Below are 230,686 nucleotides of genomic sequence, written 5' to 3'. Positions count from 1 at the left end.
TCTTTCTGTCATATTTTGCATTACTTATGAGATAATTAGACGGCAAAATTAAACCTTTTTTTCCACACTAATGTTTTTTTTTGTACTTTTCGCAAAAAATTCAACCGATATGAATAAAACCAAGACTAAAAAAAGCTTTTCTTATAGAGATTTGCTGTATAAAGTACTCATATTTATCGGCACGGTAGCTATTATTGTATACTTCCTGCCGCGTGACGGCAAATTTAATTATCAGTTCGATATTGATAAGCCGTGGAAATATGGACAACTTATGGCTACATTCGATTTCCCCATCTATAAGGACGATGCAGTCGTGAAACGGGAGCAGGACAGTATTTTTGCTGCTTTCCAGCCTTATTATCAATTAGATAAAAGCATAGAAAAGACTGCCATCAATAAGTTGAAAACAGATTATCAAAGCCATCTGCGTGACATTGTCCCCTCTTCCGACTACATGCGTTACCTGGAAAAAAGATTGTCGGAAATTTATAAGGCGGGCATACTTTCTACGGAGGGACTCGACCAACTACAGAAAGACAGCACCACTGCCATTATGGTAATTGATGATAAACTTGCCAACCAACGAAGCACCGAACAACTGTTTTCCGTAAAAGATGCCTATAACTATCTGCTTACTGCGGACACTGCGCACTATTCACCTTTCATTTTACGACAGTGTTCTCTCAACGAATATCTGTATCCGAATCTGTCATACGACGAACAGCGTACAGAAACAGCCAAGAAAGAGACCCTCGATAATTATGCTTGGGCAAATGGCATAGTTGTAAGCGGACAGAAGATCATAGACCGGGGAGAAATTATAGATCAGGAAACTTATAATATTCTTGAAAGTCTACGGAAAGAATCTATTCAGCGCAGTGAGTCATTGGGACAGAAACGCCTGATACTAACAGGACAAACACTATTTGTCGGTATCTTTATTCTTTGCTTCATGCTTTATCTCGATTTGTTCCGTAAAGACTATTATGAACGTAAAGGCAGCCTGTCCCTACTCTTTACACTAATCATGTTTTATTGTGTGGTGACGGCCCTTATGGTGGCAAATAACATCTACAATGTTTACATCATTCCCTATGCGATGCTGCCGGTCATTATCCGTGTATTCCTCGACTCACGTACGGCATTCCTCACACAGGTAGTCACTATACTGATATGCTCCATTTGTTTACGCTATCCGCATGAGTTCATACTCCTGCAACTGGCCGCCGGTCTGGTTGCGATATTCAGCCTGCGGGAATTATCACAGCGTTCGCAACTTTTCCGCACAGCCCTGCTGGTAATACTTACTTATGCTGCACTTTATTTCTCATTTGAGTTGATTACTGAAAACGACTTGTCAAAACTGAATGGAAGCATGTATACCTACTTCACAGTGAATGGAGTACTTCTATTGTTTACTTATCCGCTTTTATTCTTATTGGAGAAGACTTTCGGATTTACTTCCAACGTTACCCTGGTAGAACTTTCCAATATCAACAGTCCGTTGCTGCGTCGCTTGTCCGAAACAGTTCCAGGTACTTTCCAGCACTCCATGCAAGTGGCCAACCTTGCAGCAGAAGCTGCCAACCGTATTGGGGCAAAGAGCCAGTTAGTACGTACTGGTGCTTTATATCATGACATTGGCAAGATGGAGAATCCAGTATTCTTTACTGAGAACCAATCGGGAGGTGTCAATCCGCACAAAAATCTCAGTTATGAACAAAGTGCACAGGTCATCATCAGCCATGTGACGGACGGACTGAAACTGGCTGAGAAGAACAACCTGCCTAAAGTGATAAAAGACTTTATCAGTACTCACCATGGCAGGGGAAAAACAAAGTATTTTTATATTTCCTGGAAAAATGAACACCCGGACGAAGAACCGAATGAAGAATTATTCACTTACCCAGGTCCGAATCCATTCACTCGTGAAACAGCTATCTTAATGATGGCAGATGCTGTGGAAGCCGCCTCCCGCAGTTTGCCCGAATATACGGAAGATAGTATCAATAACCTGGTGGACAAGATTATTGATTCGCAAGTAGAAGAAGGTTACTTCAAAGAATGCCCTATCACCTTCAAGGATATCGCCACCGTAAAATCAGTTTTCAAAGAGAAATTGAAAACGATTTACCATACCCGTATCAGCTATCCCGAACTTAAAAAATAAGAAATATGAAAGCAACTGCCCAAGACCAAAAACGTACCGAAAGCCTTCTGCAACACAAAGGCGTCCGGCTGCATGACATCCAGAGTTTCAGTTTCATGAAGCGTTTTCGCGAGGTTCCACGCAAAAACGACCTGAAGGTCAAAGATAAATATGGTGCGGGCATCTTGACATTACACCTGAAACAGGGTAACCAAAAGGCTTTTTATGTTCGCCCGTTCCAGAAGCCATCATCTATTATCCGCTATCTGGTTTCGCAAAACATACCTTTTGATAATTCTATCTCGCGGGAACGGACAGCGGCGGAAATTCCGGCGACTACCTATCAGCGCCCGTCACTCTATATGTTTTATTTCTTAGTGCTTTTCATCACGTTCATGATATTGGGATATCAGGCTATTGCATTCGGAAGCTGGTGGGCATATTTTCTGGGCATCATTTCGTTCGGTCTGAGTATCTATTTCATGCACATGTTGATGACACGCTTTTGCTATCTGAAGGTAGACAATAAAAGTCTCAGAATATATAGTGTAGGGCGTGAAATAGTGTATCCCTACGAAAAGATACTTAAAGTCAACTTTGACTTTGCACGTGAACAGGCTTTCACGCATGTGATGGAAATATTGGATAAAGATTATCACTATCGTCTTTACTACATAGGCAGGGTATCCCGGCGAACACTGAATGACATTGCTGAGACTCTGCAAAGTGCAGGTGTAGATGCCACATGTAGCCTGAATGAAGATAAGAGATTCTATCAGGATAAACAGATTTTTCACTAAGTAAGCGCTATGGATTACACTCGGAACGAATTAGCATCCACAGCTCCGGCATCTATCTATTACTAAGAAAAGAATTAGTATTAGTTACTTTGCGAAATACGCTCCAACAATCCTGCGCAAGCATCCTCCAATAGATCGAGCACATACTCAAACCCTTCGGCTCCACCATAATATGGATCGGGCACGTGGTCGGCATGCGTAAAGCGGGTACAGTATTCCGTCATAAGGTGTATCTTCTTCCATTCTTCCGGAGAAGGGGCACGATCTTTCAAGTCATCAATATTTCGGTCGTCCATCCCGATAATCAAATCGAAATTATAGAAATCTTCCGTTCGCACGGAGCGCGAACGATGTGTGAGCTCGTAACCGCGACGAATAGCATGGGCACGCATCCGGCTATCAGGTAATTCACCCTGATGATAAGAGGAGATACCGGCAGAGTCTACCACAAACTCATTCCCCAGTCCGGATTCTTCCAACAAATGTTTCATCACACCTTCTGCAGAGGAAGAACGGCAAATATTACCGAGGCAAACAAACAGTATTTTACAAGGTTTCATAAACACATTATTTAGTAATCATTAAACTTGGTACAAATGGGTGTTTTATTTTCCCAACTGGAAAAATGTTTTTTCCAACTGGGGAAAAATATTTCCCCGCTACATCGGATCTACATCATAATAGACAATCAAAGATTTAAAACGATCCTCCGACACCATCTCTTTCTGAACCTGTACCAACAGTTCACGGGCGCGAGCCATCGGAGCATTATACTCTATCTTGACAATAATCTTCCGGATAAATAAGGTTTGTATCCGGGCAACAGGCGGTTTATCCGGACCCAGCACACGGTTACCAAAGACTGCACGCAACTTGCCTGACATGGTCTGTGCCATCAAGTCAAGCAGTTGCTCGTTGCGGTTTTTCAGATAAACATACACCAGGCGGTAATATGGTGGATAGTGAAATATCTGCCGCTCAGCAAGTTGTCCGGCTACCATTTGTTCAAAGTCATTGTGAATGACCTGATCTATAATAGGGTGATCGATACTCTTCGTCTGCAAAATAACACGTCCCCGCTTATTCTTTCGTCCGGCACGTCCGGAAACCTGCGCCATCAGTTGGAAAGCACGTTCGTACGAACGGAAATCCGGATAATTCAACATAGTATCTGCATTCAGAATACCTACCACGCTGACATGGTCGAAGTCCAATCCTTTAGAAACCATTTGCGTGCCTATCAATATATCAGTTTTCCCTTGTTCGAAATCTGCAATGATACGTTCGTAAGCTGAACGGGTACGGGTAGTATCCAGATCCATGCGTGCAACAGTAGCTTCCGGAAACAAAGCTTTAATATCATCTTCTATCTTCTCTGTTCCAAACCCTCGATTGCGCAAGTCGGTCCCTTCACAAGCAGGGCATATACGAGGCAGCTGATACGTATAACCGCAATAATGGCAAGTCAACTGGTTCAATCCTTTATGAAACGTCAGGCTCACATCACAATTCTTGCACTTCGGCACCCATCCACATGTATTACATTCAATCATCGGAGCAAAGCCACGCCGGTTCTGGAACAAGATAACCTGTTCTTTCTGCGCCAGAGTTTCATGAATATATTGAAGTAGTAATGGAGAAAACGGCCCATTCATACGTTTTTTACGATGTAATTCGTGTATGTCCACCGGAATAATCTCAGGCAACTGCATTTCTTTATATCGTTCTTTCAGCTCCACCAGTCCATACTTTCCGGAAGAAGCATTATGCCACGTCTCAATAGAGGGAGTTGCCGTACCCAGCAAAGTCTTGGCGCCATACATGGATGCCAGTATAATCGCTGCATTCCGGGCATGATAGCGGGGAGCAGGGTCTTGTTGTTTATAGGTATTCTCATGTTCCTCATCCACAATCACCAACCCCAGATTGCGGAAAGGCAAGAAAACAGAGGAACGGACTCCCAGAATAATATCATATCCTTTTTCCATCAGTTGCTTTTGCCAAATTTCTACGCGTTCTGCATCGGGAAACTTAGAATGGTAAATACCCAAACGATCTCCAAACACCCGTTGCAGACGTTCTGTAATCTGAGTGGTAAGAGCTATTTCCGGCAAAAGATACAATACCTGTTTTCCTTGCCGGATGGCTTCTTCAATCAAGTGTATATAGATTTCTGTTTTTCCACTGGCAGTCACACCATGCAGCAAGCATACATTTTTGGATTGAAAGCATTGCACAATCTCATCGTGTGCCGCCTGTTGATGTTCATTCAACGGATTGATGGGAAGAGTATCGCGCACAACAGCGTGCAGTCGTCCTATTTCCTGCTGATAGACTTCAAAGATATGCTTATCTACCAAACCATTAAACACTGCTGGTGAAGCAGATGCCCGCAGCAAAAGCTCTTTCTTTGTGACTTCTTTAGGAAAGCTCTTCAGACCATCCCCTCCCAGAATGCCGGACAGTTCAATGTATTTCATCAGTAAATCCAGTTGCTTCGGAGCACGTGCCAGTTCATCAAAGAGTTCCTGCAGACGTTTTTCATTCCGCATCTCGTCTGTCAGTCTTACGCGCGTTTCAGTCTTGGGTTTATAAGTCCGGCGCAGTTCTTCTTTCACAAAGATAGCCTCCTTATCCAGCAAGGATTTGATAACAGGAAGTATATTCTTGAGTCCAGTGTCTTTTTCCAACTTGGTGACACACTGTTCGGGTTCTGCAGAAAGTAAATCCAATATCTTCTGTTCCCGTTCCGGCAGACGGAACTCCGATTCGAAATCCGGATTGTACTCTACCATCGTCTCACTTTCCAGTTTCAAGCCGGAAGGCAAAGCAGCTTTATAAACATCCCCTTGTGTACAGAGATAGTAATCAGCCAGCCACTCCCAGAACTTGAATTGTTCCGGCAATAGAATCGGGCGGGCATCCAGTAATGTAGAGACTTCTTTTACCTCATAATCCATCGGTTCACAATAATGCACATTACGCACTATTGCTGTATAGTATTTCTTTCGTCCGAACGGAACTACCACCCGGCAGCCCATCTGTACCTCATCCGCCCATTCTTCAGGCAGCGAATAGGTGAAGCAACGGGGCAAAGGCAAAGGCAATATGACATCTACAAATTTCTTCATCGCGGCGGCAAAGATACGACAAAAAAATAGCGTTGCCAATCAAAATCAGCAACGCTATTTATATGATAAATATTTCTCTTCTTAGAAAAGATAAGCGGCAGATACTTGCCAAGTCTTGTTTTTAGCACCAATAGCATCGCCTGCTTTTTTCCAGGTAAAACTATCGCCCATCGGGAACTGATAGTTCACACCCACCTGTAAATGCTTAATCAGCTTCACGCCGACTCCCAAGTTAAGTCCTACCTGAGTTTTCTTCCGGTCAACATTATCTTTCTTGTCGAAATCAAAAAAGAAATCAGGACCGGCAGCAAAATAAATACCCAGCAAGCTACCCAATCCAATCGTATATTTCAGATTAACGGGAACTTCCACTCCGGTTTGTTTTACGTCACTTTTACCTCTTTGCGAGAATAGCAAAGCACCATCAACACCCAGACCTACAATAGGAATTGTGATTTCAGCCATCGGACCAATAAAGAAACCAGTCGAGTTATCTTTATTTCCTTTGAATCCTCCATCCCAGTCTATCTTTGTCAAGTTCACACCACCTTTTACACCCCATTTAAGGAGCTGTGCCTGGGCAGGCATAGCCATAAACATGCAGCATACAGCTATAATGAAAGCACTAAAAATCTTCTTCATAATTCTTTTTGTTTAAATTATCGGAACAAATATATGGATTAATTCTTAAAAAGAACAAAATAGATTCATTTTTGTTCAACGACGTTGTCGTCGCACTGATGCCTTTGGAGCAGCTGCCTCACGCTTAGATACCGACTGAGACTTACCAGAAGAAGATTTAGCCTTAGAAGAGGAAGAAGATTTACTTCTAATCGTAACAGTATTGTCACGTCCTTTCTTTTTGGAATTCGCCTTTACAATTTTTGTCCCCGAAACTGCAGAAACCGAATCTGTCTCCTCTACGAGATCCTTACCGTACAATGAATTCTCAAAATCAGCCAGTTCCTTTTCAATCCTTTTCTGCTCTTTCACCATAGCACTATCTGTGGGACAGTATTGCGATAAGGTACGGTTTTGCAAATTCGTAGTTTTATAAATATCACCTTTATATAAACGCGCTGCAAAGAAGTCATCCCAAGTACTGTTTGCTGCATTGTTATAATTGCTAACAGATATCTTAGACTGCATTAAATGAGGAACCAGATCTTGATAGTTTACCCAGAACATAGGGAATTTAGTCTTTTCCAAACTGAACTCTTCCGATCGATGCAATACCGGACAAATGGCCGTTATCACCGAACCATAGGTAGAAGTGCGCTGATCAAAATACCAGACTTCTTTTATGAAATAGCTTAATACATCTGCCGAAGGTATGTCACTGTTACTGATAGATACAACGCTATCACGGCGATTTGCCACCTTCTTCAATTCATAATAGATCTGGAAACGATCCAACACATCACGAAAAGTCACCTCAGCATCTTTCTGAAAACGTTCCGTACCATCCAGCTGATACTCATAAGCCGGTATTTTCTTCTGTGCCAGCAAACGGAACATCGTTGTGAAAAGATTCATTTTATTCCCCTGCGGTTCCACCGGATAGTACAAAGCACCATTGGTATCCTTCGTCAAATCCAGCGTACGGTAGATTTCACGCATCCATACCACATCGTCCGGTAATCCCGGCGAACCGGGATATTGCCTTTGTGCCCACCCTACTGAGAGGTTCGATACACACAGAGTGACAGCTATTATGAGTTTCAAGGAAAGTTTCATAGTCTTATACCTTTTATAGTCGATTTCTAATTTCAATTCACAATTACTTCTAACGTAGTAGGCAGTAGACGTTCTACCCCATCCGGTCCCACTGCACGTACCCGGGAAATATAGAAACGTTTACCCCGTGACAAGCGACGGAACATATCCTTCTGACGTGTAGAGAACGAAGCTCCCGAAGACACTTCCGGCACGGCATTCCCCATATTATCAAAGAAAACAGCTTCAAAGCCCAATACCCGGAAATTAATATTCAGTAGCCCATCATCAATGGCAGCAACAATACCAGGAGTATTCATCAAGATAGCCTTGGACAATCCACGGCCACCACGATAACGCTTCGGCGTCCCATCTTCCGTATACTCAATAAAGGGTGACGGATCAGGCAATTGGCGTACACGGTAAGTGTAATCTCCCATTGATTGCGTACGTCCACCCACAGATGCCATCACACGAATCACTACATCCTTGCCTATAGCTGTAGGGTGAGCAATATATCCACTACCCGTGCGGGCCAATGTACCATTCCCACTTACAATACTTGCCTGCACCTGTCCTGCCGGTACCCCGGGAACGGAGATGCTGATAGGATTATCATATCCGGCATAAAGCACATTCATCATAGTAGCAGATACCGTAGCAGTAGGCTCCACCACCGTATATTTTTGGGAAAACTCTCTGCGAAGCACTTCTCCATTACCCTGTGCCAATTCCAGATAACCATCTAAAGAAAATTCCCCTGTACGATTACAAACAGTTTCGAACCAACCTTCGGCATTATCCGGCTGTTTCTTTCCGGCTATATAGATGGACGGGCGTTGTGTAGAATCTACAGCGGCCAAAATAACCCGCGCACTATACGTCCCCCCACGCACCACATTCTGAGAGGTAGGAATCACATAAGCCTGAAGTTGGTTTACGCGCACATCTTGTACATCGGTATTCTGTGTCAGCAAGTGCAAGACTTCACCTTCGGCATAACGTACATCACTTTGCAATTTGGTTAATAACGTGACAGCAGCAGCTACCGGAGTATTTTCAAAAATATACTCCTGCCAGTTCTTCCCAGCTGCCGATGCTTTATGTGGAACCTCAGTACTCAGGTTATCACGGATAATCTTCTGCTGCACCGGATCAGTAACAAAAGCCAGTATTTCACTCCTATATTGATTAATTCGATTGAACAGCTCTTTTCCTTGCCCTCTACCGGGAGCAAGCATTACGAAAGAAGCTGCTTCCAAATCTTCTCTATTGGATATATTGGTAATATCACCGTCTTTTCCATCCGCTTCCTTCACAATACGCAATTTCAATTCATCAACGTAAGCATAGAGCGAATCAGACATATTTTTCACATGTACCGCTCTCTCAAACCAGGGTCCCACTTTCTCCGGATTACGTTTATTGGCACCCGCAAGCCCATCATATAACGATTGGTTTTGCACAGTCGAGTTCGCCGTTGTACGGGAAAGGCTTTCATCTACCAATGAAAAGCCATTCAGCACATCTGATGAAACATTAAGTGCCAACAACGCCATCAAGACGATATACATCAGGTTTATCATCTTCTGACGCGGAGAATCCGGATTAGTATGCATTTTTATAAATTACAAATTACGTATTACAAATTACAATTTGGTGGCGTGACGAAGGGGACACCTTATCACCTTCACTTCACTTGTACAGCCTGCAACATACGTGCATAGACTGCATTTAGTTCTTCAATCTGACGAGCCATCTTACGGGTCTGCTCATGTACTTGGTCGATAGTATTGATCTGAGTGCTGGCACTGCGAAGCTGCATTTCATAAATGGCATTGATGCCTGCAAGATTACGGTTCAGTGCACTCATTTGCTCGGCATCATGCGACAACGACTCTGCTTGTGCGGTGAAGTGCGAAAGCATTTCGGTCATTTCTTTCAGTTGAGCGATATAAGCCTGTGTGGTTTCTTCCATTTCAGAAGTAAAAGCCGGAGCAGGAGTTCCGGATAAATTATTAGCAGCTCCTACAGTCACCGCTACAGGCTGCCCTGAAACAGAAACCTGTCTTCTTTCTTGCGATACAGTCTGATTAACATCTGCACTACCCGTCCCTCCGTCACCAGCAACTATCACTCCGCCTGCAGCTGTACCAGTCTGCCTGTTTGGCAAGTCGAATGCAGAAATAAAGAACACCAGCACTTCTGTTCCCATACCGATCCAAAGCATCAGATTGGCACCTGGCAAATGCGTCAGTTTAAACAAGGTACCTGCAATAACGATAGCAGCTCCCCAGCTATAGGCATAGTTCATTATGACCTTGCCACGATAACTCGCCATAAAGTCCTGCAACTTTTGCCCGAAGTCCCTTTTCTTGTTTACAGTATCTTTCTCCATCATTTTACCATTTTAGCATCTTATCATTTCCCCTTCTTATTATATCCCACCTGCGTACGCACACAACGGAAACCGATATACGAACGTTGCTCATTCTGATATTCGGACGCCCGGGCATCCGAACGGATGAATGCATTCACGTCCTTCCACGAACCTCCACGAACCACTTTTTTCTTCAACGCATACGGATCTTCCGGTGCGGCATTATACTGGATATCCGGATTGATATCGTTTGCCTGCAGAACTCCCGACTCAGTATATGCCGTTGATGTCCATTCTGCAACATTACCCGCCATATCGTAGAGCCCGTTTGAGTTAGGAGAATAAGCCCCCACCCGGGTTGAAATCAGGTTACCGTCCTTGGTATAGTTACCCTTGCCGGGTTTATAGTTCGCATTGTAACACCCACGGTCATCTTTGGTTTCTTCGCTGTCTTTCCAGGGATATTTATTGTCTTCCCTTCCGCGTGCGGCAAATTCCCACTCCGCTTCAGTCGGCAAGCGATAACGTTGAATATACTTCGCCTGTCCACGCAGTCCCGCAAGTAAATAGTTGGTACGCCATGCACAGAATGCATTGGCCTGTTCCCAACTGACACCTACTACCGGATGTTCGTTATAGCTGGGATGATTGAAATACAAACGCATGTATTGTTCATTATTGGCATTGGGAAAATCATTCACCCAGCAGGTTGTATCGGGATAAATATTCACGATATAACTGTTCAGAAAGTCCCATTCACTGGATAACGGACGGGTTATAGTACGATTTACAATTCGTCCTTCATCATCAATATATGCTGTATCTTTTGTTATCATGATTACTTCTTCCGGATTCACCTGGACATCTGTGTTCTTGACACGCTTGACAGGGTTCAAACGGTTACGACGCTTAGCTGCCTCGGTATAGTCATAAATTTCATAATAATAATTCAGTTGTGCTCCATCCAGCATCAGCGTACCATCAATGGGATGATGCTTATATACACTTTCAATGGCCATCTGCTCATCCTCTGTCGCCCGCTTCCACGGGATAGGCTTCGACCAATTCAAATAAGGTTTGATTGGGTTCCCTTCCCGGTCTTCTTCTATCTTATACAATTCATTGCCGCCATATGCAGGATCTGCCAGGCGCTCGCGGATAATGGAGTCGCGCACCCAGTTGACAAACTGCTTATATTCAGCAATCGTCACTTCCGTATCATCCATCCAGAAAGATTCTACCGAAATTTCCCGTGAAGGAACGATTGTTCCCCACAAACTATCTTGCTTATCGGGACCCATTTTTACCGAACCGCGTTTCACCAACACCATGCCATAAGGTGCAGGTTCGTTCCATGCTACAGCACTGGCTCCTATTACCTCGCCACCTCTCATGGAACTGTTACCTACTGTTCCCATGCACGAAATCAGCGAACCGAACAGCAACAAAGCCGCCCCGTACCACGCATGAATTGTTTTCATTCCTTTATTCTTTCCCATTGTTCGTATATTCTCTTACAAAATCCGTACGCTTTTATGCAAGTTCCGGTTTTTCTTAAACACATTCAAATCCAATGCATACCTCACCACCAGATCGTGGCTACCGCTCGCTGCACCTATCTTGGAAGTGAAACATTCATAGGCATATCCCAGCGTTACCCCTTGCACAGTCAATCCTATATTGAATGTCACCGAAGTATCGGGCGAGTAAGTCAATCCCCCGTTGAGTACTTTGGAACGATAGCTATAAAACAACTGCCCTGTTACATCCAACCGTGTAGAAGTAAAATCACTTTGCAATTGTATCGAAGGCTGTATGGAAATTAACGGATTACGTGTCTGAATATTGTATCCACCTGTCAAATAAACGATAGGATGTATTTTAATTTGGCTTTTTTCTCCTAGGGAGATGCTGGGAGCCGTCAGGTGATGGGCGGAAAAGGCTGCATAAAATTTGGGATGTGAATAATAAGCTCCCAGGCCGATATCCACGGCCGTACCGCTCTCTGCCGTAGTGGGGAAAGCCTCATCGTCTGTTTCATCACCAAGATTAATATCGGAAGGGTCAAAAGAAATGTTCAGCATACCTACCTGCAAGCCAATGCCCAGCTTACCTTTACGGATTTTCATCTGATAGGCATACTGTCCCCAGAAGCGTTGGTTGCGGAACAGACCGATAGCTTCATTAAAAAAGCCCACACCGGCACCCTGCTGTTTCTTGAACAGGGTAAAAGGCATATCCGCACCGAAATACATCACCCGCGGAGCACGGGTGAAGCCCATCAGTTGCATGCCGTACGAACCATAGATGTTCAGTTTATTATCCGTCTGTCCTGCCCAGCCGGGATGATAATAGCCCGGCACCGCCCAGTATTGACTAAAGCGCGCATCAAACTGTGCCCGTACTTCTGCCATGCAGAGGAAGAGGCACAGCAAGATTGTATATTTCAGGATAAAACAGTATCTCATCAATATAAGAACTGATAAAACAAGAAAAAATTGTGCAAGGCGGAAGCTAAAAAATAAGAAGGCAAAGAGTATGGTTCAACATTCTTTCATCTTTCAGCATCACCCTGTTCATAGGTATTCCGGCTGAATCTTCCACCTGAAGGGCAGGAAAGTGCTTTCAGGATTATCCTTAGCTGTTCCTTTCATTATCCATTGCATTCCACGAGAACAATACACCTTAACGCTTGTGTCTTGACACCTTGAAGGTATATATTAATAACTGCAAAGCCTAATTATTCAATTAACCCACTGGAGTTGTTCGATTGAATGACTCCAGTGGGTTAATCAACCGACTCCAGTTGTTCAATCGAACAACTGGAGTCGGTCTTTTTCAAAACGCCGTGTACCATACTCTATGGCAGGAAGATTTCCCTATACAAAACGCTATTTTTAGCTATCTATACAGAGAATACCACGTGATGACAAGTGATGGCTGAAAGCTGAAAGAACTTCTTCCGTTCTCCGCTTAATCGAATTCCGGTACATCTTCATTTGCTTTACCGTTACCAAGCAAATACTATCTTCGTAAAGATAAACATAAATAACAATAAGTAAATTCCGTACAATGAATTTCTACATTTAGAAAAGAATATCACTATTAATCAACCACTTATAAAACAGTAATTTTCTGTCAACAAGAAGTTAAGAGTTTGCCGACAAGGAATCAACTTCTTGTCGACAAACTCCTAACTTCTTGTATGCAAGGAATCTTGAATTTTCTGATTATTCTACAAAGAGTCAATAAACAGCAATCTACTTCCTAAGTTTTCTCATATACCTCTCACAATAAAATACTCACCTCCTTCTTCTGTCATCAAATCATATTCGTATACCTTATTAAGAATTGGATATTCCGCATGAATCTCCTCAGACACCAAAGGTTCTTTTATATCTGCCGGCTGATAAAAGACATTTTTATTCTCACCTTCTGCAAGCTTCAGCCCCTCTCCCCTCAACGGAACATAAGAACGCAATCTCAAATTTCCACCCAGACGAGAAGATATTCTGGCTTTCAACAACTGTCCGGAACCCCAGTCCATATTTACCACAAAACCTCCACGAGCCACCAAGCCCTCTACCGAACCTTTTGCCCATGCATCCGGCAACGCTGGTAGCAAATGTACCGCACCATCATGACTTTGCAATAACATTTCAGCAACCCCTGCCGTATATCCAAAATTACCGTCTATCTGAAAAGGTGGATGCGCATCGAACAAGTTAGGGTAAATACGTCCCTGAAATAAATTATTAATGATTCTAAACGCATGATTGCCATCCAACAAACGTGCCCACAGGTTTATCTTCCAACCTATCGACCAGCCTGTAGCCTCATCACCACGTTGTAATAATGTGTTTTTTACCGCCTGAAACAGCAAAGGGTGCCCATAGGGTGAAATCTGATTACCGGGATACAGACCATACGCATGTGAAATATGGCGATGCTTGTCATTCGGATTATCCACATCTTCCAACCATTCCTGTAACTGATTATATCGCCCTATCTGCATGGGTGCCAAACGCCCGATCATCTGCTGCAAAGTATCCGCATACACCTCCTCTTTTTCCAATATCCGACAAGCCTCTAACGTGTTTGCAAACAAATCGAACACAATCTGATTATCCATCGTGCAACCTGCAATAGTAGAAGAAGCATTTGTCTTCTCATCACCTTCCGGACCATGTTCCGGAGAATTGGAAGGACAAGTCACCATCCAGCCATACTTGGGATGCACCACCAGAAAATCAAGGAAGAAATCAGCCGCACCTTTCATGACAGGGAAAACCTCCTTTAAGAAAGCCTTATCTCCCGTATACAAATAATGCTGCCATAAGTGTTGACATAGCCAGGCACCACCATTCGGCCACATTCCCCAAAAGGCTCGATCAACCATACCCGTACAACGCCAGATATCAGTATTATGATGGAGCACCCATCCTCTGCAACCATACATTGAATGAGCCGTTTCTTTTCCACTTTCCGACAATTCTTTCAGCATCTGCATCAATGGCAAATGACATTCACTCAAATTAGTGACTTCTGCCGGCCAGTAATTCATTTGCAGATTGATATTGACCGTATATTTGCCGTCCCACGGAGCCAAAAGGTCCTTATTCCAGATGCCTTGCAAATTAGCAGGCTGCCCTCCGGGTTGCGAAGAAGAAATAAGCAGATAACGACCATATTGAAAAAGTAAAGTAGCCAGAGAGACATCATTTCCTTCATTGAAATGCTTAACCCGTATATGTGTTTCCTGAGTTGCAGTGTCAGAAGTACCTAAATCCAGTTTAACCCTGTCAAACTGCTGTCGGTAAGAAGCAATATGTTCTGTTTTAGCTTGCTTATATGGTTTCTTACGGGCAGCATCCAAATAAGCCGCAGCCTTTTTATGAGCGTTTCCACTCACATTCTTATAGTTGACAAAATTGGTAGCGGAAGATATATAGAGTGTAACCGCATCAGCACCTTCCACCCGAAGCGATTCTCCTTTTACGACGACACGCCCCCCTTCATTCTTTGCTTCAACCTGCGTTTCTGTACGAATAGCTCCCGGAACACCTTCATGTTCTTTTCCTTTAGCTGTCAGCACCAGTCTTTTGTTCCAACTTTTCACCTCATGTTCCAAAGGCGACTGAAACAAAGCTGTAAATGAAAGGCTCTTCGGTTTATCTGCCGTAAGCCGTACAACAACCACATCATCTACAAAAGAAGAAAATACTTCTCTGGTATATGTCACCTCCCCCACCTTATAGCGGACAGTAGCCACAGCTTTCTCAATATCCAGATCCCGGTAATAGTCCGTAGCAGACTCATGTTCCGGAAAGTGTAGCATCAGACTGCCAATCGTCTGATAAGGCATTCCATTCCGGGGAGTCTCGAAATTCCGGGATACTAAATCCTGTGCTTCCTGGTAACGACCTTCAAAAACAAGTTGCCTGATTTGAGGCAATACCTGCAATGCTTTCGGATTATCATTCCGATGAGGGCCACCTCCCCAGATGGTTTCCTCGTTTAACTGTAATTCCTCATTATCTGCGCCACCAAATACCATGACTCCCAAACGGGAGTTGCCAAGCGGTAATGCCTCAGTCCACGTTTTGGCAGGCTGGCTATACCAGAGTTTCAAGTCGTCGGCAGACACAGCCAACGAATACACCATTACAATAAATAAGAAAAAGATTTTGCTATATCTCATAAAAACACCTCACTACTATTTTCTTATTATCACTTCAAAGGCTGGTGATATCCCGCCTCAACCCAATATACTTTCTTCCCTAATTTTATGGTTGCTTTTCCGGTAGAAGAATAGAACCATTCGTTCCCTTTCCGATAGACAGAAACAGAAACAGGTTTTGATGCCTCTATGGCATACTTTCCCTTTTCTATTCTCCGCCCGTCTATCATATAGATTTGCTCTATTCCATCCGGCCATTCTGTTATAAGACCAAAGGTTCCCTGAAAAGCCAGATGCTTGCCTGAAGAGAAAACTGCATCCGGAGATGTAGCACTAAGAATATAGTCCTTGCGCTTACCCTCCGACTCCACACAAAGTGCAGCTACCGCTCTATCCATCTTCAACTTCTCCACTCCTATTACTGAAGCGCTCCCTCTTGCAGCTTCAAAGACAGCAGCAAAAGGCGAATCCCATGCATTATTATCAGTTTGCCGTACCATCAAAGTGGGAGTAAAAGCAGGTGCCATACTCACATCATCAGGGGTTAAGCCTTTTTGTAAAGTCGTGTAAGGGGCTTCCATACTATAAAGTTCGCGTCCATCTGCCCCCAACATCCACATTTGCACCGACATAGGTTGTTCACCGGAAGTGATTTCCCAAATTGCCTTGAAATCATTCGTACAGGAAACCCTGCGCAAGTTCTTGAACCAGTCATACCCCCTATGATAAGTAGTTTCAAAACGATCAACCGAAGTCAATGGAAGTAATTGTCCGGCGGTAGTTTCAAATCTCAAAGCCTTTCCGACATTATGAAACAAATAATCATTATCTGCCTGGTCCGAACGGAATATATCAACATAGTACCCTTTGTCCGGAGCTGTTTTTATCATAGCTACTACCCTTCGTTTCTCTGCCGCCTCCATATCTGCCATATTGATATATGGATTCAGCGACTGAGCATTCACAAAACTCCCGTCATTTACACGAGGCTCCATAGCGCGAACAGTTACCTCCCCTTCCGTATAGCCGGGCAAAATAGTATTACTGCCCGTTGGAGACTGATGATACACCTGATCTTTGCTCCAATAAGATTCATATCCGGCCGCATCCGGAGCCAATGCATAGCCAAAGCCATACAATTGAAGAGCCAAGCCATTAGGAGTGAGATGATACCCCTTACGTCCACCATGCAAAACTGCCATAAGATTTTCCTCTGACGGTTCACTCTTCATGGTAATAAGCCGGTGATGGGGCGAATAGGATGTACGCTCCGAATCAATCTTCCCACTCTCCGGGATAGCAGCGACATAAGTGCAAAGATGTGTCCAGTCGGCAGAATGACGTTGATAATTACCAGTAGAGATTCCCATGTTCAGGGCAGCGGCTACGCGTGAAGCGTTATCTGTATCTCCCATTTGCAAATAATAGGTTAGTAAATGTTCGAATGTTCCGAAATTAGCTGGTCCTCCCCGGCTGTCTCCGAAGACAATCATATTAGCTCTATCATCCATCCAGGGAAAAACGGCAAGTGCGGCTTTCTGCAAAACCGGATTATCGGCAATGATATCAATCCCGTTTCTTCTCAGTAAAGTAGCAAAGTCAAGCAACATACTTATTGTTCCGAAAGAATATCCGGGTGACTCCGGCCACAATCCGGTTACAGAATCATAACTTTTCAAAATATCGGGAATCGCATCGTGATAAGGAGTAGATTCCGTAGTAAGATAATGCAGATAATATGAACGTCCTTTTCCATCAGGATATGCCTCATTCTCTTCCAGTGCCAATATAGGGCGCAACAGCATATTCCAACCGTTCACATTCCAGTTTCCGGTTTTTCCACCCCGCACAAAACCTATATCGATAAAACGCTTGAATACCGTTCCCGCAACTTCAGTCATTTCTTTTCCTATCGCTTGAAGATGAGGATGTGGATGCGCAAGCAAATAGTCGTACGTAAAATCATAAACCATAGCAGCGTGCAGAGCCAAGTCGTCATGAATCTGCTCATAATCATAGTATCCGCAGATTCCTCCCGGCTCATATCCCCCTTTCCCTTTGGAAGATTGTCCGGGATCCAATATAGGATTCATATAGTAAGTTCCCAACAACCAAGCGTTGAAAATATCCGTTGCAAAACGAGCATATTTTTCTTCTTCCGTCAGCCAGTACAGAAAAGAAGCCTCCTCCGCCAGCGTAAGAATCTCCACATTGTTGGAGCGTATCATGTGCCCGGATTCCTTATACGGAACCAGCACTTTGGGAGCTGACGGGTCGGCACGGTTCACTCCCCACATGTCTCCCGTTTCATTATAAGGGGAACGCTCTTCTAAAGGAACATTATAATATTTATTCCAGGTACGCATTCCGGGCATACGAACAGTAGGCACAGGGGCATTGCCTTCCCCATAATCCCACGTTTCTTTTTTCAGATAACATTGCGTATATCTTTCTCCCTCTTTCCAATACATTGCAAGCCGGGAAACAATCCATTCCGGTTCTGACTGATGACGCTCCACATAGGGGTCTATCTTATGTTTTATACGTTCAAAAGCTTCCTTTGCCCAAGCCTGACCGGAGATTTTTTCCTTTATAGCTGCCTTGTCCGAATCAGACACATAAATATGGGGATGTATAGCCCATAAAGAACCTGCCATCACCTGAAACAAAAAAATGATCCATATCCTTTTAATCATAACCATGCTCCTTTATGTTTCAAACTATAATTCTTTAATCAATACACAACTCCACGGCAACAAGTCTCTGCTGAAAGTCAATGTTCCGTCGGCTGCCACCCGGATCATCTCTTTATGTGTTCCCCAGGCTTTCTGTTTCAAATAAGCTGTTTCTTCACGTGTAGGTGAATGCGGAGCACCGATGGCTACATAATCATCATATATATTTCCATGCTCTTTATCCAATGTTTCTATTGTAAAAGTAGTTCCCGGCTCCAAGCCTTTCAGCACTAAATCCACTTTCTTGGAAGAAGCATTCATATAATTATTAAAATTCCTGGCTGAAGGAACGGCTTCTTCATACTCTTCAGGATAATTGAAAGCAATAGCCGTCACTTTACCACTTTTCGATGAACGGCTCACAAATACCGGGTCATTATAATAAAGTTCTTCATCCCCTAACTGGTGAAGCATACGATAAGCATGAAAAGAAGGTTTCACCAATCCCTGAAAATTAATCATACCGAAACCACCGTGAAAGATACTTTCACCACCGCCTTTTTCTTCAAACACGTCCGTGAATGTCCAATACATCAATGAATTCGCCAATCCCAGGCAATCCAGGTTCGACTTGATGATAAATGCGGCAGGAGGCAATATATCATGCATACGGTCACGACTATTCGGACTGGTGCTCCATTCCGTCAAATGTATTTCCGCATTCGGGTATTTGCTCTCTGCCAATTGTTCCCGTAACCAGTTTATATCATCCTTCAATGAATGAATATACCGGATTGCATCTTTACTACGGTTCGTTTCCGGGTCTAAAGCATAGTCGGTCGGATACGGATGTGTAGAAACAAAATCTACGGGTAATCCTTCTTTTTCACAATATCTAAGGAAATCTTCAATCCATACTCCTTTCCATTGTTTCGTATTGATTACTTCCTGCGAGTAGAACACCGATTTCTTATGATCCATTACTTCTCCTTCATGGCGTTTGTCTGCCACATAGTTACTGGTAGCGGGACCGCCAATCTTTAATTGTTTATCTACAGATTTCACAGCCAGGGCTGCTTCTTTATAGAGTCTGAAGTAATCACTTCTTGTGCCATGAAAGAAAGCACCGTTTCCTGTCAGGTTCGGTTCATTCCATACTTCGAAGTACCAGGTTCTTACTTCTTCCAACCCATACCGGTCTACCACATGCTGCGTAAAGGCTTTCACTAAATCATGCCACTTGCCAAAATTATGACGGTCGACAGATACATTTGCTTTCCACCAGAACTGAGTTTTACTATCCTTCAAAGCCATATCCTTCGGGAAAAAAGCCAGTTCCACAAAAGGCTTTACCCCCATATCCAGCATCCGGTCATACAGTTCATCCACGTACTGCCAGTTATACACCACCTCTCCATTCGCTTTCTGAAAATAGATGAACATATCATCATGGAAGATTCCATGCATACGCACATATTGAAAACCACACTGCTCTTTCACCAAATTCAAGTGTTCCAGCCATCCGGCACGAAGCCCTTCATTAGCACGACCGGCACCTACACCCACACTCCAATAATGAATAAAAGGCTCACCTTTACTCGTCACATCAATACTTTGCGCCATAAGATTCCCTCCCAAAAGCGCAAATATAGTCAACAAAATCACAAATTGTCTCTTCATATTTTATCTGTTTTATAAATATCAATTATATCATCATCATAGACTCCTATGTTTATAATGAAGTACGGATCAACTTCCCATTCTACTCAACCTCTTCTCTATTTCAGATTTATTCAAAAGTTAGAGAATATTGAATATCCATATTACCGCGAGTGGTTATTTATGATTTGATAATGAAACCAATCAACATCAATATACCCGGCTTCTTTTTCATCATTATAGGTGTAAACACCTATCATGTTCCCTCTAAAATTTGCAGGTTTCAACTGATATATTCCACCAAACTTTTTAAACTCTGTGCCATCTGTACTATATTGGAAACAAGCCATATTATCAAAGCCAACACAAGTGCGAAAATAGACAACCTTTTGATTAGCAGGTAGAGAATCACCCTCTATGATCTCACCATTCATTTCATACTTCAGCCTCTTTATTCCCTGATTCAAACAAACGGCAGCGGAAGCATACGACTTCCCACCATTAAAATGTGCCAACCCCGCTTCTTGTCCACTTACCATACCTTCTATTTCTATTTTTGTAGTGACCACCGTAGTATCGCTACGCATATATCGCTGGTTTATCGTATTTCCTGCTTTGAGAAAGCCTTTTTTATCAACCGAAGGAAAGGCGTGTAACCTCAAATAGCCTTTCCGTTCTTTTAGAGACCATTTGTCTTTACGCGGTTCATGATTCCACATCCATTTCGGATCCAGCTCTTGCTCAGAAAACTCATCACCCGATTGCGGCACGGATAATGGAAAGCCCATAACCGGTTTAGGTAACTGATAAGCCATTTTCCCTTCCATATTCTGAATATCAACTCCTATAACAGGCCAATCGTCAATCCACGTAACGGGCAGCAGACAAGGAGGACGTCCTTCGGCACTATCCCGCGTAAATTGTCCCATCCAAAACCAACGCCCGTCTGGAGTAGTTACATAACCACCTTGTCCGGGCAAACGCAGATTATCTCTGCTTTTCACTTTTTCTACAGTGAATATTTCATATTCTCCCGGATGCCCCGGAGCACCGGGAGTGCCATCCGGCAACGTTCCGAACAAATTGCGGGAACGGAAGATATAAGTCCCCTCGCCCATTCCTTTATTCGTAAATTCGATATGTTGCAAATAGTAATAACCGTTACGCTTAAAAATCCGGTTTCCTTCGCTGGAATGATAAGGTGAAATCACAGTACCACCATCCGGATATTGATACAAAATATTTTTCTGGTCAAGATGTGTAGAATCTGCATCCAGCAAAGTTGTACCATCCTCAGACATCTGAAAAATATAACTATACCAATACTCTCTTCCCGGGTGGCTACTCACCAAATAAGCCTTTCCATCGTCATCCCAAAAGGGGCAAGGGTCAGACCACCGGGTTACCCGCAAAGGACGACCGTATTTGTCCTTTACGAACTGACTTTTCCAAGGACCCGCAGGATTATCAGCCGTAGCCACATAGAAACCATCTGTATATAGATTTACATAAATATAAAATTTATTGCGATGATAAGTGATAGTTGGAGCATAAGCTCCACCGTTATAACGCTCCATCCGTTTTACACTGTATGCAGAATCAACCGACACTAAATCAGTCAGTGCTGCACCTATTGTTGTCCAGTTCACCAAATCCTTGGAATGCAGAACCGTAACACCCGGATAGCTCTCAAATGTAGAAGCTACCAAATAATAATCATCGCCTACCCTGAGCGGATCAGGATCACTGTAATCAGCCGCAATCACAGGATTGCGGAAAGTGCCATCTCCCTGGTCACCCCATAATCCTGTCTGCTGGGCACTTATGGTTTCCCATAAAACACCAATCATCAAAAAGAATAATTTAAATCTCATCATAACACTTTTTTATTTATTTCCCACCGTACGCCAATTGCAATTTGGCAAAGAAATCGTCCAATACAATACGTCCGTTGACATGCTTATAAACCCTGATTTCACGATTGCCATCCACCTTTTCATACTTTAAGTCAGATGAAATCCTTGGAGCGGGTACCATATCATAATAATCCGTATGCTGATTAGAGTTCAGTATCAAACTGATAGCAGGAGAATCTCCCAAAGTCCAATCCTCTCCACGAGGCCAGCCTTTCACATCTTTTCTATCTTCATTGAATTTCAATAAAGTCTTATACAAATAATCCCCAATACGTCCGCACGGCCTAACTTTTAAAGCTATTTCGGCTGTACCAACCCTCACCATACTATACACATTAGACGGTACTTGCCATACATTTATTGATGAGCCAAAAACCACATTCACAGAATTTACGTCGCTCCGCAAATTATATTCATTCGCATTATCAGGATAAGCGCCACCGCCACTCCACACAACCGTAATCCGCGATGCTATCTCAGGATTCTTTAAATAAGCAGAAGCGACATCTGTCAACGGTCCGCCGCATATCACATATAATGGTCGGGGATCTTCTGATAAAGCTTCACGAATAATCAGTTCAGCACCTTCCGATATAACTGGAGTCTTTAAATCATCCAATGGCTTAGGAGCTCCTCTTAATAATGCCACTTTGTCCGAAAGGTCACATTTTTCTACAATACGCACCACTTCATCATAACTCTTTTCCATTGATTGCGGCACTCTGTCTTTAAAATGCGCTGCAACAATACCTTTCACTATAAACTGGGGGGTCAGTAAAGCATGTACTATCGCATAAGCATCATCCACTTCATTTGCCGCATCCGTACTGACAATCACTCTTACCCGTTTTTCTTCGGGAACAGAATAAGGCAGATTGTGAGTCAGACTCTCAGCTGTCCTATTTTCCGCCACCCGGGTAACGGGTACGATCTCCGCTTTTTGTATATCCGCTCCACTAGCCGTAGGACGCAGACTGACAGCCAGGTGATTTTCACCGCCAATATTCAGCCAACATTCCGGAATATAGTATTCATACTGGGGGCCTTTTTCCCAACAGCGGCCGATGCAATGTCCGTTTACATAGATAAATCCATTTCCCGAATGTTTCAAACGAAGATGATAAGGATACCATATTCCGTGCGGCTGTTCGGGCAAGATAAACGTAGAGGAATACCATAACAGAAGCGGTTCATATAAATCAGTGCTTCCCTCCACTGCATTTCCCTGCAAATTATTTCCTTTGGACAGACTCACTCCACGTTCTTCTTCTGTATACGCATATTCCAAAGCAAGCTCTTTGCCACCACATTTCACATAGCCTATCCCCATGTTCCAATAATCTTCCACGATTTTCTTTGTGTGGTGGTGCAGCCCCTTACTTTCAAAAAGCATGATTACTTCTACCTTTTCATTTACAGCAGAATCACCCGGCAATTGATAAGATGCGCTATATGCATCCTCTTTCAATACAGGTAGCAGTTTTCCCTGAACAGACACCAGTACTTCATCCGCATCCGTACCATTTATCAGTTTATGACCAATACGGCCCACTTCAAGTAGTTTTCCCTGTGGAGCATACGTACGGTAGTACGCAAAATGTCGTCCGTAGATACCGTCATTATCCAAATATTCTCCTTTTCTCAATTTCTTCCAATGAACGGGAAGCGGATCAACAATCCGTTTGCTACACTCCAACCTGATAGTATCCGCTTTGACTGCCGGACGTGATTCCGTCCCGGGAAGTTCAGGTAACCAATCGCCTTGAGTTGCACCTACAGGCAGGTAATAAATCATGGAGCCAAACGGTTCCAGTGCAAAATCAAATGCAAGATCAGAAGTTTGTATAGTGCCAAAATGATGGCGGGTATGTTCCTCCGTTCTCAGAAAATAATACCGATCTCCATTCGAGGCCTGCCGAAGTACCAATTTTACATCCGGATCAGTAGTAGTGTAATCCACTGAAGTTACGTCGGCACGGGCAATCCTGGTGCCATGTTCTTTCAGCAGATACGACAATCCACGAAAACGGCGATAACGCTCGTTGGTCGAACCATTTTCTGCAATGGCAGAGGCAAAATCGTAAGTGGTTGTCGTCTGCCGCGAAGCCCAATCGTCGAAGTTGGTGCCGCCCACCGTCATGTAGTAACTGATGCCGCAAAAGCCCCTTTGAAGGGCATAAAGCGTAATGTTCTGTGTCTGCACCGGGTCCACTCCGTCCTGTTCCCAGCTCAGCTTTCCGCCTACATCGCTATACCACCCGCCTTGCAGTTCACCGGAGATAAGCGGCTTGCCCGGCTGGGTTTTCAGTTGCTGGTTAATCAGCCGCCCGAAGTTCTTCTCTATCTCCCACCGGGGATAACTGTTCACCATATCCACTACCCCGTTCAGCGGGCCTTCCATCACGTTACGTGCCTCGGAAGTCCAACAAGTGATGATGGGGACATCGATGCCATATTTACGTGTAAGTTCCGTCAGCTTGACCAGATAGTCTTTCTTGTCTGCCGAAGGGAACCACTTGATGCGGTTGAACTCATTCTCCACCTGAAAGAGAATGACACCCGACGCACCTTTCTCTTTGCGGGTAATCTGATGCGGAACCACCACGCGGCACACCGCCTTGTACCAATGCTCGTTCCAGCGCATAAATTCCGGGTCGTTGCTTTGCAGCCAAGCCTCAAACTTGGTCTTGGCAGGCTTCTTTCGCATCAGCCATTGCGGAAAGCCCCCGCCGCTCCATTCAGAGCAAATGTAGGGACCGGGACGGGCTATGACGTAAAACCCGAAGTCTTCCGCCATTTCAAGGAAATCTTCCAACTGCCGCATATCGAGGCAAGATTCATCATTCACCGACTTAGGCATACGCTGTTCGTGCCAGTTCCACGGGATGTAGGTCTCCACGCAGTTGAACCCAGCTTCCTTGAGTTTACTGAACCGGCTTGCCCACAACGGTTGCGGCACCCGGTAATAATGGAATGCACCGCTATACACAAAAACATCCTTTCCTTCAATCTGGATGCAGCGGTTGTCAAAACGGATACGTTCGGGATGCGGAAATACCGAATCGTCCACCGTAGAAAAGTTGTCATCCTGATAGGCAGAGGCATCAGCCGACTTGTCATTCATGACAGCCAAGTCCGTAATATTTTGGGCAGATAGGAACAAAGGAACGATTCCCAATAAAGCCACTATATATTTTTTCATCATAGTCGATTTATGCTGTTTTATTTCAAATCAATATTTATTTTCTTAAGCGAATACTCAGCCGAGCTTCCGCCATACATAAGGGTATATTTTCCCGACATGACACGCATGGTATGGGTCGCTTCATCAAAAGTCTCGAACTGGTCGGGTTGAATGACAAAAGAGACAGTCTGTGTTTCGCCCGGTCGCAACGTAACGCGCTGGAAGTCGCGAAGCGTCTTGATAGGGCCATTGACATCCTCTGTACGGCGGATATATACTTGCGCAATTTCGGTACCGGCTCTCTTGCCTGTATTCCTCAACTGGAAAGAGAGACGGACGGAACCGTCTTTCTGACATACGGCTTTCCCTTTCTTATACTGGAATGTCGTATAACTCAAACCATAGCCAAAAGGATAGAGAGGCTCTCCACGGAAATAACGATACGTACGGTTGCTCATGTCGTAGTCCTCATAATCGGGAAGTTGGGAGAGGTTCTTATAAAAGGTAAGCGGAAGTTTCCCGCTGGGATTGTTACTGCCGAACAACGTCTCGGCAATAGCCAATCCTCCCTGCTCACCGGCATACCAGGCCTGTACAATGGCATCCGCATGTTCCGTTTCGGGAACCATCGCCATGGCACTGCCCGAACAATTGACGAAAACCACCTTCTTGCCCGCCTCATGCAAAGCCGCTATCACGCGCCGCTGTGCTTCGGGCAGTTCAATGTCCGTACGGTCTCCACCACGGAAGCCCGGAAGCTTTACTTTCATCTCTTCCCCTTCCAACTTCGATGAGATGCCGCCCACAAAAATCACCACGTCCGCATCACCGGCCCGCCCGACAATCGAAGCCACATCCATTCCGGTTGTCCGGGCATCCTCCGCTGTCTTCACCTCTTTCTGCTGTGTACCATCGTATGGAATGCCTGTCTGTTGGCCAACAGCCTGATCCGTATAGGTGCAACCAGGGATATAGCGTGCGTTCGGCACGAAATGTCGGATGCCGTCAAGCACCGTGACCGTATGAAACGGACGGCCATAATAGTTTCCCCATAGCATCATGGAATCAACGGCATTGGGTCCCATGACCGCCACATCCAAATCCGTCCGCAGGGGCAATATGTCTTTCTTGTTTTGTAGCAACACGATGGACTCACGAGCCATCTGAAGGGCCAGTTCCTTATGTTCCTTGCGATTGACAACACTCATCTGGATGTTCTTGAAAGGAACTGCGGACGCATCGTCAAAGTCGCCTACCTCAAAACGGGCTTTCAGCAGACGGCGTACGCTCCGGTCAATCTCTTCTTCGGTAATCTCACCTGCCACCACCGCCTCGGGCAGTGAGCGGTAATTTCTGCCGCACTCCACATCCGTTCCTGCCCTGACAGCCATCGCTGCCGATTGATGTTCGCTGTCAGACACTCCATGACGTCCTTTCGCATGGAAATCGGAAATGGCACTGCAATCGCTCACCACCAGTCCCTTGAATCCCCATTCATCACGCAAAATCTGTTGCAGATAGCGTGTATTGCCACAACAAGGCTCACCGTCGATACGCTGATAGGCACACATCACTTCGCGTACATCGCCCTCTTGTACCAGCGACTTGAAAGCCGGAAGATAGGTCTCCCACAAATCGCGTGAAGAGACATTCTCCAGATTGAAACTATGACGATTCCACTCCGGCCCGCTATGCACCGCAAAGTGCTTGGCACAGGCCAGCAGTTTCAAGCAACTATCCTTGCGCACACCGTCAAAGGTATATCCCTGCAATCCTCTGACAACGGCCAGCCCCATGCGGGTAGTGAGATAAGGGTCTTCACCGTAGGTTTCCTGTCCGCGCCCCCAACGAGGGTCACGGAAAATATTGATATTCGGAGTCCAAAACGACAAACCCTGAAAGCGTTTGATTTCGCCGCTCCGGCGAGCTTCGTTGTTCTTGGCACGCGCCTCATCACTGGCCGCGCAATAAACCTGATACAACAAACTGTCATTGAAAGAGGCGGCCATACCGATAGTGGCGGGAAACACAGTCGCTTTTCCATTCAGTCCCACCCCGTGCAATGCTTCGCTCCACCATTCAAACTGGGGGATGGCCAACCTGGGAATGGCCGGTGAGCCATTTTGCATCAGAGCCGCCTTCTCTTCCAACGTCAGCCGGCTGCAAAGGTCGGCAGCCCGTTCTTCGGCGGACAAAGCGGGATTCTTGTATTGCTGGCCAAACGCTGTGTTTCCCAACAGAAGCAGGGCAAGCCCTGCTATGGTCATTTTTCTTTTCATGGTCGGTGTATTAAAAGTTTGCTCCTTTTCCAAATCAGAATCCATTTATTGTAATGATATCCAGCGAGAAGGCGGGAAGTGTCAATTTCAGCTTGCCACGCGATACAGGAAGTGTCACCACATGCTGCGGTCTCACCAAGTCCTTCTGCTCCATGGAGTTCTCATCGGTTCCCTTTCCGGACCACATACGGATCAGTTCCACCTGCTTTACTTCGGCATCTTTGAAATCAATGTCGATGCTGACACTTTTATCTGTCGGGTTCGCCAATTTCAAGTAGCCGGTTGCCCCGTCTGCCGTGAGCGTGGCCGAGGTGTAAATCCACTGTTCGGGATAAAGGCTCACCTGGTGTGTCAATTCATTATTCAGGAAGCACGACACCGAATCGCCCTTCACCTCTATGCGGGCATCGTACCACTTGCCTTCCTCCAGCACTCCGTTGTACTTGTAAGCCAGCGTGCTGACCTCCCCCTTCCGGTGCAGCTCCAAATTATACCGCTTGTTGTGGTCGGCTCCCAAGTGCCATACTCCGTAATCATCGCTTCCCTTGTGGTGGAAATAGAGCTTTACCCCCTCCTCGTTCTTCGAATAGCGGAAACGCTTTACTGATGTGTAACGTTGCGGATTATCCGCCACCCGAAGCACGGAATCCACGGTATGCTTCACCGGAACATTCTCCACCGGATAGCAGTTGTTCTGCTCCACGCACTTCACTTGATAGTCACCCACATGGGTAGCGAAGAGTTGCTGCACATGATAGGACGGGGTCACGAACACCTCGCCCGAATTGAAATGTATCATATCCGGATTCCAGCGGGCTTCGTTCTCATTCTTGAAGATAGGGGCATAACTGTTCATCTTCACGATGTCACCGTTGCGCTCCATCCCCATCATGAAGACCGCTTCGCCCAGCGCGGCATTGAGGTTGCCGTTCGTGCCGCACTCCTTGGTGACCGCATATTCGCCCACATAGACTTTCGGACCGCAACGATCGTAACTGTCGTACTTGCGGTAGCGGTCGATGAACCAGCGGGGATTCCGGTAATAATGTTCGTCCACATAGTCCACCGGATGATTGTTGCGCCATTTCGGGTTGAAATCGAAAGCGTCCACATTGCCGATAATAACCATTTCCGGATAGCGTTCCTTGATGGCACGGTAGAACTGTATGTAGCGTTCGGGGTAATGGTCACTCTGCTGCTTCACGTTACGTTGGTAATTCTCGTTTCCTATCTCTATCAGATACAGGCCGAAAGGTTCGGGATGCCCGTTGGCAACACGCATGGCACCGTATTTTGTGGTGGCACCCCCATTGGCATATTCAATGGCATCCAGCGCATCCTGTATGTACCACTCTATGCTGTCGTGCGGTGCAAAGCCTCCATGCCATATCCCCACATTCGTGACATACATGGGAGTGGCTCCCAAATCTTCCGCCAACTGCAAATATTCATGATACCCCAACCCATTGCTTACCGGATATTTCCACACGTTGATGTGCGAAGACCTTTCTTCGATAGGCCCGATTGATTTTTTCCACTTGAATTGCTCCAGCTTCCCGTCAATCACTTCCCCCTCCACGAAACAACCTCCGGGAAAGCGCATGAAACGCGGCTTCATGTCTGCCAGCAACTGCGCCAGTTCGGGGCGACAACCGTTCTCCCGACCTTTGAAGGTAGGGGGGAACAGGGATACCATATCCATCCAGACGGTGCCCGAAGTATCCATAGAAAGCACTAACCTTGCCTGCGCATCATCGGCATCCGAGAGGAATTCCACCGTATATTTCTGCCATCCGCGTTTCAATTTCCCGGCTACCTTGGCAGTGGCATACGTGGCCGTTCCGGCTTTGTCTTGCAGGGAAGCCGTTATCGTCCCCTTGTACCCAACGGCTTTCGCCCAAAGAGAGAGGGTATATTTCCGTCCCTTAACGGCGTTGATTCCCCAATATCCCTCGTTGACCAACTCCACTTTTCCCGACTTGCCCACGGAAGCGATTTCCACTTTCAGGGCTTTGCGCTGAACCTGATTCAGCAAACCTTCGCCCTCCAGCTTCATTTCGGCTGATGCGCCTATCGGATTCAGGCTCCAGTAGAGCGGCACGCTGTCGCAATCCTCGAAAGAACGGTTACGCACCAGCTCCGCATACAACCCGCCGTCTGCGGCATGGTTGATGTCCTCGAAAAAGATGCCGTAGTGCAGCGAGTCTATCTTTGCACCGCGTTCCTTCATATAGACCTCCAAGCCGATTTGGGCATGAACCGTCTGGAATAGCAAACTTGCCAGGCATCCTAAAAACAGTGACTTCATTTTCATAAGCTTATCATTATCTTGTAGTGGATATTTTGAGTGTCAGTGAAATCGGATTGGGTTTCTCTTCGGGCAGGTGTACCACCAGGCCGTCGCCCTGTTGGCTGTATTCGAGCGGAGAACCGTGCCCCAGCAATTCCACACGGCTGACTATTCCGTCATCCCAATGGTTTCCGGCAGAAAGCGACTTCACAAGAACCTCCCGGTTTTCCGGCCAAGCCATTACGTGCGCATAGATTACGTCTTCTTTGGCCACAAAGCGGATATCCTCAGCCGTATATGCCCGGTGCTTTCCCTCATTGAAGCCTTGCCCTTTCAGTGGGTTCTGGTCTTCGGCCACCGGTCCTTCACCGAAGACATGCCAAGGACGTGTACCGTAAACTCCCTCGCTATTCACCTCCATCCACGAGGCGATGCCTTCCAGTATGGCTTTCTCTTTCTCGTCGATGCTGCCGTCGCCGCGCATGGGCACGCTCAGCAGCAGGTTTCCGTTCTTGCTGATAATATCGACCAGCATCCCGACCACCATCGCAGCCGATTTGTAACCATTGGTTTCGTACTTATGACGGTCGTAGTGCCAGTTGCCCAGACAGGTACACGTCTGCCACGGTTTCTCCTGCATCCGGTCGGGCACGCCTTTCTCCACATCCCACACTAAGCATTCCTTTTGCTGTTCCGTCAGGATTTTGGCAAAGACCACGGCCTCGTTCTTCCCATCGTGTTCTTTCAAGCTTTTGTTGTAAAGATGAGCCACGGTTTGCAGGCCGTAGTCGCTCGCGGGCCAGAGCGGTGCAGACGTATCGTCATAATATACCATGTCCGGACGATATTTGTTTATCATATCCACCGTGCGGTCGAAGAAGCTGCGGCAATACTCTACCGAGGGAAGTGCCGCCCCATTCTCCCACGCCCACTGACTGTGGATGCGGTGAATGTCTTCGCTACCCTCGCTCAACGGGTGGTTCTGGGCATACAGTTCTTGCGGGTCGTAGCCTTCCCACCAAGTTCCTTTTCCATCCTCCTTGGTCAGTCTTCCGTCGTATGGGACACCGGCTTTCTCGCCCTGCTTGTCGCTCCTTTGCGCCGTTTCCATCCACGTCCAAGCATGGGCGGCATGGATGCTCACGCCGAAACGCAGTCCGTTGGCACGTGCCGCCTTTTCCCATCCGGCAAGGATGTCTTTCCGGGGCCCCATATTTACGCTGTTCCACGACTGGTACTTGCTGTCCCAAAGGTCGAAATTGTCGTGATGGTTGCCCATGGCGAAGAAATACTTGGCACCCGCCTTTTTGTAAAGTGCCAGCAGGCTGTCCGGATTCCACTTGTCGCCTTTCCATGAGTGGATGATTTCCTTGAACCCGCTTTCCGACGGATGTCCATAATGTTCCACGTGCCATTTGTACTGGCGGCTGCCCTCATTGTACATATTGCGGGCATACCAGTCGCCCTGCTCAGGCTGGCATTGCGGTCCCCAATGCGCCCAGATGCCGAACTTGGCATCCTGGAACCATTCGGGGGCTTCTCCATACTGCGACAATGATTCCCAAGTCGGTTCGTACAACCCTTTTTGCATCGTTTCGTGGGAGGGCGAACAGGCCACACATCCCAATACAGCCCATAGGCATAATGTTGATTTGATAGTTTTCATGATATATAAAAAATTATTCCGAAAAGCCCAATATGAGTACCCAATCCCCTGCACCTGAACTATTGACAGATGGAGACGTCACGATCAAATTATCATCTTTCAATACATAGTCTTTTACATCTGATTTCTCCCCATTAGTGGGATCAAACCATTTCATTACAGTAACCCATTTTTTAAGCTTTTCAGGAACTCTTATGTGTAAGACATGAGGTACAGGAATGTAAATCAGAGTAAAAGACATATCATCGGCCACAGCAGCAGTCGCATAATTATCAGTCAAGTACTCTCCATAGCCAGAGACTAAAACCTCATGATTCATATCCGGATACAGTTTCCACCAGCTCAAACTATCAAACAGTCTTTTAAGACGCCCCATATCCTTGCTACTCTCATACTCCAAACACTTCAACCAAGTTTCTCCGTCTCTATTCTTGTGCCAAATACCTTCAGCTCCATAGGCCACACCAACAGCTCCCGATGTCACATTCCACCAGGTTTGCCGTCGGATAACATATCTGTTTCCCCAACGCCCTGTTATGCCATTCGCCGGATATTTCTTTGCAGTTCCAAAGTCATAATACCCCTCACCAAATTGTACCGGAATATTTTTATATCGCTTTATATTTTCATAGTTCATCTGATATGGATAACGTGGAATACCCTCAAACTTATAGGCCGGAGTATAAGCGTATGTCCAATTAAGAGTTAACCATGAAGCATCCGGAAAAGCCTCCTTACTGGATTGGCTGCCACAACTATGATAAGCCACAATCGCCCTGCCACCATATACTTCCTGAATACCTTCCCCCATTGCATTCATCTCTCCACGAACCGGTTCGGGTATCTGATCCCCTCCTATAAAATAAAATACACGAGGATTATCTTTATACCTTTCTGCAAACCATCTTCCATAAACCCGGCACTTATTTTCTCCTTGTTGCTGAATGAATTCATTCACCGAACGCTTCCATATCGGATTTAGGATAACAATCAATCCTCTATCCGTTGCTTCTTTTACACACCAATCGACTTGTTTCCAATAAGAATCAACAGGTTGAGAAATGTCATTATTATGGAACGCTTTTCGATACATTGTCTTATCTATTTCCGAAAAGACAGCGCTCATTTGAATCGTATTAAAGCCCTCCTTTAGCCTATTATCCAAATAAGCCTCCACTTCATCGCAAGTATAATCAGCCGGAAGAGTCCAAGCCGTGCAAGCATTTATAAAAAAGGGAATCCCATCTACAGTTTGTAAGTACCTGCCGTTAGGAGATACTTCAAATTTTATCTGAGCGTTAACCGCAGAAAAAGAAATCAATGAGATGCATAAAACCAACAAAGGACAATATAAGTGTTTCATTACTTTTCGAGTTAATCTATTATGGTAATTCACGTTCTTTACAAAATTTGAGAACATAAAAGTTTTTTTTGTAAATCCTATTTATTTTTAGACAAAGAATATATCACTTCTTTGTCTGAATTATAAGATAAAGCCCCATTTTTCAACTCAAAAAGAGCATTAAAAGCCTCTCCCGAAACAGAATTGACTGTTAATCCATTCATAGAAAGAGACTTTCCATTACCAACATAAACAGAGAGCAATAAATCACCGTCAAAAGAAGCAACACAATATGTTCCTTTAAAGCGAATTCCCATATAATCAGCTTCTTTTTCAGGCACAATAGAATGAATTATATAATCAATCCGTCCGCTTTTCTTATGTTCAACCGTCAACTTTACAACACCTTCCTGAGCCACAGTCTCTCCTACATATACCGACTTTATATTGGCTTCTGCCCCATTTCCGTATGGTTCATAGACCGCTACAAAAGGCTTATTCCAAGCCTCTCCCTGCCGCCTCACTAATAAAGCCGGTACAGGCAACTTTCTCAGCGAAGATTCATAATAACGGTGATTAAACAAAGAATTCAACTGGTAAACCATGCGTTCTTCTCCTTCAGGCATAAACATACGCATGTGCGTATCATCTATACCTAAATGAAAATCCATAAAAAAAGCCTTGTCTGTAGCTAATGAGCCTAAAGTATTGAAATAACGATATCCTTTTCCGGATAAAGAATCAAGTGGAAGATTTGTCAACTGTAATGGCTCTCCTGAAGACGAAAACATCTCTGCCCCCACTCCCATATTATGATATATATAATCATGATATTTGTTATCTCCATCTATTACTACAGAGCGGAATATATCCACAAAATACCCGGTCTGAGGAGAAGTACGAATGATAGATAGCATACGGCGTTGTTCCGCTCTTATCTCCTTGGTATAAAAATGATTAACAGCATCAACATACTGGTGATTCGGAGATATTTCGTTTTCGGGTTCCCCTCCATCGATTACCGCAGGTTCAGCATGAACAATCTCCAGATTTTGTGGCATTTCATTATCCGCTCCTTTACCATTCGGACTAACAGTATTATGTCCCGCCACATTTATTTTATATTCATGTGTATCAGCTCCCCAATAATCTTGCCCGACACCTTGATCTGGTGCCAGAATATGCCCCCGTCCATAAAGTTCCATATTCATGCCGTTCGGCTGACGATGGCCTGTATCTTTTCCAAAGCCCATCAAGGTAAAGGCCAGAGCATCCTTATAATCCGGAGCGTTGTTACGACCAAAAATCAAAGAATATACCGATGAGTAGGAAGTACGGGCTAATTGAGGTTCACTACTTGTTTGGGGAATTTCAGGCAAATAGAAAAATAAAGAATAATAAAATTCATTATCCAAATTCCTTTGAGGAGCATATTTCATTAATTCTGCAAACTTTCTTTCCTGTTCAGTGTCTTTTTTATCATGTGAATATGCCATCATAAGTTCCAACTGCTCAGTATTCATCGTTGCATAAGAAGCATCGCCATAATTCGTGACATACCCATTAGGAAACAACATTTGCTTCATCGAACCGGAAGCTTTATTCAGCAACGGGTCTTTAGACAAAAAGTCAAGCCCATTTTTATAATAAATAAATCCAAAACGGACCAATTGTCCTATGGAGCCTTGCCCATACCCTCCAGGTGCTTCAGGCCATAACCCTGTGGCTGGATCAATATTAGCACGCAGCACATCCAAATATGCACCATGAGTTTTAGTTGTGGGTCCATAAATCAATTGATTTACATAATAGCCACGTCCTTTTCCATCAGCATAGCACTTATCATCATCCAAAGCCAAGGCATATAACATGGCAGACTGATGCTCATTCATATTCCAATTGCCTTGCAATCCTCCGCCGCGCTTCAGTTTATTTTCAATCAACCGTTTAAACATGATTTCAAAACGTTCCAATGCCCACGCTTTACCTTCGGTGTGAGCAGGAGCCCACATCTCTCCCGGAATACCTTGTTTAAACTGCTTCGAATCAAAATATTCATCGTGCAGATAATTGTAAATCATATCATAAGCCAAAGGCAAAGTAGCAAAGTGCCGCGTATCTCCTAAAGTCTCGAAAGACAAATATCCGTTGGAACAATTACCGCCATTCTTCGTTTCCCAATCCGGATTTACCTGCTCCTGCTGAGAAGCTCCGCGCACAAAGTTCCACAAAATATCAGCCGACAATTTGGCATAATCCTTTTCACCCGTTAAATAATAAAGAATGGAAGACTTCCAAGCCAAATGGATAAAACCACGATTTGTTGTTTCTGTACCTAATCCTGTTTTTGTGAAAGGCACGGTATCATAGCACACTGTTTGTCCTAATTGCGAAAGCACATTTACATTTGCATCCGTCAATTTTACAATTCCGGTCTGCTCTGCCGAAGGTTTCGTTAATGAACCATCCCCATAAGGAATAATTTTATCCAGAGGTGCCAAAGGAACAGAATTGCTGGCTGCACGTCCATAAGTTACTCTGACAGTAGGATATTTAGCATTTCCCGTCCTACGAGGAATAAAATTTCCTTCTGTATAGAAATGAGTATAGCGCTTCCCTGGCTCCCAATGCATTTGCATACGCGAAATGACAAAACTTGGATTTTTCCGGTGGATAGCAACAATAGGATCTACTTCAGCTTTTAGAGCATCATAAATATCTTGTGTCCAACCTACGTTTTTTATTTTTTCTAAAATAGAAGGCCTGTCAGCTACAGTAACAAACACCCGCGGATGAGTATTCGTATGAAAATCACTTTCTGTTATTTGTTGGGCAAAAGCGATTGCCGAATTGGTAATAATACCAATAGTTATAATAAATAATCGTTTTCTCATTCCTTTAATCAATTATATAAAGTATTTGTTGATTCTGAACGTATTTCCATCTTACCTTTTCTTTCTACTATTGACACTGCCGTCTTTTTCTCCACACCATAGAATCCTTGTATGTCTATTTCCTGCATTCTTCCGTCAATTAACTCCACTATTATCTTGGACGGATTGTCAGCATCAACTTTTCTCACCAAAGGTTTTCCTTCATGTGGTTCTATCACCGTGACATAAATAGCTTCATTACCTTGTAAACATACACCTACCACTTTTCTCAACTGATTTTCTTCGCCTACAGGATAATCACCACCGATAACTCCTTCCAAGCGAACAACATTAAGCCCTTGCAAATCGTACGATAATCGAGCTTCCTCTTTTGCATTATCAGGTTCCACACCTATACTTTCCTTATAAGAATCTCCAGCTATTTTTATAGGGCCATTTTCATAGTCTTTTCCATTGACAGGCAGAGCTGCCACATTCTCTGTCACTGCCTTTAATGAAGACAGTGCTATCTTCCGGCCTTTGTCTGTAATAAAATAAGCATCTGCCAAAATCAAGGTCTTTTTCCTTTCCTGCCGACAGTCTGTCCTGACAGTCAGTGTCAGTTCCTTCTTGTCCTTCAACGGCACATTCAAGTGTTGTTTACCAAGTATCCACGTACCAATGGTGCCTTGAGCCATCAGTTCACCATCCGCCTTCACTTGATAATCCAGCATTTTGCTGATACCCCAGTCTTCGGCATAGTCGCCAATTTTCACCTCCGCCTTGCGGGGCCATGCCATATAAACGTCTATATTCAAATCACCCGGTTCATTATAAAGCCGGTTCTGTCCACCGGTTTCCCAGTTGTTGACAGCCAGGTTCTTACCATCTTTCCCTTTGGGAGCGAAATGATGAACGGATGTTACTTTGCCCCCCTGCTGATATTGGTAGCGGTTAACGTTAGTAATGAATTGTCCGGAATTCAGAGGATCGTCATTCCATTGAGGAATGTGCGACACAAATTTCAGTTCACATTCCGGTTGTGCGCCCCTTAACTGGAGCAGATTTTCAAACGTATGTTTTTCATCTCCCTTCAGATAGTCGGCCAATATCACATAGTCATCTGTCACCACGGTCAGGCGACGCTGGTGCACCGGCTCGGAATATCCTCCAATATCTCCCGGCTTCGGATGCCCCTGCACAATAGGCACGTATGGTGCCTTTCCAGCCTTAATATTTTCTATCTGATCATATCCTCCCAAATAAGGAGAATTGCTCCAGCGGGCATCAGTGCTCATTGCATGAACTTGCATCATATTTCCCGAATAGAACAGGAATTGGTCACACGAAGTCGGCTCCTGCATTTTGCCGTCCACCACTACCATATTATGCGACATGGATGATTGTACCCACCATTTATACATATACGATCCATAGCCAAACCATGATGTTTCCGGATTATAAAAACTACGTCCATAACGCATCATGGAAAGCAGGCTAATACGGTCGAAATGTCCGTGATAGCTGCCATGTGTACCGTACTTCAGTGCTACTTGCAACTGTTCCCTCTGTGAACGGTTCTTGGTCTGGGAACGAAGAACCGCAATTCCGGCATTGTCTGAATATCCCGATAAACTCGCAATCTCAGGAGTTTCTTCGGGAAGCTCCGGCACACCATAAATCAAGCTTCGCTTTTCCGAACGCTTCAGCAGCGATGCATAGCGTGGATCACGAAATACATAGTAGGCCAGTTCGAACTGGTCTCCCGATAATACCTGTTCATGTCCATCGCCCATTCCGAACATCACCCCACGATAATCCGGGTAAAGGAGTATGCCGTCCCACATACGTTTAATATCTATCGTATTTTGTTTCAGAGGACCAAATTTACCAAACGCCATTCCCAATAAATTCTCATACTCGAACGGACGCAATCCTACATTGCGAGTTAATGAAGACGGAAATTTCTGATTGATCCAATCTATTCCGAAAGCACGTGCAGCCAATGCAGTAGTCGTATAGCACATAGCACATCCTATATTATAACTCAATGACATCTCATACCACCATCCATCATCCATAGTACCGTAACGTAAATGATCTATAAGACCACAAGGACCATAAGCTATTTGATTGAACAAATGCATATCCTGCAACATCAGAGCACATTCCGCAGCCGGCCCCAAATTGAATACGCTCCAATTGGAGATACCGCCATCTCCCATCATATCTATAAAATTCAAACAAAAAAGACGGAATGTATTCTCCACATTCTTACAATCTTCTTTTGATAATAACCCTGATTCCTTTATCAAGTCATAAGCCAACAACAAACCTTCCATTGTTCCTCCTTCTTGTGGAATTCCCTGAAACGTAAGATGTTGAGTTCGTGGATATCCCATTACCGGATCTGTCAAACGACGTAAGGTCTCGGCTACTTTTTCTCCGTAAGTACGATTACCAGTCAGATAATAGGCTACAGCTGTTCGGTGAAGTGAAGACTCTATATATGCACGTACCAGGCCTTCGGTACCTTGGTCGGACATGGTTCCTTTTCTTACTTCAGGTACCTTGAATGCCTCCGCAACCTGAATAAACTCTTGCAACTCTTGTTTTGCCCAATCATATTTATCCACTTTTCGCTTAACTTCCGCCCAACCATTTGCATCATGAGTTATAAAAGGAGAACGTACCGGGACAACTGAAATCAGCTCTATCTCTTCGGTTTTTCCATCATGCATCAAAGGTATTGCTTGCAGAATCGTACTTTCATGCGCTCCGGCAGGAAGATAATCAGAGCCTTTTACTTTAACAGTCACTAAAGAAGACTCATTGGGATTCAAAAACAATGAGGAAGGAATTACTTCCGCCTTCATCCCTTCCCAACCATCCTTTTTAAACTGCAATGTAACAGCCTGTGGAACTACCGAAGTATTTGTCACCCTAACTTGATAATCCGTTTCATGCTTTTCATTCAATGGACGCGAATAGATATCTGTTTCCATCGCTAAAGTATGCGCTTTTACCAAGCAAACATCTTTCAAGTTAACTATCCCAGGAGAATGGTCTGCATTCTCTACAAATATCATGATCTCTTTTATGTATTTAAGAAAATACTCCTGTCCTCTATTATAATTAAAAGCAGTGATAGGAATCAGAATACTTTGCCATTCTCCTCCAGGTACTTGCACTACAACGGAAGTACTATCCGCCCAATTATGCCGATCTTTTGTAACAGCACGTTTCATACAACACCGAATATTTATCGGTTTATTGCTATCACTCTTGATGTGCATGCGCAAACCGTAATATTGCCTCACATCATAAGTACCATCATGTTCTGTATTCAATCCTCTCAGATACCATCCTTTTTCACCATCCGGATGCGCATAGACAACCTGCATCGGAAGTGAGGCCGAACTAGTATTCTTGTCAGTTATGAGCTTTATATTAGGCTGAGCAAGAACCGATATCTGAAAAAATACACTTAAAAAAAATAATATATATTTCATTGTACAAAATTTAATAAAGCACCGTGAGTCATTCAATAGTTGCGACAACCGTTGTACAGACAAGGTAGTAGAGTCCATTAACACGGATAAAGTAGGCAATACACTCTCTATATACCTCTATTTTATAATTAAGAAGAAGGGCAATTGCCCTTACTTCTTAATCATTTTTGCAACGTACAATTTATCATTACTGATCATATTGACTATATAAAATCCAGAGACCAAAATTCCTAAGTCTATCCTTTCGCCAGCATTGACCAGTCTGTCTATATGAGCAATACCTTTCAAATCGGAAATCACAATCTTACCACTACAACCAGCTATGATATAGTCTGCCGCTGGATTAGGATAGAAAATCACAGGCTTTTCCGTTTCAGGCTTCTCAATTGATGTCCCTGTGTCTTTAAGGGTCATGCTCAAAGAATTAAGGTTTACACACCAGTTTACATCAGTCAAGAACCTCAATAATATATAATAGTCCTGATTGACACTCAGTGATGCCGTTTCGGGAAACTTATAGATCTTAAAAGTATTCCATCCGTTAGCACCTTTTTCAACAAGAACGGAATTGTCCGGATCCACAGGCTGTTCTTTTAAAGTTTCCAGGTCGGATGAAACCGATATATTAACCCGAGGATTATCCGCTGCCTCTGTATTAGTCGATGCGCTGATAGAAGGAATATAAACCCCATCCATACGGGGACGTACTTTATAGATAATTCCAGAGTTATTCTTTGTACTTCCGATAGCCGATTCAACTATGATAGAACCGAATGTCTCTTCATAGGATGAAAGATTGATTGCCCCGGGAATCATATTCACCGTTGATATTGCATCATTAAAACGGTCAATGGCACTTTGCAAAGCATTCAGTCCATTATCACAATCATCATCTGATGCATCTGAGGATATCAGCCTGGCATTATTTATTGCATCTTTCAACATATTTCTATCCGCATCACTTACACTGGCATAAGCTGGATTATCCGGATTACTGAACTTATCCAAAATTTCCTGAGCATTAGAAATTAATTCTTGCAACCTGTCCCATGAACTTGACAGTTTAAAGACAATATCTCCTACGTTCACTGCCCAACCGGCATCATTTACCAAGAAAGTCAATCGCATAAATCTCAAGTCGTCAGCATTCAAATCAAAGCTCCATTTATATTCGCTGTAATTCGACCAGCTACTTTCCTGTTTGATCAATTTACTATTGTTTTCGTCCACTTTGTAATTAACAAAATCGGTTGACTCATCTATCAAAGCAAGGTTTATTCGAGGAGAAACATCCGAACTGCGAGTAGTGGCCGCTTTTATTGTTACAATATAATTGCCCGATGTAGTTGCAAGTAACGGAACCACTACATAAGCACCTTGTCTGGTACTCCCAATATCTCCGGTAGCACTTCCAATAGTAATAGTTCCACCTGTAGCCATTTTCTTATCAAAGTCTACCATTCCTGGTATTGAGCAAGGATCATAAGTAAATGTTTCGTTTATCAATGCAGAATATGCATCATTCAAATCGGCAAGAGCTGTGTCTACCATTTCCTGAGTAACTTTGGAATTATTGGCAATAGTTTTTGCATATGATAAATCTCTCATAAAGCGAAGAAATAAATCCGGTTTGTATTTTCCTCCCATTCCGACTAAAGAAATATTTGAAGCAGTTTCCGGCAGTTGTGCAAAAGCTTCCTTTTCACTAACGGCAGCTTTCAACAAATCCTTATTTGTAGAAATATCAGCTACATTATCGACTATTAATCCCGCCTGAGTAGTATTGTCATCCAGTATAAAGACATAGGTGGAACAGGGAGGTAACTGCATCGTAGCAGGAAGAGTTATTGAAGTTTCTGTATGAAACTGCCATGCAGAAGCACCTACCAATTCATTTGGAAATTCTATTGTTTTAGAAGTGTCAGACAAAGTATTCATTGCAATCAAAAACTTCCCATATCTAAGAAAATAATAATCTTTCAACAGCCTGCCAGTATTATAGTTAACACCATCATAAGAGTTGTAATACTCAACCTGTCCTTCATAAGCACTTGTCGGGTTGTCCGGAGGTGTACCATATGAAGTACTCGGTCCATTAACCCAACCATCACGAGTGCGATAAGAAGCTACATAACGTGCTTCTGTCTTATCAGTTTTCACCTCAAAAAAACGTTGATAATCTGTGGTGATATGATGCCCTCTTACCAATCTGTTATCCGCTTCTTCACGAAAATAAAAATTAAGCATCAATTGCTCTTCTCCTTTTTTAATGCTGACAACTCCATTTTCTTCATCAGCAAAACAGAAATTGGGTTCTCCCGGAGTAGTAGGTATCTGAATAGTCGAATTACTTGTATTTAAAGCCCCAATCGTTTCAAATATATATAAATTAGAGGTATGTTTGAAATCATCACTTGAGAGAGACAGGAACCGCCCATCCTTTATTGCTTGTTTCAGATATCCAAGCAAGGCTTCATCCTTAGAAATACCGGCCACAGAAAAAGACGTATAGAAACTTTCACCCGGAACGGCCTGATTTCGATAGCAAATATACCCCTCTCCCAAAATATCCTTCTTACCATCACTCCCTACAAACGGATACGTAAACAGAGCTTGCGTCTTCACATGATTTACTGCCATCTGAAGTATATCAAGGTCTCCTTTATCTCCCAAATGATGTACTGTCATTTTATACATCTCCATCATTTTTCCTCCTAAATTACCATAACAGTCGGGACCTACCCAACCCGGTTCGTGAGAAGTTCCTTTTGCCGTCATCCAAAAATATCCGGCCCCTTTGCTCGAACTCGCTGGATTTCCCAATTGAGGATTGGTTGAGTTCAAGTTAGTAACATTTCCAGTAAATTCTTTCACACCACATGCTTCCTGCACCATTCTCAATCCAATGGCCGGATAAGCAGCGTAAGTAGCAGCATCTAATTTATACAAGGCAAGTGCTGCTCCATAAACAGAAGCGGCGCATTCCATTTCCTGATTAGTAATCGTCTTCCGTGAGCCAGCTCCAAAATCAAAGCTGGATTTGAATGTCTCACACCATTGCTCCCTACGGGTTTTTCCTGCGCCACCTCCAAGATCAACCACTTCGTTAAGGAACGATTGGCTTATTTTATCAAATATCATCGACATGGCATACCCCTGACGTCCAAACGCACCTCCCCAAGAAGTTTTTGCTGTTTGTTCGTTGTTATAATTATTAATGACCATGTTATCCAAGAATTTAAGTAATTTATCCACTACACTTTGTTTCTGATAAATCTTGGAAATTTCAGGAATGAAATAAGCCTGCGCTAAAGCTTCAACCGGATGATAATAGTTATTGGGATCTGTTTTCACAAAATCACTTCCATTCAATAAAGAAGTGAAATAAGAATTGGCACTGGAAACAGCACTTTCTTTGAGTGCTATCAGATTTGTAGCCACATTACTTTCTGATGCGGAATAAGAAGGAGTCTTCCCTCCTAACTCAACTTTTGGAATAGCAAACCCAGGGTCAGTGTGCACAAACATTTTATAAAGTCCAATCGTATTTCCAGTCATTGCCCTTTGATAAGTAGCATATTGCGATTGCGTTCCATAACCATAGAAACGCCCGGTAGAGCGTAAACGTACTTTTACATATTCTTTCCCGTCCGTCAAAGTACGGGGGATCGGCATTGTCCTAAAACAAAAAGAACCGGGACCCACTTTATTCAATTCGCCTAAGAAATAATCTTCATTAGAATGGTAGCGGTTCCCAACTTCCTTGCCTTCCACTTCCAGAATGATTCGCTCATCATTCCCCTCACTTCCTGAAAATTTTACAGTAAAATAGTTCTGGCATTCGCCATCTACTTTCAGGGTCAAATTTATTTCTCCGCCATATATTCCTGTATATGCGCCTTGAAAAGGATTCTCTGTATTGGGAAGAAAAAAACGATTTGTCTGATTCAACAAGCCACCACTGCTTATTGCTGTTTTAGAGGGAGAATAGGTTGTCAAGCCATGCTGCATCTCACTAACCTCATCACCAAAAACAATTTCATCCAAGTGTTGAGCATGCACCGGATTTCCAATTCCTAAAAGAATAAAGAATATAAAAATAAAACAGGTTTTCATGGTATTCGTAGTTTAAGACAATTATAAAAAGCCTGTTTCAATATTACCCAATCTTCTTTAAAAAGGAAAATTGAAACAGGCTTAAACAGTTTAGTAGGGATTCTCTATCCGTACTTAGTCATTGACCGGTGTTTGAGTTTGATCTGCCGAGAATACCAAACCAAGTTCATGCAGATTGGCAACCCACGATCCAGAAGTTGTCAAGAAAGTAACTTTCAAATAATACTCCGTAGCTGCTTTCAAGGAAAACGGTCCATAAATCCCTTTAGTATCCGTTGTCCAATTACCTCTATTCACGACTTCTTTTGTCAAAGCAGCATTAAGTTCCTGACTTCTCAACACATTTAAATTATCTCCGATATTTACATTCAATGAACTGCCATCTTTCATGGTTGCAGCCAATGTATAGACATCAAAAAGACCAGTTACCGGAGCAGTAAACTTAAAGATCACATACGCTCCATCTTTGGTACTATCAATGTTTCCATCTGCAACTTTTATGGAACCATTCGTTTCAACGTAGTCCATAAATGAAAATTTCACATCTCCTGCAAAAGTCAGTTCCGGTCCGGTAATTTTCTGAAGATCCCCAAACTTAACTGAAACATTTCCTCCTATTGCATTAGTCGGTACATCGACAGTAAGTGTCGTTGCAGTCAGTTCTTTACACGTAGAAGTAACCACACCTTCATCAGCTTTAAATTCAACAATAACATCAGCGGGAGTGAGTCCTTTGTCTATAAAAGACTGGAAGTTCTTGCCTGTCAAAGTTATAGTAGTTCCCGGAAAAGTCGGATTGGGAGTAATACTTGTTATTACAGCTCCCGGAATGCAAGTAAATTCACTTGCTGTCTCCGTGCTATTTTTCCAAATCCAAAGTGTAATATTACCAGACATTGCATTATCTGGCACACGTACCTTAATTTCAGTATCCGACCAATCGGTGTACTCCTTAGCTTCGATCCCACCAAAATAAACACGTCCTATCCGTTCGGCACGCTCTTTCCCAAAGTTTGTACCTTTTATAGTTACTATACTACTTGGATATCCATCATTCGGATAAAACTCTGTGATTGTCGGAGCCGGATATTTATTCAATCCGGTTTCATCATCATCCGAACAGGCCGCACCTATAAAAACGGTCAAAAGCAAGAAAACACCTAATATTATAGAATTATATATCTTTTTCATATTCTCTATTTTTTATTAATTACGTTTATTACCATTGAGGATTTTGTAATAACTGAGGATTCAACTTGATCTGATCTGTAGGAATGGGCAACAAATAATTTTTTAAAGCAAACTTACGATTGGCTGCCTGCTCTACAATAATTGCTCCTGGTTTTGTTGGAGTTATCCCTGCATAGGAATACTTAATTTCTTTTTCATTAATCTTACCGGCATAACCACTCGCCTCATAAACCGGTTTATTATCAATAGGATTGATTAATGTCTTCAAATATGAATCTGTACCTTCATACTCCAGATAAGCACCGCAACGATTTTCGCCAGCCAATTCAGCCTCAGCAATCCCCCAACGGCAAAGGTCATTTAAACGAGAACCCTCTCCATAAAGTTCCAAAGCGCGTTCACGACGAATCTCACCGAGGAAGTCTAACTGTCCTCCTAAGGAATTGGCTTTTGCAATCAAAGCTGCATTTAATGGTGCTACCCCTGCACGCTCACGCACTTTATTTATTGAATAATCCAAATCCGCATCAGATATATTTCCTCCACCCAATTCGCAAACAGCTTCGGCATAAATCAGCAGTATCTCTGAGTAGCGAATATGCATATAGTCCATCGCTTCGTGACCTGCATCACCCAAAGAGTTCAACTCACTACAAAACTTACGTCCCCCTGTTCCGGCACCAGCATTACGCAAATTAGGGACACTTTGATACTGGGCAGCTGCCAATGAATAGATATCGACATCATACTGAGCACCTGTATTATATTTTCCCCATCCCCAGTTATAACTCATCGCAGGGCGTACACAAGCGGTCAAACGGTAATCCCGGTTTTCCAGTTCTGCATTCATGACCGTGTATCCTTTGAAGTTAGGTGATAAATGAACCGGCAAGCCGTCTGTACAAAGATACATATCCATCAATTTACGAGTCATACCCGCAGGAGCCGTATGTGTCAGATTAGTATTACTTTTACGGTTTACCGCATCGTACACGCTACGAAAAATAGATTCTTTATTAGAGGATTTATCCAAACCAGCCGGATTAGAATCGGTACCTTCCAAGTTAAATAAATAATAATAGCTACAATGTGCGTACATATCCGGATTTTTTACAGAAGAAATAGAACTAACATCTTCTACGCCCTTCCACAATTCAAAAGTTTGACTGTCAATAATATCCTTAGAAAGATTTTTTGCCATGGTTAGGAATTGTTCGACCGAAGGATAGTCTGCCGGTTTATTGATACCTGCACCATTTTTATTTCCATCACCATCGGTTTTGGTACCCACATACTTATCCCAAGTTCCTTCAAATAAACACACACGTGCTTTAAGTGCTTTAGCAGCTTCCAATGTCACATGTCCATCATTACCGGTACTTGCAACAGTAGTCCGTGCCAATTTGGCGATTGCAATATCCAAATCGTCCAATATTTGCTTAACAACCTCATAACGTGAGGCACGAGGTCCCCAAACCACAGGGTCATCTGTAGAAATAGTAGTAACTTGATTGGCAATAGGTACACCACCATAGCGTTTCAGCAAAAAGAAATGATGCCATGCACGGAAAAAATAGGCTTGTCCAACGGGACCTGCAATTTCTTCCTGATCTGAATACTTTTCTCCTTTGGATATCAGAATATTGACTTTTCGCAACCATTCGTATGCCTTATCCCAATACTTGTCACTTGTAGGTGCTGAATTGGTACCACTAACATCATCGGCTCCATTCAGAATCAAGTCAGTACCATAATCGAAATTAATACCATACGTATCATTACCATTCCACGCCCATACATTCGTATGCAGATCATTTGCTACATATTGAAAATCGGCTAAAGTCTTGAAGTAAATGGCTTCTGTTTGAGAATCCAAAGGATCTAAGTTCAAGAAATCACTGACACAACCAGTTGTTAACATTCCCCCCATAATCAGGGATAACAGCATTTTATATGTTTTCATATTCATTCTCTTTTTAATATTAATACAGATTAGAAAGTCAGGTCGATACCAAATGAAACAGTACGAGCATATACATCCACATTACCTTGTCCTGTCGCCACTTTGCTTTCCGGATCGAAACCATCTTTCACATTAGAAAATTCAAATAAGTTATCAGCTGCAATATATAAGCGAAGATTCTCAAGAGACGCCTTTTTCAACCATGACTTTGGCAAGGTATATCCTAAAACGATATTCTTAGCTCTGGCATACCAACAATTGTTGATGTTAATGTCATTATACCATTTATAATTCCAGTTATTACGAGCACCATTTCGTGACATGATAGGATAACGCGCATGAGTATTATCTTCAGTCCACGTATTACCCATAAACGTTGCATTCTGATTAGTCCATCCACTATACCATGGTGAAGACATCTGGCCTTCACGAACTACATTTTGCTTGCCTACACCTTGAATAAACATAGAGAAATCAAAGTTTTTATAGTTGGCCCCTAAATTGATACCAAATTGATAATGAGGATTGGCATCACCATAGTAATAAAGGTCATCAGTCGTAATTCTTCCATCTCCGCTAATATCGACTTTTCTTACAGAACCTGGGCATAACTGATCACTGGTTCCTTGAGTAGGATGAATACCACCGGCAGTTTTAGTAATTTCCTTATAGTATGCATCTACTTCTGCTTCATTCTGCAAATAGCCATCAGTCTTATATACATAGATAGCATTCAATGGTTTACCTTCAATAAAAGCACTACCTTTGACTTTATTGTTTACTCCATTACTTATGGCAATAGCGCCATTGTACTCAGTTATCTCTGTTTTAGCATCTGCCAAGGTAAAGCCTACGTTGTAAGTGAAATCTTTTCCAATCTTATCATTCCAATTAAGCATCAATTCCCAACCATTCGCCCTAAAATTACCACTATTGGATTTAGGGGCGGAAGCACCAATTGCGGAAGGGTATGTCATTGAAATAAGCATCCCCTTATTTTCACGAATATAATATTCAAAAGAACCCGTCAGACGATTATTCAAAACTCCAAAATCCAAGCCGAAGTTTGTGGTAGCAACGCGTTCCCAAGAACGATCTGAAGAGGTCATTCCATTTACTCTTGCAGTAGGAACTTTTGTTCCATTAAAACCAAATATAGTTGTTCCTGTGACAATAGAAGATACATAATCATACTCTCCAATACCAGACTGAGAACCTGTTTCTCCATAAGATGCACGAATCTTCAAATTATCGAATATATTCCAGTCTTTAACAAAAGAAAGTTCTGAAAAGCGAACGCCACCTGAAACGCCAGCAAAATTAGCCCAACGATTTTCTTTTGCAAATCTGGAGGAACCATCACGACGGAACAAACCTTCTAATAAATAAATACCTTTATAATCATAGTTCAAACGACTTAAATAAGATATCATACCTACTTCATTACTACCACCCGTAGCCTCTGCCGTTGTTGCATCACCTAAGTTTATATCATCCAAATCATCAACAGTCATATTCTTACGATAGCCATAGTTCTTTTCATAATGCGTCTTCTCTCCCGTCATACCTAACATCAAACCAACAGTGTGATCGGCAAACGAATTATTATAGTTGATGAAAGCGCTATAAGTTTGAAACAGAACCTCTTCGCGAGTATTCTTAACCCAACAATCAGCATCTTTAGTTTCTGTTTTAACAGCACCTGTACCCAAAGAATAATCGGGAAGTCCATCATAGGTTTTAGTTTCTCCTGCCCAGTCGTACATAGTGACATGAGTTTGACGTTCTATCTTCTTATGATGGCGCATACGGATATTCCCACTTCCGGAAATGCTCAATCCTTTTACCAACTTATTTAGATCCAAGGTCATTTTTCCACCGAGTCTTAGAATTTCTTCCGTATTATTATTTCGGCCTCCTTCATCAAGCTTTGCCAATAAGTTATTTCCACCAAATGTGTCATAGTATTGTCCATATTCATTGTACAGCGGGAAAATATAGAAATCCTGAATACCATGTCCGACACCTTGTTGCGGTGTGCTCGTATGACGTTTATCATAGGAGAGATTGAATTCTGTTTTAACCCAATCATTAATCTTATAGTCAACATTAGTACGGAAGTTATATTTTTTCTGTCCATCATAGACTAAATCAATCAACGAACGGTCATTGGCATATCCTAAAGACGTCATGGCCTTAACTTTATCACTACCGCCACTAATGGTTACTGTATGCGACTGTCCCCATGTAGTGCCATACACAGCATCAAACTGGTCGCTTGTCGGATCCAGCACGCGCCACAATCCAGCAACGACTCCTTCATATCTTTCACCGGCTGCCATTGTCCTCCAAATATCTTCAGGCCACATCCACCAGTTCCATTGGGGTTCACCATCCTTCAAATAAGCATAAGCATCATTAGTGGTTGCTTCAATAAGCATTTCAGCCCACTCTTGTCCGCTTGCAACAGGAAAGCGTTTTCCAACAAGGTTGGCATGTACACTACCTGAATAGGTTATTTTAGCCTTACCTTCTTTTCCTCGTTTGGTTGTCACCAAAATAACACCAGCCCCTGCTTTAGTACCGTAAATAGCAGCTGCAGCATCTTTCAACACAGAGATGCTTTCAATATCACTCGGATTGATTTGAGACAATTCCCATGAATATGCCTCTACTCCATCAATTACAATCATTGGTGACATTTCATTCACAGAAATTCCGCCACGCAAAGTAATTGATGTACCCTCATTACCTGGACGAGAGGAACTACGCGTAATAGTCAACCCCGGAATAGTACCTTGCAAAGCTGAAGCTACATCCTGAGTGGCTTTCCCTTTTAAAACCTCATCACCCTTTACCTGAGTAACAGAGCCCGATAGCGTCTGCTTTTTCTGAACACCATAACCTACTACTACTACTTCATCCAACATTTCCGTATCTTCTTGCAAAGTAACCTTTATATTACTTTTTCCTTTCAAGGATATTTCTTGTGTTTTATAACCAATAAAAGACACTTGAAGAACATCTTTAGAAACATTGTTTAAAACAAAATTACCATTAATATCAGTAATCACTCCATTCGTAGTCCCTTTGACCATAACATTGGCACCAATAACAGGTTCACCATTGGCATCTACGACCTGTCCTTTCACAGTACCTACCTGCATAATGGTTTGTACTTCATTCACTTCTGCAAATACAAACTGCGGACTGCCTGCCAACAGGACAGAAGCTGCCATCGCAGAGAAAAGCATTCTCCTTGATTTGAATTTAAAGAATTCATTTTTCATAAACTTGAATTTAAAAATTAACAATATATTTATTCATATACATTGACGAATATATTCACGTATCATTTTTCTACTGGCAAACAAATGATTTTCAACCGTACGAGAAGAAAGATTAAGTATTCGTGATACTTCCGGAAGGGTCTTATTTTCAAAACGAGTCATCATATATACCTTACGGCGCTGTTCTGACAATTGAGCTACTTTTTTCTTTTCGAGAAGCAGCAAATCACGGGTTATAACCTGTTCTTCCGTTTCATTAGTACAGGTTTCTCTTTGATCATATATATAAGAGGTAACTTCCAGTCTTTTATAGTGATGCCGGAAATAATCATATAGCAAGTTACGGGAGATAGTAAATATAAAGTGTTTTATAGTATCAACACGAAGCATTTGTTGATAACCTATCAACCGCACAAAGACATCCTGAACCAAGTCTTCGGCCTCTTCTTTATTTCCTATTTTATAATAGATATAAAGAAAAACTGAACGCTGATATTTCTTATATGAATCTTCTATTAAATGAATACTGCTTGTTTCCATGTCTTTCATTTTAGGATTTCGGGGGTTAATTCATATTGCAAATATAGAGTCCGGATTGCAAGAAAAAAAGCAATTTAACCCTTGAAATATATCACCCTATTGGCTTAAACAAGTAAACACATAAACTACTAATAAACAACTAATTATCATTATCTCCTAAGCGTCTCAAATAATAAATTGAGACGCTTGGAAGGCAAAATCACTCCTCTTTGGCTCTATAATAAGGCATCTAATGAAACCCAAAAACATTTACCGACTTCCAAGAGTACATCTACAGACTATATTGTGATTCATTTGAAAAGTTTCCCCATCCCTGTAACCTGTCTTCTTCGCGGTTCTTTTTACAGATATGAACATCTTCCTTTACCTTATAAGTACATGGTTGTTTCCTCTCGTGAAAAGTCTGTTTACCCCAAATGGTAACTTCATTTACATACCGAGGTAAAGGTCGTTACATACCGAGGTAAAGAGCGTTACAATAAGGGGTAAAGGCCGTTACATCCTGCGGTAAATGCTTTTACATTATGAAGTAAATAAGATGTAAATGCTATTTGTTGATAATCAGTAAACTATCTAAATATTTTAGCAGAGATAGTTCGTTTCTGTAGGGTTATGAGTTGTTCACCACAGATTAACACAGATTTTCACAGAACTTTATTTCTCTGATTTTAAATTGATTAAACTCTGTGAGAATCTGTGTTAATCTGTGGTGAGTAAATTCATTACTGCAGCGGTTTTGAATATTCTTAGGGGAACATCTTGCCAACTCAGCTTAACAAGAGAAATAGAACGAATCACTTCTTACCTTGTTCCAGAGTATTGATATATTCATTAGGCGTCATCCCCGTTGTCTTCTTGAAGTAACGGAAAAAAGATGCACGTGAAATAAAGCCACACTTCTCAATCATGGCACTCAGTGTATATGTTTTATGTTCGCCTTTGTTCACTAAATATTTGAACTCAGCAATGCGATAGTCGTTCACATAATCATAAAAAGTCCTCTTCAAATATTGATTGAATAAATAAGATAATTTATAAGGAGGGACATCCAACGTTTCTGCCAAATCTATGATTTTAAGCTTGGGGTCAATATACGGCTTGTCATTACGCATGATTGCCTTCAAACGTTCTGTCAGCTCCCGGCAATCTTCAACCGTGATATTACAGGATTTATATTTATCGTCCGAAAGAAGCGAATCGTCATTCTCTATTTCTTCACTAATCGCCTCTTCGGATGAAGACAGGAATTGCGGAGTGTCTAAAATCGCTTTCTTTATTCTCCACCTATAAAAGCAATACCCACCTCCCAGTATAACTACTATAACAATTAAAACAGGAATCCAATAAACACCGGCAGAAGATGAGTTATCAAGCAATAAGCAAATCTCAGAATCCGGGTTACCGGCCCGACGCAACTTAAAAACATGTTTGTCCGCAGACATATTATAGAAGGAGATTTTAGATATACCCGACAAAGGAATCCAACGGATATCCTTTCCTTCCATCTTATATTCATAAGACATATATTTCGGATCGGTGTAAGTGAAATCTGAAAAATAGATTGTCACTTCTTCCTTATAAGAATTCAATGCCATCTCATATTCACCTTTTTTTCGCTTTACTGGTGAGGTAAATGAAGTGTTATCAACAGAAACACCAGTAATCTGAAGGGTATAAGGGTACTCTTTAGCATCATTTATTCTCTTGGTATTTGTATAAAATAGTCCCTGAGAGCTCCCAAACCACAGCGTACCATCAATTCCCTTCTTAGGAGGACAGCCCAGAAATATAGATGTAGGAACACCATCGGCAAAGTTATAAGAGACAAAGTTTTCTCCTTTATCATATCGAAACAGTCCATCACTGGTTCCAATCCATAGCCAATGTTCGTCATCTTCAATTATAAATTGCAAGTTCCTTCCGTCTAAAGGAGTATCGGTTATTTCCTTAAACGTCTTCAATATCAAGTCCGATACAAACAACGAACTTTTATCCGGAATAAAATAGAGATTGCGTTGGGAATCCTCATAAATAGCTCTGATCATTTTCTTATGAATGAATCCCTCCGGAAATTTGTCCGTTATCAATCTGTCAGACGAAGATTCAATCAAGCACATTCCGTTTTCCGTGCAAACCCAACCCCTATGAGTGGAATCAAAATAGATTTTATACACATTACCCTCGGGCAACCTTGAATTCTTACTGGTATAATGAAACTTTTGTTCCCCATCTTTATAACAAAAAAGTCCTTCGGATGTCCCTATCCAAAGATTATCCCAATAATCTGAAGTGATTGAGAATACCTGACCATGTATGAAAGGATTCGGAATCTGCGGTTCAAAATCAGAAAGTGTCACCGTTAGAGGATCCAATACATACATACCGCCCCCATAAGTTCCCAAATAATATTTTCCGTTGAAAGCATAACTACACATTATCATTTGAGAACGCAAATGTGAAGACCTGAAATCTTTGCAAATACCTCTTTTCTCATCTATGTAGAATAATCCGTCACGAGTACCTATAAGTTTATCATTCTCTCCAATCTCTATAGCACGGACAGCAAAGTATTTTAAATCTAATTCGGGTAAATGCTGATACACAGAAAATAGCTCGTGCTGATAAAGAGAATAGTCCAGTCCTATTTGAAAAAGTCCTGCCCAGATAATTCCATCCCTATCCACCAGTAACGAATAAACAGAATTAGAACGTAATCCCTCCCGGCTGTTGGGGTCGTGCTGGATTCTCTTTACTATCTTCTTATCTTTAGCAGAAATGAAATAAATGCCATTGCCATTGGTACCTACATAAAGCAAATCATGCTGATCACCAGACAAAGAAGTAATACATCCCAAATCCATATAATACTCAAACCCGCCTGTTTCTGTATCAAAAGCAATAATACCTTTTTCAAGAGTTCCCAGATACAACACGGAACCTATCATATATATATTATTGTATGAGACGCTCAATTCTCCATCCAACGGTTCATAAGCCTTTATAGCTTTGTCTGTCAAAGACATCGAGTAAAGTCCATGTAAAGTGGCAATCCATAAATTCCCTTTGTTATCCAATGCTAATCCCTTAACCGTATTGGCTACTGACAAAATATTAGGGTCAATAAGCACTTGATCTACCTTCGATTCATTGATAATAAACAAACCGGCTTCACCACCAACATATAAATGACCTGCACCATCATGCAAAAGGGAATAAACTTTGCTATTTATTACATCCGGTGCTATCCCTTCCAATTCATCTCCATTAATCCGCCAAAGTCCCGCATTATTTCCAAACCAGACCTCATTATTCGGCATACCCGTAATAACATTTACCTCTTTTTCTTTCTCATTAGTGGCAGAAATAGAGTAATGCTTAAAATGAACACCGTCAAAACGTTCGATAGAGCTACTTGTTCCAAGCCATAAATATCCCGTTGAATCTTTATAAAGAGCATTCACAACCAAATCAGGCAATCCGTCACTCACAGATATACCCCGAAAAGTCTGTGCATGACAATTTAGGGTATATGATAACAGACTAAACAATATATATATTAGAATAGATCTCATAGCACATATTATATCAGATTAATACAACTCGAAACAAAAATACTAAAAAATGATAATTCCCTTCATAAAATCACAAAAGAAAAAAGAAACAAAACATGAATAGCTATAATTTAGCAGAAGACAAGTAATCCAATTTAATATAATTCACCGAACATTCCCACATAGAGAACTGTAATATATAAAAAGGAAACGGTATGACACAGATTAAAATCAAGCGAGTGTATGAAGACCCCGAACCTACAGACGGTTACCGTGTATTGGTAGACCGCCTCTGGCCCCGGGGCATGAAGAAAGAACATCTGAAATATGATGCCTGGGAAAAAGGAATCACCCCTTCATCCGAACTAAGAAAATGGTTCCATGAGAATCCCATAGGAAATTGGGAAGGCTTCTCAGCCATGTACCGTAAAGAACTGGAAACATCGGAGGCAGTACAGGATTTCCTCACAAAAATCAAATCCTATAAAACGGTCACTTTGCTATATGCTTCCAAAGAACCTGTCCGCAACCATGCCCGCATCCTGCAACAGTTTCTTGAAACATATCTTGGAGAATCGTGAATATTCACTATCTTTAAAGAAGACAAGCTGCATCCCAGCATAACTTTTTCATGCAAGCATGAAAGTTATGCATTCGATTTGCATTATCTTTGCAACTGCTGTTCCTCGAAAAAGCGGACAGCATAACCATTTTTCAGAAAGGACCACCATGATAGAGTTGCGAACAGTCAACCTTACCCGTTATATCACCCCTTTGCGTGAAGGCGGCTCATTGCCTGCGCTGGCAGAAGCTGACGACGAATTCAAGTACGTCGTGAAGTTTCGTGGTGCCGGTCACGGTACAAAGGCACTGATTTCCGAGTTGATTGGCGGAGAAGTTGCACGTGTGCTGGGATTCAGAGTACCGGAACTGGTATTCCTGAACCTTGACGAAGCTTTCGGTCGCACCGAAGGAGATGAAGAAATACAGGATTTGTTGCAAGGCAGCCGTGGTCTGAACCTCGGACTGCATTTCTTGTCGGGAGCCCTGACCTTCGACCCCGTGGCAACCAAAGTAGATCCCGATCTGGCTTCCCGCATTGTCTGGCTGGATGCCTACCTCACGAATATAGACCGCACTTTCCGCAACACCAATATGCTGATGTGGCACAAGGAACTCTGGCTGATAGACCAGGGCGCTTCGCTCTACTTCCACCACTCATGGGAGAACTGGGAAAAGCATGCGGTAAGCCCTTTCGCCTATATCAAGAATCATGTATTGCTGCCCGAAGCGTCCCGGCTCGAAGAAGCCGATGTAACTTTACGTACCATGCTGACAGAGGAAAAGCTACAACAGATCGTAGCACTTATCCCTGACGACTGGTTGCATTGGGAGGATACAGATGAGACACCCAACGAAATCAGAGATATTTATACCCGCTTTCTGACCGAAAGACTGGCTCATTCCGAAACATTTGTAAAAGAAGCACAGAATGCAAGGAAAACACTTATATGAATACGCAGTTATCCGCCTAGTACCCAAAGTAGAACGTGAGGAGTTCTTTAATGTGGGCGTCATCCTTTTCTCAAAAAAAGCAGGCTACATCAAGTCCGTTTGCCAGGTAAACGAAGACAAACTGGAGCTATATGTTTCTGAGGTAGACCGAGAATCGGTATTTGCACACTTGGACGTATTTAATAAAATATGTTCGGGAGCCAAAGATGGTGGTCCTATAGCTCAACTCGATGTACCGGAACGTTTTCGTTGGCTGACTGCCGTGAGAAGTTCCTGTATTCAAACGTCCCGTCCACATGCCGGTTTCTCCGACAATTTGGACAGGACGTTAGAAAGATTATTTAAAGAACTGGTTCTATAGGGGAACAGCATACTTCGCTTTCAGCTCTTCCACTCCCATTCCGGTAAAATAGTCTTCAATAAAATCCCAACGCTTCGCATCGTCCATTCCATCCGTCCCGAAGAAGAAGGAAAACAGTGCGATCTGTTCCTGGAACACCTGTTCATTATTCTCGAGAATCAAATTGTGATATTCATCGGAAGATGCGATCTGTTGCAGGCTCTTCGGATCATCGAAACATACCAGCACACAAGGTGTACCCCCTCCTTCGACGCTGAATGAAAGACAGTCGAGCATAGAAAGCAGGTTAAGCAGCATATTCAGATCAGAGAATGGCGTACTGTAAAACAATAAACGATCTCCTTTTTTACCGACAATACGTTGACTGAATAGTTTCTGATAACGGGATAACAAAAGGTCAAACCCTTTTGTCACTGTAAAAGAGAGTTCGTTGGAATCCTTCTTTTTCACACTACTGATATAGCTCACACTGCGTCCCTCTTCTGTACGTGACTCCAGCAACGAGCCAATAAAGCGTTTTGCCGATGGTACATCCATACCATGTTCGGCAAAGACCGCACGCAATTCTTCTTCATCAAAACGTCCTTTTGTCTTCCGTAACTTATCGACAAGCAGAGTCTTCAAGCTATTGAACAGAGCATCCATCCGTTGACGAATTACGGTGGCATCTTCTTTCAACAAAACCTCATGCTTACCAACAGATACTGCACGAGAGCCTTCCCACAATGTTCCACTATTCAGCTTTTGCTTAAATTCCCGATAGCCCAGCTCAGCAAAGCGCTCTTCCCACAGTTTTTCCAGACGTGCTGTGTACACGTCTTCCGTACCTTCCACTTTAGTAAGATACTCCTTGAATTCACGAATAAAAACATCGCCTGTCTTATCCTGGATATATCCTTCCGTCAATAGATTCTGCGGACTGACCTCTAACAACTTCTTTCCGTAACGATGGTTCAAATCATCTTCCAACCATAATAAAGCTGTCTTAATCAACTGTCCCAATTCTGCCTCGTATTCTAGTTTGTTTTTCATCCGCGGCAATTTCACCACAAATTCGAAGTCGGACAAAGACACCAGCATTTCTTGCTTTTCGCCTTTCATCCTATATACTTCCATCAGCTTTTTCAGTATCAACGACAACTGTTCCTGTGCTATATTACCCGCCATATGCAGGCGTTTCATATAATAAAAGTCACGTTCATGATAATCCGTTGCCGAAACGCCATGAATATCCGTATCACGCGCCGCACGTCCTATCTCCTGTATATAATCCACAAAGGTACTGGAAGGTGCCACATGATATACCCGGTCGATGTCGCTGATATCCACACCCATACCGAATGCCTTCGTGGCTACAATCATACGCTTCTCTCCTTCCTTGAACTCCTGTACAATTGCTGCTTTCTGTTCCTTATCCTTCTTACCATAGTAAGAAGCTACCAAACGCCAATCAGCAGGTTGTACCCACGTCTTCAGACGCATATCGATGCCCCCCGCAAAAGGATAATAAAGAATCGTTTTATGCCCGTCGAGGAAATCATCTACACGGCCAGCCACTACACGCTGTTTGGCTTTATCGTACGTTTCGCCTTCTTCTATTTCCATCTGACGGATATCGAATCCGATATTCCTACGTTTCACCGTACCTGCATAGAGTACACACGGTTCCATTTGCAATGAACGAATCGTTTCGAACACCATATCGTTGCCTCCTTTCGGATTCCAGACAGCAGTAGCCGTCAGTGCAAAAAGCGGAAATGCATAGCCCAGACTCTTCTTCAAACCTTGCAGATAACGTCCCAAGAACCAATAATCCACCCGGAACTCTTTCCCCCAAGTAGTTACTGTATGAGCCTCATCCACTACAACCAGACCAATGTGACGCTCACCTGCGAAGTGCTTGATATCATATGAAAGCAATAATTCCGGCGAAAGATAAAACAAGTCCACCTCACCTTCACGCACCTGCCGATATACCTCATTCTTTTGCTCAGGCGATAAATCGGAAGAAGCATACGCTACGCGTGTGTATCCCAAATCTTGTAAACCTTCCACCTGATCCACAATCAATGCCTTCAGAGGAGATACAACAATAGTAAGCAACCCGTATTCATTGCCCAGATAGATACCAGGCAATTGGAACAATAAGGATTTTCCAGCCCCGGTAGGTGCTGTCAGCAGAATATTATCCACATCCGTTTCCCCATTCCGTGCCTTTTCCGCTTCAACAATGACACTTTCTATCAATTGCCCCTGCGAAACGTGGAGCGTCTCTTTCCCCTTGAATAAGTCGTCATACACTTCTAGGTCACGAAATTGTTCGTACCCGTAAGTCCCTTTTAACAGTGTATGCACCGCTTCCCGGCAATCTCCGGGCAAATGCCGTTCTTTCAATTCCGGCAAGCGGCGTACCGTTTCTTCTTGTGTTTCAGTCATAATGGAACAAATATAAAAAAGAGGCAATCCATTAACCTGTCGAAAACAGATTTTACGGACTACCTCTTTCTATGTGTTAACTACCTCGTATCCCCTTAGGTATGGCAAGGCTTTAAAAAGCGTATCTAATACTCTTCTTCGTTAAAGAAGAAATCCTCTTTGCTCGGATAGTCGGGCCATATATCTTCGATGCTCTCATAAATATCGCCTTCATCTTCCATTTCTTGCAAATTTTCAATCACTTCAAGCGGAGCGCCCGAACGTATGGCATAATCGATTAATTCATCCTTGGTTGCCGGCCAGGGAGCATCTTCCAGTTTAGATGCTAATTCCAATGTCCAATACATAAGTCCTAAGTATTAAAATTGTGAATATTAAGTCCTACTTTCTATTTTTCGGCAAAAGTATAATAAAATCTCTCACTTACAACTATTATCCCAAAATATTTCATCTTTTTTCTCATCCCGGTTGATTTTCCGTGACAAGACAAACAAATAATCAGACAAACGGTTCACATAAGCAAGTAATTCAGGAGCTACTTCGCATTGTTCAGCCAAGACCAGGATACGTCGTTCAGCCCTGCGGCAAACTGTGCGGCAAACATGACAAACCGATGCTCCGCGACTGCCGCCCGGCAATATAAAAACATGTAACGGGGGAAGTAGGTTATCAAGCCGGTCTATTTCCCGTTCGATACGCTCTATCTCTTCCGGATGAATGACACTGGCACATTTCAAGTCCGTTTTTTCCAGATCGGTAGCAAGATTGGAACCCACTGCAAAAAGACGATCCTGGATATGGCGTACAAGCATCTGATCCGCTTCATCGGACAAATAAGTGATAAGCACTCCCAAGTTAGCGTTCAACTCGTCTACTGTGCCGTATGCTTCCAGACGAACGTGGGTTTTAGGAACCCGGGTACCGCCTACCAACGAAGTGGTACCTTTATCACCGGTTTTAGTATATATTTTCATAAGCGATTAGTGTTTAGTGATTAGAGATTGACTCCAATTACCTATTCAAACGCCTAAAGATAATCAAAAGTTGACAATATAGTCTTGTTTTATCTTTGTTTTATCAAAGAATAGGATGCCAAGGTCATAAAGGTCGAATGTAATACCTACATGTTCATCCTGCTGCATGCGTTTCCAAAGGGCTTTCATCTGCGGAGTGTAGCAGATTCCTTCGACCACAAAAGCAGAGCTGCGTACAGTGCGTGCAGCACAGATACGGAATACTTCCTCCACAAATTCCGGGTGACGGTAGTCATGCAGATAAAGAAAGCCAACTGGTACTCCGGCTTCCAGAAATAGCTCGGAAAGTTCAAAAGCAGATGTATAGTCGGCCCCTTCCTTACCGGCTTTCAGGTAAAGGGAAGAAGCAGCAAGAGTACCGGCATCCACTATCGTATCGGGCTGGATATAATTCACCAACCGGAACAAAAGGCGTTTCACCTTTTTCGACTCATACTTCCAACGCCCGTCTTTTTGAGGTGCCAACTTCTTTTGTTCTGCCGCCAAGTCTTTATACTTATAATAAGGAGTATTTTCATAAATCACCTGTGTAATCAGGTTGAAAGCAAAAGGAGAATGCACTCCGTAACCGCAACGATGACGGAAACGGCGCAACCAGATAAAAGGACGTTTCAGAGCTAATGTGATACGGTTCATAATACACAAATCTTTTATTGGCCACAAAGATAGATAAAATCGGAAGAAAAGTAAGTCATTCCAATAGGCAAGACAAATCTTCGGGACACTATTTAGTTAAGTTTCACGAAAGGGAAAAAGGGATTCCCCCTCTTCCCCAATCCACCTATTTATCCTAACGGATCATCTTCAATACCGCCGTCGCCAGAGTCACTTCCGTCCGGCTTCACGACCGTACCTTTAGCCACAGTCCCCTTACCCGGCTCCAGCCTTTCCACACTTGCCTTACCAAGCATATCCTTAAAATAGCTTCCCGGATAGAAAATGATTTTTCGACGATACACCGTATTAGCATCCACATCTCCCGCTCCCGCCTGGCTTTTCGCGTTCAGTCCGGGACGGAAACAGCCGAAGTCTCCTAGCTGCACGGAATATCCTTTATCCAAATCCATATTTAGGGTATCTATTAACCCGTCAATTACCATCTTCACCACACCACGCGGTGCCATACTCACTTTCTGCACTTCTTCACAGAGCTTATCAAATTTCACCAAGCCCAACACTTTGGTTTGAGCTACAAATTTCTCAGTATTAGTTTTATCAAAACCAAACACCACCTTCTTTACTTCATACTTAATTGCCATAATCTTTGTTGTTTTAATGATTAATAATATGTATATTCATTTTCTCTTATCTTATCCCGAAACACGAAGTCTTTTACTGTGAGGCCTCAACAGACAGACGTTCTGTTTCTCAGATTCGATGTTGCAAAGTTAGGGTGAGAAGTATGAGAAAGCAAGAAAACAGCATCTACCAAGCAATTTCATAAAACACTAATAAACAACACATTATCAAAAAGCAATCTCTACAACGGAGAAATGAAAAGGAAAGTAGAAAAAGCAGGAAAATAAAGGATTAGATAATGATCTCTACAAGCCTGGGCCCTAAAGCATTGAAAATGAAAGCAAGGGATTTAAAGCATCTCTACAAACAAAGTAGATTTCGCAAAAAAGGAAAGGAGTCCAGCGACTCCTTTCCCATCAGACAATCTCTTTCGGTTTATAACCTCCGGACTTTAAGCCCCGAAAGAACCGGTTTGCCTTGCAACGGCGTAAAACGTATATCAATACATCCATCATTATTGTTCACTATATAGCGTCGACGGCATGCGTTGAGATAACGGTTGTTATCGGCGGGAGAAAAATTCTGCTCCACAACCTCACCGCAAATGGTGATGTCGAACCGCTTGGACGCGGGACTTATCCGTTCATCTCCCTTGCCCAGCAGATTGGCCTGCTGCCGGGCCGGCCGGCTAACATCTGCCATCAACAGCTCCACCTCATAAGTTCCGGCAGGAGCGTCAATCTTATACTCCGTGATATCCTCCATCCATGTCTGATAGACTGGTCCATCTACAGTATTATAAATTTCAGAGGTAGTGCTGCGCCCTTTACCGTTCACATATCCCCATTCCCCGGCAGTATAAGGACGGTCCGGTAACCATGTCAAGTGACTGACATCTGAAATGAAATAACAATTACTGCCAACGTTTACTGCAAATTCGTCCCCTTGATGCAAGTCAGGAAAAAGAGCGAGCGTCATTATCATCACATCTTCTACAAGCACTCCGTTCCTATAACCTCTGGCCACCAACGAGGAACTTCCTTCCGGCAACTTTACGCGAAATATAGTATTATAATTGGATGTACACTGCTTGCCGCAAGATACACCGTTCAGGATAAGCTCCACCTCATCCAGATTGGTATAAATCTTGATGGGATGTTCTTCTTCGGCTTTTCCTGTCCGTAAAGCCCAATCGCGGCTTGCTATATGCAACACCGGTACGTCCTTACGCCACATAGCCTTAAAATAGTAAGCTATATCTTTTGGAGTCCGGTCATTATAGAAAAGCCCCTTATTGTTGACACGAGGCATAGATTCCTGACGGGCGGCCACGTTGAAATCGACGTACCCCCAATAAGCACATCCGGCAATGTAGTCATTATTTTCAATATAAGGCAGATAGTGCTCGATATATTCCTGCTGATATTCCATACTGAAATCGAATGGACGACCCTTAACCGAGTGAATACGCTTGTCTGAACCCGCCCCCCATTCGCTCACAATAATGGGACGATGCGGATAACGCGCGTGCTGATCTTCCAGCCACTGTTCAAAATGAGGCAACTCACCGAAATACCATCCCTGATAGAGATTCCATCCGGCCACGTCTCCCAGTGCAAGTCCAATCGTGTTGTAAAGGTCGGAACCGTGGAATGCCATGACGCTCACACGCGAAGGATCCTCTTCTTTCAAACGCTTTTCTAACCGCTGCGCCAGCTTGACAGTACGATCTCTTACTGCCGGCCACTCCGGTTTATCCGGTGTAGGAGCAATCAGTAATATTTCATTCATATACCCCCACGCCATGATACAGGGATGGTTGTAATGTTGCCGAATCATCTCCACCAGGTTCATCTCACAATGGTCATCATATCCCGGCGTATCAGGTACGATGTCAATAATGGGAATCTCCTCCCAAGCCAGCAAGCCCAGTTCATCACATGCATCCAGCAAAGCGTCATCCTGCGGATAATGGGATATACGGATAAAATTGCATCCTATTTCTTTTATCTGCCTTATGTCACGGCGGTTCACTTCGTCGTCTATAGCCACTCCTACAGGTGCCTGGTCCTGATGGCGGTTCACCCCACGCAGCTTATAAGGTTTCCCATTCAGACTGAATCCCTTGTCTGCATCAAACGAAAACCATCTGAAACCTATCTTATTAGAAATCTCATCCAAGACTTCACCGGTTTTGGCATTCACAATGGCGGTAACAACGCGATACAGTGTCGGCATTTCCGGTGTCCACAATTGAGGATTGTCTATTACATCAGATTTATATTCCACAGTCGCTGTTTCTCCCGCCTTCAGTAAAAAAGGCTGTGCATTCGTCTGAAGCAGTTTTCCCTGGGCGTCATAAATGCGGTTTTGCATCTTCAGACGTATCCTTGAGTCGGCATCATTAGTCACCTCCGCTTTTACCTGCACTACTCCTTCTCGTTCGTTGGCAACGGGGGTACTGACAAATACACCGGTCGATCCGTAGTTCGCCATGTTGAAATGCTGTTCCGAAGTGGTTATAAGCCATACATCTCGGTAGATTCCTCCCCAGAAAGTGAAGTCCGCCCAAAGCGGCGTAATGTCTCGTCGAGCATTATCAACAGTAATTTCTATCTCATTGTTCTCCCTTATAAGCCCGGTAACATCCAAAATGAAAGCCGAATACCCTCCGGCATGACTACCAGCCACCTGTCCGTTGACTTTTACGTCGGCAGCTTTACTCGCGGCATCTATTTTCAGATAATAACGTTTAGTGGGGGCTATCTCTGGGAGTGACAACTTTTTGCGATATTCACCCTTACCTTGATAATAATTTCTTTGAGAATAGGCATCAAGATTAAATGTATGGGGCAGATTGATGGGCTGCCACTGTGTTTCTCCATCCTTACGGAAGTCCCAACCATCATTAATGGTTTTCATCATCCTTTGCGCCGAGGCAGAGAAAGTGAAAAAAGCCAGGCTTACCAGAATCAGGAAAGCCTTTCTTGTCAAAAGACATAAAGCGATGTGCATGTTCATAATTGATATTTAAATAATCAAAAAACAGACTAGTTCTCATCAGCCACCGCTTCTTCCCAGGTTTCCCATTTCTCCACATTGGGGTCATATCCGTCGTAACCCGGATTTTGGCTAAGTTTTCCCAAGCGATTGGCGTCAATGGCCTTTTGAGGAATAGGCCAGTTAATATTGTGCTTGCCCATGGTATACTTGCGACCTCTGATATTGGCTCCAGTATCCTTATTATAATAGTTGTTGTAGTTAGTGATACGGTGAAACCAGAAGCTGTCCTCATGCAAGTACTCTTTATCATAAGTTTTGCCTTCATTATCGGGTTTGCCGCTGAGAGCAAGGCAATAAGAGATACGACTCAGTTCAGTGAAACGCCACTCTTCCATGTAAAGCTCACGGGCACGTTCATCCACGATGTCATCAATATCAACCGTAGTATAAAGTTGCTGACATTTAGCACGTTTACGCACAGCATTGACATCATCTACAGCAGTAGCATCTCCCAGATAATATTTGGCTTCGGCACGGAGCAGATAAGTTTCCGCGAGCCGATAGCAGTAAAAGTCAGCATAGCCACCACCATTGTATTGATTGGCAGAAGGCGTTTCATCTTCGGGAGATTCGGACCAAACCTTATAATGGGGCCAATCAAACCAGCACCGAATTGTATCGGAACAGAGCACTTGGGTGCCACCATCCTCGTCGACCCAACTGAAACGGACATTTTCTCCGTGATATTTAGTGTTCGGACGGTTATATCTCAAATCTTCCATACGCACCCAGTTGCCTACAGTATGACTATGGCGCAGGTCCCCCTCATCATTCACCCCATTAACATACCACAGAGAGTTTTCGGCAAAGTAAGTGGGACGTACAACTGCCTGCCCGCGTCCGAAAGCACGGTTGAAATCCAAATTATCTTTATAATCCGGATTGTTCAAAGCAAAGTTATCCACAGCTCTCACATTATCGGGAGTTTTAATCTCATCAGCATTCCATCTGGGAACCAAGTTACGCATAGTACGGGTGCGAATACCTGAATCAGTGCCGTAACGGTTGGGCAGAACAAGGATGGCCTCTTTGTTAGCGGCAATAGCTTTGTTTCCACCTTGGTGTAAATTCCAAATAACATTGTTGGTAATATTCCATGTTTTAGGATTAGGATTGGAAAAAGTCCCGAACTCATCCTGCATCAATGAGTAGCCTGACTGATCGATGAGGATATCGGCTTGTTCCTTAGCTTTCTGAAAATCACCGTTAGCAAGGTAACATTTAATAAGCAATTGGCGGCATGCCCCTTTGTTGATCATACCGATATAAGTCATATCCTTTTGGTCGGGAACATTCTGTACAGCAAACTCCATATCTTGCACCATACGCTTGATGATGGCCTCGCGCTTGGTGCTTTTATAGTCTTGCTTGGGAGACTCTATAATTTTAGAAACAAAAGGTACGTCACCGAATTGGAAACAAAGATTCATATACCGGTAAGCACGATGAAAATAGGCACGCCCGAGAAATTCATTCCTGGTGGTTTCATCCAATCCCTCCACCTTATCAATATAGCTGATAACAGTATTGGCATACTTAATGCCGTTGTAAGTCTCCCCCCAAAAGATGACCAGACGATTCTGGTCAAAATTATACCAACCGTCAGTAGGTGTAAAACGTTCGTTTATGTCACAAAAAGCAAGTTGGTCATCCGTTTTACCAGCTACCGTTAAATCAGAGAAAAGATACTCACTCATCAAAGGCAACATCAAGTCACAAGCTTCCGTATTTGTCCAATAAGTACGAAGTGCCTTGTCTGCCGAAGCTAAAGCAGCATTCAGACCATCCACTGTATTGAATGTTACAGTCGGTTCGTAAAGAGAGAGGGGATCCGGTTTCAGGAAATCATCGGAACATCCTGTAAAAAGCGCAGATACGCATGTAATCCCCAGCAACAATTTGAATTGATTTATATAGTTTTTCATATTTCTTTCTTTTTAAAATGTTAAGTTTATACCCAAAGAGTAAGTTCGTGGTGCAATATCTCCGGTTTCAGGATCTCCATATTCCCATTCCTTGCTCCAAGTGGCTACATTGCGCACGGTGGCGAATACTTTGGCGCTCTGAATCTTGTACTTAGATAAGAAAGCTTCCGGAACATTATAAGCCACCGAGATGTTTTCCAGGCGAATAAACGAACGGTCAACGACTCTGCTTGGTGCTGCAAGTCCCGTAGGCCCTTGTGCTGAAAGGCGGGCGTATGTATTGGAAGGATTATCCACTGTCCAATAATTCTTGACATAAATATTCTGGCAGTTGGTAATCTGCGAATAATTATTGTCATTGTTCAGATAATTACTGTCCAGACTCTTGTGCCCCATGTAAGAGTAGAGATTGAAAGAAAAACTCCAGTTCTTATAAAGCGTAAAGTTGTTTCGCATGGACCAATGGATAGGAGGCGTAGTCTCACCCAAAAACTGCTTGTCGTTATTGTTGTATACGGCAGTAGTAGTTCCATCTGCATTCTTACGGTCATCCGCAGTGTAATGATTGGCTACTTTCGGATCACCGGGTTTTTGTCCATACTTAGCGGCTTCTTCCACTTCATTCACCTGCCAGATACCGGTCACTTCATAATCCCAGATAGCACTTATGGGATGTCCGATAAACCATTTATTGTCCACATCATCTCTTTCCTTAGTAATGGTATTGCCGGCTGCATCCACAATCGTTTCATATTCACCATACAGTTTCTTTATTTCATTTTTATTACGAGAAAAAGAGAAAGAAGTATTCCATTCAAAGTTTTTTGTCTCAATGTTGCGCGTATTGAGTGAAATTTCAAAGCCCCGGTTTTCCACTCGTCCCAAATTTGTGGTAATGGAAGCGAATCCTGTGAAATCAGGTAAGGACTGGTTCATAATCATGTCCGTAGTAGGCATTATGTAGTATTCCAAGCTAGCATTGATACGTCCTCTCAGGAAACTGAGATCTAAACCGACATTCCAAGAGGTAGTCTTCTCCCACTGCAAACCGGTATTGGGCAAACGGTCTACAAAGAGATATTTCATATCCAGCAGTGCACCTGTAGTAGAATTTATGTATCCCTGAGAATATTTCCCAAGTGCCAGGTTAGCCAATGCAATATAAGAGTTCGCCAAACTCCGGTTACCGTTCTGTCCAAAAGAAACACGCAATTTACCAGAATCCAATACCTCACCCCACTTCCAGAAATCCTCATTGGTGAACGTCCACGCCAGTGCTCCGGAAAGGAAATTAGCATACGGATTGGTCGTACCGAAAGCAGAATATCCATCACGCCGGAAAGAGAATGTACCCATATACTTATCATTATACGAATAGAACAAGCGTGCCAAATAGCCGCAAGCAGTCTCGCGGTTATCGGTAGAACGGAAATCGCTCAAGCTCTTGTCTCCATTGGCTGTACCGTGAAAGCCCAATGCCTCAGAAGGCAGAATATTACGAGCTTGAATACGATCCGCCCACGACTGACGCTCTTCGGCTTCCTGCACCAAAGTCAGAATTGTGTGATGTTTTTCTGCGAAAGTATAATCCCATGTGATAGTGTTATTCAATGACCAGTCAAAACGCTTGCTTTGTTCACGGTTCACGCGGTCTTCTGTTTCGGCCTGCCAGTCAGGATGTTCCGATGACCTATAGTAACGGTCATAGAAATATTGCAGACGCGGTGCCGCATTAAATGAATAAGTGATGCCGAAAGGCAACGTCAACTTGGCTGTCAGAATGGTGTTCAGTACGGTAAATCCCTTTTCCAAATCAAGATACTGACGGTCAAAATCAAAATTATATCCTTTCCAATAGGCATTCTCTCCTTGAGGATGCGCCACAAGCTCCCCTGCTTCGTTATAGGGAGTGGCAAAAGGGCTGTTACTTGTTATCTGCCTGTACCAGTCTACGGCAATGTCACCGTCCGAACGGTTCTGGAAATTGACGTTAGCTCCCACACTGAACCAGTCCGTCACTTTGGCATCCAACTTCATGTTGGCACGAATAGCGTTATACTCGTTTCCACGTACTATGCCTTCGTTGGAGAGGTATCCCAATGAGAGATAATAGTTCACTCTTTCAGTCATTCCGCTGATGCTTACATTATAGTCCTGGTTCAATCCCGTTTGGAAAGAATGGTCATACCAGTCAAAGGTTTTTCCGGAGAGGAAGTTGGCAAGCGTCACTTCACTCGCATTAAGTCCAATACGTCTTGCCCAGATTTCATCACTGCTCATACCGGCATCCTGAGTCGTCTGGTTTCTCCATGCATCCATAGTAAGTCCATACTTTCCCAAGTTAGTATCTGTCGGACGGTCAAAATATCCCGCAGGGCGACCTCCTGTCTGATAAGCCTCATATTTTCCGGTAGATGGATTTACCCCATACGTATCTGTCGTATAAAAATCCCTGCGATAGTTCAGATACCCATCCGCATCGTATACCTTCCGGCCATCCGCGCGGGTAGCCCACCCTACGTTAGCACTGAAACTGATCACAGGCTTCTCTGACTTCCCTTTCTTGGTCGTCACAATAACAACACCATTGGCCGCCTTCGCACCATACACGGCAGCCGATGAAGCATCTTTCAGCACATCTATCTGCGCTATATCATTGGGGTTGATTTCGGAGAGTTCACCATAAAACATCATGCCATCCAGAATGATGAGCGGGTCATTATGACCTCCGTCAGAATATACGGAACGTTGGCCGCGTATACTCATGGATCCGCCTCCTTTAGCCGATTTATCGAAACCTACATTCAAACCGGCAGTTCCACGCAATACGTCTTGCACAGTCTTAGGAGCCTCATTTGCCAATGCATCCGGACGAACTTGAGTTACTGAACCCGTAAGGTCTTTCTTACGCATCGTGCCATATCCTATCACTACAACCTCATCTAGCATCTCAGAGTCTTCCAGTAATTCAACAGTCATCGTTGTTTTGTCCGAGGATAGAAGAATCTCCTGCGTCTTATAACCTATATAAGAGACAACCAATGTCTCTCCTTTCAACGCTTTAATCGAGAAGTTACCGTCAATATCCGTCACCGTTCCATTAGCACTTCCCTTCAGCAAGATTGTAACTCCAATCAACGGTTCCTTTTTACTATCCAACACTCTGCCCGTAATGGCAAGCTGTTGGGAATACCCGCTTACAACTCCTATAAACAGGAGAGCAAACCACATCAAAAATCTGTGTTTTTCCATATCATTAAATTATTAAATAAAAAAATAGTTATTCTGTCATTCCGAAAACAAATCCCATTCCCCTAAATAATCTTATAAATAACCATCCCCATACTTTTTTTCCCGTCTCTTCCACAATCAGCCTTTTCCCAAAAAGATGTGGCAAAGATGTGGAGAATGAAATGGAATCACGCCCCAAATATACCCAGAGAAGGGATAAAATTTGCTCTGAGTAATTTTTATACCTAGATTGAGCAAAAAAGCTTCCCTATATTATTTACCCGTTTACTCAAATCTCCCTATATTTGCACAACCCCTTTAAATGAAATGTTAATCTTGACTACGATGAAAACTCATATTCCTAAATTTCTCATTTGCTGCCTGTTCTGTTTGCTGTCCGGCGTCCCTCTCCATGCACAACAAATGATTGTCAATCCCATGCCTTTTTTAGACAAACTGCCTGTCAACTCCATTTTCAATCTGTATCAAGACCGACAAGGCTTCTTCTGGCTGGGAACCGCATACGGGCTGGAACGTTATGACGGCTATGATATCCAGCCTTTCATAAACAACTATAAAAATCCTCATAAACTTACCCACAACGATATCCGGTGTTTCGCCGAAGACGATAATTACTTATGGGTAGGAACAGTACAAGGCATCAACTTAGTGGACAAAAGTACTTATCAAATCACCTCATTTCCCGACTCTGCCCTACAGACAAGAGAAATAAGAGATCTCATCTGCGACCAAAAAGGTAACATTTGGGTAGCAGCCGGCAAAAAACTGTTCAGATGCAACGCCCGCCTCGGTGTATTAAAAGAATATACATTAGCAAACGATCCGAATACATTCTTCGAAGATAGAAACGGCGACCTATGGTTTCTGACCTGGAACGGGGATATATTGAAATACAATGACCGGGACGATTCCTTTATGCAATATGCCCACATGGACAACAGCAATCCCTACCGGATGATACAAGACCATCAGGGACGATATTGGATTGCAACCTGGGGACAAGGAATCTGGCGTTTCGACCCGTCCTCCCCTGACAGAAAGAAGATATTGCAACGTCAGTCTATCGTCAACCCCATCCGTCATTCACCAGAACAGGTGTTCTTCGACATTGTACAAGACGACATGTACGGCTATCTATGGGCATTATCCCATTTCAGGCTCTATGTTTTCCGCATAAACGAACAGAATGAACTGGAAGAAGTGAATATCAATGCTATAAAGGACATCAATAACCCCATAGACCAATACAAAACATACAGCCGGATCATCAAAGACCAATCCGGCAATTTATGGTTAGGAGCTTACGATCAAGGCTACACAATAACCTTTGAGAAAGCTGAAATAATCAACCATACGATGGAAAATATCAAAAAGAGGCTAGGCGTAGATGCCAATGTCTTATACTTCAACAAAGACTCAAAAGGTACCATTTGGTTCGACCAGTCACGTTACGGTCTCTGCCTTTTCGATGAACAGACAGGAAAGATTACTTATGGAAACAATGCGGATGCTTTATATTCATTAGTCGTGACCTCTATCGTACCGTCACAGAAAGAAGATGCTGTATGGCTGGGCGGACGCAATGATTTTTCTTCCCATATATGGAAAGCGACAAAAGAGCAAATGCACATTTCTATTTTAGAAGAATATGACCTAAAGGAAGTCGTTGCCGATCCGGGCAGTATAACCCAACTGGTAGAGGATGATCATGGCAACATCTGGATTGGAACCACCTCGCGGTTGTTCTTCAAACAAGCCGGTTCAAAAAAGATTGCGGAATTGCCTTTTGACATCTCTCACATATCCGATATGTCCAAAGACAGTAAAGGAAATGTGTGGATCGCCTCCCGGGATGCCATTTACCAAATGGCTTATGAGAACAAGCCTATACTACTGAAACATTGTCCCAAAGAATCAATGCCGTTATCCGATGACCCGATAGTGAATATCTGTGCCAATGCTCATGACGTCTGGTTTTCCACTTCATTAGGACGGCTACTCCGGTTTAATTCAAGCGAAGAAAAAATAACGGACGAAACCGAATCCTGCGGACTGACAGGCGACAACATTCTGGAAATTCTACTATATAAAGATAAGATATGGATAGTATGTGACAAATACATAATCCGCCACCATCCGGCAACCAAAGAAAATACTGCTTATTTTGTCGATGACCCCAATATCTTCGTCTCCTCCTTCCGACATAGCGCAGCTTTCGTCGATGAGGAAGGTTGCCTGTACGCCGGAGGACATAACGGCTTCATCAAAATATTACCGGACAGGCAAAATACAAACAATAAACGTACCGGACAGGTACTTATCACTGACATAAAGTCCGATAACCGCTCAGTTTTATTTTCACCTGCCGGTTCGGAAACAGGCAATTCCGTGCACAAAATAACACTTTCACCAGAAGCACGGAATATTGAAATCCTATTTTCAGCCCTTTCATATACCTCCGGACGAAGAATCAAGTATGCCTATCAACTGGAAGGCGCAGATAAAAAATGGACCTACATAGACAACGGGAAACACTCCGCATTCTACAACTACCTCGGCAAAGGAGAATATACTTTCCGCCTGAAAGCCACCGACCCGTACGGCAACTGGATGGAGGAGGAACAACAGTTGCTTATCCGGCGCCTTCCCGCCTGGTATGAAACCTGGTATGCCTATTCATTCTACACTCTTTTCATCGTGTGTATCACCTGCCTGCTGTTTTATGCCTACACCAAGCGCATGGAGAAGAAAAACAAGTTGAAGCTCCAGGAAGAACTCACCCAAATCAAACTGAATTATTTCACCAACATCTCCCATGAACTCCTCACCCCGCTTACCATCATTTCTTGTGTAGCCGATGATCTGGAAGAAAATAAAGAAAGCTCGGAAAGACAGGTGGAAATACTGCGTTCCAATGCCAACCGACTGAAACGGCTACTGCAACAGATCCTGGACTTCCGGAAAGTGGAAAGCAGAAAAATGGAAATAAGTGCAAGCAAAAGCAATCTGTCTTCTTTTGTTTCGGGCATCGTGGCGTCTAATTTTCAGTCGTTAGCCCACCAGAAAAGCATCTCCCTGTCCACCCGGATAAACGATGGCATTTGGGGATATATGGATATCGACAAGTTTGACAAGATATTGTTCAACCTGCTTTCCAACGCCATCAAATACACGCCGGAGCATAAAAAAATAAACGTAAGCCTGTCTGCTATATATAAGGAAGGATGCAGATTCCTGGTACTTAACGTAGAAGATGAGGGCATAGGAATAGCTGAAAAGGATATAAAACATATCTTCACCAAGTTTTATAACAATAAGAATCACCCGGGATGCCAGTCAAACGGAATCGGCCTGTCGTTGACCAAAGAACTGGTAACCCTGCACCACGGAACTATCGAAGTCAGCAGTGAACCGGGCAAAGGTTCGGTTTTTACCGTAGAAATACCGATAGACAGAGAAGTATATAACGAACGGGAAATAGCAGAGTCTTCTCTCCTTACAGTTCAAGAAGAAGAAACAGATACATTCATTCCTGATGAAAAACCTTGTATTTTATTCATAGACGATAACAAAGACTTGCGGGAACTCATACAGCATATCCTCAGCAAGAAATATCAAATCTTCATTGCAGAGAACGCTTTGCAAGGACTTGAATTGCTTAAGAGCACTCCGGTAGACATCATTATCTGCGATATCATGATGCCTCAGATGAACGGTCTGGAATTTTGCCAGCAAATAAAAGGAGACATACAAACAAACCATATCCCCATCATCATGCTCACAGCCAAAAATGCAGTGGACGACCAAATAGAATGTTACAAAGCCGGAGCAGAAAGCTATATTGCCAAACCTTTTGAAATGAAAATCTTACAGGCACGAATAGATAACCTACTGCAATCACGTGAACAATCCCGGCAAAGTTTCCGTTCAAAAATGGAGATAAACATTTCCAATTTAAATTATCAAACCAGCGACGAAGAATTTTTGAACAATGCCATGCAATGTGTGGAACGGCACATTCAGGAATCCGAATTTGACACAGTACAAATGGCAAACGAGCTTCACATTTCCCGCTCTACCTTAAGCCGGAAATGCAAGGTAATCAGCGGGTGCACTCCTTTGGAATTTATACGAAATATCAAGTTGAAATACGCCTGTGCCTTATTGAAGAAGAAAACAACAAGCATCTCCGAAGTGGCTTATGCCACCGGTTTCTCATCGCCCAAATATTTTACTAAATGCTTCAAGGAAGAATTCGGTATGACGCCAACAGAGTATCAAAGTCAATAAAAAGAAAGTGAGCATTCTATGTTTCTACTCGGAAAAAAGACTCCGCTTTTTAATATAAAGAGTGCCGGAACTTTATTTCTGCATCCCCTTCATATACACCACATTCCTCCCCGCTCCACATCTTATCAGTAATCCATCCTCAATAAACAAGTTCAAATCCGTAACCGCCTGTTTCACACTGCGTCCTGTCAGACGGGCATATTGTGCACGGTTGATACAAGGCTGTTCCTGCTGCAAGTATTCATCAAGTAACCGGAAACGTTGCTCTACGGACAGAAGCGGCGTAAAAGACTCGGACTTGGACGACGACTGCGGATGGCGTTCCAACCGTATCTTTTTATTCAATTCTTTATAGAATTCCTTGCCTAGACGAAAATTCAAGCCGCGAAGCGTCACCGAAGCAGCACGCAGTTCTTTCTTTTCCATCACTTCGCGCCGGCAATTCAGCGAAGGGGTGAAATAGCCAAGTTCGCCAAATTCCACTGTCCAGCCATCAGCAAGGCAGTCGCGCAACTCGTCCATAAAGGACGCCATCGCACCCTCCAACAGGCTGCGACTGATGCCGGTAAAAAGGTGGACACGATTTAGAAATTCTTTCCGTTCAATAGTTCCTTTAGGTATAAAACGGGCATAAAGGGGTTGCTGCTCACCGGTTTGGCGAATGTCAGGCTTCTCAAGGAGGTCATAATATGCACTCATCTGTATGTTTTTTATGGGTACCCCACATAAAAAACATGAAGTGCCGGAATTAAATTATCACACCGCTATTTTTAACTCTTTTCCCTACGGTGGCTAAAGAAAATCGCAGTGAACACTTATTCTTTCCATCATGGAGAAAGTTTCTTTCCACCACGGGGATTCTTTCTTTCCTCCATGGTGGAAAGAAAGAATCCCCGTGGTGGAAAGAATAAGCATTCGCATGCAAATGTACTAATATCAGGCAATGAAAACAATAAAAGAGCCTAAGAAAAATATTAATCGACCGCTAAACGCTTTTCCACGGCAGAAACATCAGTTGTTTCATGATATTGATACACTCTGCTGCTTCCCGTCATACTTCACTGTCACCCCCTTAGCCTTCGCGTCAAAAGGTTGTGGTTTATCCTTACTTACCCTTACAACGTTGAATGTACGTTCTTTCAACATACCGGGAAACTCTCCTGCACGGTCACCGATAGTCAGAGTGCCCTCTGCATCATTGTAAATAAATGGGATGATGGCATACTGTCCTTTTTCATAATTGTAATTCACACCTTCGTCCTCATACAAAGTGAACTCACCATCTTTACCCGCATATACATATAGCGTAATTTCCTCCGCAGGTTTCTCATCACTATACTGCATTTCCGGTCCGTAAGGTACAATAGCCCCTTCGCGCACATAGAGGGGCATACGTTCATAAGGAGCATCCACTTTCAGCCGCCCGCCACCGGAGATGTACTTACCAGTATAGAAATCATACCAACCGCAAGTTGCCGGGAAATAGACTTCCCGATTGCGTGCACCATACTCATACACCGGAGCTGCCATCAACGCTGGACCGAACATAAACTGGTCACTGATATTATTCACCTTTGTGTCTGCCGTGAAATCCATTACCAGCGGACGCATAATCGTATAGTCATCAAAATAAGTCATTCCCGCCAATGAATAGATATAAGGCATCATCGTATAGCGCAACTTCGTATAATACATTATAGAATTATAGGCCGGATGGTCTTCGGGAGCTATATGCCACACCTCACGAAACGGATACTGTCCGTGCGCACGGAACAACGGGCAGAATGCGCCAAACTGATACCAACGCGTATTCAACTCACGCCATTCCTTATAGTCCGCATTCTCTTTTCCGGTCTTATTGAATTCCTTTTGTCCGTCTTCATAGCGTTTTTCTACGCAAAATCCACCAATGTCCATTGTCCAGTAAGGAATACCGCTTACTGCAAAGTTCAGTCCGGCAGAAATCTGCGCCTTCATATCTTCCCAACGGGTAGCAATATCTCCACTCCATGTCGCGGTAGAGTAGCGTTGCAATCCGGCAAATCCCGAACGGGTCAGCAAGAATACACGCTTATCATTGTCTGCGGCACGTTGTCCGTCATAAATAGCCTCAGCATTCATCAGCGCATACGCATTGAAATATTGGTCGGACGGACCGAGAGCAGTCGGACCGCACAAGGCTTTCCGATAAGCCAGATCCGTACAGTCGCGCACATTCGGTTCACTGGCATCCATCCACCAGGCATCGATTCCGAACGGGTAAAGGTGATCTTCCATCTGTTTCCAGAACAACTTCCGTGCACCTTCAGCATAAGCATCATAGATATCAATAGGAATCTGACGTTTGCGGAATTCCCTCAAAATAGATAGAATCTTCCCTCCGCACCAGTGTCTCTGCCTTTGTCCCCTGCACTTCAATAGGTCGAAAGCTCCGTCCCTTCTCTTCTTCCACCAGAATCAAATTGCCGGAAACATCGGTAAAGCATACTTCACCCGTAACTTTGGATACAATGGCGCACACCTGTGAGGTTTTTACTGAAACGGCATCTTCACTTTCTTCCACGCTGAAGTCCGGCTTATTTTTTTGGGGTACTATAATCAGACTTTCCGCCTTTGAAAAGTTCTTTTCGGGAGTGGCCGACACATGAATCAGCTTCTCTCCCATAACTTCAACCTTCACCTTTCGCACATCCGTTGGTTGCTGTTGTTCTACATTTACAATAATGCCATTACCCATCTTCTCATACCCATTTCCGGAGCATGCCATCAGCATCCATCCTGCGAATAAACAAACTGAAATGTTTTTCAATTTCATATCTTTGTTTTTTTAAGTTATTTTCTGTAAGGGGATAATGACCTATTGATTTACGACAAAATTACGTATCTGACACCCTGTTTTATCCCCTTTTGCCACACGCAAACGCAATGTATGACAGGCTGAAGGAAGCTCTGTTTCAAGCATGTACACCCACGGAATGTACAGGTTCCGACTCCAATCAGTAAATGTATCCAGCTTCTTGAAAGGAGCACCGTCTATACTATATTCCAATAGGCAAGCTTGCGGACCGGCTGCACAGAAGATCCCCACCGCACGACCTTCGAAAGATAAAGAAAGGCTGGTACCGGCACGATCGGCCACCAACATAGGAACGTGCACAAAACCTTTACGGGTATTCCCCTTCACAGTAGGCATCCAATCTTCCACTACTTTCCAACCATTCAGTTGTTTAGCCGAGCGAATGTCGATAAACACACCTTTATCATAGGAATAAGCATCTATTGGTTGCTCCGGCACTTCATGCGGTTGGACTGTTTTCTTTGCCACATCCCCACCCCATTCAAGGTCAAAGAGATGATTGATAGTGGCAGCATAATATTTATGCCCGTCCCAGGCAGGATGCGTACCGCCAAACTGCTTCCAGTCGAACTCACCGTCACGCATACGGTGTGCCACTTCCTCCGCCAGATTGATGGACGAAACATTATAATGATTAGCTACGCTCTCGTGACTCATAATTACCTGGGGTTGCATGCCTTTGTCAAGTAAAGGAATGAACGGATCATAAATGAAATGAAGCATGACTATATCCATCGCGGGACTGAAAGTGCGTGCATGACGAACAATACCTTCCATACCGCGTATTTGCTGAATATAGTTGAACTTATTGGTATCATCGTTCACTGCCGCTTCCACAAACAGCAAATCAGGTACACCTTTTTGCAGTACATCGTTTTCAAAACGGAAAGCATGAGGCGTACTTCCGGTAGAAGGTATTCCGGCATCAATAAAAGTAAATTCCGTATCGGGGAAACGTTGTTTCAAATCTTCCTGTATCATATTCCGCCAACCGCGCATTTCAGTAATGGAACCACCGAGAAAGGCAACGCAACCTTTTTTCTCTTTCGTGAACTTCAGATAAGAGTTAGCAAGGTTACCACGCTGATGAATGACATGCTTTTTTTGATAATCCGGCTGGTTGCGAACAATGAAGTCAACTACCGCTTCGGGGTTTTCCAGGCTATGGGGGTGATGGTCGCAACCGGGTTTCAGAATGATTTCTACAAGTCCGCCCAAAGCACGATAGCGTTCGGCGGCAATCTTCATGTGCAGTTCGTAGGGCACCGTCTTGTCGCTATCGCCACAAACACTGATGACTGGAATACCCGCTGCTGCCAGAGGGGCCAGATTATCAATAGGATTACCTTTGAAATCTTTCGCATTCTCTTCGGTCAATCCCCATTCTGCAAGGAAACCTTCCCAGAAACTGCGTTCCCAGTTCTTTGAGAAATAGAGCATATCACACACCGGGGCATCCACATAGATACATGCCACTTTATCGGGATTCTTTGCTCCCCAGTTGAAGGCAAACAGACCGCCACGGCTGAAACCTTCGAGCGTCACTTTGGGAGACAACCGATAGTATCTGCGCATAATATCATAAAAGTCAGTGCCCAGACGTTGCGCACGGGGACTGCCGTAAAGGTGCGTCAAATCATAATAAGCAACATGGAAACCTTTTTCCAGCAAAGCCTTATCTACCGAGGGAAAAGCTCCGAAAAAAGCGGGACGCCATATCCAGGGACGACCTTCAGCCACTTTACGAGGAACAACTACTGTGGCCTGACGGGCATTGCAAATGAAATCATAGCGGTCGAAACCTTCCCATTGCGACTTCTTGCCGGGAAAAGGCTGGTCTGTAATGATGGCAGGTGCTTCATTGCCGGTCAGTGTACGATAAAGTTCTCCGGCTATCAGGGCAGCACCCGGTTCACTGGGATGAATGCCATCGACATAGTAATCGGGATGCGGTTTCAGCACTGCATAAAGGTCAATTACAGGCAAGTGGCGCTTCTTTGCAACGCTGCGTATCACGGGTATGATGCCATTTGTTATCACACTATCATTAATACCAAAATTGGAATTGACTGCGGGTACAGGCAGGCAAAGATATATCTTGGGTTTTGAAGGTAACTCCTGGAGCATATCCAGCATCTCTGTCAAATCCTTCTTGAAGTCTTTTCCGTAACGCCAGTTCCAAGGTTTGCTGTCATTGGTGCCTAACTTAATGGTGACAATGTCCGGCTGAAATGCCAGAAGGTCACGGAACTTTTGCTCGTGCATGTAAGGACGGTCTCCTTTGTTCAGCAGTACGCGACCACTGATTCCGAAATTACGAACGTCATATCCTTCGCCCAGAAGTTGGGAAAGCAATCCCGGATAACTGTTTTGAAACTGATTCTTGATTCCTGAACCGTAAGTGATGCTATTGCCTACACAGGCAATCTTTACAATTTTTCTCTCTTGTGCCACCGCCCACAAGCTGAAGAGGCACAACCAAAGCAAAAGGATGCTTTTTCTTCTCATGGTACTTTGATTTAATTCTATACGTTATAGGGTTTTTAACCGACACAAAGATATATTATTTTAAAATACAGAACCAATTTGTTTCTAAAATGTTATCCAAGCCTGAAATAAGCCTAAACGGTGCAGAAAGGAATGAAGTTACGATTCATAACCCTACAAACACGAACGGTTCTACTTTATGAGAATATAGAACGATGTGCATTCATCTTCTCATAAGGCAATGTGAACCAGAAAGTAGAGCCTTTACCCAATTCCGATTCCACCCCGATCTCGCCTCTCAGTTCCTTGACTATATTCTGCGAGATAGCCAGTCCTAAGCCCGTTCCTTGCTTAAACGAATCGAGCTTCACGAAGCGATTGAATATGGCTTCTATATTCGCAGGCGCTATGCCCGTACCCGTATCGGCTACGAAGAAGCGTATATAACCGTCTTTCGGCAAATCATATCCTATCGTTATGCTTCCGGTAGTGGTAAACTTCATGGCATTACTGATAAAGTTATTCATAACCTGGGTAATTCTGCGCTGGTCAGTATACAATAACAGTTCGGACATCGGAGTAACAGTAAGCAGTTCAACATGCTTATTGGTTAACCTGATTCGGGTCGCCTGTTCTATTTCAGACAGCATCTTGTTGATGTCGATATTGGCATAAACATATTCCAATGTGCCCGCCTCAATTTTAGAGAGGTCCAGAATGTCATTAATGAGTTGCAATAAAAGCTCATTATTCTGTTCAATGATACTGAGATATTCCACCCTTTCCTCTTCCGAAACATCTGTAGCCAATATGCTCGAAAAGCCGACTATGGCATTAAGCGGAGTGCGTATCTCATGACTCATATTAGCCAGAAAAGCAGATTTTATACGATTCGACTCTTCAGCCTCCTCTTTTGCCAGACGCAGTTTGCGTTCCATGATTTTCAGGTCGGTAATCTCCCAAGCTGTATAAACAATCCACTTGCGACCATCGGAGAAGGTGATAAGGTTATTATTCTGAAAGGTGAAACACTCTTCGTTCTTGTTGGTAAAAAAGCGTCTTATGCCCGACTGGGAATTATTCGTTCTCACCAGTTCTTCATCCTCTTTCCTTATCAGTTTGGCGGCTTCGGGCATGACGTCAAAGTCTGTTTTTCCGATAGCTTCCTTAGCCGGATATTCAAATAGCTCTTCCGCCTTTTTATTCCAGAAAGTATAACGCATATCATTATCCACGTCTTTCACCTTGGCAGCAATAGGAAGGTTATCAAGAATATTCTCCAACAGATGGAGATGCTTTTCACGCTCCCTTTCACTCATAGTTTTTATGCGCCTGTTCATAAAGAAGAATAAAATGAAGACGGCTACGCCTCCCAGGACAATTACCACATAAGTCATATTTCTCTGAATGAAGCTGGGCGGAACATCGTGAAAAATAACATCTCCCGGAATGTTTTTTAGAGAGCCCACTTTATCAAGCAACGTCTGATAATTGAGATGCGTATCGGGTGCACCGGCAATAATTGTCTTCGCCTGATAGGTACCGTCATCCTTTAGCACGCTCTTTATCTCGCCGACAACCGCATTCTCTATTTCAGGACTACTGATATAATGTCCGCCTACGAATAGCGAACGACTCTCTGTGTACTGGTCGAACAAAGTAAAAACCGGATTTTCAGCTGCATCGGAAATATAAGAGTGCATTCTCTCGTCGGGATAGTACCGCTCGGACAAGCTTTGACTGGATATATTCACCCACGAACAGTAAATAATGCCGGTCTCTTTGCCATACGCGCTAATCTCATGAAGCATTTCTTCCGAGTTTGTGTAAGGATAGGTAATAAAGCTCAATTCCAGTTCCGGGAAGTATTGTTGATGAAGTTCTTCAAATTCTTTACGAATCAGGGAACAGATAAACCTGTCATCCGATAATAAAGCAATCTTTTTCATGTCGGGAGTGATTTGCTTCATCAGGTGTACGGTCTCCCGAATATAAACAGGTATGTTTATCGCAGTGACATTATAGCGTTCCTGCATCTCAGGCGTAGTTATAATCTGGTCGGCGGTGATGTCCTTGCCACCATAATACTTATTTATATCTTCCGGCAGATGTGAGACCGAATGACAAATAATGACAGACACCCCTTTCCAAGTAGTATCAAAAAGCGGTTGGCACACATACCATCCCGGATCACCTATGATGACAACAGCTTTAGGAGGAATCGGATATTTATTCTTCAGATAATCAGTCTTCTGATTCACCTCTTCCTGATTATGAAGATGCCAAACGGTAAGGGCTTCCGAATATACCTTGAATGAATCTTCCTGATTGAATGTTTTCTCTACAGCCTCAAGCAAGTCATAGGCCCATTTCTCACGAAAAGTAGAGGAACTAATAAAAATAATATATTCCTGATTTTTTGTATCGGCCATCACTCTGGGAGCAAACGAAAGACAAGCGAGAATAGTTATCGCAAGTATTCGGAATGTCAAAGGAGGATACAGAAGTATATTCTGATTTGGCATAGAGATAAAGATTTAAATATAAAACAGCAAAAGCCTCTCAACTAATTGCTGCAAAGTTAGAAAAAAATAAATGCATAAGAAGTTTCAGGTAATAAATTTGCTTTTTACGTTCATCTTTTTGCAATTTATATCCTTTAAAGTACTTATTCTAAGGCAATATCCCTGTCGGAATTTCAATAACCCGGTATGGATACTTCCTACGGACAACCTTTTCTTCCTCCCATTCAAGCTCTTCATACTTTTGTTGGTAAGTTGCAAGTGAATAGTTATTTCTTATCTGGTAAATGGCCTGCATAATATTGCTCACAATAAAAATATAAGCCGCATAAGATGAATTATCACTAATATAATATTTAATGTGATAATCCGGAGTAGCCTGAATCATTTGCCGGATGAAGTTTATAAAATCATTCGATTCAATTTTGATGTTATCAACAAGTATCTCACCTGTTTCCGATATATGCAATTCGGAAACATCTTTTGCCGAATTGAGTTCTTCCTGCAATTCCTGCCATGCGTCAGCATCCGCAAAATATCGTCCGGTAACTAATGGAAACGCCGAATAGGTATAATACCTATCGTCATATTCTCTCATAGGAGGCAGAACAGCATACTGTATCCGGATAACACCCAATTCAGCAAGAGACCTTTTTATTTTGTTTATATAACCCATTTTTATATTTTGGTGAGCATAAATGACACAGGGGTCATACAAGATATCTTCCAGGATATGTTGATTCCAGCAAGCAAAATATTCTTTCAGGCTATCAAACGATATTTGCTCACTCTGACAGGTTTCGAGTTTCCCCGCATGCTTAATGAAAACAACAGGTTCTCCATCTACAGGATTGTTTTTATCTTCCGCAATCCACAAAGTAGCACAACGTCCGCTCTCGCTGTTCATACTCTCAAAACATGCAGCTTCCGGCAATTGCAAATGATAAGAGTAATTTATATTTTTACTAAGAATAATTTGGTTGATAGTTTTATAATCAATCAGATTTATTCGGGATAATCCCAGAGATAAAACAGACAACAAAATGAAGGAAAGCAGCATCCATCTAAAACTTTTTCCATTAAACAGTCGCCTGATATTCATCCAGGAATGGCAAAAAAGCACCACAATAATCAGAATAAGAACATACTGATAACCTGAAAAAGTTCGTATTACATAAATTCCTCCGCCCATCATGGAACCAATAAGCAGCACAAATACATATGCCAACCGCGAAAACCAACTAAGAAAATAAGAATTCATACTCCGTTGGTCATTAATAACGGCCCTCATTTGTGGAGCATATTTTCCTAATTTTCTGAAGGGGACTTCAAACCAATAAGTGAAACAGAGAGACTGTCCCAATATAGTAGCAATACAGGCAAAAGCGTAATTTAAAAAGTTCACTGTGGTATCTGACAGTACTAAAACATCAGAGTCATCTGTCATAAAGAAAAGAACACGCAAAGCTTCCCGACAAACATACAAAAAGGCATAAAAGCAAAAAGCGAACAAAAGCCCGATAAGAATGCCCGTTATCAACCTGCTACGTGGCACGGCAGGCAAATTAGCATAGGCATGCAAATATTTATGTTTCAGAGCCATATTGCATAAATTACAGTAACTATATTCTTCGAAGAAAATATCTCTTCATATCAGAAAAATCAGTAACTTTACAAAGTTAGTGATTATCAGCTATAATACCCTGATATCACACCAAAATATTCACGTAAATAAGAAGTGCTATGAAACGAATTATCACACTATTCATATTTGTGCTATTAGTCAAGAATATAGCCTTTTGCCAAAACAATGAAATAGAATACTATGAGTACGAAGTATACACATACGATAGCATAGGAACACCTATCTTAATTGAAGATCCGGAATACAAAGTAATTGCAACAGAAGACGAATCTACATATGGAATCAAAAACAGGAATGGTGAAATAGTAATAGCTCTTGGAAAATATCAATCTCTATCCCAAGTGGACCGGGGAATGATTATAGCACAAAAGGATGGAAAAGCCGGTATCATAGACATCACGGAAAAAACGTTGATTCCTTTTATTTATGACAAAATGAGAAGCTTCTCATTTTGTCCGGATTTAGCCCCAGTTATAAAAAACGGTAAACAAGGATTCATTAATCGGAAAGGAGATATCATTATCCCTTTAGAGTACGATGCAGACCCAGATTTACACTTAGCCTATTTCTACGAACCGGGACTTGCCATTTTAATGAAAAATGGCAAATATGGAGTTATAGATTCCTGCAATAATGCAATTATTCCATTCAAATACTCCAAAATAGAATGGTTTTCAAATCAAGACTGCTTTATAATTACTAACGAAAAGAAATGGGCTTGTTTCTCTTTTGAAGGAAAGCCATTATCTGATTTTAGTGATTATATTATTATAAGTCAAAGTGAATCAAGCGCACTCCCTGCTGACAATCGCCTAAACGTTCCCATACCAATAACCACAAGCAAACATCAAAAGGAATATGCTTATATTGACAAATCTCAGCATATAATAGTCCCATTCGGAGTCTATGACTATATCGAACCTTTCGGGTTAGGGCGAAAAGCAATTGTAGCCAATAAAGGCAGATATGGAATTATCGATGAACATGGAAAGCTCGTATTACCTCTTACTTATGATCTCATTAAACGCCCTTCAAGATATTCTGACTATGCAAATATCTTTGTGGCTACTAAAGGTAATAAAATAACAATCCTCAATGAACATGCTAATGCGATTCCAACAGAAGGTATCGTATCATATAGATATGGTAATGCTGATCTTTTAGTATCAGACATACACAACAAAAAAGGGCGGGTCAATTATAATGGTCAATTAACCATACCATTCGAATATGATACACTATTTCATTTTAATGACACCACAATTATAGCCACTAAGGGCAATAGATATGGCCTCATTTCGAGAGAGAATCAAATAATCAAACCATTTGAATATAGAAAAATATATCAGCTGACAAGTGATCTTGTCTTTATCAACCAAGAAGACAAGGCGGGAATATATGACGAGGAGGGCAAGATTAAGATCCCCTTTGAATATGATGCGATTTATGATACATTTTATAATGACTTTGATCCACTTAAAACCAAATACATAGTCATCAAAGAGGGAAAGGTCGGCACCATCGATATTCATAACAATATAGTCATTCCCATTATTTATGATGGGCTCTCCGGCTGGGTAGAATATGGACCGGATGCACATTTCGTAAAAAATAAAGGAAAATACGGTTTAATATCTCATGAAGGAAAAATCATCATTCCCATAGAATACGATTATGTGGATATTCCCCTTGCCGGAGTCATCAGGGTCCGTAGGAATGGAAAATACGGAGTCATATCATGGAAAAACGAAGAAATCCTGCCATGCATATACGATAATCTCATTAATGACATCCCGTACTCTGACCTTGAAGAACAAGAAGGGAAATTAGCCGTTTTGCAAAATGAAATCTGGAGTTATTATGATTTGAAAGGTAATCTTATTCGCAAAAATATTCCCATAGAAGAAATTATGGAAAATTATGGGAATAGATTTGCATGGGGAGAACCCTCCAATGAAAAAGACGACTTCGATATACATCAAGCCAACAAAAATTATTAACCGATATGAAAAACATGTCTCCCAACAAGAAAAATAGAGTAATATTAATTCCATATATAGAAATTATCATAGGCACAATCTTACTAAGTTTAGAAGTTCATGACTACATGACCTTATATTCCATGGATGAGGCAGATAAATTATTCGGTGGTCTTGTTGATTTCTATAAATATAAAGAAAGTACATATAACCAAGCTTTCTTATGGTCAATCCTTATATTTACAGGGATAAGCTATTGGGTTAATAAAAAACTATATTGGATTTTAACACAAACTTTTCTACTTTTAGTTTTAGTAAAAGTCCTTTTACCCTTCTATGCTATTTTTATTGAATTGAATCCAATACCATTTTATATCTTTCCAACTTTATATATAGTATTGTTCATCTGGATAGAAACAATCTTATGTAAAATAAAGCAGATAGAGTCAACCCCCATAAACTCACAAACAAAGTTATTAGGTATTGCAACAGGACTATTATGCTGCATTGTTTATATCCTACTTTTATAATCAAGCCATTAGTTTCTCATTACTCATATTGCAAAGTTAAATCACCTGATTGCAATAATCCCCGTTCCTTCTTCGTCAGACTCTTGACTACAATATCATAGGATTTTCTTACCAACTCCTTAATCTGAGCATCCGGCACATCTTGGTTGAAATAAACACTAATCCAATATTTCTTATTCATGTGCCAGCCCGGTTTTATGCCAACATACCTGTTTTGCAGTTCGCCCGATTCTTCCGGATTGCATTTGATACAACAAAAATCAAAGATTTCGATATTTACAAAACAGAACCATTTATCCAACACGTAGAAGCACAAAACATCACGACTGTATCTATCAGCCACATTTGGAAATGGCATTTTTTCATGAACACCTTCAAATGAAAGGCAGTATTCTCTAAAATCTTCAATATTCATATCTCTCAAACATTAAATCATAAAAGCGAATATATCAGCAAATCCATAAATTACGAGGAGTAGAAAAGAAAAACGGAGAGAGTTTTTCAACTTTCTCCGCTTCAGTACCCAGACCCGGGGTCGAACCGGGATGGAAGTGAATCCACTGGTGTTTGAGACCAGCGCGTCTACCGATTCCGCCATCTGGGCATGCTTGATTTCTCAATTGCGGTGCAAAGATACGGCTTTTTTCTAAACCTGCAATACTTTTCCTAAAAAAAGGAGAAAAAAGTCATAAAACTCTCTACAAAGATTCCGTGTTTCCAAAATATAGTGTACTTTAGCAGAAACTTTTAAAACAAACGATATGACAACAAATAAGGATAACTTCTGCGTTATCATGGGTGGAGGTATCGGTAGCCGATTCTGGCCATTCAGTCGAAAAACGCTCCCAAAACAGTTTCTGGACTTCTTTGGCACAGGCAGATCACTGCTTCAACAAACCTTCGACCGTTTCAATAAAGTTATTCCTACAGAGAACATACTTATCGTTACAAACGACCTGTACGCCGATCTTGTAAAGGAACAGCTCCCTGAATTGAATCCTGAACAAATACTGCTGGAACCTACACGCAGAAATACTGCTCCGTGTATCGCATGGGCAGCCTATCATATCCGCGCATTGAACCCGAATGCCAATATTGTGGTAGCCCCGTCCGACCATTTGATTCTGAAAGAAGGCGAATTCCTTGATGCCATCGAAAAAGGTCTGACGTTTGTATCCCAATCGGAAAAACTGCTTACCCTCGGAATTAAACCCAACCGTCCTGAAACAGGTTACGGTTATATACAGATAGCCGAACAAATCGGAGACAACTTTTATAAAGTGAAGACCTTCACCGAAAAACCGGAACTGGAATTAGCTAAAGTATTCGTAGAAAGTGGAGAATTTTATTGGAATTCCGGGCTCTTTATGTGGAATGTAAACTCTGTCATTAAAGCTGTAGAGGCATTACTCCCCGAACTGGCTTCTAAATTGGTTCCGGGTAAAGACGTATATGGCACTCCAGCCGAAAAGGCTTTTATCGACGAAAATTTCCCTGCATGCCCTAATGTCTCCGTTGACTTCGGTATCATGGAAAAGGCCGACAATGTATATGTTTCATTGGGAGATTTCGGCTGGTCTGACTTAGGAACATGGGGATCTCTTTACGACTTGTCTCCAAAAGATGAGGAAGGAAATGTGACGCTGAAATGCCAGTCATTACTATACAATAGCAAAGGAAATGTTGTAGTACTCCCGGAAAATAAGCTCGCTGTCATCGATGGACTGGAAGGTTATCTTATTGCTGAGTCAGACAACGTGCTGCTCATCTGCAAAAAAGACGAAGAACACTCCATCCGTAAATATGTAAACGATGCACAAATAAAATTGGGTGAAGATTATATTTAACCGGAAAATGAGAATTGAAAGCACAGGCTTTCAAACCAGAATAAAGGAAACGGGGACTGAATTTACTTCAGTCCCCGTTCTTATTATCAAAAGGAAGAAGTTTTATTTCTAGAGCGCTGTACGAATCGCTTCGGCAATTGCTTTAAATTCTTCATCAGAAAGCTTCAGTTTCTGATTAGAGAACAGCATATCCGATTCTTTCTGGATAGGAATGAGATGTATATGCGCATGAGGTACTTCTAAGCCAATCACTGCTTCACCCACTTTCTTACAAGGAAAAGCTTTCTCAATAGCGCGTGCCACTTTCTTGGCGAAAACATGCATTGCTGCCAAATCTTCGTCACTCAAATCGAAAATATAATCCACTTCCTGCTTGGGAACGACCAACGTATGGCCTTTCACCAATGGATTGATGTCCAGAAACGCAAAGAATTTATCATCCTCTGCCACCTTATAGCTCGGTATTTCACCTGCGATAATTCTACTGAATATTGTTGCCATAGCTTTTATGATTATAAATTAAGGCAAGCCCGCATGTGGACCTGCCTTTACATTAAAATGATATGTTCATTACTTCAAGGTTAACCATACCCTGCGGTACTTTGATTTCGGCCACCTCACCTACCTTCTTACCAAGTAAGCCTTGTGCAATGGGAGTGTTAACAGAAATCTTACCTTCTTTCAGGTTAGCTTCGCTTTCCGAAACGATAGTGTAGGTCATCTTCATGCCGTTCTTCACGTTCTTCAACTCTACCTTATTCAATATCTGCACGGAGTCTGTTTTCAGCTTAGACTCATCAATAATCTTGGCATCTGCTATTATCGTCTTCAATTTATTGATTTTCATCTCAAGCATGCCCTGAGCCTCTTTGGCAGCATCATACTCTGCATTCTCCGACAAGTCACCTTTATCACGTGCTTCGGCTATTGCAGCCGAAATCTTAGGACGTTCTACCGTCTCCAATTCTTTCAGTTCGGCCATCAATTTCTTGTAGCCATCTTCTGACATATAAGCCATACTTTTTTCCTCCTTTTTAGTTTCTAAATGGTATTATATAACAAAAAAGAATTCCAACATGGTCAGCATGCTGGAACCCTCTTTCGATTTTTCTTTTGCAAAGATAGCCTTTTAAACAATACGTGTCAAGCAAAAATTGCTGCTATGTAACATATTTAAATAAAAACTTCTAATTTATAACAAGTTACAACAGCGCTTTCACAGCAGCATCCAGGTCTTTCATAGTCTCTCCACGAGCACTCAGTTCACTATTCCGGTTGATCAGGAACAACGAAGGAACCTCCTTAACGTTATACATGCCAGCCACATTTGAGTAAATTCCATTGGCATCTCTTACACAAATCCAAGGTAGATTGTCAGCAGTTGTTTTCCAAAAATGTTCGTCTGCATCCAGTGAAACCTGATAAATCACCAGTCCTTGGTCTTTATATTTAGTATAAAGATCATTCAACAAGAAATTATGGGGAGCAGAAGCTGCACTCTGGTAAATAGTGAAGTCAAGCAATACAACTTTACCTTTCAGTTCACTCAGTTTATGAGTGTTGCCTTTCATATCACGAAGAGCGATATCGATGATACCAGTTTCAGAAATCGCCTCTTCCGGCAACTCCAGAACTTTCTGTTGCGGTGTACGGGTATTTTTCATTCCCTTAATCACAATATTATAAAGGTTTTTAGAGCGTACGGCATGCGGATAATAGTTATTCAGGCTGGTTGCTACAGCAGCAAAACACTTGATATCTTCTTTACTGTTCAAAGGATCGAAAATAAGATAGTTATTCAGCTTCTGGAATAAAGCGAAATAAGCAGCCGCCGTGTTGGGAGCAGAAAAGATATATTTTGTTTTCACTTCATCTTTATAGTCCTTCATCAAGGTAGCCAATTTCTCTTCAAACACATCAGCACCTATCTGATGAGCTTGCATCTTCTTCACCAACTCATTCACCTCATTTTGCAACTGCACTTGTTTCAATGTCAGTTCTTTTATCTTGGTACTATTTGCCGATCCCTCCACCGTATAAGCAGTAGCAAAATCAGCATACGGAGCTTTCAGCCCGATAGTTTCCGTAGAATCTACTGAGAAATTGATAACCTTTTCGTCCACACGAAGGCGGTAAAATTCCGGAGACTCCGGACATGTTTGTTTGAAACTGAAAGAACCGTCACCCTTCAATTTAACAGAATCCAAGGGTACGATACCCTCCAAAGCAGCAGCTTCCAGATACAGCATTTTACCGTCGGCACCTGAAACTTCGCCTTCAACTTTGAATTTCGGTTCAGAATTACATGCGCTCAAAGCCAAAGCGGCAAGCGCAACAATACAGATCTTTTTCATATTTAGCTTCTTAATTTCTATTAGAACGAACGTGCAAATATAGCTCTTTTCAAGTTTAGTCAAAGCATTTTCATTGCATCTTCCACACGGAAACTCAAAAAAATAGTCAATTATAAACTTTTTTATCTCATTCCCACCTGATTACATGAATTAATATGTATCTTTGCACGAATTTTGAAAGAAAATATAGATAAAACATTTTTTATGATTAACCCAATTGTTAAGACGATCGAGCTTCCTGATGGCAGAACCATCACACTCGAAACGGGAAAGCTGGCAAAACAGGCAGACGGTTCTGTAATGCTTCGTATGGGTAACACCATGCTTCTTGCTACTGTTTGTGCCGCTAAGGACGCAGTTCCCGGGACAGATTTCATGCCGTTACAGGTAGAGTACAAAGAAAAATTCTCCGCATTCGGACGTTTTCCCGGCGGTTTCACCAAGCGTGAAGGACGCGCTTCGGATTATGAAATTCTGACTTGCCGCCTTGTAGACCGTGCTCTCCGCCCCTTATTCCCCGATAATTATCACGCAGAGGTATATGTAAACATCATCCTCTATTCTGCCGACGGCGTTGATATGCCTGATGCCTTGGCAGGACTTGCAGCTTCTGCTGCCCTCGCTGTTTCAGATATTCCTTTCAACGGACCGATTTCCGAAGTACGTGTAGCACGCATCAATGGAGAATTCGTTATCAACCCAACTTTCGAACAGCTGGAAAAAGCTGACATGGATCTTATGGTAGGTGCCACTTATGAAAACATCATGATGGTAGAAGGTGAAATGAGTGAAGTTTCCGAACTTGACTTGTTGAACGCCATGAAAGCAGCTCACGAAGCAATCAAAGTACAATGTCAAGCTCAGAAAGAATTAGCAGAAGCAGTGGGTTCTACCGTTAAACGCGAATATTGCCACGAAGTAAACGACGAAGAACTGCGCAAAGCTGTTCACGAAGCTTGTTATGCAAAAGCTTATGCTATTGCAGCTTCCGGCAACAAAAATAAGCACGAACGCATGGATGCTTTCGATGCTATCCGCGAAGAATTTAAAGCACAGTTCAGCGAAGAAGAATTGAACGAAAAAGCAGCATTGATCGACCGTTACTACCATGATGTAGAGAAAGAGGCTATGCGCCGCAGCATCCTGGACGAAGGCAAGCGTCTTGACGGACGTAAGACTGACGAAATCCGCCCTATCTGGAGCGAAATCAGCTACCTGCCCGGACCTCACGGTTCTGCAATCTTCACCCGTGGTGAAACTCAATCTCTGTCTACTGTTACCTTGGGTACCAAACTGGATGAGAAGATCATCGATGATGTACTGGAACATGGCAAAGAACGTTTCTTGCTTCACTATAACTTCCCTCCATTCTCTACCGGAGAAGCAAAAGCACAACGTGGCGTAGGTCGTCGTGAAATTGGTCACGGACACTTGGCATGGCGCGCACTGAAAGGTCAAATTCCAGCAGACTACCCGTATGTAGTACGCGTAGTATCCGATATTCTTGAGTCTAACGGTTCTTCTTCTATGGCTACCGTATGTGCCGGAACACTGGCATTGATGGATGCAGGTGTGAAGATCAAACAACCGGTATCAGGTATCGCTATGGGATTGATTAAAAATCCGGGCGAAGACAAATATGCTGTATTGTCCGACATCCTCGGTGATGAAGACCATCTGGGCGACATGGACTTCAAAGTAACAGGAACCAAGAATGGTATCACCGCCACTCAGATGGATATTAAGGTAGACGGTCTGTCATTCGATATTCTGGAACGTGCTTTGAACCAAGCCAAAGAAGGACGTATGCACATCCTTGGTAAGATTCTGGAAACCATTCAGGAACCACGTGAAGAACTGAAACCTCATGCTCCGCGCATTGAAACGATGACTATTCCTAAAGAATTCATTGGTGCAGTAATCGGCCCTGGTGGAAAGATAATCCAAGGTATGCAGGAAGAAACGGGTGCTACCATCACTATCGAAGAGGTAGACAATATAGGAAGAATCGAAATCTCCGGAACCAACAAGAAGAGCATTGACGACGCTATGCGCCTGATTAAGGGTATCGTTGCCGTACCGGAAGTTGGCGAAGTATACAAAGGCAAGGTACGTTCCGTAATGCCTTATGGTGCTTTCGTAGAATTCCTCCCGGGTAAAGACGGTTTACTCCACATCTCTGAAATCGACTGGAAACGTCTGGAAACAGTAGAAGAAGCCGGTATCAAAGAAGGTGACGAAATCGAAGTGAAATTACTTGATATCGACCCGAAGACCGGTAAGTTCAAGCTTTCCCGTAAAGTATTGCTTCCGAGACCGGAAAGACAGGAAAGACCTGAAAAGAAATAAGAAATTCCTTATTCTTTAGTATACAAAGCCCGACGGAAATCCGCCGGGCTTTCTTTTTGCAAAAAAAGAAAGAGGGAAACCAGAAAAATCTTTTCATACTTTTGCGTATTCCGAAAAGATTATGTTACTTTACAATATTAACCTTAAATAAGAAAGAGAATATTTAAAAATGCCTTTAGCCGGAAGCCTACATACTATGGATTTATTTTCTTGTTTCTTTCGAGAGAACCAGGAAAAATTCCTTGCCTTTGCCTACTCCTATACCAGAAGTTGGGCAGAAGCAGAGGATATTTTGATGGAATCCATGATCTCTCTATGGGAATGCCGCGACCGTTGGGAAGAAGATAAAGGTCTGCACTCCCTGCTCCTTACCATTATCAAGAATAAAGCTCTCAACTACCTGGAACGTGAACAAACACGTCTACGTATTGAGGAGGATCTGAATTCGCACCGTCAGCGCGAACTGGATTTGCGCATTGCTACTTTAAAGGATTGCGAACCTGACAAAATATTCAGCACAGAAATACAGCACATCGTAAATAAAGCTCTGGAAAAGATGTCACCTCAAAGCCGTGAAATATTCATGCTCAGCCGTTATAGCAACCTACCGAATAAAAAAATAGCAGAACAACTGAACGTTTCCCTCAAAACAGTGGAGTTCCATATCACTAAAGCTTTACGTATTCTTCGTGTGGAACTAAAAGATTATCTGGCTTCTATTCTTCTCTGATAAAACTCTTCTGCTTTTCTTTGATAATATAAATAAAAGGCATATGTTTGCAGCATCAGTAATATTGCTGGCTATTAAACATGGTAGTTATGAGATATATTGTAATAATATACTACGTGCTTATCGAGGGAGAACAAATTTTTGAAACCCTGAATGTCAACAAGAATATTGAAGCAAACTCCCCGGAGGAAGCTATAGGCATTGCTTACAACCTATTTAAAGCCGAAGCTTCGGACGAATGCTACATTGTATCCATCATACCCAACGCAGTAGATTGATACAGCAAATAGCTTTATTATTTCATAAAACAAAAAAAGTTTCATTTCCCGTTAGGGTAGTGACGAACTTATCTGTATTAATTATAGAAGGGCAGGAAAAGCCTCCCTTATTTAATTAACCATTTAAGTACGTCATGAATCAAGAACTATTATATAAGTATTTTAAAGGAACTGCCACCATTGAAGAAGAAAAGCGCATCCTTGATTGGGTGGAAGCCTCGGAGGAAAACCGAGAAGCTTTCCTGAAAGAACGTATGATGTTTGATGTAGCCCTATTCTCTGACAGACAGAGCAGCAAGAAAAAGACATTCCGTCTGACTCCGATACTCAAATGGGGAATGCGCGTAGCTGCAGTTATCATCATAGGTGTATGCGGCTACTTCATGACAAACGATTACCTCTATAATAAACTCGCCCAACCGCAAACCATTACTGTCCCTGCCGGACAGCGTGCACAAATCACTCTTGCTGATGGTACACGTGTATGGTTAAATTCACAGTCTACATTAACTTATGCTTCCAACTTCGGACGTCGCGAAAGAAATGTGGAACTGGATGGTGAAGCCTACTTTGAAGTGGCAAAGAATAAAGATATCCCCTTCTATGTACACACCGAAATGAATAAAGTAAAGGTAGTAGGTACCTGCTTCAATGTTTGTGCCTATAAAGACAGCAAAGAGTTCGAAACTACCCTCGTAGAAGGTATTGTAGACATTTATCCCACCAATAACAACAAAGTCATCACCCGTTTGCAAAAAGATGAATTCTTTGGAAACTATGACGGGAAATGCAAAAAGGTTATACTTCCTTCTTACGAATACTTACGGTGGAAAGAAGGATTATATTGCTTTGATGATGTACCGTTCAGCTGCATCCTCACCAAACTTGAAAAATACTATAATGTAAAAATAACCGTTTCCGACCCTAAACTGCTGAATTATGATAGTTGCACCGGAAAATTCCGCGAGCAGGATGGTATAGAGCATATCCTTCGAACCATTTCAAAAGATCATCCTTTTGAGTTCAGCATCAATGAAGAAAAAGATTCGATTTTCATTCACGAGAAATAATTTGATATCAAAGATAAAACCTTAAAATTTAGTACTAACCCCTTAAACAGAAAAGCATTATGAAATAGAAGAAACAGTCTACTAATTACCCCCACAAAAAAGATCGGAAAGTACCCCCATACTTTCCGATCCGAAACAGTCAAAAATCGACCTTAATCAATTTATTAACTTAACACATTACAAAGATATGAGAAAAATTTCTTTGAATGGGCTTTTTTGCCCAAAAAGTTTAGTATTTAAGCAAATATTACGAACTATGAAGATCACACTATTCCTTCTTTTGTTTGTAACGTTCCAGGCATACAGCCATGCTACTTACTCTCAAAGTGCAAGAATCAGCATCCCCCGTTCTGAGTTACGAGTAGGCGAAATCCTCGATAAAATCGAGGCTCAGACCGAATATTTGTTCGTCTACAATAAGAAAAGTGTGGACGTGCGACGCACTGTAAATGTAGATGCAGACAATCAACCTGTGTCCGAAGTTTTGGACGAAATTTTTAATGGTACCGACATCAGATATGTAATGGAAGGCAAGAATATAGTGCTGACCAAACAAAATGAAAAGGCAAATGAAATCATTACTGCCGTACAACAAGAGAATATCTCTGTGAAAGGTGTTGTTACCGATACGAAAGGTGAACCCATTATCGGTGCCAATGTCGTGGAAAAAGGAACTACAAACGGGTGCATTACCAATATAGACGGTGAGTTTACACTAAACACTCCAGCCAATGCAACGCTGGTCATTAGCTTTATCGGATACCAGCCTGTAACGATTGCTCTCAACGGGCAGCAAACTCTTAATGTACAGATGCAGGAAGAAGCCCTGTCATTGGAAACAGTTGTAGTAACCGCTATGGGTATCAAGAAAAAAGCAGCTTCACTGACTTACTCAACCCAACAAGTGGGCGGTGATGAACTGATACGTGCCAAAGATCCGAATATGATTAATGCATTGGCCGGAAAAACCGCCGGTGTATCTATTACACGCAACTCTTCCGGTTTAGGCGGTTCTGCCAAGGTTTCTATCCGTGGTATTCGTTCTGCCAATGCCGACGGTAACAACCAGCCATTATATGTCATTGACGGTGTGCCTATGCTGAATAATACATCAGAACAAGCCTTTTCCGCCATGGGTGGCAATAATGATACCGGTAACCGAGACTCCGGCGACGGTATCTCCAACCTCAATCCGGACGACATTGAAAGCATGAGCATCCTGAAAGGTGCTTCCGCCGCCGCTCTTTACGGTTCGCAAGCCGCCAATGGTGTAATCCTTATCACCACCAAGAAAGGAAAAGCAGGTATGCAACGCATCACCTTCTCTTCCAACCTCACTGTTGACCACGCCATCAGCCTGCCCGAATTCCAAAACAGATACGGCGCCAGCGGCGAAACCAGTTGGGGCGCAGAAAACGCAAGTATGAAAGCTTACGACAATGTGGGCGACTATTTCAGTAACGGAGTGACAGCTACAAACTCTTTATCCATCACAGCAGGAAAAGAGAAGATGCAAACTTACTTCTCTTATGCCAACACCACTGCCAGTGGCATTGTTGATGTAAACAAACTTCAGAAGCACAACATCACTTTCCGCGAAACAGCCTCCCTCTTCAACGAACGCTTGACGCTGGATGCCAACGTGAACCTGATGACCCAGAAAATCAAGAACCGCCCTACTTCCGGTGGTTACTATATGAACCCATTGGTAGGTTTATATTCCTTCCCACGTGGCGAAGACATGAGTGTTTACCGCGACAACAACGGCTTCGAAAGATATGATGACAACAGAGCTATGCCCCTACAGAACTGGTATACAGACATCAGTGGCTTCACTCAGAACCCTTATTGGCTAAACAACAGAGTTACCAGCAACGACAAACGTTTCCGCACAATGGCTTCATTGAGTGCTAACCTGAAGGTAAACGACTGGTTCACCATCCAGGCACGCGGCAATGTAGATTATATCAACGATAATTACGACCAGAAGATGTACGCCGGCACAGCAGCCGATGTGGCTCACGAAAACGGACGTTATATCAAGCTGAACCGTCAGGAATTCATGATGTACGGCGACGTGATGGCAATGTTCAACAAAACCTGGAACGACTGGTCACTGAATGCAGCCCTTGGTAGCAGCATCAACACTACGAAAGTGAACTCGCTAAGCCTCGACTCCGGAAAATCCGGCTTATACAAAGCAAACGTATTTACAGTTGCCAATATGAATCTGGGCGGCGCCGGTACTTCTTTCATCGACGAACTGAACGACCAAAGACGTACTATCCAATCCCTCTTCGTAACAGCACAAATCGGTTGGAAAGAAAGCCTTTACTTAGACCTGACTGCCCGTAACGACTGGTCGTCTACACTGGCCAACACGAAGAGCGAAGGTTCCGGTTTCTTCTACCCCTCAGTAGGTGTATCCTGGATTTTGAACCAGACACTCAACCTCCCGTCATGGATTAGCTTCGGTAAAGTCCGCGCATCTTGGGCACAAGTAGGTAACGACCTTCCTATCGGCATCACCAGCCCGGCACAGACTATTACAGCCGGTGGCGTAGTCAATCCTATCGACTATTACTTTGCCGAAGACCTGAAACCGGAAATCAGTACCTCTATCGAATTTGGTACCGAATGGAGATTCTTCAACAGTCGTTTGGATTTCGACTTCACGTTCTATCGCACTGATACCAAAAACCAATTGATTCGAGTGAACACTCCTGCCGAAAAGCGCCGTTTCCGTTGGATTAATGCAGGTAAGATTCGCAACACCGGTATTGAAGTCACCGTAGGAGCCACTCCGCTGATGAACGACAATTTCCGTTGGAAAACTCAGTTTAATTTCGCTACCAATAAGAATGAGATTGTATCTTTGGGTGGAACACCCAGCTTCCAGTATGCTTCCGGCAACGTAAGTATGCCTTATAAGATGATGGTTGTAGAAGGCGGTTCATTGGGCGACATCTACGGAAACGTATTTGTACGTGATGAAAGCGGTAAGATTCTTTTGGAACCGGCAACAGACAAAGATGGCAATGAAAACAAAAACGCCGGCCTGCCGCAGGTAACCACTGACAAGGCTGCGAAGATTGGTAACTTCAATCCCGACTGGACTCTTGGTTGGAGCAATAGTCTGACTTACAAAGGTTTCTCACTTTACTTCCTGATTGATACCCGCATGGGTGGCGACGTTATTTCACTGACGCAAGCCGGTCTGGATTATGCAGGTGTAAGCAAGGCAACCGGTGACGCACGCACAGCAAAGCACTACATGCTGGAAGGTCAGAAAATCGAGAACGTAAAAGGTTTCTATCAAATGGTAGGCGACCGCGGTAACGGTACCACAGAATTCTACAGATACGATGGAACTAACATCCGCTTGCGCGAGTTGTCATTGGGCTACTCCTTCCCGCAGCAGATGCTCGAAAAGACAGGATTCATCAAAGGTGTAGACCTCTCACTGGTGGCCCGCAATCTGTTCTTCATCTACAAAGATGCCCCGTTCGACCCGGACGCAACGATGTCCGTAGGTAATGATAACCAAGGTTTGGATACCTATGGTATGCCTTCAACGAGAAACATTGGATTCAATATTAAACTCACTTTCTAATACCTGAACGATATGAATAAGATAAAATATACAGCCGTACTACTCTTGGGTGGACTTTTAAGTCTTTCATCCTGCACCGATAATTTTGCAGAATTCAACGATACAAAAGGAGCTTATACAGACGATTTACAGAAATATGACAACCAGACCAACCTGGTGCCTTTCTCTACCATCCAAAAAGGTATCATATACCAGACGGGTGTAGAAGGAACCGACTGGCAATATCAAGTGATACAGAACCTGGTAGCCGATATGTATGGCGGATTTTTCCACGACATGAAGGGCGATTTCAACCAGAACAACTCTACTTACAAACTGAACAATGGTTGGACAAGCGCCATGTGGACCTATTCCTACGGCAACGTCATGCCTTCCATCGCTGATTCCGAAGAGTTGAACACAGCCGAAGACTGGCCCTTGTATCATGCTCTTACCAAAGTGCTGAAAGTAACCCTCCTGCATCGTGTAAGCGACTATTATGGTCCTATTCTTTATGACGGTTTCGGCACTGCCGCACAAACTCCCCAGTCCCAGCAGGAAGTTTACAAGCGTTTCTTCGAAGACCTGGCAACAGCCATCAATATTCTGAAAGATTATAAAGGCGGCGTATCTTTTGAAAGCGCCGACTTCATGATGCCGGAAGGCAAACGCACGCCTGCACAATGGCTGAAGTTTGCCAACTCTCTCCGCTTGCGCCTGGCAATGCGTGTATCCAATGTGGACCCCACTTTAGCCAAAGAACAAGCTCAGGCCGCATTAGACGCACAGAATGGCGGTGTATTGGAAACATCTAACGAAACAGTAGGCCAATATGGAATCCGCAACCCGCTGGGTGGTGTTTCCGGTTGGGGCGAAGTATTTATGAACGCCAGCCTGGAGTCTTTCCTGAAAGGATATAACGACCCGCGTTTGAAGTCTTACTTTAATGCCGCGCAAGATGGTAGAGACAATGATGGCAACATTACGCAGACCGTGGCCGGTGTGAAACAACTGACCAGCATCGAAGGCAAGTTTAAAGGTGTGCGCCAGGGAACAGGTGTAGGCGACAACCGTTACTCTACCCACTCACGAACCACCATTACCACCAGCAGCAAGATTATAGTAATGGCTGCTGCCGAGATATGGTTCCTTCGCGCAGAAGCTGCCTTGAGAGGCTTTACCTCCGAAGACGTGGAAAGTTGCTACAAGCAAGGTGTCACCACCTCCTTTGCACAATGGGACGCCAGTGGCGTAAGCGAATATCTGGAAAGTGAAAATACTCCGGCTGATTATGTAGATACATTCGATAAGAACTTTGATGCCAAAGCAACTACCAGCATCACCCCGAAATGGGATAATGCAGCTGATAATGAAACGAAACTGGAAAGAATCATCACCCAAAAGTGGCTGGCTATCTATCCCGAAGGTTGCGAAGCTTGGGCAGAACAACGCCGCACCGGCTATCCGAAACTCTTCAAAGTAGTAGTAAATAACAGTAGTAACGCCATTAGTACAGATGATATGATTCGTCGTGTATTCTTCAACCAAGACTATATCACGAACAACAAGCCGTTATATGATGCATTGGTTAGCAAGTTAGGCGGTCTGGATACTGGTGGTACCCGTCTTTGGTGGGATACCGGAAAGAACAATTTCTAATCCTAATAAAAGAAAACCAAGGTATAGAATTTTGATTAGTGGTGTTTTCTCCGTATTAGTTACGAGGGAAAAAGATTGGAAGGAGTAAAGTCATTTGGGGGGCTTTACTCCTTTTCTATCAGCGCATTACATTTACCGATCATTTACCGCAAGATGTAAAAGCATTTACCGCAGGATGTAACGACCTTTACCACCTATTGTAACGCTCTTTACCTCGGTATGTAACGGCCTTTACCTCGGCGTGTAAATGGAGTTACCATTTGGGGTAAGCAGAATCTTCATGGAATGAAAACAATCGTTGGGTTCGTATCTTTAATTATCACTTATAAACCTGTATCGGCAACTCCCCGCGCAATGCTCCCAAAACATTCACAGCAAGTGCCTCCAGTTCATCTTCCCCGGGATAGACATGCACCGGAGCAAGGAAAGAAACCCGTTCCTTCAAACGGGAAATGACATACTCTGAATGGGCTATGCCGCCCGTCAGCAAGATGGCATCTACTTTACCGTAAAGCACAACAGCGGCGGCACCCACACTTTTGGCAACCTGATAAATCATAGCATTCAGCACCAGTTCCGCTTTCGTATCTCCACCTTCTATGGACTTGATAATAGCAGGTATATCCGTAGTGCCCAGATGTGCCGCCAGACCGGCATGACCGGAAATACGCTTCTTCAATTCATCCTTCCTGAAACGATGGGAGTAACAAAGATCAATCAATGGGCCGGCAGGCAACGTCCCCGCCCGCTCGGGGGAGAAAGGGCCTTCACCATCAAGCGCATTGTTCACGTCGATGCAGCGACCGTGATTATGAGCGCCAACGGATATGCCGCCACCCAAATGGCAGATTATAAGATTCAGGTCTTCGTAGCGGACCGGATGGTTGGGAGAAGCGGTTGTAAGTTCGGCAGCATAGCGGCGGGCAATGGCTCGCTGATTCAGCGCATGCCAGATGGTGATGCGCGGCATCAGGGGCGAACCTGTGATGCGGGCTATCTCATCCAATTCATCCACTACACCGGGATCAGCAATGAAAGCACGGCAACCGGGAAGCAATGCAGCCAGTTCGGCAGCAATGAGACACCCCAAGTTACAGGCATGACTGCGCATGGCATGGGCAATGTCGTCCAGCATGGCATCATTCACTTCATATACTCCACCCGGAATGGGTTTCAACAATCCTCCACGCCCTACGATGGCATCAAATTCAAAAGGAATACCATTCTCCTTCAGGGCTTCTATCACCAGATTCTTGCGGAACTCAAACTGGTCGATGACACGAGGAAAATGGGAAAGTTCTCCTACCGAATGGCGGATGTTACGCACCAGAAGCGGAGTTGTGTCTTCATATACCGCAATCTTCGTTGAAGTAGAACCGGGATTGATAGCGAGGATTTTCATAATTTACAATTTGACGATTTACAATTTACGATTGGGATTGACCGCTTTATCATCCTGCCACCTTAGTCACAGGCACAAGTGAGGCATGCCATAGCAATGCTATAATACTTAGACAGGCCGGAATCGCTGCGCGAAGGCAGTACCACCGGACAAACAGGGCCTTGCAACAAGCCCGCCATATCGGCATGAGCAAACAGGGAAACAGCCTTATAAAAGGCGTTTCCCGACTCTATATTAGGGAATATCAGCACGTCCGCTTCTCCATTAATGGGAGATGCAATGCCTTTAATGTCACCACTTGTTTTCTCACAGGAAGTCTTCACATCCAGCGGACCGTCGATTATCACATCTCCGAATTCTCCGGCCTCTGCCAATTCCACGATGTTGACGTAATCTAACGAATGAGGAAACTTAGCACTCACCTTTTCCGTGCAGTGGATAAGAGAGATACGAGGTTGTTCGATACCGAAATGGCGGCAGGTATGTATGGCATACCAGATCATCTCTATGCGCTGCTGCAAAGTAGGCCGTGGAATTACGGCGGCATCCGAAAAGAAAAGCAACTTATCATACGTAGGAATCTGCATCACAGCCAGGTGGGTGAGGATTTTACCTTTAGGCAACAAACCCTTTTCTTTGTCGAGAATAGCACGCAAGAGGTTATCGGTATTGATAATCCCTTTCATCAGGATATCAGCCCCACCCTCGCGTACAATGCGGACAGCCTCACGCGCCGCCTCATCGGGATCTTCTATATGCACCGTCTTGACGTACTGGGGATATTGCTTCAATGTAGGGTATTTTTCAAGAATAGCAGAGTCACCGATCATCAGGAATTCCGCAATTCCTTCTTCCAGAGAACGGGCAATGGCATATTCCGTATTGGGATCATTGGCACAAACTACGGCAATACGTTTCCTCTTGTTTAAGGATTTCAAGTGTGAGGTTAATTGATCAAAGCTTCGAATAGGTTCCATAACGTTAGATTTTTAGCAAATATCTGAAAAAATGTCGAGAAATACAGCATAACGCCCTTGGAAATTTCATAATCTCAATTTCATTTTGATAGTTTTCATCACAGACTACATAGATTTACACAGATTATCACTTTTTCCCACTATTAGAATAAATCTGTGTTAATCTGTGTAATCTGTAGTGTAAACTAAATTTCGTTTTGAGTTATTTTATGTACTTTTGTCCCCATACGCAAAATATTGAATTATGAGCAGCCTTATTTTTCCACCATACGTACAAAAAGGTGATCGCGTCATCATCCTTTCTCCTTCCAGCAAGATAGACAAGTCTTTTTTGAAAGGAGCCCAAAAACGTTTGAAGTCCTGGGGACTGGAAGTAGTAATGGCTAAACATGCCGGTAGCTCACACGGAACGTATGGGGGTAGCATCAAGCAACGCGTGGAGGACTTGCAGGATGCCCTGGATGATGAAAAAGCCAAAATTATTCTCTGTAGCCGTGGTGGATATGGTGCAGTGCACTTATTAGGGAAACTCGATTTTACCCGTTTCCGTAAACATCCCAAATGGCTGATTGGTTTTAGTGATATCACTGCATTGCACAATGTACTGCAGAAAGAAGGCTTTGCATCGCTCCATGCGCTGATGGCACGCCATCTGACGGTAGAATCCGAAGATGATTTCTGTACACTGGCACTCAAGGATATTCTGTTCGGACATTTTAATCCGGAAACAGCAGAATCTATAGAAACCTCGGAGAATGGTTTCAACTATATTTGTCCGGGACATAAACTAAATCACAAAGGAACTGCCAACGGCATTTTACGAGGTGGTAACTTGTCCGTATTTTATGGATTGCGCGGCACACCTTACGATATTCCTGCCAAAGGAACCATTCTTTTTATAGAAGATGTAGGCGAACGTCCGCATGCGGTAGAACGTATGATCTACAACCTGAAATTGGGCGGTATATTAGAAAAACTCTCTGGACTCATCATAGGCCAGTTTACGGAATATGAAGAAAATAAGTCGCTCGGTAAGGATTTGTACGGTGCCATTGCCGATCTTGTAAAAGAGTACGATTACCCCGTCTGCTTTAATTTCCCGGTAGGGCATGTCAGTATGAACCTACCCATGATAAACGGAGCAGAAGTTACGTTGGAGACCGGAAAAAAAGAAGTGAAACTAAGTTTTAATTTAGATAAAGAATGAAACGGAATTATACTCTCATCCCTTTATGCCTGGTGTTGCTTGCATTCATAGCATGCAGCAACAATACCAAGAAGGCAAGCGACGACACTGAAGCAACTGCTAAAAACGTCGTCAATGTTCCACAGTTCAATGCAGACAGTGCTTACCAGTATGTGAAAGCACAGGTTGACTTCGGTCCACGCGTTCCTAATACGAAAGCGCATGTGGATTGTGGTAATTATCTGGCTGATAAACTGACCGAATTCGGTGCAAAGGTTACTAACCAATATGTAGACTTACCTGCCTATACCGGTACATTACTAAAAGCCCGCAATATTATCGGTTCCTACAAACCGGATACGAAAAAGCGTATCGTCCTTTTTTCGCATTGGGACAGCCGTCCGTGGGCAGACGCTGACCCGGACGCTAAAAAGCATTACACACCCATTTTAGGCGCTAATGACGGTGCCAGCGGTGTAGGCGTATTATTGGAAATAGCACGTCATTTGCAGAAACAATTGCCGGAAATGGGTATCGATATTGTTTTTGTAGATGCCGAAGATTATGGAACACACCAGGCTTACAACGGCCCGCATAAAGAGGAATACTGGGGACTCGGTTCACAGTATTGGGCACGTAATCCGCATGTGCAAGGATATAATGCACGCTTCGGTATACTGCTGGACATGGTGGGGGGCAAGAATGCAGAATTCCGTTATGAAGGTTTATCTCATGAAGTAGCTCCCAATGTCAATGAGAAAGTCTGGAAAACAGCCAATGCTTTAGGTTTCGGGCGCCATTTTGTACAGAAAAAAGGCGGTTTCGTGACCGATGACCATACGTTCATCAACAAGTACGCCAAAATTCCAACCATTGATATCGTTCCTTATTATCCGGAAGGTGATTTCTTTGAGCATTGGCATACTGTGAAAGATGATATGGATGCTATTGATAAAGCTACATTGCAAGCAGTGGGACAGACGGTAATGCAAGTTATTTACAGCGAGAAATAATTCATAAATAAAAAACATAAATCAAGAAATATGAGTATCAACGAAGCACAAGACGAAGTAATTGCGGAATTCAGCGACTTTGACGATTGGATGGACCGTTATCAACTCCTCATAGACTTAGGAAACGAGCAGGAACCGCTCGACGAAAAATATAAAACGGAACAGAACCTGATTGAGGGTTGCCAAAGCCGTGTATGGCTGCAAGCTGACGAAGAGGATGGAAAAATTATCTTCAAAGCTGAAAGCGACGCTTTAATTGTAAAAGGTATCATTTCGTTGCTGATGAAAGTCCTTTCCGGGCACACGCCGGACGAAATTCTAAATGCCGATCTTTATTTCATCGATAAGATAGGATTGAAAGAACATCTTTCGCCTACCCGTAGCAATGGTTTGCTGTCTATGGTGAAGCAGATGCGGATGTATGCGCTGGCTTTCAAGGCGAAAAATAGCAGCATATAGAATGTTTTGAAAAACTAAATAAAATTGCCCGAATATACTGGTTATTCGGGCAATTTCGTTAATAGTCAAACTAATCATTTGATCACCTTATAAAATGCGATAATCGGATTGTCTGTATCAGGATTATAATTACGAAATATATCAGGATAGTTCTTATTCGGTTCTTCTGATAGAGCATAATCAACAGCTTCAGGAGTGATAATCCCCCAAAATTTACCCTTATATACCCCATCAATTAAGCGAAAAACAGGGACTGACTTACCAGCTTTATCCGTTAACCTTTTACCACAATAGATTTGTTTTTTCTGAACTAAATCATAGAGCCCTAACTGTAAGAAGCCATCTTTAGAAAATTGAAAATAAAGAAGATCATTACACCTGCATATTTTCTCTAATCCTATAGAATACTCCGATTTCATTAAGTTCCACTCATCCGCTTTATCCTCTATTTTAGAAAAGGGCAAAGGATTAGGCAATTCTATCTCATACAGAGCTTTCAAGCCCTCCGGACTTAATTCATAGACCACCGAATCAAAGGCTTTGCAATAATACAATACTGAATCATTATAACTAAATGGTTGCCCCGGAGTAAAATGATAAGAAGACTCTGCTTCATTATGCGGAAAATAACGTTGCCCCATGCGAGTACCATCTTTCGATATCAATAAGGAATAATAAAGAGTCGTATCATTCGCATAATTATTATGATATCTATTATCATAATAATAAACTCCTCTCAATGAAGCCATTGCTGTAGGATCAGGTTTCTCAAGCTTTTGCATTTTGATATATGCTCCATTATCTGCATTATAATATAGAAGAGATTGCCTGAAATTATCAAATATGACTAATTCTCTATTTTGCTCATTGACAACAAAAGCATTGACATTCATATATTCACCAGGTCCGGCTCCTTTAGCATCTATTATATAAATAACATTGCCTTGCATATCATAACAGATTATTCTGGAAAGTCTATCATGCACGTAAATTTTCTCGTTTTTAATTTGCACTTCCTGTATGGAGGTAAGTAACGGTTCAGCAGCCAGTTGAATATAAGAAGTGGTCTCAAGAAAATTTCCTAATTTCTCAAAATCAAAATCTTCGACTTCCACCGTTATAGCTTGTAGATTCTCTGTAGCAATATTCTCTATTTGAGACAATCCATATTCTTTTTTACTCTTGCTTTGGCAGGAATAAAAGAAAAGAAGGAGTATTATAATACAATAGATATGTTTCATAATGGATTATAAACTAGAATCGTCCTCCACATTGTACAGGAGTGCAGGAATAAGGAACCGCACAAAACACACAAACCCTTTCTACACTACTTGTAAACCAGCCACCTCCCAACTGAAGTGTACAGCGTTTCGTTTCTGGCTGTAACCAACTATCAGATCTAAATCTTTAATTCTTTCATTAGTGTATTTATGACATTGAGTTATTGCCCAAACAGCAGAACCCAATGCAATATTTTTCTCCAACAGTTTCAGATTGCACTCCTTTAACTCACTATTAATTTGATAGTTATTTCTAATCATTACGATCAGCCCTATTGAAAGAACAAACAATAATGTAACTAAAATAGTATTCTTCTTTATTCTCATCCATTTACTATTTATAAATTACAAATGTAGGTATCTCTCCTCAATAAATTATCATTATCAAGATGGACAAATTCTCTTTTATACCTATAACACAATCTTTTATATATCAATCAAATACAAGTTTATCACCATAATTATGGTGGACAAATACACCCACAAAATAGTATAAACTGACACTAGCCATACATAAATAATAAATCATTTTTTAAGCATAACTAAAAGTGCCGTCAGAAGCCTTTCTGGACGGGGTGACTGTTTTTTACTAATTTTCCGGTAGATTTTTACTAATTTTCAGTCGTGAATTTAGTAAAAATCCGAAGCCCTTTTAGTAAAGGGTGGGACGGATGTATTATGTGTAACTATTTTTTCTTATATAAGAGCAAATTATGGACAGAACTTTAGTATTGGCTTTAATTCCTCTAGCTCCTCCTGAGAAAGATTATGTACCAAGTTATTTTTTAATGATTACTTAACAAAACCTATATCAGTCCTAAAATGCTATTTTATTCATCTCCCTCCTGATATTCCAGAATATCTCCCGGCTGGCAATCCAGTATTTTACAAATAGCCTCCAGTGTAGAGAAACGGATAGCTTTCGCTTTTCCCGTTTTCAGAATAGATAAATTAGCAGGTGTAATATCCACCTTTTCGGCCAGCTCTCCTAAAGATATCTTTCGGCGAGCCATCATTATATCAAGGTTTACTATAATCATATAAAGCACTTTTATCAAGGTTAGAATTAAATGGTCAGATCCTGTTCTTCTTTCATCTTCAGTCCAATAGCGAACACCTCTGCCACAATCAGGGCCGAAATCCCCAATACCAGTGAAGTAATATGCACCATATCCGCCATACTCAATGAATACCCTGTCACTGAAAAGACCTTTTCCACGTTATGAAAACTCAGGAACGCAAGAAGGAAGGTACATACAAAACCAATAATAAGCAGCACCCCTAAACGCCTGAGCCGGCGGACATTCTTCCAATTGAATATATCGGATTTATTAATCGACACAATAAGACGGATAAAAAGTACTACAGCCCAGACAATGGCAACATAGTTTACAATAAGAATCAGGAGAGAAATAATTCTGGACAACACACTTGGTTGTGTATTCACACTGACAATCATTTGCCCGTAAGCAGCAGGCACATATTTACCGGATTTCTCATTGTAAACAGAGTCTATCAAGATATCTCCGCCCAAATCTTTTGGTACCAGCTGCACGACTTGCACATTACTAATCTCTTCTTTTGCCTTTGCATCAATCTTGGAGTCAATACCTTTCTCGATCCCGGTTTTAATTCCCAAACCGACATAATAAGTAGTCTCTAAAACCGAATAACCCAGCACAAGTAATACGATCACGCAAAGAATATTCAATCTTCTTTTCATACTTCAACAGTTGTATTAGATAATTTATAGGAATTCATTATTCGCCAGGACAATATAAACAAGAGGAAAGCAATTACAAGACCTATCAGATAAGCTTTTTCTCCTATTAATTCACTGCTATATTCCACATCCGGAAATTTGAGAGCAAGATAGACAGAAAGACTGTTGTTCATAATGTGAATCAGGATACAAGGTATCAGACTATGTGTCTTATAATAGATCCATGCAAGAATAAAACCGATCAGCGTAGCTCCTACAACCTGTGCCGGATTCATATGAAAGATACCGAATATCAAGCCGGATATCAAAATAGCCGTCACCGGATGATACTTTTTCAAAAGAACTTTAGTGATCGCTCCGCGAAACAATAGCTCCTCCAAAATAGGTCCCAATATAGCTACACAAAGAATACCCAGCCAACCGGATTGCAATAAGCCAAAAGTATCACTCAGCCAGTTAGGTAAAAATGTGAGATGGGACATTAGAAAGTCAATCAAGTAAATCATGGAAAGCCCCATTATGACACTCCAGAATAAATAGCTCACAGACACAGGTGAATACAATTGCTTATCTTTCGTCAGATAACCTTTTTGCCACAAATAAATCAGCATAAAAACAAATCCTGCCAACAAAGTAGGAGCCAAAGCAAATTCGTCTGCCCTGTCTATAGTGCCGTATTTTACGTACGCATAGATCATAGTAAATGGTCCCACTGCCAATGCCCCGAGAATTTGCATCGCCAAATAAATAAGAGCCAGTTTTATTGCCGTTTTCATCGTTGTCGTCTTTTAGAGTCTACAAAGATATATTTTCTCTACTAAACCATCAAACTGTAGCTCCTATGCCACAAAGAACAGCCATCAACATGGAGAGGGAAATCACTAATAAAGAGATACTCATAAATGCCTTTTTCATAATCGTCAACCTTTATATGTTTTGTTATTCAATAATAATTTATCGTTTTTCGATATGCAAATAAAGAGGTATTTTTTGAGACTAACAAGTAAAACAGAAAATATTTATCGAAAAACAATAAAAAAAATACGTTTTTCGATAATCACGCAAGAAAATATAAAAGAGAAAGGGAAAATTAAAGATAACGGGAAGCCATTTCTTTATCTTTATGAAGCTGGGCAATCAGTTCATCTATGGAGTCAAATTTCAACTCAGGACGGAGATAGCGGACAAAAGAAAGGCAGATATATTGCTCGTAAATATCTGAATGGAAATTAAATATATTCACTTCAATGCTACGGTCAGTGCCGTTAGCCATTGTGGGACGGTAGCCAATACTGAGCATACCGCCATAAATCTGGCCTGCTACGGTAACGCGCACTGCATATACCCCATCGGAAGGAACTAACTTATCCGGATCATCCACCCGGAGATTTGCAGTAGGAAAACCTATTTTACGACCAACACGATAACCACTTACTACCATGCCATTCAAGAAATAATCATATCCCAGACAAGCAGCAGCTTCCGAGACGTTACCTTCCGACAGCAATTGCCGGATAACAGAAGAACTGACTGCAACATCCTTATCTATATATGCACGTGCAAGAATAACTTCTATGCCCAACTCCTGCCCATAGCGTACATAGTCATCAAAGCCTTCACTACGATTATGCCCAAAACGGTGATCGTATCCTATAACAAGGGCACGTATATTATAATGATCATAAAGGAACAGCATAAACTCCTTCGCTGAAAGAATAGCAACTTCAGGAGTAAAATCAAGCATCATGCAATAATCCAAGCCGGTTTCGGCGAGCAAGGAAACTTTTTCTTCACAAGTGGTCAGTAGCTCAGGGTGATACTCCGGCTGTACAACCTTGCGCGGATGTACAGGAAAAGTCACCACTCCCGAAGCAAAGCCATGCGCAGCAGCTACTTCGCGCACCTGTTCAATCAGGTAGCGATGTCCTCGATGCACTCCGTCAAAAAAGCCTATGGTAGCAACACAAGGCTGAGGAAGCACTTCCGGTATGTTACGAAGCAACTGCACTACTTTAATTTTTAATTATCAATTGTCAATTGAATAAATGGCTCCAGTCTTCACATGCTTTCGGCGTATAGGTAGAAATACCCAATGTTTCCGCCACACGACAATTCTCGGAAGAATCATCTATAAAGAAAGTTTCTTTGGGATCTATACCTGTCTCTTCCAACAGTCTCTCAAAAATAGCAACGTCCGGCTTTACCATCTTCATTTCATAAGAAAGGAAAATCTTCTCAAAATAATCTTCTACCCGGAAAGCCTTGTAGTGGAAAGCATGCTTACACGACCACTTCCAGTGAATTTCATTGGTATTACTCAACAGATAAACCACATATTTCTCACGAAGTTTCAGCAACAAATCCAACTTATAGGTAGGAATACCTCCCAGAAAACTATTCCAGGCGGCATCTATACGGGCATCGGTCACTACCTTCCCTATCTGTTCACGGATCGCATTCCGGAACTCCGCACTGGTAATCAGTCCTTTTTCATGCTGCAAGAAGAAACCTTGCTGATGACAAACATCAAGCATAGCCTCTACATTGGGCATACCTAACCTTGCAAAATTCTCAACACAACGCTGACGGTCCAGGTCGATCAACACACCGCCAAAATCAATAATAAGGTTTTTAATTCCTTTTTCTTTCATTTTACTTCTGAGTTAAACGTCGGATGAAACGTATCGCTTCACCTACCCATAATACCAGTGAAGTAGAAGCAATAATAATCACCCAGGTGACTAAATCAAGTGGCACAGTACGGAATACGGCACCACCGAACTGTACAATAAGGAACTGTCCGACTAAGATAGCAAGTACTATCAGTTCCATACCATACGATTTGGAAATCCCTTTGAAAGCGGAGTCTGTAGTACCAAACACACGCGCATTGAAAAGGTTCCAGAATTGCAGCATCACGAAGAATGTGAAGAATATGGTCAGGCGTTCCGGTGTCATACCGCCCTCGGCATGATTAAACCAGTACAACATTCCCATGAGTATAATCAGGAAAGCACCACCTACACCTAAAATATAGGAGCGCATGGCTTTCGAAATAATAAAGTCATTGCTACTGCGAGGCTTCTCTTGCATGACACTCTCACTGGGCGGAATAGAAGCCAGAGCCAAAGCGGCAAAAGTATCCATAATAAGATTTACCCATAACATTTGAGTTACAGTAAGCGGTAATTCCGTACCTATCAAGGAGCCAAGCAAAACGATAAGCAAAGCCACAAAATTAATAGTCAACTGAAAAACAATGAAGCGCTGGATATTCTTGTACAGCGAACGGCCCCACATCACGGCTGTGCCGATACTATTAAAGGAATCGTCAAGCAGGGTTATATCACTGGCTTCCTTGGCCACTGATGTTCCCGTACCCATAGAAAGACCTACCTGTGCATGATTCAGCGCAGGGGCATCATTTGTACCGTCTCCTGTTACCGCTACCACCGCACCTTTTTGCTGCAACAACTGCACCAGGCGTTGCTTATCCGTAGGCCGCGCACGCGACATAATTTTCAAATCCATCACACGGTCCAGTGCTTCTTCATCTGTCAGTTCTGCAAAGGCAGCTCCTGTTATCCGGTTACGTTCCGTATCTTCCGGCTTCCACAAACCAATCTGACGTGCTATTTCCGTAGCCGTACCCGGTGTATCTCCCGTTACAATCTTGATATCGATACCGGCCGACTGGCATTTCGATACCGCCGCAGGCACATCCTGACGAATAGGATCACTGATAGCAACCACACCCAGGAATGACAAATCATGATCGGCAACCAATTCCACACAATCTCTTGTATCCGTATCTTCTACGATCTTGAAAGCAAAACCAAGGGTACGCATCGCCATGTTCTGATAACCCAGCAATTGTTTTTCTACCGTAGAGCGATACTCTACCGCATCGACCCGTTTGCCATCCAGAATAACATCTTTACATTTGCCTAAAACAATTTCAGGAGCACCTTTCACGTACAATACCTTCTTACCCATCAAAGGAGACTTCACCAAAGTCGCCATGAATTTACGTTCGGTAGAGAAAGTCAACTGGTCAACAACCGGAGCATTCTCACGCAACTCCAAATAATCACGGTTCTGACTATTCAACCATAAAAGCAAAGCCACTTCCGTAGGATTTCCTACACCTTTAGGCTTCTCACCTTCCGCCATTTCTTCCAGAAAAGCTGTGGAATTGGTACTGATTCCCTCTACTACCAATTTACTGATATCATCGCCGCCAACTTCCCCGCCATTTTTCAAACCATAGAAACTCGGTTCATAAACTTGCATCAGATTTTGAGTCAATGTACCTGTCTTATCCGTACAAATCACAGTGATGGCACCCATCGTCTCGCAAGCATGCATTTTCCGAACCAGATTGTTGGTAGAAAGCATACGGCGCATATTCAATGCCAGACTCAATGTCACACTCATCGGCAACCCTTCGGGCACTGCAACCACAATCAGGGTTACTGCCATCATAAAGTATTGCAAGGTAGCTTTCAATGCCGGAAGCCAGTCTGCAAAAGTATGGAAAGTAGAGAAAGGATATACCAGTATTACATCTTTAATAAAGAAAATGGCAAATGCCAATCCGGCTACCGAGAAACCAATCTTACCAATCAGATTGGCAAGTTTGGTAAGCTGTATGTTCAGCGGAGTAGGCTCCGTACTCTGTTCCGTACTCTGTCGGGCTACCTTTCCGATTTCCGTATCATCCCCCACACTGAGCACCCGCATTGTCCCATGACCATCTACAACCGTAGTACCACGCAATACACGATTGGAAGCATATGTAGCTTCTTCATCAAAATCAGCTTCTACAGTCGTCTTACTAACTACAGGTTCACCAGTCAGATTAGATTCATTGATTTGCAAAGAAATAGCTTCCAGCAGTTCACCGTCAGCAGGAATTTCTTCTCCTGTTTCCAGAACGATAATATCTCCTACTACCACATCTTTCCGGGGAATCTCCTGCACGCGACCATTACGGATAACTTTCACCAAAGTTTCCTCATTGACCGCATTCAGCAAATCAAATTTTTTATTAGCATCATATTCAAAGAAGAAGCCGATTCCGGTAGCCAGCAATATGGCGGCAATAATACCGATTGTTTCGGCATATTCATTCTCTACGATTGAGATGATCAAAGAAAATAGTGCAGCAACTAAAAGCACCCTGACAACAGGGTCTTCAAACTTTTCAAGATATAACTTCCATAGGGAGGGACGCTTGGGAGGCGTTAACAGATTGACTCCGTACTTCTCGCGGCTTTTTCTTACTTCGTCGTCAGTAAGTCCGCCATGATAAAAATCATCCTTCATTGCAGTCATGCAAATTGTTAGCTTTAATTAAGAGCCACAAAAGTACAATATTAATTTGGGATACCGAATGTTATTAAATCTTTTTATAGGTTAGTCTTACCATCAATCTCTGTGCCCTGTTCCTTAATCTGACGACCATTGATCGGAAGTATAAACCAGAATGTAGATCCCTTACCATATTCAGATTCCACACCAATCTTCCCCCCCAGTTTACGGATAATCATTTCACAAATAGCCAATCCCAGACCAGTACCTTTTTTATTCTGTTCCACCCGAACAAAGCGTTCAAAAATATGATTAACCTTGTCTTCCGGAATACCGCTACCGGTATCTTTCACATAGAAATAAAGACCTTCAGCACAACGGTTATAGCCAAAAGTAATGCTACCCTCATCTGTAAACTTCACAGCATTGGTCATGAAATTGGAAACGACCTGTTGCAAACGGTTTCTGTCTGTATACATAATACATTCATCCGCAGGAGTTTCTCTGATAATCTGGATAACAGCAGCTTTATCTTCCAGTCTCATACGGAACAATTGTTCTATATCAAGCATCAGTTGCTTGACGTCCACCTCAGAGAACGTAAACTCCAATGTACCTGCTTCTATTTTTGAAAGGTCAAGAATATCAGCAATCAATTGCTGCAATAACTCATTATTAGAATGCACTATTTCCAGAAACTGTGTTTTTTCCTCTTCCGTACCGGCAGAAGCCAGCAATTCGGAAAAGCCGACGATAGCATTCAGTGGCGTACGTATCTCATGGCTCATATTAGCAAGAAAAGCAGATTTGGAACGATCTGCATTCTCCGCTTTTTCACGGGCTTTATGCAATTCCACTTCTGCTTTCTTCAAGCGTGTAATATCATGTACAGTAATTACCATGCCTTCCTTATCATCTATCTCCATATATTCGCCGGAAACATACGTATCACATTCAGATACCTCTCCTCGCCTATCCCGTATATCGAGTGTAGCCTCCAAGTCTGTAAAACTACTTTTTGCACGATAAGTCTCTTCTATCTTTCTCCGGATAGGGCAACTGCCGCAAAGTTCATGCGTTCCGCATCCTCCTTCGGCGGACAATGCGTTATTACAACGCAGCAAATCTCCTACACGGGGTAATCTACCTTCCGGCTTACGGGCTTTGGTGATATCATAATAGTTTGTCCGGGTAACAACAAAATCCCTGTTTATCAAAAGAATAAAAGCATGAACATTTTGCATAATGGAACGAAACAGTTCTTCTGAGCTGCGCAATGCTTTTCTGGCGTTTCCTGCTTTAAGCAGCAGACGTCTACTTCTACCGAGTTCAAACACATACAATAGCAATACTCCCACAAGTACCGCCATACCGATCAGAATTAGTATCGTCATAAAGAGTTCATTTACAATAAAAACGAAACAAATATATCTCTTTCAAATCAAAACCGGAAACAAAAGAGCGGTATTTATTGTTATTTATAAAGAAAACCTAAAAAATAGTTTTATGGACAAGTACATTTGCACAGTTTGTGACTACGTTTACGATCCCGAAATGGGCGATCCGGAAAACGGCATTGAGCCGGGAACATCGTTTGAAGACCTTCCTGAAGATTGGGTTTGCCCGCTATGTGGAGTCGGAAAAGAAGAATTTGAGAAAGCGTCTTAAGACGCTTTCTTTTCTTTTACATCACTACTTGCTTCTACTACATTTACCACATAATCGCCCAGCTTTTCGCACTCTGCGATAATATCCATATAGTAAACGCCCATCTGATAATCATATTCTTTATTATTTACATCCAGAATATTCTGATTCTTCAGCTGATTGCGATAGTTATTAATTTCATTCTCAATATTGAATGACTTATTCACGTCAATACTTTGGTGGTCGGAGCGTTCCACAACGACAATCATTTGTGCCAACGCATCATCCGTCAGTTTCATCATAAAGTGAATATGATCATATTGCTTTTCTGTGAAGTCCTGATTGGTCTGACGTTTACGATTGATAGTACGAGCAAGATTATAGCAACTATCACCAATACTTTCAATTTCCGTGACCTCACGAAGCATGGCACGAATCTGCAGCTTACTTTCTGAACTCAAACGTCCGTCGGACACTTGGTTCAAATAATTGGCTATCTCCAATTCCATATTATCGCTGATATTCTCATATTTCTCGATACGGCTGAACAGCTTATTATAATCATCATCCTTATCCGTATGCAACAGGTCCTGTACCATATTGAACATACGATGAGTACGCTCTGCAAACAGATGAATTTCTTTACGCGCCTGCAATATGGAAAGCTCCGCTGTAGAAAGCATACCACCGGAAATAAAGCGAAGACGATATTCCTCGTCGGCTTCTTTCTGCGGAATAATGGCGCAAACCGTACGTTCTATCAATTTCACAAACCAGATCAACAACAATACATTGCAGATGTTGAAGCAAGTGTGAAATGCTGATAACTTAAATGAAACGGCTACAGCAGGATCTTTCGTTCCCATCACGTTTTCCACAAACCACGATACACCACTCGTGAACGGTGTAAAGAGACAGAGTACCCAGATCACACCGAAGACATTGAATACCAGGTGAGCCAATGCAGCCCTCCTCGCCTGCGTATTACCGGTTAAAGCAGCAAGATTGGCAGTAATAGTAGTACCGATATTCTCGCCCAATACTAATGCCGCCCCCAATTCAAAGCTTATCCATCCATTGGCACACATGATAAGCGTAATAGCCATCGTCGCTGCCGATGCCTGCACAACCATAGTCAAAATAGTACCAATAAACACAAACAACAGAATAGAAATATATCCCATATCGGTATAACTCTGTACAAAAGCCAGCATTTCCGGATTTGCTTTCAAATCCGGTGCATTGGATTGTAACATAGAAAGTCCCATAAAAAGGAAAGAGAAACCGAAAATAAATTCACCGATAGACTTACGATGACTTTTTTGAGAGAAGAGAAGAGGGATGCCAAAGGCAAGTAGAGGAAGTGCGAAAGCGGCTATATCAACTTTGAAGCCTAATGCCGAGATAATCCATGCTGTAACGGTAGTACCGATATTAGCTCCCATTATTACACCAATGGATTGGGATAAAGTGAGTAGTCCGGCGTTTACAAAACTCACCACCATAACGGTAGTTGCAGAAGAAGATTGAATCAGTGCTGTGATCAGCACACCCGTCAGCACCCCGGTTACCCGGTTGGTAGTCATTGCCGTTAGAATTTTCCGGAGCCTGTCGCCGGCAAACTTTTGAAGTCCTTCACTCATTATCTTCATTCCGTACAAGAATAATGCCAGTGAGCCAAGCAGCTTTAAAAAATCATAAAAAGAATATTCCATCTTTAATTAATTAGAAGGTTTTATGCCACATCTGTTATTATATCTATATTTAACGTATTAATCACCTAAAAAGGAGACGTCATGAAACACATGTTACAAATTTGTTGCAAAAATAATAATATTTCTAAAGAATTCCCCATCGGGAGTTCACTTTTGGATATTTATTACGGTTTTAATCTTAATTTTCCCTATCAGGTTGTCAGTGCGAAAGTTAATAACCGGTCCGAAGGATTGAATTTCCGGGTATATAATAATAAAGATGTAGAATTCCTCGATATACGCGACTCATCCGGCTTGCGGACATACGTACGCAGCCTTTGTTTCGTACTTTATAAAGCTGTCAGCGAACTGTTTCCCGATGGCAAACTTTTTGTGGAACACCCTGTCTCCAAAGGATATTTTTGCAATCTCCGCATCGGACGCCCAATTACCCTGGAAGATGTATCCGCCATTAAAAAGCGTATGCAGGAAATCATAGATGAAAATATCACATACCGCCGCACAGAATGTCATACCACCGAAGCAGTACGCATCTTCAATGAACGGGGAATGACGGACAAAGTGAAACTACTGGAAACCTCAGGTTCTATCTATACCTATTATTATTCGTTAGGCGACACCATCGACTATTATTATGGTAACCTGTTACCCAGTACCGGTTTTATCTGGCTGTTCGATATCGTAAAATACTACGATGGCTTGTTACTGCGCATACCCAACAAAGCAAATCCCAATGTTTTGGAAGAAGTTGTCAAGCAAGAAAAAATGCTCGATGTCTTCAAAGAACATCTCCGTTGGAACTACATCATGGGATTGGGCAATGTAGGAGACTTCAATCTTGCCTGTGAACAGGGGCATGCCACCGACCTGATCAACGTAGCCGAAGCACTGCAAGAAAAAAAGATAGCCCAAATTGCCGATGATATTTATCACCGTGGTGAAAATGGCAATCGTGTGAAACTGGTACTTATCTCCGGTCCCTCTTCTTCGGGTAAGACCACTTTCAGCAAACGTCTTTCCGTACAGCTTATGACGAACGGACTTCGCCCATATCCTATAGCCTTGGATAATTACTTTGTGAACCGGGAAGATACCCCAAGAGATGCGAATGGCGATTATGATTACGAATCACTTTACGCACTCGATCTCAAAAAGTTTGAGGAAGACCTGAAAGCTCTGTTAAGAGGTGAAGAAATAGACTTGCCGAGTTTCAACTTCACCACCGGGCAGCGTGAATATAAAGGTGACAAGTTACGGATAGACGAGCATACCATCCTTATTCTGGAAGGTATTCATGCACTGAATCCTGAACTCACCCCGCAAATACCGGCAGAGAATAAATACAAAATCTATGTGTCCGCCCTGACTACTATTTCCCTGGACGACCATAACTGGATTCCCACTACGGACAACCGTTTGTTGCGCCGTATTATCCGAGACTTCAACTACCGCGGCTACTCGGCACGGGAAACCATTTCCCGCTGGCCCAGTGTACGAGCCGGAGAAGACAAATGGATATTCCCTTATCAGGAAAATGCTGATGTGATGTTCAACTCCGCACTGTTGTTTGAATTTGCCGTACTGCGCTGCCATGCCGAACCCATATTGACCAGTGTGCCTCGCAACTGCCCTGAGTATGCCGAAGCGTACCGTTTGTTGAAGTTCATCAAATATTTTACACCCATACAAGACAAAGAAATACCGTTTACCTCATTATTACGTGAATTTTTAGGCGGAAGTAGTTTCAAATACTAAAAGATTATTTTACTTTTGCTTGCAAATTCATATAAATAGTTATGCTCATGAAACAATTTGCTTTCATTCTATCTCTCGTATTGTGTTTAAGCACAGTGACTTTCGCGCAAAGCACCAGCCGCGCCGATGAGCTAATGCAACAGGCACAAACTAACCTGAAACAAAAAGAATATATTAAAGCCCGTTACCTTTTCCTGCAAGCTTACAATGCTTTCTCCTCGCAAGAAAAGTATGACAAAGCTGTAGAGTGCGGTGTTAACGCCAGTGCCCTCTATCATCGGGAAAACTATTATAAGGAAGCTTTCGAGCTGTTGCGCGGTGCGGAACTATTGGTTACAGGAGGCGAACAGAAAAGTGGCAAGGCTATGCCGGATCTGCGCTTCCGTATCAATAAGGAGCGCCTGCAAATGTACATCAACCTTAAGAACCCTGCCCGAGCCAAAGAGCAACTGACCAAGCTGGAAGAAACTGCTAAAGCAGCCAAAAATGACTCTCTCAATAATGATTTGCTCTATACCCAGGCCAATTATTATTATACTTTCGGCATGAATTCGCAAGGAGATGCCTATATCAACCGCCTGATCGGTCAATATAAGGAACAGAAAAACTACGCTAAAGTAGACGAGTCTTATAAGACATTGATCGACATTGCCCGCAAAGCAAATAATGCCGGACTGGTGGCCCGCACTTACGACAAGTACATTCTTTGGACGGATTCTGTAAAAGCACTTACCGCCCAGGATGAACTGAATGTTCTGAAACGGAAGTATGACGAGAGCCTGCAAACTATCGAAGAGAAAGACAGCTCTCTCTCCGCCAAGCAGTACATCATCATTGGTCTTTGCATCCTCGCCGGACTCCTTGCTGCTGTATTAGTACTGGCCGGCATCGTATTGCTGCGTTTCGTTCTCCTTACCCGGAAGCAAAAGAAAGCCATCCAGATTGCGAACGAGCACAATGAACTGAAAACCCAGTTTATCCAGAATATCTCAGCACAAATGGAGCCAACCCTGAATACTCTGGATGGAACGCAACCGGGCGTTCGTGCCCTGAAGGGTTTTGCAGAACACATTCAAGAGCTGTCTGACTTGGAAAATACCTTATCAGAGGCTTACGAAATGCGTGAAATCAACATCAATACTTTCTGCGAAAGTGTTATGGATAAGATTAAAAGCGGCTTGAAACCAGACATAACTACTGCCGTCAATGCACCGAAGCTCAGTGTAAAAACGAATCCGGAACAACTTGAACGCATTCTTCTCCACTTGCTGAACAATGCCGCCGAGTTTACTCCCGAAGGTGGTAAAATCTGGTTGGACTTCAAAAAACGTGGAGCACACACTCATCAGTTCATCATAAGCGACACAGGAACCGGCATTGCCGAAGAAGAACAGGCAGACCTCTTCAAGCCTTTCACCAAAGTGAAAGACCTTACAGAAGGTGACGGTTTAGGACTACCTATCTGTTCTCTAATTGCTACTAAAATGAATGGTAGCCTGACGCTGGACAGCAGTTATACCAAGGGGTGCCGTTTTGTATTGGAACTACATACCTGATAAAAAATACACCTAAAATTAATAAGCCCCTATTTCTGATTTATTTTCAGGAATAGGGGTTGTTTATTTTCCACACCTACATTACATTGTTTTATCACCAGAAACGGGTACTTTTGCAGGCTGCAACAACAAATGATAAATCAATGAAAACCACTGTCTTAGCTATGTTATTACTTGCATCTTGTATATTAGCGGCTTGTACTCGTTCCAGCCCGAACATCCAACTTGTACAAGCCGATTCTCTCATACAAAAGTTCCCTGACAGCGCCTTACATTTCTTACAGGGTATTCAACCAAAGGGATTACACTTAGCAGCCGACCGCGCATATTATGCACTATTATTGACACAAGTCAAAGACAAGAATTTCATCCATCAAACTGAGGATTCTCTAATACGTATTGCAGTGCAATATTATGATTCCACTAAAAATACAGCCATGCAGGCAAGGGCACATTATTATTTAGGATGCATTTGGAGAAACAAAGACGATCATCCAGAAGCTCTAAAAGAATTCTTTAAAGCCATAACCTATTCAAAAAGAATCTTTGAAAATAGTTTAACAGGGCATATATACAACAATATAGCCTATTTATACTATTTACAAAGATTAAATGAACAAGCCGATTCAATCTATCAAATAACAGAAAAATTAGCAATATTGGAGAAAGACTCTATCCTTTGGGCTGATGCACTATCCCAACGAGGGATGATAAACATAAGAAAAGGAAGAGAATGCTATCAAAAAGCAGAAGAAAAAATACTCCATGCTTTCAATATTTCATGTAACATGAATCAAAGAAGTATGATAGCCAAAACAGCTTATTCATTAAGTCTATTATACGGACGTATGAACATGGGGGAAAAAGCTGTTGAATTCGCAAAACTCAATATCAACAATCAAGATAATTCAAATGCACTGGACAGGGCCTATCTGGTTTTGGGTGACGCTTATTACAAAATATCTCAATATGATTCCGCCTCAATTTACTTAAATAAAAGCCTTCATAGCGAAGACCACTATACCAAAGCAGGTGCCTATATGCGTTTAGCTGATATTGCCAAAAAGCAGGGATTATTGGAAAAGGCACTTGAGATGGAAAGAAAATACTCTTCTTATCTGGATAGCGCCCAACAAAAGCAACAGAGTGCTGAAATCGTTACAGCTGAGAAAAATATACTAATACAGCGCAAACAATCAGAATTCAAAGCAAACTTAGATCAAGTTTATTATTATATAGCCATAGGAATAGTGATTTTCTTGACACTATTTCTCGCATTATGGAAAAGACACAAAAAAGAAGTAATCAACTTCAAACGAAAAGAAATAGAAATAAACAAGCAGACAGAAGAACTGCTTCAACAGAAAAATGAGCAAATCAACTTTCTACAAAAAGAGATCGCCCTACATAACTACAGCCAAACAGAAAAACAAATCCTAGAAGAAGAACTATACACTTTAAAAACAGAACGTCAAGCATTACTTAAAGAATCCTATGAACACTCTGAAGTATATGTAAAAATGAAACGAATCATCCAATCATATAAGAAAACAGATAAATCGAGCGAGTATTTCGATGAAGAAGATTGGAGGCAGCTAATTGCAGAAACTGATATACGCTGGAATAACATAACTATCCGTCTTGCTACAAAATATCCCCTGTCGCAAGATGAAATACACCTTTGCTGTCTATATCTGACAGACATACCTACCAGCCATTTCAGATATATTATGGAATGTAGCAGAGATGCCATATATAAAAAGACTAAGAAAATATTAGAACAGAAAATGAAATACACCGATAAATCAATGTCACTTCGTGATATTCTGGAGAAACTTCTATAAAAATAAGAGCAAATTCCAGATTATAGAACCTTTTCCCTACATTTCTACACTTTTTATACACTCTCATTGGATAATTTCTCTCTAAATTTGCCGCCGTCGTAACAAATTAAAAGTATATCTTATGAAAAAGTTATTATTTGCATTTTTTGTATTAACTGTAGTATTGGGCAGTATTTCATTGCAAGCCCAGGATCGTTTTTCATTTGCCGATGATGATGAAAGGGAGATTCCCTTAGACCCGGTAGGATCTAAAGAAGGTGGTCCTATAGCTCGGAGCATCATCATCCAGCCCGCCAGTGCCTATGTCGATAGTGATATAGTCACTGTAGTTTTCAACAAGGATTTGCCTTCTGCAAGTATTACCATTACAAATGTTTCTACAGGAGCAGTCGTTTATTCTGAGACTTATTCCATGCCTACACTTATCACAATCAATGTAAGTGCAGAAAATTCCGGAAAATATCAGATAGAGATTGTATCAGATGAAATTCGCTTAAGCGGATACTTTACTCTTTAACAAAGAACCTAACCTAAACTTTAACTATAAATTCAGACTATGCTGGGAGATGATTATGCCACCAGTGAAGTAGTCCATCACTTTTTACGGTCATTGACCGTAAAAGTGAGCAGGACTACTATATGCCGTCTGCTCGACAATCCGTTGGGCAACACCATGCAAGGTATCAGTGACGCTTTAGATGCACTTCATGTAAAGAACGTAGTTTACCAACTTCAACCCCAATATCTGGAGAAGCTGCACGGCCCGTTCATTACCCAATTAGAAACAAGCCATTCTACATTCTGTCTTGTTGAAAAGATAGAACAGGATCGGCTCATTATCACTACTTCCGAAGTCAGCCACATGCCCATAAGTAGAAAATTATTTATTCACCAATGGACAGGAATTGTCCTGTTAGGTGAAATCACTCGGGAAACCATCTGTGAATCTCATTGCCTGATCGGAAATATTAACTATATGTGTCGGCAGCACAGAATACTAATTGCCGGGATCATATCTGTCCTCTTAGTTTTCTCTTCAATCTGGAGCAGAAATTATCCCCCCGGATTACCACTCTATCTCTCTGCATTAACTTGCGGTATTATCATTTCTACTATAATCCTATACAAAGAAATGGTAGACCATCATTTTCTACACCGTTTCTGCCATATAGGTAAAGTTATAGATTGCAATGAAGTGCTCAAATCCAAAGGTGCAAGTATTGCAGGAATAGGAATTGGAGAGCTATCGTGGATGTATTTCACCACGATGTTCTTCTTCACAGCCGTCTGTCCCGAAGAGTTTCATCTTTTGGCTGCCCTGTCTGTTTTCATAGCAATTGCATTTACGCTATACTCTATTATATATCAGATATTCTTTATTCATAAAGCCTGTCTATTTTGTATGCTCACCACCTTCTCGGTCTGGCTGACAGCAGCATCGCTTTATATCATACGGAATAACTTTGAATGGAGATTTTCCATCCGGATTCTCTTTTCTATGATTGCAGTCAGCGTTATCTGCCTGATATTCTGGATACAGGCAAAAGCACTTGTTTCTTCAGACAAGGAGAAGCGTTTCATGAAGGTCAAATTATCCGGTCTACTCAATCCAATCACTTTCCAGAAGCTACTGGCGTTAAAGCCTAAAGTCAGAACGATGATCCATCCTGATATAGCTTTACACAATTCTGCCGATCATACAAAAGACAGACTGATGGTAGTTGTGAATCCCAACTGCAAGGCATGCGCCAAAGTTCACCACCACATTCGGGAGATCTCAGCGGATATATCCATCTCATTAGTCATATACACCAATGATCGTCTGGGAGCACATATTGCACAGACAATTCTCTCCGCCTATCTCTCCGAAGGTTGGGAAAAGGCTACTTATTTACTGGAGGAATGGTTTGAGATTCAGGAAATACCGGGTGTAGAGAAATACTACATCAATGACGTTGCACAGCTACTTTGGAGACAGCAACAAGAATATTGTGAGCGAAATAATATCAGTCATACACCAGCGGTTATTGTCAACGGACACTATATGCCAAGCGTTTATCAATTGGCCGAATTGAAGTATTTATTAGTATCCTCGGATAACAGATAAGAAGCAAATAGAAGCTTTATAAAGAAAGTATTCTCCCTTTATAGAGAATCTTTTCTCAATACGGTGAGAGTTTCTTCTCAATACGATGAGAATAAACTCTTAATTATGTGAGAAAAGATTCTCAACGTGTTGAGAAAGATAAGAAGAAAGAGAACTCAAAAAACATACAGTTGCCTTGGTAATATTTCTCAAAAGAGATACCTTTGTATACTACTAACCAAATACTCATCAAAATGAAGCAGGGCATTTATGTTACAATATGGCTAATAAGTTTTCTTTTACTAAACTCATGTACACGACAGCACAATCACAATATACTGTTAGTACAAGCAGATTCGTTAATGGAAGAATATCCAGACAGTGCATTGCATATTCTGGAAAGCATAGAATCTCAACAACTGACAGTACACGCGGATCGCGCTTACTATGCTCTGCTACTGACACAAGCCAGAGACAAAAACTACATTGTACAAACGGATGATTCACTGATACGGACGGCTGTGCAGTATTATGATTCTATTGGAGATGTACAGATGCAGGCGAAAGCGTATTACCATTGGGGAGGAGTTTTAAGGGATCAAAGGAACTATTCTCATGCACTAAACCTATATGTAAATGCAAGCTATTATGCTAAGAACAGTGAAAGGTCAAAACTATTATCATTAATATATAATAATATTGGCAACATTTACTATCAAGAAAACCATTATAACAATGCGGATTCCATATATCAGTTGATGCAGCAGCAAGCGACCTTGCAGAAAGACACAATCAACTTGGTTGAAGCCTTATCCAAACGCGGAAGTATAAATATAGAAAAAGGAAAAGCACATTACCAGCAAGCTGAATCCTTACTATTACAAGCCTCAGAACTAGCAAGACATTTTTCCAACAATATGTTGAAAGCTGACATTGCATCTTCTTTAAGTGCCCTGTACAGTCGAATGCAAAAAAATAAAGAGGCTATAAAATACGCTAAAGAAAATTTCACCCTCTTAACTGATACTGTATTATATGCCAAAGGTTATCTTTTATTAGGAGACGTCTACTACAAAGCTCGGCTATATGATTCTGCTCATCTCTATTTCAATAAAGCCTTGCATACCCAAGAATACATCACCAAAGCCAACGCTTATATGCGCCTTGCCGATATTGCCAAGAAATTAAATAAATTAGAAGAATCACTAGAGCTCGAGAGACTTTATTCAGCATATCGAGATAGCGCGCACAATCAATTTCTCTCTATATCGCCAACAAATATATTTTATTCTCCCACTCCACCCAAATCTAAATCTGATTCTCCCTTGAAAAGATGGGTATCATATATCAGCATATGCATACTTATAACGGGGTGCTATCTACTTATAAAACGATATAAAAAAGTATCATCAGATAGAGAGAAATATAGCATAAAGCCTATAGAAATAGATATCGAAAAAGTTAAAGGTCAATTGCAAGAAACGACTTTCTATGGGAAAGCCAAAAGCATATTGAATCATCAAGATGAGATAAGTCCTAAATCAACAGAAAAACCAGAATTAACAAACGATGACCAGAAGTTGTTAATAAAGGAAATCAATTGTTTGATTCCTGAATATACTTCACACTTGAGAAAGAACTTCCCGGCACTGAATGATAAAGACATTTTCTTTTGTTGCATTCACTTGTCAGATTTTTCGATACAGGAACTTGGAATCATTTTGAACAGAACCCCTAATAGCATATATAAAAGACGAAGTGGTATTCTTGAAAAGAAAATGAAACTCAATAAAAATGATAATTTCGTCAAAGCTATCACTTCTATTTGAAAAAGATATCTCATATTACACAGAAACTACACTCGACAAGGCAAAACTACACAAAAACTACACACATTTAGGGTTGTTTTTATAAAAAACAATCTCTTAATTTGCACATATCACATAATAATAAAAAATAATTTTATGAAAACACTTTTGATCATATTAAGTACTGTATTTATTAGTATTTGTTCCATTCAGGCACAAGAAAATGGAAGTATGATAGAATATAACAATACAGAAAGAGAAATTCCATTAAAGGATTTCAAACCGGACAAACCTATAAGTAGAAGTATTATTCCGCAAGTTGCACACGCCTATTTATATAATAAAGTAATATCCATATCTTTTGAAGAAGTAATGCAGATAGTCACCATAAAAATTACCATAGAATCTATTGGTGAAACTGTTTATTCACAAGAATATATAAATCCGACAGTAGTCTCTATTGACTTAAATATGCAAGATTCAGATACATACCATATCGAAATTATTTCAGATGAGACCTATTTAAAAGGTGAATTTATACTTTAAGTATTAAAAGAGAAACATTATGTTGGAAGTTGATAACGCCGGTAAAGTACTCTACCACTATTTACATGCATTACACGTAAAAGTGAGTAAAACGACCGTATACCGTTTGCTCGACACACCGTTAGGCAACAGTATGCGGGGCATCAGCGATGCACTGGACTCACTCCACATCAACAATGCGGCATATCAACTTCCCAAAGAATATCTGGATGAATTGGAAGCTCCATGTATTGTTGTCATAAATGATAACGATTCCCCCTTTTGTCTGATTGAAAAAATAGAAGAAACGCATATCACCCTATCCCACAGCCAACGCCTGAGAGTAAGCAAACAGCAGTTCTTACAGAAATGGACAGGCAGTGTATTAGTGGGAGAAGTAACGGAAAGTACCATTCAGGAGAAGAACTGCAAGCTGAAAGATATAGCGATGTGGATTCAACAACACCAACTATTGTTAGCCGGTATCATTGCCATTCTATTGATATTATACAGCACAAAGCGTAATTACTCAACAGGAATATCACCCTATTTGCTTACATTATGCATAGGGGTCCTTGTATCTTCCGCAATACTATATAAAGAAACTGTCAACAGTAGGTTCTTGCATCGTTTCTGTCATATTGGCAAAATGATTGATTGCAATGAAGTTCTACATTCCAAAGGTTCTCATATCATAGGAATGGGGTTGGGAGAACTATCGCTACTCTACTTCAGTGTTTTATTGTTATTCGCCCTTATCTGTCCGTATGAATTTTACGGCATTAGCGTAACATGCAATATTATCGCAATAGGATTTACATTCTATTCTGTAATCTATCAGCTATTCATTATTCGCAAAGGATGTATGCTCTGCATGCTTATTAATCTGACTGTATGGAGCAGTTGCGTAACACTTTATATTCTACAAGGACAATTCAATAGGGAATTTTCACTCTCTGCCATGCTCTCTTTTATAGCAATCGCCTGTATTTGTTTAGCCGGGTGGTTACAAATCAGAGCCCTATTAAAGGTAAAAGAAGAAAGGAAGCAGTTAAAAGTACAATTTTCAAAACTATTGAATCCTGATAGCTTTCAGAAGCTATTGTTTGCAGAAACTCAGATTGAAGCAATGGTCAATAAAGAAATAGCATTGCATAACCAGATTTTGAGCACAACACAGTTGATGATTGTAACGAATCCCAACTGCAAGAATTGCGCCAGAATGCATTCGCACATCAAAGAAATTGCCTCCAATGTTTCTATATCATTAGTACTCCTAACTTTTCCTAAAGACGGGATTGGAGAGAAAGTAGCCAAAACTATTATCGCAACTTACCGTACAGACGGATGGGAGCAAGCAATAACAGCATTGGAAGAATGGTACAAAAACCATAATATAAAAGAAGTTGACAAATATGCTATCACTGTAGAAGAACAAAGGATATGGAAACAACAGCAAATCTATTGTTCGCAACAACATATCAGTCAAACGCCTTCTATAATTATTGACGGATATTACGTACCGGAATTCTATCAATTAAAAGAGTTGAAATATGTATTGACATAAAGATATTGTTTTGCAAAACAGAAGTCAATAGGGTGATACTTAAAGCTTCCCACAATTAATTTTGTTTCCTTACATTAAATTCTAAAAGATATGAAAACTTTAAAGAATTTTGAAGCGTTCAAATTGAACAAGGTTCAAATGAATGCTATTGCCGGCGGTGCACATTGCCACATCACAATTATTAACGAAGATGGGAGTGCGACCTATATTAATGCACCCTATCCAAGTACAATGAGTAAAGATCAGGCTTACCAAGAAATGCACAATAAATATGACGACATGTGGGGAGCAGGAAATGTTATCATAAACTGCTAATATGCATCGCAGCTATTCAGGGAGTTTCTGATTTTGTGCTATTTGTAGGAACAAATATATATAACAAATCAGAAACTCCCTGAATAGTTGCGATGCATTCCGGACTTTAGTATTTAGATACTACCAACATCATCTGTTCTAATCGGGAAATAGGTAATATCTTCCGATTAGAACAGACAAAAAAACAATTTAACTATGAAACATATATTATTTGAAATACTACTACTTGCAGGAATCAGTTGTTCTCTTCTCCCTCAACTACCCAAAGGGAAAAATATACAGATAACAATGGAATTGGCCCCCTCAATCACCTCGCAGGAGCAATGGGTATACATACACCATTATATTGACAATGAACATTTGATAGCAGATTCTGCTTTTATCCAAAAAGGTCAGAAAAAAGTTGTTCTTTATGCCTATACTGATGAAGAAGAAAATTTTAGTATTCTATTCTCAAAAAAAGGTCCCATAGATATGTATTTAACACTATCCCCTAACAGTTATGTAGAAACGAATATTTCCGAAAATGATGGAATGAGAGCTATTAAAAAAGTAAAAGGTTCTATTTCTACCAATGAATATATTGAAAATTCAATCAATTCTTCCCGTTTAAATGCAAAAAAAAGAGACTTATACGCCCAGCTATCTATGCCAGGATTATCAGATACAGATAATAAAAGAATAACAACCCAAATAAACAAAGTAGATGCCCAATTGGATTCTATAAAAATGAATGTGATTCAATATTCATACTCTCCCCGCAACGTAGAGCAAACTTTAAGATATTTCGAAAAAAAGGTTAGTAGAGACTCACTTATCACATTATGCAATATAGCGACAAAGAAGTTTCCAGACGACACTGGGATTAAGCGTATTCTCCGCCCTGTGAGAATCCCGCCCGAAACAGAAGAAAGCAAGAGAGTTGATGCGCACATTCAGAGCATAATAAATGCGAGGATAAAAGAAGATATAAAATTAAAACAATCCTCAAAACAAGTAGAAGCCACCAAAGACATCACCGAAATTAATTTACTATCCAACAATGGAGAGAAAGTTTCTATTTGTCAATTAACCGGGAAATATATCCTTATAGATTTTTGGGCAAGCTGGTGTATTCCATGCTTGGAAGGAATGCCCTATATCAGGCAAGCCCAAAAAGGTTTCGGAGAAAAACTGACTGTATGCTTGATTTCAATTGATAAAAAACATGAAGATTGGAAGAAGGCCATCACAAACAACAATCTAAATGAATTTATAAATTTGATAGCTACTGACTCTGAAGGGAATATGGATACAAAGGTAGAAGGTTTAAATATAAGAGCCATTCCATATAATTATTTATTAGATGAAAATCATAAAGTTATAGCAACCAATCTGCACCAAAAAGAATTATTAGAAAAATTGGATGAATTAATCAAGAAAAAAGAGTGAAACTCTTCTCTCCTTATGGAACATAAGTGTATTTGATATGCTGAAGCACCCAAATTACTGAGACAACTAAACATACAAACAATTCCTGCAAACTTCTTGCTGGATAAGGAAAAACGCATCGTTGCCAAAGATCTGCGAGGAGAACAGCTCATACAAACATTGGATAGCCTTATGAAACAATGAAAACACTCCCCCACTACACCCAGCATGACGCCATGGACTGCGGCCCCACCTGCCTCCGCATGGTAGCCGCTTTCTATGGTAAGCATTATTCGTTGGAAGGGTTAAGGGAAAAGTCATTCATCACCCGTGAAGGGGTATCCATGCTTGGTATCAGCGAAGCGGCAGAAAAGATTGGTTTTCGCAGCATTTGCGTACAAGTGGGTTATGAAAAGCTACAGGAAGCTCCTTTACCCTGCATCATACATTGGAACCAGCAGCACTTTGTCGTAGTATATAAGCTCAACGACAAGCATGTTTGGGTGGCCGACCCCGGTGCAGGAAAGCTAAAATACACCAAAGAAGAATTTTGTAATTGCTGGCTGAGTTCCCGAAAGAACGAAGAAGACACAGGTGTGGCGTTGTTGCTGGAGCCCACACCCGAATTTTATACAATAGAGGACGAGGGAGACGAAGTGAATCGCAAAGGCTTTAGCTTCCTCTACTCCTATCTCCGCCCGTACCGGGGGTTGGTGGGGCAACTGCTTTTAGGTCTGCTACTGGGCAGTATGATACAGCTCATGTTACCCTTCCTCACACAATCGGTAGTAGACTTCGGCATCAACAACCAGAATCTCGGTTTTATCTATCTGGTGCTGATTGCCCAGTTGATGCTGTCTTTCAGCAGCAGTGCCGTAGATTTCATACGGGGCTGGATATTGCTACATCTGGGCACACGCATCAACATCGCCCTCATATCAGACTTCCTTATCAAGCTAATGAAGATGCCTATCAGCTACTTCGACAGCAAAATGACAGGAGACATCCTGCAACGCATCAACGACCACAAGCGCATACAGGATTTCCTGACGGGAAGTAGCCTTAGCGTTATCTTTTCCGTATTCAATATTATCATCTTCGGCATTGTACTGCTGGTGTACAGTGGCATGATATTCCTTATCTTCATGGGCGGAAGTGCCCTATACGTGGCATACGTCTGGCTATTCATGAAGAAGCGCGCCGAACTGGATCACAAGCGTTTTGCCCAGCAGAGTGCCAATCAAAGTACGGTAGTGCAACTGGTGAACGGTATGCAGGAAATAAAACTCAGTGCCTGCGAACAACAGAAACGTTGGGAATGGGAGCGAATACAAGCAAAGCTATTCAAAGTAAACATCAAAAGCCTTGCCCTACGACAGTATCAGGATTCGGGAGCGGTGCTGATTAATCAAAGCAAGAACTTGCTGATTACCGCACTCGTAGCGAGCTTGGTAGTGAAAGGGGAAATGACACTGGGTATGATGCTGTCCGTGCAATACATCATCGGACAGTTGAACAGTCCGGTAAATGAGCTCATCGCTTTTGCCCGCGATATGCAGGACGCACGGCTCAGCATGGACCGCCTCAGCGAAGTGCGCGACAAACCGGATGAGGAAGACCCCACCCGTGAATTGCTGCGGGAAATACCGGAAGGGAAAGAAATAAGACTCCAAAACCTTAACTTCAAATATGATCCGCTAAGCGAATACCCGACGCTGGACGACATCAACCTAGTGATTCCGCCGGGCATGCAAACGGCCATCGTGGGTATGAGCGGAAGCGGAAAGACAACACTCGTTAAACTACTGTTAGGATTCTACCCGCCCGCAAGCGGCGATATCTTCATCGGGGATACTCCACTGGGAAGTTACAGTATTCGCGAGTGGCGCAAGCGGTGCGGCGTAGTAATGCAGGATGGTTTCATCTTCTCCGACAGTATTGCCGGTAACATTGCACCCGGAGTAGAGCATATCGACAAGAAACGTCTGCGCCATGCTGCTGAAGTGGCAAATATACACGATTTCATAGAAGAATTGCCTTTAGCATACAATACTAAGATAGGACAGGAAGGGCACGGATTAAGTCAGGGACAGAAACAACGCATACTCATAGCCCGCGCCGTGTACAAAGACCCGGAATTCATCTTCTTCGACGAAGCAACCAATGCACTGGATGCCAACAACGAACGCACTATCATGAACAACCTGCAAACCTTCTTCAAAGGCAGGACATCCGTAGTGGTAGCCCACCGGTTGAGCACCGTAAGGAATGCGGAACAAATCATCGTCATAGAACAGGGCAGGATAGCAGAGACCGGAACGCATGAAGCGCTGATTGCTCTGGAAGGAAGATATTACAAGCTGGTGAAGAACCAATTGGAACTTTAATAAGTGGAGAGTTGAAAATGGAGAGTTGAGAGTTATGAAGAAACAAGAAGAAAAGGACATAGAATTGAGGTGTGAGGAGGTGCAGGAGATATTGACGCGACCGCCACACGCATTGATCAGGTGGGGAATAACCGTATTCTTCGGGGTATTGGCACTGCTCTTCATCGGCGGCTCTTTCTTCAAATACCCGGATATAGTAAGTGCCGGGATCACCATCACCACAGAGCATCCGCCCGTATGGATCGTGGCAAGAGGAAGTGGAAAAATTCAGGAGGTATATTGTAAAGACCGTGAAAACGTAAGGGTGGGAGATATCATAGCTGTACTGGAGAATCCTGCCATCACTGCCCATGTATTGGAACTGAAAGAAAGGATTACTTCTTTCATTCTGACGGATAGTTGTATCTGCCAAACCGTGTTTCCAGAGAAACCGGAACTCGGAAACATTCAGAATGCTTATGCCTCTTTCATCAAATGCTTGACAGATTATCGTAATTTTCTGTCGATAGACCTCCACGCCCAGAAAGAGCAGGCCGCCTGCAAAGAACTGCAAGAGTATCAGAAGTACATCCGGCATCTGAATAAACAAGCAGAACTTGATGAAGAACAGGTACAGATAGCTTCCGCTACCCATAGCCGGGAAAAGAAACTCTTCGACAAAGGATTAATATCGAAAGCTGATTATGAAGAAGCACAACAAACCTATCTGAATCGCAGGCAAGGGAGAGAGCAACTAATGACTTCACTTTCATCTGCCAGAATACAAGAGGCGCAATTACAACAGAATATTGTAGAAATCCGTATGGAACGTAATCGGGAAGCCAATACAATAAGCACTTCGTTAAAATCAGCCCTCAATGATTTACAGGTAAGCATCAGCGATTGGGAGTTGGGATATCTCTTTACCAGCCCTGCCAGTGGTATATTATCTTACAATAATATCTGGCAGAAGAACCAGAATGTCAATGCGGGAGATAAAGTGTTCTCTATTGTAGCCTCTACTCCCGGTGACATTATAGGAAAAATAAAATTACCCGTCAGCGGATCAGGCAAAGTATGCCCCGGACAAAGAGTGAATATCAGTGTGACAGGGTATCCATACATGGAATTCGGCTTCCTCACCGGAGAAGTGCTGTCTGTTTCACTATTAGCAAGCGAGGACAATATGTACACTGTCACGGTAAGTCTGCCACAAAATTTATGCACCTCATATGGCAAGCAGTTGGACTTTAAAGGAGAACTTTCCGGCACAGCAGAGGTCATGACAGACGAACGGAGCGTAACTGCACGTCTACTCAGTCCGCTCCGCTATCTGTGGGAAAAATATCTATAAAAAATCTTTTATTTCAACCAAGTCGCTCGTTTCCACAAGTATTCCAGCGGACCGTGTGCATGACGGCTCATCCACCAACGGCAGAAAGCAAGCTGCACGATGAAGAGCACTACTCCTACCAGGAAGCTGGCTGTTATACCCAACTGAGAGTGAAGTGCAAGACCCCAATTATAGAACAACAACGAACCGATAATACTCTGAGTAATATAATTTGTAAGACTCATCTTACCGTAAGGAGTAATCTTCATCAACCAGTCATGCAGGTTTGTCCGATAGAAAGCAAAGATAACACCCGACACCAATATCAGCATAAATGCAAATTTGGACAAGGAAGTTATGATTAGTAACAAAGGAGTAAGAATAGACTTACTAACGATGAAACCCGGCAACATATTACCCAATCCATATAGGGGGAAGAAAGCGATAAGAGCGCCACAAAGTACCTTATTCCAGAATTTCAGATTTTCCTTCAGGAAAAGTCCCCGACGTCCTATCAGCAAGCCGAACAGGAAAAGAGCGGCAGTCTGGAATACACGTCCGTGATCCCAAGCCCATGCAAGACTGGCAATCTGCCCTTCCCATAAATTCACACGCAGAGTTTCAAGGAAAGTGCCGTGACTCTGCACTTGAAAAGCAGCTCCCCAGTAACTACCTGTCGGAATAGAGGGAGTCACAAAAGAAGGATCTATGCAGGCACATATCACATAATAAAGTGGTAATGGTTGTATCAAAAGTACACATGCCAGAATAAACAACCATTTATCTTTCAGCCTGCAGGTAAGTGGCAAGATGAATCCGACTAACGAATAGAGCACCAATACTTCGGCCGTGAAAAAAGCTGCATTTATATTACCAAGAATGAACAATAAGATCAATCGCCAGCAAAAACGCAAACGAAAGTCATTGCCACGCATACGCTGGTTATTATCCTGGATGAAGAAACTAAAACCAAAAAGTAAAGCAAACACAGCGTAAGCCTTTCCTCCGAACATGAAAAAGAGTCCGTCCCAAATGGCTTTATCAGAAAAGTTAAGCCATGCACTTTGAGTACTTGTATCAGGAAATGAATAGAAATTAAAGTGTTCGATGGAGTGTAATACAATGATGCCCATAACGGCGAGTCCACGCAGCACGTCAGCTACGTCAATACGTGTGTGTGTTTCCAATTTCTGTACCATAATCAGTATAAATTCATTAGCAATCTGCTCTTTTTAATGTTAAAATCGCAAATATAGAATTTATTATCCACTTTTGGAGGCAAATTCCCAATTTCTTCCAGAATTGCCCGTCATCTTTGCAACAAAATCAACAATAATCAGAAACTCTAAAAAATAAGTAACTATGAAATTGAAAATGTATTTAGCCCTATTAGTTATGGGGATGTTAAGCCTACAAAGCTGCAGTGATGACGATGACGATCTCCCAAGTTCTAAAGTTCCCGAAGCTGTACGCACGGCATTCGATAGTAGTTTTTCTAACACCGCTAACCTGAGTTGGGAAACAAAAACTGTCTCGCAAGAGCAATATTACAAAGCTGAATTCAATAACAAGAGTGACAACGGATATAAAACAGAAGCTTGGTACAAGGCAGATGGTTCGTGGCATATGACGGAGACAGAAATGCCATATAGTGCCATTCCACAAGCAGTAAGGACCTCCTTTGAGAGCAGTGAATACGCCACTTGGCAAAAAGATAATGAAGTGGAACGCATTGAACGTGCAGGAACCGAAAAAGAGGTTATCTACATCATAGAAGTGGAATCTGCACAGGATATAGATATGGACTTACATTATTCAGCAGACGGAATTCTTATTAAAGCCGTAAATGATGACGGTAACGGCAATAATGAATCATTGCTGCCGGATGCTCCATCCAATATGGTTACTGCCGTAACAGAACTTATACAGAAGAATTATCCTAACGCCCGTATTATTGAGATTGAGCAGGAGAAAGGAATGATTGAAGTGGACATCATACACGAAAATCAAAGTAAAGAAGTATTGCTTAGTACAAACTATGAATGGATTTCCACCTCATGGGATGTATATGTACTTCCAGTAAAAGTAACAGATGCCATTAAAGCGTCACAATATAGCGGCTATGTAGTAGATGATGCCGAATATTTTGAAACTCCTGCCGGGAACTACTACTGGATAGAGCTGGAGCAAGGCGAAAAGGAAGTGAAAGTTAAGATCAACGAAGACGGACAGTTTATCTGATAACACCGATTAGATAATAAACGAAAAGGGGCAGCCATAGCTGCCCCTTTTCATTTATTAGAGTATATGATCAGTCAGCGGAAGAATTTAATGCTTTCAGTAATTCACCCTTCACCGCATCCGTTCCCGGAAAACCGACCGACCGATAAGTTTGTTTTCCTTCACGGTCGAGTACCAGATAGGTAGGTACACCACGAACCTCAAATTTATTGCAGATAGCCGCCCATTGTGCATTGGTAAGTCGATAATGTTCACCATGAATATCGGGTATCATATTATTCCATGTTGTCTCCGGAGAATTTTCACCGGCAATAAAGACATACACGATATCCTTATCTATCAGTTCTTCCTTCATGGGCTTCATCATCTTCATTGCCATCTTACAAGGACCACACCAGGTAGCCCAGAAATCAACAAGCACCACTTTACCTTTGAACGGAGCGACCATAGCTTCAAACAGTTCATCATCTTTAACGTCTGCAGCCAAAGTACGAACCGTGAAACCACGTTTACTCTTATTCTCTTCTATCCTCCGAAGCAGTTCCGTATTCATTGCGGTCAATCGGTTCAGAAAATAGGAATTTTCAATTGCATGCAACGCAGCAAAATCATCTTCAGATAAAGGTGTAAAATCTTCCAGTTTCGAAACACATTGCATGGCTTTCTGTACATCATAATAGATACCTTGGCTACCAATCAGTTCTTCAACCGCTTTTCGGCTAGCTTCCATTCCTTGTCTACCAAATTCCTGAAAAAGAGCATCATATCTATTCCTCAGTTCTTTCATTACCGAAGAATCATACGATGACGGATTATCGCGATATTTCTTCATCGTCTCCTTATCTTTAGGGGCCACTTTAGGGGAATTGAGTAAATAATCAAAGATGTCACCTCGCTTTACAGACGGCAAGCTTATATACCCGGTATTAACTACCCTGGAAGGATAATTAAAACAATACACAGACTTGGGTGAATTGATATAACCAAATTCACTTAGAAAATCGAAATAGTCATTTGATGGTTCAGGAGAACGATACTCTTTACTTGCATCACGCACAGACAGCCCCTTTTGCTGAGCATAAGCCTGCAATAGCTGATAATCATATCCACATAACAACCCATACAATGCATCTTTATTCAGCACCGTCAACAGTTCCGCATAAGCCTTACTTATCTTCTTATTAGCGTGGATCGCCTTGTCTGCTTCCTCATACTTCTGCATACAATATGCCTTGTACTGGTCCGGATTCATGTCATACAAGTCTTTCAGCTCAACAGAACAAAGAGGAATCTCTAATCCGGAATTCATCTCCGTATTCAATCCGGCATTCAGTCCTTCAAAATAAACCTTCTTCCCTTCAGGTTTCGCATCTTTCCGCAAACGACTGGAAGCACGCGTCATCTCACGAAGATTTACAGTAATCTTGGTTTCGCCACCTGGAGACAATAAAAAAGAAATAACAGAGCCACCCACACTTAAATAGGCCACAGAAGGATGTGAAACAGGCATTTCCGTATGAAAATTTCCTGCTTCATCCAACTTTAACTCTGTATTCTTTTGTCCATAAGCAGATAAAAAATCAGCTGAATGTAGTTCGACTTTCATGCGAAATGAAGGCTTATAATCCAGAATACGCCCACTGATGATAGCGGTTCCCTCTTTGATTTCAGGCGTCGGCAAAGCAACAGCAGTCGCTTTGCCGGCTTTCCCTAAGTCTTTAGGCAATTGGAGTTTGGGCAACTTCCCGATCAGGCTGATACCAAAAAGATTAAAGTCTCTTTCACCTTCACCTTCCACAAAATCAAACGACTTTACAGATGCCGGCAGAGGTGGAAATATCAAAGAAAAAGTAGCCTCACCCGACTCAGGCATCCAAAATTCCTGGCCCAACTCTATGCCTACTCCCTGCCGCACCTGGTAACGTTCACCATTATCTGCAACCAGACAAGTAGCAGGAGCAATACGTATCCAGTTCTTTGGAATAAATTTTGCATCCACATCAACCACGGTAGCTGTATCCGACAAATGAATAGCAGCTATCTCAATGGTTTCCGTTGCCTTTGCTATAAACGGAGGCCGATTAATCGTCTTTTGTGCATGCAATACACTCCAGGACAAAAGACAAAATAAGAATAGTAGTTTTTTCATTAGACTCATTCTTAAATTGATACTATCGCAACGCTTCCACCTCTTCCGGAGTCAACGGTATCTTCTTGCCTAAGCGGCGGGCACCGGTTTCTGTAATAAGATAATCTTCTTCATTGCGGATACCGCCGAAGTCACGATATTCTTCCACTTTGTCATAATTGATAAAGTCTGTGAATTTCTTTCCTTCTTTCCACATGTCAATCAATTCAGGAATAAAGTAGATACCCGGCTCAACAGTATGTACAAAGCCCGGTTCCAAAGGAATAGCAAGGCGTTGAGACTTACGTCCGAACTGTGTGCTCTTGGGTTGACCGTCATACCCTACCCACACTTCTCCCAAGTTTTCCATATCATGCACGTCCAGTCCCATCATGTGTCCCAGACCGTGAGGATAGAACAATGCATGAGCACCTTCGCGCACTGCATCATCTGCATTTCCTTTCATCAGGCCCAGTCCTTTCAAACCTTCTACCATTACGCGGGCAGATAAGTCGTACACTTCCATATAAGGGATACCCGGACGGAGAGCCTTTACAGATTCCAGATGCATAGCATTCTGAATTTCGTAAACGGCACGTTGTTTTGAAGTAAACGTTTTATCGGCAGGTACAGTAGACGACATGTCACCGCAATAACCCGACGGAAGTTCCGCACCGGCGTCGATCAGGAACAAGTCACCCGATTTAATTTTATTACCATGATAATGATTATGCAAAGTCTGTCCGTTGATTGTGGCAATCGTAGGGAAAGAAAGTTCGCAATTATTCATTTCGGCTACACGGTTCATCTCTGCCACAACTTCATATTCGTACATACCCGGCCGAATCACTTCCATCGCCTTGATATGCATGTCGGCAGTCACATCACATGCTTTTTCTATTTCTGCAATCTCTTCAGCAGATTTATAATTACGCTGTGCCACCACCGCACGGATAAACGGTACGGAACCTTCCTGGCGTGCAGGCGGAACACCCAGCCAATCCATGAGTTTCAACTTATGTTCAGGACGGTAAGGCGGAAGATAATGTACCGTCTGCCCCTTTTGTACGGCTTTGTGCAGATAGCTGATAATTCCAGCAGAAGGAAGTGTCTCCCGAATACCTACCCGTTCGCTCTTCTCTTTCAGAGTTGGCTGTGTGCCCATCCACACAATATGGTCGATAGTCAGTTCGTCCCCGAAAATGATTTCTTTGTTCTCATCGATGTCAATGATAGCGGAAAGTCCGGCAAACGACAAGCCGAAATAGTAGAGAAAGGTAGAATCCTGACGATAACGGAAAGCATTATCTTCATAATTCAGTCCTTGTTCGTCATTTCCCAAGAATAGTAACACTCCGGAGCCAACATTTTTTTTCAGCAGGGCTCTGCGCTGCACATAAGTTTCTTTATCAAACATAACGTTGCAATTTTTTAAGTTGATACGCACAAAGATAATGCAAACCAAAAGCAGCACAAAATAAGCTTGCTTATTTTTTAATGCTGATGTGCAGCTTATCTTCGCTTTTAACGAAGATAATGTAAATTAGGCGCCAAACTTTCATGCTTGCATGAAAAACTTATACCGAGAACATTTCGCGTTCCCGAACTATTCACTATTTTTGCAAAAAGTGCGAAGATAAGCTGCGCCTCGGCATAAAAAATGAACTCGTTCATTTTATTCTGTCTCGGTTTGCATTATCTTTGTGGCGAGTAAAAGAAAAGAATAAGTATGGCACAAGGTTCCAGACAAGTACAAACTCAAGCGCAGCAACAGGTACAGACACTGTCGCCCCAGCAGATTCTGGTAGTGAAGCTACTGGAATTGCCCGCTGTAGAACTGGAAGACCGTATACATGCGGAACTTCTGGAAAATCCGGCTCTGGAAGAAGGAAAGGAAGATACGGCAAGTGACGACTTTTCTGAAAATTCCGATACGGGAGGTTCCGCAGAAGACAACGGAGCCAATGAATATGATTCATTAAGCGACTATCTGAGCGAAGACGATATCCCCGACTACAAATTGCAGGAAAACAACCGTAGCAAAGGTGAACAGGCTGAAGAAATACCTTTCTCCGATGCTACTTCTTTTTACGAAACTCTGAAGGAGCAACTAAGCGAACGTGACCTGACCGAGCATCAGCGTGAACTGGCGGAATATCTGATCGGATCATTGGATGACGACGGCCTGCTACGTAAGTCTCTGGATAGCATCTGTGATGAACTTGCCATCTACGCCGGCATCGAATGCACCCAGGAGGAATTGGAAGAAGCACTGAAGATTATCCAAGACTTTGACCCCGCCGGACTTGGCGCACGCAACCTGCAAGAATGCCTGCTCATTCAGATTCATCGCAAGATAGAACAACAGCACTTCACCCCGAACCCTCTACTTTATATAGAAGAAGCGATCATCTCCGAATGTTACGAAGAATTCACCCGTAAGCATTGGGACAAGATACAGCAGAAGCTCGGACTGGAAGAAGACGCTTTTGAACAGGCTATCAAAGAGATCTGCAAACTCAATCCGCGTCCGGGTGCCTCCCTGGGTGAAGCCATCGGCCGGAACATGCAACAGATCATCCCCGACTTCATTGTAGATACATACGACGACGGTACCATCAATCTGGCTCTGAACAACCGGAACGTTCCGGAACTGCGTATGAGCCGCGACTTCACCGAGATGGTGGAAGAACATACCAAAAACAGGGCTAACCAGTCGAAAGAGTCGAAAGAAGCCATGATGTTCCTGAAGCAGAAAATGGATGCAGCACAAGGCTTTATCGATGCCGTGAAGCAACGTCAGAATACATTAATGACTACTATGCAAGCCATTATCGACCTGCAACGTCCGTTCTTCCTCGAAGGAGACGAATCATTGCTGCGTCCTATGATATTGAAAGATGTTGCCGAACGTACCGGACTGGACATTTCAACCATTTCCCGCGTCAGCAACAGCAAATATGTGCAAACCAACTACGGCATCTATTCACTGAAATTTTTCTTCAATGACGGATATGTCACCGAGGACGGTGAAGAAATGTCTGTACGCGAGATTCGTAAGATATTGAAGGAATGCATTGACAATGAAGATAAAAAGAAACCTTATACGGATGATGAACTGACGGATATACTGAAAGAAAAAGGATATCCGATAGCACGCCGCACGGTAGCCAAGTACAGGCAACAGTTGAACATACCGGTGGCAAGGCTGAGAAAGTAATTATAAAATGATAAGGTGGTAAATGATTAATGAATCCAATTGTAAAATTATAAATTAAAATGGTTGAAGAACAACATATTGTGGCAGACAGGAGCTTAATCCGGACAGCCCGGGTGATATCGGCTATATTCACGCCGTTTTCTATCCCGTTCCTGGCGTTTCTGATTCTGTTCCTTTTCTCATATCTGCGCATCATGCCTATACAGTATAAGCTGATTGTGCTGGGAGTAGTGTACTGCTTCACCATTCTTATGCCTACGCTCACCATCTTCCTGTTCCGTAAGATCAACGGTTTCAGTCCCGAAGACTTAGGAGAACGTAAACGGCGTTTTATGCCATTCCTACTTACTATTACTTCATACGTATTCTGTCTGGTGATGATGCATCGCCTGAATATTCCCTGGTACATGACAGGTATTATTCTTGCTGCATTGATCATGATGGTTATCTGTATTGTTGTCAATCTGAAATGGAAGTTAAGCGAGCATATGGCAGGTGTAGGGGCTATTGTAGGAGGATTGGTATCTTTCAGTGCCCTGTTCGGATACAATCCGGTATGGTGGCTATGTTTGTTCATCCTGATTGCAGGTGTCTTGGGCACAGCACGTATTATTTTACAGCATCATACATTGGGAGAGGTACTGGTAGGTTTTGCCGTAGGATTGATTTGCTCCTTATTGGTGCTTCATCCACTGAGTAATATCCTGTTCCGCATTTTCTTATTCTAAGATAAGTAAAGAATTAAGAGTGAACAAAGAATCGTAATTTATAATTAGTAATTTGTAATTAATATAAGTATTAACCTTTAAAAATAATGATCATGAATTTCCCAGAAAATGTAAAGTACACCAAAGAACACGAGTGGATACGCCTTGAAGGCGATGTAGCTTATGTAGGTATCACCGATTACGCTCAGGAACAATTGGGCGATATCGTATTCGTAGATATCCAGGCAGAGGGTGAAACATTGGCAGCCGACGAAGTATTCGGAACCATTGAAGTAGTAAAAACCATTTCGGATCTTTTCTTGCCCGTAGGCGGAGAAATCCTGGAACAAAACGAGGCTCTTGCCGACCAACCGGAACTGGTAAACAAAGATCCGTACGGCGAAGGCTGGCTCATCAAAATGAAACCGGATGCTGATGCAGACTTCGATTCATTGCTGGATGCTGCTGCCTACAAAGCGTTGATTAACGATTAACTATTAGTGATTAGTGATTAGCAAATTGATATTGAGAAGCTTGCTAATCACTAATCACTAAACACTAATAACTAAATAATTATGTCTCCATTAGTAAGCATCATCATGGGCAGCACCTCCGACCTTCCTGTTATGGAAAAGGCCGCTCAACTGCTGAATGATTTACATGTACCGTTCGAAATGAACGCTCTTTCTGCACACCGCACTCCGGAAGCAGTAGAGAATTTTGCAAAGAACGCCCGCGGACGCGGCGTTAAAGTGATAATCGCAGCTGCCGGCATGGCTGCCGCTCTGCCCGGAGTCATCGCTGCCAACACAACACTGCCTGTTATCGGAGTTCCCGTTAAAGGTTCTGTGCTGGATGGCGTAGATGCTCTCTACTCTATCATTCAGATGCCTCCCGGAATCCCTGTAGCCACAGTTGCCATCAATGGCGCCATGAATGCTGCCATTCTTGCTATACAAATGCTAGCTTTGAGCGATGCCGATCTCGCTGAAACTTTTGCAGCCTACAAAGAAGGGCTGAAAAAGAAAATCGTAAAAGCGAACGAGGAACTGAAAGAAGTAAAGTACGAGTATAAAACGAATTAAAAAGGAGTAATTAGTGGATTTATTCAACTATTCCCGTCGGGAAACATCAGAAGTAAATATTGGAGCCACCCCTATGGGCGGCTCCAATCCTATACGCATACAGAGTATGACAAACACCGCCACGCAGGATACAGAAGCCAGCGTGGCACAGGCCAAACGTGTTGTAGATGCCGGAGGTGAATATGTACGTCTGACAGCACAAGGCATTAAAGAAGCGGAAAACCTGATGAACATCAATGCCGGTTTGCGCCGGGACGGATATATGGTTCCACTGGTTGCCGACATTCACTTCAACCCAAAGGTAGCAGATGTAGCAGCACAGTATGTCGAGAAAGTACGTATCAATCCGGGAAACTATGTAGATGCCGCACGCACCTTCAAGCATCTGGAATATACAGACGAAGAATATGCACAAGAATTGCAGAAGATACATGATCGGTTCGTTCCTTTCCTGAATATCTGCAAGGAGAATCATACAGCCATCCGTATCGGTGTAAATCATGGTTCACTGTCCGACCGCATTATGTCTCGCTACGGCGATACACCGGAAGGTATGGTGGAATCATGCATGGAGTTCCTGCGTATCTGTGTAAAAGAAAATTTTACAGATGTTGTTATCTCCATCAAAGCCTCCAATACAGTAGTAATGGTGAAAACAGTTCGCCTGTTAGCTGCTGTAATGGAAAAGGAAGGAATGCAATTCCCGCTGCACCTTGGCGTTACAGAGGCCGGGGATGGTGAGGACGGGCGTATCAAATCTGCATTGGGCATCGGTGCATTGCTAGCTGACGGCCTGGGTGATACCATCCGTGTTTCTCTGAGCGAAGCTCCGGAAGCAGAAATACCTGTAGCACGAAAGTTGGTGGATTATATCATGCAGCACCAGGATCATCCTTACATACCCGGAGTGGAAGCAGAAGGTTTCAATTATCTTTCTCCGGTACGACGTGAAACAACTGCCGTACGCAACATAGGCGGGAATCACCTGCCTGTAGTCATTGCCGAACGCATGGACGGAAAATTCGATACGAACCCTCAATTCATTCCGGATTACATCTATGCCGGACGTGCCTTACCAGAAATTCGTGAAGAAGGAGTGGAATACATTCTGGATGCGGATGTATGGGAAAAAGAGCCCGGAACCTATCCGGCTTTCAATTACCAGCAGATGCCACTTATGGGCAATTGCCAAGCCGATTTGAAATTCATGTTTATGCCTTACATGGCACAAACAGAAGAAGTGATTGCTTGTCTGAAACATCATCCGGAAGTAGTCATTATATCACAGAGTAACCATCCTAACCGACTTGGAGAACATCGTGCCTTAGTTCACCAATTGATGCAGGAAGGACTGAAAAATCCGGTTGTATTCTTCCAGCACTATGCTGAAAATGAAGCGGAGGACTTGCAGATAAAATCTGCTGCTGACATGGGAGCACTTATCTTCGACGGCCTTTGCGATGGTATTTTCCTGTTCAACCAGGGAGATCTCAGTCATGCTGTAGTAGATGCCACAGCCTTTGGTATTCTGCAAGCAGGACGTATACGCACCAGCAAAACGGAATATATCTCCTGTCCCGGATGCGGACGCACCCTGTTCAATCTTCAAAGTACCATAGCACGTGTAAAAGCCGCTACTTCACACCTGAAAGGATTGAAAATAGGTATTATGGGCTGCATCGTCAATGGTCCCGGAGAAATGGCTGATGCTGACTATGGCTACGTAGGTGCCGGACGTGGGAAAATCAGTCTGTATAAGAAGAAAGAATGCATTGAAAAGAATATTCCCGAAGAAGAAGCTGTAGAAAAGCTGATTGAGCTGATTAAAGCTAACGGGGATTATGAAGAAAAATAGTTTAAAGAAAAATGAGGTTGTGCCAGCATTTTGACACAACCTCATTTTTCTTTAAACTATTTCTTCTGACTGAACAGCCAACTCATAAAGTCGGGATAATTGAAAGCCGGATTCCAGCTACCATGATTACATCCCGGGAACTCGATGTATTCCACATCAGCACCTGCCTTCTTCAAAGTCCTGTATGCCGCACGCGAACCTTCAGGTGTAACCACATTGTCAGCATCACCATGGAAAATACGAAACTTTACAGACTTGGCAGCTTTCAGGCGCGCCACATTTACTGTACCGCAAATAGGCACAGCAGCAGCAAATATCTCCGGGAAACGGACAGCCATGTCAAAGGTTCCCATTCCTCCCATAGAAAGTCCAACGATATAGATACGTGATTTATCAACCTGAGGCATTGCCAGATAAGTGTCCAGCAAATCCTTCACTGTCTGAAAAATCGGAGTTATCGGTTCATTCAACGGCATCTCATTCGGCAAAAATGATTCAGGACGTGCCGAGTATGCCCAATAGCCCGTTTCGGGACACTGTGGTGCAAGCACGAATGCCGGGTATTTCTCCCGGTTCACCGGATTCAAAAACATTTGTCCACCATGGGTCAATTGCCTCTCATTATCATTACCGCGCTCCCCTGCACCATGCAGAAAAAGCACCAAAGGATACTTCTCACTCTTTTTCATATTTTCCGGTTGCAGCAAGCGATACTGCAAGGTATCTCCCCGGGAAGAGATAAAGATTTCTTTCTGGTACGTTTCCTGAGCAGGCAAAGGTAACAGGAAGAAAAGAAGACAAATAGCACTGATTAATCGTTTCATAGCATTGTTATTTTACATGCTTCACTTCTGAACGTAAAGATACGCCATTCTCATTAAATGCTTCCACACAGAAGTAATAATCCTGATCGGTAGTAAGAGATTTCATAAATAATTCATTATTGCCATATACCATCCAGGAGCTATAAAGTTTATCGGGAGCAATACCCCATAACACATTATATCCTTGTGCACCTTTGACCGGTTCCCAACTGATAGTAATATCACGACGGTCCGCACGGCGATCAAGGACTAATTTCTTCGGTTGTTGCGGTGTTTTCCCCATACCCAATCCGAATACCCGAAGTTCAGAAATTGCCAAGTTCGGGGTCGGTACATCTATGTTCTTATAGCGGATATAACGCGCAGATTGGGATTGTCCGAGTTCAACATAATCATTCGGGGTATCTTTATAACTTTCTTTACGGTCAACCAATATATCCCAACTCTGTCCATCCAGTGACCCCTCAATCACATAGCGGTGACGAAGCCCTTCATAACGACCATACATATCACTTTGGTAATCATGATAGTTGATCTGAATAGCAGATACAGTAGCCGGTTTTTCCAGATCGATCATTACCCATTGGCGTTCATCGTTAGCCTCAGCCAACCAGAATGTCTTAGTCAGTTCATCAGTCAATGCAGAAGGTTGAAACTCTCCTTTCACAGTAGAAGCGGTAACCGGCTTGCCGTAAGAGAGCAACATCCACCCTCGGAACTGCCCTGCCTTACCCGGCACGGCAGGAGCATAACGGGGATAATCTCCAAAACGGGTATCCACATACATAATACCATCTCTATCGAATCCGGCGGGAAACATGCAGAGACGACGTTCCCAGTTCACATTAATGGAAAGAGACATCGAAGCAAAATGCCAATACTGCCCGCCGGGACCAAGCACAGTGCTTCCATGCCCGGCACCATTCATATAACCACCCGGTTTATAAGATACCGGATTATGTTTCTGGTAGGTATAAGGTCCCATCGGATGATCTGCTACGTATACTCCGTCCGCATAAACATTGAATTCCGTACCCGGCGCACCATATTGCATATAGTATTTACCATTATGTTTTGTCAACCAGGGGCCTTCAATGTAACCGCCCAATACTGTATCCGTATGATTCTCACCGAAACGCTCCCAACCATGTTTAGGCATATCCAGATTGAAAAGTTCTTTCGTCTCCCCTTTCTTTGTGAAACGGTGATTTTTATCCAATTCCATACCCCGGATAGGGTAAACATTGGAAGATCCCCAGAACATATAAGCTTTCCCATCGTCATCAATAAACAAATCAGGATCTTGCAGATTATGCAGAATGGCAGGCGTAGCTTCCCAATCACCGGAAGCAGGATCATCGGTATAAAGGATGCTCATAGAACCTGAAGGATCGCCTGCAACATAAAGCACAGAGTCCTTATAATTGTGTGCAGCCGGAGCATTGCATCCCTGAGGATACCAATTCTTACCGGGACGTACAAATTCCCAATTCAATAAATCCTTGGAACGCCAATAGCCGTGCGAGCGCGTTACGAACATATAATATTCTCCGCGAAATTCCACTACTGCCGGATCAGCCCCCGAACGGTAAGAAATATCCCGGTCGGAATTATAAATCATATAGGTATAATCTATATTCAAGGGATTACAATATGTATCCTGACGCATATCCTGCGCTGGAAGAGCAGTCCACACAATCAGGCAGACTATAGTCAATAACAGATGTTTCATTCTTTCGTTCTTTATATTACTTGCACAAATTCTGAGGAACTTCATATTGTTTCTGTAAACGTGCAAGTTCTGCCATTAGTTCAGCAGTTACTTTCTCCATTCCTTGCTTTCCGTACAGATTGTGTATTTCTGTCGGATCAGTTTTCAGATCATACAGTTCCCATTTGTCTTCCACATAGAAGTGCATTAATTTGTAGCGTTCCATCTTTACACCATAATGGGCACGGACACTATGAAACCCGGGAAATTCATAATAATGATAATAGAGTGATTTACGCCAATCACGCGGTTTCTTTCCCGTCTCTACCAACTCCCGGAACGATACGCCCTGCATATCCTGTGGCACTTCGATACCACACATATCCAGAAAAGTAGGAGCAAAGTCTATGTTCTGCGTCAATCCTGTTACCTGAGTTTTCGGCTTGATATGTCCGGGCCAGCGCATAACCATCGGCATGCCGAAAGATTCTTCGTACATAAAACGCTTATCAAACCAACCATGTTCTCCCAAGTAGAAGCCCTGATCGGTAGTATAGACCACAATCGTATTTTTATCCAGTCCGGTACGTTTCAGATAATCAAGAATCTCTCCCACACTTTCGTCTACACTCGCTACAACTCCCATATAATCTTGCAAGTAACGCTGGTATTTCCATTCCGCAACTTCTTTGAACGAACGTTTTCTGGAGTAGAATTCATTATTTCTATCACGGTATGCATCCAGAAAGCGACGACGTTCATCCGGTTCCATTGTTCCCAGAAAAGCATGCGGCCAAGGGTCGAACAGTAAACTGTCACTATCCATACCAGTAACCATCTTCAGATCGTGTCCTTCGTACATGTCACAATAGATATTCATCTTTTGCATCTGTGCCGCATAACGACCCTCATAAACATCAAAATAATTATCAGGAAGTGGAAAAGTAGTATGCTCATACAGATGGTAATGTCTTTCTGCAGGTACCCAGTTTCTATGAACAGCTTTGTGATGCATCATCAGAAAGAAAGGCTTGTTCTTGTCTTTCCGTCCGTCGAGCCATTCTTCCGTGTATTTAGTAATCAAATCCGTCACATACCCCAAATGACGTGTGGTATCATTTTCAGTAATAAAATGCGGATTACAATATTCTCCCTGATCATCCAGAATCATCCAATGATCGAAACCTGTAGGCTTAGAAATAAGATGCCACTTACCAATAACAGCTGTCTCGTAACCATTTGCCTGCAATATCTTTGGAAGGGTCTGTTGCGTACCGTCAAAACCTTTCGCCCAGTTCTTCATGAAACCATTCTTATGGCTATGTTTACCGGTAAGTATGGCAGCACGACTCGGCCCGGAAATAGAATTGCAACAATAGTTATTCTGGAAAACCGCTCCTTCATGCCCGATACGGTCAATATTCGGAGTCGGCGCCACTTTCCCTATAGGATGACCATAAATACTCATAGCCTGACGGGCGTGGTCATCACTCATAATAAAAATGATATTGGGGCGTTCGTTACGGACTTCCTGCTCTTGACCTTGCACAATGGAGGAAGGTACAAAAGGTAAAACGACAAGCCCCAAGGATAATTTAGAAGTCATGGTACTATCGAATTGTCAGATTGGCCTGAATAGGCGCATGGTCGGATAAATAGCCATTGTCCGGCTTGTCTGCTATCACTCTGAATTTATTGGCCACCACTTGTCCATTGACAAAAATAAAATCGATCAACTGGCGTTCTTCAACCGGGATGCGCCCAAAATCATGAAAGCTCCACGTAGGACCATAAACTATGTCAGATGCGGAATAAGTATTCTGCATTCCCCCTTCCGTAAGAACAGAAATCGGATCTGAATCAACAGTACCATTAAAATCTCCCGTAATAACCACCGGTAAGTCCGAGGCTATCTCACGTATCTTTGCAAGCAACAAAACTGCACTTTCACGACGGGCAACCTTACCAATATGGTCGAAATGTGTATTAAAAGCAGCCAATTCTTTACCACTGACTTTATCTTTAAGAACAGCCCACGTCACAATGCGTTCGCAAGCAGCATCCCAGCCTTTTATTCCAATAGAATCGGGTGTTTCACTCAAACCGAAATTGCCACTCTTCATAAGATCGAAACGATCGGTCTTATAGAACAGAGAACAATATTCCCCTTTTTCTTTTCCATCGGCACGCCCCACACCTAAAACCGTATATTGCGGAAGGCGGTTCTTCAGATCGTCCAACTGGTTCTTTAATACTTCCTGCATACCTACTACATCCGGAGCATAATAAATAATCATTTGTGCCGCAGCATCTTTACGATACTTCCAGTTGTTCAAACTATCCGCTACATGATCCAGACGAATATTGAATGACATCACATCAACTTTAGCTTCCGGCTGCTTACTGCACGAAGCAACAAGCAGAACGAAAGCAACTAATACACTATTAAAAAACATGTTTTTCATAATTATGAAACCTTTTTAATTTAAGTATGGTGTTTTAAATCCTAACTTCTTCAATCCTTTTTGTACATCCGGATGACTCATAAACAATTTCCATATTAAACCTGTACGATAATTTTCTATCATAACAATAATAGGTCCCTGGTCTATAGCCAGATAAGATGGCGCAAACCAGTCAGCAGTCAGGTTAAATGCATCCTTGAAACCATATTCTCCCCAAAGCTTATCGCCAAGCTCTTCATAGAAATAGCGCATGGCCTGCAATGAATATTCCGGTGCATAAGGAATAGACGACAAGGCGGCTGTTGGAGTAATAACACCGCGGTCATTACCAGGACAATGCGCAGAGTACCCTTTATCACCATCACTGGCTGTCAGTCCCCAGCACTGTTCTCCATACCCTTTATACCCCTTCGGATTATCTATGCAATAAGCACGATTAATCAGAGTATGTGCTTTCATCTGTTCTTCATAATCAGCATAATAATCTTTCAAGCCACGCGGATCAAGTCCCATATAAGAATAATGGGTAAAGAACAAAGGTCCGCCATAATCACTTCCCAATGGCAAGGTTATGTCGTAATACTTCTTACCATTCTTGAAAACGATAGAATTGGCCCACCCTTTATGATATACCGACTCTGCAATGGGATAAGTGGGTGAAGAAGCAGCAAGTATATATGTAATATGGCACTCATTATGCCCTTTTATCTGATGGTTCATCGACCAACCGTTATTGGGTGACCAATGCCAATAGAGTACATCTTCACCACCTTTAGTAAACCAATTCCATTCAGCCTGACGCCACAGGTCATTAATAAGACCGCGGATACGTCTTTCCACCTGATTATCTTTGTTGAAATACTGATGTGCAGCCAACAACCCTTCGAACATGAAAGCAGACTCTACCAGATCGGCACCATCATCTTTCCTGCTGAAAGAAATGGTTTCTCCGTTCTGCCCATTTATCCAATGCGCCCAAATGCCATGGTAACTGTCCGTATTCTTATCATTCAGAAAGCTGACTATTTTCAGCATACGCTCTGCCGCTTGTTCACGCGTTACAAATCCACGTTCTGCACCGACAATAATAGCCATTACCCCAAAGCCGGAACCACCAATGGTAACAATATCGTCATTACCGTTACTACGTTCGCGTGCCAAGCCCGAAACCGGATGTCCATAATCCCAGAAATAACGGAAAGTCTGTTTCTGCACGAGGGTCATCAGTTCTTCATCAGACAAGTTCTTCTCCTTCTTACCACCAGAAGCTGCCGGCAGCAGGCTAAACGGGTAAAGCAGAAGCATCACATATATTATAAGTCTCATCATATATTCTATTTATCAGTTTAGTGCAGGGCTTTCAAAACCTAACTTTTTCATTCCCTGCTGAATTTCCGGAATAGCCATAAATAAATTCCAAAGCATTCCTGTCCTATAATTTTCTATCATACAAATGATCGGTCCTTGGTCGATAGCTATACACTGGTTATCATACCAATTAGCTGTCAGGTTGAAAGCATCTACAAAACCATAATCTCTCCAGAGTTTATCACCCATCTTATAATAATAGAAGTGCAATGCAGACATCGACTCTTCCGGAGTATAAGGAAATGCAGACAATGCAGCCGTAGGAGCAATCACTCCTTTATCATTTGTAGGTGAATGTGCCGAATAACCATTATCACCATCACTAGCTGTCAACCCCCAACAAGAGGCTCCATAACCAGCATATCCCTTAGGATTCTCCTTACAATAATTATAATTGATCAGAGTATGGTTTTGATTCTGTTCCCAATAATCAGCATATTTATCTTTCAGTCCTTTCGGATTAATGCCCAAGAAGGAATATTGAGATAAGAATAACGGTCCACCCTTATCAGCTCCCAGCGGAAGCTTGTATCCATAGTAGGTATTACCATTCTTCAAACCGCCATTCCTTGCCCATCCAGCTTCATAAACCGCCTTATCGATAGGATGAGTAGGAGAAGAAGCTGCAAGCACATAAGTTATCAGGCACTCATTCCAACCTCTGATCGGAAGATTCTTCTCAAATCCATAGTTCGGACTCCAATGCCAATACAGAACAGACTCTCCACTTTTCTGAAACCAAGTCCATTCAATAGCTTCCCACAGGCGGGTTATATCAGAACGCAATTTACTCTCAGCTTCCGAACCCTCCTTGAAGTATGCACGTGCTGCAAGCAGTCCCTGGAAAAGTAAAGAGGTTTCTACCAGATCCGCACCATCATCTTTATCACCAAATGGCTTTGTCTCACCGGTTGCACCGTTAATCCAGTGTGCATAGGCTCCATGATAACTCGTACACTCTTTATCCAGGAAAGTTACAATCTTCTGCACTCTTTCAAGAGCTTCCTGTCGGGTTACAAATCCTCTTTCAGCCGCTACCAGCATCGCCATCACTCCAAATCCTGTTCCTCCGGTAGTAACAACATCACCGGAAGTTGTTCTTTCGCGTGCCATACCGGAATGTGCATGACCGAAGTTCCAGAAATACTTAAAAGTTTGTTTCTGCACCAAAGTTAATAAATCCTCGTCAGGAATGCGATCAAACTTATCCGAATCATCCATCCCTGTACGGATTTCATAGACTTTGCCATTGGTAAGAGATACTCCGGAGGTGGATTTCACCCCCGGATTGATCACCAGTTTATATGAGGAAAAACTTTTAAAGCCACCTGTTGGAGTCAATAAGAGTTTATCCTTTCCCTGTAGTTTTGAATCATATGCCACCGCCTGATCATTCAGTTTCAATATGATATTACTCTGAATCGTAGCTTCATCCACTGCATCTGTGAATGTAAGCACAATACTGGCATTGGGAGCTACATTTTCAAAGGCACTCTGATCCTGTTTCTCACCAATGGATATACTTTGTAGTTCAAATTTCCCGGGTGCTTCCGAAGCATCATCTTTACTGCAAGCAACCAGTAATAAAAACAGTATGAAATAAACAGCTCTCATATTCACTCTATTTCTAACGGTCATCATTCTTTACCTGAATAAAGTTGCTTGATATCAGAAGCAGATATAGCTCTGTCATAGAAGCGGAACTGGTCTAACTGCCCCGGGAAATTGGATGCCCAACTCTGCGCTCCTGCGCCTTCTGTCAAACTGGGTTTTGTGCTAAACTGAAATGCTCCGATAGCAAATGTACCCAAATCTTTAAACTTAAGTTTTCCATAACCGGGCAGTTCTTTTGTAAATACACTTTCACCATTCCGGTAAATTGTTACCATCGAATTACTACCATCATAAACAAATGCCATATGAACCCATTCGGTACCAAAAACATTGTCTATCTTAGCTTCTACCCATCTCTCATCATTATCTTTCACTGATGTACAGTTATACAGATGCATCTTGAAAAAAGCCTGAGTCTCACTACTTGTATTTTCCAAATAGATATCGAAATTACCCCAGAAAGTCTTGGTATTAGGAATACTGAAGACACCATATGCGGAAGTATTTCGCGTTGTTTTCATCCAGAAAGCCACCGTACAACTTCCTAAATCGGGTATAGAATCGGTCAGATAAGCAGGAACACGGGCTAACAGATACGTATCTTTTGTGCCTTGATAAGCTTGTCCGTTGATTCCATCAGTATAAGTAATATCCCCTCCGGCACTCATAAGGAAGGTATAATTACTCTTATCGCGCATATCATTTTCAAAAGGTAAGAACAATTTCATAGGTGAGAACACTTTGGGAGCAGAACTATCCGGATAATCAAAAGCCGGGTGATCCATATCCTGGAAACAAGATTGCAAAGTGAGTGTTGACACACAAAATGCCAACAATAAATTAATATATCTTTTCATGGTCATTACTATATGAATTAATAATTAGGGTTTTGAACTAACACGCCATTTGATTTGTCAATTTCGTCCTGAGGCAAAGGCAACAATGCATGCTTATCCTGGTAACCAGTCTTTCCGGCTGCATGCAGCACTTCCTTCGCTATTCCCCAACGTACAAGATCATAGAAGCGATCGAATTCCATACCCAACTCAACACGGCGTTCATGACGAATAGCTTCCCGCAATTCACTCTGATTATCAGTGGTAACCTCCGGCAAGATATTAGCATTCGTACCACGGGCACGGGCACGTACCATCTCAAGATATCTTCTTGCACTTGTATTATCACCCAGTTCGCAAGCAGCTTCCGCAGCCATCAGTACGACATCCGAATAACGGATCAGACGAATATTCACCCAATACCCACTCTTCGTATACTTTTCACGCAAAGCCGGATCTGTATACACTTTCTTATTAAAGTACTTTGCTATCACATCGGCATTGGCAACCGGTTTTTCTCCATAAGGCTTATTTGCAGGAATGGTCGAAGGATCTTCTCCTGTTCTAATAAAATACAATAAAGTCTCATCCTTTCTCGGGTCACCTTCTTCGAATGCATCAGCCAATAATTGAGTAGGAGTATGTTGGCCCCAACCTAAATTCCATTCACCGGCCCCACGACATCCCTGTACCTGAGCATACTGGCTACCAATTTCGTTGGACCCCGGAAGAGCAGCAGTAGCAGTACATTGAAGTTCCAGAACAGACTCACCACAGTTTTCACCTTTTTCACGGAAAATATCTTCATAAGGTGTATTCAAATTATATAAACCGGAAGAAATAACGTCCTCTGCTGCTGCACGCAGATTGTTCCAATCATTACGCATCATATAAGTACGGGCATGTAAGGCACGAGCCGCTCCCCAGCTAAGACGACCGACATATTGTGCTTCCCAAGTCCTCGGCAGGTAAGATTCTGCATTCGTCAAATCTTCATCAATCAAAGTATATATCTGAGCAACAGAAGATTTGGGAATATTGGCATCAGCTACAGTCCCTACTTTAAAATCAATCAAAGGAACTTCGCCAAAAGCACGTACCAGATTGAAATAACAGAACGCACGCATCAATAAAGCCTCTCCCTTATTAACTAAGTCACCGCCTGTCAATGAAGGATTCGACTTCATCTCCTCCAATACATCATTTGCTTTATGAATCAAGGTATAATTGGCATTCCAGTAACTTTTTACCATGCCATTACTTGCAGCATATTCAAAATCATCAAACATTTTTCCTGTTGCAGATCCGTCAGATAGTGTACTACCCTTTTCCGCATCTTCCGAACGCATACCATGAATAGCCAATGCCGTATTTCCGGAAACAATATGATAACCGCGAAGCAAGGCATACATGTTGAAAATCTGTGTTTCATAAGTACCACCAGTCAGGTCATCTTCAGTCAACACTCCTTGCGGTTTCTGATCTAACAGGTCACTGCATGACATCTGGGAACATCCCAGTGCCAAAGCCATCACATAATAAAATATCTTTTTCATACTGATCGTTTTTCTTTTATTAGATTTCATGTTTAGAATGATAAGTTAAAGCCTAATGTATAAACTACAGGCATCGGATAACCTCCACCATCTACACCAAACGCTGTTGCACTACCACCAACTTCAGGAGTATATCCGGTATTGCGGCTCCATGTTTTAGGATTCTGCACATTACCATAGATACGTAAAGATTGCAGTTTGATGCGGTTCAACAAACGGGGATCAAAGGTATATCCCAACTCTATGTTACGGATACGGAAGAAACTTCCGTCTTCTACATAGTAAGAAGAAGCTTCCAGATTTACAGAACGGGATGGATCAAGAATCGGATCCCAGTTGGATGTTCCTTCACCATGCCAACGGTTCAAATGCCCTGTACGATAGTTGAATTGTGCATAAGCACTACTATCCCAGTTACGATAAACCTCATTTCCATAAACACCCATCATATCTACACTCAAATCAAAATTCTTGTAACCCAGATTTACGCTAAAACCATAAGTAAAATCCGGAGTAGGATTACCAATCATAGTACGGTCTTTCTCTGAGATAATACCGTCACCATTTACATCGGCAAACTTCAAATCGCCCGGCTTCACAGAAGCTACCTGGTTAGGTGCTGAAGTTTCTATATCGGTTTCATTCTGATAAACACCTGCCACTTTGTACCCATAGAAGTAGCCGATAGGATATCCTTCAGATACACGAGAAACGCCATTAATTATTGAATAATCCTTGCTTATCAATGATACAACTTCATTATCAATAGTCGTTAGATTGGCTGAAACACCATAACGCCAGTTTTCACCGATTTTATCGCTCCAGGATGCTGCCAACTCAAAACCACGGTTACGAATCTCTCCTGTATTCTGCAATGCAGGAACCGTACCTGAAAGACCGGGAACACTTGTCAGCAAGTCTTTGGTTGTCTTATTGTAATAAACAGGAGAAATCTGCATGCGACCATCCAACAGATGCATATCAAAACCAACTTCCCATGAATAGTTACGCTCCCAACCCAATGTCTGTGAAATCAGTTTATCCGGTCCCTTACCTGCAATAACATTATCACCAAAGACAGCAGAACCTGAACTTGTAATATTAGGATAGGCCGGATAGCGGGAACCTCCTGTATTCTGGCTTCCCAAAACACCCCATGAGCCTTTCAGCTTCAGATAATCGATTACATTCTGTTTCTTCATGAATGCCTCTTCACTCATAACCCAACCGGCACCGAATGAATAGAAATTATCCCATGTATTTCCTGTTCTCTTAAATACGGAAGAACCGTCACGACGATAAGAAGCATTCAGCAAATAACGATTTTTATAGTTATACAATGCACGGAACAGATAGGACATTGTAAACCGTTTGTATTGGGATCCACCATTAGTAGCTGATGTAGCATCATCAATCATAGTAATCCACCACTTATCTATATCTTCGCCAATGGGAACACCATAACCCGGCAATTGGCTGCGACCACCCGATAAATCAGAATATTCATTATAATTCGTAGTAAGACCGGCAGTCAGAGTTAGACCATGATCACCAAACTGATTAATATAAGTCAATACATAATCGGACTGTGCAGCCATTGATGTAGACTTCGACTGACTGATACTTTCTTTATCCGTCAATCTTTCTTTACCACCTTCTACATCCGGGTTATACACATAAATAAGCGGAGAATAAGAACGTGACTGGCTGGAAGCATAATCCAGGGAGAAAGTAGCCTTAAAGGTTAAATTCTTCATCAAATCAAGTTCTCCGTAGATATTTCCTGCCATACGATAATTTGCAGATTTATTATGAGCACCTCTCAACACGGGTTCAATCATAGGATTCCAGACCTGAGCACGCTGAAAATCAGGAAGAGTATGTAAAAGTCCGCTTTCTGCATCATAAACAGGAGCAATCGGAGCTGCTTTCAAAGCAGAACCTACACCTTTTGCATCAGGATATAATGCACGTACACCGTTCACCTGGAAACCAAAACGTAAGAAGTCGGTTACTTTATGTTCACTATGCAAATTCACAGTAAACTTATTCAGCTTTTCACTCTTGATGGAACCTTCTTCCATTACATATCCCAAGCCCAGATAAAACTTACTTCTATCTCCCGAAGCTGTAATGCTAACCGTATTGTTAGTAAGGAAACCTGTTTGGAACATCTCATCCTGCCAGTCAGTATCTGCATTCCATACAGTATAATCGTACGGATCGCCACCCTGATTCATGCGTTGTTCATTATAAAGCATTTTGAACTGCTCTGCATTAGTCAGGCTAACGCGGTCTGTAACCTTTTTCCAACCCACCGAACCATTAATGCTGACCTGAGTCTTACCTTCTTTCGCCTTCTTAGTAGTAATGATAATAACACCATTAGCACCACGCACACCAAAGATAGCCAAGGAAGAAGGGTCTTTCAGGATTTCCATAGATTCAATATCCGCTGTATTCAGATAGTTGATGTTATCCGTAAACAGTCCGTCCACTACATACAAAGGAGTATAACCATTGATAGAGTTTGTACCGCGAACACGAATTTCCGGATCCTGCCCGGCACGTCCTGTATTGATAACCTGCACACCAGCGACCTTACCTTGAATAGAAGCCAAAGGATTGGTAGATGGTTTTGAAGCAATCTCGGCAGCTTTCACTGTTACAATAGAACCGGTCAAATCACGCTTCTTGGCGCTACCATAACCTACTACTACAACTTCTTCAATGAGCTGGCTATCCTCTTCCATCATAAGATTCACTGTAGAACGCCCATTAAGCGCCACTTCCTGTTCCTTCATACCAATATAGCTGAATATCAAAGTGGCATTCGCCGGTACGCCAGGAATCTGGTATTTTCCGTCGATATCCGTAATAGTTCCCATATTCTCCTGTCCTTTTACCCGAACAGAAGCACCTATAACAGTTTCGCCTGTCTTATCTGTAACGACACCCGAAACTGTAATCTTGTTCTGCGCCATCGAAACGACAGCAAACAGCAACATCACACATGTAATTAATAGATTTCTTTTCATTTTGTATTGATTTAAAATTACTCTGCAAACGTATAGCAATAATTGATTTAAGTCAAAAAACAGGCTACCACAAGAGTACCACGCCTAAACATGGTACTACTTTATAACTACTACATGCTCGCAGAACTAATTAGTTATCAGATATTTATTTTTAATAAAGATTCTGTATTCCCTCTTTATCTATCTACTACCAGGCAGATGCTTATTGAAGCGAAAATAAGGCCTTATTCACATCACGGCTATCACCACCTATCATTACTTCAAAGTCACCCGGTTCGCACACAAAATCCAGATTGTAATTGTAGAACTTCAACATATCAGCTGTTAACTTGAAAGACACTTGTTTGGATTCACCGACTTTCAAGAAGATTTTTTCAAAGCCTTTCAGTTCTTTCACCGGACGTGTTACACTGCCTATAAGATCGCGGATATATAGCTGCACTACTTCCGAACCGTCATACTTACCTGTATTGGTTACCGTTACAGTTGCCATAATCTCTCCATTGATATTCATGGACGATTTATCCAATGTAATATCACTATAAGAGAAAGTAGTATAGCTCAAGCCATATCCAAACGGATAAAGCGGTTCGTTATCTACATCCAGATAATTGCTACGGAACTTCTGGAACCAGGCCCCTTGAGGCAAAGGACGACCGGTATTCTTATGGTTATAGAACAAAGGAATCTGTCCTACACTCTTCGGAAAAGTAGTAGTAAGTTTGCCACTCGGATTTACATTTCCAAACAGTACATCACCAATGGCAAGAGCAGCTTCACTACCACCAAACCACACATTCAGAATAGCAGGTACATTTTCCTGCTCCCAATTCAATACTAACGGACGACCGGTAAACAACACCAATACCACCGGTTTGCCGGTTTTCAACAATTCCTGCAAAAGTACACGTTGCGTATCCGGCATTTCGAGGTCTGTACGACAACTACTTTCACCGCTCATCTCGGAAGACTCACCCAAAGCAGCAACAATCACGTCAGACTTGGCAGCTACAGCAAGTGCCTCATCCAGCAGTTCCTTATCTGTACGATTGTCACGATGCAGGGTACGGCCAAACATAGTAGCACGTTCTTCGTATTCGGCATCACTCATCAGATTACTTCCTTTAGCCGTAAGAATTTTAGCCTTGCCTCCCACTACTTCTTTCAAGCCTTCAATCAAAGAAGGATATTTGTTCATCACAGCGGCCACACTCCACGTGCCCGGCATATTGCTACGGCTATCGGCCAAAGGACCTACTACAGCAATGGTACCTTTCTTTGCCAGAGGGAGTACACTATTCTCATTCTTCAAGAGAACAAAGCTTTCCGAAGCTGTCTTACGGGCTATAGCGCGGTGTTCTTTTGTAAAGATTTGTTTTTTAGGACGGGTTATATCACAATATTTATAGGGATTATCAAAAAGCCCCAGCTTATACTTAGCTTCCAGAATACGGCGACAAGCAGCATCAACAGCCTTTACTGAAACTTTTCCTTCTTCCAGAGATTTTTTAAGTGTGCTTGTAAAAGCATCGCTCACCATATCCATATCGACACCTGCATTCAGAGCCAGGGCTGCAACTGTTTGTGTATCACCCATACCATGATCGGTCATTTCAGTGATACCGGTATAGTCCGTCACAACGAACCCATCAAAATTCCACTGCTTACGAAGTACATCGGTCATCAGCCACTTATTTCCGGTAGCCGGTACACCATCCACTTCATTGAATGAAGCCATCACACTACCCACACCTTCTTCCACGGCAGCCTGATAAGGTAACATATATTCGTTGAACATACGTTGATGACTCATATCCACTGTATTATAGTCGCGTCCGGCTTCTGATGCCCCATATAACGCAAAGTGCTTCACGCAAGCCATAATCTCATCATTACTACTCATATCTTTCCCTTGATAACCACGTACCATAGCACGCGCAATCTCCGCTCCCAAGAAGGGATCTTCACCATTCCCTTCGGAAACTCGTCCCCAACGGGGATCACGGGAAACATCCACCATCGGACTGAATGTCCAGCAAATACCATCAGCACTGGCTTCGATAGCAGCAATACGTGCAGATTCTTCAATAGCTGTCATGTTCCAGGTACAGGATAATCCCAGAGGAATAGGGAATACCGTTTCGTATCCATGAATTACATCCATACCAAATAAAAGAGGAATACCCAGACGACTTTCTTCTACTGCCTGTTTCTGAACGTCACGAATACGCTCCACGCCTTTCAAGTTAAAGAGTCCGCCCACTTCACCGGCACGGATACGCTTAGCCACATTACTACTCTTGGCTTGTCCGGTGGTTATTTCACCCGTAACAGGCAAGTTCAACTGGCCGATTTTCTCTTCCAGAGTCATCTTCTTCATCAGATCATCAATAAAGCGATCCATATCGACAGGAGATTTTTGTGCTTGCATATTGGCAGATACCAGCACCAATAAAATTAAAAACGATTGTACCTTAAGGATTAATTGTCTCATGCTTTTCATTCTTTATTATTTTTGGAGAAAAATGATTTCGCTGCAAATAAAGAGAAAGCACCTTAAACCGCCACAATACAGAGCTACAACAAAAGTACCTTTAGTGCAAAACACAAAAAAAGGAGGTACTATTTTAGTACTTCCTTTCACATTATTACGTTAAGAATCAACTATTTAAAATTAATCATAAAATCCGTCAGACTATCTTCCTGAGATAGATTAAATTTCTTACGCAAGCGATACCTTGCTGCATCTACGCCTCTCACCGATATATTCAGCAGCTTGGCAATCTCCTTTGTCGGCATATTCAGGCGGAGTAAAGCACAGAAACGTAAATCACCTGCTGTCAGATCCGGATATTGTTGTTTCAGGTTTCGGAAGAAGTTCTCATGTATCCGGTCAAAATTCGCCTGAAACATATTCCAGTTTTCCTCATCTGAAACGATACTTTGATTAATCAATACTAAGAGCTTATCCAGATTCTTCCGCGTATACTGCCCTGATAACTTCTGCTGTTGTATTTCTTCTTTCAACGAATTCAAAAACTCCTGATGGGCAATATTGGTCATCACAACTCCGGACAGCTCTTTACTCTTAAAACGTAAATCAGCTTCCAGTTGCTCTTTTTCCAATTCAATAATCTTCTTTTCCTGTATTTCTATCTCAGCTTGATGGGCAATGCGTTGCTGTTCAATCACCCTGTCTTTCTTCTTCTTCACAGACTGATAAACGACGTATTGCAACAACAATAACAGCAACACCCCAATCAGGACATAACCGGTGATAGCCCAATATGATAGATACCAAGGTCTCAAGACTTCAAAAGGTAGCGTTACCGATGCCAATACTTCATTCTCATTATAAATCTCAGCTTTGAAAACATACGACCCAAATGGCAAACGGGTATATTTCTTCTGCAGGCTGCGGTCACCTTCCACCCACTGATCGGAGAGTCCTTCCAATTTATACCTTACCTTGTAAGTATAGTCATTATAAACCGGATAGCATAAAGAGAAGCATACGGTATTCAAATCTGCATCAATCTTGTTCTCTTTTTGCACCGACAATCGTTTTATTTTTCCCGTCCACTCCGACTCAGTCGTTATAGCTGAGATCCACAAAGAGCGCCTAATAGAGGACTTGTACAAAAGAGAACTATCTGAATCAATCCGGGCAACAGCATTATTTAAGCAGAGATAGGAACTGCCACTCGACTTGTCATAAACCATCGCTGCTCTCTCCTCTATAGACAAACCATCAAACAAAGAAAACGGAATTCTATGTTCAATCCGGAAAACATTCATCTCACATTTCACTAAATATGCCATCTTACTGCTGACAAACCAGTATAGATTGCCTTTTGCATGACTCACACTATGTATTCCTTTCAAATCCGCCAATTGTTCATTCATCGATTCATAAGGAATAATAGAATCATTCATATCTTCGTAAGTGTAAAACGTTTCCCCATTTGAAAAAACAACCCGTCCGTTGATCTTAAACAAAGAGAAGTCCCCATCTTTCACATCACCCAGTTCCATATAGGTTCTGACATCTTCTACCCGTTTCAGATCCGGATTAATCCGAAAACGGAATAATCCTTTCCGTAAATGCTTCACCCAGATATTCCCCTGCGGATCCATCTCGATCTCCCGCACCATGTGGGTAAACCCGCCTAACGACCGCAGAAACCTCCAGATACCCGAAGGCTCCTCATTGTATAAATTCAGAAACGTATAGGTACCTTGCAATAAGAACGAACGTCCTTCCAGATTGACTTCTTTCATGCACATCGCTCCTCTCACATCCGAAATCAGCGATGCCTGCGAACCCGATATCTGAAAAGTTCCTTTATTATGTCCGCATAAAATCTGTTTTCCCCATTCACCAACGAACCATGCCTGCTCTTCCAGTCCCGGCACAAGTTCGGGGACTCTGTTCCTAATCCTGTAAAGTCCTTGATTGGAAGCGATATAAGCCTCATCCTCTTTCACCAGCACATCATAGACCATTCCTATTTTCCGGTAAGGGGGCTCATAATAATATACCAGGGAGTTATTTTGTATATAGGCTATACCTTCATCCAAAGCTGCCCAAACATTGTTATCGGCATCACAATACAGCCCTAATACGGTATTATTCTGTAAGCGACTGTCCGTATTCTCTTTCCAAAGTAAACGTCCTTCTTTATCTATTGCATAAATTCCATTAGAAAGCGTACCGATAATATAGCAACTGTCTTTTGTCATTACAGCCCGGTTTACAGAGTACTTTTCGAGTTCAGCATCACATTCTGTATGCCACTTCAGTATCTTTCCATTCTGGTAAACAAAACCGCCACTCTTTTGTGTCAGGAATAAACCCCCGCCATCATACGGAAGTCCTGCCACCACATCACTGTTTCCCAGTAATTTTCGTTCAATCAAATTTTCCAGCCCATTCTTTGCAAGAATGAAAAGCCCTCCATTTATCTGTTGAGAATAAACCGTATCACCTACTTGAAACAGATTCAGAGGAAGAGTTTTTGTACGAATCCCCTTCACGGTATGCCCGTCATAAAAGAACAGAGAACCGAAAGATTGAAATACAATCTCCCCATGTGCCGACGTAATCGTCCAGATTTCATCATTATGGAACCGGAAATCTTTCACTTCATCTTTTAAAGAGTGGTATACAAGGCTATCCAATGAATTACGTTCGAAATATCCGAACTCTTCAAAAGAGCCCACAAATATCTTGCCGTCTTTACCGATATATACAGAGCGTACTATGTTCTTGGAAGGTAATTCATGAAGCTCCCAGTTATTTCCATCAAACTCCAGCAGACCTTTGTTATTGCCAATATACATAACTCCCCTATCATCCTGGGTGATAGACCAGTTCTGAATACCTGCATTATAATCTGATACGGAATAGCTCCTCACGATGGGAGAGAAAGGAATAGAGGAACCACGTGATAAGCTACTAAAAAGAGAAAATATGCAAAATAACAACAGAGATATTCTCATATATATTGATTTACAAGTAACCTGCCAGCAAAGGTAATTGTTTTCCACCAAAAAACCGGATAACTTTATGGATTATCTTTTCCGGGAAGGTAAAGATAGGCCGTAAAATTATCCGGTTACTTATTTTAAGAACTACAAGCTATAGCCTACACTACATAATCAAAAATCATCAGACTGCTTTTTCGGTATGAATTAAAATTCACCAAGCTTGTTTCTTTCCCCTTCTCTTTTATGACCGTAGTTTCCGGTACGCTCAGCATTTTCTTATACTCCTCCGAGTTGCCCAGTACCTTCGTTGCTTCGTTCAGGTCATTATCATCCTTCAGTTGCTGGATGATGCCGCCACGCTGGAAATAATAACGTTTGATGATATCTTGTGCTATCATGTTCTTGATATCTTTTGCAAAGTAATCCAGGTCACGGTCCAGATTATGGCTAAGTTTCTGTTCTAGTGCCTTAAATTCTTCAGAAGCATCTTTCATATAGCCTTCAAATTCGGCCATCTCTTTCAAGTTCTTCAGAATCTTCTCGCTCTGCTGGTCATATTTAAAGTCCGCCTTCTTCACCATTTCCTTAAACTCTGCATAATCAGCATCCGTCACTTCGAAATTCTCGGGAGAAGCGATTGTGGGATGCTTCAAGCAGTATTGCGTAGCATAATTAAAGATCAGATTATCATTCACCAGATAGAACAAAATATTGGGTAACTTTTCCTGTTCCACTGCAACGTCCGGTGTCACACCACCGCCATCACGCACTTCACGTCCGATAGCCGTATGGAATACGGTAGTCAAACTATCAGGAATACGTCCTACACTACCATCCGGATTACGATGCTTGTAATCTATCGCCTGTACACAACGACCACTGGGAATATAATACTTGGAAGTAGTCACCTTCATCGTACCACCATAAGGCAAAGTACGCGGAACCTGCACCAAACCTTTTCCAAACGTGCGATTGCCTACAATCACTGCACGGTCATAATCCTGCAAGGCACCCGCCAGAATTTCCGAAGCAGAAGCCGTACCGCTATTTACCAATACAGCAATAGGAATATCCGTATCCAACGGTTCGCGCAATGTCTTATACGTATTGCTGGCTTGTTTTATCTTACCTTTTGTGGTTACAATCGTCTTGCCACGGGGCAAAAAGTAATTGGCTATCTCTACAGCTTCTTCCAACAAACCACCGCCATTATTACGTAAATCGATCACCAATGAAGTGATACCTTGTTTCTTTAAATCAAGGAAAGCCTTCTTAAACTCTTTGGACGGATTTCCGGAAAAAGTACTCAGGTTGATATAACCGATATTGTTATCCAGTTTGCTGTAATAAGGGATAAGCGGCAACTGGATGTTCTTACGGACAATTGTAAAATCTAATGGCTTTGCCTCACCGGGACGCTCAACCTTCAGTTGGAAACTTGTCCCCACCTGCCCACGAAGCATTTTGCTCACATCCGTATTTCCGGTCAAATCCTTTCCATCTATTTCAAGCAAGATATCGCCAGCTTTCAATCCTACTTCCGCAGCAGGCATATTTTCGTAAGGTTCTACAATCACCGTACGCTTCAGTTTCGGCTCATATCGAATGATAGAACCTATACCTCCATAAGAAGCCTTAAGCATTTGTTCCAGTTCACTACGATCCTCCTCCGGATAAAACTCCGTATAGGGATCCAGCGAATACAGCATCGCATCAATACCCTCACGTATCGTCTTATTCGGGTCCAACGTATCTACATAGAACATATCCAGTTCCTTCACAATGGAGTTGAATATATCCAGGTTCTTTGCAATCTGGAAACTGCGGCTATCGCCACTCTTGAAACTAAAAAAGACAACTGCACCTACTACTAACAGTAAGGTAGCTATCCAGCGTACTTTCAGTATTTTCTTCATATCCTGTTTATTATAGTTCACTGATTCTCGTTTTGATATCTTCCCACCACTCGGCAGGCATTTCTGCACCGATCACCCGGATGATACTTCCTGAAAGGATAGAACCTATCTTGCCACATTTCTCCAGAGAATATCCGCAAGTCAGTCCATATAAGAAACCAGCAGCGAAATAATCACCTGCACCGGTCGTATCTATTACCCTGTCCACAGTGACAGCATGCACATGCACTTCCTCTGTCCCTTTACGAATGAGTGATCCTCTGGCACCCAACTTCACAATGGCGATGCTGCACATTTTAGCAATCACATCCAATGCTTCTTCCGGTTCTTTACCCGTAAATGCTTTTGCTTCCTCCTCATTGGCAAACACAATATCCACATACTTGTTTATCAATAAAGAGAAGAAATCATGGTCTTGCTCCACAATATTATAGCTTGCCATATCCAGGCAGATTTGCAATCCGGCTTCTTTTGCCAGTTCAATGGCACGAAGTATCATATCATGATCCTGCACCAGATAACCTTCTATGAACAAATAAGTATACCCCTTAAACATCTCCCGTGAAAGGTCTTCAGCCTTTAATGTAGCGGCGGCCCCCAAATAAGTACCAAAAGTACGTTCCCCGTCAGGTGATATAAAAGTGGAAGCCACCCCCGAAGGTAACTCAGAAGAAACTAATAAATTTGCTTCCGTTCCCCGTTCCAACAAACTTTGCCGATAAAACTTTCCATAAGCATCATTGCCAACCTTACCAATGAATCCTGTTCCTGCTCCGAGGCATGCCATACCACGAATTGCATTTCCTGCAGAGCCCCCGGTGGCCAGTTCTGTTTCCATTTCACTGAAACACTCATTGATTATCAGCAGCTTCGTTTCATCAATCAGAGTCATGCTCCCCTTGGGAAGTTCCATTTCGTTTAGAATTTGGTCGTCGTTGAGAGTAGCAAGAACATCAACAAGGGCGTTGCCCATTCCAATTATTTTGTCCATTTCGATTTTTTTTTTTGCAAAGATATTGCATATTTCAAAATATCCTATTACTTTTGCACCGCATTTGAGAAAAAACAACATTCTTCCTTAGCTCAGTCGGTTAGAGCATCTGACTGTTAATCAGAGGGTCCTTGGTTCAAGTCCAAGAGGAAGAGCGAAAGAGAAACTTAAATGCATATTCTTCCTTAGCTCAGTCGGTTAGAGCATCTGACTGTTAATCAGAGGGTCCTTGGTTCAAGTCCAAGAGGAAGAGCAAAAAGGTTCGTCATTACGGCGAACCTTTTTTGTTTTCTGTCCCACGAATAGCTTTATCAAAGATACAGATTCGGCTGAATGCCGAATTCATTTTCCATATTAACATTATTTATACTATCCTTCGGCTACCGCCAATGTCAGCACACTAATGCGTACTCCTTCTACTTCATGAAAAACATCGGCACAAGCCGTAGTGGTAGAGCCGGTAGTCAACACATCATCAATGATCAGTACATGCTTTCCCACAAAATTCTCCGGATGGCGAAGCCGAAAGATGCCATCCACATTCTCCCAACGTTCATAAGTCGATTTACGGGTTTGCGTATCCGTATGCTTCTCACGTATCACCGAAGATACGTCCACAGGCAATCCTACTACCTGAGACACTCCACGGGCAATCCATTCACTTTGATTGTACCCGCGCGCCTTCCGCTTACGGGGATGCAGAGGTACAGGAATAATGACATCTATACCTTCAAAGAAATCTGTTGTAGCCAACTCTGCAGCCATAAAACGCCCCATTATTGCACCCAGTTCTTTTCGTCCTCCATACTTGAACTGATGCAGTATCTTGCGAAAGTCACTCCCTTTGCGATAGAAGAAATAAGAAGTGGCACGTTCCAAAGGAATCTTTCCCCAGAATATACGCTCCACAAGGTTATCTTTTACCTTATGGTAATTGGTACGGGGCATGTTAATGTTGCAATGCGTGCAAATAGCCTCTTCACCTTCTACAAGCGGAGCTCCACAAACCACACAGCAACGTGGGAAAAAGAGATGAAACAGAGGGCCTAACCAGATTTTCACAGTATTTTTCATTAAGTAGTTTATTTATGTTACATCCCCAATGGAGGGACTTCTTGTATCAGTTGTTGCAACGTAGAATGCAGATGTCCGTTCGTAGCAATAATATGATGCCCTTCTATAAAACTTTCATTTCCATAGAAGTCGGTCACCCGACCACCTGCCTCCAATACAAGCAATGCAGCCGCCGAATAATCCCATTTACCAATAAACGCTTCCGCCCAGGCATCAAAACGTCCGGCAGCTACATAACATATCGCCAAGGCAGCAGAACCGATCATACGAATGCCACCTACTTTACCATACAGGTTATGTATCAAGTGTTCTCCCGTGCGGGCATATTGACACGAGTTATAAGGCAGTTCAACTACCAGAAAGGCATCTTCCATCTGTTGTACATTGGAAACCTGTATCCGCTGACCATCTACGTAAGCGCCACCGCCTTTCCAACCATAGAAACACTCATCCCGGCAAGGATCGTACACCACACCCAACAAAAGTTCCTCCCTGGAGCGAAGGGCTATACATACACAGTAAGGCGCATTGTCATGGATATAATTCGTAGTCCCGTCCAGCGGGTCCACAACCCAGCAATAGGGTTCATCCTGATACACAGCCGAACCTTCTTCCGTGATAAAACCGGCTTCGGGAAGCAGTTCTTTAAGGGCAGATACGATCCTCTTCTCAGAAGCTTTGTCTACATAAGACACATAATCATGTGCATGCTTTTCCTGCACAACTTCCCGGCGGAAGCTTTTCCGTTCTTCCTTCAAGAAATGCCCCGCCTCACGGGCTATACGACAGACAGCCTCCATCAGCGCTCTCAAATTTTCCATATTTCTATATATTACCGGCTGTTTCTTCCACCTGCTGGCAAAAGAGACTGCTCTTTTACATTCATACGCTTGTTTTTTCATTGCTTTCAACTGACAAAGTTAAAAACAAATCGGAAACCTGAAAAATTTCTTCCTCTTTATCAAACATTGCACGAAGTAGCGCACCGAGTAGCTCCCCACCCATATCATCACTGGAGTTGGACAATACTTGGTCCATACCAACTCCGTACCAACTTCGGTCAGAGGTACCTCTATACGACAATAGTACGGAGCAAACAGGAGTTTGGTCCCTCTTTGGTACGTCTCTGACAAGATACTGAGCAGCCTTTAATGCCGCCAGCGGGTTAAAGAAGAAAATTTGCCACACTTAATCCCTTTTTAAACCAGATAATCACAGATGCTGTACGAATAGTGCATTTACGTTTTAAAACACTTTTGCAAAGGTCGCTATACTTAAGTAAATTTGCAACTCAAGCTTGCGCCTGGCTTCTAACTATACTTTTTTTAAGGCCTTATTTTTGTGAAAGTTAAATCAATTAAAAACCAAAAGAACAATGAAAAGATATTTATTTCTCATGATCTGCTGTTTCATTGCAGTTAACGGAATGTCACAAACATTTAGAATTGGTGGAGTAAGCCGAGATAGTATAGCTATCTTTGGACTTAAAAACAATATTCTCAAATTAGGAATTATCGCAGATACAGTTCCAATAAGTAAAAAAATAGTAATAGAAAACATAAGCGAGGAACCAATTGATCTCTATTCAATCATACCAACTAAAGGTTGCTTAAAATTTAATTATCAAAAAGGAATTATACAGCCGAAAGAGAAAAGAATAATCAGCTTCACTTTAGACGTAAATATGTGCCTACAAAAATGTTCGAATATATCAGATGTAAAGAGCATTGGTGTAAATTTTTACACAAAAAAGCCACACTCTTTACCTACTCTTTTAGGAATTGGATTTATAAATATGGACATAGACACTCTTTGGGAAGAATACAACAAAAAAAACGGAAAGGAAGAAAAGAGAGAATTCGACATCCGTTCTGTATTCAGGTAACTTTTTCCATGCCCCTATGTCCTTAATTCTCCCGTAAAACTGCTTACTGAAATTTGCCTCTACGCTGCTGCGGTCATATTTCCCGTAAACCTTCTCAATCTTGACCGCTGCTTGCGTGAGAAACACAAAGTCGCTTCGTCCAGGAAATACAGGAACGGAATTTTATTATTCAACGTGAAACGCCTAGATGAAATAGAAAGTATTACACCTACCTCAAAGGCAATGAAGTTCGTGCAAAACCAACCAATGTCTACATTAAGCATAAGTGATGACCTTTTAAATTCATCGTGACACACTACAACAGGAGGCTTCAGCCAAGACCTCCTCTTTTATATAATTAATCTCGCTATCCAGGCACAGGCCTCAGCATCCGCCAACGCGTGGTGATGCTGCTCCAATTCATAACCAAAATAAGCGGATACCGTATGTAACTGATAGTTAGGCAGACCTTTCACCCTCCTGCGGGCAGTCTGCAAAGTACAATGAAAAGTATAATCAGGATAATCTAGACAATAAGTTTTAAAGACCGCCTTCAGGCAACTCTCATCAAAACCTTTATTATGGGCAACAAGCGGGAGCCCTTCGATAAGTGGTACAATCTCCTTCCACACATCCGGAAATACCGGTGCTTGTGCCGTATCCGCCAATGTCAGCCCATGCACCCGGGTATTCCAATAAGAATAATACTCCGGTTCGGGACGGATCAGACCATAAAAACTGTCTGTAAACTCTCCATCCCGTACTATCACCACACCGACACTGCATACACTGGTACGCTGCTCGTTGGCAGTTTCAAAATCTATAGCAGCAAAATTTTCCATAATCCCGAACCAGAATTACTGAATTTCATCTACCTGCTGGTAAATCAGATTTCCCCTCTGGCTGATGGTCCATCTGCCATTCTCCTGGCGGACATTCTTTGTATCATCGTCTTCCACATTCCAGGCATAGTCTCCGCCCGGCAGCGAACGGCGATCCAATATTTCATTGGGTTGGTCACCGGAGAAGAATAATTCTACTTGCAATGAGTCGGGAGCAAAAACAATATACGCCGTATTTTCCTTATCTGCCACACTTTCCATGCGGACACCTTTTTCCCAAAGACGGATACAATCTTTCTGCACCTCACTCCATATATATCCGGCGGAAGCGATACAACCATGTTCGTCTTTATCGCTACCTACTACAGGAGATTCATTTTTCTTGTTTTGAGAGTTGCCACAACTCGCCAATGCCATGCCCACACCTACAAAGAGCATGAGATAGATTTTTCCGACTTTCATAAAATTTCCAGTTAAAGTTTTACGGGTCAAAAGTACAAATAAATATGAAGCGAGAGATAAGATAAGCCAAAATCTATTTCTATCACCATCTTAAAAAATCTGAGCATTCTTTTTTCGTAATATTACAGCCACATAATAATATCCACTGATATATTATCACTAATTTAAGTCCGGAAACCCACGAAGAATGCAAGCGCATTTATGGCCCACAGTTCGTAGGCGGCTATTTTCAGGAAACCTGTTGGGAAAAGGCCCCACTCATCCACCGTACCATATATAAACATACACCTTCAGGCTATGAACCCATAGAAGAGGAAATCAACCGGTATTCCCTTGAACGTACAGGAATCGTACAAACAGGTTTTTATATAGAAAGCATTCTGCGCACCATAGATGCATCGGGAATAAGCAAAGAAGATTTTCAGAGTACATCCGATTTTAACTTTTTTGAAACAAAAACCGCTTGCGGACGTTTATTCAAGGACACCACCATCACCATCAGGCATTACCCTAACGCCATCTCACACCGTGAGGTAACTTCATATACCTACAACCGTTCCCGAGTGTATTCCAGCCTGACAAATGTACTTCCCCCACCGCTAAGGATCATACTCCCCCGGTTTTACGGAAGACAGTACACATTTGGCCGGCCATGGCATACTTCAATCCACCAAAACAGTTTGCGGGAACCAGACATTTGAACATTATTATTGCTATTCATCCAATATAACGGGTGGTTTCCTCCAAAGAATTGCCAATGACGGAAATATCAGTCTTCCGGTTATGGAGAAATGGGTTATAAATACCAAAGATACAATCTTGCTGAACTGGCAATACGCTGATTTCGGGAGAGGAAATATACGGCCTTCCCGCAAAGTACTTTTATGACTCCAACGGAAATATGCAACAGGATTATAACAAAAAAATTAGTAAAATCCAATATAATCTTTTAAATTTGCCTGCAACACTGCAATTTACCAATGGGAACCGGAAGGATTATATCTATAGTGCGGACGGGAAGAAACTGAAAGTCGTGCACAGAACGGCGATAGCAAATATATCCGTCCCCATGGGGCAGATAAAAGAGTTGGCGGCAAATCAGGTTTCACAAACCCATACGGTGGATTATTGTGGAAATGTGATCTATGAAAACGGAAGTCTGAGCAAGGTACTCACAGAAGAAGGATATGCCACTCTGGGCGGGACAACTCCAACATTTTACTATTACCTGAAAGATCATCAGGGAAATAATCGGATGGTGGTGCGTTTGAACGGAACGTTGTGGAACACAGAACAGGTGAATCATTATTATCCTTTCGGAGGAGTATTTGAAGTGAATACTGGAGCTTCGGGAAAACAGTCCTATAAATACAACGGGAAAGAGTTGGACAGGATGCATGGGCTGGATTGGTATGATTATGGGGCGAGAATGATGGATACGGCATTGGGGAGATGCCATGTAATGGATACTTCAAATAACAGACAGGGAAGCATTTGACTTTACCCTGCTCATTTATAACTCTATAGTAAGTCCTATTGGATGTCAACCTTGGTCAACAGGCCTGTTAACCTTGGTTGATCGGCCTGTTAACCAAGGTTGGCAGGCCTGTTGACCAAGGTTGACATCCAATTATTCCTAAGAGTGAACGGGATATTCCTTAGGAGAAAACAAAATCATGGCTTATATAAAACCAATTAATACCTTATGATTAGAACAAACAACTATGGCAATCTTATCGTTTACACGGGGAAAAAAGGCTAAAAAACATCAGATTACAGATCCATCCGATATATGCATCATACGATAGGATACTACGTATGACAGAACAAGTTACGATATAGAAATGTAAAATTTGCGCGTGAGAGTAAGCCCCCTACTCTCACGCGCAAACTTTACTCTCGCTCACACCTAATATTTTAGTTATCAACGATTTATTTTAAAAGTGAGAGTAGTGATAGTAGATTGAGACTAACTTTAAGTGCAAACTGAACTCAGGCCCTCAATATTATTGGAAAGACACAGACTTGAAAATTCCACTTATCTGATCTGTCCTATTGTTATACCGACAACATTCAGTACATTTGCAGAAATATTGTGCGACTGAATATGGCTTTACCAATAAATATAGAAGACTTAATAAAAGGCAACACTGTTGAATGGGAGAGGATAGAGTTTAAATCCGGGTGGAATCCGGAAACCATTATCCACACCATGGTACTCTGGTGTCCTGCAGGAGACAATCGCATGTACTCCGCTCCCATAACACTTGGTACAAAAGCACAACGACAACCCTATATACGTGTAGGTAGCGAGAGCATTGTAGCCCGTGAATATCGAAACAGACGTATCGGTGATTTCCTGAAGGAGTTGCAATTAACAGAAGGGAGAGGTACAGGCTTTCCTGCTATATATGACGCATTGGAGGCAAATGGTTCTCCCAAACCTGTTTTTGAAACAGACGATGATAGTACTTACTTTTTAGCAACAATTCCAGCGCATATTTTAGCGGATCAAACATTTATAAAGCCAAATATCAATCTTGATATTAAACTTAGTTTCAATACCATTGATGACCTTATTAATTTCACAAACCAAGTTAGCGATCTCTTAAATAGGAAAGTGCACAATAGAGTGAAAGAAATGCTGATACTTTTGCAAAAGAGAATTCCGCGAACAGAGCTTTTTGAAATGATGGGATTAAAAAAACACTCAGATAACAGACTGTAGAAAATAGAAGATTTAATAAACTCATAAAATCTCATGGAACATCCTCTTTCCCAATTCAAGTATTGCCCCAAGTGTGGCTCCATACACTTTGAAATCAACAACGAAAAATCAAAACGCTGTGCCGACTGCGGATTTGTATATTACTTCAACCCCTCCGCCGCCACCGTAGCCTTGATTATGAATGAACGGAACGAACTATTGGTATGCCGCCGCGCCAAAGCCCCGGCCAAAGGAACACTCGACTTGCCGGGCGGTTTCATCGACATGGCCGAAACCGGAGAAGAAGGAGTGCGCCGTGAAGTGAAAGAAGAAACAGGCATGGAAGTGAATAAGGCGGAATATCTTTTTTCCTTACCTAACATATATGTGTATTCCGGTTTCCCCGTCCACACGCTGGATCTGTTTTTCCGTTGCACAGTAGCTGATACGCTGCATTACAAAGCAATGGATGACGCCGCAGACCTGTTTTTTATCCCATTAAAAGAGATACGCACAGAAGATTTCGGACTGGGGTCTATCCGGAAAGGATTAGGAATATTCCTGAAAGAAATGAGCGAATAATTATTCAACCGACACCTGTATATCCTAAAAAAGCCAAATAAGTGTAACAAATTCGACTTAAAACCCGTACTTTTGTAAAAACGCGTTGCATTATGAAGAATAAAATCTCCCGAATACTGTGCACGGCTCTCTGCTGTGCACCCCTGCTCGCTACAGCACAGACCAGCGAGAAAATCACTTCCCCCCAACGACTTTATCAGGAAGGACAATCATTGTTCCAACAAAAAGCTTACGCTGCCGCCATCCCGCCACTCCAGGCCTTTGTGCGCCAGGTAGACGCTGAAGGCAAACCATTGCCTGCCGAAGGCGAACGGATGGAGGCTGAATATATGCTGGTATGCGCCGCTTATGAACTGAAAGATACGAAAAGTATAGATAAATTGCGTGCCTATCTGGATGAGTACCCCGATACTCCATACGCTAATCGCATTTATGCACTCATGGCTTCCGTATACTTCTTCGAAGGAAACTATGATGCGGCTATGGCTATGTTCAATGCTTCCCGCCTCGACCTGCTTGGAAATGAAGAACGGGATGACATGACCTATCGCCTCGCCACCTGCTACCTGAAAACAGGAAATGTGAAAGAAGCCGCCATCTGGTTCGAGACGCTTCGTAGCACCAGCAAGAAATATGTTGCGGATTGCACTTATTACCTTTCATACATCCGCTATACCCAACAGCGCTACGATGACGCCCTGACTGGCTTCCTGTCCTTGCAGGATAATGAAAAGTATAAAGCATTGGTGCCTTATTATATAGCAGAAATTTATCTGATAAAGAAGAATTATGATAAGGCGGAAATCGTCGCACAGAATTACTTGTCTGCCTACCCCAACAATGAATATACCGCAGAAATGTATCGTGTTCTGGGTGATGCGGACTATCACTTCGGAAAATACCACGAAGCAATGGGAGCATTTGAAAAGTATCTGGCAAACAACAAAGAGGAAGCTCCCCGCCGGGATGCGCTGTACATGCTGGGACTTTCATATTATCACTCCGGTGTGTATACCAAAGCAGCCAATACCCTCGGGGAAGTAGCTACAGGGAATGATGCGCTTTCACAAAATGCCTATCTGCACATGGGCTTGTCGTACCTGCAAATGGGAGACAAGAACAAAGCGCGTATGGCATTTGAACAGGCTTCCGCCTCTAATGCAAACGTGCAGATCAAGGAGCAGGCCGCATACAACTATGCCCTCTGTATTCACGAAACTTCTTATTCCGCTTTCGGTGAATCTGTCACCGTTTTCGAAAAGTTCCTCAATGAATTCCCCAATTCCCAGTATGTGGATAAAGTCAGCAGTTATCTGGTAGAGGTGTATATGAATACCCGCAGTTATGAAGCTGCCCTGAAATCCATCGAACGTATCACCCATCCGGGTGCTGCCATTCTGGAGGCTAAACAGAAAATCCTGTTCCACCTCGGCACCCAGTCTTTTGCAAATACACAATTCCAGGAAGCTATCGGTTATTTCAACCAGTCTATCGCTTTGGGGCAATACAACTTGCAAACCAAAGCGGATGCCATCTATTGGAGAGGTGAATCTTATTATCGACTGAACCGGATGCAGGAAGCTGCCCGTAACTTTAACGAATATCTGAACCTGACTCCGGACAGGAATACGGAGACTTATGCATTGGCATATTATAATCTGGCTTATATTGCTTTCCACGAAAAAGATTATACGCTTGCACAAAACCGCTTCCTGAAGTTTACACAACTGGAAAAAGGAGAAAATGCCACCGCACTTGCCGACGCCTATAACCGTATAGGCGACTGCCACCTACATGTTCGCCGTTTTGATGAAGCCAAACAATACTATAATAAAGCTGAGAATATGGGAACTCCCGCAGGAGACTACTCATTCTATCAGTTGGCTTTAGTAGCCGGCCTACAAAAGGATTATGACGGCAAAGTGGCATTACTCAACCGTCTGTCCAGCAAATATCCGAGTTCACCTTACGCCATAAATGCACTTTATGAAAAAGGACGTTCGTATGTACAGACTAACAACAGCCGCCAGGCCATCGCAGCCTTCAAAGAGTTACTGGATAAATATCCGGAAAGTCCGGTCAGCCGGAAAGCTGCCGCTGAAATTGGCTTGCTGTACTATCAGAACGATGATTATGATCGTGCGATAGAAGCATACAAACATGTTGTAACACAATATCCGGGTAGCGAGGAAGCACGTCTTGCCATGCGAGACTTGAAATCCATTTATGTGGATGCCAACCGCGTAGATGAGTTTGCCGAATTGGCGGCTAAAGTACCGGGGGAAATTCGTTTCGACGCCAGCGAACAGGACTCACTGACTTACATCGCTGCTGAAAAGGTATACATGAAAGGAGACATTGCACCAGCTAAGGCAAGCTTTACACGCTATCTGCAAAGTTATCCCAACGGTGCATTCAGCCTGAATGCGCACTATTATTTGTGTGTCATCGGCAAAGAGCAGAAAGATGAAGAAGCAGTACTGGAACACGCCGGTAAGCTGTTGGAATATCCGGACACTCCCTACTCACAGGAAGCACTTATCGCACGGGCTGAAATACTATTCAACCGTAAACATTTCGACCAGGCACTTACCGACTACAAGCAGTTGAAGGCAAAAGCGACCACCACCGAACGTCGCCAGCTTGCAGCAACCGGTATGCTACGCAGTGCAGCCATGATGCAGGATGATGTAGAAACAATCGCTGCTGCTACAGACATGCTTGCCGAGGCTAAGCTGACACCGGAACTGCGCAACGAAGCCCTGTATTTCCGCGCTAAAGCATACTTGAACCAACAGGCCGACAAAAAAGCGATGAACGATCTTCAGGCATTGGCTAAAGATACACGCACTCTCTATGGAGCCGAAGCTAAATACTTGGTTGCCCTGCAACTGTATAAAGCCCATGAGTATGCTGCCGCCGAGAAAGAAATACTTAACTTCATCGAACAAAGTACACCACACGCTTACTGGCTGGCACGCAGCTTTATTTTGCTGTCTGATGTATATGTAGCCATGGATAAGAAACTGGATGCACGCCAATACTTATTGAGCCTGCAGCAGAATTACCATGCTGACGATGACATTGAACAGATGATCAATGAAAGACTGGAAAAACTGAAATAAGAAGAGTAGTAAAGTAGTAAGTAGTAAAGTAGAATAGCGATATGAAGAAATCTCAATATATATTCGGAGCATTGGCACTAATAGCCTTCCCGAACTGGGCACAGGCCCAAACACAAGCTAAAGACACTACCCTGAGCCGCACGGTCGTGGTAGAACAAGAATATAATCCGGACATCATGGATGCTTCCAAGGTAAATGTATTGCCACAAGTGGCACCGCCAACTGTCAGCAAAAAAGCAGTGGAATATGATGCAACGTTGGTACCGGAAGGAAATATCCCCGCAAGTACCATGCAGGCTTATACCGGAACAGAAAGCCAAGACAAAGCACAACGCGGATACGCGCGCCTAGGATATGGGAATTATGGGAACCTGGACGCACGCGCCAATTACTTATTTATCCTTCCCAATAGCGATAAGCTAAATCTAAACTTCCACATGAACGGCATGGACGGCAAATTAAAAGTACCCGATTTTGCGGAGAAATGGGATGCACGTTACTACCGTACACGCGTTGGCATGGACTATGTACATGCTTTCCGGAAAGTGGACTTAAATGTAGCCGGCAACTTCGGTCTGAGCAATTTCAACTTTATGCCCTATAGTATAAACAACAAACAGAAATTCCTGTCGGGAGATGTACATTTCGGAGTCAAGTCGACAAGTGAAGACTTGCCTTTTCAGTTTCATGCCGAAACGAACCTGATGTTCTATGAACGCCAGTATGACCTGTCTCAGAAAGATGGACAGGAAGCAATGGTACGGACCAAAGCAGGTGCAGTGGGTTCTATCTCCGAAGAACAATCTGTAGGAGTAGACCTGACAATGGACAATGTATTTTATAAGAACAATCTTTTTGATGATTATACATCTGTAGAACTCAATCCTTACTACTTGTATCAGAATGATGACTGGAAAATCCGACTCGGTGCCCATGTGGATTTTGCTTTCGGATTTGGTAAGAAGTTCCGAATATCACCGGACGTCACTGCCCAATATATTTTCTCTGACAGTTACATTCTTTATGCCCAGGCCACAGGCGGACGCCGAACCAATGACTTCCGCAGGCTGGAAACCGTTTCGCCTTACGGACAGAGTGAAATACAGCTGGATGCCACTTACGAGCAACTGAATGCCGCACTCGGATTCAAGACCAGTCCTGTAACAGGCTTATGGTTCAACCTCTATGGTGGATACCAGGATTTAAAGAACAACCTTGCCTCTGCCGGAGTTTCAAGCTATATCGTAGATACCGACAACCAATCGTACCTCCAACTGTTCCAAAGAAACATGCATAACATCTATGCAGGTGCCGAGGTCAGCTACAGCTATAAAGACATTCTCTCTTTTTCCGCCTCAGGTGTTTACCGTGACTGGAAAGTTGCAAAGGTAGAAGAGGATAACGGAGATTGGCTACTTGCCTATATGCCTTCTTTCGAAGCAAACATTCACGCAGATATCCGACCGATCTCCTCAGTCCTGATCAGCCTCGGATACCAGCACATCACTCGTGAGAAAATAGAAAACGAGCGGGTAGATCCCGTTGGTAATCTTTACCTTGGTGGTAGCTACGAAGTTTTCAAAGGTATCTCTATTTACGCTCGTGTAAACAATTTATTGAACAAAGACTATCAATATTATTGGGGATATCCTACAGAAGGTATCAATTTCGTGGGTGGTGTGAGTTTCCGTTTTTAACAAGCAACGAGGCAAAAAAAGTCATTTTTACTAAAAAAGAATATATTCTCCACATATTATAAGGTGGAAACAATTGTTTTTTTCTACTTTTGCGGGCGAATTCAGTGACAGGAGTCACTATAAAACAGAAATTTATGCCAAAAAACCTTGTCATTGTCGAGTCACCGGCAAAAGCAAAAACAATTGAGAAGTTCCTGGGAAAAGATTATAAGGTTCTTTCCAGCTATGGTCATATACGCGATTTGAAGAAAAAAGAATTCAGTATTGACGTTGAAAAGAACTTTGAACCGGACTATGAAATCCCGGAAGATAAAAAAACGCTGGTAAAGACACTGAAATCTGAAGCGAAAGAAGCAGATACCGTATGGTTGGCTTCCGATGAGGACCGCGAGGGAGAAGCCATCGCGTGGCACTTGTATGAGGTATTGAAACTCAATCCGGAACATACTAAACGCATCGTATTCCATGAAATTACCAAAACCGCTATATTAAAGGCTATTGAGCAGCCTCGAAACATTGACATAAATCTTGTTAATGCACAGCAGGCTCGCCGCATCCTCGACCGTATCGTGGGTTTTGAATTATCGCCCGTACTGTGGAAGAAAGTAAAGCCTGCACTTTCTGCCGGACGTGTACAATCAGTAGCCGTACGTCTCATCGTAGAGCGCGAACGTGAAATACATGCTTTCCAAAGTGAAGCATCTTATAAGGTCACTGCCATTTTCCTGGTTCCCGACACGGACGGCAAACTTGTGGAGATGAAAGCAGAACTTGCACGTCGCCTCAAGACTAAAGCAGAAGCTCAGAAACTATTGGAACATTGCCAGGCAGCAATGTTTACCATTGAAGACATTACAACCCGCCCGGTAAAGAAAAGTCCGGCCGCACCGTTCACCACTTCTACCCTGCAACAGGAAGCTGCACGTAAGCTTGGTTTCACAGTTGCTCAAACCATGATGGTGGCTCAGAGACTGTATGAATCCGGACGTATCACTTATATGCGTACCGACTCGGTAAACTTATCGGAATACGCAATCAACGGCAGTAAAGAAGCCATCGCCAACATGATGGGGGACAAATATGTGCATCCACGTCACTTCAGCACCAAGACTAAAGGGGCACAGGAAGCACACGAGGCTATCCGTCCTACATATATGGAACAGGCGCAAATAGAAGGTAGTGCACAGGAGAAGAAATTGTATGACCTGATCTGGAAACGCACTATAGCTTCCCAGATGGCAGATGCCGAACTGGAAAAGACAACAGCAACCATCAGCATCAGCAATGCATCTGATACATTCAATGCGACCGGAGAAGTGGTAAAATTCGACGGTTTCCTGCGTGTATACAGAGAATCTTATGATGATGATGTGGAGCAGGAAGATGAAAGCCGTCTGTTACCTCCTTTGAAGAAGGGACAGAAACTACAGTACCAGAATATAACTGCTACGGAACGTTTCACGCAACATCCACCCCGTTATACTGAAGCAAGCCTGGTACGCAAACTGGAAGAGTTGGGTATCGGTCGTCCTTCAACTTATGCACCTACTATTTCTACTGTACAGCAGCGTGAGTATGTAGAGAAGGGAGATAAGACCGGCGAAGAGCGTTTATACAATGTGATTACCTTGAAAGAAGATAAGATTGCAGATGATACACGCACTGAGATTACCGGGGCTGAGAAAGCCAAACTGTTACCTACAGATACCGGTACAGTTGTAACCGACTTTCTGATGCAATACTTCCCCAGCATCATGGACTACAACTTCACGGCAAGCGTAGAAAAACAATTCGACGAGATAGCAGAAGGCGATACAAAATGGACGACTATCATGAAGACGTTCTATAAAACGTTCCATCCATCTGTAGAAAGTACCCTCGCAGCCAAGAATGCACATAAGACCGGAGAACGCTTATTGGGAGACGATCCTGTCAGCGGCAAACCTGTTTCAGTCAAGATTGGACGTTTCGGTCCGGTAGTACAGATAGGAACTGCGGAAGATGAAGAGAAACCTCGTTTTTCTCCTCTGAAGAAAGGTATGTCTATCGAGACTATTACTCTGGAAGAAGCAATGGAGCTATTCAAGTTGCCACGTACTCTTGGAGAACATGAAGGTAAAACTGTCAGCGTCAATGCCGGACGTTTCGGGCCATACATCTATTATAATGGCACCTATACTTCACTCCCCAAAGGAGCAGATCCTATGGAAATAGAATTGGAAGAGGCTCTGGAGTTAATTAAGGAAAAAGCGGAAGCAGAAGCCAAGAAGCATCTTAAAAAATTCGAAGAAGAACCGGATTTGGAAATCATGAACGGAAGATATGGCCCTTATATCGCTTATAAAGGCAACAATTATAAGATTCCAAAGGATATCGTTCCGGAAGATTTAAGTTTGGATGCCTGCCTGGAAATCGTCAAACTGCAAAGTGAAAAAGCTGCATCGGCTCCGGCAAAACCGAAGCGTGGAAGATATGCCAAAAAGAAAGCATAAAGCGATTCATTATAAAGCAATCAGCCCCGGAATGATCCTTTCATTCCGGGGCTGATTGTTTTATAATATTATCTGTAATTACATTCTGTCCGGTACTTCAATACCCAGCAATCCCATGCCGAGACGAACTACTTTAGCCACATTCTCCGACAAAGCAAGGCGGAATACTTTCACAGCTTCATCCTCTTCGCGCAGAATACTGAAATCGTGGTAGAACTGATTATATTCTTTCACCAGATCATAAGTATAGTTGGCAATGATAGACGGACTGTAATCTGAGCCTGCCTGCTTCACAATAGCTGCGAAATCAGCCACCATTTGGATAAGTCCTTCCTCTTTCTCACTCAACTCGATGCCTACAGGAATTTCAGCCGGAATTACGATGCCGGCTTCAGCCGCCTTACGCAGTACAGATTGAATACGCGCATACGTATATTGAATGAACGGTCCTGTATTCCCGTTAAAGTCGATTGACTCTTTCGGATTAAACGTCATATTCTTGCGGGCATCCACTTTGAGGATAAAGTATTTCAAAGCACCCAATCCTACAATTCGGGCGATATTATCAGCCTCTTCCTGAGTCAAACCATCCAGTTTTCCCAGTTCATTTGAAGTTTCCTTAGCAGTGTTCACCATTTCCTCAATCAAATCATCGGCATCTACTACTGTACCTTCACGACTCTTCATCTTACCCTCAGGTAACTCGACCATACCATAAGAGAAATGCACAAGCCCCTTTCCCCATTCGAAACCGAGTTTATCGAGCAAGATAGAAAGCACTTGGAAATGGTAGTTCTGCTCATTACCTACAACATAAATCATTTTGTCAATAGGATAATCTGCAAAACGTAACTTAGCCGTACCGATATCTTGAGTCATATAAACAGAAGTTCCATCGGCACGGAGCAACAATTTGTGATCCAAACCTTCAGGAGTAAGGTCAGCCCATACAGAACCGTCTTCTTTCTTATAGAAGAAACCTTTTTCAAGACCTTCCATAACTTTCTCTTTACCTTCAAGATAGGTATTTGACTCATAATATATTTTGTCAAAACCCACACCCATCTTACGATAAGTTTCATCAAAACCTTCGTACACCCAATTATTCATTTTTGCCCAAAGTGCACGTACCTCCGGATCACCGGCTTCCCATTTTACCAGCATTTCACGGGCTTCGTTCATCAAAGGAGAGGCAGCTTCTGCTTTTGCTTTAGCTTCTTCTTCCGTCGCACCTTCAGCCTGGAATTTAGCCATCAGTTCTTTTACCTCGGCTTTATAGTGTTTATCAAAAGCTACATAATAGTCACCCACCAAGTGATCGCCTTTTTTACCGGATGATTCAGGAGTTTCACCATTTCCATATTTGGACCATGCCAACATGGATTTACAGATATGAATACCGCGGTCGTTCACAATATTCGTCTTTACCACTTTGTTGCCGTTCGCCATAACGATGTTGGCCAAGGCATTACCCAAAAGGTTATTGCGTACGTGACCCAAGTGAAGCGGTTTGTTGGTATTGGGTGAAGAATATTCTATCATAACCAACGGAGAGTGATCCGTGGCAGCAGCAATACCATATTGTTTATCGGCATGAATGCCGTTCAGTAACTCAATCCAAGCAGAAGAAGCAATGGTCAGGTTCAGGAAACCTTTGATGACATTGAACGCAGCAACGGAAGGTTCATTAGCTTTCAGATATTCACCGATCTCTTGTGCTGTCTGCTCCGGTCCCTTCTTTGACATGCGCAGGAAAGGAAAAACTACCAGCGTGAGGTGTCCCTCAAATTCTTTCTTGGTTTTTTGCAATTGTACCTGTGCGGCAGGCACATCCTGTCCGTACAGCGCTTTCAGTCCATTGATTACGGACATTACCAGTTTATCTTCTATATTCATGATTTAAAAGTATTTTCCGGGTGCAAAGATACTATATTTTGGCGAATTAAGTACTCCGTTTGTAGGGATAATAAAAAAGGAGGTGCTCGTGCATCTCCTTTCCTATTCTTTATTCGTAGCCGTCTTTATCCGATAGCCAAAGTCAACTCCATACCAGGTTTAAACTTAGCAACTTTCTTTGCAGGAATCGTAATGCTCTGCTTGGTAGAAGGATTAATGCCCAGACGCGCCGCTCTTTCAGATACAGCAAACGTACCGAAACCAACCAATGATACTTTATCACCAGCCTTTAGAGCTTTTGTGATTGATGCCATGAAAGCCTCCAATGCTTTCTTAGAATCCGCTTTTGTCAAACCGGATTCTGCTGCCATAGCGCTGATAAGTTCTGACTTGTTCATAAATTTAAAATTTAATAATTAATATGTTACACAAAAGATATCTGCAATAGAATTTCACAAAGCTCTACAAAAATAGAGTAATATTTCTGAATATCAAATAAAAACATTAAAAAAAGATTGGATTTTGGCGAAAAAAAAGGAATAGAAAGTCGTTTTTCTGTTATAGAACAGAATTTATTCGTATTTTTGCCGAATAAAGCGAAAACAGGCTGCACCTCAACATAATCAAGCGAGTCTGCTTCTGTTTTCGGTTTGCACTATTTTTGCAACTCAATGAATGAAATAACAGATTATGAATGCCATACCAACAGTTACTAAGAACCTATTAATCATTAATGTACTGGTCTTTCTTGCAACCATTGTTGCTCAAAGTTACGGTATAGATATAGACCGCTATTTAGGACTTCACTTTTTCCTTGCTGATAATTTCAATGTGGCACAACTTATCACATACATGTTTATGCATGGTGGATTCACGCATCTATTTTTTAACATGTTCGCTTTGTGGATGTTTGGTCGTATCCTCGAACAAGTGTGGGGGCCGAAACGCTTCCTGTTCTATTATCTGGTATGTGGTATCGGTGCAGGATTTATACAGGAAATCGTTCAATATGTTCATTATGAAATGGTGCTTTCCGCATACGACAGCGTCAACACGGGCTATTCTGTCATTCCAATGAAAGAGTATCTTAACATGATGACTACCGTAGGAGCGTCGGGAGCTATATATGCCATCCTGCTGGGATTCGGAATGTTGTTCCCTAACCAGCCGTTATTTATCTTCCCGCTGCCGTTCCCGATCAAGGCCAAGTACTTCGTTATCGGATATGCATTGATTGAACTGTATGCAGGATTTGCTAACAATCCGGGTGACAACGTAGCTCACTTTGCACACTTGGGTGGTATGATATTCGGTTTTATACTGATCATGTACTGGAGAAAAAAAGACAGAGGAAATGGGTACTATTACAACTGATCTTAAAGAAGCTTTTCGAAGAGGGAATATTTATATCCAACTGATTTATATCAACGTAGCCGCCTTCGTGGTTACTACGCTGACTGAAGTTTTTTTGCAGCTATTCAACCGTAGCCTTGGCGGGGTATTTGAATGGTTGGAACTTCCTGCTTCATTTACCCAATTCATCATACAACCTTGGTCACTGTTCACATACATGTTCATGCATGCAGGTTTTCTGCATATTCTGTTCAACATGCTATGGCTATATTGGTTTGGCGCACTGTTCCTGATGTTCTTCTCTGCAAAGCATTTGCGGGGAGTTTATATATTGGGAGGTATTTGTGGCGGATTGCTGTACATGGTGGCATATAACGTTTTTCCGTATTTCCGTCCGATGGTTGACTACTCATTTATGCTGGGAGCATCTGCTTCTGTGCTTGCTATTGTAGCTGCAACCGCATATCGTGAACCAAACTATCCGATACGATTATTCCTATTTGGCACAATACGACTGAAGTATCTGGCACTGATTGTTATCGGCACTGATTTACTGTTCATCACATCCAGCAATGCAGGTGGACATATCGCCCATTTGGGTGGCGCATTAGCAGGAGTCTGGTTTGCAGCCGGACTGAGTAAAGGCAGAGACATTACATCTTGGATTAATAAGACTCTGGATGCTATTTCAGTATTCAGCTTCAAGCCTCGCAAGCCCAAAATGAAAGTGCATTATGGTAACAGTCGTCAGAAAGACTACGATTACAACGCCCGCAAGAAAGTTCAGTCAGAAGAAATAGATCGCATCCTCGACAAACTAAAAAAATCGGGATACGAAAGCCTGACTACGGAAGAAAAGAAAAGTCTTTTCGACGCGAGCAAACGATAATATAGAAATATGGGAATAAGGCATATTGGCAGATTCGTCGCTTATCTGATTTTAGCGGTCAACATCTTCTTCATAGGTTTGTTGCTTCTTACCGCTTACAGCCCGTATATTAAGCCGGTTGCACATCCCGTGGAGTCCTGTTTCGGACTGACATTTCCTATCTTTCTGGTGACTAATATTTGTTTTCTGATCTTTTGGCTGATTATCCAGAACTATAAGTTTGCATTAGTCACATTGATAAGTCTACTTCTATGCTATCCGCAGATACGGACTTATTTTCCTATTAATTTTCATACGGACAAGTTACCGGAGAACAGCTTCAAAGTTTTATCGTACAATATAATGGGATTCGATGGAGCCGTTAAGAAAGACGGAGAGAACCCTATTTTAAATTATCTGAAGAACAGTGGAGCAGACATCTTATGCCTACAAGAGTACCAGACCATTGAATCTTCTCATTATCTCAGTCAGAAAGATGTCGAGAAAGCTCTGAAAGATTATCCCTATCATAAAATTCAAACTGTAGGAAGCGAAAAAGGCCATACTAACCGGATAGCCTGTTATTCCAAATACCCCATACTTTCGTCCCGCAGATTAGATTATGCCAGCGAATACAATGGTTCTGCAGTTTATGAGCTAAAAATAGGGGAAGATACTGTAATGCTTATCAACAACCATCTGGAATCTAATAAACTAACGAAAGAAGATAAAGTTGTCTATGAAAGTATGCTCAAATCTCCCGAAACGAAAAAGGTAAAAAGCGGCGCCCGCCTGCTTATCCGCAAACTGGCAGAAGCTTCTGCCATCCGTGGTTCGCAAGCCGACAGCATCGCACAAGAAATTGCATCGTCACAGCACCCTTATATTATCGTATGCGGTGACTTTAACGATACACCCATCTCCTACGCTCACAGAGTTATCGGCCAGGGACTGAATGACACTTTCACACAATCAGGCCGCGGACTGGGTATCTCTTACAATCAAAACAAATTCTACTTCAGGATTGACAATATCCTGGCAAGTAAAAATCTAAAATCTTATAATTGTACGGTAGACCGATCTATAAAAGAATCTGACCATTATCCAATCTGGTGTTATCTGAAGAAAAAAGAATAAAGAAAAAAATGATTAATATCTAATACTTAAAACTATGTTTAAGAAGTGTATTTTTATTTTAGCTACAAGTTGTATGATGTACTCCTGTACCACACAAACGGAAACAAATCCGTTTGTGTCTGAGTTCCAAACCGAACATGGCGTACCGCCCTTCGATAAAATTAAATTGGAACATTACGAACCCGCCTTTTTGAAAGGGATTGAGGAACAAAACGCGAATATCGATGCAATAGTGAATAATTCTGAAGCACCTACTTTTGAAAATGTAATCGTTGCTCTCGACAATAGCGCTCCGATACTGGACAGGGTTAGTGCTATTTTCTATAATATGACGGATGCCGAAAAGACCCCCGGTCTGAATGAACTGTCCATTAAAATAGCCCCTACATTATCAGAACATAGTGATAATATTTCACTGAATCAAGAACTCTTCAAAAAAGTAAATGCCGTATACCAGCAAAAAGAGTCTCTGAAACTGACTACCGAACAAGAACGCCTGTTGGAAGAGACTTATAAAGACTTTGTTCGCTCCGGTGCAAACCTTTCCCCGGAAAAGCAGGCACGTCTGCGTGAGATCAACAAACAGTTATCCACATTAGGTCTTACATTCAGCGATAACATTCTGAACGAGAACAATGCTTTCAAACTATACATCGACAAAGAAGAAGATCTTGCCGGGCTGCCCGAATGGTTCCGTCAAAGCGCAGCAGAAGAAGCAAAAGCAGACGGTCAGGAAGGAAAATGGCTATTCACTTTAGGAAATGCCAGCCGACTTCCGTTCCTGCAGTACTCAGAAAATCGTCCGTTGCGTGAGCAGATATACAAGGCTTATATCAATCGCGGTAACAACAATGATAAGAACGATAACAAGAAAATTATCACGGATATTGTAAGTCTTCGCCTTGAAAAAGCACAGTTACTGGGTTTTGACTGTTATTCCAACTTCGTTCTGGATAACACAATGGCTAAGAACTCCGCAACTGTAATGGATTTCCTGAATAACCTGTGGAGCTATTCCTTACCGAAAGCAAAAGCCGAAGCTGCTGATTTGCAGAAAATCATGGATAAAGAAGGCAAAGGAGAAAAACTGGAAGCATGGGACTGGTGGTATTATACTGAAAAGCTTCGCAAAGAGAAGTACAATCTTGAAGAAGATGAAATCAAGCCTTACTTTAAACTGGAAAACGTACGTGAAGGAGCTTTCGCAGTTGCCAACAAGCTCTATGGCATTACATTAACGAAGCTGGATGGTATTCCTGTATATCATCCTGATGTGGAAGTGTTCGAAGTAAAAGATGCAGATGGCTCTCATATGGGTATCTTCTATGTAGACTATTTCCCGCGTCCGGGTAAGAGCGGTGGTGCATGGATGAGCAATTATCGTGAACAGAAAGGTGATATTCGCCCGCTGGTATGCAACGTATGCAGTTTTACCAAACCTGTAGGCGATACTCCATCACTATTGACAATCGATGAAGTAGAAACTCTGTTCCATGAATTTGGGCATGCCTTGCATGGATTATTGACTAAATGCAACTATAAAGGCATTTCCGGAACAAATGTCGTACGTGACTTTGTTGAATTACCCTCCCAGATAAATGAACATTGGGCTACTGAACCGGAAGTACTGAAAATGTATGCCAAACACTATCAGACAGGAGAAACCATTCCCGACAGGCTTATCGAAAAGATTCTGAACCAGAAAACCTTCAATCAAGGTTTCATGACCACAGAATTACTGGCTGCTGCCATTCTGGATATGAATCTGCACAACTTGACTGACACCAAGAATCTGGATGTATTGGCATATGAGAAAGAAGTCATGGATCAATTGAATCTTATCCCTGAAATAGCCCCGCGTTATCGTACCACCTACTTTAATCATATCATCGGTGGTTATGCTGCAGGCTACTACAGCTATTTATGGGCAAACGTATTGGATAACGATGCTTTCGAGGCCTTCAAAGAGCATGGTATCTTCGACAAAAAGACGGCAGATCTTTTCCGGTATAATGTTCTTGAAAAAGGTAACAGTGAAGACCCGATGACACTTTACAAAAATTTCCGGGGTACTGAGCCTCAACTGGAACCAATGTTAAAAAATCGTGGAATGAAGTAAAATTAGTGCTATACCAAGGCAGCAAAATCATTGCCAGATGCAAATATTTGAGTTCCTTTTACTTCCGAATGTGAAAAAAAAACTATATTTGCAGCCTTGTACGCTATAGAAATCAATTAATAAAGTAATCATAATAAACTAAAAGTAACATGCAAAACAAAGGATTTGTAAAGGTTTTTGCAATTTTGCTCACACTGGTGTGTGTGTTCTACCTTTCCTTCTCTTTTGTGACTCGCCATTATAACAATAAGGCAAAAGAGTACGCAAAAGGCGATCTGAAGTTAGAGCAGGACTATCTGGATTCTCTATCAAACGAGAAAGTGTGGTTCGGCAATTGGACACTAAAACAGTGTCGTGAGATGGAAATCAGTTTAGGTTTGGACTTAAAGGGTGGTATGAACGTTATCCTTGAAGTTTCTGTTCCCGATGTCATCAAAGCATTGGCGGACAACAAAACCGACGAAGCATTCAACCAAGCATTGGCAACTGCCGCCAAACAGGCTATTAGCAGCCAGGATGACGTCATTACTCTGTTTGTTAGAGAGTATCACAGAATTGCTCCGGATGCACGTCTTTCCGAACTTTTCGCTACTCAACAGTTAAAAGACAAAGTAAACCAAAAGACTTCTGACGCTGAAGTAGAAAAAGTACTGCGTTCGGAAGTAAAAGCTGCAGTTGACAACTCATACAATGTACTCCGTACTCGTATCGACCGTTTTGGTGTGGTTCAGCCCAACATCCAGAGTCTGGAAGACAAGATGGGACGTATCATGGTGGAGCTTCCGGGTATCAAAGAGCCAGAGCGTGTAAGAAAATTACTACAAGGTTCTGCTAATCTGGAGTTTTGGGAAACATACAACGCAAAGGATGTTGCACCCTATCTGCAAGCTGCTGATAACAAACTGCGCAGCATTTTAGCTAATGAAGCATCGGCTGACAGTGTAGCCGTTGACAGCACTGCCGCTCCGGTTGTGGCACAAGCTACCAGCACTGCCGATAGTCTTGCTGCAGCATTGAAAGGTGAAAACAAAGCACAATCTGTCGATCTTGCACAAATCAAGAAAGAACATCCGTTGCTGGCTGTTCTGCAGGTTAATTCCAGCGGACAAGGCCCGGTTGTAGCTTATGCTAATTACAAGGATACAGCTGATATCAACAGATATCTTTCTATGAAAGAAATCCAGTCAGAACTTCCGAAAGATCTCCGTCTGAAATGGGGAGTTTCTGCTTATGAATATGATCCGAAGGGTCAGACTTTCGAACTTTATGCTATCCGTTCAACCGAACGTAACGGACGTGCACCATTGGAAGGTGACGTTGTTGTTAGTGCAAAAGATGAATATGACCAATTTGGTAAACCGGCTGTAAGCATGTCTATGAACACAGACGGTTCACGCCGTTGGGCTCAGCTGACTAAGCAAAACATTGGTAAGAGCATCGCTATCGTATTGGATGGTTATGTATATTCTGCACCGAATGTAAATACTGAAATTACAGGTGGTAACTCACAAATTACCGGACACTTCACTCCTGAGCAAGCAAAAGACTTAGCGAACGTATTGAAGTCAGGTAAGATGCCGGCTCCTGCACGTATCGTTCAGGAAGATATCGTAGGTCCGTCTTTGGGACAAGCTTCTATCAACGCTGGTGTATTCTCATTCATCGTTGCATTGATTCTGTTGATGGTTTATATGTGCACTATGTACGGTTTCATCCCAGGTATGGTTGCTAACGGTGCACTAGTCCTGAACATGTTCTTCACATTAGGTATCCTTTCATCCTTCCAGGCAGCCTTGACAATGTCCGGTATTGCCGGTATGGTGTTGGCACTGGGTATGGCTGTGGATGCTAACGTTTTGATTTACGAACGTACCAAAGAAGAATTACGTGCTGGCAAGGGTGTGAAGAAAGCACTCGCAGATGGTTACTCCAACGCATTCTCTGCTATCTTCGACTCTAACTTAACGTCTATTATCACAGGTATTATCCTGTTCAACTTCGGTACAGGTCCTATCCGTGGTTTCGCCACGACCTTGATTATCGGTATCTTGATTTCATTCTTTACCGCCGTGTTTATGACACGTTTGGTTTATGAGTACTTCATGAATAAAGATAAGTGGTTGAACCTGACCTTCTCTTCTAAGATCTCCAAGAATTTGATGGCGAATGTACATTTTGACTTCATGGGTGGCAACAAGAAGTGGTTGACAATTACAGGTGTTATTCTTGTAATCTGTATCGGTTCACTCTTTGTACGCGGTCTAAGCCAAAGTATCGACTTCACAGGTGGACGTAACTTCAAGGTACAATTTGAGAATGCGGTAGAACCAGAACAAGTACGCGAGTTAATCTCCAGTAAATTTGGTGACGCTAACGTCAGTGTAATCGCTATCGGTACAGATAAGAAAACTGTACGTATCAGTACAAACTATCGTATTGAAGAAGACGGCAACAATGTTGACTCTGAAATAGAAGCATATCTCTATGAGACATTGAAGCCCGTATTGACGCAAAACATTACTCTGGAAACATTTATCGATCGTGAAAACCATACTGGTGGTAGTATCGTCAGCTCACAGAAAGTAGGTCCGAGTATTGCAGATGATATCAAGACTTCGGCTATGTGGTCTGTAGTACTTGCTTTGATTGCAATTGGTCTGTACATCTTGATTCGTTTCCGTAACATTGCATATAGTGTGGGTTCTGTAGCTGCACTGACAAGTGATACATTGATGATCTTGGGTGCTTATTCTCTCTGCTGGGGCTGGATGCCATTCTCACTGGAAATTGACCAGACATTCATCGGTGCTATTCTGACAGCTATCGGTTACTCTATCAATGACAAGGTGGTAATCTTCGACCGTGTACGTGAGTTCTTCGGCCTGTATCCAAAACGCGACAAGAAACAGTTGTTCAATGACTCATTGAACACTACTCTGGCACGTACTATCAATACTTCATTGAGTACATTAATCGTATTGCTGTGTATCTTCATCCTTGGTGGTGACTCTATCCGCAGCTTCGCATTCGCAATGATCCTCGGTGTTGTAATTGGTACATTGTCTTCTTTGTTCATTGCATCTCCTATCGCATACATGATGTTGAAGAACAAAAAAATAGCTGAGCCGGCTGCTGAAGTAGCTAAATAAGGACTATACAAGTTAACGATAAAAAAGGGAAGCCGAACGAATCGACTTCCCTTTTTATTTTGTAGTCCCGAGGGGAATCGAACCCCTATCTAAAGTTTAGGAAACTTCTATTCTATCCGTTGAACTACAGGACCAGCAACATTTGCGGTTGCAAAGATAAGGCATTCTCCCGATTTCACAAGGCCGAACGAAGATTTTATCGAGAAGTCAAGAAAATACAAGCAACACAAGATTTTATCAAAGTGTAAAGTCAAAACAGCTTCACACAGCATTAATTTAAGCGCCTATACTTACATTTAGTCAACACATGCATCAGTAAAACAAATGATAATATGCAACTTTTATTCGTTCAAGTCAGACACATAGTCAGAGTTTTGCTCACTCCAAATATCAAAAAACACTCATTTCTCAATTCTTTTAGTACACAATCACAGATTAACTCAAAAAGATTTTGCCAAGTCGCATAACTTTCCGACATTTGCAAACGTGCCTATAAAAAGCGTAGTACTTTTTGTAAGTACCCCAACCAACATGAGAACAGATTTTAAGTGATCCTATAAATTAATCATAGTAATACGAAATTATGGCAAACGACATGATGGTAAAAGAACTGGATCAAGTGGTAGTCCGCTTTTCCGGAGACTCCGGCGATGGTATGCAGCTCGCCGGCAACATCTTTTCAACAGTATCGGCTACGGTGGGAAATGACATCAGTACTTTCCCCGACTATCCCGCAGATATCCGCGCCCCGCAAGGCTCTCTGACCGGCGTATCAGGTTTCCAGGTACACATCGGCGCCAGCAAAGTATTCACCCCGGGTGATAAATGCGATGTATTGGTAGCTATGAACGCTGCCGCATTGAAAACACAGTATAAGTTTGCTAAGTCTACTGCTTGCATCATTATCGACACAGACTGTTTCCAGGCTTCCGATTTACAGAAAGCCGCTTTCAAGACTGACAATCCTATCGAAGAAATGGGTATCAAGCAAGATGTTATTGCCGCTCCTATTTCTCAAATGGTGAAAGACTGTCTGGCAGAAACAGGTATGGACAACAAAGCAATGCTGAAATGCCGCAACATGTTCGCTCTCGGCCTGGTATGCTGGTTGTTCAATCGCGACCTGAAGATTGCAGAAGATTTCCTTAGAGAGAAGTTTGCAAAAAAGCCGGAAATAGCAGAAGCCAACATCAAGGTAATTCACGCCGGTTACGACTATGGTCACAATACACACGCTTCCGTAGCACATACTTATAAGATAGAAAGTAAGATAAAGACGCCCGGAATATATATGGATATCATGGGCAACAAAGCTACAGCCTACGGTTTCATTGCTGCTGCTGAAAAAGCAGGTCTGAAGTTATTCCTGGGTTCTTATCCCATCACTCCGGCTACGGACGTATTACATGAACTCTCCAAACATAAATCCTTAGGTGTCATTACCGTTCAATGTGAAGATGAGATTTCCGGCTGTGCTACGGCTATCGGTGCTTCTTTTGCTGGTGCATTGGCTGTAACTACCACTTCCGGTCCGGGTGTCTGCCTGAAATCAGAGGCTATGAACCTTGCAGTGATTACAGAACTTCCCTTGGTTGTTCTGGACGTACAACGCGGTGGTCCTTCCACAGGTTTGCCGACTAAATCGGAACAAACGGACTTGTTACAGGCTTTGTTTGGTCGTAACGGTGAGAGTCCAATGCCGGTTATTGCTGCAACCTCACCGACAAACTGCTTCGATGCAGCCTATGCAGCTTGTAAAATGGCTTTGGAACACATGACTCCGGTAGTTCTGTTAACAGACGGTTTCGTAGCCAACGGTTCCGGTTCATGGAAGCTGCCGAACCTGGATACATATCCTGAAATCAAACCTCAGTATGTTACTCCTGAAATGAAGGATAACTATACTCCTTATAAACGCAATCCTGAGAACCAAGTACGTTACTGGGCCGTTCCGGGACAAGAAGGCTATACTCATATCCTCGGTGGTCTGGAAAAAGACAGCAACACTGGTGCGATCTCTACCGATCCTGAAAACCACAATCTAATGTGCCACCTGCGTGCAGAAAAAGTTGCAAAGATTGCTGTACCCGATGTAGAAGTACAAGGCTGTGCAGATGATGCAGACCTGCTGATTGTAGGTTTTGGCGGTACTTACGGACACTTGTATTCTGCTATGGAAGAGATGAACAAAGCCGGACAAAAAGTAGCCTTAGCTCACTTCTCTTATATCAATCCTCTGCCTAAAAATACGGCTGAAGTATTGAAGAAATACAAGAAAGTGGTAGTTGCCGAACAGAATCTGGGACAATTTGCCGGTTATCTCCGCATGAAGGTGGATAATTTCACTCCGTATCAATTCAATGAAGTCAAGGGACAGCCGTTCGTAGTAAGCGAATTAGTGGCTGCCTTCACCGAGATTTTAAATAAATAATAACCCCGTAAAGTATCGAAAGACATGAGCGAATATACAGCTAAAGATTTCAAAAAAGGACAACCTCGTTGGTGTCCGGGTTGCGGTGACCACTTCTTCTTGAATTCACTGCACAAAGCGTTGGCAGAAATCGGTGTTAAGCCTTGGGAAACTGCCGTTATCTCGGGTATCGGTTGCTCCAGCCGTCTGCCTTATTATATGAATACGTATGCGATGCAGACTATCCACGGACGTGCTGCCGCCATCTCTACCGGATGTAAAGTAACCAATCCTAACCTGAGCGTTTGGCAGGTTTCAGGTGATGGTGACGGTCTGGCTATCGGTGGTAACCACTTTATCCATGCTATCCGTCGTAATATAGATATCAACATTCTGTTGCTGAACAACCGCATCTACGGTCTGACAAAAGGACAATATTCCCCGACGTCTCCCCGTGGCTTCGTCAGCAAATCCTCTCCTTATGGTACGGTAGAAGATCCGTTCCACCCAGCTGAACTCTGCTTCGGTGCCCGTGGACGTTTCTTTGCACGCTGTGTAGCCACAGATGGTCCCGGCACAGGAGAAGTTCTGAAGGCTGCTGCTAACCATAAAGGAGCCGCTGTGTGTGAGATTTTGCAACACTGCGTTATCTTCAATGACGGAACCTACGACTCTATATACAACAAAGACGGACGTGCCAAGAATGCTATCTACCTGGAACACGGTAAGCCAATGCTTTTCGGTGAGAACAAAGAGTTTGGATTGATGCAGGAAGGTTTCGGACTGAAAGTTGTAAAGTTGGGCGAGAACGGTATCACAGAAAAGGATATCCTCATTCATGATGCACACTGCATGGATAATACATTGCAACTGAAATTGGCTCTGATGGAAGGTCCTGACTTCCCGGTTGCTCTCGGTGTAATCCGCGATGTGGAAGCTCCGACTTATGACGATGCTGTAATGGAACAGATTGAAGAAGTATCAGCAAAGAAGAAGTATCACAACTTCAAGGAACTGTTGATGACGAATGATATTTGGGAAGTAAAGTAAGCGAATACACTATTCCTTTTCTAAAAAGCCTCATTACCGCTACTATTATATAGTACGGTAATGAGGCTTTTTAGAAATAATACAAATCAATAGTTGAAGACGGGTTATGAATAAAGTGTGATAAAGTGATAGCGGGATACCCCAAATGGTAACTTTGTTCACTCCACACGGTAACTCCATTTACATGCCGAGGTAAAGACCGTTACACGCCGAGGTAAAGGCCGTTACAATAAGGGGTAAAGGCCGTTACATACGGCGGTAAACGCTTTTACATCTTATGATAAGCACTCGGTAAATACTATTAGCTGATTATCAACAAACTAACAAGAAAGTCATCAGTAACCTTTGATTCACATCTTTTCCGCAAAGAATCAATTCCGTCAACAGATAATCCCAAATATCATATACAATTTTGGGATTTAAACTTTAAAAGCCTATATTTGCCCTGAAATAAAGCAAGATGAAAACAAAACACTTATTCTGGATATTCCTGTTAATATCCGTAATCAACTTCACGAGTTGTGATGACGACAAATTAAAGAACAACACTCCAACACCGTTCCGGATTGGAGTGCTATTTCTTCCCTTACGCTGATTCAAAGCACAAAGTTTCGGATCACCTCATTGCCAAAGGTATCTACAGCTTTTCGTCAAAAACAGAACATGTCACGGAAGCTTCATCTTCTACCGATGCCATACCTTATCTCACATTGAACTATTCGGCCGATACAAAAGGAAACTTTACAGATGCAACAATTCCGCCCACACCGCATAATTTCAAGTTTGAAATGGAAAACGGTATCACGAGTTACGCTATACTTGGCCTCATACAACGCTATCTGGATGTAGATTGGAAAAAACTTGTCCCCAAAGACGCCTCTACAAGAAATGACATTATCATAAAACCACTTTTAACAATGACAGTGGATGATACCGACTATTCCATTATCGGGACATTCAATACCATTCCGGCAATTCCAGAAGGAGTATTAGAATAGCTGCGCCTTCAAAGTTTTTTCTGCCCTTTCTCTTTGATAATAAAAGAATTAGTGTATATTTGCATCAGGCATACATTAACCTTTAACATCACTGTACTATGGGTAGAAGATTAATCTTTGACCGGTTTTCCCAGCAAGCTCTCCAGACCTTGCACCGGTATCGTGCCGTAATGTTCAGTCCCACCCTTTATTCATGTTTTTAGTTCGCGAGTGATATTTATTTTCAGTCATTTACTAAACATGAATAGATTATGGATAATAGACCTACCATAGCCGAAGTACAAGAATGGGTACTGAAGCTACACAACACGTGTGAGCAAACCATCACAAACGAAGAGCGCAAAGAACAGCACAAGTATGCCGTCATGGTGCAACGCCCGCAGGACAAGAAGTTCCTGGTGAAAATGCTGGATGAATCTTCGCAGATACGTGATCGCAAAAAACTTGCCGCCCGCATTAAGACTCTGATAGACCGCTATGGAGTACCTGAATTCCTGAACAAGCGGGATACTTTCCTCTTTAAAATGTACCAGGTCTTCGGACATCATTTCGACTTCATCGCCATACCTATTATAAAGAAGCGTTTACGCATGGATACGTCTAAAGTCATCCTTGACGAAGCCCGTCCCAAGTTAACCCGGCACCTGTCTGAACGTGCACAGCAAAAGGTTGGACAAAATGTGAACCTACTGGGTGAAGTCGTTTTAGGCAATGGGGAAGCAGATCACCGTTACTATCATTACCTGGAAGCATTGGAAGCTCCGGATATTAACTATATCTCCGTAAAGATATCCGGCATCTATGCCCAGACGCATGCTTTGAATTATGAAGAGAGTTTCCCGGAACTGGTGAAACGCATGTCCGCTCTTTACCAAAAAGCAATAGACTTCCCGCATACAGATGAAAACGGAGTGAAACATGCGAAGTTTGTCAATCTGGATATGGAAGAATATAAAGATTCACACTTTACTTTACGCCTGTTTAAAACTGTACTAAGCAAACCGGAATTCAGAGACTATTCAGCCGGTATCGTTGTACAAGCTTATCTGCCCGATGCCTATGATTTCCAGACGGAATTGTTGGAATTTGCAAAGGCACGCGTGGCTGAGGGAGGTGCACCACTCAAAATGCGCCTTGTAAAAGGTTGCAATCTGGAAATGGAAACCGTGATTTCTTCCTTGCGCGGCTGGCCCAACCCCATACTTTCCACAAAAACGGAAGTAGATGCAAACTACCTGCATATTCTGGAACGCGCCCTGCTGCCCGAAAATGCAAAAGCGTTGCACATCGGAGTGGCTTCGCATAACCTGTTCACAATAGCCTACGCTTACCTGTTAAGCCAGAAAAACAACAGTTCAGAGTATATGACATTTGAGATGTTGGAAGGTATGGCCGACCATGTATGGCGTGCACAGTCGCAACTGAGTAATCACATCATACTATATGCACCGGTAGTGAAAGATGAACACTTCCTGAATGCAATCTCTTATTTGGTACGCCGCATGGACGAAAATACAGCTCCGGATAACTTCCTCACTCATTCATTCAATCTGAAACCGGGAACTGACACCTGGAATTTCCTGCAAAAACAGTTTGAAGAAGCATATCACAAGAAAGATAGCGTTTCTCATATTCCTACGCGCACGCAGAACAGGCTTTTACCGTATTCTCCCGTCCCCCCATCCGACGTGATGAAAAACGAACCGGATACGGATTTTGATCTGCCTCAAAACCAGAAATGGGTACGAAAGATCTTTGCCAAATGGAAAAAGTCTTCCGCCGATACTCCGGAAATCATTCCTCTGCAAATAGGAACCGAAGACATCATCTGTGAAAAACGCCATAAGTACATGGACCGCTGCCAGAATGATGAAGTATGTATTTGCGAAATGTCGCAAGCCAATACGGAACAAATAAAGCAAATCATCGGCATTGCAGAGAAAGATCCCGCAAGCTGGCGGAACACTACCTTAGAGGAACGTCATAGAATCATGTTCGAAGCAGCCAATCGCCTGGGTGATATGCGCGGAGACCTGATAGGCAGCATGTGTGCTGTAACAGGTAAAACAGTGGTAGAAGGCGATGTAGAGGTATCCGAAGGTATCGACTACGCCCGCTTCTATACCACAACAATGAAAAAATTCGCCGCACTGCATGATGTGGACATCACCTCCAAAGGAACAATCCTCGTCATTTCGCCGTGGAACTTCCCATGTGCCATTCCTATCGGCGGCATTGTAGCCGGATTGGCCGGTGGCAATACCGTGATACTGAAACCCGCAACAGTAGCTGCTCCCGTAGCATGGCTATTTGCCAAGGCTTTCTGGGATGCAGGAGTGCCCAAAGAAGCATTGCAAGTCATTATAACCGACCGTGAAGCACTGAAAGAATTGACCACAGCTCCGGCTATCAAGCATATCATCCTGACAGGAGGTACGGATACAGCCCAAAGCATTGCACGTACCAGCCCGTCTACCCCACTTTCTGCCGAAACCGGTGGAAAAAATGCTATTATCCTCACAGCCTCGGGCGACCGTGATCATGCCATCATGAATATCGTTACTTCTGCTTTCGGAAATGCCGGACAAAAGTGCTCAGCATGTTCCCTACTGCTTGTAGAACGCTCTGTATACGAAGACAAGAACTTCCAGGATAAGCTGAAGGATGCCGCCACCAGTATAAAAGTAGGCAGTGTATGGGAAGCTGGTAACGTAGTAGGCCCCATGATTACCAACCGGAACGACAAGTTATTGCAAGCCCTTACACTGGAACCCGGCGAGTCCTGGCTGGTTCCACCTAAGTTTATTGACGAGAAGCAATACATCCTCGCCCCTACCGTGAAGTGGGGAGTAAAACCGGGCAGTTATTCATTCCGTACCGAATTGTTCGGTCCCATGTTAAGTGTGGCTTGTATTGACAATCTTCAACAGGGAATAGAGTTGGTGAACAGCCTGGACTACGGTTTGACTTCCGGTCTGCAAAGCCTGGATGAAAACGAACAAAAACTCTGGAAGGACTCCATTCTGGCAGGTAATCTTTATATCAATCGTGGTATCACAGGTGCTATTGTCAACCGCCAACCTTTCGGTGGGATGAAACTATCTGCTTTCGGTGGTGGTGTAAAAGCAGGCGGACCGAACTATTGTGCCTGCCTTGTGAAGATTACCGACAAACCGGAAAGTAATACGGATTATAAGCAAAGTTATCCTCATGCTTATGAAGAAGAATTTGCGCATGCACGGGATATCAATAAGTTATATGGCGAACAGAATGCATTCCGTTATCTGCCATTAAAGAATATGGTACTCCGCCTTTTCCCGGGAGATAGTAACGAAGAAGCGGAAATGATTGCACTTGCCACAAAGCTCTGCCACACACCACTGACTATCAGCTTTGACCCGAATGATGATCGCACGACTGCATTATCATCTACCGGCTGTACACTAAAGAAAGAAACATTGGATGAATTCCTCAAAACAATGAGGAGCTATGAACGTATCCGCACTTGTGGCGCTGATATTCCGATGGAAATGTATGAAGAGGCAGCCCGTAGAAACAAATACATTGCCACGGCAAAACCTGTGAAAAACGGACGTGTAGAGTTAATACATTATATTAAAGAGCAAAGCATCTCCTTCGAATTCCATCGATATGGCAGCATTCTGGATGTGCCTCCCGTAGAATAACAATTAAAAAAACGTGGTCCGGCTTGCCTATCGAAAAGCGGACAGGTCAGGCCACGTCATTCCTCGTTCTCCACCGGCAATGGCAAAGAAACCGTAAATTCGCTATATTTTCCTTCCACACTCTCCACACTGACGTATCCTCCATGTTCACGAGCCACATTCATCACATAGTTCAGCCCCAAGCCGAAGCCGGATACTTTCTTCTTCGCATCCTCATTCCGGGTAATTACGCGTTCAAACTTATCAAATACAATCCGTTGAGCCGCAAGCGGAATACCGATACCATTATCCCGCACCTTGATCTGAGTATACTGTCCGGAAAGACAGGAAGTAATCTGTATATCTATCGTATCCTTAGAGTATTTCACCGCATTGTCTATCAGGTTACTTAAAGCCTCTTTCAGATACTCCTCATCAGCATAGCATAGGGTTTACCCCAACCCGTCCAATCCCATTGAAGTTCTATCGGGTATCCTTATTATTACCGGGCATCTTATTGGGAGTGATGCCTGCAATCCATGGATTCTGTACAAGAGAAGCCAACATATTCTTTCTGGGATTATTTGGCGTTCTGGGTGGTACGGGAGATATTCTTTTTTGGTACAGCCTTCGTGCCTTTGATGATGAAGATCTGCTACTGGCCGATAAAAAAGCTTTTCAGGCCACTATTATAAAGCGCAATTACGGAAAGAATGACTAAAATTCTTCTCCCAACGTATAACAAAAAAAGTTCCCTCATACCCAAAGAGTAGAGAGAACTTTTAATCATTAGAGAGGAAGACTTATTCAACCTCCATTGTCAATCTATTAACATTCTTATTTAAGGACTTTAATCATTTGTTCTCCACTGGTAAGTACCCCTCGTACAACATATACTCCAGCCGGCAAGTCCGACATATCTACAAACTCAACATTCATAACTTGCTTTATCAGAGTACCACTAACAGAATAGATATAAGCAGTTCCCACCTCTGGTAATACTACTTTCTGAAGTTGGCTGTCATAATATGCTTTCACACTGCCATCTTCTACTTTATCAATACTTGTCGGTACACCTACAATAACAGCATTAGATGCAGCCGTTTCTACACCGCCAACCACCGCAGTTACTGTATATGAGCCGTCTGCTGCATTTTCAACTGTATAATTGGTAGCTTGAATACCTTCTTTCAAGAGTGTACCGTCAATGTAAAGATTATAAGTTGTAGCAGGTTCTTCTGCACGAGTAACAGCTTGCTTATCGGCATCCTGCAGAACTGCGGAAATTCGCCAGTTGTAATCCAAATCCTTATTCATAGACTTCAACGTTCTCCAAGTAGTTCCATCGGTAGTAATCAGATTACCTTTTCCATCCACTGCCGGTCCTTCATCTGTCATATTGGGCTTCACTCCATTAATGTGGCTAACATAATATCCTACACAAACTTCATGACCAGCCGGAATTACTACCGGTTTATCCAAACGAACAACATTTTCTCCTGCTACCAGAGTCTTCACATCAACTTCTTGTTCATAAACTAAATTACGATCATAAAAGACAGCTATGGCAGAAGTCTGCAAATAAACATCACTCAAACTATATTTAATGTGAGTTATATATTTACCTACCTGATCAACCAAATCATCAGCATCATAAGCAATTACAAAGTATCCATATACCCCGCTACTCCTAGTCAATCCAATTGCTTTACTACCGGATGTCTTATCTTGATAGTTCATTTCATTAGCAGCTTCAGGCGATTGCCATGTCAAAGTCAGATTCTTATTCTCCAATGTACCGCTCAAACCGTAAGGAGCAGGTGCAAGATTAGGTTGCTTGTATTCAACAGTATAAGTATCAGAAAGAGCGGATTCCCATCCATTTGTATAAACAGCGGATACAGCATATTCATACTTACCGTAGTTCAACGTTGCAGTATACTCCGGATCTTCTGTTTCAGTAGCCAATGAACCGTTACAATAAACACGGAAGTTCTTTATAGTAGGCTTATTATCAGTTGCACGAGTCGCAACAACACCATTTACCCCAAAGGCTGTTGCCGATTTCAAGTCAGAGAATGATCTGCCTGACATTCTTTCAAGCGGAACCATTTGATTATTAACAGGTGCTGTCTTTCTAAGTGTAGTCGTAGCAGCCTTTTGTGAACCTTTCAAACGTACCTGTGCTCCTACTACAAAGTTACTATTAAATTCTGCATCGATCCGGCTGTAAGCAACCCAAGTTGTTCCATCCAAACTAAGCATATCACCTCCAGTCACACGTGGACCGGCATCAGCAGCAATAGGTTCTTTTCCATCAGCAAACAGAACAAAGTATCCCACATAAATAGAACTTCCTACAGGTACAGCTACCGGCTCATCGAATGCAACACTAAACATTTCACCTGTTTTAATAGAAGTAGCAGTCTTAGAAGCTAAGATTTTCTTATTGGCAGAGCACAGCACAACTTTCAGCTCTTTAACATCATCCGTTAAGTACAGATTAACACCTGTTATCTCATAATCTGCATAAAGAGCCAACTCTTCTTTGGTAAATTGTGCTCCGACATAAAGATCCACATCTTTTCCATCATTGGTCATGCCCCATTTATATTTGGGTTCACCATAATGTTTCAATTCCATAGGCAAATCCGTATATACATCCCATTTCAAAGATAACTTTCCTTTATCGAAATCAGTTTCGGTAAAGGTAGGACGTACATATTCAGCCGGCAATTCAACTGTAGCTGTAGCAGAAGCGGAAGCCTTTGAAGAAAGACCATCTGTATAATTTGCCACAACTGTATAAGTATATGTACCTGGAGCTAATTCCTCCGTATAAGTTAAACCTGTTATTCCGGATTTGACTTCCACGCCATCACGATATACGGTATAGTCTTTCACTACCGGAGTCTTAATCTCACTCTGAGCTTCCACATCAGCACTTAGCATCCAGTTTGCATTAGCTGCTGCCTCAATATTAGTCCAACTGGGCACTGTAGTATCAAAATCAGATTTTGCCGTAGAAGTTGAAATAAAGCATGCACCGGAAATAGCCGGTCCACTATCCAACAACCCAGGGAAAAGATCTGCTGCATGAACCACATAATAACCATAAGACAATTCTGCACTCGGATCAATAACGTACGGAGTTGTTAAAGCCATTTTAGCCCATTTATGCACTTCCAATGCTGCAATTTCTTCAGCTGATACCTGCTGAGAATATACAATTTTACTATTCTCAAGAATCACTAAACGCATTTCCGTTACTGCGGAATTCAGCATAACATTAATGGCTGTAATTTTATGATCAGCATAAGAAGCCAATTCATCACTGGAAAATGCATTTACTGCCCATATTTTACGCACTGTACCGGAAGTTCCTCCCATGGCCTTACCTTTTTCCCCATTACTCCAAGTCAATGTTTTATCAGCAAGAATCGGAGATTTCCAACTCAACGTCGCATTCAAACCATTAACCGCAGCTCTTACGTCCACTGCAATTGGGCGGGCATCCTCTACAGGAATATTGGTCAATGACAAAGGGAATGACTTTTCTTCCTTATCACCATAAACAGCCGACACACAATAATCATAAGTGCCCTTAGGTTCGTCTTTCAACAAGGCAGTTTTTTCCGTCAGCAAAGCTGTATTTACTTTAGTATCGCCACGATATACATTATATCCGTCAGGTTCTCCTGCAGCAGGTATATCAATATGAGCAGATACCAGGAAATTACCTTTCACCACGTTTTTCCAATTCTTTCCATCATACGAATATAAGTCACCCTTGCCCGTAACACCTGGTACGCGGTCCATAATGCCAACAAAAGTAAGGTTCGTACCATGAACAAATTTAGCAGCTACAGTCAATTCTACATCGTCACGCACAGTATAAGGTTCGTCCAACTTGATAGTCTGCATTTCTTTCAGTTTCAGATTCTCAAGATTCACCTTCTGTTCACGTACTACTTTATCATTCTCATACAGTAAAAGGCTAACCTCAAGCACTGCACTGTAATTACAAAATGAGATGGCATCAATTACTGAACCTTTATATTCTTTAAGATCATCCTTATCAAAACGGTTAGCAATATAAAGAACAGGAATCTCCCCATTCAAGCTTACTCCGCTCACACCGTTATAAGGTGTATCATTATGCCATTGCATTGTTTTAGCCTCGGCTGGACTTTTCCAATTCAATGATACACTTGCAACCTGACTTTCTCCTCTTAGAGTATGAGGAGCCCCCGTCTGCGCCATAGCAAAGTTGTAACCCAACAATGCAGTCAGCAGAAAAAACATTTTAAAAGTAATATTTCCCATAAGCAATCATTTTATTCCCAAAGAGAGAATACTCCTTTGAGATCGTTAAACAATAATAGGCAAAATTAATAGAAGACCCCATTTCATCGAAAAAAACCGAATAGACAAATGATGTACAAAACCCTTTTTTGTTATCTTTGTAGCATGAAAAATGCATTTTTAATATATTTATGTATATTCTTATTACAACAATCTGTTTTAGGAAGTAATTCATATCGATGGAAACCTATCGATGCTTCTTTTGACTCTTTAGGAAAGCAACTCGAACTGGTGGACTATAAGAATAATGAACGAATGCAGTTTTATCCACTTGTCACACGCATGTACCAGATAGCAAATCTAAAAAACAATAGAGACCTGCAAGCGCGTGCCTTATATTGGGATGCCTGGCTGAAATTTGAAACAAATACAGAAGAAACAGAAACCCTTATAGAAGAAGCATTAGAAAAAGTAGATTCCGTTAATTACACTTATGATCACGCCCGTATTTTCTTCGTTAAGGGAATGCTTTTGGCAAAACATAACAAATACCCACAAGCTTATCGCACATTTAAGAGACAAGAAAATTACTTTAAATCCATAAATGATTTATATAGTCTTGGTTATACATATGTCAATATAGGTTCGATTATGAGAAGAATCGGAGAATACCAAGAAGGATATAAATATTATCTGCAAGCCGACGAAATATTCAAGAAAGGTGGATTCATTGATGATAAGATTAAGAATCGACACAATATAGGAATTAGTCAATATCATCTTGGACACCCACAAAAAGGCATAGAGATATTGACTGCTTTACTCGATGAGAGAATAGCGCAAGAAGACCTTCCTTTCAGAACCGATGTGCTGACCTCACTCTATTTTGTTTCGCAAACTCTGCCTGATAAAGAAAAGTACGCGCGCGAAGCATATAAAACCGCTCAAAAAATCACAAGTAAAACATCACAAACTTATACTCTCATTAATATGGGAGCATTATACATTTATAAGAATGAGAAAGATTCTGCTCTTTTTTATTTTCAAAAAGCACGCCATTCTGCCGAGGCCAACAAGGATGCCTTTTCAGCCATTCACACTCTATATGGTCTTGCGGAAATATACGATAGGAAAAACTTACCTGACAGTGCTTATCAGTACCTAAAACAATATTTGCAATATAAAGAAGAAACAACCGGATATGCCAAATCAAATGAAATCAATCAGTATGAAATGAAAATGGCAATCGAACAATATGAGAATGAATTGCATGAAGCTTCCGAGCGTATCGAACTCCATAAAAAATTAACTATAGCCAGCTTCTTAATAGGTTTAATGATTTGCTGTATTATTGGTTATATATTCTGGTTGTCACGAAAGAAGGAAAAGATTGCCAAGCAACTGAAAGAAGCAGAAAACCGCGAACTAAACGAACGCCTTCAACGCCAACAATTACAAAATGAAAAATATCATCTGGAGTTAGATCTAAAAAACAGGGAATTGACTTCAAACTCCATGATCTCTATCGAAAAGAATCGGGTGCTAAAAGGTTTACTAAAGCAAATAGAGGAACTGGAAGGTAGTAAAGAACTGTCTACGCTAGGAGGAAGAACACTAAAACAACAAATTAAATCACACTTGGATACAGAAGACGAATGGATGTTTTTCAAACATCATTTTGAAGAAGTACATCCCGATTTCTTTAAGAAATTATGCTCCATTCATCCCAATTTATCGGAAAATGAACTACGTTTATGTGCATATGTACGCACCGGTATGGAAACAAAACAAATTGCACAGATGCTTTCCGTTTTACCGGAAACAATAAATACAGGCCGATACAGAATCCGTAAGAAGATGCAACTCGGACAAGATATTACACTGGAAAACTATCTGCGGGATATCTAATTTCGATTTTTTTGTTTTATTCATTCTTGCTTACCACCAATTTCTGAAGATTGGCAGTAAGCAGCTTGATAATATCTATTCTTTTTCGCCGAATGCCAGATCTCCTGCATCCCCCAACCCCGGAACGATATATGAATGTTCGTTTATCTCCGGGTCAATGGCAGCACACCATATTGTAGTCTTGTCTTCAGGAAATGTTTCAGCAATGTGTTCTACAGCCTGACGGCTGGCAATAATGGAAGCAACATGTATCTCTGACGGGTGCCCTTTCGTCAGCATAGCCTGATAGCTCAGTTCCATACTACTACCTGTTGCCAGCATAGGGTCGGTAATAATCAGTGTCTTTCCATCGATGCGTGGTGAAGCGATGTACTCAATATGAATATCAAACTTCAGCGTATCCTTATACTTTCGGTAAGCAGAAACAAAAGCATTTTCCGCACCATCAAAGTAGCTCAGAAAACCTTGATGAAAAGGTAATCCGGCACGCAGAATGGTACTTAATACCAGCTGATTATCCGGGGTTTGTGCAGGTGCTATCCCCAAGGGAGTCTGAATATTCTTCAAAGAATAAGCAAAGTCCTTACTCATTTCATACGCCATAATTTCCCCGATGCGTTCAATGTTTCGGCGGAAGCGAAGGCGGTCGCTCTGTACTTGTACATCCCGGATCTCGGCAACATACTGGTTCAGGATGGAGTTTGTTTCGGCAAAATTGATAATTTTCATGATGTGATTTGAATTTATATGCGCAAAGTAAACGATTTCTTGCGCAATTTGCAACATTCAGTTTGCAGATATTGTTATGGAGTTATAAAAGACTTCTCATTAAAGAAAAATTTCTCTAATCAGGTGTTTGTTTCGAAAGAAAATACTACTTTTGTACGCGAAAAACAAGGGACTGTTTGGAAGATAACCCAATTCATACCAATTTCCCCTTGAAAAGAGAAGGTAAAAAGATATTAGCAAGAGATTAATAAACCAAATACCAAAATTTTAAATCATTAAAAGAAATGGCAAATTTAGATTTAAGCAAGTACGGTATCAAAGACGTGAAGGAAATCATCCACAATCCGTCTTATGATGTACTGTTCGCAGAAGAAACCAAACCAGGTTTGGAAGGTTTTGAAAAAGGTCAGGTAACTGAACTGGGTGCTGTAAATGTTATGACAGGTATTTATACCGGTCGTTCTCCTAAAGATAAATTCTTCGTTAAGAATGAAGCCAGCGAAAACACTGTATGGTGGACTTCTGACGAATACAAAAACGACAACAAACCTTGCTCTGAAGAAGCTTGGGCTGACTTGAAAGCTAAGGCTGTAAAAGAATTGAGTGGCAAACGTCTGTTCGTTGTTGATACTTTCTGCGGTGCTAACCCTGCTACTCGTTTGAAAGTACGTTTCATCATGGAAGTTGCTTGGCAAGCTCACTTCGTAACTAACATGTTCATCCGCCCGACAGCTGAAGAACTTGCTAACTACGGTGAACCTGACTTCGTATCTTTCAACGCTTCTAAAGCTAAGGTTGACAACTACAAGGAACTGGGTCTGAACTCTGAAACAGCTACTGTATTCAACCTGAAGACTAACGAACAAGTTATTCTGAATACTTGGTACGGTGGTGAAATGAAGAAAGGTATGTTCTCTATCATGAACTATCTGAACCCGTTGCGTGGTATCGCTTCTATGCACTGTTCTGCCAACACTAATATGGAAGGTACTGACTCTGCTATCTTCTTCGGTCTGTCTGGTACAGGTAAGACAACTTTGTCTACTGACCCGAAACGTCTGTTGATCGGTGACGACGAACACGGATGGGATGACGAAGGTGTATTCAACTACGAAGGTGGTTGCTACGCTAAGGTTATCAACTTGGATAAAGACAGCGAACCCGATATTTACAATGCTATCAAACGTGACGCTCTGTTAGAGAACGTAACGGTTGCCGCTGATGGTAAGATCGACTTTACAGACAAGAGCGTTACAGAAAACACTCGTGTTTCTTATCCTATCTATCACATCAACAACATTGTTAAGCCGGTTTCTAAAGGTCCTCACGCTCATCAGGTAATCTTCCTGTCTGCTGACGCTTTCGGTGTATTGCCTCCGGTATCTATCCTGAACCCGGAACAAGCTCAGTACTACTTCCTGTCTGGTTTCACTGCTAAGTTGGCTGGTACAGAACGTGGTATCACTGAACCGACTCCGACATTCTCTGCTTGCTTCGGTGCTGCTTTCTTGTCACTGCACCCGACTAAATATGCAGAAGAATTGGTTAAGAAGATGAATAAAGTTGGTGCTAAGGCATACTTGGTTAACACAGGTTGGAACGGTAGCGGCAAGCGTATCTCTATCAAAGATACCCGTGGTATCATCGACGCTATCCTTGACGGTTCTATCGACAAGGCTCCGACCAAGGTTATTCCTTTCTTCGACTTCGTTGTTCCGACTGAATTGCCTAACGTAGATCCGAAGATCCTTGACCCGCGCGACACTTACGAATGTGCTTGCAAGTGGGAAGAAAAAGCAAAAGACTTGGCTGGCCGTTTCATCAAGAACTTCGCTAAATTCACTGGTAATGAAGCCGGTAAAGCACTGGTTGCTGCTGGTCCGAAGCTCTAATCTGAATAAAACCGGTTTAGATATATATGCGAAAGCAGCTCTTGGTAATCAAGAGCTGCTTTTTTTGTTTTTATTCGTTTCACTTGTTCTTCATGATTATTTTCCTACTTTTGCGCTATACGTAATACCTAAGAATATGACTTATCTGGATACGGACAAGCAAACGCGAGCCGACTTGAGCATTACAGAAGGAATATATGACGAATATCCCCTCTACTCTTTATTCTCCAAAACAGAGACCAAAAACGGGAAACGCCTGATGCTCGATTGGATCACCTCTCCCCTGAATGACATATCCGTTATACGGAAAAGGCAAGAGGCAATCGCCTGGCAGGAACTACCCGAGCTCCCCCTGGATGAAGAAGAACTTGACTTCATCGAATATTATTTGGAATATCGCGACCAGATCAGAAGACCTAATATTTTAGTTTCGCTAACATCAGCCTTCGACCGTTTATTAAGACACGATGCTCAACGTTATGTCATTAAACGAGGTGTTACTTTGACTATCCGATTGTTAAATCAACTGGAATCATTACGAACAAATCTCCCGGAAAATGCCCCTTTACTTCTAAAAGAACTGGCACAGAGCATTCAATACACGATATATAGTAGCGAGTTGAAAGAAGTAGTCGAACTCTATAAAAAAGAAAAATCCCCTTCCAGCTATATCATCGATAAGTACGATTATCTGTTCCGCTGTATCCACTTAGAATTGATAAGAGGGCTGCTTTCCCATATTTATATACTGGATGTATGCCGTACTGCACACCGCATAGCAATCAGCAAAGGTTTCTGCTGCCGCCCGGAGATGACTGAAGCAATGGATTTGTCCATCACGGGCTTTGTACATCCATTTACCGAAGGAGGACGGATGAATGATTGGAAGATGACGAACGGTAATAATATATGTATCCTCACAGGTTCTAACATGGCAGGTAAATCAACTACCCTCAAAGCTATTACCATCTCTGTATGGCTGGCACACTGCGGATTGCCAGTTCCCGCCCGTTCAATGACCAGCCCTGTATTCGATGGAATCTATACCTCCATCAATCTTCCGGACTCCCTGCGCGATGGCAGGAGTCATTTTATGGCGGAGATTCTGCGGATAAAAGAAGTACTCCAAAAAGCGAAATCCGGCAAACGATGCCTAATAATACTGGATGAAATGTTCCGAGGAACAAATGCACAGGATGCTTTTGAAGCCTCTATTGCTGTAAATGAATTACTCAGAAAATATCCGCATTGTTCTTTCCTTATATCGACTCACATTCTGGAATATGCCAAACATTTCGAGAAAGATAATACATGTTGTTTCTATTATATGGATTCAAGAATTGAGAATGATCAGTTTATATGTCCTTACCAACTGCTTGAAGGCATATCCGAAGCACAAGTCGGATACTGGTTGGTAAAAAAAGAGTTGGAAGGTTTAATATAAAAAAGGTTCTTTTTTCCGAGTAACTACTTCATTACTACGTTTTTTTTGTTAGCTTTGCGAAAACCAATACTAAACAAAGCAATATGAAAAGTATCAAATTGATGTTGGCAACTGTCAGCCTGTTGTTGCTCTGCGGATGCGGTACGCAAGTACAAAAAGAGAATGAAGCCACGTGTGCAAATGAAAGTAAAGAGAATGCGGTGATTGAAAACATGATGTCACGCCGCAGTATTCGTAAGTACAAACCGCAAGCGGTAAACCGTGATACAATGCAGATTATACTGAACTGCGGTATCAATGCTCCTAACGGACAAAACAAACAATCCTGGGAAATACGGGTAGTGGATAATCCGGAATTCATCAACGGTATTACTGAAGTTTACAAAAAGCAAAACCCTAAAGCAACGGAAGATCCTAATTTCAAGAATATGTTCCGCAATGCCTCTACCGTAGTGTTTATTGCCAACGACAAGTCTTATGACCTGTCACAAATAGACTGTGGGCTACTGGGTGAAAATATGATTCTTTCAGCCTGGTCTATGGGTATAGGCTCCTGTTGCCTTGGCGGGCCGACACGATTCATGACATCAACACCGGAAGCAGCCGAATATCTGAAGAAGCTGGATATTCCCGAAGGATATCAATTACTCTATTGTATCGCATTCGGTTATCCGGATGAAACTCCCTCTGCCAAACCTAGAAATGCAGAAAAGATCAGATTTATAGATTAATCATTTCCTGCAAGTAACGTATAAATGAAAAGGAGTGCCACCATTACAGTGAAGCACTCCTTCTCTATCTATTTACAAACAACTTTAGTTCTTATTTGCACGCTTACGTTCTATTTCGTCCAGAATCACTTTACGCATACGCATCGCCTTTGGCGTAACCTCTACGTACTCATCTTCCTTAATATATTCCAAAGCCTCTTCCAGTGAGAACTGTACGGGTGGAATCAGACGAACTTTATCATCCGAACCGGAAGCACGCATATTCGTCAACTTCTTGGATTTCGTAACGTTAATTACCAAGTCATTATCGTGAGAGTGTTCACCTACCACCTGTCCGGCATATACCTCTTCTTGCGGGAAGATAAAGAATTTACCACGATCCTGTAATTTATCAATAGCATAAGCAAAAGCCGTTCCTGTTTCCATGGCAATCATGGAGCCGTTGGTACGACGTTCGATATCTCCCTTATGCGGTTGGTATTCTTTGAAACGGTGTGCCATGATAGCTTCACCGGCAGAAGCAGTCAGTACATTCGTACGCAGACCAATGATACCACGTGACGGCATATTGAATTCCAAGTTCACACGTTCGCCTGCATTCTCCATTTTCACCATTTCACCCTTACGACGGGTTACCATATCAATAATCTTGCTGGCATATTCTTCGGGCACATTCACAGTCAGCTCTTCAATCGGCTCACATTTCACACCGTCAATCTCCTTGAAGATAACCTGTGGCTGGCCTACCTGAAGTTCATAACCTTCGCGGCGCATAGTCTCAATCAATACGGAAAGATGGAGTACACCACGACCGGAAACCACCCATTTACCATCTTCCTCACTCTTACGCACACGCAGAGCAAGGTTCTTATCCAGTTCCTTCATCAGACGGTCGTGAATGTGACGAGAAGTCACAAACTTACCATCACGGCCGAAGAAAGGAGAATCATTAATGGCGAACAACATACTCATAGTCGGTTCGTCAATAGCGATAGGTGGCAATGCTTCCGGGTTTTCAAAGTCGCAGATCGTATCACCGATTTCAAAGCCTTCGATACCTACCAACGCACAGATGTCACCGGAAGAAACTTCCGATACCTTCGCACGTCCCATACCTTCAAATGTATGCAGTTCCTTGATTTTGGATTTCACAAAACTTCCATCACGCTTGGCCAAAGATACATTCATACCCTCTCTAAGCGTACCACGATGTACACGACCTACGGCAATACGTCCGGTATAAGAAGAATAATCCAGAGAAGTTACAAGCATCTGCGGAGTACCTTCCAACTGCGTGGGAGCCGGTATATTCTCTACAATACAGTCCAGCAATGCGAAGATATTATCAGTAGGAGTCTTCCAGTCCGTACTCATCCAGTTGTTCTTTGCAGAACCGTAGATAACGGGGAAATCCAGCTGATCCTCTGTAGCATTCAGACTGAACATCAGGTCGAACACCATTTCATATACCTCTTCCGGACGACAGTTTGGTTTGTCTACCTTGTTCACTACAACAATGGGTTTCAGACCAATCTGCAGAGCTTTCTGCAACACGAAACGTGTCTGGGGCATCGGACCTTCGAAAGCATCCACCAACAGGATACATCCGTCCGCCATATTCAACACACGTTCCACCTCACCTCCGAAGTCGCTGTGTCCCGGAGTATCAATGATATTGATTTTTGTTCCTTTGTAATTGATAGAAACGTTTTTAGAAAGGATCGTTATCCCTCGCTCACGTTCCAAGTCGTTGTTATCCAGCATTAATTCACCTGTGCTCTGATTACTGCGGAAAAGATTTCCTGCCAAGAGCATCTTATCGACAAGCGTCGTTTTCCCATGGTCAACATGGGCAATGATTGCAATGTTTCTAATATTTTGCATACAATACCTATATATTTGGGTGCAAAGGTACGAATTTTGCATTAGATATAGTTGCAGCAAGAGAAAAATTTCATTGAATATCATTGCAGTATAAAAGATTATCTCTATCTTTGCAACCTCTTTAAGAGAATATTAATATATCAATTTAATTAAAAGTTATGTATTTAGACGCTGCTAAAAAGCAAGAAATCTTTGGCAAGTACGGAAAGTCTAACACTGATACTGGCTCAGCTGAGGCCCAGATAGCTTTGTTTTCATACCGTATTTCCCACCTGACTGAGCACCTGAAGCTCAACAGAAAAGATTATAGTACTGAAAGAGCCTTGACAATGTTGGTAGGAAAACGCCGTGCGTTGCTGAACTACCTGAAGGATCGCGACATCGCAAGATATCGTGCCATCGTTAAAGAGCTCGGTCTGCGTAAGTAATCCGTTACTTGCAGCAAAGCATTAAAGAAGGGAAGCCGTTAAAAAGCTTCCCTTTTTTGTTTTCAAATGTCTCTGATCCTTATACAACCAATAAGCACAGAGACTATACAAGACATATTTCCTTTCTATTATGACTTCCATAGAAGACATATTTCAAGCAAAATATGCATTTTATAGAATTATTCCCTATCTTTGCATATCAAGCAAGCTGAAGTATGGAAAAAGACATCATCAAACAAATCATTCTGAACCAGCAAGAGTTCATCAGCCAAGTGAAGCTATTGCCCCGCAAAATATCCATTGAGGAAAATGGCAATTATGTATTTGTAGGTATCCGTCGTGCTGGCAAAACCTATATGCTCTACCAGCATATACAGCAACTGCAAAAAGATGGACATAGTAAACAAGAAATTCTCTTCATTAACTTTGAGGACGAACGCATTACGGATATTAAAAAGGAAGAACTTCATCTGATTGTAGAATGTTACAAAGAGATGTTCGCCTTTGAGCCTATCATCTTTCTGGACGAAATACAGAACGTAGAAGGATGGGAACACTTCGCACGCCGACTGGCAGATGAGAAAAGACGGGTTTTCATCACAGGTAGCAATGCCCATATGCTCAGCCGTGAAATAGCCTCTACATTGGGGGGACGATACTTGATGCAGGAAATATACCCCTTCAGTTTCACGGAATATCTGGAATATCATCATATCACACTGGATGCCCACTGGGATCTGGCTCCCATCAGGACCGACGTAGTGCGCCTGTTCGAAGGTTACTTCTACAATGGAGGCCTGCCCGAAAGTTTCAGCTACACAGACAAGCGCGCCTGGCTTACCTCCTTATATCAAAAAATACTCTATTCGGACATTGTCATAAGAAACAACGTAAGAAATGAACAAAGCCTGCGTCTGTTAGTACGTAAGCTGGCCGATAGTGTACTTCAACCAATAGCCATCAAAAGATTGCAGAACATCTTGCAAGGAGATGGAAGCAAAGTGACCCGCGAAACAATCTCCAGCTATTTAGGTTATCTGCACGACGCTTATCTCATCTTCTCTCTCTGCAATTTCAATGATTCCATTCCACAGAGAGAAGGAACAAAGAAACATTATTTCTACGACAACGGCATCCTCAACCTATTCCTCTTCCAGCCGGAAACCAAACTACTTGAAAATATTGTAGCTATCCATCTCTATAAACAATATGGAGAAGCACTCTTTTATTACAATAAGAATGTAGAAGTAGATTTCGTAGTTCCCGACGCCGGGCTGGCTATTCAAGTTTCCTATTCTCTCCGCGACGAGCAGACGCGAAACAGGGAAGTCAATGCCCTTGTCAGCCTTTCCCGCTTCATGAACATAAGTACTGCTTTGATTATCAGCAAAGATCAGGAAGAAACTATTGAGCAGGATGGAATAAGCATAAAAGTGATTCCTGTGTGGAAGTGGCTGGCAGATTAGTTAGTAATTTACAACTTTCCGTATCAAATTAACGCTATATGCCCGATTAATCTAACGCATGTCTTTTAATAAAGTTGCATTCCAGAGTATTCGGCGAATAAATAAAGAATAAGAATACCCTATTTTCGCATATTCTTCCGCATTTCCGGGCAATTTATGCAAAAAAGGGTTACTACTTATGGGTGAAAGGGTTACTACTTATAAGTAAAACACTTACTACTTACGGGTAAAAGACTTACTACTTACAGACAAAACACTTGTTTGCTTCATGACGAAGACTTATAAGTGTGCTTTGGCGTAGATATTTCAACCTAAAAAAAATGTAAACATTTCGATATTATACTATCAGCCTGTCATTTGCGGCTTTTCGTTTGCTTGCTTTGGTGCGTAGAGGTTGCTGGACGGATATAACACACTCTCAGCCAACAGAAAATACAAATTGTCAAAATGATAAATCGCTCCTTCTTCGCTCTCTTCTTCCTTCTTATAGAAACAAGAGAGACATGAAGAAGATACAGTCTCTTTTTATCCGGACGCGAAACTTTTCATTATCAAATCGGATATCTGCAAGTTCATCCCTCCTTTTATTATAAGTTCCTGATCTTTTTTTTGCATTTCTTCCTCTAAATGAGTATATTTCAAAAAACGTCCCGTTATATACGCAAAGAAATACAATGCTTATATTCATTATAAGGTAATATTAATTAATTCTATGATGAAACAAGAAGAAGATTTCGCTTTGTGGAATCAGTTCCTTGAAGGTGACGAGAAAGCCTATCTGTACATATATAAATTATATGCGCAAGATATGTATTCGTATGGTATGCTCTTCACTGCTAACAGTGAGTTGGTAAAAGACTGCCTGCACGATGTATTTGTAAAAATACACCGTAACCGGAAGAAACTCTCACAAGTCGATAATATCAGGCTGTATCTCCTCAAGGCCATGAAAAACTATCTGTTCGATGTTTTCGACAAAAAGAAAGAGCTGTTCCACAACGATACCATTGAGCCTGTTTTCTCACCGGAGTATACGATTGAAGATAAAATAATCCGCCAGGAAGAACTGCACTATCAATCAAGAAAAATCCGTCAAATGTTAGAATCACTGACTCCACGCCAAAAGGAAGTTCTATACTACAAATATATGAAAAATCTGACTTACGATGAAATTGGTGAGATTATGCAAATGAACTATCAGTCTATACTCAATCTCATTCAACGATCGATAAAAAAGCTACGAGAAACCTTCGCTGAATCAAAAGTCTACTTATCAATTATTATCCAGCTCATTCTCATCAGCTTTCTTATCTTATAGAGTATTATTTTCTCTCAAAATTGAGTATAAACTACAAACGAGCCCGTTAATACAGCAAACCATCTATAAAGGATATTTACATGAAAACCAATTATACAAACTATAAAGCAGAACAATTATTGGAAGATGATTTCTTTATCAACTCCATACTGCACCCAACGGAAGAAACCGAACTGTTCTGGGAAATACAAGTAACCGACGGAATCATCGACAAAGAAGAGATGATGACAGCCATATACTTTCTACGGAGCATGCAAGTGAGAAAAAGAAGAATGTCCTCATCTGAACTTTCAGAGGTATGGGAACGGATAGAAAATACAAACAGAATGTCTATTTCCCATAAGGCAAAACCATTATATAAGTTAATCATTGCCGCCTCGTTTGCATTACTGATAGCCAGTAGCATTTTTTATGTCTGGGAAAGAAATAAAGAAAATAACGAGTTGTTCATGATTGCCCAATCCATAAAGCCTGATTCAGTAGTCAGCGATGTACAGTTAGTATTAGCAAACAACGAGTACATCTCAATAAACAATAAAAAGATAGATATACAATATGACCAAAAAGGAAATATCCACATCAACGACAAAAAGCTCAAACAGGAAAACAGTGCAACCCCGCAAAAGGAGAAAGATGTTGCGCTGCTCCATAAAATCAACCAGTTAATTGTACCCAAGGGAAGGCGTTCTACCCTGACGTTCTCCGACGGTACTGTGCTTTGGGTAAATTCCGGCAGTCGTGTAGTATATCCGGAACAATTCGAGGCCAAACAGAGGGAAATATATATAGACGGAGAAGCATACCTGCAAGTCAGTCCGGACAAAAGCCGTCCTTTCATTGTGAAAACAAACAAAATAGATATTAAAGTATTGGGAACTACTTTCAATATAACCGCCTACGAAGAGGACGACCGGCAGGCCGTAGCCTTAGTCGAAGGAAGTGTTGAAATTATCTCGGACAAAAAGAAATTGGCCGCTCTGACTCCCAATGACCTGTTCCAATATAAGAATGGGCAAATAAATATCGAACAGACTGACATTACACAGTACATTTCCTGGGTAGAAGGATGGTACATCTTCGAAAGCGAACAGCTTCCATCCATTTTAGACAGATTGAGTCGGTATTATGGAAAAGAGATCAAATACCATAAAAAAGAAATCGAAATGATACGGTGCAGCGGAAAGCTAGATTTAAAAGATGATCTGAACAAAGTTCTCGATGCATTGATAAATACCGCCCCTATCCGCTATGCAACGGACAAAAATGTCTATTCGGTTTCTTACAGGCAAGAATAATGCAAAGAAGTACTACTTGAGAAATATAGATCGCGATTTAAGTAATCCCTAATTAATCACTTATATCCATATAGCCTATGAAATATACCTTATAAAACCAGGCATACCTATACTATGTGTTTGCCTTTTCATACAATCAAGTATTTACAAGAAACAACAGTTTAACTTTAAAATCAATATATACATGGCATTCATTGAAAGCACATTTATAAAAGAGATTAGAAACATCCGGCTTCCTCTGTTTATAAAACTATTCGCATTGTTATTGTGCACAACGATCGGTACATATGGTACAGAAAAGGTCAATCTGCAATCCTCCAATCTTTCAATCAATATGACTAACTGTACATTGAAAGATGTCCTCAAGGAATTAGAGAATAAAAGCAAATACATTTTCTTTTATTACGATAAGAATATCGACCTGAAAAGGAAAATAAATATCAATGTAAAGAATGAAACAATCGAGAACATTCTGGATAAGCTATTTGAGCATACCGATAATACTTACTCAATCCATGAACGGCAGATTGTTATTTCAAAAAGAAAAGTAGTTGCAGAACAGAATAAAGAGCAAACTGTCGTTCCGGCAAAGAAAATGCTGAAAGGGAAGGTAGTGGATAACCTTGAAAGTCCCTTGCCCGGAGCAACCATTACCATCGAAGGCAGTACACGCGGAGTCACAACAGACATAGACGGCTCTTTTTCCATAGAAGTAACCCCTACAGATAAAATCATCGTTCAGTTTTTAGGAATGGAATCGCAAACCATCACCGTAGGAAACCAAAATGATATCACAATTAAACTGAAAGAAAAAGCCGACTTGCTGGACGAAGTCACCGTAGTCGCCTTTGCGAAACAGAGAAAAGAAAGTGTAATCGCCTCTGTTTCCACAATCAAGCCATCAGACCTGAAAGTACCTTCCAGCAACCTGACCACTTCCTTTGCCGGACGTATTGCCGGTTTGATTTCTTACCAACGCACCGGCGAACCGGGACAGGACAATGCAGACTTCTTCATCCGCGGCGTAACGACATTCGGAAAGTCAAGCAGAGCCAACCCGCTCATATTAATCGATGGAGTAGAAATGACAAGTGATGAACTCTCCCGGCTGACCACTGATGACATTGCCAGCTTTTCAATCATGAAAGACGCAAATGCTACAGCACTATATGGTGCCCGCGGAGCAAACGGAGTAATTCTGGTTACAACCAAAGAAGGGAAAGAAGGCAAAGTGCACGTACAATTGCGTTTGGAAGGTTCTTATTCTACACCTACCGAACATATCAAATTAGCCGATCCCGTCACCTACATGCGATTGCACAACGAAGCTGTACGTACACGCGACGCCATGGCTGCCCTGCCCTATTCGACAGCAAAGATCATGAATACCGAGCGTGGACTTGACCCTTTGCGTTACCCGGCAATAGACTGGCAAGATATGTTATTTAAAAACCATACCTTCAATCAGAGATATAACCTGAATATCAGCGGAGGCGGAAAAGTAGCCCGCTATTATATCGCTGCCTCTTACTCAAAAGATAACGGTATCCTTAAAGAGGACAAACGAAACAATTTTAATAACAATATCAGCATTGACAAATATCTGTTACGTGCCAATGTAAACGTAAACCTGACTAAAACGACCGAAGCTATTGTCCGCTTATATGGTTCTTTTGAAGATTACTCAGGCCCCCTAGACGGCGGTTCGGCATTATACAAGAAAGCTATGCATGCCAACCCGGTGCTGTTTCAGCCTTTCTACCCGGCCGACCAGGCTAACGAATATACCAAACACATCCTTTTTGGAAATTACGATACCGGTGATTACCTGAATCCCTATGCCGAAATGGTAAAAGGATACACCACGAGAGACCGCTCAAATATGTTCGCACAGTTTGAACTAAAACAAAATCTCGATTTTATCACCAAAGGATTATCAGCCAGAGGTTTGTTTAACGTCAGCCGGTATTCTTTATTAAAAGTGAATCACTCTTTCAAACCTTTCTATTATCAGATAGCCAATACAACAAATCTCAATGACTATACGTTGATTCCGCTTAATCCGGACGGTGGCACAGATTATCTGGACTACAATAAACAGCCTCAAACATTAAACAGTACCATGTACTTTGAAGGTGCCATCCAGTATAACAGGGAGTTTGCCGATAAACACAATGTATCCGGACTGATGGTTTATACAATGCGTGAATACCTGGATGGCAATGCCAATAATCTACAGTTATCTTTACCGTATAGAAACATCGGATTGGCAGGACGCTTCACATACGGATATGACAAACGTTATTTTCTTGAAATGAATTTCGGATATAATGGTTCTGAACGGTTTGCCAAGAACGAACGTTTCGGCTTCTTCCCGTCTGCCGGGTTAGGGTGGGTAGTCAGCAATGAAAAATTCATGGAGCCATATCAGAAGTTTATCAGTAAACTCAAACTGAAAGCAACATATGGTCTGGTAGGAAATGATAATATCGGGGAGGAAAGTGACCGTTTCTTTTATCTATCACAAGTAAACATGAACGACTCCGGTAAAGGATTTACATTCGGAGAAGACTTCAACTATACGCGGAATGGCATATCCATTTCAAGATATGCGGATTCCAACATAACATGGGAAGTCAGCAGAAAAATGAACTTAGGTTTTGAATTAGGATTGTGGAACAGCCTGGAAGTTCAGTTCGATTACTTCACGGAGAAAAGAACAAACATCCTTCAAATCCGCCAGGACATTCCGCCTACTATGGGGCTGCAAGCTCAGCCGCAAGCCAACATAGGTGAAGCCAAAGGACATGGAATAGACCTGTCCGTCGATTATAACAAAAGTTTCACCAAAAACTTTTGGGCAATATTCAGCGGCAACTTCACTTACGCAACCAGTAAATATCTGGTTTATGAAGAACCGGATTATGTGCAGACACCTTGGAGATCACGTATAGACCAAAAACTCTCACAACGCTGGGGATATGTTGCCGAACGGCTTTTCCTCGATGACGAAGAAGTTAAGAACTCTCCCAAGCAAATGTTCGGAGAATACGGAGCCGGAGATATCAAATATAAAGATATCAATGGAGATATGAAGATTGACGAAAATGACCAAGTACCTATCGGCTATCCTACAACCCCTGAAATCATTTACGGCTTCGGATTAACAACCGGATACAAAAACTTCGATTTCTCATTCTTCTTCCAAGGTTCAGCCCGCTCTTCTTTCTGGATAGATCCTACAGCTACAGCACCGTTCGTTAGCGATAGTTCATTAGGAGGAAACAACCAAAGGGCATTGCTAAAATACTGGGCTGACAGTCATTGGTCTGAAGACAACAGAGACATCTTCGCCCTTTGGCCGCGCCTGTCTAATGTAGCAAATGAAAATAACCAGCAGACCAGTACATGGTTTATGCGGGACGGCTCATTCCTACGTCTCAAATCAGTCGAAATAGGCTATTCATTGCCACAAAAGTGGATTCGCCCGATATCACTGCAAAATGTCAGACTCTACGCAACCGGGAGTAACTTACTTGTTTTCTCTAAGTTCAAGATGTGGGATCCTGAAATGGCTGGGAATGGTTTCTCCTATCCTTTGCAGCGTGTATTCAATTTCGGTATAAACATTGAATTCTAAAAATAACAACATATTATGAAATACATTAAATCCATATTTTTACTTGTTTGCATAACATTTGTGACAAGTTGTGTCGATTATTTAGACATCGTTCCAAACGATGTGGCAACCATGGAGAATGCTTTCACGAACAGAACCTCAGCCGAAAAGTATTTATTTACCTGTTACAGTTATCTTCCTATTCCCGGACATCCCTGGGTTTCCCCGGCCATGGTAGGAGGAGATGAAATCTGGTGGAACACCAACCAAGCTTTGTTTGCAGACATAGCAGCTACCAAAATAGCCCTTGGCTACCAGAACTCTAATGACCCATATCTCAATTTCTGGGATGGTAGATACAACGGTACCAACCTGTTTATAGGAATCCGTGACTGCAACATTTTTATTGAGAATATTCATAAACCCAGAGATATGGAAGAGTATGAAAAACAACTGTGGACCTCCGAAGTGAAGTTCCTTAAAGCATACTATCATTTCTTCCTTATGCGGTTGTACGGGCCGATACCCATTATCCGCGAAAATCTACCCGTATCAGCATCGGTAGATGAAGTACGCGTATATAGAGATCCGATTGACGATGTGGTCAATTATATTGTTGAATTGATAGATGAAGCCGCAGCAGGTCTTCCTGACAAAATAGAAAGCATGATTACAGACGCCGGACGAATAACAAGACCAATTGCCCTGGCTACAAAAGCAGAAGTGCTGGTTTGGGCTGCAAGTCCTCTATTCAATGGCAATCCCGATTACCTCAATTTCAAAGATAAAAGAGGTGTCCAGCTGGTTCCGGCAGAGAAAGACAATACAAAATGGGAACGTGCCGCTACAGCAATAAAAGAAGCCATTGAAACGTGCGAAGCTGCCGGACACGGCTTCTACGAATACATACCCCCCCGTACTATGTCAGATCAAACTAAATTGAGTTTTGAATTACGAGGTGCTGTTACCGAAAAATTCAATAAAGAGATTGTATGGCCCTCCACACAAGACGTTTCCTCTCTACAGTTGCTTGCCATGCCACATCTTGTACTGGGCAATTTAGGTAATAAGGGAAATGAACTCTGCGCCTCCCTAAAAATAGCGGAGCAATTCTATACTCAAAACGGCATTCCTATCGATGAAGATCCGGCATGGGATTATCAGAATAGATATAAAACACAAGAAGCAGGAGTCGACCACATGTTCTACATAAAAACAGGTGAAACCACGGCTAAACTGAATTTCAATAGGGAGCCCCGTTTTTATGCCTCACTAGGATTCGACCGCGGCATCTTCGAAGGTTCCGGCCAGACAGAAGAACTCAACTTCTGGTATCTGCAAGTGCGCAAATCGGAGATAGCAGGCTTCAGGGGAAGTGGCGAATACATTCCTACCGGCTACTTTATGAAGAAACTGATTAATGCGGAAACCGTAACCGGAACAGCTACCACCTCCACTTATTCGGGCAAACGTTATTCTTTCCCCATCATACGAATGTCCGGTTTATACCTGTTATATGCAGAGGCTTTGAATGAAGCAAAATCCACTCCTGATGAAGAAGTTTATAAATGGATTGACAAAGTGCGCGAAAGAGCAGGCCTGAAAGGAGTGGTAGAATCGTGGAAAAAATCGGCAAAACCCGACAAGCCCTCTACGCAAGAAGGTATGCGTGAGATCATTCACCAGGAAAGACTGATCGAATTAGCCTTTGAAGGTCAACGTTTTTATGACCTGAGAAGATGGAAGAAAGCCCTGAAATATCTGAATGAGCCCATACAGGGATGGGATTATAAGGGTGAAACAACTGACACGTATTATACAGTTTCAACTTATATGAATACCCGTATTTTCACCATGAAAGATTATCTGTGGCCTATAAAAGTCAGTACTCTCATCAATAATTCAAACTTAGTACAAAACCCTGGCTGGTAACAATAAAAACTAAAATATAATAGTATGAAAAAGATATTTTTTACAATAATGGCCCTTCTAATAGTCAGCATTACATCTTGTGATGAAGAAAAGATCGGGCAGACTCCAACAGATAATATTCCGCCTCAACCCATTAGCAATGTGTCAGTTGAAAGTCTTCCCGGTGGAGCCAAAATCAGCTACGAACTACCGCAAGAAACGGATATCTCTTATGTAAAAGGAGAATATTTATTTCAAGGTGAAAGACGTATCACCCGTGCTTCTGTATATAATAATTACATGATAATAGAAGGACTTGGCAACACCAATCCGGTGGATATCACCTTATATACCGTCGACCATAGTGAGAACACATCTACCCCTGTAAAAGCATCTTTCACACCGGGTATCCCTCCTATCCACAATATCTTTACTTCAATGGGGCTCAAAGCCGATTTTGGCGGCATTAATATCACCTGGAATAATGAGAATAAAGTAGAAATAGGCTTCACTATTTATGCCACAAACGAAAAAGGCATCTTTGAAGAAGGAGAAACGTTCTATACTAACCAGAAAGATGGTAGTTACTCTTTCCGCGGTTATGACTCATCCGAACGGATATTCGCTTTTACCATCACAGACAAATGGGGAAATATATCCGATACCCTGAAAGCGGCATTCACTCCACTTTTCGAGAAAGAATTAGACAAATCTAAGCATAAGAGAGAAGTATTGCCTGTAGATAATAATACAGACTATAGTTCCGGCTGGCTATTCTCAAAATTATTTGATGGCGTTGTCGGAAACAATGGCTGGCATACGAAGCAAAACGACCCTAACCAGAAAATACCGCTATACTTTACCATCGACCTGGGAGTAGAAGCTACACTAAGCCGATTTAAGTTATGGCACCGTTTAGGTAACAACGTCTATAAGAATCATAACATCAAGACGTTCGAAGTATGGGGAAGCCGCAACTATAAAAAAGGGATGCAGGAAAATTACTGGTCTGAAGAATGGAAAAACGACTGGGAACTTTTAGGCGATTATGAAACATTCAAGCCTTCGGGAGAGGATAACCCGTCTGTCACAAACGAAGATATAGCCTACGCCGAAGCAGGATTTGAATTTATGGTACCCATTGAAAAACAGAGGGTACGGTATGTACGTTTTGCAATGAAAAGCAATTGGTCAGGAAGCAATGCGCTGCACATTAGCGAGATTACATTCTATGGAGATGACAGAATTAACGACATAAATGAATGACAGATATGAAAGCAATAATCAAAATTACCGTCTTAATTTATTCATTTATTTCCCTTATAGCATGTGACGACATGAATAGTCTGCATGAAGAATACCTTAAAAAAGGGGAAATTATTTATACCGGGGTTATCGATTCATTAAAAACATATCCCGGAAATAACCGCGTAAGGTTTACTTGGGAGATCAATTCCGATCCACGCGTAACCAAGGTAGTCCTTTACTGGAATGAAAGAAATGATTCCACCATCGTACAAGTGAACCGTACTACTGCCGGAAAGCTTCCTATGGAAACAATAGTGAATTTGCCGGAGGGAGCATATATTTTTGAATTCGCAACAAAAGACGATGATGGTCACCAATCACTATACGTAGAGCAATCCGTCGAAATATATGGAGATAAACTTATTCAGACTCTTCGTAACAGAAGTGTTGAAGACATATCCGATATTTCCGGTAACAGTACAAAAGTTTCTTGGTATCCTATAGAAGACCAGACTATCCAATATACGACCATAAAGTACCTGGATTTCTCTGATCCCGACAACCCGACAGAGAAAAAGCTGCGAATAGAAAATACCGAAATGGAAACCACATTATCCGGTATCCGCTCCGGTGAAATTCTGGAAGTAGTTTCATCTCATCTGCCAGCCAATGGACTCGATATTATTGATGCCTTGCCTAAAGGATATGAGTTCCCCTGATTTACATGAAACTGAATAACTGAATATGCAACCCCAAACCTCAATTCATATTATGACTCGAATAGTAAAAATGATAATGAGTTCTTGTTTTTTATTCTACCTGTTCTTTACGATCACAGCCTGTAATTCTTCGGATACAACAGTCAAGATTGAACAGATAAATGCAGGAATATGGAAAATATCAGCAGGAAAACCGGAGATAGTCAATCTATTGAGTGAATTGGATATTACTCCACGGGACGAGGCAATCCGAAAGATAGGAAAAGCTGCTTCTCCTGTTGCAGCAGAAGCAATAGAATTCAAAATTATCGATGGGAAAACCTACATCCGCTTTCCACTGGAAAAAGATGAAAAGATTTTCGGTTTGGGGTTGAACTTCAAAACCGTTGAACAACGGGGACGCGTAATGAGGCTACATACCGACCACTATAGCGGACGGGACGACGGAAGAACACAAGCTCCGGTTCCCTTCTTTGTATCGTCCAAAGGATACGGAGCCTTGATTAATTCTGCACGTTACATTGACGCATGGATTGGAACAGGTGTACGTAAAGACAGTAAGAATCCGCCAATTGCCCGTGACAGAAATACCGACCCTCGCTGGAGCAGCCGTCCTTATTCGGACAATATGGAATTTCTGATACCGGCAGAAGGAGTCGAAATTTTATTGTTTGCAGGACCGACTATGTTGGAAGCTGTACAACGGTTTAATCTCTACAACGGAGGAGGAGCACTCCCTCCCCGTTGGGGATTAGGCTTTTGGCACCGTACTCCCACTCTATATTCTGATAAACAGGTAATGTCGGAAGTAGAAGAATTCAAAAAAAGAGAATTTCCACTAACTGTTATCGGCTTAGAACCCGGATGGATGTCACACGCTTACCCTTGCTCTTACGAATGGGACACCACACGCTTTCCCGATCCGGCTGGTTTCGTTAAAAGTCTAAATGACAAGCATATTAAAACCAATGTATGGATTAATCCATATATATCGCCCGCAACAGAACTTTATGAGAAAATGGAACCCTATACAGCCTCTCATTCTGTCTGGTGTGGTATCGTACCTGATTACACCCTGCCTGAGGCACAACAAATCGCTGATAATCATTTCAAGAAAAATCAACTGGATATAGGTGTCAGTGGTTACAAACTAGATGAAAATGATGGCTACGACTATTGGCTATGGCCTGATGTGGCAACTTTCCCATCCGGAAATGCAGCCGAACAAATCCGGCAAATATACGGATCACTTTTACAAAATATAACCGTCCGAATGTATCATAAACAAAATAAACGTACTTATGGGCTGGTGAGATCCGGTAATGCAGGCACCTCCTCCTTCCCATATGTAATCTATAATGATTATTACAATCACAAAGATTTTATCACTGCCCTAATAAACAGCTCTTTCATAGGTATTTTATGGACACCGGAAGTCAGAGCCTCCCAAACCGCAGAAGAATGGTTAAGAAGGATGCAGACCGTCTGTTTCTCACCTATTGCCATGCTCGATGCCTGGGCAGATGGTACCAAGCCCTGGAGCTTTCCTGAAGTGACACAACAAGTTAATGATATTGCCAAACTAAGGATGCAACTGATACCTTATTTATACACAACTTTTGCCAATTATGCTTTTAAGGGAATACCGCCTGTACGCGCCATGAACCTGGAAGAAGGTTATCAGGAAGAAAGTAAGCTGGAAGAAGGTAAACTTGATGCAACTGCAAATCCCTATGCAATGGCATTGAAGAAAGAGGCCAAAGACCAATTCATGGTCGGTGAATATTTATTGGTAGCGCCCCTTTTTACCGGAGAAACCGAACGCCGTGTCATACTTCCAAAAGGCAAATGGTATGATTTCTATACCGGCAAGTTGGCTGGTGAAGGAGAAATTATCACAGTAAGCCCCGGGTTAGACAGGATACCGGTATACGTAAAAGATGGTGGTATCATTCCTTTATGGCCAGCTATTACGGAATTGGAGAACAGGCAATATCCATTGGAAATACGGCACTATGGAGAGAAAACGTCCAACTACAATCTGTACGATGATGATGGGGAAACATACAATTATGAAAAAGGAGAATGTACCTGGATATCATTAAAAGTAGATACTGACACAAAAGGTGGAAAGAGAGGTATTGTCATCATCCCGGAAAACTCAAAAGTATGGTCATTCAGCGACTATAGGTTTCGGTTCATGTCTTCCGAAGAAACAAAGTAACTACAAAAAATAGAAACTTATGAAAAAGCAATTTATATTTATCTTCACTATTCTAATATGCTCCATCTTCCAATATAAGGGCATAGCAAAGAATACCGTGCATGAAGCCATATTAGAAAAATCATCCGAATGGAAACTATTATCTCCCGACAGCCAAATAGAGTTTGTGCTTTCCTTAGATAAAGAATTCGGCAAACTCTTATATTATGTAGTCAATAATGGCAAACAAATATTGCTGCCCTCCCCTTTAGGTATTGACAGAGAAGATGAAAAGTTTTCTTCGGGTCTTCAATTCTGTTCCCAAAATGAGGTTAGCCTTATCGATGAAGAATATGAATTAAAATCCGGGAAAAGATCGCTCTGCCATAATCTGGCAAACGAACAAATCTATCAATTCAGGAATTCTAATGGCAAAGTGGTCGAACTCATTCTGAGGGCTTACAACGATGGAATTGCTTTTCGTTATCATTTCCCTGAAAACAATTCCAAATCCCATAAAGTAATTAAAGAAAGTACAGGTTTCAAACTGCCAACTGAGGGAAAAGCCTGGATACATCCGTACGATTGGAATTCTCGGTTAAAGCCAAGTTATGAGCAGTATTGCAGAAGTGGTATAGCTATCGGAAGTTATTCTCCTTACAAACAAGGCTGGGCATATCCCTTATTGTTTAACACCAACGGGCATTGGATAATGATAACAGAAGCAACCCTGGACGGTACCTATTGCGCCACACATATAAAGAATGACGAAAGTGGCTTGTATACGGTAGCATTTGCAGAGAAAGATGAAGCCATCATAGAAGATGATCCCGAACCTATATCGACACTACCATGGTCCACTCCCTGGAGAGTAGTCATCATAGGTGATCAGCTATCGAATATAGTAGAAACAAACATTATACAAAACCTGAATCCTCCATGTGTCATTACAGAAACAGACTGGATTAAACCCGGACGCTCTGCATGGAGTTGGTGGTCGGATGCTCCCTCCACTTACGAATACCTGAAACAAATAGAATATATCAATTTTGCTGCCAGTATGGGCTGGGAATATATATTGCTGGATGCAGGATGGCATCGGATGGCAGAGAACGAATTGAACTATATCATGCAATATGCTCAAAATAAGAATATAGGAATCTGGTTATGGTATCACTCCGGTGCCGGCAAACCAACCGAGACCATCGACATATGGAATCTGATGTCCGATCCGAAAAGCAGAAATGCTGAATTGGATAAAATACAATCCTGGGGAGTAAAAGGTGTCAAAATTGACTTCTTCGATACCGACAAACAAGGAATTATACAGATGTATAAAACTTTCCTGGAAGAGACAGCGCAACGAAAAATTATGGTAAATTTTCATGGGGCTACTCTGCCCCGCGGGCTGGAACGAACTTATCCTAACCTAATGACCACTGAAGCTGTAAAAGGAGCTGAAAGTTTCACGAATCAGAATGCCTGCAACAAAGCTCCGGAGCATAATGCAACGATTCCTTTTACCCGGAATGTAGTAGGTTCAATGGATTATACCCCTGTCACTTTTTCCAATAAGATATATAACGGAGTAGAATCTCAAAACATTACCACCTACGGACATCAACTGGCGCTCTCCGTCATTTTTGAATCCGGCATACAAAACTTCGCCGACAACCGAAGCGTCTATGCAGGATTACAAGCAGAAGCCCGAACGTTTCTTGAGAAGATACCGGTAGCATGGGATGAAACCAAATTGGTTGATGGTTATCCAGGAGACTATGTTATCATAGCCAGAAGAAAAGCTGATAACTGGTATATCGGAGGAATCAACGGTATGAACAAAGAACGGGAAATGCAGATGGATTTGTCCTTTCTACCTAAAGATAAAAGAATAAGGATCATAACAGATGGAAAAGAAAAAGGACGTTTTATCGTCAAAGATGAAGATATTACAAATCAACTATCTATACCGGTAAAAGCTTATGGAGGTTTTGTCATAACCACCGAAGGTGTCCACACCCACCAATTAGTATCGGAAAAGAGTTCCATGAAAATGAATGCTTATCCCAACCCATCGAATACCGGTGAAACAATATCCGTGAAACTGGATATCGGACAAGAGTTATTAAACAAAGCCACCATAGAGGTCTATGACCTCTGTGGAATCAGTCTGAAAAAGACCCAGGCAACAGGATTAACCACTTCCATAGCAATGCCTTTGCAAGCAGGAACATATATACTCAAGGCACGGGCAGAAAGCTTTGTTGATGAAAAATTACTTATCGTAAAATAACAATATATTTTCAAATGAAAAATTACAAAAGAATAGCCAACATCATTTTACTCTCCTATTGTATAACCTCTCTTTTGTCCTGTCAGAACAATCCGGATACAACAATCTGGCGACTGTGGTATGATCAACCGGCAGAAAAATGGGAAGAAGCCTTACCTATAGGAAACGGACGCATCGGTGCTATGGTATTCGGTGGTATCACGAAAGAAAAGATACAATTGAATGAAGAAACGGTCTGGACAGGAGAACCAAACAGTAACTCGAACCCAGATGCTCTAAATGCAATTCCTGATATCAGGAAACTTATTTTTCAGGGTAAATACAAAGAAGCACAGAAACTGGTAGATGAGAAAGTCATATCAAAAACGAACCACGGAATGATCTACCAACCTGTAGGAGACCTCAACCTCACCTTCCCGGGACATGAAACGGCAAAAAACTACTACCGTGAACTGGATATAGAATCCGCCATAGCCAAAACACGCTATACAGTCAATGATGTCGAATATCAACGGGAAATATTTACGTCATTCACCGATCAAGTTATCGTAATACACCTGACCGCATCCCGGAAAGGTAAAATTGTTTTTTCGGCAGAGTTGAATAGCCCTCAAAAAAGCCAGACAATAACATTAGAAAACGGCCTTTCGCTACAAGGTTCTACGGAAGGGCACGAAGGTTTAGAGGGCAAAATATCATTTAGCACTTTGGTAAAAATCGTACCAGAGAAAGGGCAAATGAAAACGGAAGCCTCCAGAATAACCGTATCCAATGCTGATGCCGTAACAATTTACGTCTCCATAGCAACAAATTTTGTAAATTATGCTAATCTGAGTGGTAATCCGGATCAAAAGGTGAAATCATATCTTCAGCATGCAACTCAAAAAGATTATGCAAAACTGAAAACAGACCATATGGACTACTATAGAGATTACTTCAATCGGGTGAAATTCAAACTAGATGTCACTGAAGCAATTCAAAAGACAACAGATGTTCGTATCGCCGAATTCGCTCAAGGCAAAGACCCGAATTTGGCAGCACTTTATTTCCAATTCGGACGTTATCTGTTAATTTCTTGTTCACAACCCGGAACACAACCGGCAAACTTACAAGGAATATGGAATGAGAGGATGAAACCTGCCTGGGATAGCAAATACACCACCAATATCAATCTGGAAATGAACTATTGGCCGACAGAAATCACCAATCTCAGCGAATTACATGAACCTTTAATACAAATGATCAAAGAACTGGCTGTGACAGGTGGACATACTGCCAAAATCATGTATGGAGCCCGGGGCTGGATGTTACATCACAATACCGACCTATGGCGAACTACCGGTGCTGTAGACAGATCCGGCCCAGGAATGTGGCCTACCTGTGGCGCCTGGCTGTCAAGACATCTATGGGAACATTTTCTCTACTCCGGCGACAAGACATATTTGGAAGAGGTCTATCCCATTATGAAGGGAGCCGCCCTTTTCTTACTTGATTTTGCAGTTGAAGAACCGGAACACCATTGGCTGGTTATTGCCCCATCCAGCTCTCCGGAAAATACTTTCGACAAAAAGAATAAACTTACAAATACTGCCGGAGTTACAATGGATAATCAACTAATGTTCGAACTATTTTCTAATCTCATATCCGCAACTGAAATATTAGAAAGAGATCAGCATTTCGCTGATACTTTAAGACAAATCCGTACACGGATACCTCCAATGCAAATAGGTCGTTACAGTCAGCTACAGGAATGGATGCATGATTTGGATGATCCTAATGACAAGCACCGCCATATCTCACACTTATATGGATTATTTCCCGGAAACCAGATTTCACCGTACAGGACACCTGATTTATTCAATGCTGCACGTAACTCTTTAAATCACAGAGGAGACGCATCTACAGGATGGTCAATGGGATGGAAAGTTTGTCTATGGGCCCGTTTCATGGATGGTGACAGAGCATATAAGCTCATAACAGAACAACTGCGATTAACCGGAGATAAAAATACGGAATATGACGGTGGAGGAACTTATCCTAATCTACTGGACGCGCATCCTCCTTTTCAGATTGATGGTAATTTCGGGTGTACGGCCGGTATAGCCGAAATGTTGTTACAAAGCCATGATGGAGCTCTCCACATACTTCCGGCACTCCCTAGCGCTTGGAGAAATGGTATAATCCAAGGATTAAAAGCAAGGGGTGGTTTCTTAACAGACATTGAATGGAAAAACGGACAGGTAAAGACTATAAAAATAAAGTCTAACTTAGGAGGTAACCTGAGGATACGCACCTCCACTCCGTTACAAGTTGTCGGTGAGGCAAATTTAGTAAAGGCTCAAGGCGACAATCCTAACCCTTACTACAAGGTATATGAAACCCCTCCTCCAATCATATCCTCAGAAGTCGTATTAGCCTCTTCGAAGATACCCGATACGATCGAATATGATTTATTGACTCAACCTGGAGAAGAATATATTTTCTATTGCCAATAAAGTAGCTACATCTACAATTAATATATTATAATCTGTAGAACAATTATTTTAATTTAAAATCGTTTC

At 42.3% G+C, this 230,686-nt stretch carries 151 protein-coding genes, 4 tRNA genes and 1 pseudogene (1 of these 156 running past the window's edge); 72 read left to right on the top strand and 84 right to left on the bottom strand.

Going from position 1 to position 230,686, the window contains the following annotated elements; translation table 11 throughout:
• A protein-coding gene (gene gltX, locus DW182_RS05745; RefSeq protein WP_117691252.1) for a glutamate--tRNA ligase crosses the window boundary here: on the bottom strand, positions 1-12 show its beginning. Its footprint begins 1,506 nt before the window's first position; only the first 12 of its 1,518 coding nucleotides appear in the window; it begins with the start codon at positions 10-12; its stop codon lies beyond the left edge, outside the window.
• Between the two features lie 97 nt (positions 13-109).
• Here gltX and DW182_RS05740 point away from each other — a divergent pair, with 97 nt between their 5' ends.
• Together DW182_RS05740 and DW182_RS05735 are read left to right on the top strand one after the other, a co-directional pair.
• Positions 110-2,170, top strand: coding sequence for an HD family phosphohydrolase (locus tag DW182_RS05740; RefSeq protein WP_118294995.1), 2,061 nt, complete (start codon positions 110-112; stop codon positions 2,168-2,170).
• 5 nt (positions 2,171-2,175) lie between these two features.
• Entirely contained in the window at positions 2,176-2,949 is a 774-nt protein-coding gene (locus tag DW182_RS05735; RefSeq protein WP_118294945.1) for a hypothetical protein, read from the top strand.
• An 80-nt stretch (positions 2,950-3,029) separates the two neighbouring features.
• Here the strand turns inward: DW182_RS05735 and DW182_RS05730 are convergent, their stop codons facing one another.
• The 24 genes from DW182_RS05730 to DW182_RS05610 form a co-directional block, all read right to left on the bottom strand.
• Positions 3,030-3,509 (bottom strand): low molecular weight protein-tyrosine-phosphatase, encoded by a 480-nt coding sequence (locus DW182_RS05730; RefSeq protein WP_118294944.1) that lies wholly within the window; start codon positions 3,507-3,509, stop codon positions 3,030-3,032.
• 99 nt (positions 3,510-3,608) lie between these two features.
• On the bottom strand, positions 3,609-6,080 hold the full coding sequence (gene priA, locus DW182_RS05725; RefSeq protein WP_118294943.1) for a primosomal protein N': 2,472 nt from the start codon (positions 6,078-6,080) through the stop codon (positions 3,609-3,611).
• Positions 6,081-6,161: 81 nt separating this feature from the next.
• Positions 6,162-6,722 (bottom strand): porin family protein, encoded by a 561-nt coding sequence (locus tag DW182_RS05720; RefSeq protein ID WP_118294942.1) that lies wholly within the window; start codon positions 6,720-6,722, stop codon positions 6,162-6,164.
• Positions 6,723-6,797: 75 nt separating this feature from the next.
• The gene (gldN, locus tag DW182_RS05715) at positions 6,798-7,817 is read right to left on the bottom strand and encodes a gliding motility protein GldN (protein WP_118294994.1); all 1,020 of its coding nucleotides are present in this window, start codon (positions 7,815-7,817) and stop codon (positions 6,798-6,800) included.
• Between the two features lie 32 nt (positions 7,818-7,849).
• Positions 7,850-9,415 carry a gliding motility protein GldM gene (gene gldM, locus DW182_RS05710; RefSeq protein WP_118294941.1) on the bottom strand — a complete coding sequence of 522 codons (1,566 nt, stop codon included), beginning with the start codon at positions 9,413-9,415 and terminating at the stop codon, positions 7,850-7,852.
• A gap of 71 nt (positions 9,416-9,486) precedes the next feature.
• Positions 9,487-10,197 carry a gliding motility protein GldL gene (gldL, locus tag DW182_RS05705; protein ID WP_118294940.1) on the bottom strand — a complete coding sequence of 237 codons (711 nt, stop codon included), beginning with the start codon at positions 10,195-10,197 and terminating at the stop codon, positions 9,487-9,489.
• A 20-nt stretch (positions 10,198-10,217) separates the two neighbouring features.
• The gene (locus DW182_RS05700; protein WP_118294939.1) at positions 10,218-11,675 is read right to left on the bottom strand and encodes an SUMF1/EgtB/PvdO family nonheme iron enzyme; all 1,458 of its coding nucleotides are present in this window, start codon (positions 11,673-11,675) and stop codon (positions 10,218-10,220) included.
• Positions 11,676-11,690: 15 nt separating this feature from the next.
• Positions 11,691-12,644: a PorP/SprF family type IX secretion system membrane protein gene (locus DW182_RS05695; RefSeq protein WP_118294938.1), complete on the bottom strand. Its 954-nt coding sequence runs from the start codon at positions 12,642-12,644 to the stop codon at positions 11,691-11,693.
• Between the two features lie 809 nt (positions 12,645-13,453).
• Positions 13,454-15,877: a glycoside hydrolase N-terminal domain-containing protein gene (locus tag DW182_RS05690; RefSeq protein WP_118294937.1), complete on the bottom strand. Its 2,424-nt coding sequence runs from the start codon at positions 15,875-15,877 to the stop codon at positions 13,454-13,456.
• 29 nt (positions 15,878-15,906) lie between these two features.
• Positions 15,907-18,552, bottom strand: a complete 2,646-nt coding sequence (locus DW182_RS05685; protein WP_370449796.1) for a hypothetical protein — start codon at positions 18,550-18,552, stop codon at positions 15,907-15,909.
• Between the two features lie 24 nt (positions 18,553-18,576).
• Complete coding sequence (locus tag DW182_RS05680) at positions 18,577-20,211, bottom strand: glycoside hydrolase (RefSeq protein ID WP_118294935.1); 1,635 nt, start codon at positions 20,209-20,211, stop codon at positions 18,577-18,579.
• A gap of 143 nt (positions 20,212-20,354) precedes the next feature.
• Entirely contained in the window at positions 20,355-22,067 is a 1,713-nt protein-coding gene (locus tag DW182_RS05675) for a glycoside hydrolase 43 family protein (RefSeq protein ID WP_118294934.1), read from the bottom strand.
• Positions 22,068-22,080: 13 nt separating this feature from the next.
• On the bottom strand, positions 22,081-25,311 hold the full coding sequence (locus tag DW182_RS05665; protein ID WP_199678553.1) for a beta-galactosidase: 3,231 nt from the start codon (positions 25,309-25,311) through the stop codon (positions 22,081-22,083).
• A 17-nt stretch (positions 25,312-25,328) separates the two neighbouring features.
• A complete protein-coding gene (locus DW182_RS05660; protein WP_199678552.1) occupies positions 25,329-27,569 on the bottom strand; it encodes a glycoside hydrolase family 3 C-terminal domain-containing protein in 2,241 nt (746 codons plus the stop codon).
• Between the two features lie 34 nt (positions 27,570-27,603).
• Entirely contained in the window at positions 27,604-29,883 is a 2,280-nt protein-coding gene (locus tag DW182_RS05655) for an alpha-L-arabinofuranosidase C-terminal domain-containing protein (RefSeq protein ID WP_118294933.1), read from the bottom strand.
• A gap of 10 nt (positions 29,884-29,893) precedes the next feature.
• Positions 29,894-31,525 carry an alpha-L-fucosidase gene (locus DW182_RS05650; RefSeq protein WP_118294932.1) on the bottom strand — a complete coding sequence of 544 codons (1,632 nt, stop codon included), beginning with the start codon at positions 31,523-31,525 and terminating at the stop codon, positions 29,894-29,896.
• Positions 31,526-31,538: 13 nt separating this feature from the next.
• Positions 31,539-32,888 (bottom strand): DUF4038 domain-containing protein, encoded by a 1,350-nt coding sequence (locus DW182_RS05645; RefSeq protein ID WP_158580787.1) that lies wholly within the window; start codon positions 32,886-32,888, stop codon positions 31,539-31,541.
• Between the two features lie 77 nt (positions 32,889-32,965).
• Entirely contained in the window at positions 32,966-35,761 is a 2,796-nt protein-coding gene (locus DW182_RS05640; protein WP_118294991.1) for a hypothetical protein, read from the bottom strand.
• A gap of 8 nt (positions 35,762-35,769) precedes the next feature.
• Complete coding sequence (locus tag DW182_RS05635; RefSeq protein WP_158580786.1) at positions 35,770-39,252, bottom strand: heparinase II/III family protein; 3,483 nt, start codon at positions 39,250-39,252, stop codon at positions 35,770-35,772.
• Between the two features lie 150 nt (positions 39,253-39,402).
• Complete coding sequence (locus DW182_RS05630; protein WP_118294929.1) at positions 39,403-43,368, bottom strand: T9SS type A sorting domain-containing protein; 3,966 nt, start codon at positions 43,366-43,368, stop codon at positions 39,403-39,405.
• 114 nt (positions 43,369-43,482) lie between these two features.
• On the bottom strand, positions 43,483-44,559 hold the full coding sequence (locus DW182_RS05625; RefSeq protein WP_118294928.1) for an IPT/TIG domain-containing protein: 1,077 nt from the start codon (positions 44,557-44,559) through the stop codon (positions 43,483-43,485).
• Between the two features lie 28 nt (positions 44,560-44,587).
• A complete protein-coding gene (locus tag DW182_RS05620; RefSeq protein ID WP_158580785.1) occupies positions 44,588-46,522 on the bottom strand; it encodes a RagB/SusD family nutrient uptake outer membrane protein in 1,935 nt (644 codons plus the stop codon).
• 29 nt (positions 46,523-46,551) lie between these two features.
• Positions 46,552-49,812, bottom strand: a complete 3,261-nt coding sequence (locus DW182_RS05615) for a TonB-dependent receptor (protein ID WP_118294926.1) — start codon at positions 49,810-49,812, stop codon at positions 46,552-46,554.
• A gap of 33 nt (positions 49,813-49,845) precedes the next feature.
• The gene (locus DW182_RS05610; RefSeq protein ID WP_118294925.1) at positions 49,846-50,361 is read right to left on the bottom strand and encodes a sigma-70 family RNA polymerase sigma factor; all 516 of its coding nucleotides are present in this window, start codon (positions 50,359-50,361) and stop codon (positions 49,846-49,848) included.
• Positions 50,362-50,529: 168 nt separating this feature from the next.
• On the opposite strand from DW182_RS05610, the gene DW182_RS22250 reads away from it, so the two are divergent.
• A complete protein-coding gene (locus DW182_RS22250; protein WP_147400112.1) occupies positions 50,530-50,775 on the top strand; it encodes a hypothetical protein in 246 nt (81 codons plus the stop codon).
• Between the two features lie 371 nt (positions 50,776-51,146).
• Here DW182_RS22250 and DW182_RS05605 read toward each other — a convergent pair whose 3' ends face one another.
• Entirely contained in the window at positions 51,147-53,924 is a 2,778-nt protein-coding gene (locus DW182_RS05605) for a two-component regulator propeller domain-containing protein (protein WP_118294924.1), read from the bottom strand.
• 194 nt (positions 53,925-54,118) lie between these two features.
• On the opposite strand from DW182_RS05605, the gene DW182_RS05600 reads away from it, so the two are divergent.
• The 3 genes from DW182_RS05600 (at position 54,119) to DW182_RS05590 (ending at position 55,779) form a co-directional block, all read left to right on the top strand.
• A complete protein-coding gene (locus tag DW182_RS05600) occupies positions 54,119-54,484 on the top strand; it encodes a DUF488 domain-containing protein (protein WP_118294923.1) in 366 nt (121 codons plus the stop codon).
• Between the two features lie 151 nt (positions 54,485-54,635).
• Complete coding sequence (locus tag DW182_RS05595) at positions 54,636-55,418, top strand: HipA family kinase (protein WP_118294990.1); 783 nt, start codon at positions 54,636-54,638, stop codon at positions 55,416-55,418.
• Positions 55,396-55,779 carry a DUF3037 domain-containing protein gene (locus tag DW182_RS05590; RefSeq protein WP_118294922.1) on the top strand — a complete coding sequence of 128 codons (384 nt, stop codon included), beginning with the start codon at positions 55,396-55,398 and terminating at the stop codon, positions 55,777-55,779. Before DW182_RS05595 ends, DW182_RS05590 begins: the two co-directional genes overlap by 23 nt.
• Here DW182_RS05590 and DW182_RS05585 read toward each other — a convergent pair.
• The 8 genes from DW182_RS05585 to DW182_RS05550 form a co-directional block, all read right to left on the bottom strand.
• Complete coding sequence (locus tag DW182_RS05585; RefSeq protein WP_118294989.1) at positions 55,774-58,215, bottom strand: helicase-related protein; 2,442 nt, start codon at positions 58,213-58,215, stop codon at positions 55,774-55,776. The genes DW182_RS05590 and DW182_RS05585 overlap by 6 nt on opposite strands.
• Positions 58,216-58,340: 125 nt before the next feature.
• Positions 58,341-58,562 (bottom strand): DUF2795 domain-containing protein, encoded by a 222-nt coding sequence (locus DW182_RS05580; RefSeq protein WP_007212024.1) that lies wholly within the window; start codon positions 58,560-58,562, stop codon positions 58,341-58,343.
• 72 nt (positions 58,563-58,634) lie between these two features.
• Positions 58,635-59,189 carry a cob(I)yrinic acid a,c-diamide adenosyltransferase gene (locus DW182_RS05575; protein ID WP_118294921.1) on the bottom strand — a complete coding sequence of 185 codons (555 nt, stop codon included), beginning with the start codon at positions 59,187-59,189 and terminating at the stop codon, positions 58,635-58,637.
• 63 nt (positions 59,190-59,252) lie between these two features.
• A complete protein-coding gene (locus DW182_RS05570) occupies positions 59,253-59,885 on the bottom strand; it encodes a hypothetical protein (protein ID WP_118294920.1) in 633 nt (210 codons plus the stop codon).
• 149 nt (positions 59,886-60,034) lie between these two features.
• On the bottom strand, positions 60,035-60,508 hold the full coding sequence (locus DW182_RS05565) for a DsbA family protein (RefSeq protein WP_118294919.1): 474 nt from the start codon (positions 60,506-60,508) through the stop codon (positions 60,035-60,037).
• Positions 60,509-60,923: 415 nt separating this feature from the next.
• Positions 60,924-63,509 (bottom strand): glycoside hydrolase family 2 TIM barrel-domain containing protein, encoded by a 2,586-nt coding sequence (locus DW182_RS05560; protein ID WP_118294918.1) that lies wholly within the window; start codon positions 63,507-63,509, stop codon positions 60,924-60,926.
• 29 nt (positions 63,510-63,538) lie between these two features.
• The gene (locus tag DW182_RS05555; RefSeq protein ID WP_118294917.1) at positions 63,539-65,476 is read right to left on the bottom strand and encodes a RagB/SusD family nutrient uptake outer membrane protein; all 1,938 of its coding nucleotides are present in this window, start codon (positions 65,474-65,476) and stop codon (positions 63,539-63,541) included.
• A 12-nt stretch (positions 65,477-65,488) separates the two neighbouring features.
• On the bottom strand, positions 65,489-68,728 hold the full coding sequence (locus DW182_RS05550) for a SusC/RagA family TonB-linked outer membrane protein (RefSeq protein ID WP_118294916.1): 3,240 nt from the start codon (positions 68,726-68,728) through the stop codon (positions 65,489-65,491).
• A 306-nt stretch (positions 68,729-69,034) separates the two neighbouring features.
• Here DW182_RS05550 and DW182_RS05545 point away from each other — a divergent pair, with 306 nt between their 5' ends.
• On the top strand, positions 69,035-73,018 hold the full coding sequence (locus DW182_RS05545) for a hybrid sensor histidine kinase/response regulator transcription factor (protein ID WP_118294915.1): 3,984 nt from the start codon (positions 69,035-69,037) through the stop codon (positions 73,016-73,018).
• Between the two features lie 72 nt (positions 73,019-73,090).
• Here DW182_RS05545 and DW182_RS05540 read toward each other — a convergent pair whose 3' ends face one another.
• The 5 genes and pseudogenes from DW182_RS05540 to DW182_RS05520 all read right to left on the bottom strand — a co-directional run bounded on the left by DW182_RS05540 (position 73,091) and on the right by DW182_RS05520 (position 82,487).
• Positions 73,091-73,717 carry a DsbA family protein gene (locus DW182_RS05540; RefSeq protein WP_044534824.1) on the bottom strand — a complete coding sequence of 209 codons (627 nt, stop codon included), beginning with the start codon at positions 73,715-73,717 and terminating at the stop codon, positions 73,091-73,093.
• Positions 73,718-74,038: 321 nt separating this feature from the next.
• Positions 74,039-75,833 (bottom strand): annotated as a pseudogene (locus tag DW182_RS05535) (TIM-barrel domain-containing protein).
• A 42-nt stretch (positions 75,834-75,875) separates the two neighbouring features.
• A complete protein-coding gene (locus tag DW182_RS05530) occupies positions 75,876-78,383 on the bottom strand; it encodes a GDSL-type esterase/lipase family protein (RefSeq protein WP_118294914.1) in 2,508 nt (835 codons plus the stop codon).
• Positions 78,384-78,559: 176 nt separating this feature from the next.
• Positions 78,560-80,887, bottom strand: coding sequence for an ATP-binding protein (locus tag DW182_RS05525; protein WP_118294913.1), 2,328 nt, complete (start codon positions 80,885-80,887; stop codon positions 78,560-78,562).
• A 148-nt stretch (positions 80,888-81,035) separates the two neighbouring features.
• Positions 81,036-82,487, bottom strand: a complete 1,452-nt coding sequence (locus DW182_RS05520) for a hypothetical protein (RefSeq protein ID WP_118294912.1) — start codon at positions 82,485-82,487, stop codon at positions 81,036-81,038.
• Positions 82,488-82,627: 140 nt separating this feature from the next.
• On the opposite strand from DW182_RS05520, the gene DW182_RS05515 reads away from it, so the two are divergent.
• Positions 82,628-84,529, top strand: a complete 1,902-nt coding sequence (locus DW182_RS05515; protein WP_118294911.1) for a WG repeat-containing protein — start codon at positions 82,628-82,630, stop codon at positions 84,527-84,529.
• A gap of 5 nt (positions 84,530-84,534) precedes the next feature.
• On the top strand, positions 84,535-85,038 hold the full coding sequence (locus DW182_RS05510; RefSeq protein WP_118294910.1) for a hypothetical protein: 504 nt from the start codon (positions 84,535-84,537) through the stop codon (positions 85,036-85,038).
• Between the two features lie 19 nt (positions 85,039-85,057).
• Here DW182_RS05510 and DW182_RS05505 read toward each other — a convergent pair whose 3' ends face one another.
• Together DW182_RS05505 and DW182_RS05500 are read right to left on the bottom strand one after the other, a co-directional pair.
• Positions 85,058-85,453, bottom strand: a complete 396-nt coding sequence (locus tag DW182_RS05505; RefSeq protein WP_118294909.1) for an MmcQ/YjbR family DNA-binding protein — start codon at positions 85,451-85,453, stop codon at positions 85,058-85,060.
• A 105-nt stretch (positions 85,454-85,558) separates the two neighbouring features.
• Positions 85,559-85,642 (bottom strand) — tRNA-Leu (locus DW182_RS05500).
• Between the two features lie 157 nt (positions 85,643-85,799).
• Here DW182_RS05500 and DW182_RS05495 point away from each other — a divergent pair.
• Entirely contained in the window at positions 85,800-86,885 is a 1,086-nt protein-coding gene (locus DW182_RS05495; protein WP_118294908.1) for a mannose-1-phosphate guanylyltransferase, read from the top strand.
• A gap of 108 nt (positions 86,886-86,993) precedes the next feature.
• Here DW182_RS05495 and DW182_RS05490 read toward each other — a convergent pair whose 3' ends face one another.
• From DW182_RS05490 to DW182_RS05480, 3 genes are all read right to left on the bottom strand, one after another.
• Entirely contained in the window at positions 86,994-87,386 is a 393-nt protein-coding gene (locus tag DW182_RS05490) for an HIT family protein (protein WP_118294907.1), read from the bottom strand.
• A 52-nt stretch (positions 87,387-87,438) separates the two neighbouring features.
• Entirely contained in the window at positions 87,439-87,903 is a 465-nt protein-coding gene (greA, locus tag DW182_RS05485; RefSeq protein ID WP_007662037.1) for a transcription elongation factor GreA, read from the bottom strand.
• Positions 87,904-88,087: 184 nt separating this feature from the next.
• Positions 88,088-89,239, bottom strand: coding sequence for a TlpA disulfide reductase family protein (locus DW182_RS05480; protein ID WP_118294906.1), 1,152 nt, complete (start codon positions 89,237-89,239; stop codon positions 88,088-88,090).
• 204 nt (positions 89,240-89,443) lie between these two features.
• On the opposite strand from DW182_RS05480, the gene pnp reads away from it, so the two are divergent.
• From pnp to DW182_RS05450, 6 genes are all read left to right on the top strand, one after another.
• Positions 89,444-91,588 (top strand): polyribonucleotide nucleotidyltransferase, encoded by a 2,145-nt coding sequence (gene pnp / locus DW182_RS05475; protein WP_118294905.1) that lies wholly within the window; start codon positions 89,444-89,446, stop codon positions 91,586-91,588.
• A gap of 169 nt (positions 91,589-91,757) precedes the next feature.
• Positions 91,758-92,318 (top strand): RNA polymerase sigma-70 factor, encoded by a 561-nt coding sequence (locus DW182_RS05470; protein WP_118294904.1) that lies wholly within the window; start codon positions 91,758-91,760, stop codon positions 92,316-92,318.
• Between the two features lie 89 nt (positions 92,319-92,407).
• On the top strand, positions 92,408-92,596 hold the full coding sequence (locus DW182_RS05465; protein ID WP_022391484.1) for a hypothetical protein: 189 nt from the start codon (positions 92,408-92,410) through the stop codon (positions 92,594-92,596).
• Between the two features lie 134 nt (positions 92,597-92,730).
• Positions 92,731-93,666 carry a FecR family protein gene (locus DW182_RS05460; RefSeq protein WP_117705933.1) on the top strand — a complete coding sequence of 312 codons (936 nt, stop codon included), beginning with the start codon at positions 92,731-92,733 and terminating at the stop codon, positions 93,664-93,666.
• A gap of 187 nt (positions 93,667-93,853) precedes the next feature.
• Complete coding sequence (locus DW182_RS05455; RefSeq protein ID WP_118294903.1) at positions 93,854-97,279, top strand: TonB-dependent receptor; 3,426 nt, start codon at positions 93,854-93,856, stop codon at positions 97,277-97,279.
• A 12-nt stretch (positions 97,280-97,291) separates the two neighbouring features.
• A complete protein-coding gene (locus DW182_RS05450) occupies positions 97,292-98,917 on the top strand; it encodes a SusD/RagB family nutrient-binding outer membrane lipoprotein (protein WP_118294902.1) in 1,626 nt (541 codons plus the stop codon).
• Positions 98,918-99,236: 319 nt separating this feature from the next.
• On the opposite strand, the gene buk is transcribed toward DW182_RS05450, so the two are convergent.
• Entirely contained in the window at positions 99,237-100,319 is a 1,083-nt protein-coding gene (gene buk, locus DW182_RS05445) for a butyrate kinase (RefSeq protein ID WP_115502110.1), read from the bottom strand.
• A gap of 62 nt (positions 100,320-100,381) precedes the next feature.
• The gene (locus DW182_RS05440; RefSeq protein WP_007662020.1) at positions 100,382-101,296 is read right to left on the bottom strand and encodes a phosphate acyltransferase; all 915 of its coding nucleotides are present in this window, start codon (positions 101,294-101,296) and stop codon (positions 100,382-100,384) included.
• A 244-nt stretch (positions 101,297-101,540) separates the two neighbouring features.
• Here DW182_RS05440 and DW182_RS05435 point away from each other — a divergent pair, with 244 nt between their 5' ends.
• Genes DW182_RS05435 through DW182_RS05425 form a run of 3 tightly spaced genes read left to right on the top strand, consistent with a single transcriptional unit; the run spans position 101,541 to position 103,954 of the window.
• Entirely contained in the window at positions 101,541-102,503 is a 963-nt protein-coding gene (locus DW182_RS05435) for an LD-carboxypeptidase (RefSeq protein WP_118294901.1), read from the top strand.
• A complete protein-coding gene (locus DW182_RS05430) occupies positions 102,500-103,495 on the top strand; it encodes a M28 family peptidase (protein WP_118294900.1) in 996 nt (331 codons plus the stop codon). The genes DW182_RS05435 and DW182_RS05430 overlap by 4 nt, the downstream gene beginning before the upstream one ends.
• 30 nt (positions 103,496-103,525) lie before the next feature.
• Entirely contained in the window at positions 103,526-103,954 is a 429-nt protein-coding gene (locus DW182_RS05425; RefSeq protein ID WP_118294899.1) for a SufE family protein, read from the top strand.
• A 74-nt stretch (positions 103,955-104,028) separates the two neighbouring features.
• Here DW182_RS05425 and DW182_RS05420 read toward each other — a convergent pair whose 3' ends face one another.
• From DW182_RS05420 to DW182_RS05380, 9 genes are all read right to left on the bottom strand, one after another.
• Entirely contained in the window at positions 104,029-105,195 is a 1,167-nt protein-coding gene (locus tag DW182_RS05420; RefSeq protein WP_118294898.1) for a 6-bladed beta-propeller, read from the bottom strand.
• Between the two features lie 81 nt (positions 105,196-105,276).
• Entirely contained in the window at positions 105,277-105,561 is a 285-nt protein-coding gene (locus DW182_RS05415) for a hypothetical protein (protein ID WP_147400111.1), read from the bottom strand.
• Between the two features lie 503 nt (positions 105,562-106,064).
• Positions 106,065-106,274, bottom strand: coding sequence for a helix-turn-helix transcriptional regulator (locus DW182_RS05410; protein ID WP_007662013.1), 210 nt, complete (start codon positions 106,272-106,274; stop codon positions 106,065-106,067).
• Positions 106,275-106,300: 26 nt separating this feature from the next.
• Positions 106,301-106,957 carry a DUF2975 domain-containing protein gene (locus DW182_RS05405; protein ID WP_118294896.1) on the bottom strand — a complete coding sequence of 219 codons (657 nt, stop codon included), beginning with the start codon at positions 106,955-106,957 and terminating at the stop codon, positions 106,301-106,303.
• Positions 106,954-107,733, bottom strand: a complete 780-nt coding sequence (locus tag DW182_RS05400; RefSeq protein ID WP_118294895.1) for a type II CAAX endopeptidase family protein — start codon at positions 107,731-107,733, stop codon at positions 106,954-106,956. Before DW182_RS05400 ends, DW182_RS05405 begins: the two co-directional genes overlap by 4 nt.
• Before the next feature lie 314 nt (positions 107,734-108,047).
• Positions 108,048-108,965, bottom strand: coding sequence for a bifunctional riboflavin kinase/FAD synthetase (locus tag DW182_RS05395; RefSeq protein WP_118294894.1), 918 nt, complete (start codon positions 108,963-108,965; stop codon positions 108,048-108,050).
• Positions 108,966-108,990: 25 nt separating this feature from the next.
• The gene (locus DW182_RS05390) at positions 108,991-109,608 is read right to left on the bottom strand and encodes an HAD family phosphatase (protein ID WP_118294893.1); all 618 of its coding nucleotides are present in this window, start codon (positions 109,606-109,608) and stop codon (positions 108,991-108,993) included.
• Position 109,609: 1 nt separating this feature from the next.
• Positions 109,610-112,294, bottom strand: coding sequence for a calcium-translocating P-type ATPase, PMCA-type (locus tag DW182_RS05385; RefSeq protein ID WP_118294892.1), 2,685 nt, complete (start codon positions 112,292-112,294; stop codon positions 109,610-109,612).
• A gap of 74 nt (positions 112,295-112,368) precedes the next feature.
• Positions 112,369-113,664: an ATP-binding protein gene (locus DW182_RS05380; protein WP_118294891.1), complete on the bottom strand. Its 1,296-nt coding sequence runs from the start codon at positions 113,662-113,664 to the stop codon at positions 112,369-112,371.
• 112 nt (positions 113,665-113,776) lie between these two features.
• Here DW182_RS05380 and rd point away from each other — a divergent pair, with 112 nt between their 5' ends.
• Complete coding sequence (gene rd, locus DW182_RS05375) at positions 113,777-113,938, top strand: rubredoxin (RefSeq protein ID WP_021967231.1); 162 nt, start codon at positions 113,777-113,779, stop codon at positions 113,936-113,938.
• On the opposite strand, the gene DW182_RS05370 is transcribed toward rd, so the two are convergent.
• Positions 113,935-115,632 (bottom strand): Na/Pi cotransporter family protein, encoded by a 1,698-nt coding sequence (locus DW182_RS05370; RefSeq protein ID WP_118294890.1) that lies wholly within the window; start codon positions 115,630-115,632, stop codon positions 113,935-113,937. The genes rd and DW182_RS05370 overlap by 4 nt on opposite strands.
• 81 nt (positions 115,633-115,713) lie before the next feature.
• Between DW182_RS05370 and DW182_RS05365 the strand changes: the two genes are divergently transcribed.
• The 12 genes from DW182_RS05365 (at position 115,714) to DW182_RS05310 (ending at position 132,218) form a co-directional block, all read left to right on the top strand.
• The gene (locus DW182_RS05365) at positions 115,714-117,387 is read left to right on the top strand and encodes a nucleoside kinase (RefSeq protein WP_007662003.1); all 1,674 of its coding nucleotides are present in this window, start codon (positions 115,714-115,716) and stop codon (positions 117,385-117,387) included.
• A gap of 47 nt (positions 117,388-117,434) precedes the next feature.
• Positions 117,435-118,943, top strand: coding sequence for a HAMP domain-containing sensor histidine kinase (locus DW182_RS05360; protein WP_118216412.1), 1,509 nt, complete (start codon positions 117,435-117,437; stop codon positions 118,941-118,943).
• Positions 118,944-119,086: 143 nt separating this feature from the next.
• The gene (locus DW182_RS05355) at positions 119,087-120,787 is read left to right on the top strand and encodes a tetratricopeptide repeat protein (protein WP_118294889.1); all 1,701 of its coding nucleotides are present in this window, start codon (positions 119,087-119,089) and stop codon (positions 120,785-120,787) included.
• 121 nt (positions 120,788-120,908) lie between these two features.
• Complete coding sequence (locus DW182_RS05350; RefSeq protein WP_117705945.1) at positions 120,909-121,304, top strand: DUF3244 domain-containing protein; 396 nt, start codon at positions 120,909-120,911, stop codon at positions 121,302-121,304.
• 39 nt (positions 121,305-121,343) lie between these two features.
• Entirely contained in the window at positions 121,344-122,894 is a 1,551-nt protein-coding gene (locus DW182_RS05345; RefSeq protein WP_118294888.1) for a vitamin K epoxide reductase family protein, read from the top strand.
• 341 nt (positions 122,895-123,235) lie between these two features.
• A complete protein-coding gene (locus tag DW182_RS05340) occupies positions 123,236-124,702 on the top strand; it encodes a tetratricopeptide repeat protein (protein WP_232288753.1) in 1,467 nt (488 codons plus the stop codon).
• 135 nt (positions 124,703-124,837) lie between these two features.
• Entirely contained in the window at positions 124,838-125,227 is a 390-nt protein-coding gene (locus tag DW182_RS05335; RefSeq protein ID WP_007661997.1) for a DUF3244 domain-containing protein, read from the top strand.
• A 19-nt stretch (positions 125,228-125,246) separates the two neighbouring features.
• On the top strand, positions 125,247-126,773 hold the full coding sequence (locus DW182_RS05330) for a vitamin K epoxide reductase family protein (RefSeq protein WP_118294887.1): 1,527 nt from the start codon (positions 125,247-125,249) through the stop codon (positions 126,771-126,773).
• Between the two features lie 90 nt (positions 126,774-126,863).
• Complete coding sequence (locus DW182_RS05325) at positions 126,864-127,088, top strand: hypothetical protein (RefSeq protein WP_022391457.1); 225 nt, start codon at positions 126,864-126,866, stop codon at positions 127,086-127,088.
• Positions 127,089-127,283: 195 nt separating this feature from the next.
• Positions 127,284-128,519 carry a TlpA disulfide reductase family protein gene (locus tag DW182_RS05320; RefSeq protein WP_022391456.1) on the top strand — a complete coding sequence of 412 codons (1,236 nt, stop codon included), beginning with the start codon at positions 127,284-127,286 and terminating at the stop codon, positions 128,517-128,519.
• Positions 128,520-128,698: 179 nt separating this feature from the next.
• Complete coding sequence (locus tag DW182_RS05315; RefSeq protein ID WP_118294886.1) at positions 128,699-130,885, top strand: peptidase domain-containing ABC transporter; 2,187 nt, start codon at positions 128,699-128,701, stop codon at positions 130,883-130,885.
• Between the two features lie 34 nt (positions 130,886-130,919).
• Positions 130,920-132,218 carry an HlyD family secretion protein gene (locus tag DW182_RS05310; RefSeq protein ID WP_118294885.1) on the top strand — a complete coding sequence of 433 codons (1,299 nt, stop codon included), beginning with the start codon at positions 130,920-130,922 and terminating at the stop codon, positions 132,216-132,218.
• An 8-nt stretch (positions 132,219-132,226) separates the two neighbouring features.
• Here DW182_RS05310 and DW182_RS05305 read toward each other — a convergent pair whose 3' ends face one another.
• Positions 132,227-133,396, bottom strand: coding sequence for a DUF418 domain-containing protein (locus DW182_RS05305; protein ID WP_007661991.1), 1,170 nt, complete (start codon positions 133,394-133,396; stop codon positions 132,227-132,229).
• Positions 133,397-133,559: 163 nt separating this feature from the next.
• Between DW182_RS05305 and DW182_RS05300 the strand changes: the two genes are divergently transcribed.
• On the top strand, positions 133,560-134,438 hold the full coding sequence (locus DW182_RS05300) for a PepSY-like domain-containing protein (protein WP_007661990.1): 879 nt from the start codon (positions 133,560-133,562) through the stop codon (positions 134,436-134,438).
• Between the two features lie 70 nt (positions 134,439-134,508).
• On the opposite strand, the gene DW182_RS05295 is transcribed toward DW182_RS05300, so the two are convergent.
• Positions 134,509-136,587, bottom strand: a complete 2,079-nt coding sequence (locus DW182_RS05295) for a TlpA disulfide reductase family protein (protein ID WP_225663148.1) — start codon at positions 136,585-136,587, stop codon at positions 134,509-134,511.
• A 22-nt stretch (positions 136,588-136,609) separates the two neighbouring features.
• The gene (locus DW182_RS05290) at positions 136,610-137,983 is read right to left on the bottom strand and encodes an aminopeptidase P family protein (RefSeq protein ID WP_007661988.1); all 1,374 of its coding nucleotides are present in this window, start codon (positions 137,981-137,983) and stop codon (positions 136,610-136,612) included.
• A 312-nt stretch (positions 137,984-138,295) separates the two neighbouring features.
• On the opposite strand from DW182_RS05290, the gene rpoN reads away from it, so the two are divergent.
• The 5 genes from rpoN (at position 138,296) to DW182_RS05265 (ending at position 143,433) form a co-directional block, all read left to right on the top strand.
• Positions 138,296-139,786: an RNA polymerase factor sigma-54 gene (rpoN, locus tag DW182_RS05285; RefSeq protein ID WP_007661987.1), complete on the top strand. Its 1,491-nt coding sequence runs from the start codon at positions 138,296-138,298 to the stop codon at positions 139,784-139,786.
• Positions 139,787-139,845: 59 nt separating this feature from the next.
• Positions 139,846-140,514, top strand: coding sequence for a membrane protein (locus DW182_RS05280; RefSeq protein ID WP_007661986.1), 669 nt, complete (start codon positions 139,846-139,848; stop codon positions 140,512-140,514).
• 92 nt (positions 140,515-140,606) lie between these two features.
• Positions 140,607-140,987 (top strand): glycine cleavage system protein GcvH, encoded by a 381-nt coding sequence (gcvH, locus tag DW182_RS05275; RefSeq protein WP_044154945.1) that lies wholly within the window; start codon positions 140,607-140,609, stop codon positions 140,985-140,987.
• An 81-nt stretch (positions 140,988-141,068) separates the two neighbouring features.
• On the top strand, positions 141,069-141,578 hold the full coding sequence (gene purE, locus DW182_RS05270) for a 5-(carboxyamino)imidazole ribonucleotide mutase (protein WP_118216376.1): 510 nt from the start codon (positions 141,069-141,071) through the stop codon (positions 141,576-141,578).
• 13 nt (positions 141,579-141,591) lie between these two features.
• Positions 141,592-143,433, top strand: coding sequence for a 4-hydroxy-3-methylbut-2-en-1-yl diphosphate synthase (locus tag DW182_RS05265; protein ID WP_118294884.1), 1,842 nt, complete (start codon positions 141,592-141,594; stop codon positions 143,431-143,433).
• A gap of 56 nt (positions 143,434-143,489) precedes the next feature.
• On the opposite strand, the gene DW182_RS05260 is transcribed toward DW182_RS05265, so the two are convergent.
• The 13 genes from DW182_RS05260 to DW182_RS05200 all read right to left on the bottom strand — a co-directional run bounded on the left by DW182_RS05260 (position 143,490) and on the right by DW182_RS05200 (position 165,242).
• Entirely contained in the window at positions 143,490-144,257 is a 768-nt protein-coding gene (locus DW182_RS05260; protein WP_007661982.1) for a prolyl oligopeptidase family serine peptidase, read from the bottom strand.
• 7 nt (positions 144,258-144,264) lie between these two features.
• Positions 144,265-145,989, bottom strand: a complete 1,725-nt coding sequence (locus DW182_RS05255) for a family 43 glycosylhydrolase (RefSeq protein WP_118294988.1) — start codon at positions 145,987-145,989, stop codon at positions 144,265-144,267.
• Positions 145,990-146,005: 16 nt separating this feature from the next.
• Positions 146,006-147,574, bottom strand: coding sequence for a sulfatase (locus DW182_RS05250; protein WP_118294883.1), 1,569 nt, complete (start codon positions 147,572-147,574; stop codon positions 146,006-146,008).
• A gap of 4 nt (positions 147,575-147,578) precedes the next feature.
• Positions 147,579-148,433, bottom strand: a complete 855-nt coding sequence (locus DW182_RS05245) for an endonuclease/exonuclease/phosphatase family protein (RefSeq protein WP_007661979.1) — start codon at positions 148,431-148,433, stop codon at positions 147,579-147,581.
• Between the two features lie 15 nt (positions 148,434-148,448).
• Entirely contained in the window at positions 148,449-149,762 is a 1,314-nt protein-coding gene (locus DW182_RS05240; protein WP_007661978.1) for a glucoamylase family protein, read from the bottom strand.
• A 12-nt stretch (positions 149,763-149,774) separates the two neighbouring features.
• The gene (locus tag DW182_RS05235; RefSeq protein WP_199678551.1) at positions 149,775-151,415 is read right to left on the bottom strand and encodes a glucoamylase family protein; all 1,641 of its coding nucleotides are present in this window, start codon (positions 151,413-151,415) and stop codon (positions 149,775-149,777) included.
• Between the two features lie 23 nt (positions 151,416-151,438).
• Entirely contained in the window at positions 151,439-152,272 is an 834-nt protein-coding gene (locus DW182_RS05230; protein WP_233564084.1) for a LamG domain-containing protein, read from the bottom strand.
• Positions 152,273-152,289: 17 nt separating this feature from the next.
• Positions 152,290-153,807, bottom strand: a complete 1,518-nt coding sequence (locus DW182_RS05225; protein ID WP_181996120.1) for a RagB/SusD family nutrient uptake outer membrane protein — start codon at positions 153,805-153,807, stop codon at positions 152,290-152,292.
• A 32-nt stretch (positions 153,808-153,839) separates the two neighbouring features.
• The gene (locus DW182_RS05220; RefSeq protein WP_007661974.1) at positions 153,840-156,845 is read right to left on the bottom strand and encodes a TonB-dependent receptor; all 3,006 of its coding nucleotides are present in this window, start codon (positions 156,843-156,845) and stop codon (positions 153,840-153,842) included.
• Between the two features lie 202 nt (positions 156,846-157,047).
• On the bottom strand, positions 157,048-159,339 hold the full coding sequence (bglX, locus tag DW182_RS05215; RefSeq protein ID WP_117705974.1) for a beta-glucosidase BglX: 2,292 nt from the start codon (positions 159,337-159,339) through the stop codon (positions 157,048-157,050).
• 170 nt (positions 159,340-159,509) lie between these two features.
• Positions 159,510-162,347 carry a triple tyrosine motif-containing protein gene (locus DW182_RS05210; RefSeq protein ID WP_199678550.1) on the bottom strand — a complete coding sequence of 946 codons (2,838 nt, stop codon included), beginning with the start codon at positions 162,345-162,347 and terminating at the stop codon, positions 159,510-159,512.
• A 146-nt stretch (positions 162,348-162,493) separates the two neighbouring features.
• Positions 162,494-164,251, bottom strand: coding sequence for a S41 family peptidase (locus DW182_RS05205; protein WP_118294986.1), 1,758 nt, complete (start codon positions 164,249-164,251; stop codon positions 162,494-162,496).
• 10 nt (positions 164,252-164,261) lie between these two features.
• On the bottom strand, positions 164,262-165,242 hold the full coding sequence (locus tag DW182_RS05200; RefSeq protein WP_021967584.1) for an adenosine kinase: 981 nt from the start codon (positions 165,240-165,242) through the stop codon (positions 164,262-164,264).
• Positions 165,243-165,323: 81 nt separating this feature from the next.
• Here DW182_RS05200 and DW182_RS05195 point away from each other — a divergent pair.
• Positions 165,324-165,397 (top strand) — tRNA-Asn (locus tag DW182_RS05195).
• Between the two features lie 24 nt (positions 165,398-165,421).
• Positions 165,422-165,495: transfer RNA gene (locus DW182_RS05190), tRNA-Asn, on the top strand.
• Between the two features lie 116 nt (positions 165,496-165,611).
• On the opposite strand, the gene DW182_RS05185 is transcribed toward DW182_RS05190, so the two are convergent.
• The 3 genes from DW182_RS05185 to DW182_RS22105 form a co-directional block, all read right to left on the bottom strand.
• On the bottom strand, positions 165,612-166,316 hold the full coding sequence (locus DW182_RS05185; protein ID WP_007661951.1) for a ComF family protein: 705 nt from the start codon (positions 166,314-166,316) through the stop codon (positions 165,612-165,614).
• A 17-nt stretch (positions 166,317-166,333) separates the two neighbouring features.
• Positions 166,334-167,137, bottom strand: a complete 804-nt coding sequence (locus tag DW182_RS05180; RefSeq protein WP_118294879.1) for an inositol monophosphatase family protein — start codon at positions 167,135-167,137, stop codon at positions 166,334-166,336.
• Between the two features lie 61 nt (positions 167,138-167,198).
• Positions 167,199-167,354, bottom strand: coding sequence for a hypothetical protein (locus DW182_RS22105; RefSeq protein WP_156148693.1), 156 nt, complete (start codon positions 167,352-167,354; stop codon positions 167,199-167,201).
• 337 nt (positions 167,355-167,691) lie between these two features.
• On the opposite strand from DW182_RS22105, the gene DW182_RS05170 reads away from it, so the two are divergent.
• Positions 167,692-168,201 (top strand): DUF1573 domain-containing protein, encoded by a 510-nt coding sequence (locus DW182_RS05170; RefSeq protein WP_118294877.1) that lies wholly within the window; start codon positions 167,692-167,694, stop codon positions 168,199-168,201.
• 329 nt (positions 168,202-168,530) lie between these two features.
• Here DW182_RS05170 and DW182_RS05160 read toward each other — a convergent pair whose 3' ends face one another.
• Together DW182_RS05160 and DW182_RS05155 are read right to left on the bottom strand one after the other, a co-directional pair.
• Positions 168,531-169,022: a 3'-5' exonuclease gene (locus tag DW182_RS05160; RefSeq protein WP_118294876.1), complete on the bottom strand. Its 492-nt coding sequence runs from the start codon at positions 169,020-169,022 to the stop codon at positions 168,531-168,533.
• 15 nt (positions 169,023-169,037) lie between these two features.
• Positions 169,038-169,484, bottom strand: coding sequence for a hypothetical protein (locus DW182_RS05155; protein WP_118294875.1), 447 nt, complete (start codon positions 169,482-169,484; stop codon positions 169,038-169,040).
• A gap of 955 nt (positions 169,485-170,439) precedes the next feature.
• On the opposite strand from DW182_RS05155, the gene DW182_RS05145 reads away from it, so the two are divergent.
• The 6 genes from DW182_RS05145 (at position 170,440) to topA (ending at position 180,087) form a co-directional block, all read left to right on the top strand.
• Entirely contained in the window at positions 170,440-170,982 is a 543-nt protein-coding gene (locus DW182_RS05145) for a hypothetical protein (protein WP_233564083.1), read from the top strand.
• A 609-nt stretch (positions 170,983-171,591) separates the two neighbouring features.
• Positions 171,592-172,212 carry an ATP-binding protein gene (locus DW182_RS05140; protein ID WP_118294873.1) on the top strand — a complete coding sequence of 207 codons (621 nt, stop codon included), beginning with the start codon at positions 171,592-171,594 and terminating at the stop codon, positions 172,210-172,212.
• Between the two features lie 33 nt (positions 172,213-172,245).
• Complete coding sequence (locus tag DW182_RS05135) at positions 172,246-172,773, top strand: NUDIX domain-containing protein (protein ID WP_117691218.1); 528 nt, start codon at positions 172,246-172,248, stop codon at positions 172,771-172,773.
• 92 nt (positions 172,774-172,865) lie between these two features.
• A complete protein-coding gene (locus DW182_RS05130) occupies positions 172,866-175,898 on the top strand; it encodes a tetratricopeptide repeat protein (RefSeq protein WP_118294872.1) in 3,033 nt (1,010 codons plus the stop codon).
• A gap of 41 nt (positions 175,899-175,939) precedes the next feature.
• Positions 175,940-177,595 carry a TonB-dependent receptor gene (locus DW182_RS05125; protein ID WP_118294871.1) on the top strand — a complete coding sequence of 552 codons (1,656 nt, stop codon included), beginning with the start codon at positions 175,940-175,942 and terminating at the stop codon, positions 177,593-177,595.
• Positions 177,596-177,729: 134 nt separating this feature from the next.
• Complete coding sequence (topA, locus tag DW182_RS05120) at positions 177,730-180,087, top strand: type I DNA topoisomerase (protein WP_115502132.1); 2,358 nt, start codon at positions 177,730-177,732, stop codon at positions 180,085-180,087.
• A gap of 78 nt (positions 180,088-180,165) precedes the next feature.
• On the opposite strand, the gene argS is transcribed toward topA, so the two are convergent.
• Both argS and DW182_RS05110 read right to left on the bottom strand, forming a co-directional pair.
• Positions 180,166-181,983, bottom strand: a complete 1,818-nt coding sequence (argS, locus tag DW182_RS05115; protein WP_115502133.1) for an arginine--tRNA ligase — start codon at positions 181,981-181,983, stop codon at positions 180,166-180,168.
• Between the two features lie 125 nt (positions 181,984-182,108).
• Positions 182,109-182,381 carry an HU family DNA-binding protein gene (locus DW182_RS05110; protein ID WP_115502134.1) on the bottom strand — a complete coding sequence of 91 codons (273 nt, stop codon included), beginning with the start codon at positions 182,379-182,381 and terminating at the stop codon, positions 182,109-182,111.
• Between the two features lie 292 nt (positions 182,382-182,673).
• Between DW182_RS05110 and DW182_RS05100 the strand changes: the two genes are divergently transcribed.
• From DW182_RS05100 to secDF, 5 genes are all read left to right on the top strand, one after another.
• Positions 182,674-183,357, top strand: a complete 684-nt coding sequence (locus tag DW182_RS05100; protein ID WP_167507362.1) for a rhomboid family intramembrane serine protease — start codon at positions 182,674-182,676, stop codon at positions 183,355-183,357.
• Positions 183,338-184,225, top strand: coding sequence for a rhomboid family intramembrane serine protease (locus tag DW182_RS05095; protein WP_115502135.1), 888 nt, complete (start codon positions 183,338-183,340; stop codon positions 184,223-184,225). The genes DW182_RS05100 and DW182_RS05095 overlap by 20 nt, the downstream gene beginning before the upstream one ends.
• A 15-nt stretch (positions 184,226-184,240) precedes the next feature.
• Positions 184,241-185,341, top strand: coding sequence for an endonuclease/exonuclease/phosphatase family protein (locus DW182_RS05090; RefSeq protein ID WP_167507422.1), 1,101 nt, complete (start codon positions 184,241-184,243; stop codon positions 185,339-185,341).
• 34 nt (positions 185,342-185,375) lie between these two features.
• Positions 185,376-187,460: a M3 family metallopeptidase gene (locus DW182_RS05085; RefSeq protein WP_118216368.1), complete on the top strand. Its 2,085-nt coding sequence runs from the start codon at positions 185,376-185,378 to the stop codon at positions 187,458-187,460.
• A 149-nt stretch (positions 187,461-187,609) separates the two neighbouring features.
• A complete protein-coding gene (secDF, locus tag DW182_RS05080; protein WP_117691213.1) occupies positions 187,610-190,609 on the top strand; it encodes a protein translocase subunit SecDF in 3,000 nt (999 codons plus the stop codon).
• A 62-nt stretch (positions 190,610-190,671) separates the two neighbouring features.
• On the opposite strand, the gene DW182_RS05075 is transcribed toward secDF, so the two are convergent.
• Positions 190,672-190,743, bottom strand: a tRNA-Arg gene (locus DW182_RS05075).
• A 449-nt stretch (positions 190,744-191,192) separates the two neighbouring features.
• Between DW182_RS05075 and DW182_RS05070 the strand changes: the two genes are divergently transcribed.
• The 4 genes from DW182_RS05070 to DW182_RS05055 all read left to right on the top strand — a co-directional run bounded on the left by DW182_RS05070 (position 191,193) and on the right by DW182_RS05055 (position 198,753).
• Positions 191,193-193,040 carry a 2-oxoacid:acceptor oxidoreductase subunit alpha gene (locus DW182_RS05070; RefSeq protein ID WP_007661922.1) on the top strand — a complete coding sequence of 616 codons (1,848 nt, stop codon included), beginning with the start codon at positions 191,193-191,195 and terminating at the stop codon, positions 193,038-193,040.
• A 24-nt stretch (positions 193,041-193,064) separates the two neighbouring features.
• Entirely contained in the window at positions 193,065-194,069 is a 1,005-nt protein-coding gene (locus tag DW182_RS05065) for a 2-oxoacid:ferredoxin oxidoreductase subunit beta (RefSeq protein WP_044532733.1), read from the top strand.
• A 566-nt stretch (positions 194,070-194,635) separates the two neighbouring features.
• Positions 194,636-195,067 carry a hypothetical protein gene (locus DW182_RS05060; RefSeq protein WP_115502169.1) on the top strand — a complete coding sequence of 144 codons (432 nt, stop codon included), beginning with the start codon at positions 194,636-194,638 and terminating at the stop codon, positions 195,065-195,067.
• Positions 195,068-195,318: 251 nt separating this feature from the next.
• Positions 195,319-198,753: a bifunctional proline dehydrogenase/L-glutamate gamma-semialdehyde dehydrogenase gene (locus DW182_RS05055; RefSeq protein ID WP_199678549.1), complete on the top strand. Its 3,435-nt coding sequence runs from the start codon at positions 195,319-195,321 to the stop codon at positions 198,751-198,753.
• 56 nt (positions 198,754-198,809) lie between these two features.
• On the opposite strand, the gene DW182_RS05050 is transcribed toward DW182_RS05055, so the two are convergent.
• Entirely contained in the window at positions 198,810-199,157 is a 348-nt protein-coding gene (locus DW182_RS05050; protein WP_227073163.1) for a sensor histidine kinase KdpD, read from the bottom strand.
• Positions 199,158-199,207: 50 nt separating this feature from the next.
• On the opposite strand from DW182_RS05050, the gene DW182_RS05045 reads away from it, so the two are divergent.
• Positions 199,208-199,453, top strand: coding sequence for a hypothetical protein (locus tag DW182_RS05045; RefSeq protein ID WP_227073160.1), 246 nt, complete (start codon positions 199,208-199,210; stop codon positions 199,451-199,453).
• 116 nt (positions 199,454-199,569) lie between these two features.
• Here DW182_RS05045 and DW182_RS05040 read toward each other — a convergent pair whose 3' ends face one another.
• Positions 199,570-203,058: a hypothetical protein gene (locus DW182_RS05040; protein WP_118294870.1), complete on the bottom strand. Its 3,489-nt coding sequence runs from the start codon at positions 203,056-203,058 to the stop codon at positions 199,570-199,572.
• 144 nt (positions 203,059-203,202) lie between these two features.
• Between DW182_RS05040 and DW182_RS05035 the strand changes: the two genes are divergently transcribed.
• A complete protein-coding gene (locus DW182_RS05035; protein ID WP_118294984.1) occupies positions 203,203-204,945 on the top strand; it encodes a LuxR C-terminal-related transcriptional regulator in 1,743 nt (580 codons plus the stop codon).
• Positions 204,946-205,020: 75 nt separating this feature from the next.
• Here the strand turns inward: DW182_RS05035 and upp are convergent, their stop codons facing one another.
• Positions 205,021-205,674: a uracil phosphoribosyltransferase gene (upp, locus tag DW182_RS05030; RefSeq protein ID WP_117705988.1), complete on the bottom strand. Its 654-nt coding sequence runs from the start codon at positions 205,672-205,674 to the stop codon at positions 205,021-205,023.
• A gap of 284 nt (positions 205,675-205,958) precedes the next feature.
• Between upp and pckA the strand changes: the two genes are divergently transcribed.
• The 3 genes from pckA (at position 205,959) to DW182_RS05010 (ending at position 209,741) form a co-directional block, all read left to right on the top strand.
• A complete protein-coding gene (pckA, locus tag DW182_RS05020) occupies positions 205,959-207,566 on the top strand; it encodes a phosphoenolpyruvate carboxykinase (ATP) (RefSeq protein WP_007661905.1) in 1,608 nt (535 codons plus the stop codon).
• Between the two features lie 136 nt (positions 207,567-207,702).
• Positions 207,703-209,010: a DNA mismatch repair protein MutS gene (locus tag DW182_RS05015; RefSeq protein ID WP_118294983.1), complete on the top strand. Its 1,308-nt coding sequence runs from the start codon at positions 207,703-207,705 to the stop codon at positions 209,008-209,010.
• An 83-nt stretch (positions 209,011-209,093) separates the two neighbouring features.
• Positions 209,094-209,741 carry a nitroreductase family protein gene (locus DW182_RS05010; RefSeq protein ID WP_044533549.1) on the top strand — a complete coding sequence of 216 codons (648 nt, stop codon included), beginning with the start codon at positions 209,094-209,096 and terminating at the stop codon, positions 209,739-209,741.
• Between the two features lie 84 nt (positions 209,742-209,825).
• On the opposite strand, the gene typA is transcribed toward DW182_RS05010, so the two are convergent.
• Positions 209,826-211,625: a translational GTPase TypA gene (typA, locus tag DW182_RS05005; protein WP_117705994.1), complete on the bottom strand. Its 1,800-nt coding sequence runs from the start codon at positions 211,623-211,625 to the stop codon at positions 209,826-209,828.
• Between the two features lie 158 nt (positions 211,626-211,783).
• Between typA and rpsO the strand changes: the two genes are divergently transcribed.
• The 11 genes from rpsO (at position 211,784) to DW182_RS04950 (ending at position 230,620) form a co-directional block, all read left to right on the top strand.
• Positions 211,784-212,053 (top strand): 30S ribosomal protein S15, encoded by a 270-nt coding sequence (rpsO, locus tag DW182_RS05000; RefSeq protein WP_007661900.1) that lies wholly within the window; start codon positions 211,784-211,786, stop codon positions 212,051-212,053.
• 215 nt (positions 212,054-212,268) lie between these two features.
• Positions 212,269-213,519 (top strand): ATP-binding protein, encoded by a 1,251-nt coding sequence (locus DW182_RS04995; RefSeq protein WP_118294869.1) that lies wholly within the window; start codon positions 212,269-212,271, stop codon positions 213,517-213,519.
• A gap of 712 nt (positions 213,520-214,231) precedes the next feature.
• On the top strand, positions 214,232-214,837 hold the full coding sequence (locus DW182_RS04990) for an RNA polymerase sigma factor (protein WP_007661895.1): 606 nt from the start codon (positions 214,232-214,234) through the stop codon (positions 214,835-214,837).
• Positions 214,838-214,917: 80 nt separating this feature from the next.
• A complete protein-coding gene (locus tag DW182_RS04985) occupies positions 214,918-216,132 on the top strand; it encodes a FecR family protein (RefSeq protein WP_007661892.1) in 1,215 nt (404 codons plus the stop codon).
• A 184-nt stretch (positions 216,133-216,316) separates the two neighbouring features.
• Positions 216,317-219,772: a TonB-dependent receptor gene (locus DW182_RS04980; protein WP_007661890.1), complete on the top strand. Its 3,456-nt coding sequence runs from the start codon at positions 216,317-216,319 to the stop codon at positions 219,770-219,772.
• Between the two features lie 15 nt (positions 219,773-219,787).
• Positions 219,788-221,683, top strand: a complete 1,896-nt coding sequence (locus DW182_RS04975; protein WP_117691209.1) for a RagB/SusD family nutrient uptake outer membrane protein — start codon at positions 219,788-219,790, stop codon at positions 221,681-221,683.
• Positions 221,684-221,707: 24 nt separating this feature from the next.
• Positions 221,708-222,928, top strand: coding sequence for a DUF5000 domain-containing lipoprotein (locus tag DW182_RS04970; protein ID WP_007661883.1), 1,221 nt, complete (start codon positions 221,708-221,710; stop codon positions 222,926-222,928).
• Between the two features lie 5 nt (positions 222,929-222,933).
• Complete coding sequence (locus DW182_RS04965; RefSeq protein ID WP_233564081.1) at positions 222,934-223,629, top strand: DUF4998 domain-containing protein; 696 nt, start codon at positions 222,934-222,936, stop codon at positions 223,627-223,629.
• A gap of 52 nt (positions 223,630-223,681) precedes the next feature.
• Positions 223,682-225,853: a TIM-barrel domain-containing protein gene (locus tag DW182_RS04960; RefSeq protein WP_233564080.1), complete on the top strand. Its 2,172-nt coding sequence runs from the start codon at positions 223,682-223,684 to the stop codon at positions 225,851-225,853.
• A 19-nt stretch (positions 225,854-225,872) separates the two neighbouring features.
• Positions 225,873-228,125: a glycoside hydrolase family 97 catalytic domain-containing protein gene (locus tag DW182_RS04955; RefSeq protein ID WP_007661873.1), complete on the top strand. Its 2,253-nt coding sequence runs from the start codon at positions 225,873-225,875 to the stop codon at positions 228,123-228,125.
• 14 nt (positions 228,126-228,139) lie between these two features.
• Complete coding sequence (locus tag DW182_RS04950; RefSeq protein WP_007661872.1) at positions 228,140-230,620, top strand: glycoside hydrolase N-terminal domain-containing protein; 2,481 nt, start codon at positions 228,140-228,142, stop codon at positions 230,618-230,620.
• The last annotated feature ends 66 nt before the right edge of the window (positions 230,621-230,686 follow it).

Origin of the sequence: Bacteroides sp. AM16-24, assembly GCF_003471885.1 — a bacterium.
In the GTDB taxonomy this organism is placed as follows: Bacteria; Bacteroidota; Bacteroidia; order Bacteroidales; family Bacteroidaceae; genus Bacteroides.
This window is presented reverse-complemented; position numbering and strand designations above follow the sequence as displayed.

Bases quoted from the DNA above. Each gene is read 5' to 3' on its own strand.
- DW182_RS05740 (WP_118294995.1), top strand. From the start codon at position 110: ATGAATAAAACCAAGACTAAAAAAAGCTTTTCTTATAGAGATTTGCTG.
- DW182_RS05735 (WP_118294945.1), top strand. From the start codon at position 2,176: ATGAAAGCAACTGCCCAAGACCAAAAACGTACCGAAAGCCTTCTGCAA.
- DW182_RS05730 (WP_118294944.1), bottom strand. From the start codon at position 3,509: ATGAAACCTTGTAAAATACTGTTTGTTTGCCTCGGTAATATTTGCCGT.
- priA (WP_118294943.1), bottom strand. From the start codon at position 6,080: ATGAAGAAATTTGTAGATGTCATATTGCCTTTGCCTTTGCCCCGTTGC.
- DW182_RS05720 (WP_118294942.1), bottom strand. From the start codon at position 6,722: ATGAAGAAGATTTTTAGTGCTTTCATTATAGCTGTATGCTGCATGTTT.
- gldN (WP_118294994.1), bottom strand. From the start codon at position 7,817: ATGAAACTTTCCTTGAAACTCATAATAGCTGTCACTCTGTGTGTATCG.
- gldM (WP_118294941.1), bottom strand. From the start codon at position 9,415: ATGCATACTAATCCGGATTCTCCGCGTCAGAAGATGATAAACCTGATG.
- gldL (WP_118294940.1), bottom strand. From the start codon at position 10,197: ATGATGGAGAAAGATACTGTAAACAAGAAAAGGGACTTCGGGCAAAAG.
- DW182_RS05700 (WP_118294939.1), bottom strand. From the start codon at position 11,675: ATGGGAAAGAATAAAGGAATGAAAACAATTCATGCGTGGTACGGGGCG.
- DW182_RS05695 (WP_118294938.1), bottom strand. From the start codon at position 12,644: ATGAGATACTGTTTTATCCTGAAATATACAATCTTGCTGTGCCTCTTC.
- DW182_RS05690 (WP_118294937.1), bottom strand. From the start codon at position 15,877: ATGAGATATAGCAAAATCTTTTTCTTATTTATTGTAATGGTGTATTCG.
- DW182_RS05685 (WP_370449796.1), bottom strand. From the start codon at position 18,552: ATGATTAAAAGGATATGGATCATTTTTTTGTTTCAGGTGATGGCAGGT.
- DW182_RS05680 (WP_118294935.1), bottom strand. From the start codon at position 20,211: ATGAAGAGACAATTTGTGATTTTGTTGACTATATTTGCGCTTTTGGGA.
- DW182_RS05675 (WP_118294934.1), bottom strand. From the start codon at position 22,067: ATGATGAGATTTAAATTATTCTTTTTGATGATTGGTGTTTTATGGGAA.
- DW182_RS05665 (WP_199678553.1), bottom strand. From the start codon at position 25,311: ATGATGAAAAAATATATAGTGGCTTTATTGGGAATCGTTCCTTTGTTC.
- DW182_RS05660 (WP_199678552.1), bottom strand. From the start codon at position 27,569: ATGAAAAGAAAAATGACCATAGCAGGGCTTGCCCTGCTTCTGTTGGGA.
- DW182_RS05655 (WP_118294933.1), bottom strand. From the start codon at position 29,883: ATGAAAATGAAGTCACTGTTTTTAGGATGCCTGGCAAGTTTGCTATTC.
- DW182_RS05650 (WP_118294932.1), bottom strand. From the start codon at position 31,525: ATGAAAACTATCAAATCAACATTATGCCTATGGGCTGTATTGGGATGT.
- DW182_RS05645 (WP_158580787.1), bottom strand. From the start codon at position 32,888: ATGAAACACTTATATTGTCCTTTGTTGGTTTTATGCATCTCATTGATT.
- DW182_RS05640 (WP_118294991.1), bottom strand. From the start codon at position 35,761: ATGAGAAAACGATTATTTATTATAACTATTGGTATTATTACCAATTCG.
- DW182_RS05635 (WP_158580786.1), bottom strand. From the start codon at position 39,252: ATGAAATATATATTATTTTTTTTAAGTGTATTTTTTCAGATATCGGTT.
- DW182_RS05630 (WP_118294929.1), bottom strand. From the start codon at position 43,368: ATGAAAACCTGTTTTATTTTTATATTCTTTATTCTTTTAGGAATTGGA.
- DW182_RS05625 (WP_118294928.1), bottom strand. From the start codon at position 44,559: ATGAAAAAGATATATAATTCTATAATATTAGGTGTTTTCTTGCTTTTG.
- DW182_RS05620 (WP_158580785.1), bottom strand. From the start codon at position 46,522: ATGAAAACATATAAAATGCTGTTATCCCTGATTATGGGGGGAATGTTA.
- DW182_RS05615 (WP_118294926.1), bottom strand. From the start codon at position 49,812: ATGAAAAATGAATTCTTTAAATTCAAATCAAGGAGAATGCTTTTCTCT.
- DW182_RS05610 (WP_118294925.1), bottom strand. From the start codon at position 50,361: ATGAAAGACATGGAAACAAGCAGTATTCATTTAATAGAAGATTCATAT.
- DW182_RS05605 (WP_118294924.1), bottom strand. From the start codon at position 53,924: ATGAGATCTATTCTAATATATATATTGTTTAGTCTGTTATCATATACC.
- DW182_RS05600 (WP_118294923.1), top strand. From the start codon at position 54,119: ATGACACAGATTAAAATCAAGCGAGTGTATGAAGACCCCGAACCTACA.
- DW182_RS05590 (WP_118294922.1), top strand. From the start codon at position 55,396: ATGCAAGGAAAACACTTATATGAATACGCAGTTATCCGCCTAGTACCC.
- DW182_RS05585 (WP_118294989.1), bottom strand. From the start codon at position 58,215: ATGACTGAAACACAAGAAGAAACGGTACGCCGCTTGCCGGAATTGAAA.
- DW182_RS05580 (WP_007212024.1), bottom strand. From the start codon at position 58,562: ATGTATTGGACATTGGAATTAGCATCTAAACTGGAAGATGCTCCCTGG.
- DW182_RS05575 (WP_118294921.1), bottom strand. From the start codon at position 59,189: ATGAAAATATATACTAAAACCGGTGATAAAGGTACCACTTCGTTGGTA.
- DW182_RS05570 (WP_118294920.1), bottom strand. From the start codon at position 59,885: ATGAACCGTATCACATTAGCTCTGAAACGTCCTTTTATCTGGTTGCGC.
- DW182_RS05565 (WP_118294919.1), bottom strand. From the start codon at position 60,508: ATGGCAATTAAGTATGAAGTAAAGAAGGTGGTGTTTGGTTTTGATAAA.
- DW182_RS05560 (WP_118294918.1), bottom strand. From the start codon at position 63,509: ATGAACATGCACATCGCTTTATGTCTTTTGACAAGAAAGGCTTTCCTG.
- DW182_RS05555 (WP_118294917.1), bottom strand. From the start codon at position 65,476: ATGAAAAACTATATAAATCAATTCAAATTGTTGCTGGGGATTACATGC.
- DW182_RS05550 (WP_118294916.1), bottom strand. From the start codon at position 68,728: ATGGAAAAACACAGATTTTTGATGTGGTTTGCTCTCCTGTTTATAGGA.
- DW182_RS05545 (WP_118294915.1), top strand. From the start codon at position 69,035: ATGTTAATCTTGACTACGATGAAAACTCATATTCCTAAATTTCTCATT.
- DW182_RS05540 (WP_044534824.1), bottom strand. From the start codon at position 73,717: ATGAGTGCATATTATGACCTCCTTGAGAAGCCTGACATTCGCCAAACC.
- DW182_RS05530 (WP_118294914.1), bottom strand. From the start codon at position 78,383: ATGAGAAGAAAAAGCATCCTTTTGCTTTGGTTGTGCCTCTTCAGCTTG.
- DW182_RS05525 (WP_118294913.1), bottom strand. From the start codon at position 80,887: ATGCCAAATCAGAATATACTTCTGTATCCTCCTTTGACATTCCGAATA.
- DW182_RS05520 (WP_118294912.1), bottom strand. From the start codon at position 82,487: ATGGCTCTGAAACATAAATATTTGCATGCCTATGCTAATTTGCCTGCC.
- DW182_RS05515 (WP_118294911.1), top strand. From the start codon at position 82,628: ATGAAACGAATTATCACACTATTCATATTTGTGCTATTAGTCAAGAAT.
- DW182_RS05510 (WP_118294910.1), top strand. From the start codon at position 84,535: ATGAAAAACATGTCTCCCAACAAGAAAAATAGAGTAATATTAATTCCA.
- DW182_RS05505 (WP_118294909.1), bottom strand. From the start codon at position 85,453: ATGAATATTGAAGATTTTAGAGAATACTGCCTTTCATTTGAAGGTGTT.
- DW182_RS05495 (WP_118294908.1), top strand. From the start codon at position 85,800: ATGACAACAAATAAGGATAACTTCTGCGTTATCATGGGTGGAGGTATC.
- DW182_RS05490 (WP_118294907.1), bottom strand. From the start codon at position 87,386: ATGGCAACAATATTCAGTAGAATTATCGCAGGTGAAATACCGAGCTAT.
- greA (WP_007662037.1), bottom strand. From the start codon at position 87,903: ATGGCTTATATGTCAGAAGATGGCTACAAGAAATTGATGGCCGAACTG.
- DW182_RS05480 (WP_118294906.1), bottom strand. From the start codon at position 89,239: ATGAAAAAGATCTGTATTGTTGCGCTTGCCGCTTTGGCTTTGAGCGCA.
- pnp (WP_118294905.1), top strand. From the start codon at position 89,444: ATGATTAACCCAATTGTTAAGACGATCGAGCTTCCTGATGGCAGAACC.
- DW182_RS05470 (WP_118294904.1), top strand. From the start codon at position 91,758: ATGCCTTTAGCCGGAAGCCTACATACTATGGATTTATTTTCTTGTTTC.
- DW182_RS05465 (WP_022391484.1), top strand. From the start codon at position 92,408: ATGAGATATATTGTAATAATATACTACGTGCTTATCGAGGGAGAACAA.
- DW182_RS05460 (WP_117705933.1), top strand. From the start codon at position 92,731: ATGAATCAAGAACTATTATATAAGTATTTTAAAGGAACTGCCACCATT.
- DW182_RS05455 (WP_118294903.1), top strand. From the start codon at position 93,854: ATGAGAAAAATTTCTTTGAATGGGCTTTTTTGCCCAAAAAGTTTAGTA.
- DW182_RS05450 (WP_118294902.1), top strand. From the start codon at position 97,292: ATGAATAAGATAAAATATACAGCCGTACTACTCTTGGGTGGACTTTTA.
- buk (WP_115502110.1), bottom strand. From the start codon at position 100,319: ATGAAAATCCTCGCTATCAATCCCGGTTCTACTTCAACGAAGATTGCG.
- DW182_RS05440 (WP_007662020.1), bottom strand. From the start codon at position 101,296: ATGGAACCTATTCGAAGCTTTGATCAATTAACCTCACACTTGAAATCC.
- DW182_RS05435 (WP_118294901.1), top strand. From the start codon at position 101,541: ATGAGCAGCCTTATTTTTCCACCATACGTACAAAAAGGTGATCGCGTC.
- DW182_RS05430 (WP_118294900.1), top strand. From the start codon at position 102,500: ATGAAACGGAATTATACTCTCATCCCTTTATGCCTGGTGTTGCTTGCA.
- DW182_RS05425 (WP_118294899.1), top strand. From the start codon at position 103,526: ATGAGTATCAACGAAGCACAAGACGAAGTAATTGCGGAATTCAGCGAC.
- DW182_RS05420 (WP_118294898.1), bottom strand. From the start codon at position 105,195: ATGAAACATATCTATTGTATTATAATACTCCTTCTTTTCTTTTATTCC.
- DW182_RS05415 (WP_147400111.1), bottom strand. From the start codon at position 105,561: ATGAGAATAAAGAAGAATACTATTTTAGTTACATTATTGTTTGTTCTT.
- DW182_RS05410 (WP_007662013.1), bottom strand. From the start codon at position 106,274: ATGATTATAGTAAACCTTGATATAATGATGGCTCGCCGAAAGATATCT.
- DW182_RS05405 (WP_118294896.1), bottom strand. From the start codon at position 106,957: ATGAAAAGAAGATTGAATATTCTTTGCGTGATCGTATTACTTGTGCTG.
- DW182_RS05400 (WP_118294895.1), bottom strand. From the start codon at position 107,733: ATGAAAACGGCAATAAAACTGGCTCTTATTTATTTGGCGATGCAAATT.
- DW182_RS05390 (WP_118294893.1), bottom strand. From the start codon at position 109,608: ATGAAAGAAAAAGGAATTAAAAACCTTATTATTGATTTTGGCGGTGTG.
- DW182_RS05385 (WP_118294892.1), bottom strand. From the start codon at position 112,294: ATGACTGCAATGAAGGATGATTTTTATCATGGCGGACTTACTGACGAC.
- DW182_RS05380 (WP_118294891.1), bottom strand. From the start codon at position 113,664: ATGACGATACTAATTCTGATCGGTATGGCGGTACTTGTGGGAGTATTG.
- rd (WP_021967231.1), top strand. From the start codon at position 113,777: ATGGACAAGTACATTTGCACAGTTTGTGACTACGTTTACGATCCCGAA.
- DW182_RS05370 (WP_118294890.1), bottom strand. From the start codon at position 115,632: ATGGAATATTCTTTTTATGATTTTTTAAAGCTGCTTGGCTCACTGGCA.
- DW182_RS05365 (WP_007662003.1), top strand. From the start codon at position 115,714: ATGAAACACATGTTACAAATTTGTTGCAAAAATAATAATATTTCTAAA.
- DW182_RS05360 (WP_118216412.1), top strand. From the start codon at position 117,435: ATGAAACAATTTGCTTTCATTCTATCTCTCGTATTGTGTTTAAGCACA.
- DW182_RS05355 (WP_118294889.1), top strand. From the start codon at position 119,087: ATGAAAACCACTGTCTTAGCTATGTTATTACTTGCATCTTGTATATTA.
- DW182_RS05350 (WP_117705945.1), top strand. From the start codon at position 120,909: ATGAAAAAGTTATTATTTGCATTTTTTGTATTAACTGTAGTATTGGGC.
- DW182_RS05345 (WP_118294888.1), top strand. From the start codon at position 121,344: ATGCTGGGAGATGATTATGCCACCAGTGAAGTAGTCCATCACTTTTTA.
- DW182_RS05340 (WP_232288753.1), top strand. From the start codon at position 123,236: ATGGAAGAATATCCAGACAGTGCATTGCATATTCTGGAAAGCATAGAA.
- DW182_RS05335 (WP_007661997.1), top strand. From the start codon at position 124,838: ATGAAAACACTTTTGATCATATTAAGTACTGTATTTATTAGTATTTGT.
- DW182_RS05330 (WP_118294887.1), top strand. From the start codon at position 125,247: ATGTTGGAAGTTGATAACGCCGGTAAAGTACTCTACCACTATTTACAT.
- DW182_RS05325 (WP_022391457.1), top strand. From the start codon at position 126,864: ATGAAAACTTTAAAGAATTTTGAAGCGTTCAAATTGAACAAGGTTCAA.
- DW182_RS05320 (WP_022391456.1), top strand. From the start codon at position 127,284: ATGAAACATATATTATTTGAAATACTACTACTTGCAGGAATCAGTTGT.
- DW182_RS05315 (WP_118294886.1), top strand. From the start codon at position 128,699: ATGAAAACACTCCCCCACTACACCCAGCATGACGCCATGGACTGCGGC.
- DW182_RS05310 (WP_118294885.1), top strand. From the start codon at position 130,920: ATGAAGAAACAAGAAGAAAAGGACATAGAATTGAGGTGTGAGGAGGTG.
- DW182_RS05305 (WP_007661991.1), bottom strand. From the start codon at position 133,396: ATGGTACAGAAATTGGAAACACACACACGTATTGACGTAGCTGACGTG.
- DW182_RS05300 (WP_007661990.1), top strand. From the start codon at position 133,560: ATGAAATTGAAAATGTATTTAGCCCTATTAGTTATGGGGATGTTAAGC.
- DW182_RS05295 (WP_225663148.1), bottom strand. From the start codon at position 136,587: ATGAAAAAACTACTATTCTTATTTTGTCTTTTGTCCTGGAGTGTATTG.
- DW182_RS05290 (WP_007661988.1), bottom strand. From the start codon at position 137,983: ATGTTTGATAAAGAAACTTATGTGCAGCGCAGAGCCCTGCTGAAAAAA.
- rpoN (WP_007661987.1), top strand. From the start codon at position 138,296: ATGGCACAAGGTTCCAGACAAGTACAAACTCAAGCGCAGCAACAGGTA.
- DW182_RS05280 (WP_007661986.1), top strand. From the start codon at position 139,846: ATGGTTGAAGAACAACATATTGTGGCAGACAGGAGCTTAATCCGGACA.
- gcvH (WP_044154945.1), top strand. From the start codon at position 140,607: ATGAATTTCCCAGAAAATGTAAAGTACACCAAAGAACACGAGTGGATA.
- purE (WP_118216376.1), top strand. From the start codon at position 141,069: ATGTCTCCATTAGTAAGCATCATCATGGGCAGCACCTCCGACCTTCCT.
- DW182_RS05260 (WP_007661982.1), bottom strand. From the start codon at position 144,257: ATGAAACGATTAATCAGTGCTATTTGTCTTCTTTTCTTCCTGTTACCT.
- DW182_RS05255 (WP_118294988.1), bottom strand. From the start codon at position 145,989: ATGAAACATCTGTTATTGACTATAGTCTGCCTGATTGTGTGGACTGCT.
- DW182_RS05250 (WP_118294883.1), bottom strand. From the start codon at position 147,574: ATGACTTCTAAATTATCCTTGGGGCTTGTCGTTTTACCTTTTGTACCT.
- DW182_RS05245 (WP_007661979.1), bottom strand. From the start codon at position 148,433: ATGAAAAACATGTTTTTTAATAGTGTATTAGTTGCTTTCGTTCTGCTT.
- DW182_RS05240 (WP_007661978.1), bottom strand. From the start codon at position 149,762: ATGATGAGACTTATAATATATGTGATGCTTCTGCTTTACCCGTTTAGC.
- DW182_RS05235 (WP_199678551.1), bottom strand. From the start codon at position 151,415: ATGAGAGCTGTTTATTTCATACTGTTTTTATTACTGGTTGCTTGCAGT.
- DW182_RS05230 (WP_233564084.1), bottom strand. From the start codon at position 152,272: ATGAAAAGATATATTAATTTATTGTTGGCATTTTGTGTGTCAACACTC.
- DW182_RS05225 (WP_181996120.1), bottom strand. From the start codon at position 153,807: ATGAAAAAGATATTTTATTATGTGATGGCTTTGGCACTGGGATGTTCC.
- DW182_RS05220 (WP_007661974.1), bottom strand. From the start codon at position 156,845: ATGAAAAGAAATCTATTAATTACATGTGTGATGTTGCTGTTTGCTGTC.
- bglX (WP_117705974.1), bottom strand. From the start codon at position 159,339: ATGAGACAATTAATCCTTAAGGTACAATCGTTTTTAATTTTATTGGTG.
- DW182_RS05210 (WP_199678550.1), bottom strand. From the start codon at position 162,347: ATGAGAATATCTCTGTTGTTATTTTGCATATTTTCTCTTTTTAGTAGC.
- DW182_RS05205 (WP_118294986.1), bottom strand. From the start codon at position 164,251: ATGAAGAAAATACTGAAAGTACGCTGGATAGCTACCTTACTGTTAGTA.
- DW182_RS05200 (WP_021967584.1), bottom strand. From the start codon at position 165,242: ATGGACAAAATAATTGGAATGGGCAACGCCCTTGTTGATGTTCTTGCT.
- DW182_RS05185 (WP_007661951.1), bottom strand. From the start codon at position 166,316: ATGAAAAATACTGTGAAAATCTGGTTAGGCCCTCTGTTTCATCTCTTT.
- DW182_RS05180 (WP_118294879.1), bottom strand. From the start codon at position 167,137: ATGGAAAATTTGAGAGCGCTGATGGAGGCTGTCTGTCGTATAGCCCGT.
- DW182_RS22105 (WP_156148693.1), bottom strand. From the start codon at position 167,354: ATGGACCAAGTATTGTCCAACTCCAGTGATGATATGGGTGGGGAGCTA.
- DW182_RS05170 (WP_118294877.1), top strand. From the start codon at position 167,692: ATGAAAAGATATTTATTTCTCATGATCTGCTGTTTCATTGCAGTTAAC.
- DW182_RS05160 (WP_118294876.1), bottom strand. From the start codon at position 169,022: ATGGAAAATTTTGCTGCTATAGATTTTGAAACTGCCAACGAGCAGCGT.
- DW182_RS05155 (WP_118294875.1), bottom strand. From the start codon at position 169,484: ATGAAAGTCGGAAAAATCTATCTCATGCTCTTTGTAGGTGTGGGCATG.
- DW182_RS05140 (WP_118294873.1), top strand. From the start codon at position 171,592: ATGGCTTTACCAATAAATATAGAAGACTTAATAAAAGGCAACACTGTT.
- DW182_RS05135 (WP_117691218.1), top strand. From the start codon at position 172,246: ATGGAACATCCTCTTTCCCAATTCAAGTATTGCCCCAAGTGTGGCTCC.
- DW182_RS05130 (WP_118294872.1), top strand. From the start codon at position 172,866: ATGAAGAATAAAATCTCCCGAATACTGTGCACGGCTCTCTGCTGTGCA.
- DW182_RS05125 (WP_118294871.1), top strand. From the start codon at position 175,940: ATGAAGAAATCTCAATATATATTCGGAGCATTGGCACTAATAGCCTTC.
- topA (WP_115502132.1), top strand. From the start codon at position 177,730: ATGCCAAAAAACCTTGTCATTGTCGAGTCACCGGCAAAAGCAAAAACA.
- argS (WP_115502133.1), bottom strand. From the start codon at position 181,983: ATGAATATAGAAGATAAACTGGTAATGTCCGTAATCAATGGACTGAAA.
- DW182_RS05110 (WP_115502134.1), bottom strand. From the start codon at position 182,381: ATGAACAAGTCAGAACTTATCAGCGCTATGGCAGCAGAATCCGGTTTG.
- DW182_RS05100 (WP_167507362.1), top strand. From the start codon at position 182,674: ATGAATGCCATACCAACAGTTACTAAGAACCTATTAATCATTAATGTA.
- DW182_RS05095 (WP_115502135.1), top strand. From the start codon at position 183,338: ATGGGTACTATTACAACTGATCTTAAAGAAGCTTTTCGAAGAGGGAAT.
- DW182_RS05085 (WP_118216368.1), top strand. From the start codon at position 185,376: ATGTTTAAGAAGTGTATTTTTATTTTAGCTACAAGTTGTATGATGTAC.
- secDF (WP_117691213.1), top strand. From the start codon at position 187,610: ATGCAAAACAAAGGATTTGTAAAGGTTTTTGCAATTTTGCTCACACTG.
- DW182_RS05070 (WP_007661922.1), top strand. From the start codon at position 191,193: ATGGCAAACGACATGATGGTAAAAGAACTGGATCAAGTGGTAGTCCGC.
- DW182_RS05065 (WP_044532733.1), top strand. From the start codon at position 193,065: ATGAGCGAATATACAGCTAAAGATTTCAAAAAAGGACAACCTCGTTGG.
- DW182_RS05055 (WP_199678549.1), top strand. From the start codon at position 195,319: ATGGATAATAGACCTACCATAGCCGAAGTACAAGAATGGGTACTGAAG.
- DW182_RS05040 (WP_118294870.1), bottom strand. From the start codon at position 203,058: ATGGGAAATATTACTTTTAAAATGTTTTTTCTGCTGACTGCATTGTTG.
- DW182_RS05035 (WP_118294984.1), top strand. From the start codon at position 203,203: ATGAAAAATGCATTTTTAATATATTTATGTATATTCTTATTACAACAA.
- upp (WP_117705988.1), bottom strand. From the start codon at position 205,674: ATGAAAATTATCAATTTTGCCGAAACAAACTCCATCCTGAACCAGTAT.
- pckA (WP_007661905.1), top strand. From the start codon at position 205,959: ATGGCAAATTTAGATTTAAGCAAGTACGGTATCAAAGACGTGAAGGAA.
- DW182_RS05015 (WP_118294983.1), top strand. From the start codon at position 207,703: ATGACTTATCTGGATACGGACAAGCAAACGCGAGCCGACTTGAGCATT.
- DW182_RS05010 (WP_044533549.1), top strand. From the start codon at position 209,094: ATGAAAAGTATCAAATTGATGTTGGCAACTGTCAGCCTGTTGTTGCTC.
- typA (WP_117705994.1), bottom strand. From the start codon at position 211,625: ATGCAAAATATTAGAAACATTGCAATCATTGCCCATGTTGACCATGGG.
- rpsO (WP_007661900.1), top strand. From the start codon at position 211,784: ATGTATTTAGACGCTGCTAAAAAGCAAGAAATCTTTGGCAAGTACGGA.
- DW182_RS04995 (WP_118294869.1), top strand. From the start codon at position 212,269: ATGGAAAAAGACATCATCAAACAAATCATTCTGAACCAGCAAGAGTTC.
- DW182_RS04990 (WP_007661895.1), top strand. From the start codon at position 214,232: ATGATGAAACAAGAAGAAGATTTCGCTTTGTGGAATCAGTTCCTTGAA.
- DW182_RS04985 (WP_007661892.1), top strand. From the start codon at position 214,918: ATGAAAACCAATTATACAAACTATAAAGCAGAACAATTATTGGAAGAT.
- DW182_RS04980 (WP_007661890.1), top strand. From the start codon at position 216,317: ATGGCATTCATTGAAAGCACATTTATAAAAGAGATTAGAAACATCCGG.
- DW182_RS04975 (WP_117691209.1), top strand. From the start codon at position 219,788: ATGAAATACATTAAATCCATATTTTTACTTGTTTGCATAACATTTGTG.
- DW182_RS04970 (WP_007661883.1), top strand. From the start codon at position 221,708: ATGAAAAAGATATTTTTTACAATAATGGCCCTTCTAATAGTCAGCATT.
- DW182_RS04965 (WP_233564081.1), top strand. From the start codon at position 222,934: ATGAAAGCAATAATCAAAATTACCGTCTTAATTTATTCATTTATTTCC.
- DW182_RS04960 (WP_233564080.1), top strand. From the start codon at position 223,682: ATGACTCGAATAGTAAAAATGATAATGAGTTCTTGTTTTTTATTCTAC.
- DW182_RS04955 (WP_007661873.1), top strand. From the start codon at position 225,873: ATGAAAAAGCAATTTATATTTATCTTCACTATTCTAATATGCTCCATC.
- DW182_RS04950 (WP_007661872.1), top strand. From the start codon at position 228,140: ATGAAAAATTACAAAAGAATAGCCAACATCATTTTACTCTCCTATTGT.